Source organism: Bacteroidota bacterium (genome assembly GCA_016713925.1).
GTDB lineage: Bacteria > Bacteroidota > Bacteroidia > AKYH767-A > OLB10 > JAJTFW01.
In genome coordinates this window covers 470,515-701,200 of the sequence record JADJOH010000007.1, presented here as the reverse complement: position 1 = coordinate 701,200, position 230,686 = coordinate 470,515, and the positions used below count along the sequence as shown (strand labels likewise).

191 protein-coding genes, 2 tRNA genes and 9 pseudogenes (2 of these 202 running past the window's edge) are annotated in these 230,686 nt (G+C 40.4%); 99 read left to right on the top strand and 103 right to left on the bottom strand.

The window, feature by feature from the left end:
* Nucleotides 1-944: the end of a tail fiber domain-containing protein gene (locus IPJ86_11060; protein ID MBK7887801.1), read on the top strand. 1,234 nt of this gene lie to the left of the window's left edge; 944 of the gene's 2,178 nt are visible here — the last part of the coding sequence; its start codon lies off the left edge, out of view; the stop codon is at nt 942-944.
* Between the two features lie 170 nt (nt 945-1,114).
* Nucleotides 1,115-3,601, top strand: coding sequence for a tetratricopeptide repeat protein (locus tag IPJ86_11055; GenBank protein MBK7887800.1), 2,487 nt, complete (start codon nt 1,115-1,117; stop codon nt 3,599-3,601).
* 74 nt (nt 3,602-3,675) lie between these two features.
* Here IPJ86_11055 and IPJ86_11050 read toward each other — a convergent pair.
* Nucleotides 3,676-4,901 (bottom strand): annotated as a pseudogene (locus IPJ86_11050) (dicarboxylate/amino acid:cation symporter).
* 115 nt (nt 4,902-5,016) lie between these two features.
* Between IPJ86_11050 and IPJ86_11045 the strand changes: the two are divergent.
* The 4 genes and pseudogenes from IPJ86_11045 to IPJ86_11030 all read left to right on the top strand — a co-directional run bounded on the left by IPJ86_11045 (nt 5,017) and on the right by IPJ86_11030 (nt 11,150).
* Nucleotides 5,017-7,692 (top strand): valine--tRNA ligase, encoded by a 2,676-nt coding sequence (locus tag IPJ86_11045; GenBank protein ID MBK7887799.1) that lies wholly within the window; start codon nt 5,017-5,019, stop codon nt 7,690-7,692.
* Between the two features lie 2 nt (nt 7,693-7,694).
* Entirely contained in the window at nt 7,695-8,897 is a 1,203-nt protein-coding gene (locus tag IPJ86_11040) for an aspartate aminotransferase family protein (protein MBK7887798.1), read from the top strand.
* Between the two features lie 103 nt (nt 8,898-9,000).
* Nucleotides 9,001-9,676, top strand: a pseudogene (locus tag IPJ86_11035) (response regulator transcription factor).
* Nucleotides 9,677-9,686: 10 nt separating this feature from the next.
* A complete protein-coding gene (locus tag IPJ86_11030) occupies nt 9,687-11,150 on the top strand; it encodes a HAMP domain-containing histidine kinase (protein MBK7887797.1) in 1,464 nt (487 codons plus the stop codon).
* 1,252 nt (nt 11,151-12,402) lie between these two features.
* Here the strand turns inward: IPJ86_11030 and IPJ86_11025 are convergent.
* The 14 genes from IPJ86_11025 to IPJ86_10960 form a co-directional block, all read right to left on the bottom strand.
* Nucleotides 12,403-12,606: a CoA-binding protein gene (locus tag IPJ86_11025; protein ID MBK7887796.1), complete on the bottom strand. Its 204-nt coding sequence runs from the start codon at nt 12,604-12,606 to the stop codon at nt 12,403-12,405.
* The gene (locus IPJ86_11020; protein ID MBK7887795.1) at nt 12,603-13,856 is read right to left on the bottom strand and encodes an MFS transporter; all 1,254 of its coding nucleotides are present in this window, start codon (nt 13,854-13,856) and stop codon (nt 12,603-12,605) included. The genes IPJ86_11025 and IPJ86_11020 overlap by 4 nt, the downstream gene beginning before the upstream one ends.
* Nucleotides 13,857-13,867: 11 nt before the next feature.
* Nucleotides 13,868-15,634, bottom strand: a complete 1,767-nt coding sequence (locus IPJ86_11015) for an alpha-amylase family protein (protein ID MBK7887794.1) — start codon at nt 15,632-15,634, stop codon at nt 13,868-13,870.
* Between the two features lie 298 nt (nt 15,635-15,932).
* Nucleotides 15,933-16,559, bottom strand: coding sequence for a TetR/AcrR family transcriptional regulator (locus tag IPJ86_11010; protein MBK7887793.1), 627 nt, complete (start codon nt 16,557-16,559; stop codon nt 15,933-15,935).
* Between the two features lie 198 nt (nt 16,560-16,757).
* Nucleotides 16,758-18,314, bottom strand: a complete 1,557-nt coding sequence (locus IPJ86_11005) for a DUF853 family protein (GenBank protein MBK7887792.1) — start codon at nt 18,312-18,314, stop codon at nt 16,758-16,760.
* A gap of 144 nt (nt 18,315-18,458) precedes the next feature.
* Complete coding sequence (gene bshC / locus IPJ86_11000; protein ID MBK7887791.1) at nt 18,459-20,051, bottom strand: bacillithiol biosynthesis cysteine-adding enzyme BshC; 1,593 nt, start codon at nt 20,049-20,051, stop codon at nt 18,459-18,461.
* 12 nt (nt 20,052-20,063) lie between these two features.
* Entirely contained in the window at nt 20,064-21,377 is a 1,314-nt protein-coding gene (rimO, locus tag IPJ86_10995; protein ID MBK7887790.1) for a 30S ribosomal protein S12 methylthiotransferase RimO, read from the bottom strand.
* 2 nt (nt 21,378-21,379) lie between these two features.
* On the bottom strand, nt 21,380-21,865 hold the full coding sequence (locus IPJ86_10990; GenBank protein MBK7887789.1) for a hypothetical protein: 486 nt from the start codon (nt 21,863-21,865) through the stop codon (nt 21,380-21,382).
* A 1-nt stretch (nt 21,866) separates the two neighbouring features.
* Complete coding sequence (ftsY, locus tag IPJ86_10985) at nt 21,867-22,829, bottom strand: signal recognition particle-docking protein FtsY (protein MBK7887788.1); 963 nt, start codon at nt 22,827-22,829, stop codon at nt 21,867-21,869.
* Between the two features lie 79 nt (nt 22,830-22,908).
* Nucleotides 22,909-23,064, bottom strand: a complete 156-nt coding sequence (locus tag IPJ86_10980; protein MBK7887787.1) for a DUF4295 domain-containing protein — start codon at nt 23,062-23,064, stop codon at nt 22,909-22,911.
* A 29-nt stretch (nt 23,065-23,093) separates the two neighbouring features.
* Complete coding sequence (gene rpmG, locus IPJ86_10975; GenBank protein MBK7887786.1) at nt 23,094-23,276, bottom strand: 50S ribosomal protein L33; 183 nt, start codon at nt 23,274-23,276, stop codon at nt 23,094-23,096.
* Nucleotides 23,277-23,456: 180 nt separating this feature from the next.
* Entirely contained in the window at nt 23,457-24,827 is a 1,371-nt protein-coding gene (locus IPJ86_10970; GenBank protein MBK7887785.1) for an aminopeptidase P N-terminal domain-containing protein, read from the bottom strand.
* Nucleotides 24,828-24,881: 54 nt separating this feature from the next.
* Entirely contained in the window at nt 24,882-25,115 is a 234-nt protein-coding gene (rpmB, locus tag IPJ86_10965; protein ID MBK7887784.1) for a 50S ribosomal protein L28, read from the bottom strand.
* A 44-nt stretch (nt 25,116-25,159) separates the two neighbouring features.
* A complete protein-coding gene (locus tag IPJ86_10960; protein ID MBK7887783.1) occupies nt 25,160-26,404 on the bottom strand; it encodes a competence/damage-inducible protein A in 1,245 nt (414 codons plus the stop codon).
* Nucleotides 26,405-26,698: 294 nt separating this feature from the next.
* On the opposite strand from IPJ86_10960, the gene IPJ86_10955 reads away from it, so the two are divergent.
* Nucleotides 26,699-27,430, top strand: coding sequence for a DUF4197 domain-containing protein (locus tag IPJ86_10955; GenBank protein ID MBK7887782.1), 732 nt, complete (start codon nt 26,699-26,701; stop codon nt 27,428-27,430).
* 437 nt (nt 27,431-27,867) lie between these two features.
* Here the strand turns inward: IPJ86_10955 and IPJ86_10950 are convergent, their stop codons facing one another.
* The 10 genes and pseudogenes from IPJ86_10950 to gldF all read right to left on the bottom strand — a co-directional run bounded on the left by IPJ86_10950 (nt 27,868) and on the right by gldF (nt 39,211).
* Complete coding sequence (locus tag IPJ86_10950) at nt 27,868-29,508, bottom strand: organic solvent tolerance protein OstA (protein MBK7887781.1); 1,641 nt, start codon at nt 29,506-29,508, stop codon at nt 27,868-27,870.
* 95 nt (nt 29,509-29,603) lie between these two features.
* Complete coding sequence (locus IPJ86_10945; protein MBK7887780.1) at nt 29,604-30,881, bottom strand: adenylosuccinate synthase; 1,278 nt, start codon at nt 30,879-30,881, stop codon at nt 29,604-29,606.
* A 61-nt stretch (nt 30,882-30,942) separates the two neighbouring features.
* On the bottom strand, nt 30,943-31,290 hold the full coding sequence (locus IPJ86_10940; GenBank protein MBK7887779.1) for an STAS domain-containing protein: 348 nt from the start codon (nt 31,288-31,290) through the stop codon (nt 30,943-30,945).
* A 12-nt stretch (nt 31,291-31,302) separates the two neighbouring features.
* Nucleotides 31,303-31,801 (bottom strand): annotated as a pseudogene (locus IPJ86_10935) (transcriptional repressor).
* Nucleotides 31,802-31,821: 20 nt separating this feature from the next.
* The gene (locus IPJ86_10930) at nt 31,822-34,071 is read right to left on the bottom strand and encodes a bifunctional (p)ppGpp synthetase/guanosine-3',5'-bis(diphosphate) 3'-pyrophosphohydrolase (GenBank protein MBK7887778.1); all 2,250 of its coding nucleotides are present in this window, start codon (nt 34,069-34,071) and stop codon (nt 31,822-31,824) included.
* 179 nt (nt 34,072-34,250) lie between these two features.
* The gene (locus IPJ86_10925; protein ID MBK7887777.1) at nt 34,251-34,493 is read right to left on the bottom strand and encodes a hypothetical protein; all 243 of its coding nucleotides are present in this window, start codon (nt 34,491-34,493) and stop codon (nt 34,251-34,253) included.
* 152 nt (nt 34,494-34,645) lie between these two features.
* The gene (gene dnaN / locus IPJ86_10920) at nt 34,646-35,767 is read right to left on the bottom strand and encodes a DNA polymerase III subunit beta (protein ID MBK7887776.1); all 1,122 of its coding nucleotides are present in this window, start codon (nt 35,765-35,767) and stop codon (nt 34,646-34,648) included.
* 120 nt (nt 35,768-35,887) lie between these two features.
* Nucleotides 35,888-36,829 (bottom strand): DUF4340 domain-containing protein, encoded by a 942-nt coding sequence (locus IPJ86_10915; protein ID MBK7887775.1) that lies wholly within the window; start codon nt 36,827-36,829, stop codon nt 35,888-35,890.
* Nucleotides 36,801-38,483: a gliding motility-associated ABC transporter substrate-binding protein GldG gene (gene gldG / locus IPJ86_10910; protein MBK7887774.1), complete on the bottom strand. Its 1,683-nt coding sequence runs from the start codon at nt 38,481-38,483 to the stop codon at nt 36,801-36,803. Before gldG ends, IPJ86_10915 begins: the two co-directional genes overlap by 29 nt.
* Entirely contained in the window at nt 38,477-39,211 is a 735-nt protein-coding gene (gene gldF, locus IPJ86_10905) for a gliding motility-associated ABC transporter permease subunit GldF (GenBank protein MBK7887773.1), read from the bottom strand. The genes gldG and gldF overlap by 7 nt, the downstream gene beginning before the upstream one ends.
* 61 nt (nt 39,212-39,272) lie before the next feature.
* Here gldF and asnB (IPJ86_10900) point away from each other — a divergent pair, with 61 nt between their 5' ends.
* From asnB (IPJ86_10900) to IPJ86_10875, 6 genes are all read left to right on the top strand, one after another.
* A complete protein-coding gene (gene asnB, locus IPJ86_10900) occupies nt 39,273-41,192 on the top strand; it encodes an asparagine synthase (glutamine-hydrolyzing) (GenBank protein MBK7887772.1) in 1,920 nt (639 codons plus the stop codon).
* A 3-nt stretch (nt 41,193-41,195) separates the two neighbouring features.
* Nucleotides 41,196-43,703, top strand: coding sequence for a glycosyltransferase (locus IPJ86_10895; protein MBK7887771.1), 2,508 nt, complete (start codon nt 41,196-41,198; stop codon nt 43,701-43,703).
* A 67-nt stretch (nt 43,704-43,770) separates the two neighbouring features.
* Nucleotides 43,771-44,553 carry a polysaccharide biosynthesis/export family protein gene (locus IPJ86_10890; GenBank protein ID MBK7887770.1) on the top strand — a complete coding sequence of 261 codons (783 nt, stop codon included), beginning with the start codon at nt 43,771-43,773 and terminating at the stop codon, nt 44,551-44,553.
* Nucleotides 44,554-44,571: 18 nt separating this feature from the next.
* Nucleotides 44,572-47,004, top strand: a complete 2,433-nt coding sequence (locus IPJ86_10885; protein ID MBK7887769.1) for a polysaccharide biosynthesis tyrosine autokinase — start codon at nt 44,572-44,574, stop codon at nt 47,002-47,004.
* Between the two features lies 1 nt (nt 47,005).
* A complete protein-coding gene (gene rfbC, locus IPJ86_10880; protein ID MBK7887768.1) occupies nt 47,006-47,560 on the top strand; it encodes a dTDP-4-dehydrorhamnose 3,5-epimerase in 555 nt (184 codons plus the stop codon).
* Nucleotides 47,561-48,703, top strand: a complete 1,143-nt coding sequence (locus IPJ86_10875; protein ID MBK7887767.1) for an undecaprenyl/decaprenyl-phosphate alpha-N-acetylglucosaminyl 1-phosphate transferase — start codon at nt 47,561-47,563, stop codon at nt 48,701-48,703.
* Between the two features lies 1 nt (nt 48,704).
* Here IPJ86_10875 and trmD read toward each other — a convergent pair whose 3' ends face one another.
* From trmD to aroQ, 6 genes are all read right to left on the bottom strand, one after another.
* Nucleotides 48,705-49,388: a tRNA (guanosine(37)-N1)-methyltransferase TrmD gene (gene trmD, locus IPJ86_10870; GenBank protein ID MBK7887766.1), complete on the bottom strand. Its 684-nt coding sequence runs from the start codon at nt 49,386-49,388 to the stop codon at nt 48,705-48,707.
* Nucleotides 49,389-49,403: 15 nt separating this feature from the next.
* On the bottom strand, nt 49,404-49,841 hold the full coding sequence (locus IPJ86_10865) for a GNAT family N-acetyltransferase (protein MBK7887765.1): 438 nt from the start codon (nt 49,839-49,841) through the stop codon (nt 49,404-49,406).
* A gap of 26 nt (nt 49,842-49,867) precedes the next feature.
* Entirely contained in the window at nt 49,868-50,935 is a 1,068-nt protein-coding gene (locus IPJ86_10860) for a CoA transferase (protein MBK7887764.1), read from the bottom strand.
* A 6-nt stretch (nt 50,936-50,941) separates the two neighbouring features.
* Nucleotides 50,942-51,889: an amidinotransferase gene (locus IPJ86_10855; protein MBK7887763.1), complete on the bottom strand. Its 948-nt coding sequence runs from the start codon at nt 51,887-51,889 to the stop codon at nt 50,942-50,944.
* Between the two features lie 67 nt (nt 51,890-51,956).
* A complete protein-coding gene (locus tag IPJ86_10850; protein ID MBK7887762.1) occupies nt 51,957-52,616 on the bottom strand; it encodes a peroxiredoxin in 660 nt (219 codons plus the stop codon).
* Between the two features lie 66 nt (nt 52,617-52,682).
* Nucleotides 52,683-53,132 carry a type II 3-dehydroquinate dehydratase gene (aroQ, locus tag IPJ86_10845; GenBank protein MBK7887761.1) on the bottom strand — a complete coding sequence of 150 codons (450 nt, stop codon included), beginning with the start codon at nt 53,130-53,132 and terminating at the stop codon, nt 52,683-52,685.
* A gap of 55 nt (nt 53,133-53,187) precedes the next feature.
* Here aroQ and xerD point away from each other — a divergent pair, with 55 nt between their 5' ends.
* The 5 genes from xerD (at nt 53,188) to IPJ86_10820 (ending at nt 57,036) form a co-directional block, all read left to right on the top strand.
* A complete protein-coding gene (xerD, locus tag IPJ86_10840) occupies nt 53,188-54,090 on the top strand; it encodes a site-specific tyrosine recombinase XerD (protein ID MBK7887760.1) in 903 nt (300 codons plus the stop codon).
* 211 nt (nt 54,091-54,301) lie between these two features.
* Nucleotides 54,302-55,018, top strand: coding sequence for an oxidoreductase (locus IPJ86_10835; GenBank protein MBK7887759.1), 717 nt, complete (start codon nt 54,302-54,304; stop codon nt 55,016-55,018).
* Between the two features lie 83 nt (nt 55,019-55,101).
* The gene (locus tag IPJ86_10830) at nt 55,102-56,058 is read left to right on the top strand and encodes an ion transporter (GenBank protein ID MBK7887758.1); all 957 of its coding nucleotides are present in this window, start codon (nt 55,102-55,104) and stop codon (nt 56,056-56,058) included.
* 5 nt (nt 56,059-56,063) lie between these two features.
* On the top strand, nt 56,064-56,831 hold the full coding sequence (locus IPJ86_10825) for a hypothetical protein (protein MBK7887757.1): 768 nt from the start codon (nt 56,064-56,066) through the stop codon (nt 56,829-56,831).
* 4 nt (nt 56,832-56,835) lie between these two features.
* Complete coding sequence (locus IPJ86_10820; protein MBK7887756.1) at nt 56,836-57,036, top strand: hypothetical protein; 201 nt, start codon at nt 56,836-56,838, stop codon at nt 57,034-57,036.
* Nucleotides 57,037-57,181: 145 nt separating this feature from the next.
* On the opposite strand, the gene IPJ86_10815 is transcribed toward IPJ86_10820, so the two are convergent.
* From IPJ86_10815 to asnB (IPJ86_10805), 3 genes are read right to left on the bottom strand one after another with little or no spacing between them, the layout of a single operon-like run.
* Entirely contained in the window at nt 57,182-58,645 is a 1,464-nt protein-coding gene (locus tag IPJ86_10815; protein ID MBK7887755.1) for a polysaccharide biosynthesis C-terminal domain-containing protein, read from the bottom strand.
* 15 nt (nt 58,646-58,660) lie between these two features.
* On the bottom strand, nt 58,661-59,419 hold the full coding sequence (locus IPJ86_10810; protein ID MBK7887754.1) for an asparagine synthase C-terminal domain-containing protein: 759 nt from the start codon (nt 59,417-59,419) through the stop codon (nt 58,661-58,663).
* Nucleotides 59,332-60,552 carry an asparagine synthase (glutamine-hydrolyzing) gene (asnB, locus tag IPJ86_10805; protein MBK7887753.1) on the bottom strand — a complete coding sequence of 407 codons (1,221 nt, stop codon included), beginning with the start codon at nt 60,550-60,552 and terminating at the stop codon, nt 59,332-59,334. The genes IPJ86_10810 and asnB (IPJ86_10805) overlap by 88 nt, the downstream gene beginning before the upstream one ends.
* 61 nt (nt 60,553-60,613) lie before the next feature.
* Here asnB (IPJ86_10805) and IPJ86_10800 point away from each other — a divergent pair, with 61 nt between their 5' ends.
* The 4 genes from IPJ86_10800 to IPJ86_10785 are packed head-to-tail and all read left to right on the top strand — an operon-like array spanning nt 60,614 to nt 63,462.
* On the top strand, nt 60,614-61,207 hold the full coding sequence (locus IPJ86_10800; protein ID MBK7887752.1) for a class I SAM-dependent methyltransferase: 594 nt from the start codon (nt 60,614-60,616) through the stop codon (nt 61,205-61,207).
* On the top strand, nt 61,132-61,560 hold the full coding sequence (locus tag IPJ86_10795; GenBank protein ID MBK7887751.1) for a hypothetical protein: 429 nt from the start codon (nt 61,132-61,134) through the stop codon (nt 61,558-61,560). Before IPJ86_10800 ends, IPJ86_10795 begins: the two co-directional genes overlap by 76 nt.
* A complete protein-coding gene (locus IPJ86_10790; GenBank protein ID MBK7887750.1) occupies nt 61,557-62,396 on the top strand; it encodes a class I SAM-dependent methyltransferase in 840 nt (279 codons plus the stop codon). Before IPJ86_10795 ends, IPJ86_10790 begins: the two co-directional genes overlap by 4 nt.
* Nucleotides 62,397-62,403: 7 nt before the next feature.
* The gene (locus tag IPJ86_10785; protein MBK7887749.1) at nt 62,404-63,462 is read left to right on the top strand and encodes a glycosyltransferase family 4 protein; all 1,059 of its coding nucleotides are present in this window, start codon (nt 62,404-62,406) and stop codon (nt 63,460-63,462) included.
* A 2-nt stretch (nt 63,463-63,464) separates the two neighbouring features.
* On the opposite strand, the gene IPJ86_10780 is transcribed toward IPJ86_10785, so the two are convergent.
* The 5 genes from IPJ86_10780 to IPJ86_10760 form a co-directional block, all read right to left on the bottom strand.
* On the bottom strand, nt 63,465-65,801 hold the full coding sequence (locus IPJ86_10780) for a hypothetical protein (protein MBK7887748.1): 2,337 nt from the start codon (nt 65,799-65,801) through the stop codon (nt 63,465-63,467).
* Nucleotides 65,802-65,810: 9 nt separating this feature from the next.
* Entirely contained in the window at nt 65,811-66,092 is a 282-nt protein-coding gene (locus tag IPJ86_10775; GenBank protein ID MBK7887747.1) for a hypothetical protein, read from the bottom strand.
* A gap of 109 nt (nt 66,093-66,201) precedes the next feature.
* A complete protein-coding gene (asnB, locus tag IPJ86_10770; protein ID MBK7887746.1) occupies nt 66,202-68,034 on the bottom strand; it encodes an asparagine synthase (glutamine-hydrolyzing) in 1,833 nt (610 codons plus the stop codon).
* Complete coding sequence (locus IPJ86_10765) at nt 68,022-69,353, bottom strand: glycosyltransferase (GenBank protein ID MBK7887745.1); 1,332 nt, start codon at nt 69,351-69,353, stop codon at nt 68,022-68,024. The genes asnB (IPJ86_10770) and IPJ86_10765 overlap by 13 nt, the downstream gene beginning before the upstream one ends.
* Before the next feature lie 5 nt (nt 69,354-69,358).
* On the bottom strand, nt 69,359-71,779 hold the full coding sequence (locus IPJ86_10760; protein ID MBK7887744.1) for a YfhO family protein: 2,421 nt from the start codon (nt 71,777-71,779) through the stop codon (nt 69,359-69,361).
* A 78-nt stretch (nt 71,780-71,857) separates the two neighbouring features.
* Between IPJ86_10760 and IPJ86_10755 the strand changes: the two genes are divergently transcribed.
* Entirely contained in the window at nt 71,858-72,019 is a 162-nt protein-coding gene (locus IPJ86_10755; protein ID MBK7887743.1) for a hypothetical protein, read from the top strand.
* A gap of 248 nt (nt 72,020-72,267) precedes the next feature.
* Here the strand turns inward: IPJ86_10755 and IPJ86_10750 are convergent, their stop codons facing one another.
* Both IPJ86_10750 and carB read right to left on the bottom strand, forming a co-directional pair.
* Nucleotides 72,268-72,519 carry a DUF4834 family protein gene (locus IPJ86_10750; GenBank protein ID MBK7887742.1) on the bottom strand — a complete coding sequence of 84 codons (252 nt, stop codon included), beginning with the start codon at nt 72,517-72,519 and terminating at the stop codon, nt 72,268-72,270.
* A 40-nt stretch (nt 72,520-72,559) separates the two neighbouring features.
* The gene (carB, locus tag IPJ86_10745) at nt 72,560-75,376 is read right to left on the bottom strand and encodes a carbamoyl-phosphate synthase large subunit (protein MBK7887741.1); all 2,817 of its coding nucleotides are present in this window, start codon (nt 75,374-75,376) and stop codon (nt 72,560-72,562) included.
* Between the two features lie 247 nt (nt 75,377-75,623).
* Between carB and IPJ86_10740 the strand changes: the two genes are divergently transcribed.
* Together IPJ86_10740 and IPJ86_10735 are read left to right on the top strand one after the other, a co-directional pair.
* The gene (locus IPJ86_10740; GenBank protein MBK7887740.1) at nt 75,624-76,019 is read left to right on the top strand and encodes an alpha/beta hydrolase; all 396 of its coding nucleotides are present in this window, start codon (nt 75,624-75,626) and stop codon (nt 76,017-76,019) included.
* On the top strand, nt 76,016-76,462 hold the full coding sequence (locus IPJ86_10735; protein MBK7887739.1) for a hypothetical protein: 447 nt from the start codon (nt 76,016-76,018) through the stop codon (nt 76,460-76,462). The genes IPJ86_10740 and IPJ86_10735 overlap by 4 nt, the downstream gene beginning before the upstream one ends.
* A gap of 229 nt (nt 76,463-76,691) precedes the next feature.
* On the opposite strand, the gene rpmH is transcribed toward IPJ86_10735, so the two are convergent.
* From rpmH to IPJ86_10690, 9 genes are all read right to left on the bottom strand, one after another.
* Nucleotides 76,692-76,850, bottom strand: a complete 159-nt coding sequence (gene rpmH / locus IPJ86_10730) for a 50S ribosomal protein L34 (protein MBK7887738.1) — start codon at nt 76,848-76,850, stop codon at nt 76,692-76,694.
* Between the two features lie 75 nt (nt 76,851-76,925).
* On the bottom strand, nt 76,926-77,567 hold the full coding sequence (rsmG, locus tag IPJ86_10725) for a 16S rRNA (guanine(527)-N(7))-methyltransferase RsmG (GenBank protein MBK7887737.1): 642 nt from the start codon (nt 77,565-77,567) through the stop codon (nt 76,926-76,928).
* Between the two features lie 38 nt (nt 77,568-77,605).
* On the bottom strand, nt 77,606-78,208 hold the full coding sequence (locus IPJ86_10720) for a sigma-70 family RNA polymerase sigma factor (protein ID MBK7887736.1): 603 nt from the start codon (nt 78,206-78,208) through the stop codon (nt 77,606-77,608).
* Complete coding sequence (locus IPJ86_10715; GenBank protein ID MBK7887735.1) at nt 78,189-79,301, bottom strand: glycosyltransferase; 1,113 nt, start codon at nt 79,299-79,301, stop codon at nt 78,189-78,191. The genes IPJ86_10720 and IPJ86_10715 overlap by 20 nt, the downstream gene beginning before the upstream one ends.
* Before the next feature lie 204 nt (nt 79,302-79,505).
* On the bottom strand, nt 79,506-80,738 hold the full coding sequence (locus tag IPJ86_10710) for a pyridoxal phosphate-dependent aminotransferase (protein ID MBK7887734.1): 1,233 nt from the start codon (nt 80,736-80,738) through the stop codon (nt 79,506-79,508).
* Nucleotides 80,739-80,804: 66 nt separating this feature from the next.
* Nucleotides 80,805-81,293, bottom strand: a complete 489-nt coding sequence (locus tag IPJ86_10705; protein ID MBK7887733.1) for a DUF1573 domain-containing protein — start codon at nt 81,291-81,293, stop codon at nt 80,805-80,807.
* Between the two features lie 21 nt (nt 81,294-81,314).
* Nucleotides 81,315-81,785 carry a DUF1573 domain-containing protein gene (locus IPJ86_10700; GenBank protein ID MBK7887732.1) on the bottom strand — a complete coding sequence of 157 codons (471 nt, stop codon included), beginning with the start codon at nt 81,783-81,785 and terminating at the stop codon, nt 81,315-81,317.
* Between the two features lie 197 nt (nt 81,786-81,982).
* Nucleotides 81,983-82,756, bottom strand: a complete 774-nt coding sequence (locus IPJ86_10695) for a hypothetical protein (protein MBK7887731.1) — start codon at nt 82,754-82,756, stop codon at nt 81,983-81,985.
* The gene (locus IPJ86_10690; protein MBK7887730.1) at nt 82,731-83,408 is read right to left on the bottom strand and encodes a hypothetical protein; all 678 of its coding nucleotides are present in this window, start codon (nt 83,406-83,408) and stop codon (nt 82,731-82,733) included. Before IPJ86_10690 ends, IPJ86_10695 begins: the two co-directional genes overlap by 26 nt.
* Nucleotides 83,409-83,611: 203 nt before the next feature.
* Here IPJ86_10690 and IPJ86_10685 point away from each other — a divergent pair.
* The 4 genes from IPJ86_10685 (at nt 83,612) to IPJ86_10670 (ending at nt 85,503) form a co-directional block, all read left to right on the top strand.
* Nucleotides 83,612-83,685: transfer RNA gene (locus tag IPJ86_10685), tRNA-Asp, on the top strand.
* Between the two features lie 242 nt (nt 83,686-83,927).
* Complete coding sequence (locus IPJ86_10680) at nt 83,928-84,317, top strand: hypothetical protein (protein ID MBK7887729.1); 390 nt, start codon at nt 83,928-83,930, stop codon at nt 84,315-84,317.
* A 5-nt stretch (nt 84,318-84,322) separates the two neighbouring features.
* Complete coding sequence (locus IPJ86_10675; protein MBK7887728.1) at nt 84,323-84,586, top strand: hypothetical protein; 264 nt, start codon at nt 84,323-84,325, stop codon at nt 84,584-84,586.
* A 14-nt stretch (nt 84,587-84,600) separates the two neighbouring features.
* On the top strand, nt 84,601-85,503 hold the full coding sequence (locus IPJ86_10670; GenBank protein ID MBK7887727.1) for a hypothetical protein: 903 nt from the start codon (nt 84,601-84,603) through the stop codon (nt 85,501-85,503).
* Nucleotides 85,504-85,604: 101 nt separating this feature from the next.
* Here the strand turns inward: IPJ86_10670 and IPJ86_10665 are convergent, their stop codons facing one another.
* The 14 genes from IPJ86_10665 to IPJ86_10600 all read right to left on the bottom strand — a co-directional run bounded on the left by IPJ86_10665 (nt 85,605) and on the right by IPJ86_10600 (nt 101,415).
* Entirely contained in the window at nt 85,605-85,877 is a 273-nt protein-coding gene (locus IPJ86_10665; protein MBK7887726.1) for a hypothetical protein, read from the bottom strand.
* Between the two features lie 360 nt (nt 85,878-86,237).
* Nucleotides 86,238-86,690 carry a hypothetical protein gene (locus IPJ86_10660; GenBank protein ID MBK7887725.1) on the bottom strand — a complete coding sequence of 151 codons (453 nt, stop codon included), beginning with the start codon at nt 86,688-86,690 and terminating at the stop codon, nt 86,238-86,240.
* Nucleotides 86,691-87,377: 687 nt separating this feature from the next.
* Nucleotides 87,378-88,097 (bottom strand): hypothetical protein, encoded by a 720-nt coding sequence (locus tag IPJ86_10655; GenBank protein ID MBK7887724.1) that lies wholly within the window; start codon nt 88,095-88,097, stop codon nt 87,378-87,380.
* Nucleotides 88,090-88,794: a PglZ domain-containing protein gene (locus IPJ86_10650; protein MBK7887723.1), complete on the bottom strand. Its 705-nt coding sequence runs from the start codon at nt 88,792-88,794 to the stop codon at nt 88,090-88,092. Before IPJ86_10650 ends, IPJ86_10655 begins: the two co-directional genes overlap by 8 nt.
* Nucleotides 88,731-89,258 carry a hypothetical protein gene (locus IPJ86_10645; GenBank protein MBK7887722.1) on the bottom strand — a complete coding sequence of 176 codons (528 nt, stop codon included), beginning with the start codon at nt 89,256-89,258 and terminating at the stop codon, nt 88,731-88,733. The genes IPJ86_10650 and IPJ86_10645 overlap by 64 nt, the downstream gene beginning before the upstream one ends.
* Nucleotides 89,255-89,929: a hypothetical protein gene (locus IPJ86_10640; GenBank protein ID MBK7887721.1), complete on the bottom strand. Its 675-nt coding sequence runs from the start codon at nt 89,927-89,929 to the stop codon at nt 89,255-89,257. The genes IPJ86_10645 and IPJ86_10640 overlap by 4 nt, the downstream gene beginning before the upstream one ends.
* Complete coding sequence (locus IPJ86_10635; protein ID MBK7887720.1) at nt 89,922-92,723, bottom strand: DEAD/DEAH box helicase family protein; 2,802 nt, start codon at nt 92,721-92,723, stop codon at nt 89,922-89,924. Before IPJ86_10635 ends, IPJ86_10640 begins: the two co-directional genes overlap by 8 nt.
* Nucleotides 92,720-93,928, bottom strand: coding sequence for an HNH endonuclease (locus IPJ86_10630; GenBank protein ID MBK7887719.1), 1,209 nt, complete (start codon nt 93,926-93,928; stop codon nt 92,720-92,722). Before IPJ86_10630 ends, IPJ86_10635 begins: the two co-directional genes overlap by 4 nt.
* 221 nt (nt 93,929-94,149) lie before the next feature.
* On the bottom strand, nt 94,150-95,181 hold the full coding sequence (locus IPJ86_10625) for a site-specific DNA-methyltransferase (protein ID MBK7887718.1): 1,032 nt from the start codon (nt 95,179-95,181) through the stop codon (nt 94,150-94,152).
* A gap of 805 nt (nt 95,182-95,986) precedes the next feature.
* Nucleotides 95,987-96,697, bottom strand: coding sequence for a hypothetical protein (locus tag IPJ86_10620; GenBank protein MBK7887717.1), 711 nt, complete (start codon nt 96,695-96,697; stop codon nt 95,987-95,989).
* Nucleotides 96,698-96,976: 279 nt separating this feature from the next.
* Nucleotides 96,977-99,652 (bottom strand): hypothetical protein, encoded by a 2,676-nt coding sequence (locus tag IPJ86_10615; GenBank protein MBK7887716.1) that lies wholly within the window; start codon nt 99,650-99,652, stop codon nt 96,977-96,979.
* Entirely contained in the window at nt 99,628-100,599 is a 972-nt protein-coding gene (locus IPJ86_10610) for a hypothetical protein (GenBank protein ID MBK7887715.1), read from the bottom strand. Before IPJ86_10610 ends, IPJ86_10615 begins: the two co-directional genes overlap by 25 nt.
* 31 nt (nt 100,600-100,630) lie before the next feature.
* Nucleotides 100,631-101,107 carry a hypothetical protein gene (locus IPJ86_10605; protein ID MBK7887714.1) on the bottom strand — a complete coding sequence of 159 codons (477 nt, stop codon included), beginning with the start codon at nt 101,105-101,107 and terminating at the stop codon, nt 100,631-100,633.
* A gap of 5 nt (nt 101,108-101,112) precedes the next feature.
* Nucleotides 101,113-101,415, bottom strand: coding sequence for a helix-turn-helix transcriptional regulator (locus tag IPJ86_10600; protein MBK7887713.1), 303 nt, complete (start codon nt 101,413-101,415; stop codon nt 101,113-101,115).
* Nucleotides 101,416-101,779: 364 nt separating this feature from the next.
* Here IPJ86_10600 and IPJ86_10595 point away from each other — a divergent pair, with 364 nt between their 5' ends.
* The 3 genes from IPJ86_10595 to IPJ86_10585 are packed head-to-tail and all read left to right on the top strand — an operon-like array spanning nt 101,780 to nt 103,909.
* Nucleotides 101,780-102,259 carry a hypothetical protein gene (locus IPJ86_10595; GenBank protein MBK7887712.1) on the top strand — a complete coding sequence of 160 codons (480 nt, stop codon included), beginning with the start codon at nt 101,780-101,782 and terminating at the stop codon, nt 102,257-102,259.
* A gap of 38 nt (nt 102,260-102,297) precedes the next feature.
* Complete coding sequence (locus tag IPJ86_10590; GenBank protein ID MBK7887711.1) at nt 102,298-103,536, top strand: DUF2130 domain-containing protein; 1,239 nt, start codon at nt 102,298-102,300, stop codon at nt 103,534-103,536.
* Entirely contained in the window at nt 103,526-103,909 is a 384-nt protein-coding gene (locus IPJ86_10585) for a hypothetical protein (protein ID MBK7887710.1), read from the top strand. The genes IPJ86_10590 and IPJ86_10585 overlap by 11 nt, the downstream gene beginning before the upstream one ends.
* Nucleotides 103,910-103,965: 56 nt before the next feature.
* On the opposite strand, the gene IPJ86_10580 is transcribed toward IPJ86_10585, so the two are convergent.
* Nucleotides 103,966-104,175, bottom strand: a complete 210-nt coding sequence (locus IPJ86_10580) for a hypothetical protein (protein ID MBK7887709.1) — start codon at nt 104,173-104,175, stop codon at nt 103,966-103,968.
* A gap of 322 nt (nt 104,176-104,497) precedes the next feature.
* Between IPJ86_10580 and IPJ86_10575 the strand changes: the two genes are divergently transcribed.
* The 8 genes from IPJ86_10575 to IPJ86_10540 all read left to right on the top strand — a co-directional run bounded on the left by IPJ86_10575 (nt 104,498) and on the right by IPJ86_10540 (nt 116,231).
* On the top strand, nt 104,498-105,118 hold the full coding sequence (locus IPJ86_10575; GenBank protein ID MBK7887708.1) for a recombinase family protein: 621 nt from the start codon (nt 104,498-104,500) through the stop codon (nt 105,116-105,118).
* Nucleotides 105,106-106,347: a recombinase family protein gene (locus IPJ86_10570; GenBank protein ID MBK7887707.1), complete on the top strand. Its 1,242-nt coding sequence runs from the start codon at nt 105,106-105,108 to the stop codon at nt 106,345-106,347. The genes IPJ86_10575 and IPJ86_10570 overlap by 13 nt, the downstream gene beginning before the upstream one ends.
* A 242-nt stretch (nt 106,348-106,589) precedes the next feature.
* The gene (locus IPJ86_10565) at nt 106,590-108,500 is read left to right on the top strand and encodes an SBBP repeat-containing protein (protein MBK7887706.1); all 1,911 of its coding nucleotides are present in this window, start codon (nt 106,590-106,592) and stop codon (nt 108,498-108,500) included.
* A 170-nt stretch (nt 108,501-108,670) separates the two neighbouring features.
* Nucleotides 108,671-111,358 carry a T9SS type A sorting domain-containing protein gene (locus IPJ86_10560; protein MBK7887705.1) on the top strand — a complete coding sequence of 896 codons (2,688 nt, stop codon included), beginning with the start codon at nt 108,671-108,673 and terminating at the stop codon, nt 111,356-111,358.
* A gap of 18 nt (nt 111,359-111,376) precedes the next feature.
* The gene (locus tag IPJ86_10555; GenBank protein MBK7887704.1) at nt 111,377-111,766 is read left to right on the top strand and encodes a hypothetical protein; all 390 of its coding nucleotides are present in this window, start codon (nt 111,377-111,379) and stop codon (nt 111,764-111,766) included.
* A gap of 3 nt (nt 111,767-111,769) precedes the next feature.
* The gene (locus IPJ86_10550) at nt 111,770-112,600 is read left to right on the top strand and encodes a hypothetical protein (protein ID MBK7887703.1); all 831 of its coding nucleotides are present in this window, start codon (nt 111,770-111,772) and stop codon (nt 112,598-112,600) included.
* A 114-nt stretch (nt 112,601-112,714) separates the two neighbouring features.
* Nucleotides 112,715-113,290, top strand: coding sequence for a hypothetical protein (locus tag IPJ86_10545; GenBank protein ID MBK7887702.1), 576 nt, complete (start codon nt 112,715-112,717; stop codon nt 113,288-113,290).
* Between the two features lie 532 nt (nt 113,291-113,822).
* Entirely contained in the window at nt 113,823-116,231 is a 2,409-nt protein-coding gene (locus tag IPJ86_10540) for a CHAT domain-containing protein (protein MBK7887701.1), read from the top strand.
* Between the two features lie 50 nt (nt 116,232-116,281).
* Here IPJ86_10540 and IPJ86_10535 read toward each other — a convergent pair whose 3' ends face one another.
* Together IPJ86_10535 and IPJ86_10530 are read right to left on the bottom strand one after the other, a co-directional pair.
* Nucleotides 116,282-118,735 (bottom strand): T9SS type A sorting domain-containing protein, encoded by a 2,454-nt coding sequence (locus IPJ86_10535; protein ID MBK7887700.1) that lies wholly within the window; start codon nt 118,733-118,735, stop codon nt 116,282-116,284.
* Nucleotides 118,707-119,840 carry a hypothetical protein gene (locus IPJ86_10530; GenBank protein ID MBK7887699.1) on the bottom strand — a complete coding sequence of 378 codons (1,134 nt, stop codon included), beginning with the start codon at nt 119,838-119,840 and terminating at the stop codon, nt 118,707-118,709. The genes IPJ86_10535 and IPJ86_10530 overlap by 29 nt, the downstream gene beginning before the upstream one ends.
* A 156-nt stretch (nt 119,841-119,996) precedes the next feature.
* Between IPJ86_10530 and IPJ86_10525 the strand changes: the two genes are divergently transcribed.
* Together IPJ86_10525 and IPJ86_10520 are read left to right on the top strand one after the other, a co-directional pair.
* Nucleotides 119,997-120,569 (top strand): sigma-70 family RNA polymerase sigma factor, encoded by a 573-nt coding sequence (locus IPJ86_10525; GenBank protein ID MBK7887698.1) that lies wholly within the window; start codon nt 119,997-119,999, stop codon nt 120,567-120,569.
* A gap of 31 nt (nt 120,570-120,600) precedes the next feature.
* The gene (locus tag IPJ86_10520) at nt 120,601-121,320 is read left to right on the top strand and encodes a tetratricopeptide repeat protein (protein ID MBK7887697.1); all 720 of its coding nucleotides are present in this window, start codon (nt 120,601-120,603) and stop codon (nt 121,318-121,320) included.
* A 673-nt stretch (nt 121,321-121,993) separates the two neighbouring features.
* Here IPJ86_10520 and IPJ86_10515 read toward each other — a convergent pair.
* Entirely contained in the window at nt 121,994-122,332 is a 339-nt protein-coding gene (locus IPJ86_10515) for a hypothetical protein (GenBank protein ID MBK7887696.1), read from the bottom strand.
* A gap of 352 nt (nt 122,333-122,684) precedes the next feature.
* Nucleotides 122,685-122,867 carry a hypothetical protein gene (locus IPJ86_10510; GenBank protein MBK7887695.1) on the bottom strand — a complete coding sequence of 61 codons (183 nt, stop codon included), beginning with the start codon at nt 122,865-122,867 and terminating at the stop codon, nt 122,685-122,687.
* A gap of 269 nt (nt 122,868-123,136) precedes the next feature.
* On the opposite strand from IPJ86_10510, the gene IPJ86_10505 reads away from it, so the two are divergent.
* From IPJ86_10505 to IPJ86_10465, 9 genes are all read left to right on the top strand, one after another.
* Nucleotides 123,137-123,901: a CHAT domain-containing protein gene (locus IPJ86_10505; protein ID MBK7887694.1), complete on the top strand. Its 765-nt coding sequence runs from the start codon at nt 123,137-123,139 to the stop codon at nt 123,899-123,901.
* 115 nt (nt 123,902-124,016) lie between these two features.
* Nucleotides 124,017-125,588: a tetratricopeptide repeat protein gene (locus IPJ86_10500; protein ID MBK7887693.1), complete on the top strand. Its 1,572-nt coding sequence runs from the start codon at nt 124,017-124,019 to the stop codon at nt 125,586-125,588.
* 1,260 nt (nt 125,589-126,848) lie between these two features.
* Nucleotides 126,849-128,756, top strand: coding sequence for a tetratricopeptide repeat protein (locus tag IPJ86_10495; GenBank protein ID MBK7887692.1), 1,908 nt, complete (start codon nt 126,849-126,851; stop codon nt 128,754-128,756).
* Nucleotides 128,757-128,962: 206 nt separating this feature from the next.
* Nucleotides 128,963-130,807: a CHAT domain-containing protein gene (locus IPJ86_10490; GenBank protein ID MBK7887691.1), complete on the top strand. Its 1,845-nt coding sequence runs from the start codon at nt 128,963-128,965 to the stop codon at nt 130,805-130,807.
* Nucleotides 130,808-131,170: 363 nt separating this feature from the next.
* Nucleotides 131,171-131,605, top strand: a complete 435-nt coding sequence (locus tag IPJ86_10485) for a sigma-70 family RNA polymerase sigma factor (GenBank protein ID MBK7887690.1) — start codon at nt 131,171-131,173, stop codon at nt 131,603-131,605.
* Nucleotides 131,598-132,098, top strand: coding sequence for a hypothetical protein (locus IPJ86_10480; GenBank protein MBK7887689.1), 501 nt, complete (start codon nt 131,598-131,600; stop codon nt 132,096-132,098). Before IPJ86_10485 ends, IPJ86_10480 begins: the two co-directional genes overlap by 8 nt.
* Before the next feature lie 416 nt (nt 132,099-132,514).
* Nucleotides 132,515-133,786, top strand: coding sequence for a hypothetical protein (locus IPJ86_10475; protein ID MBK7887688.1), 1,272 nt, complete (start codon nt 132,515-132,517; stop codon nt 133,784-133,786).
* A complete protein-coding gene (locus tag IPJ86_10470) occupies nt 133,783-135,321 on the top strand; it encodes a M48 family metalloprotease (protein ID MBK7887687.1) in 1,539 nt (512 codons plus the stop codon). Before IPJ86_10475 ends, IPJ86_10470 begins: the two co-directional genes overlap by 4 nt.
* A gap of 1,218 nt (nt 135,322-136,539) precedes the next feature.
* A complete protein-coding gene (locus IPJ86_10465; protein ID MBK7887686.1) occupies nt 136,540-139,464 on the top strand; it encodes a hypothetical protein in 2,925 nt (974 codons plus the stop codon).
* Between the two features lie 416 nt (nt 139,465-139,880).
* On the opposite strand, the gene IPJ86_10460 is transcribed toward IPJ86_10465, so the two are convergent.
* The 6 genes from IPJ86_10460 to IPJ86_10435 all read right to left on the bottom strand — a co-directional run bounded on the left by IPJ86_10460 (nt 139,881) and on the right by IPJ86_10435 (nt 145,587).
* Nucleotides 139,881-140,327 carry a hypothetical protein gene (locus IPJ86_10460; GenBank protein MBK7887685.1) on the bottom strand — a complete coding sequence of 149 codons (447 nt, stop codon included), beginning with the start codon at nt 140,325-140,327 and terminating at the stop codon, nt 139,881-139,883.
* A gap of 609 nt (nt 140,328-140,936) precedes the next feature.
* Nucleotides 140,937-143,126, bottom strand: coding sequence for a CHAT domain-containing protein (locus tag IPJ86_10455; protein MBK7887684.1), 2,190 nt, complete (start codon nt 143,124-143,126; stop codon nt 140,937-140,939).
* A complete protein-coding gene (locus IPJ86_10450; GenBank protein MBK7887683.1) occupies nt 143,090-143,959 on the bottom strand; it encodes a hypothetical protein in 870 nt (289 codons plus the stop codon). Before IPJ86_10450 ends, IPJ86_10455 begins: the two co-directional genes overlap by 37 nt.
* A gap of 46 nt (nt 143,960-144,005) precedes the next feature.
* Nucleotides 144,006-144,710, bottom strand: a complete 705-nt coding sequence (locus IPJ86_10445) for a hypothetical protein (GenBank protein ID MBK7887682.1) — start codon at nt 144,708-144,710, stop codon at nt 144,006-144,008.
* Nucleotides 144,656-145,009 carry a hypothetical protein gene (locus IPJ86_10440; protein ID MBK7887681.1) on the bottom strand — a complete coding sequence of 118 codons (354 nt, stop codon included), beginning with the start codon at nt 145,007-145,009 and terminating at the stop codon, nt 144,656-144,658. Before IPJ86_10440 ends, IPJ86_10445 begins: the two co-directional genes overlap by 55 nt.
* Before the next feature lie 227 nt (nt 145,010-145,236).
* Complete coding sequence (locus tag IPJ86_10435; GenBank protein MBK7887680.1) at nt 145,237-145,587, bottom strand: sigma-70 family RNA polymerase sigma factor; 351 nt, start codon at nt 145,585-145,587, stop codon at nt 145,237-145,239.
* A gap of 291 nt (nt 145,588-145,878) precedes the next feature.
* Here IPJ86_10435 and IPJ86_10430 point away from each other — a divergent pair, with 291 nt between their 5' ends.
* The 6 genes from IPJ86_10430 to IPJ86_10405 all read left to right on the top strand — a co-directional run bounded on the left by IPJ86_10430 (nt 145,879) and on the right by IPJ86_10405 (nt 151,856).
* Entirely contained in the window at nt 145,879-146,253 is a 375-nt protein-coding gene (locus IPJ86_10430) for a hypothetical protein (protein ID MBK7887679.1), read from the top strand.
* A 282-nt stretch (nt 146,254-146,535) separates the two neighbouring features.
* Nucleotides 146,536-147,114, top strand: a complete 579-nt coding sequence (locus IPJ86_10425; protein MBK7887678.1) for a hypothetical protein — start codon at nt 146,536-146,538, stop codon at nt 147,112-147,114.
* Between the two features lie 12 nt (nt 147,115-147,126).
* The gene (locus IPJ86_10420) at nt 147,127-148,110 is read left to right on the top strand and encodes a DUF4407 domain-containing protein (protein MBK7887677.1); all 984 of its coding nucleotides are present in this window, start codon (nt 147,127-147,129) and stop codon (nt 148,108-148,110) included.
* 193 nt (nt 148,111-148,303) lie between these two features.
* Entirely contained in the window at nt 148,304-148,591 is a 288-nt protein-coding gene (locus IPJ86_10415; protein MBK7887676.1) for a GIY-YIG nuclease family protein, read from the top strand.
* Between the two features lie 925 nt (nt 148,592-149,516).
* Nucleotides 149,517-150,695 carry a T9SS type A sorting domain-containing protein gene (locus IPJ86_10410; GenBank protein MBK7887675.1) on the top strand — a complete coding sequence of 393 codons (1,179 nt, stop codon included), beginning with the start codon at nt 149,517-149,519 and terminating at the stop codon, nt 150,693-150,695.
* 501 nt (nt 150,696-151,196) lie between these two features.
* Entirely contained in the window at nt 151,197-151,856 is a 660-nt protein-coding gene (locus IPJ86_10405) for a hypothetical protein (protein ID MBK7887674.1), read from the top strand.
* A gap of 174 nt (nt 151,857-152,030) precedes the next feature.
* Here the strand turns inward: IPJ86_10405 and IPJ86_10400 are convergent, their stop codons facing one another.
* Nucleotides 152,031-154,247: a CotH kinase family protein gene (locus IPJ86_10400; GenBank protein ID MBK7887673.1), complete on the bottom strand. Its 2,217-nt coding sequence runs from the start codon at nt 154,245-154,247 to the stop codon at nt 152,031-152,033.
* A gap of 547 nt (nt 154,248-154,794) precedes the next feature.
* Here IPJ86_10400 and IPJ86_10395 point away from each other — a divergent pair.
* Entirely contained in the window at nt 154,795-155,451 is a 657-nt protein-coding gene (locus tag IPJ86_10395; GenBank protein MBK7887672.1) for an FkbM family methyltransferase, read from the top strand.
* An 8-nt stretch (nt 155,452-155,459) separates the two neighbouring features.
* Here the strand turns inward: IPJ86_10395 and IPJ86_10390 are convergent, their stop codons facing one another.
* From IPJ86_10390 to dnaE, 4 genes and pseudogenes are all read right to left on the bottom strand, one after another.
* A complete protein-coding gene (locus IPJ86_10390; protein ID MBK7887671.1) occupies nt 155,460-156,665 on the bottom strand; it encodes an MFS transporter in 1,206 nt (401 codons plus the stop codon).
* Nucleotides 156,666-156,828: 163 nt separating this feature from the next.
* Entirely contained in the window at nt 156,829-157,941 is a 1,113-nt protein-coding gene (locus IPJ86_10385; GenBank protein MBK7887670.1) for a DUF58 domain-containing protein, read from the bottom strand.
* Between the two features lie 154 nt (nt 157,942-158,095).
* The gene (trxA, locus tag IPJ86_10380) at nt 158,096-158,413 is read right to left on the bottom strand and encodes a thioredoxin (protein ID MBK7887669.1); all 318 of its coding nucleotides are present in this window, start codon (nt 158,411-158,413) and stop codon (nt 158,096-158,098) included.
* A gap of 72 nt (nt 158,414-158,485) precedes the next feature.
* Nucleotides 158,486-162,084, bottom strand: a pseudogene (gene dnaE, locus IPJ86_10375) (DNA polymerase III subunit alpha).
* Nucleotides 162,085-162,346: 262 nt separating this feature from the next.
* On the opposite strand from dnaE, the gene IPJ86_10370 reads away from it, so the two are divergent.
* From IPJ86_10370 to rimM, 4 genes are all read left to right on the top strand, one after another.
* Nucleotides 162,347-163,888, top strand: a complete 1,542-nt coding sequence (locus IPJ86_10370; GenBank protein ID MBK7887668.1) for a T9SS type A sorting domain-containing protein — start codon at nt 162,347-162,349, stop codon at nt 163,886-163,888.
* Between the two features lie 320 nt (nt 163,889-164,208).
* Complete coding sequence (locus tag IPJ86_10365; protein MBK7887667.1) at nt 164,209-165,966, top strand: hypothetical protein; 1,758 nt, start codon at nt 164,209-164,211, stop codon at nt 165,964-165,966.
* A 129-nt stretch (nt 165,967-166,095) separates the two neighbouring features.
* Complete coding sequence (locus IPJ86_10360; protein ID MBK7887666.1) at nt 166,096-166,647, top strand: 30S ribosomal protein S16; 552 nt, start codon at nt 166,096-166,098, stop codon at nt 166,645-166,647.
* Nucleotides 166,648-166,724: 77 nt separating this feature from the next.
* Nucleotides 166,725-167,261: a 16S rRNA processing protein RimM gene (rimM, locus tag IPJ86_10355; protein ID MBK7887665.1), complete on the top strand. Its 537-nt coding sequence runs from the start codon at nt 166,725-166,727 to the stop codon at nt 167,259-167,261.
* Between the two features lie 15 nt (nt 167,262-167,276).
* On the opposite strand, the gene IPJ86_10350 is transcribed toward rimM, so the two are convergent.
* From IPJ86_10350 to IPJ86_10340, 3 genes are all read right to left on the bottom strand, one after another.
* The gene (locus IPJ86_10350) at nt 167,277-168,473 is read right to left on the bottom strand and encodes a hypothetical protein (protein MBK7887664.1); all 1,197 of its coding nucleotides are present in this window, start codon (nt 168,471-168,473) and stop codon (nt 167,277-167,279) included.
* A 53-nt stretch (nt 168,474-168,526) separates the two neighbouring features.
* Complete coding sequence (gene guaA / locus IPJ86_10345) at nt 168,527-170,056, bottom strand: glutamine-hydrolyzing GMP synthase (protein ID MBK7887663.1); 1,530 nt, start codon at nt 170,054-170,056, stop codon at nt 168,527-168,529.
* A gap of 174 nt (nt 170,057-170,230) precedes the next feature.
* Nucleotides 170,231-172,117 carry a DEAD/DEAH box helicase gene (locus IPJ86_10340; GenBank protein ID MBK7887662.1) on the bottom strand — a complete coding sequence of 629 codons (1,887 nt, stop codon included), beginning with the start codon at nt 172,115-172,117 and terminating at the stop codon, nt 170,231-170,233.
* 1,142 nt (nt 172,118-173,259) lie between these two features.
* On the opposite strand from IPJ86_10340, the gene IPJ86_10335 reads away from it, so the two are divergent.
* The 5 genes from IPJ86_10335 to IPJ86_10315 all read left to right on the top strand — a co-directional run bounded on the left by IPJ86_10335 (nt 173,260) and on the right by IPJ86_10315 (nt 182,309).
* Entirely contained in the window at nt 173,260-174,999 is a 1,740-nt protein-coding gene (locus tag IPJ86_10335) for a hypothetical protein (protein MBK7887661.1), read from the top strand.
* Complete coding sequence (locus tag IPJ86_10330; protein ID MBK7887660.1) at nt 174,957-179,543, top strand: SprB repeat-containing protein; 4,587 nt, start codon at nt 174,957-174,959, stop codon at nt 179,541-179,543. The genes IPJ86_10335 and IPJ86_10330 overlap by 43 nt, the downstream gene beginning before the upstream one ends.
* Before the next feature lie 164 nt (nt 179,544-179,707).
* Nucleotides 179,708-179,962 (top strand): T9SS type A sorting domain-containing protein, encoded by a 255-nt coding sequence (locus IPJ86_10325; GenBank protein ID MBK7887659.1) that lies wholly within the window; start codon nt 179,708-179,710, stop codon nt 179,960-179,962.
* 351 nt (nt 179,963-180,313) lie between these two features.
* Complete coding sequence (locus IPJ86_10320) at nt 180,314-181,492, top strand: acetyl-CoA C-acyltransferase (GenBank protein ID MBK7887658.1); 1,179 nt, start codon at nt 180,314-180,316, stop codon at nt 181,490-181,492.
* Nucleotides 181,493-181,535: 43 nt separating this feature from the next.
* On the top strand, nt 181,536-182,309 hold the full coding sequence (locus IPJ86_10315; protein MBK7887657.1) for a C40 family peptidase: 774 nt from the start codon (nt 181,536-181,538) through the stop codon (nt 182,307-182,309).
* Between the two features lie 159 nt (nt 182,310-182,468).
* Here IPJ86_10315 and IPJ86_10310 read toward each other — a convergent pair whose 3' ends face one another.
* Nucleotides 182,469-183,107 carry an NUDIX domain-containing protein gene (locus IPJ86_10310; protein ID MBK7887656.1) on the bottom strand — a complete coding sequence of 213 codons (639 nt, stop codon included), beginning with the start codon at nt 183,105-183,107 and terminating at the stop codon, nt 182,469-182,471.
* Between the two features lie 62 nt (nt 183,108-183,169).
* Between IPJ86_10310 and IPJ86_10305 the strand changes: the two genes are divergently transcribed.
* Together IPJ86_10305 and IPJ86_10300 are read left to right on the top strand one after the other, a co-directional pair.
* On the top strand, nt 183,170-183,805 hold the full coding sequence (locus IPJ86_10305; GenBank protein ID MBK7887655.1) for an orotate phosphoribosyltransferase: 636 nt from the start codon (nt 183,170-183,172) through the stop codon (nt 183,803-183,805).
* 251 nt (nt 183,806-184,056) lie between these two features.
* Nucleotides 184,057-184,461, top strand: coding sequence for a hypothetical protein (locus tag IPJ86_10300; protein ID MBK7887654.1), 405 nt, complete (start codon nt 184,057-184,059; stop codon nt 184,459-184,461).
* Here IPJ86_10300 and IPJ86_10295 read toward each other — a convergent pair.
* Nucleotides 184,451-185,203 (bottom strand): biotin--[acetyl-CoA-carboxylase] ligase, encoded by a 753-nt coding sequence (locus tag IPJ86_10295; GenBank protein MBK7887653.1) that lies wholly within the window; start codon nt 185,201-185,203, stop codon nt 184,451-184,453. The genes IPJ86_10300 and IPJ86_10295 overlap by 11 nt on opposite strands.
* 54 nt (nt 185,204-185,257) lie before the next feature.
* On the opposite strand from IPJ86_10295, the pseudogene rsfS reads away from it, so the two are divergent.
* From rsfS to IPJ86_10265, 6 genes and pseudogenes are all read left to right on the top strand, one after another.
* Nucleotides 185,258-185,651 (top strand): annotated as a pseudogene (gene rsfS / locus IPJ86_10290) (ribosome silencing factor).
* A 59-nt stretch (nt 185,652-185,710) separates the two neighbouring features.
* Entirely contained in the window at nt 185,711-187,774 is a 2,064-nt protein-coding gene (gene ftsH / locus IPJ86_10285; protein MBK7887652.1) for an ATP-dependent zinc metalloprotease FtsH, read from the top strand.
* A gap of 129 nt (nt 187,775-187,903) precedes the next feature.
* Entirely contained in the window at nt 187,904-188,419 is a 516-nt protein-coding gene (locus IPJ86_10280) for an LUD domain-containing protein (protein ID MBK7887651.1), read from the top strand.
* Nucleotides 188,388-188,630 carry a DUF2007 domain-containing protein gene (locus IPJ86_10275; protein ID MBK7887650.1) on the top strand — a complete coding sequence of 81 codons (243 nt, stop codon included), beginning with the start codon at nt 188,388-188,390 and terminating at the stop codon, nt 188,628-188,630. Before IPJ86_10280 ends, IPJ86_10275 begins: the two co-directional genes overlap by 32 nt.
* Nucleotides 188,627-189,436, top strand: coding sequence for a phosphatidate cytidylyltransferase (locus IPJ86_10270; GenBank protein MBK7887649.1), 810 nt, complete (start codon nt 188,627-188,629; stop codon nt 189,434-189,436). Before IPJ86_10275 ends, IPJ86_10270 begins: the two co-directional genes overlap by 4 nt.
* Nucleotides 189,437-189,515: 79 nt before the next feature.
* The gene (locus tag IPJ86_10265; GenBank protein MBK7887648.1) at nt 189,516-191,819 is read left to right on the top strand and encodes a hypothetical protein; all 2,304 of its coding nucleotides are present in this window, start codon (nt 189,516-189,518) and stop codon (nt 191,817-191,819) included.
* Here the strand turns inward: IPJ86_10265 and IPJ86_10260 are convergent.
* Together IPJ86_10260 and lon are read right to left on the bottom strand one after the other, a co-directional pair.
* A complete protein-coding gene (locus IPJ86_10260; protein ID MBK7887647.1) occupies nt 191,746-193,725 on the bottom strand; it encodes a dehydrogenase E1 component subunit alpha/beta in 1,980 nt (659 codons plus the stop codon). The genes IPJ86_10265 and IPJ86_10260 overlap by 74 nt on opposite strands.
* A gap of 246 nt (nt 193,726-193,971) precedes the next feature.
* A complete protein-coding gene (lon, locus tag IPJ86_10255; GenBank protein MBK7887646.1) occupies nt 193,972-196,530 on the bottom strand; it encodes an endopeptidase La in 2,559 nt (852 codons plus the stop codon).
* On the opposite strand from lon, the gene IPJ86_10250 reads away from it, so the two are divergent.
* Nucleotides 196,529-196,714: a hypothetical protein gene (locus IPJ86_10250; GenBank protein MBK7887645.1), complete on the top strand. Its 186-nt coding sequence runs from the start codon at nt 196,529-196,531 to the stop codon at nt 196,712-196,714. The genes lon and IPJ86_10250 overlap by 2 nt on opposite strands.
* Nucleotides 196,715-196,851: 137 nt before the next feature.
* On the opposite strand, the pseudogene IPJ86_10245 reads toward IPJ86_10250, so the two are convergent.
* A pseudogene (locus IPJ86_10245) lies at nt 196,852-198,053 on the bottom strand (GlmU family protein).
* Between the two features lie 79 nt (nt 198,054-198,132).
* Here IPJ86_10245 and IPJ86_10240 point away from each other — a divergent pair.
* The 5 genes from IPJ86_10240 to IPJ86_10220 all read left to right on the top strand — a co-directional run bounded on the left by IPJ86_10240 (nt 198,133) and on the right by IPJ86_10220 (nt 203,617).
* Nucleotides 198,133-199,635, top strand: coding sequence for a hypothetical protein (locus tag IPJ86_10240; GenBank protein ID MBK7887644.1), 1,503 nt, complete (start codon nt 198,133-198,135; stop codon nt 199,633-199,635).
* Nucleotides 199,636-199,981: 346 nt separating this feature from the next.
* Complete coding sequence (locus IPJ86_10235; protein ID MBK7887643.1) at nt 199,982-200,623, top strand: class I SAM-dependent methyltransferase; 642 nt, start codon at nt 199,982-199,984, stop codon at nt 200,621-200,623.
* 69 nt (nt 200,624-200,692) lie between these two features.
* A complete protein-coding gene (locus IPJ86_10230) occupies nt 200,693-201,769 on the top strand; it encodes a hypothetical protein (protein MBK7887642.1) in 1,077 nt (358 codons plus the stop codon).
* A 41-nt stretch (nt 201,770-201,810) separates the two neighbouring features.
* Nucleotides 201,811-202,233 (top strand): hypothetical protein, encoded by a 423-nt coding sequence (locus IPJ86_10225; GenBank protein ID MBK7887641.1) that lies wholly within the window; start codon nt 201,811-201,813, stop codon nt 202,231-202,233.
* Nucleotides 202,234-202,582: 349 nt separating this feature from the next.
* Nucleotides 202,583-203,617: a DUF4421 family protein gene (locus tag IPJ86_10220; protein ID MBK7887640.1), complete on the top strand. Its 1,035-nt coding sequence runs from the start codon at nt 202,583-202,585 to the stop codon at nt 203,615-203,617.
* Nucleotides 203,618-203,769: 152 nt separating this feature from the next.
* Here IPJ86_10220 and IPJ86_10215 read toward each other — a convergent pair whose 3' ends face one another.
* Both IPJ86_10215 and IPJ86_10210 read right to left on the bottom strand, forming a co-directional pair.
* Nucleotides 203,770-204,090 (bottom strand): hypothetical protein, encoded by a 321-nt coding sequence (locus tag IPJ86_10215; protein MBK7887639.1) that lies wholly within the window; start codon nt 204,088-204,090, stop codon nt 203,770-203,772.
* 154 nt (nt 204,091-204,244) lie between these two features.
* Nucleotides 204,245-204,811 carry an RNA polymerase sigma factor gene (locus IPJ86_10210; protein MBK7887638.1) on the bottom strand — a complete coding sequence of 189 codons (567 nt, stop codon included), beginning with the start codon at nt 204,809-204,811 and terminating at the stop codon, nt 204,245-204,247.
* A gap of 172 nt (nt 204,812-204,983) precedes the next feature.
* On the opposite strand from IPJ86_10210, the gene IPJ86_10205 reads away from it, so the two are divergent.
* The 12 genes from IPJ86_10205 to IPJ86_10150 all read left to right on the top strand — a co-directional run bounded on the left by IPJ86_10205 (nt 204,984) and on the right by IPJ86_10150 (nt 214,664).
* Nucleotides 204,984-206,348 (top strand): 2-oxo acid dehydrogenase subunit E2, encoded by a 1,365-nt coding sequence (locus tag IPJ86_10205; protein MBK7887637.1) that lies wholly within the window; start codon nt 204,984-204,986, stop codon nt 206,346-206,348.
* 81 nt (nt 206,349-206,429) lie between these two features.
* Nucleotides 206,430-206,505 (top strand) — tRNA-Glu (locus tag IPJ86_10200).
* 75 nt (nt 206,506-206,580) lie between these two features.
* Nucleotides 206,581-206,835, top strand: a complete 255-nt coding sequence (locus IPJ86_10195; protein ID MBK7887636.1) for a 30S ribosomal protein S20 — start codon at nt 206,581-206,583, stop codon at nt 206,833-206,835.
* Nucleotides 206,836-206,939: 104 nt separating this feature from the next.
* Complete coding sequence (gene radC, locus IPJ86_10190; protein ID MBK7887635.1) at nt 206,940-207,626, top strand: DNA repair protein RadC; 687 nt, start codon at nt 206,940-206,942, stop codon at nt 207,624-207,626.
* Between the two features lie 43 nt (nt 207,627-207,669).
* Nucleotides 207,670-209,016, top strand: coding sequence for a polysaccharide deacetylase family protein (locus IPJ86_10185; protein MBK7887634.1), 1,347 nt, complete (start codon nt 207,670-207,672; stop codon nt 209,014-209,016).
* On the top strand, nt 209,013-209,927 hold the full coding sequence (locus tag IPJ86_10180; GenBank protein MBK7887633.1) for an AAC(3) family N-acetyltransferase: 915 nt from the start codon (nt 209,013-209,015) through the stop codon (nt 209,925-209,927). Before IPJ86_10185 ends, IPJ86_10180 begins: the two co-directional genes overlap by 4 nt.
* Nucleotides 209,927-210,919, top strand: coding sequence for a hypothetical protein (locus IPJ86_10175; GenBank protein ID MBK7887632.1), 993 nt, complete (start codon nt 209,927-209,929; stop codon nt 210,917-210,919). The genes IPJ86_10180 and IPJ86_10175 overlap by 1 nt, the downstream gene beginning before the upstream one ends.
* Nucleotides 210,916-211,830 (top strand): hypothetical protein, encoded by a 915-nt coding sequence (locus tag IPJ86_10170; protein ID MBK7887631.1) that lies wholly within the window; start codon nt 210,916-210,918, stop codon nt 211,828-211,830. The genes IPJ86_10175 and IPJ86_10170 overlap by 4 nt, the downstream gene beginning before the upstream one ends.
* Before the next feature lie 3 nt (nt 211,831-211,833).
* Nucleotides 211,834-212,568 (top strand): 3-oxoacyl-ACP reductase FabG, encoded by a 735-nt coding sequence (locus IPJ86_10165; protein ID MBK7887630.1) that lies wholly within the window; start codon nt 211,834-211,836, stop codon nt 212,566-212,568.
* 6 nt (nt 212,569-212,574) lie between these two features.
* Nucleotides 212,575-213,222: a uracil phosphoribosyltransferase gene (gene upp / locus IPJ86_10160; GenBank protein MBK7887629.1), complete on the top strand. Its 648-nt coding sequence runs from the start codon at nt 212,575-212,577 to the stop codon at nt 213,220-213,222.
* A gap of 165 nt (nt 213,223-213,387) precedes the next feature.
* Complete coding sequence (locus IPJ86_10155; protein ID MBK7887628.1) at nt 213,388-213,963, top strand: hypothetical protein; 576 nt, start codon at nt 213,388-213,390, stop codon at nt 213,961-213,963.
* Nucleotides 213,960-214,664: a noncanonical pyrimidine nucleotidase, YjjG family gene (locus IPJ86_10150; protein ID MBK7887627.1), complete on the top strand. Its 705-nt coding sequence runs from the start codon at nt 213,960-213,962 to the stop codon at nt 214,662-214,664. The genes IPJ86_10155 and IPJ86_10150 overlap by 4 nt, the downstream gene beginning before the upstream one ends.
* Before the next feature lie 471 nt (nt 214,665-215,135).
* Here the strand turns inward: IPJ86_10150 and IPJ86_10145 are convergent, their stop codons facing one another.
* Nucleotides 215,136-215,411 carry a hypothetical protein gene (locus IPJ86_10145; protein ID MBK7887626.1) on the bottom strand — a complete coding sequence of 92 codons (276 nt, stop codon included), beginning with the start codon at nt 215,409-215,411 and terminating at the stop codon, nt 215,136-215,138.
* Nucleotides 215,412-215,547: 136 nt separating this feature from the next.
* Between IPJ86_10145 and IPJ86_10140 the strand changes: the two genes are divergently transcribed.
* Nucleotides 215,548-216,780: an ABC transporter permease gene (locus tag IPJ86_10140; GenBank protein ID MBK7887625.1), complete on the top strand. Its 1,233-nt coding sequence runs from the start codon at nt 215,548-215,550 to the stop codon at nt 216,778-216,780.
* Between the two features lie 105 nt (nt 216,781-216,885).
* Here the strand turns inward: IPJ86_10140 and IPJ86_10135 are convergent, their stop codons facing one another.
* Nucleotides 216,886-219,570 carry a hypothetical protein gene (locus tag IPJ86_10135; GenBank protein MBK7887624.1) on the bottom strand — a complete coding sequence of 895 codons (2,685 nt, stop codon included), beginning with the start codon at nt 219,568-219,570 and terminating at the stop codon, nt 216,886-216,888.
* A gap of 621 nt (nt 219,571-220,191) precedes the next feature.
* Here IPJ86_10135 and IPJ86_10130 point away from each other — a divergent pair.
* From IPJ86_10130 to efp, 4 genes are all read left to right on the top strand, one after another.
* On the top strand, nt 220,192-220,551 hold the full coding sequence (locus IPJ86_10130) for a 30S ribosomal protein S6 (GenBank protein ID MBK7887623.1): 360 nt from the start codon (nt 220,192-220,194) through the stop codon (nt 220,549-220,551).
* Nucleotides 220,552-220,562: 11 nt separating this feature from the next.
* Complete coding sequence (locus IPJ86_10125; protein MBK7887622.1) at nt 220,563-220,841, top strand: 30S ribosomal protein S18; 279 nt, start codon at nt 220,563-220,565, stop codon at nt 220,839-220,841.
* An 8-nt stretch (nt 220,842-220,849) separates the two neighbouring features.
* Nucleotides 220,850-221,296 carry a 50S ribosomal protein L9 gene (locus tag IPJ86_10120; protein ID MBK7887621.1) on the top strand — a complete coding sequence of 149 codons (447 nt, stop codon included), beginning with the start codon at nt 220,850-220,852 and terminating at the stop codon, nt 221,294-221,296.
* A gap of 103 nt (nt 221,297-221,399) precedes the next feature.
* The gene (gene efp / locus IPJ86_10115) at nt 221,400-221,960 is read left to right on the top strand and encodes an elongation factor P (protein ID MBK7887620.1); all 561 of its coding nucleotides are present in this window, start codon (nt 221,400-221,402) and stop codon (nt 221,958-221,960) included.
* 204 nt (nt 221,961-222,164) lie between these two features.
* Here efp and IPJ86_10110 read toward each other — a convergent pair whose 3' ends face one another.
* Nucleotides 222,165-222,659 (bottom strand): DUF1905 domain-containing protein, encoded by a 495-nt coding sequence (locus IPJ86_10110; GenBank protein MBK7887619.1) that lies wholly within the window; start codon nt 222,657-222,659, stop codon nt 222,165-222,167.
* 183 nt (nt 222,660-222,842) lie between these two features.
* Here IPJ86_10110 and IPJ86_10105 point away from each other — a divergent pair, with 183 nt between their 5' ends.
* Entirely contained in the window at nt 222,843-224,324 is a 1,482-nt protein-coding gene (locus IPJ86_10105) for a T9SS type A sorting domain-containing protein (protein MBK7887618.1), read from the top strand.
* A gap of 512 nt (nt 224,325-224,836) precedes the next feature.
* On the opposite strand, the pseudogene rplQ reads toward IPJ86_10105, so the two are convergent.
* From rplQ to rplO, 10 genes and pseudogenes are all read right to left on the bottom strand, one after another.
* A pseudogene (gene rplQ / locus IPJ86_10100) lies at nt 224,837-225,318 on the bottom strand (50S ribosomal protein L17).
* Between the two features lie 53 nt (nt 225,319-225,371).
* Complete coding sequence (locus IPJ86_10095; protein MBK7887617.1) at nt 225,372-226,364, bottom strand: DNA-directed RNA polymerase subunit alpha; 993 nt, start codon at nt 226,362-226,364, stop codon at nt 225,372-225,374.
* Nucleotides 226,365-226,448: 84 nt separating this feature from the next.
* Nucleotides 226,449-227,054, bottom strand: a complete 606-nt coding sequence (rpsD, locus tag IPJ86_10090; GenBank protein ID MBK7887616.1) for a 30S ribosomal protein S4 — start codon at nt 227,052-227,054, stop codon at nt 226,449-226,451.
* A 34-nt stretch (nt 227,055-227,088) separates the two neighbouring features.
* A complete protein-coding gene (gene rpsK / locus IPJ86_10085; GenBank protein MBK7887615.1) occupies nt 227,089-227,478 on the bottom strand; it encodes a 30S ribosomal protein S11 in 390 nt (129 codons plus the stop codon).
* Between the two features lie 30 nt (nt 227,479-227,508).
* Nucleotides 227,509-227,886, bottom strand: coding sequence for a 30S ribosomal protein S13 (gene rpsM, locus IPJ86_10080; protein ID MBK7887614.1), 378 nt, complete (start codon nt 227,884-227,886; stop codon nt 227,509-227,511).
* 36 nt (nt 227,887-227,922) lie between these two features.
* Nucleotides 227,923-228,039, bottom strand: coding sequence for a 50S ribosomal protein L36 (gene rpmJ / locus IPJ86_10075; GenBank protein ID MBK7887613.1), 117 nt, complete (start codon nt 228,037-228,039; stop codon nt 227,923-227,925).
* A 24-nt stretch (nt 228,040-228,063) separates the two neighbouring features.
* Nucleotides 228,064-228,282: a translation initiation factor IF-1 gene (infA, locus tag IPJ86_10070; protein MBK7887612.1), complete on the bottom strand. Its 219-nt coding sequence runs from the start codon at nt 228,280-228,282 to the stop codon at nt 228,064-228,066.
* A gap of 4 nt (nt 228,283-228,286) precedes the next feature.
* Nucleotides 228,287-229,107: pseudogene (map, locus tag IPJ86_10065) on the bottom strand (type I methionyl aminopeptidase).
* Nucleotides 229,108-229,127: 20 nt separating this feature from the next.
* Complete coding sequence (gene secY / locus IPJ86_10060) at nt 229,128-230,492, bottom strand: preprotein translocase subunit SecY (GenBank protein MBK7887611.1); 1,365 nt, start codon at nt 230,490-230,492, stop codon at nt 229,128-229,130.
* A gap of 9 nt (nt 230,493-230,501) precedes the next feature.
* Nucleotides 230,502-230,686, bottom strand: a pseudogene (gene rplO, locus IPJ86_10055) (50S ribosomal protein L15); it runs 264 nt beyond the window's last position.

The window sequence follows — 230,686 nt, the reverse complement described above, 5'->3', positions numbered from 1 at the left end:
ACCTCGTTTGCGGAAGTATCACCGGGAATAATGTCACCATTGACGAAAATGAAATAATGGCCCGTTCCAACAGTCTTCCTGCCACCCTTACCCTGAATAATAACGGGGGCAATTTAGTTATTGACGGAACCTTTACAGGAACCTTGGTAGGAATTGGCCTAAGCAGTCCTGCCTATCAGCTACACCTAAGTGCTAATTCAGCAGCCAAACCATTGTCTTCTTCCTGGACAGTCACCTCTGATGCCCGACTTAAAAAAGATGTAAGTGATTTTAACGATGGCTTATCTCTGGTTCAAAAAATTCACCCGGTTTGGTTTAATTATACCGGTGAGGCCGGTATGCCCACCAATGAAAAGGGCGTGGGAACACTTGCTCAGGAGCTGCAAAAGTGGGCACCCTACATGGTAAAAGAATGGACATATACTGATAAAGATGGTGGGGAAAAGAATTACCTGGCAGTAGATTATGGTGCAATGGATTTTGTTCTGGTGAATGCCATCAAGCAACAACAGGCGCAAATTGAAGAGAAAAACAAACAACTGGAAGCCCAGCAAAATGATATCAATGAACTCAAATCCAAATTCGCTGCTATGGAAACAGCATTGAGTCAATGTTGCAATACCTTTGGATCCAATAGTAATTTAACACCTGCTGATTTGAAATCCACTAGCATCCCTACAGAGCAGCCTGTCCTCGAACAAAATGTCCCGAATCCCTTTTCTGAAAAATCAATTATCCGTTACTACATCCCACAAAACACAAGAAATGCTTCAATAAGCATCTATACAATGGATGGCACTGAAATACTGAATACAAAAATCACTACGAAAGGCCTGGGACAAACTGAAATCCATGGTGGAACACTTGCTTCCGGGATATACACGTATATTTTAATCGTCGATGGAAAAGTAGCTGACTCTAAACAAATGATCTTATCAAAATAAAAGATCAGTATATGGTTTGCTAAAGCCATCACTTTTCAAATTAACAATGGTATATACGGAGGTTCTTCATCTATAGGAGAACCTCCGTCTTTTTAACAAATTGACACTTCAAACGCATGTGAATGCCTGATTCGATGCAATAAAAGAGTTCACTACATTTGTATTAGAAAATGACAAGAATTCTACTTCTGCTTTTATTACTGCAGCTGACCGCCTTTAACAGCTATGGCATTCACGTGAGTGAGATCGATAGCCTCAAGCAGCTTCTTGTTTCATCTAAACATGATACCAACAGGGTGCATTTACTCTACGCAATTAGCGATCTTTCTATGGATGAAAATGACTTACTTCGCTATGCCAAAGAAGCCTATGACTTATCCAATCGGCTAAATTTTAAAAGAGGAATTGCAAATGCTTCAAACAATATAGGTTGTGCTTACTACAATAAAGGAGATCTCCTACCGGCACTTGAATTTTATTATAAGAGTCTGGCCATACGAACTGAAACGAATGACAGTGCCGGAATTGCCCAAAGCCTGAACAATCTGGCTACAGTTTACGAGAGGCAAGGAAATCTCGAGAAGGCGATGGAATATTATCTCCAAAGTCTGAAAATCCGGGAATCCATCAAAGATCAAAACGGCATAGCAATTCTTCTCAACAACATCAGTTTATTTTACAAAAAACAAGGTGATAACAGGCAAGCTATAGTTTATGCCGAGCGGAGTTTAAAAATAAGAGAAACGAATGGTGATCAGTTCGGGATTGCCATGTCGCTCAATAATCTCGGATTTATTTTTCAGGATGAAGGCGACTTAGAAAAAGCCCTGTACTACTTTAAAAGAAGCTTGAGTATTTATACGCAAACAGGGAATATTCAAGGGCAGGCATTAGCCTTGAATAATATTGGCTGGAATTATGATCAGAGTGGAAAAATGGATTTAGCTCTTTCCTACTACCTGCGCTGTATCGACAAACTGAAAAACACAGAAGATAAAGTCACCCGTTCGGCATGCTTTAACAATATCAGCAATATCTACTATAAAAAAGGAGAACTGGAAAAAGCGAATAAATACGGGAACGAATCGTTGCAGTTGGCACTAGGTATCGGAGTTCCGGAACGCATTAAAAACGCCAGTGAGACTTTAAGCAAGATACTTTCAAAAAAGGGAAATCATAAAGAGGCACTTGAAATGCATCAGCTTTTTAAACAGATGTCAGATAGCATGAACAACGTAGAAATGCGCAAAGCCGCCTTTGCGAAACAGATGCAATACGAGTCGGAGAAAAGAGAAAAAGAAGTGGCTTTACTAAACAAGGACAAAGAACTCCAACAAAAGCAAATCGCGCTTCAAACATTTCTTCGCAATGCCGCAATTCTTTTTGGGATACTGCTTTTAATTATTGGATTCACACAATACCGCAGAGCTGTAACCAACAAAAAATACTCGAAAATCCTGGAAGAAAAAAACAAAATCATTGAACAGGAAAAGGAAAAAGCCATCAGAAGCGAGCACTATAAAACTCAATTCCTGACCAACATGAGTCATGAGATCAGAACACCGATGCATGCAATCATTGGCATGATCAATGTCCTCAACCAGCGATCTCCGCGTGATGATCAATCTCCCTATTTGAAGGTGATGCGGAAATCATCTGAAAGTCTGGTAGGAATCATTAATAACATCCTGGATATATCAAAAATTGAAGCCGGAAAAATCGCTTTTGAAAAACGAGCCTTCTCCCCTGCCGAAACCCTTAATACGGTTACCAATCTCTTACATGCGAATGCTATTGAAAAGGGAATATATCTTAAAGAAGAAAATGTAAATCTTCCTGCACTGGTAGAAGGTGACCAGGTACGACTTACACAAGTTATCATCAACCTGATTGGAAATGCCATAAAGTTTACGACAGAGGGTGGTGTTACCGTTAGTGCGGAATATATGCATCAGCATTCGAGTGATGAAAATCGTTGCATTCTTAAATTCAGCGTCATTGATACCGGACAGGGAATTGCCGCCGATAAACTCGATAAAATATTTGAAAGCTTTACTCAAGAGGACGAAGGCATTACCCGCAAATTTGGGGGAACAGGCCTCGGACTCACCATCTCAAAACAACTCGTGGAACTTCAGGGCGGCAGTATACATGTAGAAAGTGAACCGGGTAAAGGGACTATCTTTTCGTTTATCATTCCTTATGGAACAGTAGCATCGGATCTGAATGCTCACGAAACGGAACCCGAATTCAATACCGACGAACTCAAGGGTTCACGCTTCCTGATAGTCGAAGACAATTATTATAATCGTATAGTGGCAAAAGAAACACTCTCTATGCTTATAAAAAATCCGGTCATGCACGAAGCGGAAAATGGATTAGTCGCTCTGGAAAAATTAAAGGAGACCAGTTACGATTTTATTTTTATGGATATCCAGATGCCGGAAATGGATGGTTATACTGCGATGAAACATATCAGAGAAGAAATGCCGAATGTCCTGAAAAATGCCATGATTATTGGTTTATCCGCCAATGCTTCAGAAGACGAAAGAGATAAATGCATGGCATCGGGCATGCATGAATACCTGAGCAAACCGTTTAATCCCGGTGATCTCATACGGGTAATCATGAAAGTGAAGAAGAAAGCTTCAGTTTAAATAATGAAATCCAATCTGACTTGAAATTTTTAATTAGTTCCTATTCTGAAAAATCTAATTATTCCTTTTGAGTTTCAACCACGTTCAACTCCCTCCCATTTACTGACAACAGCGGTAGCAACAGCATTGCCGACAACATTGGTAGCACTTCTCCCCATGTCCAGTAACTGATCAATTCCCAACAGAAGCAATAAACCCGCTTCCGGTATATTGAACGCACTCAGCATTCCTGCAATCACTACCAACGATGCTCTTGGCACTCCCGCCATTCCCTTACTGGTGACCAGGAGCATCAACATCATTGTTATTTCTTGTTGTAAACTTAAATCGATTCCATAAGCTTGCGCAATAAATACAGTAGCAAAAGTCATATACATAATAGAACCATCGAGATTAAAGGAATAGCCAAGAGGAAGAACGAAGGAGATAATACGGTTGCTGCATCCATATTTCTCCAAAGCTTCTACCGTTTTTGGAAAAGCAGACTCAGAAGAAGCAGTAGAAAATGCAAGTAACATCGGCTCTTTCACATGACTCAATAATTTAAAGAATGGAATTTTTAAGCTGAAACAAATCAATCCCAAAATTACCACTCCGAAAAAATCAAACCGAAATAAAAACAGGCAATCAAATAAAGATACCCTCCAATTATACTCAGTCCCTGTTTCGCAACCACTGCCGCAATAGCACCGAACACACCAAAGGGCGCAAATTGCATGACGTAATTAGTTACTTTAAAAATGATATGTCCAACAGTATCTAAAGCATTCACGACACTCTTTGCCTTTTCACCCATTGATGCCGCAGCAATACCAAAAAACAAGGAGAATATAACTATGGGCAGAATTTCATTGTTGGCCATTGCTTCCACTACACTCTTCGGAATCACGTGAGTAATAAAATCTCTTAAAGAAGGGGCCTTGTTCGCAATACCGCTGCTAGCATCTACTGCAGGTAAGGGTAACTTCATAACGTGTCCCGGTTCAAATAAATTCACCAAGATTAACCCTAAAGCAAGCGCCAAAAGGGTAGCAAACTGAAAATATAAAATCGTCTTTATTCCGATTCTTCCCACACTTTTGAAATCGCCCACTTTTGCAACACCATACACCAGCGTACTAAAAACAAGTGGCGCTATAATCATCTTGATGAGCCGAAGGAAAATATCGCTCAAAATCTGAATATTCTCTGCAAATTTGTTAAATTTCTCCGGTTCGGGATTGAACTCGCGGTATAAATAGCCGGTAAGAATACCGAGCAACATACCAATAAATATGCGGGTGGTGAGGTTTATCTTCATAAGCGAATGCCCAAAAATAACCGAATTCCTCTAATTACAGGCATTTTGAATTTATACAGCCCATGGCATTTTATATCTTTGTGACCGGCTAAAATGGCCCTAGTGAGTGAAAATTATGGAGATTTCAAAGACATTTCAGGCTGAAATTGCAGAAACCAAATGGTATTCCTACTGGATGCAACAAGGCTATTTCCGCTCTGTACCTGATGAGCGTGAACCGTATACCATTGTGATTCCGCCGCCAAATGTGACCGGTGTCCTGCACATGGGTCATATGCTGAACAATACCCTTCAGGATGTGATGATTCGCCGTGCCCGTATGCTGGGCAAAAATGCCTGTTGGGTTCCAGGTACCGATCACGCCTCTATCGCCACCGAAGCAAAGGTGGTACAAATGCTTAGGGAAAAAGGCATCAAAAAATCGGACCTCAGCCGCGAAGAATTTCTTAAGTATGCCTGGGAATGGAAGGAGAAATACGGAGGAATTATTCTTGAACAATTGAAAAAACTTGGCGCTTCCTGCGACTGGGACCGCACCCGCTTTACGATGGAAGATGATTTGAGTGAGGCGGTGATAGATGTATTTATTGATCTTTTCAAAAAGGGCTATATCTACCGGGGCATGCGGATGGTTAATTGGGACCCCGCGGGCTTGACTGCAGTGAGTGATGAAGAAGTGATCCATAAAGAAGTACAGTCAAAATTGGTGTACGTCAGCTATGTTGTCGTTGACAAAGACGAACCATTTGATCCTTCAGATAAAAACGCCTTGCAGCAAAAAATGGAGGCGAAAGAAGTCATCACTATTGCCACAGTTCGTCCGGAAACTATTTTGGGTGATACCGGTGTTTGTGTGCATCCTGATGATCCGCGCTACTCACACCTGAAAGGAAAGTATGCGATCATACCCATGGTGAACCGTCGTGTACCCATTATTTATGATGAATATATTTTGATGGAATTCGGAACGGGTGCTTTGAAGGTAACTCCGGCGCATGATATCAATGACTATAACCTCGGAATAAAACATAAACTTGAGGTCATCGACACCTTGAATGCCGATGGTACCATGAGCGCAGCAGCAGGCTTTTATATCGGAGAAGATCGATTTGTTGTCCGCAAAAAAATTGTGAAGGATTTGCAGGAGATGGGCCAAGTGGTGAAAGTGGAAGACTACACCAACAAAGTTGGATATAGTGAGCGGACGGATGCTGTTATTGAACCCCGTCTCAGCCTGCAATGGTTTGTACGTATGAAAGAGTTCTCTAAGCCTGCCTTAAATGCGGTGATGGATGGAGAAGTGAAACTCATTCCTGAAAAATTCGTGAATACCTATCGTCATTGGATGGAAAATGTTCACGACTGGTGTATTTCACGACAACTCTGGTGGGGACAACGCATTCCGGCCTGGTATGACAACAAAGGAAACGTTGTCGTATGCAAGACTGCAGAGGAAGCACTTCTACTTTTACAAAAAGAGAATAATGGTGTAACGGCGTCGGATATCCGTCAGGATGAAGATGTGCTGGACACCTGGTTCAGTTCATGGTTATGGCCTATTTCTGTTTTTGATGGATTTAAGGATCCCAATAACAAAGACATCAATTACTACTACCCTACTAACGATCTGGTTTCTGCCCCTGAAATATTATTTTTCTGGATTGCCAGAATGATCATGGCAGGATATGAGTACAGAGGAAAAAAACCATTTAACAATGTTTACCTCACCGGCATTGTTCGGGACAAACAAGGCAGGAAGATGAGTAAATCGTTGGGCAACTCTCCCGACCCTCTCGATTTGATAACGAAGTACAGTGCGGATGGAGTTCGAGTAGGAATGTTATTGTCTTCACCCGCCGGAAATGATTTATTGTTTGATGAAGGTCTCTGCGAACAAGGAAGGAATTTCAGTAATAAGATATGGAATGCTTTCCGGTTAGTAAAAGGATGGGAAGCAGATGATCAATTGCCCCAGCCGGAAGTAAATAAAATTGCCATCGAATGGTTCCATTCCAGACTGAGTGAATCTCTTCTGGAGATCAATGATCATTACGAAAAACTTCGCATCTCGGATGCATTGATGAGCAGCTATAAATTGGTATGGGATGATTTCTGCGCATGGTATCTGGAATTGATCAAGCCTGCGTATCAACAACCCATGGATGCAGCAACTTTGGCTTCTACCATTACTTTCTTCGAGCGAATTTTATGTATCATGCATCCCTTCATGCCATTTATCACAGAAGAGCTTTGGCATCTCTTAAAAGAAAGAAAAGCAGGTGATGATATCATTGTTGCCCATTGGCCTAAATCAGAAAAAATCAATACCGAAGTACTTGCGGCATTCCCTCTCGCTACTGAATTGATTGCTGAAATCAGAAATTTCAGACAAAGCAAAGGCTTGAGTCCAAAGGAGGCAATTGCACTAAAAGTGAGAACAAAAGGCACTTCAAAAAGCCTTACTCTCTTCGGCGGTGCAATAATGAAGTTAGCCAACTTATCCTCGATAGAACCTATCAGTGAAAAACCGACAGACACTTTTCCGTTTGTGGTTCGTGAATTGGAATGCTTTATTCCGATTAGTGAAAACATGGATAAGGAAGGTGAGAAAAAACGTCTTACTGAAGAATTAACGTATACCAAAGGATTTCTTCAATCTGTAATGAATAAACTCAGCAATGAGCGTTTTGTCAGTAATGCTAAGCCGGAAGTAGTCGCCGCGGAAGAAAAGAAAAAATCGGATGCCGAAGCGAAAATACGTGCCATTGAAGATGCATTAACTTCACTTTGATCATGCAGCTCAGCCTGCGACAATTATTCCTTCGGCATCAGGCTCAAACGAGTCCGGCTCCTATGGCGCTTGAAGTGGTTAGCGCAGAGGGCATCTATCTCTATGGAGCCAACGGTGAGAAATGGATGGATATGATCAGCGGAATATCCGTGAGCAATGTCGGACATCGTCACCCACATGTATTGAAGGCGATCAACAATCAATTGGAGAAATACATGCATTTGATGGTGTACGGAGAATATATTCTATCGCCGCAGGTGTTACTGGCACAAAAGCTGGCCGGTTTATTTCCACCACTCGACAGTGTGTACTTTGTAAACTCAGGTACAGAAGCCATTGAAGGTGCAATAAAACTTTCGAGACGCGCTACCGGCAGATCTAAAATATTTTCTTTCAAAAATGCTTATCATGGTTCAACTACAGGTGCATTGAGCTTAATGAGTAGTGATTATTTTACATCACCCTTTCAACCGCTATTGCCTCATGTGCATCATTTGAATCCCGGTGATCTTAGTGCACTTGAATTCATCGATCATGATACTGCGGCTGTATTTGTAGAAATAATAAGAGGCGAGGCAGGAGCTGAACTTGTCGATAGTGAATTCCTTCAAGCCTTACGGTTACGCTGTACCGAAACAGGAGCCCTTTTTGTAGCGGATGAAATTCAAACCGGCTTTGGAAGAACAGGAGATTTCTTTGCTTGCCAGGGTGAAGGAATCATTCCGGATATAGTGGTGATGGCAAAAGGAATGGGTGGCGGAATGCCGATAGGTGCCTTTATGAGTACGGCTAAATTAATGTCAGCACTAAGTGATCATCCCGTCCTTGGACATATCACCACATTTGGCGGACATCCGGTTTGTTGTGCTGCTGCATTGGCCAATATTGAAGTGATAGCATCGATTGATATAAAGACAAGAGTCACTGTATTGGAAAAAATTGCAAGAGACTTATTGATTCATCCCGCAATTAAATCCATCAGCGGAAAAGGATTACTGCTGGCAATTGATTTCGGAGAAGAACACATCGCTCATCAGGTCATCAGTAAATGTGTCTCACTGGGCGTGATCACCGACTGGTTTTTATTTGCACCTCAAAAATTGAGATTATGTCCGCCGCTTATCATTACTGACGAAGAAATGGAAACTGCTTGTAAACTCATTCTGAATGCTATAGAAAAGGTTTATACCACTGAAAACGAATAACAAAAGGCGTCCCTCCTCAAATCTTCATACGGGGGACGTATTTTTGAACCTTCGTTGCATAATTTAACAATTAACAATAACTTCACCCTCAATACTGTAAATAATGAATGTACTCATAGTAGAAGATGAACGATCGCTCTCTCATGAAATGGAGATTTATCTGTCAAGGCAAAACTTCAATTGCGATGTAGCGTTCAACGGAAAGAGTGCTTCCGATAAAATTCATGCGAACAGCTACGATTTCATCCTTCTTGATCTGGGTTTACCGGATATGGATGGGATGGAATTACTCAAAGAGTCGAAAAAAGCAGGTATTGAAAGTGCTTTCATTGTGCTTACTGCACGCGGAGAAGTGGAAGATAAAATTGCCGGACTGGATCTTGGGGCTGATGATTACATTTCCAAGCCCTTTTCGCTGGCGGAGTTACACAGCAGGATGCAGGCTATTCTTCGTAGAAAGCATGGACTCAAATCAAATGTTATTCATATACACGATTTCGAAATCGACATTCAGAACAGGACGGTGCATTGCGCGGGACAAAGTATAAACCTCACCAAGAAAGAATTTGACTTGCTTGCATTACCTGGCCTTGCATAAAAACAGGGTATTAACAAGAATACAGTTAACGGAACATATTTGGGGAGATGTGCTCGAAGATGACTATGAATCAAATTACATAGATGTCCATGTAAAAAATCTGCGCAAAAAACTTTCCGCGCATGCCAGCACCGATTGGTTTGAAACGGTGCGTGGCGTGGGTTATCGGGTAAACGCCTAATCATACGCCTGTGCGCAACATCTTCAGAAACGGATCCATGACCATTCAGGTAAAATTCGCAGTTTACAATGCCGTTTCCAAAGCTTTAATTATTCTTGCCTTTATTGCATTACTTCCCCTGCTTGTTGAACGGATTGTGTATGACCATATCGACAAGCGACTAACCGCCCGCAGCGAACGTGTGCTCCTCACCGTAAAAAAAGGAAGTATTGCAGATATTGTACGCGAACAGGATTGCAGTTTTGAAAGTTACAATATTTTGAAGGAAGAATTTGTCGCGATTTATCCGATAATCGATCCACAGTTAATGGAACAAGGCACTCAGATAAAAAATGAGACCTGGTCCATCGAAGGCGAACAATTGCAGCACCGTATTATCAAAAGACCTTTTTTATATGACAACCAAATGTACGAGCTCAATATTGGTGAAGGTATTGGCACCATCAATGAGCTACGATCCATCATTCAAAAATTCTTATTGTTTATGATGCTGGCAGTCATTCTGGTTTCCCTTTTTATAGACTTAGGCTTCGTACGATTGCTATTGAAACCACTGAATAAAATTATCAGCACAAAACTTTTACCTGTCCCCTCTCCTACTTCCTTTGACTTTCGACCGATCTCCAGTACTACCTCTGAATTCAACAAACTGGATTCCCGTATCAACGAAATGATGCATAAGCTGAAAGACACCTTTCAAATAGAAAAGGAATTCATCAGTAATGTATCGCATGAATTACAAACGCCCATCAGCATCATTCAAAACCGGGTGGAAAACATTATGATTGAAGGAAATGTTTCAGATGAGGTGATGATAAAGCTGACCGATTCACAACGCACATTGAACAGAATGAGTCGGATTATCAAAGCGCTTTTATTGATTTCCAAAATTGAAAATGATCAATACTTAAAGCAAGAGCATATTCAGATGAACGCGCTGCTCGATGAAGTGCTTGAAGAAATAGAAGAACGCCTCAACGAAAGGGAAATTAAACTCTATAAACATTTCTACGAAGACCTTTCCTATGGTCCATGCAATAAGACACTCCTCTTTACCATGTTCATGAATCTGGTCAATAATGCCATCAAGTACAACAGACCCGGTGGTAGTTTAATGATAACGACCAGAAAAGCAGAAGGTAAATTTCAGGTTGAAATTAAAGATACCGGCATCGGTATGGAGAAAGTGGAGCTCCCCAGTATTTTCGATCGATTTAAACGCCTCAACAAAAGCAAAGCTGATGGTTATGGTCTCGGACTACCCATCGTCAAGACGATTGCAAGTTTTCATCAGATAGAAGTAAAAGTAGATTCCGAACCTGAAATAGGAACGGTGTTTACCTTCCAATTTAGTTCCAAAATCCCTTTTCATCTTTCAAATATTTGTTCAGTAGCGTTTTCGATCAAACCCCTCGCGCTCTCGTTTTCCCACCTTTTTTCCCCCTTACAATTTCGCTCTCCTGCTGAATTGTGAAAATTTATTTATACATTTATCAAATGAAAAATTTATTTGTAAACCTTTGCTTACTTTCTATATTTTCTGGGCCCTGGCAACCCGTTTGGACCAACCGGCTGTGGTGGCTTGTGACGCCGGAATGTGTATACGCGGCACCTATTCCAATAATTTTTGACGCGGATCCGGTCCCGGGGTATCTGTTTTGTGGGCCCCCACTGCGAATGCTTATTTATCAAGTATAACTCGAAGGGAATTTGATTTGGGCAAATCTTATGGTGGTGATTCTATTGCCTTCGTTTTTTCATGCACTATCGATAACAACAATAATATTTACATATTAGGCTATTACAAGGGCACAACAGATTTTGACCCGGGCATTGGCTCCTACCCTCTCACCAGCGATTCCACGCATTGTATTTGCAAAAGTTAGATTCAGCAGGAAATTTTCTTTGGGCAAAAGATTGGAAAGTCCCACTTTTTCTCGCTACTGCAAAGTAATCACCGACAACATCGGTCAGGTCTATATTACCTGATTTCATTGGAACAGTAGATAGTGACCCGGGCGCGGGGTATACCATCTCCCACCTCCCATTTTACCTGGTTGAGAACAATGATGGTGAAACTTGATTCTGCCGGCAATCATATTTCAACAAGAGCCATGCTCGCACCGTTTTGACGGATATAACATTTGACCGGTGAATCTGATCACTACAGGATGGTTCTTCGGCAATGTAGATTTTGATACAGATACGGCAGTATAATTTTGCGGCAAATTCTAATCCTCTGGGGGAAGTAATAGTTTTTTATTGCAAACTCATCCCAATGGGATCTGTGTGGGCCAATCAAATTCAAGGTAAACCCTTTTGTTTTGAATATTGGTACCTGGAAATGGATCAACAATGGGAGACGATGATTTTGACCCCGGACCAAACACTCTAATGCTGTAGTCCGGGTGGTTTAATGCTTTTGGAGCTGACAATTTGGAGCTTCAATGGGTTAAACATTTCGGCTCCGTCAAAGTAACTTTGGGTTACGCATTCGAAGCTTGATGGACAATTAAAATAACCTCTTAATTACAGGCCAATTCAATGGCAACAGATTTCGATCCCGGCCTTGGAGCATGCCGTTAGTGCTGAATTCAGATATCTCATTCTGAGTCTGGATAATTCTGGAAATTTCAGATGGGTAAAACGATGGGAGGTAATGATGACCATGGAAAAGCAACAGATTTGGCATTTGATCACCTGGGAAGTATTTTAAATGTTGGAAATTACAATGAAGATGTATTGTTTGATTCAACAACGAATACGGAAAATAAAGGTTGACCGGTTAGAATCTCTACATCATCCACTTTTCCGGGACGCAAACCCACCGCATGCACAGGATGCTGATGCTGCCTCAACCGACGAATCGCCATATTGGCATAACGCTGAGGATTTTCAGATGCTCCGAGAACAAGTGTAAAATTTTTCATGATAGCTCCAGATAATCCAGGTCCTTAGAAAACGTTTCATGGATGCTTAATGTTGCGACAATGGCTAAACCAATGCAAATTATTCCAACTACTACAGCACTGTTTACCGACCCCATACTGATTTCAAGTGTTTTAAATCCAAGTGTAATCGGAACGACTGCACCTCTTACAAAGTTGGGAACAGTTGTAGTTACCGTAGCTCTGATATTGGTACCAAACTGCTCCGAAGCAATCGTGACAAACAATGCCCAATATCCGGTAGCACATCCCAACAGAAAGCACATTAAATAAAAAGTGGAGGCCGTCATATTTTTTGTGTATAGAAAGATGGCAACCAATGCAATTGTACCCAACAAATAAGCCATCACTATTTTCTTCCTGCTCTTGAACAATTGACTCAACAGTCCACTAAGTAAATCACCAACAGAGAGTCCGATGTATGCATACATGATGGCAAATCCAACTTTTACTTCTCCTACTACACCGATCAGGCCGGCAAATTTTTCAGAAAATTTTATCAGTATTCCAATGCAATACCATACCGGCAGTCCGATGAGGATACAAGCTAAATAAGTTCGAAATCGCTTTCCGTTGGTAAAGAGCATGAAAAAATTTCCCTTGCTTACATTCTTCTTTGCTTTCAACTGATCAAACATACCCGATTCATAGGTCCCCACTCGGAGAAACAGTAATAGTAAGCCGAGGCAGCCACCGATGAGATAGGCAATTTGCCAGGGTTGCAATCCAAAAAAATGAAATGGATTATTACTGATCAATGCTGCTGCAACGGCACCCAAAGCACCCATGGTGACAATAAGCATTGTTCCATATCCTCTATGCTCACGGTGCATAATCTCCGAAACCAAAGTAATTGCAGCACCAAGCTCCCTGGCCAATCCCACTCCTGCAATAAAACGGATGGCACTGTATTGCGTCAGATCGGTCACAAATGCATTAGCGACATTGGCCAATGAATACAATAAGATGGAACCGAACAAAACCGACTTGCGCCCCTTTTGATCTCCCAAAATACCCCAAAGTAAACCACCCACCAGCATGCCGCTCATCTGCCATAAAAACAAAAGGTAATCGTATCGGTCAACCACTGCAGGATCGGTTATGCCAATTCCCCGGATACTGGATTTGCTAACGACGTTGAACAATTGCAGATCATAGATATCTACAAAGTACCCCAATGCGGCAACGATGACGACGAGGTTAAATGGATTTTTAGTGCCTTGCTTTGACATGGGTCCCGAAATTAATGTATACGGAGGACATAAGATGAGAATGGGGCCATCTCCAGCACTAAACCCGACAAACGATCCCCCTCTTTATAAAGCGCTGAAGTTTGTTTTTCCACTGTAAAATCTCCGTGCAGAATATCTGTAAATGTAATGACTCCTTTCGAAACCATTCCCGTTTCCCGGATGGCTTCCGGTGGAATTCTAATATGAGCCTTAAAAGTGGTAGTCTTACTAAAGTTAACAGCGATGAGTAATTTCTCGGAAGCACAATGCCGGATAAATGAAAACAAATAACGTTCATCGTACCCTTCACTCTGATGATGGCGATTTACATATTGTAAATCATAATATCCCCCGGTAGAGATGGCTTTACTTTGAGTGATAAGATTTAGGATATTCTTATAATTCGATCTCAACTCCTTTTGTTCATCAGAAAGCAATCCGCCGTCACACTTTCCCTTATTGTACCATTTCTGATGTTCGGGAGCTCCGCAATAATCGAAAATGGAAGTTCTCCCACGATCACCGGCAAAGCCCATATTTCCGGCAGCCGGTTCTCCCACTTCCTGACCAAAATAAATCATTACCGGACCTTTCGAAATCGTGGCGCAAACGACCATTGCCGGTAAAGCAAATTTCCCGTCTCCCATAAAATGAGAGGAAGCAATTCGCTCTTCATCATGATTCTCCAGAAACGATAACATGCGCTCTGAAAATTCTTCAACACTTCTGGCTGCACGTGTTAAATCATCTGCAGGACATTGGCCACGTAAGATGGCTACTAACGTATCGTATAGCTGCACTTTATCATAGAGATAATCAAAAAAACCATATTCAAGATAACGTTGATACAGTTCGGGTTTATAGATCTCTGCAATAAAGATGACATCAGGATAATGTGTTTTAACACAAGGAATAATCCACTCCCAAAATTCTGCAGGAACCATCTCCGCCATATCACATCTAAAGCCATCCACTCCCTTTTCACACCAGTACAATAAAATATCCAACAACTGCAACCAGGTTTGTGGAATCGGATCAAAATAGCAGGTATGCGGGGGATGAGGATCCACACCGAAGTTCAATTTAATGGTTTCAAACCAGTCATTCAATGATGGACTGGTGCTATAGACATCATTACCGGTAACCCTTGCCGGCACTTCTGAATATTTTTTACTTAAACCTGAAATTTTCTTTCCCCCCAGCGGATGGTAATCGGCCGGGATTTGAAACGCTCCATCATGGAGATACATAAAGTTATTATCTCTTCGGAAAAGAAAGGAAGTATCGTCATTGGCACCAAAATCGGGTTGGCGCCCCGGATTCTTATCCGAATGATAAGTTCTTGAAACATGATTCGGTACAAAGTCGATGATGGCCTTCAAACCGGCCTTGTGGGTACGTTGTAGCATTTGTTCAAACTCAGCGATTCTGTTGTCAACATCCACTGCGAGATCCGGATCTACATCGTAATAATCACGAATGGCATATGGAGATCCTGCTCTGCCTTTAACTACGTAGGGGTTGTCAGATGGCATGCCATGCTGATCATAATCACTCAGAGTAGCATGCTCCAATACACCTGTAAACCAAATGTGGGAGATGCCCAGATCACCAACGGCATCAAGCACAGTGGCTGTTATATCATTGAATTTACCGCTGCCGTTTTCAGCAATTGTTCCGAAGGCCTTATTGCGTACTTTGGTATTAGAAAAAACCCTCAGCATTAACTGATACATCGTAAATTTATGTTGCCGCGGGGCAAAATAGGATTTCTTCATAGGTCTATAGGATTACCCTATAGGGCATGAAAATAAAAGAATCAACTCTTATATTTTTCAGTTGAATGATCTGTTTTGCACAGATGATTGTTAGGCCCACTATTTACAAATGCGCACTCACTTAAAAGTATATTTTTCGAAAAAAAAGTCGCATTTACCGGACATAAAGATCAAGTTTTACTTGGGAAGCCGACTAAATTGATTCAAGCACATTTTTTTCCATAGAAAATTCCATAAATTGATCTTGGAATTGATAGAAATTCAGGATTCAATATTTCTGAAACACTTTGGTTGGATACTACGATTCGCTTCTCACTCCGCGCAAGATGAGACGAGTGGTCAATCGGATATCTTCAGCATTGACATCCTCCGTGGTAGAATTACCATTTAATTTTGAGTTTCCATTCAACGCATGTTGGGATGATGCAGGACTTTTGAACGCTGTAGATACTTTCAGGAGTACTTCCGCTAATCGCTCGGGATCCATGCGGTGTATTTCGCCCGGTCTCATTCCATCCTTAATTGTTGAACTCAACAATGACTTTTCGCCCAATTGAATGCTATGCAACACCACATTTAACAGCGGATCATTTTCATTGGAGGCATGAACAGGTACGAAATGCATCTCAGATAATCTATGATAGAACTTTCTTCTTTCCAGTAAGAAGAAAACCACCTTTTCTTCCAATTGGTGAATAGTTTTCAATTTGGTTTTAACTTCCTCCAGGAATTGGGCAGCCTCTGCATAAATGACATCACTGAACAAATCCTCCTTGCTATTATAGTAGTAGTATAAAGAGGCTTTATTCAAATTCACCTTACCACCAATTTCATCCAGGGTAGTTTTGTCATAACCCATTTGAGAAAAACAGTCCATGGCTGCATTTAATATCAATTTCTTCTTTTCCAGTCTCTTAACCATCATGTCCTTGCTTTTTCTTACCTACAAATGTAGAGTCTGCGCTAACAGGGCATAATAGAATGCAGTGAACTGGCATATACTATTGCTGAACGGGCAAAAAGTGCTTTTGAATCGGATTTTGACCAACCGAAAAGGCAGAAAATTTATCATTCGCCTAAATTTTTAATCCATTAACCAAGAATTAAAGGCCATTCACCCACTTTAAAACAGACCTTTGCTTCTTCCTTTAGTCCCTCCAAGTCCTAAAATGCCCAATAATCCACGAGTCACTTCGCGTGCTAATGTGCGGGCTACCTGCCTCCCAACAGTACTATCAAGGGCCTCACCTATGACAGACCCCTCTTCCTTATCAGTCTTTTTTGTCGGTTTTTTACCCGGCTCCTCCTTCTTAACTTCCACTTCTGCATCAACCAGTTTTTGCTGTAAAATCTCATAAGCACTTTCTCTATCGACTGCCTGGTTGTATTTCTTCACCAATGCTGACCCGGAAAGTAATTCTTCCTGCTCTGAACTTGAAAGGACATCCATTCGCGATTGGGGCGCACATAAACATGCATGCACCAATGGACTCGGCGTACCTTTCTCGCTCAGAGCAGTAACGAACGCTTCACCAATTCCCAATTCAGTAATCAGACTATCTACTTTATAAAAATCAGTTTCCGGATAATTTTCAGAAACCATCTTAATGGCCTTACGATCATTGGCTGTGAATGCACGCAAGGCATGTTGCACTTTCAATCCCAATTGTCCTAAAATGGCAGCCGGAATATCAATAGGCGTTTGCGTACAAAAGATAAGCCCTACCCCTTTGGAGCGAATCAATTTAATAATGGACTCCAGCTGATCCAGCAGAGCGCTACTGGCTTCTTTAAAGATCAGATGTGCTTCATCAATAAAGAGAACGAGTTTCGGTTGTTCGACATCGCCTTCTTCCGGAAATTCCCTGTAGATCTCTGCAAGCAAACAAAGCATAAATGTAGAAAACAACTTTGGCTTATCCTGAATGTCGGTGAGTCTAACGATATGTATATACCCTTTACCACCCTCATCTAATCGAAGTAAATCATTTACATCAAAGGAAAGCTCTCCAAAAAATAATTCGGCACCCTGCTCTTCGATTTCAATAATTTTTCTGAGGATGGTGGAAGCAGAAGCCGTAGAGATGGCCCCATACTCCTTCTTTACCTCATCTTTTCCTTCGTTGGTACAATACTGCAATACTTTTTTAAAATCCTTGAGGTCAAGTAAAGGCAATTCACGATCATCGGCATATTTAAAAACCAACGACACTACTCCGGATTGCGTATCATTCAGACTTAGAATTTTTGAAAACAAGACCGGACCAAACTCAGAAACAGTAGCTCTTAAACGTACGCCTTTCTCCCCCGACAAACTCATGAGCTCACAGGGAAAAGCGGCAGGTTTCCATTCAATACCCAATTTCGAGTGACGCTCTTTAATCCTATCGTTCTCTGTACCTGCTTTAGCAATTCCACTCAAATCACCCTTGATGTCCATCATCATTACAGCTACACCATGGGCTGAGAGTCCTTCCGCAAGTCCTTGTAGTGTCTTTGTCTTACCGGTACCGGTGGCTCCCGCGATAAGTCCATGGCGATTCAAAGTAGAAAGCGGGATTTTTACAGGCGCTTCCTTTTGAACATGTCCATCAAACATAGCCGCACCAATGGTAAGAGAAGCCCCTTTAAAGGTGTAGCCTTGTTGCATGGCAGAGAGGAAAGATTCGATCGTTGACATGGAATGAGTTTAAGTATACAAAAATAGTTTTCGAAAGATACTAAAATGTAAAACAGTAAAAAGAAATCCACCTTTCGAAGCTATAGTCTTAGCACTTCCCGGAGCTACCTCCTCAGAAATAAAATCAGGTTGAAAGAGGCTCTTCTATTCTGTAAAAACGGCTACATTAAAATCCAGCGGCTGAAGGTTCTTCATCAGATCATCAATAAACGACGGTCCTTGTAAAGAATAAAACTGTATGAAATTCACATGACGCTCCTGTGCATGTCCTGCAGGACTCACTTTATCCAGAACCACTTTTAACTGATTCAAGGCGACTTCATGCTTGCGCTTCAAGGCGGCATTTCCTTTCTTGCCTAAATTTTCAAGTCCATTAAGCACTTTTTGTAATTCTCCCTGTACGCTGGCGGCAAGTGTAGGGTCGGCTTTGGTAAAGAGTAACGTCAGCTCATTGTACAACTCCTGCATTTTTTCGGAAGACGCATTGATTCCCGATGATAAATCTTCTTGTCCGGAGAGCCATTGTTTGCTCAGGTCATCGAAGGAACGGAAGACATCCTTTCTTTCAAATCCCAGATTAAGAAATTTCTCTAAAGGTCGCGCCGGCAATACCAACGCATTGTTTCTTGGGACAAGCATCGGAAAGAAAACATTGTAATGCGCAAAAATCTCCTTCAACTGCATCCAATAAGCGATCTCTCCCGGACCTCCTACATAGGCGATGTTTGGTAAAATCGTTTCCTGATACAGGGGGCGCAACACCACATTGGGGCTAAAGCGCTCCGGTTGCTTCTCCACCAAATCAAGAATGAATTCACGGGAGAAATCAAGGTCAGTATTCAGCACATGATAATGTCCTTTTTCATCCTTTACAATTCGCTCACGCAAGCCTTCTTCCAGATAAAATAAATTGATTTCACGCGGACTCAATTGCGTTTTATAATGATGTGCTAATCTTTCTGTGGTACTGTTTACGATTTCGAAAGAAGGGTGCAAGGTCAACTCTTCGCTAATGACATGTGCAAACAATTTCTTCAATGTAGGCCGGTCTGCATCAATCACCAGTAGGCCCTGTTCACCAAACAAAGTCAACACCAAATCGCGTGTAGCTTCTGAAAGATGCGGATGTTGTTCGTATGCATTTTTCAAAAGTAAAATCACTTCAGCAGCAAATGGATTATTGCCGCAAAGCCTTTCCACTTCCTGAATCAATTCACCAATACCCGCTGTCGACAATCTACCTGTACGTCCCCTTTCTTTTGTTTCCCATTTTAAAGTTTCTGAAAAAAGATGGAAATGATTGATCTCTTCTATATCATGATCTTCCGAAGCCATCCAGTAAACAGGAACAAAATGATGAGAAGGAAACTCTTGCGCCAACTGCCGGCAAAGATGGATTGTTGTTATAATTTTATAAATGAAATAGAGCGGACCGGTGGCAAGACAAAGCTGATGTCCTGTAGTGACTGTAAATGTTTGTTCGCTTCTTAATGCTTCAATCTGTTGGGAAAGTACGGGAAAGCGTTGAACATAGGCTTGATGCTGAGCAAGCATTTCATCTGCCAATGTTTCACGATGAAAAGGAAATTCCTTTCTGGCTTCGATCACATCCGGGAAGGAAGAAAGTGCAGGCGAATAACTGTAGAAGGGACGAAGCTGCGGATGACCTTCAATATAATCCAGCATCATCTTTCCGTACAAACCGGAATCAGCGAGCGGGAGATGATGTACTTCCATTACTTCTTTTAATTATCCGACCAACTCACCATAGAGATCAAAAGCGGCGGTTGACGTTATCTTCACTTGTGCGAAATCACCAATACGAATATAATTTTCTTTTGCGGAAACGAGTACTTCATTGTCCACTTCCGGCGAATCAAATTCTGTTCTGCCCACAAAATAGTCGCCCTCCTTACGGTCAAAGAGCACTTTAAATACCTGACCTACTTTCTTACTGTTAATATCTTCTGAAATATCCTGCTGCAATGCCATCACCGCCTCTGCCCGCTCCTGCTTCACTTCATCCGGCACATCATCATCGAGTTCATAGGCTGTGGTATTCTCCTCATGCGAATAGGTGAAAATCCCCAGACGATCGAAACGCACTTTTTCTACAAATCGCAGCATGGCTTCATGATCGGCCTCCGTTTCTCCAGGGTAGCCGGCAATGAGCGAAGTGCGTAAAGCAATACCCGGAACTTTCTCTCTGAATTGATCAATCAAGGCATAGGTTCGGGCTTCGGTAGTTCCTCTCCGCATCGACTTCAGCATGGAGTCCGAAATATGCTGCAAGGGAATATCAATATACTTGCATATATTCTCCCGCTCACGCATCACGTCCAACACCTCTTCCGGAAAACCACTTGGAAAAGCATAATGAAGGCGAATCCACCCCATCCCATCCACATCACTTAAGCGCCGCAACAACTCCGCTAACTTTCTGTCTTTATAAATATCGAGTCCGTAATAAGTAGAATCCTGTGCAATCAATAAAAGTTCCTTGGTACCATTACTGACAAGATGCGTTGCTTCCTTCACCAATTCTTCCATCGGACGCGAAATATGCTTACCGCGCATCAAGGGAATAGCACAAAACGAACAGGGACGATCGCAGCCTTCTGAAATTTTCATATAGGCAAAATGACGAGGTGTAGTCAGCAAACGCTCTCCTACCAGTTCATGCTTATAATCTGCTCCGAGTGTCTTCAACAACAAGGGCAGGTCGCGGGTTCCGAAAAAAGCATCGACGTTGGTAATTTCTTTTTCCAAATCCGGTTTATATCTTTCGGACAGGCATCCCGTTACAATCAAACGTTCAATCTTTCCTTCTTCCTTCTTCCTGGCATAATGTAAAATGGTGTCGATGGATTCCTGTTTGGCATTATCAATAAATCCACAGGTATTGATCACCACGATGGATGCATCATTCTTATTACTTTCATGCACCACATCAAAATCATTGGCGCGCAACTGACCCATCAGGACTTCTGAATCCACCAGGTTCTTTGAACAACCCAGCGTGACCACATTCACTTTATTCTGCTTAAGCGTTTTGGTCTTCACGATTAGTAAAACACATTAAATTTTGATTTATCCAGAACAACGCGCACTTCAGCAGGAAACATCGGGTTAACGGCATCGAATAGCCGAACATACAATTCTACCCAGGCATTTGTCGCTTTTGAAATATAGGTTTTACCGTTTTTCTCTATTTTAACATCAATGGATCGAGGGTAATTCTCTTCGTCAATTTGTTTGAAGTTACTGTAGTCATTGAAATAAACTTCCTTTAAGCTATCTGCAGGGAATTTTTTAAGGATATCCTGCATCACTGCTATTTCCTTCTCGCTGAGCTTACGCAGCAAATAATTGACTCTGGTCCGGCCATAATCCGCTTTGCCTGTGATGATGAGGCTATCGGGAGTAATGCGATACACCTGTTCCATTTGCATTTTCGCCAGATTATCCTTTATTTCTATCTGCCAATCTTGTGAGAAAGCCGGGCGCAGAAAGCCGATAACGATGCCAGCAAGAGCAATTAATTTTTTCATATCAGTTTTGAGAATTAAACAACGAATTAACGAATTCATTTCTGTCGAATAGCTGAAGATCTTCCATCTTCTCACCGACACCAATATATTTCACGGGAACTTTAAATTGATCAGAGACACCGATAACCACTCCACCCTTAGCTGTACCATCAAGTTTGGTAAGCGCAAGAGCATTCACTTCGGTAGCCGCTATAAATTGTTTGGCTTGTTCAAAAGCATTTTGTCCGGTAGAAGCATCCAGCACCAATAATATCTCATGAGGGGCATCGGGCATCACTTTCTCCATCACACGTTTGATCTTCGACAATTCATTCATGAGGTTGATCTTATTGTGCAAGCGCCCTGCGGTATCGATGATACAGACATCCGCATCCTGCGCCTTCGCTGAAGCCACTGCATCATACGCCACCGAGGCCGGATCAGCACCCATACCCTGACTCACGATGGGCACATCCACTCGCTTCGCCCAAATCGTTAACTGATCTACGGCTGCTGCACGGAAGGTATCTGCTGCACCCAACACCACCTTCTTTCCTTCCTTTTTGAATTGATAGGCCAGCTTACCGATCGTGGTCGTTTTGCCGACACCATTCACGCCCACCACCATGATGACATAAGGCTTAGCGGGTAATTTATCGCTGCTACTTTTTTCATCGAGGCCTTTAAAATTCTCGGCCATCAAGGCAGCAATTTCCTCTTTCAAAATCCGGTTCAACTCACTTGTACCTGAATATTTATCGCGGGCCACACGTTCCTGCACGCGTTTCACAATCTTCAACGTTGTTTCAACGCCTACATCACTCGTCACCAAAACTTCCTCCAGATTATCGAGTACATCATCGTCGATACTGGATTTCCCGATCAGCGTCTTGGTGAGTTTCGTAAAGAAATTCTCACGCGTTTTCTCGAGGCCTTTATCCAGCGACTCTTTTTTCTCTTTACTGAAGAATCCAAATAATCCCATAGGTTTTGCTTAGTGGTAATAATAAAAACAGCTTCTTTCGAAGGAAAGAAGCTGCCTGTTCTGGTTGATTGTCAGAAGATTATTTTTCTTTAAGAAAATCTTTAATATGATCATTATGTACCACTTCCTCTTTAAAGGAATAGGAACCGGTGATAGGTGATTTCACCATCTTGATCACTTTTGAGAATTCTTTGCCTTTTCCGGTCTTAAGTGTAGCAACTACTTTCTTTGCCATGTTTCTTTGTATTTAGAGCTTTAAGCCGATTATTTAATTTCTTTATGTACAGTTACTTTTTTCAGAATCGGATTGAACTTCTTCAACTCCAAACGTTCTGTAGTATTCTTTTTGTTCTTGGTAGTGATGTAACGACTGGTACCCGCCATGCCTGAGTTTTTATGCTCGGTGCACTCCATAATCACCTGTACGCGATTGCCTTTCTTAGCCATGTTTGCAATTATTAAATTACCCGTATTTTGGGTCGGCAAAGATATTACAAATCAGAGCAAAAGACAAGGTATTTCCCTCTTAAAATTTATATGGCTGAAAACCAACGCATTAAATGAGAAATGATACTTCCTTCCTCCATAACCATCCCCCGCAATACAACATTTTTAAGGAGAAGGAGGCTAAAAATCTTCAGCCATCAATCTTTCAAGTTCGGGGATGGTCCTGGGTAAGGCAGCGGTCATAATGATCGGGGCGTTTTCAGTAACGAGAATATCATCTTCAATCCGAATGCCCATGCCCCACCATTTTTTATCGCAGGGGGATCCTTCCGGAATATAAATCCCGGGCTCCACCGTCATCACTACACCGGATTGCAAGGCGTTAAAGGTTCCGGCATCGTGTACATCCAATCCGAGATAATGGGAAGTCCCATGCATGAAATATTTATTCGCGGCATTGATTTCTTTAATAATTCCCAACTCCACCAGCCCTTTACCAATAACTTCATAGGCGGAATGATGCGCATCTCTGAAACCCTTTCCCTTCCTGCATTGATCGATGCCGGCATTTTGAGCCGCAAGAACCAAATTATAAATCATCGTTTCCTCCTGAGAAAACTTACCATCTACCGGCAAGGCCCGTGTGATGTCGGCGGTATAGCCATGGTATTCGGCTCCCATATCCACCAGCAACAACTCTTTTGCATCGAGTTTCTTTCTGTTGTGCGTATAATGCAACACGCAGGAATTGGCGCCGCCTCCGCAGATGGAAGGATAACCCATGTATTCGGAGCCGCCTTTCTTAGCATGATATTCTACAATCGCCTGCGCCTGGTACTCGGACATCCCCGGCGACAACTCACGGATCATCTCCCGGAAACCATCGATCGTCATATCCATCGCTTTTTGCAGAAGAACTATCTCTTCCGGATCCTTTTTTTCCCGCAATTGCGCCATGTATTTATGAAGAGAAGACGCGTTGACATTATCCTTCACACTCTCGACAGCCTCTTTAAAGTAATTCACGAGATCAGATAAATCTGCCTTCTCCATCCGTGAAGCATTGGGCTGATCGGGATATATGGTAAATATTTCATTTAACGAAGTCCAGTTGATGCCAAATTCCTTCCACTCTATTCCCGTGTACACTGATCTGAAACCCAGCATCGACTTAGCCCCCTCTACACCTAAACGCTTTCCGGTCCAGATTTCCTTCTTCGCATCACGGTCCTGCACAAACAAAAGTTCATTGGTATTCACTCCATCAAAGTTGCGGTCCTCCTTGAAAATAACCAGCACTGCATTGGGTTCCGTATAACCACTGAGATAATAGAAATTGGGATCCTGACTGAATTGAAAGTCGACATCATTGCTGCGATTGCGAATAGGATTTGCAAAAAAAACCGCCACACTTTTGGGAGGCAATAATTCCCTCAAAGCCGCTCTCTTCCGCTGATGGAATTCTTTAGGGAGACGATCCGTATCGTCCCATTGCCCCTGCGCCCCGAAAGTCAGGAACAGGAAAAAGAAAACCGGTAGACCGCGTATCATAGTTCAAATATAACCATGAGCAGTTTACCGGTTGTAATACCGAGGTAATTTATTTTAAAGGCGACCTTTAACGATAGCACGGGTGATGGCTTCCGTAACACCGATTTTATCGATAGTACGCAGCGCAGAGGTGCTCACTTTAAGGGTGATCCACTCACCTGTTTCAGGCATGAAAAACTTCTTCGTTTGCAGGTTCGGATGGAACTTACGACGCGTTTTACGGTTCGAGTGGCTTACATTATTTCCGGAGATGGAGTGTTTTCCGGTGAGATCGCAAATCTTAGACATGACTATTCTTATTGGGAGGGCAAAGATACATAAAAAACAATTTCTCACAAGTCTTCGGCAAGAACTGCCTTCCGTAACATATTTAATGCGGTTTCTGAAGCTACTTGTATCGTTCTCAATCGATTATCTCCAAGAAGAACTTTTTTGGCGAAGGTCCTGCCCGGGACACTTATTCCGATCCACACGGTTCCCACCGGTTTATCGGGTGTACCACCACCAGGACCTGCTACCCCTGAAGTGGCTATGGCGCAATCGGTGGAGAATTTCTTTTTCACACTTTCTGCCATGGAAAGGACTACTTCTTCACTCACCGCACCATGCTTCAGCATCAAATCGGTAGGGACTTCCAGTAAATCGGTCTTACTTTTATAGGAATAGGTAACGGTGGATCCGATATACCAGGCCGATGAACCGGGAACAGAAGTAATGAGATGAGCGACATTCCCTCCGGTACAACTTTCGGCAGTGGAGACCGTGAGGCCTTTTTTCAACAGCAACTTACCGAGTACTTCTTCGATAGTATCATCATCCATTCCAAATTTAAACTGCCGGGTTTTTTGGGACAACTCTGCTACTAATCGATCCATCTCTGCCCGAATAAACTGCTCCTCTCCCGAAGCACTCAGGCGCAGGCGTACCATACCGGAGGAAGGCAGATAAGCCAACTTTACATAGGAGGGCAATGCATCTTCAAAATCAGAAATCAGATCCGACAAAAAGCTCTCCCCGATTCCTTGCGTAAGAATAGTCCTATGCATAATAAACGGAGCCTCATACTTCCTCTTCAAACGGGGCAAGACTTCCTTTTCCATCAGATACTTCATTTCATAGGGAACACCGGGCATCGACACATACACCACACCCCCCTCATCGAACCACATTCCCGGAGCTGTACCCACCTTATTACTAAGCAATGTGGCATTGGCCGGGAGTTCAGCCTGCAGGCGATTGACCGGGGTTACTTCCCGACCACGTATCTTAAACAAATGTTCCACATCCATGTATGCCTCCTCATTGAACTGCAGTGGCACATTAAAATATTCACAGAGGCAATCCTTCGTCAGGTCATCCCTTGTCGGACCCAGACCACCGGTAATCAACACCACCTGTACCCGCTGCGAGGCTTCCTTAAAAGCAGTGAGGATATGCTCCCGCTGATCAGACACCGTAGTAATCTGATGCACCTTGAATCCGATCGCGTTCAACTGCTGACCAATCCAGGCCGAGTTCGTATCCACAATCTGACCGATTAACAATTCATCTCCGATGGTAATGATTTCAACAAGCATAATTTATCACAATGGCATTTAGATTTGAGCAATGACAGGCTTCTTATTTTCCCCGGATTTAAAAGGATGAAGACTAAGTTTAATTCTCATTAAAGCAGAGGGTTTAAATCTTTCATCCTTCCCTTTTGATTGGGCGGGTCATTCAAATTTCCAAGTTTGTGAAAATACAAAATATCAGATGATTCATAGGGAGTCGGGAAGCCCATTCCAAAAAATTTCAAATGAAGAAAGAATGATTGGGAGTAATGATTCAACCCTATATCAATTACATTTGGCAATATATTTGACTCCGCGATGAAAAACACCTGTCTTATGAAAAAGTTCCTGCTGCTTGCCTTCCTGCTTTCGAGTTTATTTTCAAAAGCACAAATTGACATCAATAATATTCTGAACACGGTCAACAACTCATTGGGTAGCGGATTATCGAATGCCGATATCACCAAAGGATTAAAAGAAGCGCTCAATGTCGGATCAAAAAATGCAAGTACCAAAGCATCCAAAACCGATGGTTTTTATAAAAACAATCTGATTAAAATTCCCTTCCCCAGCGATGCACGTGATATGCGGTCCACTTTAGTAAATCTTGGGATGAAGAGGCAGGTAGAAGAATTTGAAAAACAACTTAACCGGGCCGCCGAAGATGCTGCAAAAAAAGCCGCTCCCATTTTCCTCGCTGCCATCACCTCCATGACCATTAACGACGGACTCACCATTCTCAAAGGAAAGGATGATGAAGCGACCCAATACCTCCGCAAAAGCACCACCGCCCAACTCAGCAAGGAATTCAGACCGGTCATTGCTGCTTCACTGAAAAAAGTACAGATTACAAAATACTGGAATCCGCTTTTCAGCACATATAACAAAGTTCCTTTCGTAAAAAAAGTAAATCCAAGTCTGGATGATTTCGTGACGCAACGTGCTATTGAAGGACTTTTCAAACTTGTTGCCATAGAAGAAACAAAAATCAGAAAAGATCCGGCGGCAAGGGTGAGTGATATTTTGAAAAAAGTTTTTGGAGGGAAGTAAATGTCGGCTACCGGCTACCAGCTTCCGGCTACCGGCTTCCTGCTGGGGATCTTAATGGTGATAATGATTTAGATTAACCCTTTCTGTCGACAGGCAGGCGCAAAGACGCAAGGATCGCGAGACTTCTCGACGCATGGCTCGCAAGGGATAATCATAATGAATCATAATAATCATAACAAATCTGCGGCCTGTGTGACTGGAGAGATACCAATGAATGGGTTGGCGAATGGGGTTTATGTTGTCAATTTAATTACTGATGTAGAAAGTGATTCGTCAAAAACTATCAAATTTTGTTGCATAGAGATCGTCGTCCTCGAAGAATTTGTCATTTTCACCACTGAGCCACTGAGGTCACTGAGAATCACGGAGGAATTTTCTTAAAACAAAAAGTCTATATTCATTCAAAACATTCATCAATTCAACCATTCATCAATTCATTAATTCCCTTGTTCCGGCCAGTTGAATATATCCTGCATCCGGAGGGGTTGGAGATGTCCTTTCCAGCTAAAGTCTTTGAGGCGGAGTTGGAGCGGGTCGGTTTCTTTGACGGGGAAAAGGGTGGCGTCAGGTGTTTTCAGGAGGGAGATTTTGGAGATTTTATTTTCTTTGAGGTAGATGATCATGTTACTGCAATCGGCTTGATTGACTCCCGTGAGTTGTTGCTTTTTGTTGCGTAAGTAATAGATGGATTGTCCGTTACCCGTGACTTCGATGGTGCTAAGTTTGTTGTCGGTGAAATAGCCGGTCATGTCTCTTCCCTTTACCTGATTGTAGCGCAGCGAATCTTCCATTCCGGCAATGAAGGCTCCGGTGTAAAGATGCATGGTGTTGATTTTATTTCCTTTTAAGACCAATGCGATTTTTTCTGCCGTCATTTGATTTTTATTGCTCCATAATATCGGCTCCGTATAAAACCAAATGGTGGAATCACTTGTACTGTACACCAGCGAATCACATTGCGCCTGCAAATCGGTTTTGAATAATCTGACATGATGATAAGCAAAATAGGTCTTCTGTTTGGTGGCTGTATCCTGGGTGGCAAAGAGTGTGTCGGCATGCATGAATAGACTATCGGTTTCAAAGGCTTTTGTTAAAAGACTACTGCCGGTTACAAAGGAATTTCCGCTGAGTTCATTCAAGTAAGCATAGTCACCGGAGATGATGATTTTCTCGACCGTATCGGTTAATGCTACATGGCTCCAGGCGCGCCCGATGCGGGTAATACGATCATATAGCAGACTATCTCCACTGATGCGATTGACCTTCGATTCAATGTAAGCGTTCTTAGTAAACCTCGATTTCTCGGTTTCGGTATTGTACCAACCGTCTTCACAATAAATATGTGAACTGTCGGTGCCGGTACTGTTGATATGCGTTGGTCCGAAAAAATAAGCGGTGGAATTGGAGGTATTGTACTTGAGCGTATCGGACTTCATCACATATTTTGGATTAGTCAGCACGACACTGTCTTTGAAAAATACGATGCGATCATTCGAATAATAATACCCTTTCTTACTGGTGAGCACATTGTCTTTGTCGACCACCTTCCCTCCCGTTTGGTACTCTCCAATATCCTTTTCCAAATCGTATTGCATGGCCGTAGTGGTCAGATCCATCTTGCCATCGGTCAACCGAACTTTCTTGCCTGTAATATCTGCTTTACTGAGGTTTCCATTGTAGTGCAATACATCTCCATATAACTTTACCTTGGGTCCTTCAATACGAATGGTACCATAGGCATCGATGCTGTTTGTAATCTCATAAAAAAAAGCACTGTCACAGTACATATAAGTATCTTCCTGTTTGAAGATGACATCTCCGATTAATCTTCGTACTTCTACTCCATTTACCTTCACTCCTTCCAGACTCCCGGCCTGAACGATTTCAATCTGCTTCTTATCCTGTGCTGAAAGATGTTGCGGCAAGATGACCGAGTAGAAACATGATATTAAAACGATATGGAATAAAGACAAAGCAAGCTTCTTCACCTCTATGAAAAGCCGGTAAGCATTGCCAAAGTTCGCCAATAAAATAATTTTACCGGTCAGCAACAATGAGACTTTAGACGTATTCAACATTTAAAGAGGAGCTACAACTACATGGACAAGAAAATAATTCCTTCTTATAAATTTCAGAAAGAGGAGGCTCAAGCAATCATCGATCGCTCTACTCATCATGCCACCACTTTACGAATCAAGGTTTGCTTGCGGTCCGGCCCTACAGAAACAATGGTGATGGGTAATCCTGTGGCCTGCTCAATATAGTCGATATAGGTTAAAAGCGCAGCCGGCAATTGTTCCGCATCGTTGATGACCATGAGGTCTTCACTCCAGCCTTTCATCTCTTCGTATACCGGAACAATTTCTTCATTCACCACATCGTAAGGTACATGATCAATGATTTCACCTCTGTATTTATACTGTGTACAGACTTTTATTTTATCAAAGCCGCTCAATACATCCGACTTCATCATGATGAGCTGAGTGACTCCGTTCAGCATAATCGCATACTTAAGTGCAGGTAAATCTAACCAGCCACATCTACGCGGACGACCAGTTGTAGCTCCGAACTCATGTCCTTTTGCACGAAGTTCTTCACCGGTTGCATCGTTCAGCTCGGTTGGAAATGGACCACTGCCTACACGGGTGCAATAGGCCTTAAATATTCCGTACACCTCTCCTATTTTACCGGGAGCCAATCCCAGACCAATACAGGTCCCGGCGGTGATGGTATGCGAAGAAGTAACAAAAGGATATGAACCGAAATCAATATCGAGTAAGGATCCTTGCGCACCTTCTGCTAAAATCGCTTTTCCTTCGTCGAGATATTGATTCAGACGGTATTCGCTATCGATGAGCTTCAGTTGTTTTATCAATTCTACGCCTTCAAAAAATGCCGGCTCCAGATCATCCAGATTATAATCGTACTCATAATGTGCAAGCAATTCCGTGTGCTTTGCCACTAAGGTATCATACATTTTACGAAACTGCGGATGCTCCAGATCACCGATACGCAAACCATTGCGTCCGGTTTTATCCATATAGGCTGGTCCGATACCTTTCAGCGTAGATCCGATCTTTGCTATGCCTTTGGCCGCTTCTGAAGCGGCGTCGAGCAGGCGATGGGTGGGTAGAATGAGATGTGCCTTTCTGGAGATGAATAAATTCTTCTTCACATCCACACCGCGTTGCGCCAAGGCATCAATTTCTTTTTTGAAAACAACGGGATCAATAACGACACCATTGCCGATCACATTTACTTTTCCGGAATGGAATATTCCTGAAGGGATAGTATGTAAAACATGCTTTATCCCTTCAAATTCGAGTGTATGTCCGGCATTGGGTCCGCCCTGAAAACGCGCGATAACATCATAACGCGGAGTCAACACATCCACTACCTTACCTTTTCCTTCGTCGCCCCATTGCAGGCCCAACAATACATCAGCTTTCATCGTATTCAAAATAAAAGTATCCTGCATCACCGGCAGAATACCTGTAGATTATTTTTTAGAATTAATTACTAAAGGCTTTTGCAGCCAGTTCTTCGTTATCGACAACAGAAAAAACATTGATCAATTTCGTAATCACCAATAACGTTTTAATTTTTTCGGGAACGGCACAAATCACCGCTTCGCCACCAGACTTTCGTGCTTTCGATAAAATGCCCAACAAGACATTGAGACCTGTACTGTTCATGTATTTGAAATCAGTTAAATTGATGATGAAATTACTACCATCCTTTTCCGACAACAAATTGATCTCATCCATTAAGTCATTGGCCTGATTCTTCTCAATCAGGTTCCCTTTCAGACTGATCAATGCATATTTATCTTTTTCAGTAATCTTAAATTCGAACTCCATAGTTTTGTTTCCTTATCGTGTCAAAGTTATTTGTTTTTTCTTAGTCTGATGCTCACATTTCCCATTGTTTGCCAGTTTTTTGCACTTGCCATATAAATTTAAACTATGCTGTACCACTTGAAAGTCAAGGATTTGCCCCATCATCGATTGAATTTGTTCAATTCGCGGATCGCAAAACTCGAGTACCTTGTCACAATCGAGGCAGATGAGATGGTCGTGCTGCTTGTAAGCATAAGATTTTTCAAACAAGGCCAGGTTCTTTCCAAACTGGTGTTTTGTTACCAGGTCACAGGCCAATAAATGCTCGATCGTATTGTAAAGAGGTAGCGCGGCTCACCTGATATTTTTTCGTTTTCATTTGCAGAAACAAGGATTCAATATCAAAGTGATCATCTATTTCATACACTTCTTTGAGGATGGCAAAACGTTCCTGTGTTTTTCGCAGATTCATTTTTTCAAGATAAGCCGTAAACACCTCTTGTACCTTTTCTACTAAATCATTTTGAACCATACGACTTGAATTTAATTTACTCATGCTTTGGAATCGATACGTGTTACAGAAAGTATACCCGGTAACTTCACTAATTTTTTCATCAGTACTTTTAAATGTTCCGTATCGTGTACGAAAAGCATGATGGTTCCTTCAAAGAGTCCATCGGTACTTTCAATGTTCAGGGAACGAATATTTACTTTCAGTTCCGAAGAAATAATCTTCGTGATATTACTGACGACACCCACATCGTCCATTCCATTTATTTTAATTCCTACCAGGAAGGCGATCTGCTGTTGTCCGAACCAACGGGCTTTTACAATTCTATAGGCATAGTTGGACATCAATTGAATCGCATTCGGACAATTGGTGCGATGAATTTTAATGCCTTCGTTGATGGTGATAAATCCAAAAACCTCATCTCCGGGAATCGGATTACAGCAAGGCGATAGTTTATAATCTATTTTATCAATCCCCTCTCCTATCACGAGCATATCACTCTTGCCGCGAATCGTTTTCACGAGATCATCAAAGGTTTGCTTGTCAGATTTCTCCGGCAATTTCAACGTGCCCTGTTCTTTATGTTCAAAGAAATCACGTAAATTTTTAAGGTCGATGGCTTCAAGTCCGATGCGGTGATAGAAATCTGTGAGGTTGGAGACTTTATAAAACAACAAGAGCTCATTCACATTATAAGGCTTGTTATTCATCTTCAGACTCTTCATCTTCCGCTCAAAAATATCCTTACCCATTTCCGCCAACTTGCGTTTCTCTTCCTTTAAAGCGGTCTTGATTTTAGATTTCGCCTTAGCGGTAACTACATATCCCAACCAATCATCTTTCGGAAATTGCTTGGCAGATGTCAGCACTTCCACCTGATCTCCACTCTTCAATTGATGACTGATCGACACCAACCGATGATTAATTTTCGCACCTATACATTTCGTACCGATATCGGAATGAATTTCAAATGCAAAATCCAATGCTGTACTTCCAACAGGCAAGGTCTTGATCTCTCCGGAAGGAGTAAATACAAAAATCTCATCCGCAAATAAATTCAATTTGAAATCATCAATGAAATCGAGGGCATTGGATTCACTATTATCCAGCAAATCTCTGATGCGGGAAATCCATTCATCGATCGCACTTTCCTGACTCGACTCCTTGTATTTCCAGTGCGCGGCATATCCTTTCTCCGCAATTTCATCCATTCGCTTTGTGCGAATCTGCACTTCCACCCACTTCCCTTCCTTACTCATCACCGTAGTATGCAAGGATTCGTACCCATTCACTTTTGGTGTACTGATCCAGTCCCGCAAACGATCCGGATTCGGTGTAAAATAATCCGTGACTACTGAATATACTTTCCAGCAATCGGCTTTTTCTCTCTCATACGGTGTATCCACAATAATCCGAATAGCAAAAAGGTCATAGACTTCTTCAAAAGAAACCTCCTGCTTTTTCATTTTTGTCCAGATGGAGTTGATCGACTTAGGTCTTCCTTTGATATCATACTTAAAGCCTTCTTTGTCCAACTCTTCACGGATCGGCTTGGTAAACTCCTGAATAAATTTTTCCCGTTCCTTTTTACTCTGTTGCAATTTCAAGGCAATGGTTTTAAAAACTTCAGGTTCGGTATATTTCAGTGCAAGATCGTCGAGTTCGTTTTTAATGGAATACAATCCCATCCGATGAGCCAGCGGTGCATAGAGATATGCTGTTTCAGAGGCGATCTTGAGTTGCTTATCTTTCGGCATTGAACCTAAGGTCCGCATATTGTGCAGGCGATCGGCAATTTTGATCAGGATTACCCGCACATCATCACTCAGCGTGAGGAGCATCTTCCGGAAATTCTCGGCTTGCAGGGAAGACGTATGATCAAAGACGCCGGAAATTTTGGTTAGTCCATCAACTATACCGGCCACCTTCTTGTTAAAGAGACGCTCGATATCTTCCAGCGTATACTGCGTATCCTCCACCACATCATGCAGCAATGCGCAAACGATGGAGAGTTCTCCAAGACCAATTTCCTCTGCTACAATCATAGCAACGGCTATCGGATGAAAAATATACGGCTCACCACTTTTACGACGCATATCCTTGTGCGCCTCCAGTGATAAATCAAAAGCCTTTCGGATAAGTTTACGTTCACTCTTATCTACATTCGGCTTACACGCTTTCAACAAAGCCTTGTAACGCTTCAGAATTTCCTTCTTTTCACCTTCCGGATCCAACACAATCGGATCCTCACTCGTATCTGCTTTTAATATGGGTTGATTCGCATCTGACATTGATACAAATGTACAAAATACACAGGACGTTTTTCAAGATACGCCGGCAGCCGTCCTTCGGTCGGCTGTCGGCATTGGCGGGAGTAGATGTTATCCTCTGTTACAGAGATTCCGCCCCTACAGGGCTTGTACATCGAAGTTCCAAATCGTGAAAGAAAACTCTCATAGCGAAGAATCGGTTATGCACCGCTATCGGTAGCTGGAAGCCGGAAGTGGGGAGGCAATGCACGCGGTTGTAATCTAAGCTCACCATCGCGAACAGAAGTTCTTGGAGCGAAGCAAGAGACTAGCCTCACGCCTGGAAACCGGTAGCCGGAAGCTGGTAGCCGGAAGCTGGTAGCCGGAAGCTGGTAGCCGGAAGCTGGTAGCCGGTAGCCGAAAGTGGGGAGGCAATGTTCGCGGAAGTTATCTAAGCTCACCATCGCGAACAGAAGTTCTTGGAGCGAAGCAAGAGACTAGCCTCACGCCTGGAAACCGGTAGCCGGTAGCCGGTAGCCGGTAGCCGGAAGCCGGAAGCCGAAAGCAAAAAAGACCGTCTTATAAGAGACAGTCTTTTTCAATTCAATAATTTCTATTAATTCACCATTACCGGCATCACCAACATCAGCAAATCACCATTGGGATCCGCTTCCGTTTTAGGAGGAGATAAGAGTCCTGCCCGGTTAGGAAGTGAAAGTTCGAGTAATACATGTTCTGTAGCGATATTATTCAACATATCCTGAATAAACCGTGCATTGAAAGCGATCTCGATATCCTTTCCGTCATAACTGCATGACAGCCGCTCATTGGCATCATTTCCGAAATCCACATCTTCTGCAGAGATATCCACCTGACTTCCTGCGATGCGGAATTTTACCTGATGAGTGGTCTTGTTGGAGAAGATACTCACACGACGAATGGCATTCAGGAAGGAAAGGCGGTCGATTTCCATTTTATTGGGATTATCGAGTGGAATAACTGCTTCATAATTGGGATAACGACCATCTACCAAACGACAGATAAGGCTGACTTGATCAAACGTAAAAAACGCATTGGCTTCGTTATAATCTACCTTCACCTGAGTATGAACGCTGGGGAGCGATGTCTTCAACAAGCCGAGAGGTTTCTTAGGCATGATGAAGGAAGTTTCCTTAGAAGAACGGATATCTGTACGGCGATAACGTACCAGACGATGGGCATCTGTCGCCACGAAAATGGTCCCTTCCTTACTGAACTGGCAGAAGACACCGGTCATTACCGGACGAAGTTCATCGTTACCGGTAGCAAAAAGAGTATGATTGATAGCCGACAACAATACATCCGAAGACATTTCAATGGAGTTGGGCTTATCAATTACGGGTAATTTGGGATACTCGTCACCATTCAATCCGGTCAGTTTAAATTTTCCATCGGAGGAACTGATCTCAATATGGAAAGTATCTTTTTGCACCTTAAAGGTAAGCGGAGTAGATCCGAAAGTTTTCAATGTCTCCAGCAATATTTTTGCAGGAACAGCCACTTTTCCGCTCTCCTTACTATCTACAGAAATAACGGCAGACATCGTGGTTTCAAGATCTGAGGCCGTGGCTTTTAACGTATCCGGACTCAGTTCAAACAGGAAATTCTCCAGAATGGGCAGCGGGCTACTGCTTTGTAAGGCCCCACTGATAATCTGAAGTTGCTTCAGCAGGATATCAGAATTAACAATAAACTTCATAGGTATAATATTCTTTCTTAACAGCTACTTTGAATTAAGAAGCCAACAAATATAAGTCAAGGAAGTCAACGAAGACCTGCCGGAAAGGTGCAGTTTTTCAACAATACGCCCCGAAATGCTCTATTCAAATCGCTGCTGTGCCGGAACTATATCTTTTCCGGGCAAAAAGTTCCGTGGATCTTTAAAAATCCGATCGAAATGAAAATATTGGCAAACCAGCATGGAAGTATCTCCGGTCATTATTGCATAGAATCGATCGTAGTCAAAAGGAAGGTCTTTGCCCTCAAAATCAATTTGTAAGCGTGACCCCTGAGACACCGGTTTACGGAAACAGGTGAGCATCTTTTCCTTACCATCTTCCATACGGACCCGGATTTCGGAGAAGGAACCGGCTGCCAGCACCGAATCACGCACTTTTTTCGAAATCGCATGATCCAACCGTTCAAAATAGGTATCCCTGAAAGCAGAAAGAAAAGTTCTCACCTTCGTGACATCAAGCGGTTTTACTGGAGTCTTATCTTCCAGCTTCGTAACGGTATAGCTGGAATCGGCCTGTCTTTTAAGTTCAAATGAACGGTGCGGGCGCAAAAAATCACGAACTAAAACATCGGTAATGGTACGGGGATCAATTCGGAAAATGGCTTTATCCCGCCATTCGGCTTCATTGGAAATATACCGGCTGCTCAAAAAACCATTGAAACCGGAAATATGTGTGATGAAGGGAACTGTGGAATTTTCCAGATACATAAATGTACCCAGATTGTCCATGGTGGGATGTCCTACATAATACGTTTTAAGTATTTTCTGCCCTTCATAAATCTCAATTTTAACCGACTTTGCAGCCATTAACTTCATCGTATTATTATAAAGATTTTTACCCACCGGACTCCTCACTTCCACCGCTTTGATGGTATACAGCAAATTATCAACTGCATCTTTACGGGCGATGTACTTATTATTTACCAGCCATGTATCCGGATTGACCCGGGTGATTGTTGCACTATGACCATCTTTATCAGCTAAAAAAATCTTGTCAATTACTGCCGTATCCGCGACTGACAAATAAGAGTATTATCAGAATAGGTAGCGACACATTGAGTACACGAAGTGGTTGAGTATCGGACTCCGTAACAGCAGGGTCGATTTGACGGAGACGAAATTCCTTGGTACGGATTTCCATGAGTCCTGCATCATCACAGAGATAATCCATTACGTTCAAAAGGAAGGATTTATTGCCATAAGACGTATTTGTATAACGGTCAAATCCCAGCGCCACCGGACTCCCTTTATACATATCATTTCGGGCGATATCACCATCTCCTATCACCACCATCGCCGAAGGAACACTCTTCTCCTTAAATCCAATTTCCTTGCTTTCTGCAATGGCTGGAGGAATCCGGTTTTTATACAAGGAAGTAAAGCTCCCTTCCAGCAACATGGCAACCGGAACATATTTCTGGGGGAACATGGCAGGATCAGGCTTATATTGCATCACACCGAGGCTGACGCGAACCGGTGCCGGACTGAGTTTGGTATACTGAGAGGTTGTTAACAACTCTGTATGTGTAATTCCGGGAGCGTCAATAGGATCAATGCTGCTTACAAACTGCCCTTTCACCGCGTTCAGATTATTCACAATAGGATGTTTTGAGCGAGGTGACATCACCGGAAAATAATACCAGGGTAAAAGTTCTTGTTTAGGTTGACTTCCCACCATCCCTGTAACGACAGGAATTAATGAAGAGATCAAATCCTGCACAAGATCATAATTCACACGCGCACCATAGCGAAAGAGCATATCTTCCAGTTTCAAATCTCTGGCCAATGCAATCATCTCACCCCGCTGCTGCAAACTATCCATGGAAACCTGCATCGGATCAATCAGCCAGACGAGTTTTCCGCCAGACATTACAAACTGATCAATCACAAATTTATCCTTCTCATCAAACGCACTATCCGGCTTAGCAATAACCAGGGCTTTGAAATTTTTTAAGGCATCCAGACGTCCGCCAATCACCACCCGCTTTAATTCATAAGATGCTCTTAATTCATTGGCTAAGTCGGCAACGCGAGAGGTATCCAGTTCGCCATGTCCTTCAAGAAAAGCAATTGCCGGACGGGCAGGGTTCGTGACTTTTCGGATCACATTACAAAACTCGAACTCCAGGTTCTGAATTGAATTATTCAACATCAACTCCGGCGACACTCCCAGCTGACTTTTTAATAACAGCGCGGGCATCTCCACATTCGCAAAACTCACCAGCGCTCCCGGGAAAATATAGGTTCTTTTAATACCTTCCTTCGTGCGTTCTTCCAATGTGGTGGGCTGAATGCCCTTTTGATACAACTGGGCATAGATGGATTTACGTTCTTTCTCATCGGGATGAGCGGAAGGATCGATGAATTCATACTCCAGATTTCCTTTGGAATAAATGCGCAACTCATCAAGTAACTCCTTCGTGGCATTTCGCAGCTTCGAAAAACCGGGAGAAAAATCTCCTTCCAGATATACTTTAATGTAGACCACATCTTTCAGACCGCCAACCAGATTTTTACTTTGTTCAGTTAGCGTAAATCGCTTATCATCGGTTAGGTTAAAGCGGGTGAAAACAAAGGATGCAATGCTATTTTCAAAGAGAAGAATACCCGCAAGTAATCCCATTTGCAGGAAGGCTTGCGCCCGATAATTTTTAACAGGAGTTGATTGCTTTACCATTTCCTGCTTTCGGTTATAAATCGGGTCAGAAATAAAAAGAACAAAATGATACTTATAAAATAAACGATATCACGGGTATCCACCACTCCTCTGCTCAAACTCATGTAATGCGCATTAATACCTAATCCAAAAACTATAGTCGACAATTTTCCTATTCCGAATAGTGCTGCAATCGACTCAAAACCTTTGTAAAAAAACAAACAGAGGAAAAATCCGATGATAAAGGCCACCACCTGATTATCGGCCAGTGAAGAAGCAAATAATCCAATGGCGACAAAAGAAGCACCTAATAATAAGAGTCCGATATAAGAACCCCAGATAGCACCGGAATCGATATTTCCTGCAGGCAAACTGATGCTACGGACGGAATAATAATAAACCAGCGTCGGTAATAGCGAGAATAACACCAGAATCACTCCGGCCAGGTATTTTGCTCCAACGATTTGCATCTCTGTAAGCGGCTTGGTCAATAATAACTCTATCGTCCCGGTTTTCTTTTCTTCTGAAAACAATCGCATGGTGATCGCCGGCACCAACAAGAGATACACCCAAGGTGTCAAAATAAAAAGGGGATCGAGGTTAGCGTAACCCGACTCCAGGATATTAAACGCGGAGTCAGGAAAGATCCAAAGGAACAATCCGATGGTCAGCAGGAACACAATTATCACGATATACCCGATGAGGGAATTCAGGAAACTGTTGATTTCCTTGAGGATCAGGGAAAACATAGGGGGCAAAAATACATAAAGAAAAACAAGTGTTTAAGGATTTATACTTTTGTTGTGTAAAATGTGCGGCATACTAGGACTTTATTCAATAAACCAACAAGAAGGGGATTCCCAAATTCGGTTTACAGAAGCTTTGAAGTCAATGGTTCACCGCGGTCCTGACGACTATGGTATTTACAAGCATGAAAGAATAACACTAGGGCATAGGCGGTTGTCAATTATAGATTTAAGCAATTCCGCTCATCAGCCCATGCATGATCCGGAGAAGCGCTATACTATAGTCTTTAACGGTGAAATTTTTAATTTCAGGGAATTGAGAAATGAATTGATTGCAGATGGCCGGTCTTTTCATTCTTCCTCTGATACGGAAGTGCTTCTTCAACTTTATATAAAATATGAGGAAAAATGCCTCTCCAAACTTAACGGCTTTTTTGCCTTTAGTATTTATGATCATGTGAAGCAAACCCTCTTTATTGCCCGCGATCGTTACGGAATAAAGCCGCTATATTATTATTTCGACCATCAGCAGTTTATTTTTTCATCGGAAATCCAAAGTTTGAAAATGCTGGGGATTCCTGCAGAGATTGATTACAATAGTCTGCTGCTTTATTTTCAGTTGAATTACATTCCTGTACCCTATAGTATTTATCGTGATGTTTATAAACTTCAGCCGGGACATTATATTCTCCTTCAGACCGGAAATGGGAAATACCCTCCTGAAGAAATCACTGAAAAAGGCTGGTACGAGATCCCTTACACCACTGATCATCAATACTCTGAAAGCAATTATCAGGAAAGTTGTACACGATTATTCAACCTTATGGATGCGGCTGTTGAGAGAAGATTGATCAGCGATGTTCCACTAGGTGCTTTTTTGAGTGGCGGAGTAGATTCCTCTATTATTACCGCTTTGGCGGCAAGGCATACGAAGGAACTTCATACCTACTCTATCGGATTCAAGGATGAACCTGCCTTTGATGAAACAGTGTATAGTCAAATGGTTGCAAATCATTGCAATACAAAACATACCGCCTTTATTCTTCAGGATGATGAATTAGTAGGAGCTTTACCGGAGATGAGCCGACATTTTGATGAACCTTTTGCTGACTCTTCTGCATTAGCAGTTTATATACTGTCGAAGGAAACCAGAAAACATGTCACAGTTTCATTGAGTGGCGATGGAAGCGATGAACTTTTTGGAGGATACAGAAAACACAGAGCGGAATGGTTGATTCAAAAATATAAATTAACAGGAAAATTTGCACCTTTAATTTCCTTCGGGCTAAAAGCATTCAGTGGCTCAAGGCAAAGTAAATTAGGGAATAAGCTTCGACAATTGCACCGATTTGCAGAAGGAGCAGTGTTAAGTACACAAGAAAGATATTGGAGATGGTGCGCGATCAATAGCGAAGAAAATGCCTTCAGGTTATTGCATCCGGAGTTACAGAAACACCTGATTCAAGAAGACAAGAGAAGAAAGAACCAACTCACCCAATATTGCAAGGGAGATTATGATTTTAACAAAATACTCCTCAACGATTGTAAATTGGTTTTACCCGGGGATATGCTTACTAAAGTTGATCTCATGTCAATGGCCAATAGTCTCGAGGTAAGGGTTCCCTTTTTAGATGTTGAGGTAGTGGATTTTGCCTTTAGTCTACCGGCTTCCTTCAAAATAAATAAAACTTCTCAAAAAAGAATACTCCGGGATAGTTTCGGACATTTGTTACCGGTAGAGATCTTTCAACGGTCAAAGCAAGGATTTGAGATACCTCTTTCAAATTGGTTCAAGGGAAGCTTGAATAAAGAAATAAAGCATGTACTGGCCGATGATAAAATCAGAAGACAAGGAATTTTCAATCCACAAGAAGTAAAAAATCTATTGCAACTCATCGACAGTAAACAGCAGGGAGAGGCAACAGCCCGAGTATGGGCTCTTCTCGTATTTCAATATTGGTGGGACAAGCAGCAAGGAAATTAAAAAATGCCAAAAGTACTCCGTATAATAAATAGATTAAATCTGGGTGGACCCACCTACAATGCGGCCTACCTCTCCTCCTATCTTTCTCCGGAGTTTGAAACCATGTTAGTGGCAGGGATGAGAGATGAATCAGAGGAAAGTTCTGAATTTATTCTTGACCGGATGCAACTCAGTCCTTATTATATCCATACCATGAGGAGGGAAATTAATTTCACGGACGACAGGAAGGCCTTTACTGACATTAAAAATATCATTAAAAATTTCAAACCCGATATTGTTCATACACATGCTGCCAAGGCCGGGACATTGGGTAGAATAGCTGCATACCAATTGGGTGTACCCATCATTTTACATACTTTTCACGGACACGTTTTCCATAGTTATTTCAATCCTGCTAAGACCAACATATTCATAGGTATTGAAAAAATGATGGCCAGGCTCAGCACCGGTATTATCGCCATCAGTGAAAAACAAAAGCAAGAGTTAAGCGAGCAATATAATATATGCAAACCTGAAAAGATCAAAACCATTCCACTCGGTTTTGACTTAAGCCGTTTTTCCCTTAATCAAGATTTCTTAAGGAAAGAATTTCGTAAAAAATACCATCTTTCCGAAGACACCCTGGCGGTCGGAATTATTGGAAGGTTGGTGCCCATTAAAAACCATCCTCTTTTCATTCACGCCTGGAAAAATCTGGTAAACATTTATGGGAAAAAGATCCATGCTTTTATCATTGGAGATGGAGAGGACAGAGCAGCACTTGAGCAACTTTGCAAGTCTATTGGTCTGATTTACAATACTCCCGAGAAAAATCATTCCAATGCCAGCCTTACTTTCACCAGTTGGATACTTGAAATAGAAACGGCCTTAGCAGGAATTGATATTGTAGCTCTCAGTTCAAATAACGAAGGAACTCCGGTAAGTTTAATTGAAGCGCAGGCAGCAGGAAAACCTATAGTCAGCACGGATGCCGGTGCTTTACGGGACACCATTATTCCCAATGAAACAGCATTAATTGTTCCTACCGGCGACGAAGAGGCCTTTACGCAGAGTTTATCCAGACTTATTGCTGATGAGCAACTCCGAAAAAGGATGAGCGCATTAGGTCCTGAATTTGCATCGGGGAAATTTGGTGTGGAGCGATTAGTATCAGACGTACGAAACTATTACAATGAACTTCTCCAACGGGAATCCATTCCATCAAAAGGTCTTTACCTACCCGAAAGGCCTTCTATCGGCGAACATCCTATAACTGTCGATTCAACGGCAGGAAAATATCCTGAAATTGTTACGCCGGTAATAATTCGGAATGTTAAACCAAGGTATAAAGTTCTGCAAATTGTGAACAGACTTAATCTTGGTGGTATTACTTACAATGCTGCGAGTATTGCTGCCCGTTTGCGACCTGAATTTGAAACGATGATTGTAGCGGGTATAAAAGAAGATTCAGAGGAAAGCTCAGAGTTCATGTTGGAAAACCTTGGACTGGAGCCGGTATATATTCCGGATATGATGCGGGAATTAAACTTTCTGAAAGACAGAAAGGCCTTCCTCCATCTCACAAAAATCATCCGGGACTTTAAGCCTGACATCGTACATACACATGCAGCTAAAGCGGGAATGGTTGGAAGAATTGCTGCCTGGAAAGCGAATGTACCTGTAATTGTGCATACTTTTCACGGACACGTGTTTCACAGTTATTTCGGGAGCACCAAAACAAAAATGATCTTAGAAATGGAACGTTTTCTTGGGAAAATCAGTTCCGGTATTATTGCCATCAGTGAAAATCAAAAACATGAGCTTTGCGACATCTATAAAATTGCACCAAGTTCTAAAGTACATATTGTAGAGCTTGGATATGATCTGGCGCCCTTTCATACGGATAAGGAAATTAAACGCCGGGAATTCAGAAATCGTTTCAGCATTGACGATGATACCGTAGCCATTGGTATAATAGGAAGGATTGTACCCATCAAAAACCTAAAACTTTTCATTCAGGGTTGGCACAATGTCTACATAAACAAAAAAGTTAAAATAAAGGGACTCATCATCGGGGATGGGGAACAAAGAGCAGAAATGCAAGAGTTTTGCGAGCAGTCAGGTATAGCCTATTCCTGCCCCGAAAAACCAGACCCTGAGGCCGGATTAATTTTCACCTCCTGGATCTTTGAAGCAGACAAAGCCATGTGCGGAATAGATATTATAGCATTGACTTCATTGAATGAAGGAACTCCCGCAAGTTTAATAGAAGCACAAGCTGCAGGAGTACCTATCATTTCAACCAATGTAGGTGGCGTTCAAAATATTGTTATTCCCGACGTTACAGCTATTCTCGTACCCACTAACGACCTTATTGCCTTTACCAGGGCTCTGGACAGACTGGTGAATGATGAACAATTGAGGTATAAAATGAGTTTATCAGGGCCCGCATTTACTCAGTCAAGATTTAATTATGACCGATTAACTTCTGACATAAGGACCCTTTATCACTCACTATTGAAGAAACACTGAGAATTGACACTTGATGCAATAAAAATTATTTACTTTTGTCAGATAGCTTAAAACCAATCTTATTTGTATGAGAATTAGCCTACGCTTGTTAGCAGCCGCTTCCCTATTGTTCATTATTAGTTCCTGCAACATCAACCCCAGTGTGATGTTCAAAGTGCCCAAAGACTACAATTACTCCAATGACCAAACTATTGGAAATATTGAGTACCGCATTTCCCCAAATGACATCATTGGCTTTAATGTTTACACCAATGATGGCTTCAAACTGGTTGATCTTACCACATCTGCCATCTCTGCCTCTTCACCGATGTCGAACAATCCCGGCACCAATCAAACTCAGTTTTTAGTAGAACCGGACGGTCAAATTAAACTTCCCATCATCGGGAAAATAAAAATTTCAGGATTTACAGTTCGTGAAGCTGAGAAAGTGCTGGAACAACAGTACGCTACCTTTTACAACAAGCCCTTTGTCATGATCAGGGTGATGAACCGCCGGGTACTTGTCTTCCCCGGAACGGGCGGTAGTGGAAGAACAGTAAATCTCGACAACGAAAACATGCATCTGATAGAAGCCTTAGCCCTGGCCGGCGGACTTACCAATACCGGAAAAGCTTATAAAATTAAATTGATCAGAGGGGATCTGAGAAACCCTAAAGTAATGCTTATCGACCTTTCGACAATTGAAGGTATGCAACAAAGCAACTTGCTTTTGCAAGCCAATGATATCATCTATGTAGAACCTGTGCCAAGAATATCTCAGGAAATACTGCAGCAAATTGCACCCATTGTGGGAATCATCACCAGCCTGACGCTACTCTACCAGATCGCAGACGGTTTTAGAACCCCATAAACTTCACTATTTCCTGTAATGGCAAAAAAGAAAATATCGCCGATCAACGAAGAGTTTGATTTTAAACTCCTCATTACCATCGCAAGAAAAAGCACCATGTGGTTTGCTCTTTTCGTTCTTACTGCCATACTCACAGCTCTTCTGATTTTACGGTACACAGCTCCTGTCTATGAAGCCAGTTCCATCATTCAGTTATCGGAGCAGGATAATGCACGAAGTGTTCTCAATGAGACAACGGTTAAACGGTTTGGTGAACAAAACAACAAACTGGCTTCGAGTATTGAATTGATCCGATCAAAAGTGATTTTGGAACGCGTATTAAAACGACTTCCTTTTGAAGTAAGCTATTATTCTAAAGGCGAGATCCTCACGAATGAGCTCTATAAAATCTCACCCTTCTCTGTAGAAATCAGAGTAAAGGATAGTTCTATCCTTGAAGAACCCATTCTTATTGAGTTTAAATCCGAAAACAGCTTTTCTGTTGTATATCCATTTTCTTCTTCGAAGATTACGGCCACCCAGGAATTTAAGGAGAATCAATGGGTATCTACCGATGAATTGGACTTTAAAATTGATATTCTCGATTATACCACTATTCAAACATTACAGAAAGATCTTACCAGCGATGCGATATTTTTTAAGATAAACAGTTTAACCGTTGTTGCTGATCAAATCATTAAAGAACTGGTTGTTACTCCCCTAAATTCAGAAGCGAAAACGATCCAGATTAAATTAAAAGATAAAAACCAACAAAAAGCGACTGATATCGTGAATGGTATCGCAGCAGAATTTAATAAATATGATTTGGAGAAGAACTCTGAAGTCGCTGATAAAATCCTTGACTTTATAGATAACACCATTGCTGCAATCAATATCCAGTTAAGCAATTCTGAAAATTCGCTGGAAAATTTTAAGAAAGAAAATAAAATCATTAATCCTGACCTGAATGCCGGATCAATTTTATCCCAACTTGATCAAATACAAAACGAGTTGTATTCCATAGACTATCAAATTAGTCTCTTTGAAAATATCCGAAAAGATGTAAGAGCGAACAATGATATTGGAAAATTTTTACTTTCATTGGCAGGAAGAACGGATGATAGTCAAATTACGGCTCAATTGAATCGCCTGCAGGAACTCATCGATCAAAGAGATCAATTGCGACAGCAGGCAACTGAAAACAGTGAAGTCTTCAAATCACTTTCTGTAAAATTAAAAAACCAGCAAGATCTTCTGGAACGGACACTGCTCAATGAAGAAGCTGAATTGAAAGCCAAGAAAGAAATCAGAAAGCAGGAGAATAGAAAAATTGAATCTAAACTCGGTTTAATTCCTCAGCAGCAAGCCGAGTACGGAAGACTGCAACGCCTTTTTACAATCAATGAAAAATTTTATTCAATGCTTCTTGAAAAGAAAGCTGAGTTTTCAATTACCCGCGCAGGATATGTCCCCCAACATATAATTTTACAAGAAGCTAAATTAACCGGCGTTCCTGTTTACCCGAATCGTCCACTTGTACTCAGTGCCTGCCTGATCATTGGTTTTATTGCCGGATTCATATTGATCATTACCCGTTACCTGATCTACAATGAAATCAACGCGCTCGAAGAAGTAGGTCAATATACTGATGCAGCTCTTTTGGGTATCATTCCAAAATACAAGCGTGAAATTCCGATTTCGCAGTTGCTGGTTGATAAAAATCCAAAATCGGTTATCTCTGAAGCATTCAGATCCGTTAGAACAAATCTTCAGTTTATTTCAAGTACGGAAGGTGCAAAAATCATTGCAGTAACTTCCACCATTTCCGGAGAAGGAAAAACTTTTAATGCTATTAATTTAGCCGGTGTAATTGCCTTTTCAGGTCTGAGAGTCGTTATTCTTGACCTTGACATGAGAAAACCAAAGATCCATTTGGGTTTTAACGTTGAAAACAATCATGGTATAAGTACCCTGCTAATCGGAAGAGACACCCCTGAAAAATGTATATTAAAAAGTTCATTGGCTAATCTCGATTTTATTACAGCCGGACCTATTCCACCCAATCCAGCAGAATTAATTATTAATCCGAAAATGGATGCCTTACTGGAACATCTGAAAGCCCTTTACGATGTCATTATCATTGACCTTCCGCCGGTAGGTATTGTGAGCGATGGTGTTCCGATGATGCAAAAGGCCGATTATCCTTTATACATCCTAAGGGCTAATTATTCAAAGAAAATGTTTATTGCGCAAATCAATAAACTCATCACAGAAAATAAAGTAAATAATCTATCCATCATTCTAAATGGTGTAGAAATGTCCAGGTTGAAATACGGATATGGATATGGTTATAGCTATGGGTATGGATACGGCTATGGCTATAGTTATGGTTATGGCTATTATGAAGACGACAATGAACCTAAAAATCTTTTCGAAAAAGTAAGGCATTTCTTCAATGTCAAAAAATCCTGAAATGGAAGTAACTCAGTTTGAAATATCCGGACCTCTGCTTATAAAACCACGCGTGTTTTATGATGAACGGGGATACTTCTTTGAGTCCTATAATGAAAATGTATTTCATAAAAACGGCATTACTTCTCATTTTGTTCAGGATAATCAAAGCAGTAGTGTGAAAAATGTGTTGAGAGGGCTACATTTTCAGCATCCGCCATTTGATCAGGGTAAATTAGTACGTGTGTTATCCGGTAGCGTTCTGGATATTGCAGTAGATATCAGGAAAAATTCGCCTACCTATGGCCAACACCTGAAAGTGGAATTAAGTGCGGAGAACCAATTTTTATTCTGGATTCCACCCGGTTTTGCACATGGTTTTATATCTTTGGAAGAGAATACCATTTTTCTTTATAAATGCACTAACCTATATGACAAGAATTCAGAAAGTGGAATTCTTTGGAATGACCCTGAATTAAATATTGACTGGGGAATCAGTCAACCGATAGTATCAGATAAAGACCGGGAGTTGCCCCTGTTTAACCAAATTGAATCAAGATTTGAATTTAAAATATAAATGACCGAGGGTTTCTTACAAAACAGTAGTTTCATTTTATACACGCTATTTTTCGCGGTAGCGGTAGGCTTTTCTATGATGATCAATATTCTTTTTCTCCGGTTTTTTAAAACGCTTGGCATAAGAAATAATTCGGATGGCACCATTATCAGATGGGGCGCTCTATCGAAACCTTCCATCGGCGGAATAACTTTCTACATCATATTTCTTTTGTCTCTCGCCTCCTACTCCATTTTATTTGAACCTTCACAAGACGCTTACCAGTTAGGCTTCATTGGCATTCTCCTCTCCTGTGGTGCTGGGTTTATTATCGGACTGGCTGACGATGCTTACAATACCAGGCCCTGGCTAAAATTCGGAGTACAATTGCTTTGTGCCGGGCTACTCATTAGTACGGGAATCAGTATTCATATTTTCGAAAGTGATATATTAAATTATACGGTAACACTTTTTTGGGTGATTGGTATCATGAATTCTATAAATATGCTGGATAATATGGATGGAATTACAGCTACTGTATCCATCGGCATCATTGTGAACACTATCTATAGAATTCTTCATAATGGTGATATCACCAGCATGCATCTCCTGGTTTTAATTGGAGTTCTTGCCTCCCTGATTGCTTTTTTGAGATTCAACTGGCATCCTTCAAAAATGTATATGGGGGATACCGGCAGTCAGTTCCTCGGCGTGTTCCTGGCAGCAATGGGAATTATCTATTTTTGGAATGATCCCTACGCTCCCGCTACACCGGCCACCGGGAAATTATTCGCAGTTACTATTATGACATTTATTCTGCCGATTCTGGATACGACGGTGGTGGTCGTAAATCGTCTTTCTGCAGGTCGATCTCCATTTATCGGAGGTAAGGATCATACAACGCATAGTCTGGCTTTACTGGGGCTATCTGATGGAAAAGTAGGCATCGTATTTCTAGCGTTAGCCTTTATTTCATTGTTGTTAAATGTCATCATTGAAGAATTTCTTGGAGAATGGACGCATACTCATAGTCTCATCTTTTTCGCCTATTTCTCTGCATTGCTCGCTTTCTTCTTTTATACGACCAGAAATGGAAGTTTAAAAACCAGAGCCCGTTTAAGGGAGATAAAACTTAATCAGGAAAATACTCCTGCGGGAAACTAACTTACTCGTTTTTTCTCAATAAATCCGGTCTTCGCTCCTGTGTGCGTATCAACGACTGTTCATATCTCCATTGATTGATTTTAGCTTCATGTCCTGAAAGAAGTACATCCGGTACTTTCCAACCTCTGAATTCTGCAGGACGTGTATACACAGGAGGTGCGATCAAGTTATCCTGAAAGGAATCGGACAAAGCAGAGGTTTCATCATTCAGCACCCCCGGAATTAAACGAATCACCGCATCACAAAGCACTGCAGCAGCCAATTCACCTCCTGACAATACATAGTTGCCGATACTGATTTCCCTGGTGATGAAATGCTCCCGTACCCGCTCGTCCACACCCTTATAATGCCCGCAAAGCAGTATGATATTTTGCTGAAGCGATATGGAATTGGCCAACGGTTGATCGAGCATAACACCATCCGGACTCATGTAAATTATTTCATCATACGTATTCTTCAATTGAAGCGCCTCTATACATAAAGCAATCGGCTCAATCATCATCACCATTCCTGCACCACCTCCAAAGGCATAGTCATCGGTATTGTGGTGCTTGCTGAATGCATAATCACGAAGGTTGATGAGATTTACTTCCACCAATCCCTTCTCTTTGGCTCTTTTTAATATAGAATGATTAAAGGGACTTTCCAGTAACTCAGGGTGCACTGTGATGATATCTATCCGCATTGTGCAAATTTAAGATCATTCAGGAATCTTTACTAAAATCTTTTCCATCAGATAATGCTGAATACTCTCATACAGTAAAAAAGTCTCCATCACGATCTCATAACCACAGGATTCATAAAATTGCAAGGCATTTTCTCTGGCTTGCAGAATTACTTTCTCCGCACCCGCATCAAGCGCCAAAGACTCCAGCTCTTCCATCATCGCCTTCCCCAGCTGAAGCCCCCTGAATTGCTCATGAACGGCCATATATCGTATTTGAGCCACAGTGGGTTCATTAAGCTGAAGACGACCTGTTGCCACGATTACTTCATCAGCACCTACAATCATCCGATGCAAGGACTTCTGCTCGAGTTCATCTCTCTCCGTCCCTTTGGGCTGATTCCATGGCTTGCGAAGGACTTCCCATCGCAGCAGGAAATACTCGTCTTCTCTGTTCGAATGGAATGGATCCATGAACTTGAAATTTTCAGGAAGCTTGCTCATTCATTTTCAATTTTAAATGCTACTGTTGCTACTCTCTTACTGACACTACCATCACCTTCCTGTTGTTCCAACACCATAGATTGAATGGAAGGGTCCATAAAAACCTGATCGATAGATCGTACTGATGCTGCAGGAACTTTTGCGCGATGACAGGCCGAAAGAAGATTTTCAGATGTCAATAACGCTATATACTTATTTAACTTTTCGGCAAGAATCTTACGATTGATAACCCGGTTAGTATTGGTTGAAAAAAGTGGATCGGACCCCATTTCTTCTGCTTTCAAAATATCCAGCAAACGCAAAAACTGCTTGTCTGTACCCACTGCCAGGAGCACCAATTGTCCATCAGCGCAGCGAAACATTTCACCATAAGGAGCAATGGTAGGATGCAATGATCCGGAAGCCAAAGGAACAACATGGGTATTTAAATAGGCGCTTGCCTGATTCGCTAATGAAGCTATTGCAGAACGGTACAAGGATGCTGTCACTTTGCACCCCTTTCCTGTTTTAGCACGTTGCAGTAATGCGATCAGTATTCCTTCCTTTAATTGATGGGCAGCTAAAAGATCGATCAATGCCACAGGCATTTTCATCGGTTGATCTCCCGGATTTCCATTCAGCGACATGAACCCTGTCTCCGCCTGCAATACGGCATCATAAGCCACTCTTTCCTGATCGTCAAAGCCTGTAATTTCTGCAATAATCAGCGAAGGATAACGGGAAAGCAGTACCGAAGAACTCATTCCTAATTTTTCTGCATCTCCACTCTTAAAATTTGTAATGAGTAAATCAGCAGCACTGATTTTCTCTATTGCAACAGCATGATCTACTGCCTCCTTCAGATCAAGAAAAAGTATTTCTTTATTCCAATTGACCGAATGATAATAAGAAGACGTTGTTGATTCTTTTTGTTCCACCGGCAATTTCCATTTCCTGGTGAGATCGCCACCGGTACTCTTATTTTCTATTTTAATCACTTCCGCTCCTAACTCCGCGAAAAACATTCCAACAGCAGGTCCTGCCAAAACATTGGCCAGTTCAACTACGCGGAGCCCTTTGAAAATATCCATTTAGTGTGCTACTATTTTTGGTTCAAGGAAAATTTCAGCAAGCATACAGCGCACGCCACCTCCTCCTACATTCTCAATAACAGGAATGTCTACAATTAAAAATTCAGTATGCTCCTGCATTTGCTCAAGCTGCTTTTCCTCTAACGAATCATAAGCCGTACGTGAACAAACGGTAAACAAACGACCATCACGATTTTTAATTTGAAGCATATTTCCACAGAAAGAATTCATCTGCGCCAATGACAAAGTCAGTAATGTTCTTCCGGAATCCGAAAAACTTATTTTCAATCTACTTCGTTCTTCTTCCGAAGGAATCCCCTCCTCACAATACATGATATAATTTTCACCAATATGCATCACCACGTTGGTGTGATAGACCGGATTTCCAATTGCATCATTACAATGAAAAGAATGATAATCGTAATTCAATTCTATACAAAGTGCATGCAAGACTTCCAAATTCGTCCTTGGACTCGATACCGCATAAGCCATTTTGCAAGCATGATCAAAAACAATACTACCTGTACCCTCGAGAAATTTACTTTGCTCTTCCCAAGAGGTAAGATCAAGTTTTCGGTTGATTTTAAATGCTCCTTCCAGATACTGCTCAAGACCGGAACTTCTTTCACGACGGCGATTTAGAGCCAGCATGGGATAGAGTACCAAGGTGCCATCGTGATGGGTACTGAACCAGTTATTGGGAAAAATAGCATCAGGTGTATCCACATCTGCATTTTGAAAAACATGCACATTGATTCCTGCAACAACTAATTTTTCTCTCACCAAATCAAATTCGCGAAGGGCCTGTTCGTGGAGGCTATCTGCTATTGCTCCTTTCCGCTCCTGCTGAAAAGCATTACTTGCCGCTGTCTCCGGATTAAATCCAAAAAATGCCGGACGAACCATCATTACTATACTTGCCTGTTGGCTCAGGAGATTATTCTTCATTACCACTCAAAAGTAAACAGGCCTCTCCAACAATTCCGGAGAAGCCTGTTAAATAAATACTATTTTTTTACACAGCCAATTCTTTCTTACAGAGGTAAAAATCAATCTTCTCGTAAGAAGTGTTGGTATCTCGCTCCTCCATATCTATTAAAGTTTTAGGCGGCGGAACAATCACTTTTGCACCGGGCTTCCAATTCAATGGCATGGCCACTTTATGTTCATCGCTTACCTGGAGGGCTTTCAGGACGCGAAAGATTTCATCCATATTTCGACCAACATTGAGCGGATAATACATGATCAAACGAATTTTTCCTGTGGGATCAATAAAAAACACAGCCCTGACTGCCGCTGTTTCACTTTCGCCCGGCTGAAGCATGCCATATAATTTTGCCACTTTCATATCAATATCAGCGATGATCGGAAATTTCATGCTAATCCCCATCTTCTCCTTCACATTGTGCACCCACGCAATATGGGAGTGAATGCTATCAATACTTAAACCGAGGAGCTTTGTATCCATGGCATTGAACTTTGGTTCCTCTACCGCGAATGCACTCATTTCTGTGGTACAGACCGGAGTAAAATCAGCGGGGTGAGAAAAAAATACAATCCAGTTTCCTTTATTGTAATCGGAGAATTTTAATTTACCAATCGTAGTGATCGCCTCAAAATCCGGAGCTTTATCTCCTATCCGGGGCATTTGAGTATGTTCTTGTGTGCTTTCCATATCTGTTTTAATTTGTTGATACAAAGTTCCGCATTCAAATAGCAGATTTCAGTAACAGAAGTCACACTATTTAATAAGATATGTCACAAAATAAATTAAAGTTGTGTAAAAGTAATACAGGGCCAATTTATAGCCTTCCATACCAAGTCCCGCAATGCTCCCCCTGCATTTTGGGGAAAGGAGACTGATATGACGAAACTCCTCTCTGGCATAAATATTTGAAATATGCACTTCAATGACAGGTGTAGCTATAGCGGCAACAGCGTCGGCAATGGCTACAGAGGTATGAGTATAACCACCGGCATTCAATACAATTCCATCTGAAGAAAATCCTACCTCATGGAGTCTGTTTATCAGCTCCCCTTCCACATTACTTTGAAAGTAGTGGATATCTATATCGGGGAATGCCATTCGCAACTGCTCCAGATAGGATTCGAAACTCTCATTTCCATAAATACCCGGCTCCCTTTTACCCAGCAGGTTCAGATTAGGTCCGTTAAGGATATCAATTCTCATAAGTTGCGAAGTTAAGATGTTCTTTAATAGTACAAGGTTCTATCTTCGCATTCTCATGCATCCCTGGCAATCCTATATCAAAGGTTTTCGCAGCTACCTTCAGTTGGAACGCTCGCTTTCCCTGAATACACTGGAAGCTTATGAGCATGATTTGGAAAAACTGGTGCAGTTTCTTGACTATAAAAAGAACACCGTAATGCCTGAACAGCTCAAACATGAGGTATTGCAGGAATTTATTGTATGGATAAATGAATTGGGAATGACGGCCCGAACGCAGGCCAGAGTTCTTTCAGGCGTAAAGGCTTTTTACAAATACCTGCTCATGGAAAATCTGGTACAGGACGACCCTACTGAACTCATCGAAGGACCTAAAATAGGACAAAAACTACCCGATTTCCTCACTGTAGAAGAAATAAACACTCTTTTGGAGGCTATTGATTTAAGCCAACCGGAAGGACAAAGAAACAAAGCACTATTGGAAACTTTGTATTCCTGTGGACTCCGGGTTTCAGAGCTTATTTCCTTAAAATTAAGTCAAACCTACTTTGATGCCGGTTTTGTAAAGGTTACCGGTAAAGGAAACAAAGAAAGAATTGTTCCTATTGGGAATTCAGCGATGAAGCAAATTTTGCTGTACAAAGACAATTACCGATGCCATCTGGACATCAAACCTGGACATGAGGATTTTATATTCTTAAACAGAAGAGGAAGAAAACTCACACGCGTCATGATCTTTACCATCATAAAAAATCTTGCTCTGAAATCGGGCATTCGAACTACTATTAGTCCGCATACCTTCCGGCATTCCTTCGCTACACATTTAATTGAAGGAGGGGCTGATTTAAGGGCGGTGCAGGAGATGTTAGGACATAGTAGTATTACCACAACGGAAATTTACACCCATTTGGATAAAGATTATCTACGCTCTGCAATTTTACAGTTCCACCCTCGCGGATAACCCTTCGTACAGCTTTTAACGCAATTAATCAGCATCGACCTGAACAGGAGTGTCCCACTGTTTTCAACATAAAACTTAAGGGTAACCTACTGATTTTCTATCCATTTCTTTGTTAAAGTCCGATACTGCTAAAAAATAATTCAGAGATTCCATCCGCCTTGTTTGGCGAGCACCACAATTCGAAGTATTTTTAACAAAACTTTAATGCGCTATGGCCTATCAGTTCAGCGATGCAACGGTTGTAAATATTATTGATGAAAATGAACGTGTGAAGAGGTACTTTATTAAAGTTCCGGATGAAGTCCCCTTTTCATTTAAAGCCGGTCAATTCATCATGCTCGACTTGCCCATTGCTTCCAAATACACCAATCGCAGTTATTCCATCGCTTCTCCGCCAAGTGATGATAATATTTTTGAATTATGCATTGTCCTTAACGACAAAGGACTCGGTACTCCATATATCTGGGAGCATTATCAAATAGGAACTACGGTAAAAATTTCAAAGGTGCTCGGTAAATTCCAGCTCCCTGAAACTATAGACAGAGATATTTGTTTCATTGGAACAGGGACAGGAGTCGCCCCGCTTCGGTCACAGATTCTGGATATACTGAACAAGGGAATTCCGCACAGAAACTTATATCTTGTATTTGGAAACAGATGGGAGAAAGACATTCTATACAGGAAGGAGATGGAAGGATTACAGGAAAAATTTCCCACTTTCAAATTTCTTCCTGTCTTATCCCGTGCAAATGAAGGATGGAAAGGATTGACAGGCTATGTTCACACAACTTACGAGGAAATCTTTAAAGATCACCGGTCGGCCTATTTTTACATTTGTGGATGGGCTGATATGCTTAAAGAGGCCAGACACCGGCTCGAAGTGATGGGCTATGACAGGAAATCGATTCGTTTTGAATCTTATGATTGAACCAAACATTTTCCAATTCTGCTTCATTTCATTCTCGTAAAAACCATTAAATAATTTACTACAGCAGGAACTAACATCGGAAAATGGTCAAAATTTTTAAGAAAAACGAAGCGTCTGAATTCGGGTTTGGTACAATAACCAATTCTTCCGGAAAAAGGATTCTCAATAAAGATGGTAGCGCCAATATTTTAAGATTGGGTGAGCCCAGATTCAATATCATCAATATTTATCATTCCCTCATTACGATGAGTTGGTGGAAATTTAACCTCCTGGTTTTCTTGTTTTATATAGCAACCAATACCCTCTTTAGTCTTATATATTATTTTATTGCACCAAACGGAATCGCCGGAATGATATATACAACGGAATGGGAACATTTCCTCGAAGTCTTTTTCTTCAGTGCGCAATCACTTACCACGGTTGGATACGGAAGACTTAATCCTATAGGCACCTTTACAAGCAGTATGGCGGCAATTGAGTCCATGATTGGTTTGCTGGGTTTCGCTCTTGCCACCGGACTCTTATACGGAAGATTTTCACGACCAACTGCTAAATTGATTTACAGTGACAATATTCTGATATCTCCCTACACACATGCAACGCTTTCATTGAATGCCCCTACTGCCTTAATGCTCCGAATTACCAATGCGCGTACCAATCAGCTCATCGAGGTAGAAGCGCTCCTGTTATTTGCTTACAATGAAGAATTCAATGGCAAAATATTCAGACGATTTCAACGGCTTAAACTTGAAGTGGAAAAGATTAATTTATTGGCCATGAGCTGGACGGTTGTTCATCCTATCAATGAAGAGAGTCCTTTAAAAGAACTTACAGCAAAGGACTACAAATCACTGGATGCGGAATTCATGGTCAATATAAAAGCCATTGATGATACTTATGTGCAACAGGTGTATTCACGCACTTCCTATAAATGGCAGGAGCTTATCCAAAATGCGAAATTCCATTCCATTATCTCCACTGCAGAAGATGGCAGAACGGCGCTTGATTTGCGAAATATATCCTCCTATGAAACTGTATGACTATTATGATTAAAAAACTCCTTGTTCTTATTTTAATACTTCACTACTCTCCCTCAATAGGGCAGGAATTAAAAAACAAAGAACAGTTATACAACTACGCTACTAAGCTTCAGGGGGAGAAAAAATGGAATGATGCCCTTACGATTTTCAAAAACTTATTGAAGTCTGACTCTTCGAATGTGGAGTATTTATGGCGGACTTCTTATATCTATTCTATTCTGGGCTTTGGACAATCCACTGAAGAAGCCCGCCAACAATGGTATCGCACAGGAGCTTATTTAGGCAAAAAAGCCATTACCCAACATCCCCAGCATGCCAATGCACACTATGCCTATGCAGTTGCTGTAGGAAGGATGAGTGAACATGCAGGAAATAAAACTAAAATCCAAAATGCAAAACTGATTAAATCCGAAGCAGAAACAGCCATAAAACTAGATCCAAAATTACCCGGCCCTTATCACATCCTCGGAAGATGGCATCGGGTGGTTGCCGGATTTAGCGGCTTCGAAAGGGCAATGATAAAAGCAATTTTTGGTGGTCTGGAAGGTGGTTCACATGAGGAATCCATTCTTAATTTTGAAAAAGCAATCCAACTCGAACCCTTGAATGCCATTCATTATATTGAAGCTGCAAATAGTTATATTGAGCGCAATGAAATCAACGATAAACAACAGGCAAAAAACTGGCTTCAAAAAGCATTGAACATTCCGATCCGTTCACCTGATGATGAGATGAATAAAAAGACATGTGAGGCGATGTTGAAAAAGTTGTGATACATTGATATACTTGGAGCTACGGTGGATATACGGTGGATATACGGTGGATATACGGTGGATATACGGTGGATATACGGTGGATATACGGTGGATATACGGTGGATATACGGTGGATATACGGTGGATATACGGTGGATATACGGTGGATATACGGTGGATATACGGTGGATATACGGTAGAGGTAGTTGGACTTCTTAGATGAACTTGCCCCAACCGTATATCTACTCCATCTCAACCGTATATCCACCGTATATCCACTTCATCTCAACCGTATATCTACTCCATCTCAACCGTATATCCACCGCATCTCAACAGTATATCAATGTATCTCAACAGTACCTCAACAACTACTTACCTTTTTTGAACCACTCGAAGGCTTCGGGAGCAAGGTTTTTAAAATAGACAACAGCTATATAAATACCGGAGACCAAGGTTCCTTTATACGCAATGTTTAACAAAGGATTTCCGGTAGATGGCAGGAACCAGCCTATGGCGAAGAGGAAAATGATCAGCAAAAGTAAAAGGGTGTTTTCTTTTTCGAAAGGTTGTAAATTGAAATGCTTTTTCACGAACCAAAACAATAATCCATTATAAAAAAATGATGCCAGGACTGTCGCCAGGGCGGCACCTATCATACCGAAGATGGGAATCAGTACAATTTGCAGAATCAACACGACTACTGCCAGCGAGATCAGAAACACCGCACCATAGCGATACTTCTCAGAGGTAAAAAGTACGGCAGCATTCAGTCCGGTAGCCATATTAAATAAACTGCCGGTACTCAGCAACATCACAATGGATGCACCTTGCTGATAACCTTCCGGTAAAAATGTGAGGAGGTCATAGATATTGAGGTTTACATTCAGGAACAAAAATCCGCCGATCATAAACATGTACAAGCTGGATTTATGATAAATGGATTTTATTTCCTCCATATTCTTCTCCTGCCAGGCGAACGCTATTTTAGAAGAGGCAATCCGGTCAAAAGCATTCAATGGGGCTTCGATGATCGTTGGAATAAATGCTGCAACGGTATAAATGCCAACGAAACTTAGCGGCATATACTGACCGATCATTATAGCATCAAAGTACTTCAGTCCGATAGAAGCCACACTTGCAAACCAAAGCAATAAACCATATCGAATGAGCGCACCAAATTTCTGCTGATGGAAATAGGCCCAGTCGATTTTAAATCCCGGCCTGTCGAATTGAAAGATATAGACCAACAATCCCAACAATTGCAACGCATATATCGCGGTAAAAGCGAAAATAAACTGGTCCAGATTGAGCCATTTGATATAATAGAGACTTACGACCACGATGGTCAGCAACCTGACAATAACATCGTTCAGGTAGGTTGGGATTGTACTTTTAAAATTCGATGAACAGTAAATACTCAACACGGAAATGATAGAAATTATAAAAGTAAGCGGGAAGACATAATAGAAAAACTCATTAAACAGTGGGGATTCGGCGGCATAGCGCGACATAATAAAATCCTTAAAGAGAAGAAGAACGCCGGCAGCAAGGATAAAACCTGCAAGCGGAAACAAAAGCATAAAGCCAAAATAGCCATGATGCCTCTTCTCCGTATTCTTAAACATCGGAAAAAAGCGGGTAGTGGCATTACCAATACCCATCGGAACAAACATGGCCACCAGCAAAGCGAAAGAATAAAGCACTCTTGTCAAGCCCAGCTCCTCTTTCGAAAGAAAATTAGGCTGAATAATAATAAGATTGACAAACCCTATCACAAACCCGATATAGGTGGCGATGGTATTTTTAATGCCCTGACGTTTGATTACGCCCATAGATTCACCTTCAATTTAAAACATCCATTTTTTATACCATTGCAAAAAGATAAATACAAACCATAATCGCTCGAAATCATGTAATTTGTCATTCAAATAATCCTTCTTCAGTTCCAGAACAAGTTCGCTATTCAACAAATCCTGTTCCTTCAAAAACTTAACATCAACTATTTCCTCAAACAACTCCCGCAACTCATTCTTCAACCAATTTTTAACAGGAATTCCAAATCCCATTTTAGGACGAATCATCATTTCTTTGGGAATATATTTATGCACAATATCCTTCAGCAGCCGCTTAGATACTCCCTCATTCAATTTATATGTAGAAGGCAATACAGCTAACCACTCCACCAGGCGATGATCTAAGAAGGGCTCCCTTCCTTCCAGACTTGCAGACATCGTAGCCCGATCCACTTTTTGAAGTATATCATCTACAAGATAGGTTTTATACTCGACAGCCAGAATTTTATTGAGGACATCCTTACTTTCGTTAAGACCCCTATCATCATTAAATGGCAAGTGAGAAAAAACAGCCTTCCCTTTTACAAGCCTGTTAATTTCCTTTTCCGTATACGTTTGATTTACGATATGAAACTTTTCCAATGGTCCCTTAGCTCCAAGATAGGCACGCAACTTCTCCGGTATATCGGCCTTTGAAATTGAAGGAGTATTTAGCCTAGATAAACTCAATACTCCCGCACCAACCTGATTAAAAACATTCGGATACCCATCAGTTTTGAAAGGTAGTGAACTATTTTCTGATGACGAGGATATCCTGCAAAAAGTTCATCGCCTGCATCTGCTGATAAAGCTACTGTAACGTGCTTCCGGGCTATACGACTAACAAGAGTAGTTGGGATCGCTGAAGAATCACCAAAAGGCTCATCATAAATTTCAGGAATATCCGGTAAGATATCCATTGCTTCCTTCGTGGTACAAAAGTATTCATGATGGTTGGTTCCCAAATGCCGGGCTACTATTTTAGCATGTGGACTTTCATCAAACGCCTTATCATCAAAACCAATAGTGAAGGTATTCAGATTAGTAACATTTTTAGAAAGAATAGCAGCAACAGCAGAACTATCATAACCACCGCTAAGAAATACACCAACGGGTACATCAGCTACCATTCTGTAATTAAAGGCTGAACTGAGAAGATTTTCAGTTTCAGTCAACGCTTCCTCGTATGAAATTTTAATTTGTGGCAGATTGTAACCATCAAATACGTCCCAGTACTTAACAGCATTGAAACTTCTCTTTCCAATATCAATTTCGATATAATATCCGGGTGCAACTTTAAAGGTCTGTTCAAAAATGGTTTCCGGTGCAGGAATATTTCCATTAAGAAAGTATGTTTTTAGAGCTGATCTGTTAATCACCTTTTTAAATGAAGGGTGCTTATGGAATGCTTTAAGTTCAGAAGCAAATAGAATTCCCTTATCATATTGATGATAGAATAACGGCTTTACTCCTGCTCTATCTCTGATTAGAAACAATTTGCCTTTTGCTTTATCCACAAGGACAATCGCAAACATTCCTATAAACTTATCAATGGACTTCACTCCATAATAAATGTAGCTCTGCAATACCACTTCCGTATCCGAACTTGAAACAAACTTACATCCTTTCGCCTCAAGATCCAGCCTAAGTTCCTGATAATTATAAATCTCCCCATTCAGCATGATGACGACATTACCATCAGGACTGAACATAGGTTGATGACCGGCGGGACTTAAATCTATGATAGAAAGTCGTCGAAATCCTAAGCCAATACTAGCATTGCCATGGTTTAGAAACTCATACCCCTGATCATCAGGCCCTCTATGTACAAGGGTATCAGCCATAGCTTTTACAATGGAAAGGTCATAATGACCCTCAAAATCAATAAATCCGGCAAATCCACACATATTATTCACAAAACTAAGAAAAGCAGCAAATCATAGAATTTGGTAATTTCATGGCCTCGATATGTCGAATCTACTGCCCTATTACTCACCAAAAACCGGAGAACAACTGTATCTTAACGGTGATCAATTAATTAGTAACACAGGAGAGCATTTTCCGTTGATCAATGGAATTCCCCGATTTGTACCGGAAGACAACTATGCCTCTGCTTTTGGACTTCAATGGAAAAATTTTGCCAAGACACAACTGGACAGTTTTAGCCGAACGGATATCACCCAAAGCAGATTAGAACGATGCTTAGGATTTCCTATTTCGGAGTTAAAAGGGAAAACGCTTCTTGAAGTCGGAGCCGGAGCAGGAAGGTTTACGGAGTTGCTCGTTAAAGGAGGAGCATTGGTTCACTCTGTTGATCTAAGTGTTGCTGTAGAAGTAAATAAAGAAAACATTGGAGAAGCCGCCAATTACACCATTGCTCAAGCAAGTGTTTATGAGCTACCGTACACGAACAATCTATTTGACATTGTAGTTTGTCTTGGTGTAATACAGCATACTCCTGATCCTGAAAAAACAATTCGTTGTCTTTGGGAAAAGTCAAACCCGGAGGACTATTGGTTATTGATCATTACAAGTGGCGAATTGGCTATTACTCTACACTGACGCCCATCTACAGGTCGATTTTAAAGGAAATGAAGCCGGTAAAATCTAAAAAGATCGTTGATACTATTGTCAACTTCTTCTTCCCACTTCATTGGAAATTCAAAGACAAACCTGTCTTCAACTGGCTATTGCATCGTATTTCCCCTTTAATAGTTTACATGAAACAATATCCGGAACAAAACAGAGATTTCCATTACGAGTGGAGTAAACTCGATACCTACGATCAGTTGACGGATTATTATAAGCACCTTCGTACCCCTGAACAAATCAGAAAGACACTTGAAAAACTTCAGGCCAAAAACATTTGGATCAATGAAGATGGGAATGGGGTTGAAGCCAGGGGGGTAAAATGAATAGTGAATCTTCAAATAAAACAATTGACAAAGCGGGAGAAGCTTACTGGACAGATTTTTGGGCAAACACTTCACTTCCAAAAGCTGTAAGCATTCAATCTGGAAATTTAGAAGATTATGCATTCAGAAAATTGCATGATTTCTACTCGAAATTATTTTTTAACCTGAGTCCTACAACTAAATCACTTATTGAAATAGGGTGTGGTAATTCGGTATACTTGTCCTACTTCGCGAAACAATTCGGTTTTAAAGTGTCAGGACTTGATTACTCAGAATATGGTTGTGCACAAACGAAGAAAATTCTTGAGCGAGATGGTGTAAAGGGAGATATTCATTTTGGTGATTTGTTTAATCCTCCCGGGGAGCTTTTATATCAATACGATGTAGTGTGCTCCTTTGGAGTGGTAGAGCATTTCAATAACACGGTTGATGTACTGGATAAAATTGGAGCATTCCTTAAACCGGGCGGTATTCTAATTACCACTATTCCTAATTTGACCGGAGTAACCGGCTATTTACAAAAGTGGATGAACAAACCTGTTTACGATATCCATAAAGTAATGGGATTAAAAGATATTGAACACTATATCAAAGAAGCAGGTTTTGAAATAATCCAGTCAGAAAGAATTATTCCTGTTTCATTTGGCGTTACTTTGGATGAAATTGATAATAAAAAAGTAAAGTTTTTAAAGCTGAAGAAATATATCCTTAAAGGATTTCAATTGATCGGAAAAGCCTTTTGGCTGATTGACGACCGAATAGTTCATCTACCCAAGAATGAAATATTTTGCGCCGGCATGATTGTCGCTGCACGCAAACCGGAGTTAAAGAATTAGCATTGACATGAGGATAATTCATACTTACTTTTATGCCTCTTCTTTCATTCTAAAAGATAAACAGCTATTTGAGTCCATTGCAACAGTTAAAAATAATTACTTCAACCTGGCTCAAAAGTATCTCTTACCTTTCAATTTTATAAAACAGTTACTGTTTCTCTTGTTTTATGGTTGGAGAACAGATCTTTTTATATGTCAATTCTCAGGCTACCATAGCTTCTTACCCTGCCTATTTGCAAGGGTTACCGGAAAAAAATCAATTATCATCTCCGGCGGTACAGATTGTGTTTCCTTCCCCGGGATTCGCTACGGAAACTTTTATCGGCCTGTATTGAAAACCTTTACCAAATGGTCTTATCAATTATGTAGTCATCTTGCCCCTAAGCATGAGACGCTCTATTTTACCAAATATGATTATGATGAAAAGGAACCTGCAGAGCAAGGTATAAAAGCCTTCATTAAAGGACTTAATACACCATACACTGCTATTCCGAATGGTTACGATCCTGAACAATGGCCATTGCTTCATAAAGAAAGAAAACCAAGGAGCTTTATTACACTTTCCGGAAGCTTTGAATATCCATTCCAGGTGGCGCTGAAAGGCATTGATTTGATTCTTGAGGTGGCAGCACTTTTTCCCGATTGTACTTTTACCATTGCCGGTGTTCCCGAATGGAAAAAATTAGACATTAAATCGAACAATGTGATGGTGTTGCCACCCATCCGTCATAAAGATTTGCCGGAGCTATTTAATGAGTATGAATATTACATGCAATTATCCATGGCTGAGGGCTTCCCAAATGCATTGTGTGAAGCAATGCTTTGCGGATGTACGCCGATTGTTTCGAACGTTTTTTCGATGCCGGAAATAATAGGTGAATGCGGATATATTCTTAAAAAAAGAAATTTTTCTGATTTACAGAACTTAATAAATGAAATTAAAGGAAGAGAGCCTGTTAGTAGAAAATCGATAAGGGGAATAATAGAAAAAAAATACACGTACAACGAACGAAAAAATAAGTTTCAGCAAATTTTAAAACAAATGACAACTCCCAATCCTTTGTGAAATTAGTTTTTATATATTAATCGATTCAAAACAAAGTCTTTTTTTGAAACCTGCAGAATATATATCCCGTCTGCAAAACCACTTAAATCAACAGTAATTTGCTTAAAAGGGAATTCGTGATTTAATATTTTACGGCTATCTATAGCAAACAATTTAAATCCCGTCAATTCATTTTCAGATTCAATAACCAATGACTGTTGTACCGGATTGGGAAACATCTTCAAATCCCCAAACAAGTCAACTTCAACATTTCCAGACAAAATCGAATTCAAACATGCGGAGGTATCCACACATCCATTCCAATTAATAATGACTGAGAAATTGCCATTAAATGGTAAAACAAAAGATTGATTTACTGCACCGGGAATAGGGGCTAACGAATTAATAGTGCATTCACACCACTGATAAATTGCCCCGGCTTGATTCGAGGTAAAAGTACCGGGAATAATTGTAAGACTAGTGTCAACCATATTAACCTGTAAATTAGAAATAACAATACTATCGCAAAATGCAACTGACACTAAAGTATCAATGTAAATACCACCTGTTATATATGCAGTCGAACCAACATATAAGGTATCTCCATCGCATATATTTACGCTTTGAAGAAAAAGATTTTGTGGAATGATAGATAAATTCGTTTCAATGACAGAGTCACAACCTAAACTATTGAGCAGTGTATCGTAATATGTTCCAGCCAGAGTATAAGTATTGCCATTAACTGTATAAGAAGAGCCAGCACAAATGGTCACATTATTTACAATAGAAAATGTATTGAAAAAAGTAAGTGTCGTGACAATTACACTATCACATCCATTGACATCTGTAAAACGACTATAATGGATGGTATCAGAAGTACCAACTGACCCATCCGGAAAAACATAAATACTTCCAACACATGCACTGTCAAAATGGTGTTCCATTATCGTATCCGTTAAAGTTACAGCAAATAAAGAAGATGTTAATGAAAAGCAATCATTTGAAATCACAACGGAAATCTGTCCACCGGAATCCTGCGGAACAAGAATAATCGTATTAGTTGAATAACCTATTTCTTGCCAACCCAACGGAATATTCCAATTATATTCAGTTGCTCCGGCAACAGGTGGCACTGAATAAATCATTGTATCCCCTTCACAAACGATGCTCGCACCTGAAATTGCTCCGACCGAAGTAAGACTATCGCAACTATAAAACCCATACTTTGCAAAAAATGCATCTGTAATCCCCATGCAAACTGTACTCGTTGATGCACCACTATCCGGATCAAAATCAGTCACTCCACCATAAAAACCTGATATAAAGAATTGAGAGTTGTTAGTAGCAATGACAGTACGAATATTTTCAACTCCAATACTTGAAACCGGGAACACCTCTATCAAATAGCCCGATGAGTCGATAAAAGAGACATATATATCTCGATCACCGGCAGCAGACAAAGAAATGGAATTGCCCCCCCCATTAAAAACACTTGTGGATCTAAACAATCCAGTTGCAACTATTCTATAGTTATCATCAATAGAAATATCCATACCTACATCAGCACCTGTACTACCGGATTGCTCCACCCATAAATAGGTTCCAAGGGTGTCATATTGAGCAATGAAAACATCCATATCCCCAAATGAAGTTTTCATATCCACTCCGGATCCCGGATCAAAATCTATGCTTTGTGAAAACACACCGGTTAAATACACTTTATCTCTGTAAATTTCAATACCAAATGCTGCATCAAAACCAACACTTCCTGTTCCGGTCACCCACTGCAATGCTCCGGCAGTATCAAACTTGCATAAAAAAATATCTGAATTTCCAACAGCAGTCATTAAATTTTGAGTAACACCGCCATCGAAATCTGTTATACCTGAATAATAACCTGCACAATAGACTCCGCCTCTTCCATCTAATTGAAGTGCACCCACATCATCACTTCCAACTCCTCCAAATGTATTCACCCAAATTAACACTCCGTTCGAATCAAATTTTGCCACGTAGCAATCGTCCAAACCAAAACTTGTTCGGGAAATAGTAAGCATAGTATCCGGATTAAAATCAACGGTACTTTGAAAACTGCCCGCCAGATAAATACAATTTAGTTCATCAACAACCACGTCCTCTGCATCATCATATATATTTCCTCCAAATGTTTTAACCCAAAGCATCAATCCCTGTGGTGAAAACTTTGCAAAAAACACATCTCGGCTACCGGCGCTACTGGCAATATAAAATGAGGGGTTTGGATCAAAGTCCACAGTACCACTAAATCTTCCGATCATGACTACATTATTGGATGAATCAATAGCTAATGACGAACCTTCATCCTGCAATGAACCTCCCATTCCAAATCCTCATAAATAACTTCCATTAGAATCATACTTCGTTAAGAAAATATCTCTGTTTCCAAAGCCATTTGCCAAATCAACTCCGGCACCGGGATCCAAATCTACCTGACCGGAATACCAACCTAAAACATAAATATCATTATTCTGATCAACCACAAGGTCATAAATTCCATCGTCTCCTCCCCCTCCAAAATGCTTTTCAAATATTAAATTTTGCGCCCACGCAACATCAAGGCGAAAAAAATATCCTGTGACAAGTAAAATAAATAAAAGTGGTTGCTTTCTCATGAGACATTCTAAGTAAAAGTAAAGGTAAATGAAAAAAAGGACTTTTTCAAACTTTAAACCTTGAACCTTAAACCTTAAACATTAAACATTAAACATTGAACATTAAACTTCAAACTCCCCCACCCATCCACCACCTCAAAACCGCTACCCGCCAAACGAGATTGGCATTGCTGTTATCTCCCTTTTTGAAGGCATCAATGAGTGATTGTACTTTTGCCTTGTTCAGGAAGCTGATGTCTCCAAATTGCTGGTCAAGCAAGAACGATAATGGTCCTCGGAGCCACTTGACTTCGCCAGGTGTCACAAAGCCTTTCTTGTCTTTTCTGTCGGTGATGGGATCGGGCAGGATGCCCCGCAAGGCTTCTCTCAATACACGCTTGGTGGCCCCTTTGTGAATTTTTGCTTCGTCGGGTAAGGAGAAGATGAATTCTACCAAACGGTGATCCAGGAAGGGTACACGCGACTCAATGGAAAAGGCCATGGAATTACGATCTTCAAATTGCAATAGTGTGGGCAAGCTGCTGTTGAAGGTGAGATGGTACAAGAAGTTGTTCAACCTGCTCCCTCCGAATTTTTCGAGTGCAAAGGGAATGGTATCCTGCTTTGCTAAAAATGGATAATAATGTTTGTATTCTAACTCATAGAGTGACTGCTCACTTTTCCATCCTGCAAGCATGCTTTTAAAAAGCAGATTTGATTTTTTTGAGAGCGAATAGTTTTGCAATGAAGCATGCGCATTCAGTTCAGCAATTCCTTTTAAGGGCTCCATCGATGAAAAACAACCTCCGATCAACCGGTAAAAAGAATGCAGGTATCCCCCCGCTATTTCATCCGATCCCTGTCCATCCAACACGACCTTAATGCCATTCTTAGCAGCCAGTTGCATCAGGAAGTATTGTGAAATGGGAGAAGAACCTACTACAGGTACATCTGCATGATAGAGTGCCTTTTCAAAATTACTACTGATATCATCATCGGTGGGCGTAAAATAAAAGGGTTCGAATTGCGGATATTTTTTCAGCACTTCTTTGACCCAAGGGCGCTCATCTACATCATTCTTCCCCTCGTAATAAATGGTAAATGTTTTAAAGGCCGCTGCCGGAAATTCTTCACCAATTACCGAAGCAATGGCAGAACTATCCAGACCACCGCTCAAACATCCTCCTACTTCCACATCACTGCGCATGTGCAGACGCACACTGTCGATAAAACCTGCTCTGAACCGGGATATAGTTTCCTCCCAATTCATTCGATTCTGCCTGGACGGATCTATATTCCAATAGGAATGAATATCTACTTGTTGTCCTGCTTTAAATATTAGATTATGCGCAGCAGGCAATGCTTTTAAACAGGAATAATATGTTTCATCGTGATACGTATTCCAGCCTAACTGTAGCCCTCTTAATACTTGCGATTCATTGATCTCCTTTTTAAAACATGGACTCTTAAACAACGCTTTGTATTCCGATCCAAAATAAAATTTATCCCCTTCCAAAATGTAAAAAAAAGGTTTGATGCCAAATCGGTCACGGGAACAGAATAACAATTTCTGTTTACTGTCCCATAAAGCGAAAGCCCACATCCCAACAAAATACTGAACACAATCTTTGCCATACTTCTCATAGGTAGCCATAATTACTTCTGTGTCCGACTGCGTATGAAAAACCACACCTTCTGCTTCCAGTGTTTTACGTATCTCCCTATAGTTATAGACTTCTCCGTTGTAAACAATATAATTCCCATTCCTGATCATGGGTTGATTCCCGTCCTCACTCAAATCAATTATCGATAACCGGTTATGCCCGAGTGCCACCGCATCTTCAAAATATTTCCCACGCGCATCAGGTCCGCGGTGAGCAATCGCATGAAGCATGCTCTCCAGCAGAGGTGCTCTATCTGAGTTTTTTAAAGTAGGGTCGATGAATCCGGCTATTCCACACATATCATTCTATAATATTTCTGCACCCAGTAAATGCGCAACCTGACGGGCAAGTGCTGAACGACGATAATCCAATATTTTTTCATTACCTGAATAAATATTCCCACCACTCTTCCAGGTATTAATATGATCGGAAAGGAAATCCAACATTTTTGTTGTTCGGAGCGTTCCAGCATCACTCCTGCTGCACATTCATTCAAGATGGCAGCCGCATCTCCATCCGCCGGACCAATTCCCAATATCGGATTACGTGCACCTAAGTATTCAAATAATTTTCCTGTTAAAATTCCTTTCGCCCCTTCACTGTCAGGAATCACCAGCAAGAGCATATTCGCTTCCTGCATATAGCGCACCGCCGCTGCATGCGACACATGTCCGATCCATTCACAATGTGCTTCCACTCCTGCATCCATGGCCATTTTACGGATAGAGACGGGCGCATTACCTACAAATCTGAATTTAATGGTTGAATCAGCAAATTGACGAATGATAGTACTTAACACATTAAAAAACACTTCCGGTTTATAAATATCTGCCATCGTTCCTACATATGTAATTACGAATTGACCCGGAACACTTACAATCTTTTCTTTGAAATCATCTTCATCATATCCATTGGGTATTACATGAATTTTTTGTTCAGAGATGGAATCAGACTTTAAGAGAAAGCTTCTCTTAATGGCATCACTTACTACGAGAATAATATTAGCCTGCTCCAGTACATTTCGTTCGAACTGCGCATCTTTATGGGCGGCAAGTGGAGTGTGTAATAAATCTTTATAATAATAAATATCGGTCCAGGGGTCGCGTAAATCAGCTATCCAACAAAGATTGGGATAGGTTTTCCGAAGTTCTAAACCGATCAATTGAGAGGAATGCGGAGGACTGGAAATATACACACAAGTAATTCCTTCCTCTTTGATAATTTTTTTTGCAGCATTTACCGCATAGGAAACCCACCCTACTCTTGCATCAGGAATAAAAAAATTCCCCCTGATCCATCTCAGTGCCTTTTGAGTCAACGATTCCTTATTCGCATTGGCAAAACCACCGTAAGGGACATTCTTCTTCCCTGCAATTGACGATAGAATATTTAACGGTTCGAAACTGTTAGTGGTAATCACTTTCACTCCCTTTGGCACATCGCTGAGCAACGACTCATCTACTACCGGATAACTTGCTTTGGAAGGATCAACAGTGAGAACCACAGGCAATAGACCGAAATTCAAAAAGTACTTTACAAACTTCAAGGTGCGTTGTACGCCTGCTCCTCCACTGGGAGGCCAGTAGTACGTAATCACCAGCACCTTCTCCAATACCATTGTGGCTATCTCTTTTTCTTGATCTCTACGAAAGAAATTCCGGCGAACAGCAAGAGTAAGATGATAGAACCTGCGAGAGAAATTTTCTCTCCTGTTACAAATGCTTCCGGTTCAAACTTGAACTCCACTTTATGTTTCCCCGCAGGAACGGACATCGCTCTCAATACATAATTCGCACGTACATGTGGAACCGGCTTGCCATCAAGGTAGGCATTCCAACCGGCCGGATAATGGATTTCAGAAAACACGATCAGATTCGTCTTACTTCCCTCCACTTCGTAGGCAAGGTAATTGGGTTCTACTCTTCCATCCTTACTGATCAGCTTCACAACGGCTGTAGAGTCTGATCCTTTCACCGCATCTTTTATTTCGGCACTATAACGGGTATCTATTACCGCCATAGTGCGTGTATCCATACTATCCAGCAATTTCATCTCTTCATCCGCATTCTGCACCACTTTCCAGTCACTAACCACCCATGCTGCTCCCAGTGCACCGGGATTCATTTGTGCCATCGGTGACTGATCCCGGGGATTACGTACTATGAAGTACTTCGCATTGAGCATATTCAACACATTCATATTTCCCTTGCTGATCTGATACTCGACCAACTCCTGATAACGCTTCAGCTTTGCTCCGTGATATCCTCCAATGGAACGATGGTAATAAGAAGTGCTGGCGTCATTGAACGTACTCACTGAAGTGTTCATCACCCGGAAATACCCCTTGTCACTCAAAATCTGCTGATCAGCAGCCGACATGGTGAAGGGTTGTTCTGCCTTCGCTTTAGAGGCAAAATGTCCGTCGTTGAGAAAGCGCTTATCAACTCCCCACATATCAATCAGTATCAAAAGAGAAAGTACAGGCAATACCACTGTTAATTTAATTTTAGATTGAAGAAATGCATACAACATTCCAAAAGCAACGGCTATAAAGAATAGCGATCTGAAAGCATCCATGCGCAACATCGACTCACGATCCGCTTTTAGTGCAACCAGGAGCCAATCGTATTGCTTCAGTTGCTCATCCGAATCACCGGAGAAGTCACAAAATAATCCGGGAAGAAGAACAAATAATAAACAAAGTCCTCCACTGATATAAAAAGCATAGAGCAATGATTTTTTCAATTTAACTTTATCCAGACTGCCGTCCGAAAACTTCGACAATCCCAACATGCCGGCCAAAGGAATCATGAAGGAGGTAATGACGAGTGCCATTGCGACAGAACGAAATTTATTATAGGCGGGAAAGTGATCGAAGAATATATCGGTGAGTGGCAGGAAATGTCGACCCCAGGAAAGCATCATGAATAAGACTGCTCCAGTCACCATCCACCATCTCATTGGTCCCTTAAGGAGAAATATCGAAAGTACGAAGAGAAAGAAAGGAATCGCACCATTATACACAGGACCGGAAGTCATGGGCTGATCACCCCAATATAACGGTGCCTGCTTAACGAAAGAACGTGCTTGTGCATCACCGGCTTGACTAGCAATGGCCTTATAGCTTTCCGACTTATTGTCCAGTTCATACATGGAAGAACCACCTGCAAATCCCGGAATAACCAGTGTCATCGATTCTAATTTACCATAACTCCATCCCAATGCATAATCTTTATCCAAACCCGTACTCACTTTTTTCTCTGTTAACTCTGACTGACTCCGCGTGGAGTATTTCCCGTATTCATACGTCAGCCATAGATTAGTTATATTCGGTAAAACGGCCAATCCGGCTGCAAACAACAACGCAACACTGGCTTTAAAGAATCCTGGAATCGCTTTCTCCTGTATCGCTCTTACCAACTCAAACACGATGAGTAAACCTATCGTGATGGCTACATAGTAAGTTATCTGAAGGTGATTGGAATAAATCTGTAAGGACAAAGCGAGTGAAGTAATGGCTGCACCTAATAACCAACGGTCACGGTAAGCCATTAGCACTCCGGCAAAGATGAGCGGGATCAAGGCAATGGCATGCACCTTGGTATTATGTCCGGCATGTATGGACACGAACTGGAAAGAACAAAAGGCATAAGCGATAGCACCTGCTATGCCTATCCGATAATCGGACTTGAGTGTAATCATCAATAAATAAAAAGAAAGCATCCCCAGGAACAATAAATTCGCCGGACCGGGTAATCCCAACCAAAGTACTTTATTCACATACTGTATGAGATTGGATGCATAGACAACCGAAATCTGGTAAGCCGGCATTCCACTGAACATGGTACTGATCCAAAGCGGTTCCTTTCCATAAGCTTCCCTATAATCGGAAATCTCCTTAGAACTACCCAACCATTGTGCAATATCTCCCTGTTCCAGCGCCTTTCCTGAAAGCACAGGGGAGAAATACATCACTGAAATGACTAAGAATAGACCAATGGCTATGAGATGTGGCTGTAATACTTTCAATAAGGATGGCTTCATATTCATTTACTTGCTTTAAATTTTACCTTCTTTTTCAAGAGGATGAAAATAGCGATTAATTTGTAAATCGCTTTTCATATGTTCAGATTTGATGGTTGCAAAGTGCTCTTGGCTGCCGGCTGCCGGCTACCTGCTTTTTTTTGGATAGCAGCTAATATAGATGGTTGCAAAGTGCTCCTGGCTTCCGGCTTCCAGCTGCCAGCTACCGGCTTTTATGGGAACGCAGCAAATATAGGTTGACCGGTAAATGCAAATGCGAAAAATGAAGTGTTAATAGTAAATAAGCAACAAAAAAATAGTAATTAGTACCGGTAGTTAATATTCTAACAACGATGGGTTACCATCTATATATTACGTTCTTTTTGCAGCGTGGAAAGATCAATTGAAAGATGATTTCGAAAGCAAGTAGACTACTCTCAGCCGGTAGCCGGTAGCCGGTAGCCGGTAGCCAAAAGCTGGCAGCCGGAAGCTGGTAGCCGGTAGCAAAATTAGTCTTTCACCTCTTCGTAATCCACATACTCTCCCTGACTATCGCGAAAGGATTTTTTCTTTGGAGATTCAGCATCAGTATTCACCTTTGTTTGCTGTTGAGAATTAAATCCTGTTTGCCGCTGTTGCATCTTGTTCATCTCCTTAAACAGCTTTTTGGAAATGGCCGACATGATGAAAAAGAAGATATACCTACGGAACACCCCGAAGACAATAAAGATGATGAGTAAAATGAAGAAGAAGTCTGCCATGGCTTTCTAAATAAATCTTCGTTTGAGTCCCGAAAATATTTTAACGCGAGAGATATAAATTTCTTTCACTGTATACCTGCTGGAAGAAATCATCCTGCAGATCATCAATGAAATAAATGGCCTCGCCTGTTGATTTCATCTCGGGTCCGAGCTCCTTGTTTACATCCCTGAATTTTTCAAATGAAAACACAGGAATCTTAATTGCATATCCTTCTTTGCGGGGATTGAAAGTAAAATCTTTCACCTTCATTTCGCCAAGCATCATCTTGGTGGCATAATTCACATAGGGCTCATCATAGGCCTTGGCAATAAACGGGACGGTACGGGATGCTCTCGGGTTGCCCTCTATCACATAAACCACTTCCTCCTTTATCGCAAACTGAATATTGATCAATCCTTTTACATGCATAGCCAATGCGATCTTCCTGGTGATGTCTTCTATCTGTTTGATAACATGATCACTCAAATCAAAAGGTGGTAACACGGCATTGCTGTCGCCGGAGTGAATACCGGCCGGCTCAATATGCTCCATGATGCCGATGATATAGGCGTCTTCTCCGTCACAAATGGCATCCGCTTCCGCTTCAATGGCTTTTTCGAGAAAATGATCCAACAATACCTTATTGCCGGGAATATCTTTCAGAATATTGACCACATGTGTTTCCAGTTCCTGTTCATTGATCACAATCTTCATGCTTTGTCCACCGAGTACGTAAGATGGACGAACAAGAAGCGGGAAGCCCAAATCTTTTGATAACTCTACCGCCTGATCAGCATCTTCTATCACCCCAAACTTAGGATAAGGAATGCCGAGATCTTTCAGGAGATTGGAGAAGGAACCACGATCTTCAGCGAGATCCAGAGAAGCAAAACTGGTACCGATGATATTGATACCATACTTATCCAGCTTTTCTGCAAGTTTCAAAGCTGTTTGTCCTCCCAATTGCACAATCACTCCCACCGGTTTTTCATGCAGAATGATATCATAAATATGTTCCCAGAAAACAGGTTCGAAGTACAGCTTATCGGCAATATCAAAATCGGTAGAAACCGTTTCCGGATTGCAATTGATCATGATGGTTTCATAGCCGCATTCTTTCGCAGCCAACACACCATGAACGCAACTATAATCAAACTCTATACCCTGCCCTATTCTATTGGGACCTGATCCCAGGATGATTACTTTCTTTTTATCGGAAGCAATGGATTCATTTTCGGTCTCAAAAGTGGAATAATAATAGGGAGTTTTCGCTTCAAATTCGGCAGCACAGGTGTCAACGAGTTTGTACACTCTGTGGATACCCATGTCCTTTCGTTTGCTATGTACCTGACTCTCGAGGCAACGCAACAGATGAGCTACCTGTCGGTCGGCATAACCCTTTTGCTTTGCTTCCAGCATTAAATCACGGGAGATCGTATCGAGGGTATTCTTTTCAATTTCCTTTTCGAGCTCTACCAACTCTTCGATCTGATTTAAAAACCAGGAATCGATGCGCGTGAGTTTCTGGATAGTTTTAAAAGGAATTCCCATCTTGAAAGCATCGTAAATATGAAAGAGTCTGTTCCAGCTGGGATTTTTCAAACTCGATAGAATAGCTTCCTGATTGGTTAGTTCTTTTCCATCTGCACCAAGTCCGTTCCTCTTTATCTCCAATGACTGACAGGCCTTCTGCAGCGCTTCCTGGAAACTTCTGCCTATACCCATCGCTTCTCCAACAGACTTCATCTGCAGCCCTAAATGACGATCTGTTCCTTTGAACTTATCGAAATTCCAACGAGGTACTTTAACGATGACATAGTCGATAGTGGGTTCGAAGAAAGCAGAAGTCGTCTTGGTAATTTGGTTCTGCAATTCATCCAGGTTATAACCGATGGCCAACTTCGCAGCAATTTTCGCTATAGGATATCCGGTGGCTTTGGAGGCCAGTGCAGATGATCGGGATACACGCGGATTAATCTCGATGACGATGATTTCATTTTCATCATTCGGATTCACAGAAAACTGAATATTACATCCACCGGCAAATTGTCCGATACCATTCATGCACTTTATGGCCAGATCACGCAGTTGCTGATAGGTACGATCACTCAACGTCATAGCAGGAGCAACAGTGATAGAATCTCCGGTATGAATGCCCATCGGATCAAAATTTTCGATCGAACAAATGATGATGACGTTTCCGATACTATCTCTCAACAGCTCCAGCTCAAACTCCTTCCATCCCATGATACTCTGTTCAATGAGAACTTCATGTACCGGACTTGCATGCAAGCCAAAATTCAGAGCAGCATCAAAATCATCCTTTGTTTCTACAAATCCTCCACCGGTTCCACCGAGTGTAAAAGAAGGACGAATGACCAATGGGAAACCGATCTCCTGTGCAATTTCTTTTCCATCAAGAAAAGAGGTAGCTGTTCTGCCCTTACACACTTTTGCGCCTAATTCAAGCATGCGCAAGCGAAAACGTTCCCGATCTTCTGTCGTCTTAATCGCATCAATATCTACTCCGATAATTCGAACGTTGTATTTATCCCATAACCCTGCTTTCTGACAGTCGATGCAAAGGTTTAATGCAGTTTGTCCACCCATAGTTGGCAGTACTGCATCAATCTTATGCTTCTGAAGAATTTCACTGATCGACTTCTTTGTTAATGGCTTGAGGTAAATATGATCAGCAGTCACTTTATCCGTCATGATAGTTGCCGGATTCGAATTGATCAATACCACTTCAATCCCTTCTTCCTTCAACGAGCGTGAAGCCTGACTTCCTGAATAATCAAATTCACAAGCCTGACCAATGATGATCGGGCCACTTCCAATGATGAGAACGGTTTTTATAGAATGATCGCGAGGCATCTGCTTTTATCTTTATTAAAGGGTGAATAAATGTATGAGGAGTAATCCTGCATTACTCTAAGGTAAATATCTGAAAATGAAGTAAATAACTTTAAAAGGGGGATTAAAAAGTACTGATCACCGACTCTTGACAATGTCATTTTACCTCGTCCGTTTTAGGGTAGCACAAATGTAGGGAATCAGAGGGAGATGGGGTTAGTTGTTAATAATTAATGAAAGCTATTCTTAGTACGCTAATTTTGTAACGATGGAGAATTCTTCCGCTTACCAATTTCTAAAAAGCAGTGAATTCACCCTTCCTTATCGTGAATATGGTCATGGTCCCGAATTGCTCATTGCCTTTCATGGTTTCGGGAGAAGTGGTGAAGATTTTCAACCACTGGAGATTTTCCTGAAAGACCGGTACACGATCATCGCTTTTGACTTTTTCTATCATGGACCTCATGCACAGGAAAGTCGTAAAAAAATGCCGGTGTTTACTCCAAGACATATGGCTGAAATGATTGAAAAACTCCTTTGGGAAAGGAAAAAGTCAGGTGTTCGCTCATCGGGTATAGCCAGGGGGGAAGGATTATTCTGGGACTTGTACATCAATTACCACATCGTATTTATGAGCTCTTTATTTTGGCGCCGGATGGTATGAAGAAAAACCGGATGAGGTCCTTTGTTGGGAGAACGTATGCAGGAAGAATGATAGGGAGGTATGTTGTAAAAAACCCGGGGTTACTGTTTACGTTCATCCGTTTCTTTCGTCGTATTGGCCTCATCAATTCGAAGGTGGAGCAATTCTATCTCTTAAATACACATTCGGAAAAGGACCGGTACCGCATTTATCATACCTGGCTGGCTTTATGCAAATACATGCCGAACATTGCTTTGGTACATCATTATTTTGCGAGCAGACCGATCAGGGTAGAATTTCTTTTCGGAAAATACGATACCATCATTCCTTTACAATCCGGTATACGTTTTACTAAAAAAATGAGTGGAAATATAAACATTCACATCCTTGAGTGTGGACATGATATACTACAGCAGAAGAAGGAAATAGCTGAGATTATATTGAAAACCGTTAAAAGTGATTGACATTTTCCGACCTACGTCCTGCAGCAATAATCTTTTATGATTTGACAGGACGTTGTTTTCGATCTTGGATGGCTTGTCTGCCGGGTTTAAAACTTCAAATCTATCCGGTCGTTTCCATCGCTTCAAAAAATACGAGATCGCTTCCCCACTTTTTTACCCTTTTAACAAGAGGATGAAAATAAAAAAGCAACCCATAAGAGTTGCCTTTAAATTCTATTTTGAGATCAGACTACTTTCTCCAGCTACGCTCGTCAGAGACAGTAAGTTTTTTACGTCCTTTCTTTCTACGCGCAGCAAGAACCCTGCGACCATTCGCTGAACTCATACGATTTCTGAAACCATGTTTGTTTCTGCGTTTACGTAACGAGGGTTGAAATGTCCTTTTCATATTGCTATTTTATTATCCGCTAAGGGAGCGCAAAGATAGAAAAAAAGTAAATCAGGCAAAAAGAAAATTTTAAATTTAAATAATGATTTGTCTGGCCAGATACACTACAGCCTTTGTTTCGAAGAAATCTTCCGACCACCAATCGCTAATCTTTTGAATTTCAACATCTTTTCTAAACTCAAATAATTCTTCAGTTAAATCACCCCCTTTCAATACCACCCAACCGTTGGGTAGAGAGCCCTTTTGACCGGAGACCAGTAGTTTTTTCGTCCAATTCACCAATTCGGGCAGGGGTGCTACTGCTCGACTTACCACATAATCAACATTTTGCGACATTTCTTCAGCCCTACTTCGTACCACTTCAACATTGTCTAATTTCAGAATATCCACCATATCCCGCAATGCTTTTATCTTTTTTTCAATAGAATCGGTCAATATAAACTTTGTTTGAGGAAAATAGATGGCCAGAGGAATCCCGGGGAATCCACCACCGGTCCCCACATCAAGTACCACTGCACCGGGATTAAATTGAATAAAACGAGCGATGGCAAGAGAATGCAATACATGCCTGATTTCAAAATGGGTGATATCTTTTCTGGAAATGAGATTGATTTGTTCATTCCATGGAATAAATACTTCTTTAAAGTGCTTGAATTTCAGCTCTTGTTCTTCACTGATTCCCTTCAGATAATCTGCGTATAAAAAAGAAAGCCCCATGTTTGAATTCATGGGGCTAAGTTAGTATAGAGTTCTGTCTAATGGATAACGTACTCGGAATTTTTCATGATCTGATACAGGAACTCCCTGGCACGGAACAATTGCGCTTTCACAGTTCCCAAAGGAAGATTTAACTCCACGGCAATTTCTTCATAGGAGAGTTCCTGATAATATCTCAACTCCACCAATCTCCGGTAGCGCGGCTTCAGTTTATCCACCACATCCTTCATCATCATCACCTTTTGCTTCTTCATCATCACATCGTCAGGGCCCGGACCATCCGATCTCACTTCAAGTGAAACATCCTGCCCTTCTTCATTCTCAAAACCACGATCGATACTCAGCATCAGTTTACGTTTCTTACGGATAAAATCGATACAGTTATTCGTTGCAATCTTAAACAACCATGTACTAAAAGCATAGTCCGGAGTATACTGACGAATATTGCGGAAAGCTTTTCCGAAAGCCTCAATGGTCAAATCTTCAGCATCATCACGATTATTTACCATCTTCAGCAACATATAGTAAATCGAATCCTTATAACGAGACATCAATTCTGCATAAGCCTTCTGATCGCCATTGTCCACCGCCTTTCGAACGAGTTTATAATCTTTAATTGCCTTATCCGACAAATGATGCACTTCTTAATGGATAGGCAAAAGCGCTGAAAATATCGAAAAACGGGATGAACAGGAATACATCCGATTCAGCAAGTTTTTTATATCCTTTCCAGCAAACTATCATTTGAATCGTGAGACGTATAGCAACTATTCCTACGACAATCTGCCAGTTTAGTTTCACAAGAATTGCAAGAATTAACATTAACCAGAACAGAAAAAGACTGAAATAATAATTCCCTACAAAAATCCGATCACTGCTTTTATAGTACGATCCGGCACTCATATGCCTTCTTTTCTGATAAATCCAGGTGACCAGTGAAGTCTTAGGTTTTGAATATGTAAATGACTCAGGTTCAATCACTACAGAAGTGTTATCGCGGGTTGCAGTTTCATTGATAAAAAGGTCATCATCACCTGACATAATATGGTAATGATTAGCGAAACCTTTATTACGGAAGAATAGACTTTTGGTATACCCCATATTTCTTCCAACACCCATATACGCTTTACCCTTCATCGCTCTTCCGAGATAAAGCAAGGCATTCATAACAGTATCAAAACGGATCCACTTGTTCAGAAGTCCCGGCTCTTTATCATATGCGCCATAACCAATCACAATTTCCTTCTTATCTGTAAATCCTGCCATCATTTGCCTGATCCAATTTCGGTGGGCCGGTCTACAGTCTGCATCAGTCAGCAAGATATGTTCGTGAATGGCTGCTTTTATCCCCAAGGTCAATGCAAATTTTTTACCATGCTGGTATTTTTCCTGCTCGCGGATATTTACAATCTTAAGATTTTTGAACGCATCCTCCATTTCATCCAGGTACTTTCCGGACTCATCCCAGGAGCAGTCGTTCACCACCACCACTTGATAATCCGGGTAATCCTGATCCATTATTATGGGGAGGAAGTTACGGAGGTTTTTCAGTTCATTCCGGGCACAAATGATGACAGAAACAGGTTTAAACGATGAAGACTTCGCGGACAGGGAAGATTTTCGGAAGCCCGGCACCGCCATCTCAAATAAGAGGTAATACAACTGTATACCTGCTGCGAAACATAATAAACCCAATACGGAATACTGTATAATCTCTAAATCTATCTGTGGCATCTTTTGTCGAAAGGAACTTTACTAAGCACACAAATCTATCTGCAAGTAATCAGTGAATACGACTCGCTGAAGTTTAAATATTAACAAACGACTCTTGAAAATAAAAGCGGCATAAAAAAAACGATAACGTATTGAAAAGAAGGAACTTAAAAATAAATCCTAAACGATCTGGTCACTAAAACCATAGGAATATAAAAATTTCCCTCAGGCAGAGGCATTCAATGTGTTGTTTTCCGTCTTCACCATACGTCCGGGATACACCTTCAATGCTTCTCTAAGACAATCCATCGCATTTTTCAAGGACTCTAATTTTAGGACATAGGCAATTCGTACCTGATGTTTACCGGACTCCGGCCTAGAGTAAAATCCGGTTGCGGGAGCCAGCATGACCGTTTGATGGTTGTACTCGAAAGACTCCAACAGCCATTGACAAAATTTATCAGCATCATCTACCGGAAGCTGAGCCATGCAATAAAACGCACCGGAGGGTTTCGGACAATAAACACCATCCATTTTATTTAACGTCTCCACAACATAATCACGTCGGGCCACATATTCTTTCTTTACTTCTTCAAAATATTCCTGAGGCGTATCAATGGCGGCCTCTGCAGCAATCTGACCAAATGTAGGAGGACTCAGGCGAGCCTGTGCGAATTTAAGGGCTGCGGCCATTACTTCTTTATTCTTAGATACCAAAGCACCGATTCGGGCACCGCAAGCACTGTAGCGTTTAGAAATACTATCCATCAACACCACATTTTGATCCAATTGATCCAAATGCATTACGGATACATATTCGCGACCATCGTAGCAAAACTCCCTGTATACTTCGTCTGCAAAAAGGAATAAATCATGCTTCAGAACAATCTGTTTTAGAATTTCCAGTTCTTCACGATTGTACAAATACCCTGTTGGATTGCTGGGATTACAAATTAAAATCGCCTTGGTTTTAGGCGTAATTGCCTTTTCAAACTCACTGATTGGTGGCAGTGCGAATCCTGTCTCTATACTGGAAGGAATAGGTTTTACCACCACGTTCGCCTGCGTACTGAATCCATTGTAATTGGCATAGTACGGCTCCGGAACAATGATTTCATCACCGGGATTAAGACAGGCCATCATTCCAATCTCGATCGCTTCAGAGCCACCGGTAGTAATGATGATGTCGGTCCAATCCACATTGATATTGTAACTTTTATAATAGCCTGCCAATTTTTTTCTGTACGATTCAATGCCGGCGGAGTGGCTATACTCCACCACTTTAAGATCAATATTACGTATGGCATTCATCATCACCTCCGGGGTATGAATGTCAGGTTGACCTATATTTAAGTGAAAAATTGTGACCCCTCTTTTTTTTGCCGCTTCGGCATATGGCACTAATTTTCGAATAGGACTTGGGGGCATCAGGAGCCCTTTATCAGAGATTTTCGGCATGGGTATAAAATAAATAGTCCCGGCAAAATACCGGGACTACAAATTTAAGCTATTTTCTACTTGGAATTACTTTTGAGGAGCAGCGTTTGCAGGCTGTGTAGCCGGAGCTTCAACAGTTCCTTTCAAGTGAAGAATTCGTGGACTGTTTTTAGCATTAGAAGTAATGGTTACCGTTTTATCCTGCATACCCATTTTACCGGCTGAATTGAAGGTTACTTTAATAGAACCCGTTGCACCTTTTTTAATCGGCTCTTTAGGATATTGAGGAACAGTACATCCGCAAGAACCCTGAGCGTTAGTGATGATCATATCTTCCTTACCGTTATTGGTAAATGAAAACTCATGCGTCACTGATTCACCTTGCTTAATCGTACCGAAGTTAAATTCTTCGGCATCGAATACCATTTCAGAAGCATTTTTGTTATCGACAGCAGTTTGAGCATCAGTAGCAGCAGGAGCGGCAACAGGCTTAGCCATAACTTTGTCATTTTGGGCATTTACAGAACCTGCGACGAGTAATAGACTACAAGCGGCAAGAAGGAATAATTTTTTCATGATTTATTTTTTGAGTTAAGTTTATTTCGATTGATTTTCAAGGGGAGACATTCCTCCGTCCTTTCTTACCGGCATTAAGTCCTCCGATTGCTCTTGGGACTTCACTACACCTTTGATTGTAAGAACTTTAGATGCTGATTTCGCATTAGACATCACAGTTACTGTTTTAGTAAAAGGCCCGGGACGTTTGGTATCATAGTTCACGTTAATATAGGCTGATTGCCCCTTCAGAATAGGTTCTTTGGGCCATTTTGGCACTGTACAACCGCAAGACCCCTGACTGCTGGTAATTACCAATGGTTCATTCCCGGTATTGGTAAATTTAAAGGCATAGGCACCATCTGCACCAAACTCAATTGTTCCGTAATCATGCAATTCCTTCTCGAAGGTGATTTCAGCCGCATTCTTGTCAACTGCTTGTTTTTGATCCTGAGCAATGCTAAGATTTACCAGAGCAAGCAAGAAAACAGAGAGAGAAAGTAGATATTTCATGCGTTTAGATTTTTAAGAGTTTTACGATTTGAATGAGCCAAAGTTCATCTATTATTATGAATTAAGAATGAACCTTGATTTATCCTTTGGGATTATACAAGTGCAAAGCAAATACATAGTGATGAACTCATCATGAAGCAATGAGCTCTAGTCCATGATTTTATGATGAACAGGAGCAAAAATTGAATTTAAAGCAACTATTTATCGGGAGTGATCACTGTTTGGAGTTCCCCATATGCAGATTTAATAAAATAAATAGCCCATAAGGTTATTCCTGTAAATTTCATTGAATCCTCGATATACGTATCGAAAGGCACCCCTTCGAAAAACAAATCAAAGGTCATTGAAACGGCAAATAACAAATAAGCCAGGAATATTAATGCCACATTTTGATTTAATAAAATGGCTAAAAACTTAAAAGAATATAGGGTTATTAGGGCAAGATAAAATAGATAAAATAGCTTTTCTGAAATTCCAACATATTCCGGCAGCACAATTTCATGCAACATAAATTGATCATCCAGGGTGAGAATAAGGGTTATCAGACCACTCCAAAAGAAAAAAATACTATACTTCTCTTTTGTTTTAATCTTTCTTAATATTCTCCAGGTAAATCCGCAAACGGCCAATGCAGCACACCAAAGAAAAATACCCAAATAACTGATCACCCCGACCCAGGGTTCATGATGATAAACTCCACTATAATCGCGGGTAATATCAGAGGGTTCAATTCCAAACTTAAGTGCTATGATTAGAACGAAAAACAGAAAGACCCCAATAATTATAAAAGCTTTTAATAAAAGTTTATAATGCAACCTAACAGAATTTCTCAAAACTTTAAAAATAGATACTACCCCTGCTTTGTTTAGTAAAGCAACAATAGCATCCAATTCTACTGTACTAAAACTTAAATAACGACCAAATTTGCCCAATTCCTTTAAATTTTCAATTATTACGGTAAGCCGAATCATTATTAATCTTCTCTTCCAATATAAACTTCATTGAAGTACGTAAATAATAAACTGTCCACACTATAATTCCGGTGAACTTAAAACAATCTTCCCAAAAAGCATGATGCTTATCGGCAGGGATAAAATTATTATCCACAAGTAAAGAAATAAAAAACATACCGAGCGCCAATAACCACATGGTGAAATCGGTTTGGATAAATAATTTAAAACATGAAATAACTATAACTACAACACAAATAAAATACGCCACAAAAAAGAGTTTTTCCGGAATATAGAAAAAGTCATTAAACATTTTTTCATGCATCTGAAAAACATCATCAAACCCCATTAATAATGCCAATAATCCGGCAAACAACATCAGGCGCATTTTCACTTTATCTCCTTTAAGAATTCGCAGGAAAAAAAAAGTAAACAAACAAATAGTGGCTGAAGCACTCCAGAAAAAGATTCCGGCATTCGAAATCATTCCTGTATAGACATGGCCTTTTAAAATGGTATTGGGATCACGAGTCAGTTCTCCAAAATCCTCCAGGCCGAGATAAGTCCCGAATTTCCAGGTCAATAGCAGAATCAGAGCAGGAAACCCTAAAGCAAAAAGGTATGCTTTAAAGTTCACAACAACATTATTTATGGCCAATGAAATCAGGTTCATGCGTCAAAATTATCTCCTTCAACGTTGAGACTCAACTTTAGTTTTAAAATTTAATAACAAGTTGTTTGAAATTCATGGAAACTGTATTTTTAGGCTACTCTAAATACTGACTATCATGCTTTTAATTGTTAAATCAACTATTTTTGGGAACAGTAGTATTTTGATCTATCTTTGCAGCCCAAACAGGGAATTTCTGTTTGTTCGGTTCGGTAGTTCAGCTGGTTAGAATACATGCCTGTCACGCATGGGGTCGCGGGTTCGAGTCCCGTCCGGACCGCTTAAAAAAGGAGCAATTTGCTCCTTTTTTTATGTCTAATTGTTTCATTTCTAGTGTTTCTTGAGGGACTTTTGCATCCTGTAGGCATAAAAATATTAGCCTGAATTTCTGTAATTATTAACCCGAAAGGGTCCTATATCGCTTTAATCACTAATTATTCAGGCTAGTTCAGGTTAATCAACTTGCATTTCCGGCTATTTATGGTTAATATTGATTCGAATTTTATAAGTTATTGCATAGCCATGAAATCATTCAAGGTAAACTTCAAACTTCAGCATGTCTCTAGCGCCACAAAGCCAATACAGGTGATTATTAGCTTAGGTACAAAGTATAATGGAAAATACCTTACCGTTGAAAAGTCAACCGGCCTAAGTCTGCTCGAGGGTGAATGGGATGCATTCAGGAGACTTCCAAGGAATCCTGCACTGGCAATGAAATTTATCAGACTGGAAGAATCAATTAATGATTGGCTGAATGAATTAAATCTGGAACAGGAAGAAGAGAATTTGAACAATGAACAATTCGACTTACGGATTGCCGGACTCCATGAACGCAAGTACTTCCATACAATGCTGAGGATAAAATCAAGAGATTTATTGAAGGCAAGATTACGGAGCAGAATCTTTTGCTAAAACAAGTGAAAGACCATTATGCCCGCCCGGTAAAGGATATTTTAAATGATGTCATGAGCAAGATGAAGAATTTTAATTATTCTATTGTTGACAGCAAAGGAAAGGTGGTTGATATGGAAAAATTCTTTTCTAATTTGAATTATACACCTGAGGAATTGACATCGACAGCGCAGAAACCTATTATAATTCGTAAGCCCGATGTTCAGAACGATCTCATCCATCAGGATGATAGGTATTCAGTTCCTTTTATCAATATATCATCGATGTAGCTGACAAGAAAGTAATGCGACAATTGCTGAAAAAAGATGGTGCTAGAGATTACAAGCAGAAGCTTTCCGCCCAATTTAAGCTATGGAATGAGAAGATCACCATTGGTGATATGACTGATGACATAGCCGCTGAGTTCTTTTATTGGCTGATGGACACCTACGATTTTTCAGCTAATTATTATGCAAACTTTAAGAAGTGGATGAAAGCGGTGCTGCGTTGGGCTAAGATTGAAGATAAATTGCAATTACCCGGAGTTGAAACGGAAAGCCTGGTCTATCAGCAGAACAAAGAAAAAGTTAGTTTCCCCTACCTTACAGAAGAAATGCTGCAGCTGCTCATCAATATGCAGTTTGATGCAAGTGAGAAACATCTGGAGTATACGCGTGACCTCTTTTATCTGGCCTCCTATACCGGTGGCCTCACATTCGGTGACCTCTCACAGGCTTTCCATGTTCAAAATAGAAATGTTGATGGCTATCGGATCAACTATATTTCCATTACCCGGAATAAAACAGGCATTAAGGCCGAGATTCCTCTCATGGATTTTGTTTATGAGATTTTAAAAAAGTACAACTTCAAGTTTAAGGCAATTACCAACCAACATTACAACCGGAACATTCAGAGTGTTTGCGAATTAGCCGGATTTAAAGATGATTTTATTCAGACCCGGTTAAATATTAAAACTAAAGACCAGAAACCGGTTGCTACTCCTTTCTATCAATTGATCGGATCGCATACTGCCCGCCGTAATTTCTGCACCAATTTCTATTACCACCGAAAAATGGATGCTCATTTAATCATGCAGTTTTCGCAGCACACCAAACTAGAGTCTTTTTTAAACTACGTGAAGGCTTCGGCAAATGTGAAGTTTGATGAGTTTGCGAAGCGGGTGGTGATTAATGAAAGGAATACTTGAAAATTTACTTTATTAGTATGACAGCCTAATATATTAATGACTTTTTTTTCAATATTCTTTTGATCAAAATACACTGTTATAATTTATCCCAGTTGACAGCGTCAATCCTGGTAGCAAAATTCCTTGCTGTAATATATTTTATTATAATAAGGATTGTATCCTAAATTATTCGCCCTCCATTCAAATGTCTTTTTGTCTGTTCCAAACAAATACACCTCATTTTTTATTGGATATTCAGAAGCAAACTTTATGCATGCGAACTCAATTTGCTTTTCAGAATATTCAAATGAAGTAGTTTTATAAATATTGTCTTTATAATCAAATTCGAAGAAGGCCAATGAATTTCCTATCAGTTTTAACTTTCCCACAGTCATAGTATCAATTTCAATAGCTGGATCTTTTGTGCGATCTATTTTATATTTAAAAACAAGTCCCAAATAACTTTCTCTATATTTCTTTCTTTAAGCAATACAGCCTCATTGTAATTCCATGAATTTTCACTAATTATTAGACCACTCAAATATATGAATGGTATAAACCTCCCATTCAAGGATTCTAAATACAACAAAAATTCTTTCAATCAATTTAACACAATCATTTGGTCGCTTTACAACTTGATGTTCAGTAAATCGTAAGACGAACCAATTTGAATCTAGAAAATATTGATCCCTAAAATCATCTCTAGTTTCTTCATCTACTTCCCTTACATGAATTGGATAACCATATTGGCTTTCTTAAGGTTCATCAATCTCTATATTAATGCGAATGTTATCTTTTATAAATGCGAGATCGCATTGAAAAGGTTTTTCAAAATCTCCAACAAAAATATTTTTCTTAATTTCAAGCGGATAAATCTTTTTTAAATAATCAAAAAAACTTTTTTCACTGATCCCAATCGTACGATTATCAAAGTAATTATCCCTGGGATCAAGAGATTTTATTTTAGTTAACTTGCTTTTTCTATATTTTTTTACATTATCACGATGCATAATTCTTTCACATTCTAATTTGTATTTTTTTGTTTCTAAATCATATTCTTCAGAAGCAATTATATTATGTTTGGTGATCTGCTTTCTTATAATTATACTGTTAAAGTAATTTATTATAAAATAAATAGTCGAACCAACAAAGCCTGTAAGGAATGTGAATAAATAAAACGCTTCATTTAATTCTTTTTGATCTAGCATTGATCCAAAAAGTAAGAGCAAATATGGTATTAATAAAATCTTTAAGCATATAATAATAGCATTAAAATATTCGATCCTTTTGCACCTCTAATTGTTAATTTAATTGGCCTCATAGGCAAAGGAGGGGTGTCATCTTTAAGATCTAAAAATGCTTTTGGAATTTTTATTATTGGATAAGTTACTTTCAAATTATTTTATTTAATATGATTATTTGGAATAAGTTGGCAAAAAGGCAAACGAATCTAAGTGACAATGTGAAATATATAACTAAAAGGTAATTCATTTAAATGTTGTATAAAACTAAATTTCTTATATCTTCAGCAGTAAACACCTGACTAATAAATGTCGGGTAGTTTGTGGTGGCTCAAGTATGCGAATTTTTCGGACACCACTTCGGGGTACTTGATGGTAACGGGCAGGTACTGCAGGCTTACATTTTTCAAATTTATACTACTGAACTGGTTGACTAATTTGGATTCTGTACTTTCATGAAACAATTCAATCAACTTATTCCAATAGAAAGGAGCAAACCCATTCTGGTTCTCGCAATTGAAAGCAAAAGTTTGGTTAGCTACTACCGGTTTGAATGGGATAATATTGAGTTGAATCTGATTCATTTGAAAATATTTATGTCATTTATCGAAGTTTCTTTTTTTACATTTTGCTTTTATTTATAGTGACTTTGTGTTACCCTTTCATAGTTAAATATCCCTTTCCGACTGCACTATCCTTCTTCGCCAAAAGAATATTGAAAGATGTAGGTGTTATATTCGATAGTTCAAAGTAGGAATACCAAGGTTTATATCCCAACTCATTTATCAACATAGATTTTGATGCAGACAACTTTATGTCTGTAAATACTATCAATTCTGAAATAACCTTGTTTGAAATACTAAGCTTTGAACCAGTAGAATATATTCCGACCTTAACCCGTTCGATAGTTCCACATTCGATTAAGAAAGGCAGTATCTCTGTTACGGCAATATGCATCGCCCTGTTGCTGCCATAAGCAGAACCAATCTTGTGAATGATTACCTCCTTGCTCACAATAGACTGAACTTTAAAAGCCTGAGCAAAACCAATCAGAATATCATAGGTGATTGGAAAGCTGTTACAAAACAGGCAAAGCACAAGAGCTTTTCTTTCTCCGGATGAGAGTTGAGCAAATGCACCGGCATCGAGTTGCTTTGAAAACTTACTAATGATGCCTTCGTTCTTTGCAAGTAATACGCTAATGTGTTTTAATATCTTACCTGCCCGATTTTCACCCTTGGTAAATTGCTTGATATGAGAAAGGCATTTTTCTTTATCCAGTTTGCCATTGGATAAGTAATCATATATGGCGGCCTCCAATACCTCATATTGGACCCTACTTTCCACGCCTATATATTTTCCTTTACTACTCATTGATGCTGATGAATGGGACTATAACCTCCCAGATATGAGAACCGCCATGCGTTATAACCTGGCTGTTTTCGGTTGTAAATGCCTCTTGTTTTCTTAGGTAAAGAGAAAGACCTTTTTTGCCCACTTCTATTTCCGGATTCTGGTCAATAAAACTTTGCAATAAGGTTTCATTGGTAAAATGAAGATGGCGTTTGCCACGACTTAATGCACCTACCTTGTCTTTCATGGTTAAATTCTTCAAGCCTGCGGCTTCTATGTTTCCGTGATCGGAAGTGATGTACACCTGAAAACCTCTTGAACGTAATGACAAAATGATTTCAACTATGTTTGATTTTGCAATCCACTGCTCAGTTGACATTTTCAACTGGCTGTTACCCAAGATTGAACCATGCATGATTTCATCCAAATCATTGCAGACCAAACCAAGAGTAGTAATATCCTGTGGAATATCTGAAAGTTCTAATGGTTCATTTACACTAAACTTCTTGTAGGCAATCTGATACCCTTGTACACCCTGCTTTATCCAATAGGCCTCAAATAGTTTTGCTTCCTTGGAATTATCGGCTGATAAATCAGGCTTATCACCCTTAAAAATGGCTTGCCTGGACCAGGCTGTAATGGTGGGTATATACGCTAAAGATGCATTGATGAATAATGGATACCGGCATCTGCTAATGCCTTGCTCAAAATATTCCATTGCCAGTAGTTCATTCCATCAATAACCAGCAGTGCTTTCTTTTTAGCAGGCTTTGCATTGATGTGTTCCAATATCCGTGAAACGACTACCGGTTTTCTTACACCACTCAGGGAAAATAAACTTCCGTAGGTATTATCAATGAAACGCTGGAAACGTATGTTGAAAGCATTTTCAATTTTCTGATAGGCAGTTTTCAATTCGTCATTGGCGGATGATAAATACCTTAACTTGGCATTAGCCAGCACTTGTATGATTTTGAACCACTGATCAGCGATGTCTTCAATTATTTCAAGTTGCTGCTTCAGGTATTCAATAAGGCCTTCCAGTTCGTTATCATTGTGACCGTTTGCATCCACATACACACCAATCTTCAGCGGCTTAGGAAATTTATCATAAGTATCAGGGCTTACCTGTATTGGGCTTAGATATTCAAAAGCGAAGAGATAACCTAAACTCTTATTCAAAAGTAGCTCCTTGAAATCAAGCAATGAGCTCCGTTTGTCACAAACGCCTGCCACTGTTCCTGAATAAACTTCACCAGGCTGGCGTTGCTTAAAACCTGTGAAACCAATGTTGGAAAATAAGGTTTTGCAATATTGGTGAGAAACTTAGTCAGTGGTTCATTGATGCCATTCTTTTCAAGAAACACCGTGATGAGTGCATTGAGTATCCTTTCCTTTGCCTTGTTGTTCGTCAGTGTATCAAAATCTACGTTATACAAATTCTCCAAAAGGAATTTCAGCGTCTTATCATGGCTTAAATCCTCATAGGGCTTGATGTTGGAAAGCAAACAAAGTGCATTAAAGCTTAATCCCTTGATTGCTTTAGCATCAAGGTTGGGAAACAACTGAGGCAGACCGATGGATTTAAAGTGAACCTGTGTTTCAATATCCGGCAATGGACGATATGCTGCAGGTGCTATAATGAGTGCCTTCGTATCCGAATCTCGTACCTGCAATTCAAACGCTAAGCGTACCGCTAAATCAGTTTTACAAGTCAGAATAGTATAGCCTTCATTTTCAAATGCCGACTTCAGTTCTGCATAATCGAATAGGTTATCCTGATCAGCCACAATGATGTGCTGTTTGTGACTGGATATCACCAACTTTTTATATTTATCAACCCAATTACTCATTGACAATATTTACCATGAGCAGGCAGGATAAAGAAGGTACAATTTGACGGGCTGATTCAAAAGTCTCTTCCCATTGTTCTTTATCCTTGTGCAGGCGGTTTAACCTTGATTGTTTGATGTTTTCAATTCCAATACGGTGCATTTGCTTTTCCTGAAAATCAAATGACTTATCCTTATTGGCTTTTATCTTTTCCGTGTTCTGTAAAATGCTGCTTTCAAATTCTTCATATTTCTGCTGCATCAATTCTTCAGCCTTAGCTGAGATATTGGCATATGCTGCTTTTGAATCATCAACAGCCATTACCCCAACGCAATCGAAGTAGTCGTTCTCCTGAATCAGTTTATCCCATACACTTTGGGCAAATGCCGAAAAGTTTTCGCCTTCTGATGATATGAATACCGGTTGAATGACCTGGGTGGTTTCAAACTGATTCTTCACTTCCAAATGCCACAAAGACCAAAAGCCTGATGTTGAGTTACCTTGTTTGATTTTCACTTTAGGTATCGGCTGAGAGGCAGTGTATGGTATTGCATCACGTAAGATTGTTTGGATGATTTCATGTTGCAGCGAGACAGGTTCCGGAATAGGATTGTTTACACTTTCCCTGATATTAAAAGTGTAAATCCCTTCCTTGTGACCCGGAAACTTGAACCGGATACCATCAATCAAATTGTGGTAAGCAATACCTTTTGTATGCAAGTAGTTTTTAGTTAAACCTTCCAACCATTTTGGAAGCGGACTGTGCTTAATGGCATCCACTTTTTCTACTTTGATATCCTTCGATGCCAAAGTGGGCAAAGCGCCTTCTGTACTTTTATAGTCTCGCAGCTTACCTTTTATTTCGTCAAGCCAGTTATTACTCTCCTGCTCAAACCTTGCAGGATTCAGTAAAGAAGTTAGATATAAGCGATTCAACTGGTCTCGTTCTAACGTGCTGTCCAATACATCAGAGGTCTTGTCTATACCCAATTCATTCATGATTTGGGTGAGCTTGGTTTCCACCACTTCATACACTCGTTTGTCCACCGAGTTATCGAGCATCATATTTAAAGCCACTACTTCATGACTTTGACCAATACGATCCACACGACCTATTCTTTGCTCCAGCACCATTGGGGTCCAGGGCATGTCGTAATTAATTACGATGTGTGCAAACTGCATATTGAGTGATTCACCGGCAGCATCTGTACAAATAAGTATCTGAGCACCTTCCTTAAATAGCTTGAGTGCATTTACCCGTTGGTCAAAATCCATTGAGCCATTGATGGCTTCACAGATATAACCACCCTTTTCTTCCAGCACCTTCTTCAGCATAAACTGGGTACTGGTGAACTCGGTGAAGATGAGAAACTTCAAATCAGGGTTCTGTTCATCTCTTTTTAGTTCCTGTAATCTGTTCAAAAGAAATTCTACCTTGGCGTCTGTTTCTGTATCCAGGCAGTCTTTTGCATCCCTGATCAAACCTTGCAGTATGCTTAATTCTGTATCGTAATTGGCCTGCGCTTCTTCTACCAATGAAAATACCTTCTGTTCAAAATCCAACTCCATCTGGCCTTCAAAGCCAAACTCTTCCATGTTGTTAATGATGTTCTCCTTATTCACTTCCTGCCTTTCACCTGAGAGCCTATCTGCCCGTTTTTGCATGGCATCCAAAATAGCCTGAGTGGAACTGCTCATCATCCGCTGGAACAGAATCATTACAAAACCATAGGAAGTATTCTTCGTTTGCTGGGCCAGGTTGAACCCACTCACTACATATTCGGTTACCGCATCGTATAGGGCTTTTTGCTTGCGGTGGCTGACATCATTGTAAACAACTTCAATCTTCTTCGTGTGCCGTTTATTGAAAAGGGGTTTGCCATTGTAGTCAATCGCCTGTCTTTTTTCAGTGCGAACTACATAAGGCTCCAATTCCGGTATGGTTGGCATGCCTTCCCCTGCAAATGCATCCGCATTCAGCAATTGCAGTATCCTGCGGAAGTGGTCACTCTTTCCTCTGTGGGGTGTTGCTGAAAGCAACAGCACATTGGGTATGGCATTGCACAACACATCGGCCATTTGGAAGCGGCCTACCTGTGTACTGCTACCACCTACTTTGTGGCACTCGTCTATCACCAGTAAATCAAATTCTGCTTCCAGTACACTTTGTATCCTGTATCGGTTATATTCTTCTACCTTTTGCTTGTTCCATCCTTGCCGTGTTTCAATGGGCTTTAAGGCATCCATCGAAACGATGATCTGATTGTGTTGGGTGAAGAGGTTGATTTCATTATCAACTTCGAGCCTCGCAAATGTGCGGCTCACGGTATTGATGTAATCTGTATCGTAAATATGAAACAGCTCATTGAAATGCTTCTTCATTTCCTGCTGCCATTGACCCATGGCTGATTTGGGAACTACAATCAAGGTGCGTTTGGCAATGCCTCGCAACTTCAACTCTTTTAGCACCAGGCCAGTTTCAATGGTTTTACCCATACCCACCTCATCTGCAATCAGGAAACGCAGGAACTGCCCAGCCATCACTTTTTCCACAGCCAAAATCTGATGCGGCAGCGGCACAATATTGCTCTCGATGGGTGCAAGCATGGCTTGCTTAAAAACCTCGCTTTTTATTTTAGCGGCTATTGCTTTGAATGCTATCTCTGCATCGGTGGGAACTTTCTTTTCATCCGACAACTCAGAAAAAGGAACAGATTTTACCTCTCCGGTGGACAATATCTTTACCTCGGCTATTTGTTTTCCAAACACCGATTTTCTGGATAGTATTTCTATTTCTTTCCCCTGATAAATCATAATACCCAATATTGTTTAGCCCATTCTGCAATCTTTTCTGCTCTGGTTTCAATGTCTTGTTTCTTCCAATCGGTTTTCGGATCGGCAGTTATACGAGCAATGGACCAATCCTTTAAATGCTCCTGGTAGAAACTCTTCTTTACACTGTATTCAAAATTCTTCACCTCATTGTTGGTGGCAGGATCAATCACAAAGAGGTTCCCGATGTTATGGACCAGCGCATTGTAAGCATCCGTATCAATCTCACCGGCATCATCTACTACACCTGCTTCAGCATACCAAAAATCGGTGCCGGTTTGGGGCATCAGATGTTCCAGCTGATAATCCAGAATGCTTCTGTTACCACGTTCACCTTCTTCATGATGCCTCAAGATAATACGAGCCGGATAGTTACCATGGTAACCTGCAATTTTTACCAGCGTTTCAAATGTGGCATCATCAGGTGCATCAGCCCTTAGTGTTCTTGCAATCAACGCATTGACCCGTTGCTTAGGTAGCTTCAACGCTTCTGTTTCGCTTTCAGAATCACCTTCTTCCGGCTTGCAAAAATCAACGCCACTGAACCAACCCACAAACTTTCTTTCCCTTGACCGCTTTCTTGAAATGGCCATCCTGATTTGATAAGCTGCCAGCATTCGCAGTAATGCTTCTTCAAAAATGGCCTTCTTACCAAAGGCAGCTGCATATTGAAAGAGCAAGGAAGTAAAATCTCTGCGACCCAAATCCCGCAGCACACGTAACGCCTTTCTTGCATCGGAAGTGATAGTTAAACCATCTGAGAAATGCTTAGGAATGCTATCAATATCTACATGCCAGAACCAATGGAATATTTCACTGTTGTCAGCAATATCTAGGGTAGTAAGAGTAGTTGGATAGAGTTTGGTAATCTCCTTGAATAAGGCATTCTCGGTAACAAACTTCTTCGCTTTATATCGGGAAAGGAACAAAAGATATGCTGTTGAATCGCCCTTTAATGGCAATATTTTTTCCTCCCATATCTGCCCTGCCTGCTCACCAATATCGGACCTGCCACACACATAAGCTTTCACTAAATCGGTAGGGTTTAGTGGCTCACCTTTTCCGTTTAAGCCAATGAACAAGTCCCAGGCTTTTCCATAATCGTCTGCCACAATCACTATGAACTGAGTGTACTCACGAAGGAAAGCAGAGAAAGAATCCGGGTAATGCTTTAAGATACTCTGCATAAGCATCCGTAAGGTCTTCCCACAGCACCTCGTAGTTTTCGTGCTCCGTATAAGGGACGCTGATACTGCGGGATGGTATATACATCCACTTCAGAACTGTTTAAGGTAGCCGCAAAGCTTAAGGCATCTGGTTCTTTCTATGGAACTCCTTTACACTCTGTCTTTTGCTATATCGTAATACATCAGCAACTGCTCGTCTTCCAGCAGGATGTTTTGCGGAATCATATCACCGAGGGGAACAATGGTTTTGAAATCTTTTGCTCCCAGCAGTTTTTGAAACCGGCACGTAGGGCTTTACCCGCACTCTTTTGAGTTTTTGGCCCGTGCCGACTGATAGCAGTTGCATAGCCATTAAACTCTTTCAACAGTACCTTGGTACGCAGGGCCTCCCGGTCTTTGGCTTCGTTGGGGTCTGGTGTACGCCAGCGGCCATCCGGTTCCTGAATGAAGTTTTCGTTGAGGATGTCCTGCAACTCCGGTAACGTATCTCCTTTGCGGAGTGATTGGGTTGCAATACGAAAATCAGGCATGATGTCCTGGTATTTCTGGGCTTGCTTGCGTAACCGGTCTTTTAGCCATTCAATGGCATCTGACTCATTCGTAACGATAAGCGCCAACTGCACAAACTGCGGTGCCTTTGCTTTTTTCTCATCATACTCGGCAGCCTGTTCAGCCGTGAAATACATGCCATCCCTTTCTACAAAGCGTTGTTTCAGTCCGTCTTGAAAATCTTTAGCATCAATGGGAACAGGCAAACCTCTCATTAAATAGAAGGTAATAAGTCGATCATAAAGAATCTTTGGGCTCCTTTCAATTATTGAAGCTGTCTTAGAATCCTTTTTAATGTGTGCAGGTAAGTGATTTAAATGCTCATTAATGAAATCCCAAACCACAACATCGCTACTTATTGAATTAAATTTAGATTCAAACTCAGACGATGGCTTATAGCAACTGATTACTAAATCTTGATTAACAGCAACAACACCAATTATTGCTTGCATACCACCCCTCCCTTTATTTAAGGCTGCAACAGAGGAGATGATAAATCCTGCACGCTGTAAAGCTGTCTGAATGCCATTCCAAATTGCAGCACTTGTATTACTAAATTCCACAGTCATCCACTTTCCAGGTTTTAATACTCTATAAAACTCTTTAAAGCAGTCAGTCATTATATTCTGATAAACTAAAGTCGATTTACCTTGTGCCTTTGATTCAATTGCTTCTTCTTTGTTGTTCGTGTGCAACTTAGCCAACTCTCCCAGAGAAAATTCAGCTCTGAGTACATTATATTAGCTCCAAATGGGGGGTCAGTAAAGATGTAATCAATTGAGTTATCATTTAGAAACAAATTATTTGCAGAACCGACCATATTAACTGCCTTTCGAGTACCTCTGAAAACATACTTAAGTGCCTTGATCTTATCATCCATAAAATAGAATGGAGAAATCTCAGCAGGAGTAGGACTTATATAATATGTATTAGCCATAGGACCAACATGGCGAGAATGCTGAGGTGAGTATCTATTCATTTTGTGTAGCCGTGACTGAGAAGCAGTAAACCAGAAAAGCAATGCTTTTCTAATTCTTTCATCGTAGCTCGAATCAATAATCTTATTATAAATACATGATAAGATTATCATGTTGGATTTAGTGAAAAAATCTGACCAATACTTGATTCCAATGTGATACCCGGCTCTGTAGGTATCACCCCAAGCTTCTCCCTTGAAGAACATAAGATTCTTTGGGATTGAAAATTCAATGTCAAAGTTTTCGACCCTTTCAATTCGTTGCAAATCATATTCATTAGGTGACCTCTGAAATCGCTTCTTTCCTACCTTATAATTCACTAATACAACTTCACTTTTTGGTATCTGCCTAGTTTCATTGTATGTCCTGTCATAAATTGTCTTTAATGATGGAACTGAATTATTATTATTCTGAACTACATTGCAGTGAGAGCATTTGTAATCTTTTTTGACTTCATTCTTCTTAAGGTCAACTGCTGATTTCCAATATGAAAAGTCTTTTCCGCAGTTAATACAGCTAATAATATCTGAGATTACGTTAAAAATGATTTCTCCTTTTGCCTTTCCATCATGTTGTGTTTCATATATCCACCCATACTCTTTTTAGTTTCATCTAATAACTTTTTAGCCGCATCTTCAAATTCAAAATAATCGAATTCATTATTTAGATTATAATCTATAAAACTTGCAATAGTTGATAGATCATTCGTTATTACTGGTCTACCTCCCCACAACAGTTTACCTCCAGTTTCCTTAAACTCTTTTTCTATTGTGTACTTGGTGCTATTTTCAGGTTGCTCACATGTTTGTGCCGCAACTCCAGTCATACCAGTGCCCGCAAAGCCATCTAAGACAATATCGCCAGGTTGAGTGTAGTGGAGAATGTACCTCATGATTGCAGGATGTGGCACTTTCGTATGATAGCTATGAGCATTGTAAATGGCATTATTCTTCCCTTCACTAACATCACCGGCATAAGGCTCATCCACATGAAAATCCTTATGCCTACCCGGTATGCTTTCTTTCTCCTTTTCCCATTCGGCAATAAAATCATTCAGCCAGGGGTTGGGGCAGGCGGTATAGTAAGGCGGGTCACTCAGGTTAATGATGTCTTCATCTTCCCCAATGGGAAAGCCTTCAATCTTCTTCAGCTCCGGAAGTTTTGCTCGCAGTTCATTGCGGAAGTATTCCCTGCGTTCTTCTTCGCTGTTAAACTCCTTACCTAAACAAATGACTTTCGACATGTTAGTTTTCTTTAGTAATTGTAAGGATATCTGAAATCAGTATAGGAGTACCCATCTGGTCCCATTCCATCAGGTATGGTTTTAACTATTATCACTAATTGGCCATCCCGTTCATGGATGATATTAGACAATGATTGTCCATCACGAGAAATAATAAGTGTGTATGGAATAAGTGAACCAATAATTTCATTACCCTCCGTAATAACAGTTACTCTGTCTCTTACAACAATATTTTGCCTACGTATTTCCTGAAGAAAATCTATCAATTCCATTGTTAAATTATTTAATGATTATACGAACCTTGTTTCTTTCCTTACCGGCACACAGGTTGTCGATGTAGCTGGTAAGAGTATCAATGGCTTCCTGTGGTGTAAGTGGCTTACTCAATTGCTTGCGTATATCCTCAATGGTAATTTCTACCTTATCAATCCCTTGAGCAAACTGTGTAATCAGGTTTCTCAGTTTGGTAGCATTATCGGCAGTGAGTTCCACCTTGCCGGTTCTGAAATCTTCCACCAGTTGGCGGTCAGCCGCTTTCAGAATGTCCATGTTTTCCTGCACCGATGGGTCTTTGAACACCGATCGCATGGCAGTGGTCCATTTTTCTACAATGCCATCCAACTGCTCTTCGAGCTGATGAATATTGAAAGTAGATTTTCCATAATACTCACGGGGATTAAAATCGTGGTAAGGCTCAGCTAGGACATTGGGTTTGGTGAGGGATGCATCTGCTTCTCTTAGCGAAGTAATGCTGTTGATCCAGTTGCTGTATTCGGTGGATGTGATGATCTCCACATCTTTAATGATGTCGCAAATACGTTTTTTCTCACTGCCCAGTATTCTCACTTTGGCCAAGTCGTCCTGCTTCGATAAGCGGCAACGGGTGTATTGTTGCAGATAGTAATCCGCATAACGATCAATCAATGAATTGAGCAGCGCTTCATACTTCTTGACATCTGCATCCTTTGAGGAGGCAACCACTGCAGGAAGGCTTTCAATGGCTGTTTTCATTTCATCATACAATGGCTTCTCCGCTTCCACCACATAGGATTGAGCTGTATAGATGTAGCCTACCAATCGTTCAAACTTCTCGGCTTTTTCTTTCAGCTTATCCACCAGGTCGCAATGTAGTAAAGCTTTAAAGGCTGAGTTCAGATCGTCCTCGGTGTATTTGAAAGCTTTGAGTTTACCATAGGAGTTGTAAGATTGGATGCCATCAAGCATTGTTCCCAATGCATCCAGCTCTGTTTTCATTTTGGCACTGTCTTCATCACTCAGCAGCGGAACATTTCTGCACTTCAAGCCCTGCACCACAATGGCTTTGGTTTTCACCACACGTTCCGCCTTGGTCTTTGCTTCGGTAATAATCTTGCTGATGGTTTCCGGCTTCTCCAGTTCGGAAGTGTAATCGGGCAAGCCCAAATAAGTAAATAGTGCTTTCAGGTGCTTAACCGGAATGCCTTGCGGTTGCTTTATATGCTGGAAGGTGAAATAGTCCTCTTCATTCAGGCTTAAAACCGTTTCAATATTGGTAGCAGAAAGATTCTTGCTGCCTGACCAGTTGATTTCAATATCGCCTTTGTAAGCCAATGCTGCTAACACAATAAACTCCAATTGGTAATCGATGTTGTAATCAACAGAGTACCACAGATTGGCCGGTGCATAGTGAGCCCAGATGATGTCGGACCTATTGAGTACTGCACCTTCACCGGCTTCCTTCATTTTCTTTTTGATGCTCTCGGCATACTTGCTGTTATCTGTTACAATGGTTTGTCCACTCCACAAGCCAAGACCACTGAGTATTGCTTCTCCATTTCTATTCGGCTGTCCTGGATTCGTGACTTTCCGTAAAGCTGCAGTGATGGAGCCGGCATAGTTGTCTTTTGCCAAAGGGAATTGCAAGTCGGTAAAGGCAGGATAATGCGGGAACTTATCGTTGAATGCTTTATTCAGCACTTTGGCTGCTACACTGCGAAAGATCATTTCCTTGGTTGAGCCTTCCCCAGGCAGCGGAAATGATTTCAGTGTTTTGCTTTCGCCTTTGTAAATCACCTTAGTCTTATCTGCATACTCCTTGTCGAATAATGCAATGGCTTTTCGTTGGTATTCATCAATTTGGCTACTGAATAATTGCTTCTGATTGGTAGGTGCAGAGGCATGTTTTGCCTTGGCTGCACCGTAAAGACAGATGGTATCTTTGAACTCATCTGATAAACCTGCTACATCAAAATACACTTCATCGTTTTCATCATTACGGTTGATGGCATTGAACAGCGGGCAGAAGAAAATATAGTATTGCTGTATAGGTTCTGTAGTGCTACGTTGGTTGGGATTACCAAAGAAGATATAGCCCAAACGGAAGCTTTTCTTATCAATCCATTCCAGGGAGTGTTGCCAAATTTTAAAACCGGAACGGTAAGAGTCTTGTTGAACCTCCAACACGAATTGCAGAAAGTCGAAATAGTATTGGTCAGCCTGGTCAGTATCCTTCTTGATGACTTCATCTGCATAATCACGAATCAATTGAGGGATATTGATGCCACCCTCTGTGCGGATGTAGAAATCGGCACTGACGGTATCCTGGTCCACATACTGCCCTGCGGTGGCTGTAACCAATTGCTTGGCTGTACTGTCAATAGTAGCCAATAACAATTCCGGTTCATCCACATTGGGAATGGTAACGCATAAATCCTCTTTCAAGCTATGTGCATTGGCACCGTTACGTTTATCCAAATCATCACAAAGAATGCGAATGGCCAATGCCTGGGCAATGCTTTGGGCAATGTCTTTTCGGTTAGCTCTTGCACCTGTAAAGTGATTAGCAACTCTTCCTGAAATAATATCTACTTTATCACGTACGATACGGATATCAGGAATGGCCAACATAGCCGGGTTGCTGGCCAAATCAGGCCAGTAAGTATCGTAGGTAATTAGTCCGGGATTGTTGGTGGGCACTTCTTTTCCAGAATGTCTTCAAACTTAACTGAGAGCACTTTCAGTATCTCCCGCTGGCTTTTGCCGTGCTTGATCTTCTCGAAATAGCTTACATAGTTTGGGTGTACCGGGAAGAGGTCAATAAACTCATTAGGGTTAGTGTTGATACCTTCAAACAGGTGGGCAAACTTCAAAAGGTGTTCTCTGATCTTCGCTTTTTGGTGCAGGTCTTTTTTTAGCAATCGTTCCTTCACTACAAATGACACATCCTCTTTGGTGATGATGAGGTCTGCATAGCGGTCTTCAATCTTGTTGAGCATGTCGGCCTGAAACTGAAACTCGGGTGAACGATACAACAACTCCTGTACGCCAAACATCAGTTTGAAACGGGAATTATCACATGCCTCTCCGAGTTGACGAAGCAGCATCAAATCATTGTGCAATTCATTGGGTTTTCGTCCTTTCAGGTATTCCAGCAACTCATCAATCACAATCAGAAAATGATGCTTAGGGAACTTTGACTCAAACTCCGCCATCATCTGCTGAATCAATTCTTTCCAACTGAAGTGTGAATCATCATCGAATTTGAAGTCTATTCCTTCCTTTTTCAGGTAACGTTCAATCTGAGCAAAGACAATATCCTTTAGGGGCTTGTCGGTTCCTATTTCAAACCTGAGCACTTTGTATTTGCCTGCAATTGCTTTGAAATCTTTCTTTACATCCTCATTCTGCAGCTGCTTCAACAAATCTGCGTTTTCAGCAATAGCCGAAACCAATGACATCAAGTGAGATTTACCCGTACCATAACTACCAACTACCTGAATACCTTTTGTTTCATAGGTTGGCTCGGTAGCGAGGTTTTTGATGATGATTTCTCGCAGGTCCTCCTGCATTTTCTTGGAGAAGACAAATGTTTTCACCAGGCTTTCTGCAACCGACAGTTCACCGGCATTTACCAACTTCACCACGGTGGTGATCGGTTCAAATTGTATCAGCTCTTTATATTGCATACTGCAGTTTTTTTAATGGCGTTTCAGTAAAGTCAAGAAAAATGTTGTTTTGTTGAGTTGACCAATGTAAGCGGTCTGGTATGTCGGATTGATTTTCCCAAATAATGATGAGTGCTGCTGTTTTTGAAAACTCTTTTAGCAATTGCGCTGCGTTTAATTCAAGTGCAGGCTCCAACAGAATGCCCAGGTTGTAAACAGCTACCACATCATTCCCGGTGTTATTGATCTTCGCCTTATGCTTATCCAGCAATTTTTTAGCGTAATCGAACACGTCAATATTCAGGTAGCTGAAATCATCAAGACCGTCAATAAATGCAGCCAACTCTTTGCCAACATTAATGGTGTGAATCTTCTTTGCATGTAACCATGAAATACAATCCACCAGCCCATCCTGATTGCACATAAGGGTGTATAGCTTATATCGGTCAGTAGATTGCATTATGTCCTGTATAGAATAGATGCTCATTGATATTACTTCTTTCGCTTTTTAAATTTGATCTTGTCTTCCGTTACCTGCATGGCTTCATTGGCCAGTTTCTCATCCTTCACCACTGCATAAATCTGGTCTGATAGCCAAAGGGTCAGCAATTCATCCTCATCGACTTTAAGAATTTGGGCAATAATAGGTATTTGTTCCCGCTTGAGTTGCCGAACCCCCTTTTCGATTTTACTCAGCTGAGCCGTGTCCATTTCCAGCAATGGTGCTACCTGCCGCAAATACAAATGCTGTTGCTCCCTGAGTGCTCGTATCTTCTCACCAAACTGGCTTTCCATCGTCTTTCTTTTGACTTGTCAACTATTGGCTAATATAAACAATTCGATTGAACGGTATGACCTGTTTTGAAATCGCGCATTCTAGCTAAGGGTGCATATGTATTGAAAAATGATATGACCCAAATTTCTCAATTCCGTTTAAAGCAGAATGACCTCCTCGATTTCAGCCGGAATAGGGAAACAAATGCTTAAAATGTAAAAACGTATAAAAACCAATGAATTTTATTGTACTGATAATCATAAATATAAATACCGATATACAATTAAATCTTGATAAAACATAATGTTTTATCAAGATTTAATTATACTTTTGCCCTACAAACACAGAAACACATTCAAATGTAACTACTAAATCCTTCAAAAAATGATTGAAAAAGTAAACAAACCGCTAATCTTTCAGCCGGAAAGATTAAGAAAACTGGCAGGACACCTCCGTAAGCAGAAAAAAAATGAATGCTTTAAAGTATTAGAGGATGATAACCATATCTTCAGTTCAGAGGAAGATCCCGTTAATATTTACCCTGTTTTTGAGTGCATTGTCAATGCATTGCCGAAAGCATTTCCAGATGTCTGGAGGTCCACTGCAAAGGGAATAACTCATCAGGGCGCAGACAAGCGAGTATGCCTGCTTTCGTCTATAATCATATTCTTTGGTATCGATGGTGAGCAGTTCATGCACATTTTCACTCCTTATGCACAGGAGCCGGAAGTTTATGGGGGTGCATTCCTGGAAAGGGATGCCACCCCGAAGGACATTGCCCGGAATATTTCTGAAATGATCTGCTTCAATCACCTTGGAATGGATTTACATCCGGCCATTCCCATTTTCATCAGTAAAAACTAACCGTTTCAATGTCCTAATAATCCTTATAAACAAATAACATGAATCAGGAAACCAGTAACATCAGATGTCCCAAATGCGGCATTGATATTAATGTAAACAAGGTGCTCTATCATCAACTACATTTTGAAGCGGAGAAGGAGTTTGAGCAAAAGAATGCACAGATATCCAAAGAACGGATGGATCTTGAAAGACTGCGAACCGATATTCAGCTGACCATTGAAAAGGGTGTGAGTGAGAAGCTGTCTAAGGAAAAGATGGTGCTAGAAAAGAGATTGCGGGATCAGATTAACGTTGAGAAATCCGGTGAATTAGAATCCTTACAGGAGCAGCTCAAAGAAAAAATTGGAGAAGCAAGGGAACTTAACCGGATAAAAGCAGAATTTCTGAAGTTAGCCCGCGAAAAGGACGAACTACGTGAAAAAATTGAGCTGGAGTCGGAAGAAAAATTAAACAAGCAGTTAGAGGACGCGCGTCTCAAACTAGTGCAGGAAACAGAAGCCCGGTCAAATCTGAAAATTGCCGAAAAGGAAAATATCATACAGCAATTAAAGAAACAGTTGACGGAAGCACAGCAAAAAGCCGATCAGGGCTCAATGCAACTGCAGGGTGAAGTGGCAGAGCTGGAGCTGGAAAATGACCTTCGCAGAAAGTACCCGGATGATTGTATTACGGAAATTTCAAAAGGCACAAACGGTGCTGATTTATTGATGGGTGTCCGTACAACACTGCAAAAAGATGCGGGGACGATTGCCTTAGAAATAAAGCGAACCAAGAACTTTAGCAACAACTGGATTCAGAAGCTCAAGGAGGATCAGCGTAATCACAAAGCCGATATTGCGGTACTGGTTACAGAAGCCATGCCTGCTGATATGCCCCATTTCGGTTTACGCGATGGTGTTTGGGTTTGCAGTTTCAAGGAAGTTCAGCAGTTGTTGTTTGTGCTTCGCGATTCTTTATTGCGATATCACGAACTAAAGACTTCCGGGGAAAATAAATCCGATAAAATGAGCAATCTGTATGACTATCTCACGGGACCAGAGTTCACGCTGCAAATCCGGACCATTGTTGAAAGTTTTACACGATTGAAAACTAACCTGGATCAGGAGAAGAGAGCTATGACACGCCTCTGGAAGGAACGCGAAAAAGCGATTGAGCTGGTAGGTCAATGTACTTCAGAAATGTTTGGTTCATTTCGCGCTATTGCGGGATCATCAGTTAAAGGAATTGAGGCATTGAACCTGCCTCTTCTGGAGGAGGATACTACCAATGAAAACTAAAGTGGAGCATAAGTACCGAAAACTTCTTTATAGAGTAACTTATTTTTTTCCTGAGTATTTCCCTATTCACGAAGAGGAAGGATCCGGTCCAATTTATTTGTTCATCAAGGACAGAATAGAAGAGCTAATTAAGGGAAAGGATGCTGTTTTTATTGATCGTACCGATTTTGAATCCCATCTAAACAAAAGAGATGATCTATCTGAAGCATATCTGGATTTGTTTTCCACTAAGGCCATTTTCTATAAATGCAGATTCGAATACGATGGGATTCAAATTGACTATTATATCATGGTGGAAAAGCGAATCAGGTTGATTTACTACAGAAAAGTTGAATTGAAAAATGGTGATGGTGGTGAATCAATCATTCGATAAGAATGATTGATTATTCCATGCAAATCAGGAAATAATATTTTAAAGGCGGAGTCTGTTTACTCACCTCCAGATTTTTCCTGAGCACGTTTCTTCAGGAATTCATAACAATCACGCCTTGTCTCATCCATATCACCATTGGCATTCAGTATCGATTGTTCCACATAGATTGTAAAACCAACTTTTTTATCGGTCACCGGTTTTCGGCCCGATTTGGCACGCGCACCACCGTGGGATTTTACTTTTTTGGATGGTTTAGCTTTCGACATATCATCAATAGTTGAACGAAATGATTGTTTCACTATCGAGACGAAATTATAAATTATAAATTATAAAACCGAGTTAGTTAAAAATAATATTTATCAGGCTATGAATGCAAGCGAACATAATAAAGGAGTATTAAATGAACCGAAAGTAACTATTGAAATGCTGAAGTCACTAACCGGTTACAAGAACTGCACTGATGAAGAATTGTGCAAGATTTCCGAGAGCTTAAAGGAACTCTGCCTGCTATTGCATAAGCTACATGTGGGTGATGTTGATCAGGATCACGGATCCTGAAAAATTTGCAACTATTTATGATTAAAAGTCATGGATAATAATAACAAAGAAAGCAATTTACCTGAATGGTTACAGAAATTTGCGATTAAATGCTCAGAGGACAAAACAATTGAAAACAATCGGGCAGTCATTTATAACCGATGTTCGACAGAACAACAAGATAGCCTGGATTGGCAGGATAACGTTTGCGTGAATTTATGTAAGCAGAATAAATTCGACCTCATTAAGACTTTTAATGCGAAAGAATCTGCAACTACAGATGACCGAATTGTTTTCAAGGAAATGCTTCAGTTTTGCTATAAGAATCATATTGGAAACATTGTTGTTTATTCTTATGACAGGTTCACACGGTCCGGAGATATCGGTCTTCTGAAATCATTGAGGAAAAAGGGTATTAAGGTTCATGCTGCCACACAAAGTGTAGATGACCAAACTCCTAGTGGCCGTCTCTCACAGAATTTGTATCTCATGTTTGCTGAGATGGAAAATGAACAGAGGAGGGACCGAATCATTGAAGGACAAAAGAAGAAATTACGTAAAGGCGAATGGATTGGTAAGCCAACGATTGGGTATATCAAGGATTATGTTTCAGGTAAAAGCAGCACGACCATGATAAACCACAATGTTTTATCGGTCCATTGGGGAAATTAATTAAACAGGCTTTCCTATGGAAGTTCAATGAAAACCTGACGCATGAAGCCATCATACAGCGATTGATCCCAATGGGATTAAAACTGACTCCACCTTTGTTATCAAGAATATTCCGGAATCCTTTTTACTGTGGGTTCATCACTCATTCCTTGCTAGATGATGGAGAAATCATACGTGGAAAGCATGAACAGCTGATTTCAGAAGAAGTATTTCTTGCAGTAAACGGTGTCCTTAGCGAAAACAAACAGGGTTATAAGAAGGTTAGTCATGCCGAAAAGATGCCATTTAAAGCCTCAGTAAAATGCGGTAAATGTGGAAGACCATTCACGGCTTATCTTCAAAAATCATATCTATACTACAAATGCCCGAATAAAGGCTGTTGCCTCAATCTGAGCGAAAAGAAGCTCCTGGAGCTGTTTAAAGCATTACTTTCCTCCTATACTCTCGATAAGGAATTAATACCTGTAATTAAAAATAAACTCGCAGAAACGTATTGGACGCTTCACAAGGCTGATGGGGAAAGATTAAAACCGATGAAAGATGAATTAACCCGTTTGAAGAATGACCTTGAGAAAATGGAATATAATCTGGCCACCGGAAACATCACTCCGGAATTGTTTCAAAAGGTTTCATCCGGTCATCTTCAGAAAATACAAACTATTGAAGCGGAGCTTAAGAAATTCGGGAAAGACACTTCGAACTTTGAAAAACTGCTGGATTCTGCGCTTGAATTAGCTTGTAATCTTTTGAAAATGTGGGAAATATCAAATTTTGAAGGCAAAGTTAGAATTCAAAAATTAGTGTTTCCGAATGGCTTAGCGTACATATCGGAAAATCATGCACTTCGAACTTTTTCGGTGAATCCCATTTTCCTTGAAATTGCTTCATTATCAAGCAATTTACGAGATTTACAGAATTGTGAAAAGGAAACAATTGATGAAAAATTGCCTCAGTTATACCTAATGTACCCCAGTTCGAACTTTTTTTGGGATGAATTGGAAATGACATATAGGCAAATGACTGGTTTTAAGAGTAATAACAATTCTTCTTGTCAAAACCAAAATACAACTGCTTTCAGTACCGTGACAGAATACAAAACATTGAGCCGGCTTCATGATTCCAACGTACTTTCCGGGTTACGTTCATTTTCCGGCAATTCGGCACCAGATGTAATTTATTGCGTGGTTAGCACTATGAGCGGAGGTACAGGTCTAAACAGTTTCCGATGAAGCTATTTTTCAATGCTTTTCGGAGTTTTGGATTCACAACTTAGCACATATAAAATAGACCACTTAGTTGGTTATAATTTTGTGATGTCGCCAGTATATTAAATAGGAACTTAAACATCATATTACGTATTCGAAATAATGGTTCAGAAAAGTTCTATCAAGAGAAGGTTCAAATAAACATCTTGATATCATTTTGTATTTCTTTAAAATTCATTATTTTTATGAATAAATAATTATTGATTATGAAGCTTAATTTATCAATTCTTGCGCTATTGATTATTAGCATTAACGCAAAAGCACAATCAACTGTAAAGAATAACTTTAGCAATGAACTAAGTAAGCCAGCCGCCATTTTCGAAGAGAATAAAGGCCAGATGAAGGACCAGCACTGGAAGCCGCGACCGGATGTGCTTTTTTACGGTAGTCAGGCGGGTATGCACTACTACATCAAAAACAACGGTGTTAGCTTCCAGCTTAGCAGGGTAGATAGCTGGCGCGAAGAGGACGGTCATGCTGGTATGCCTGGAAAAGAAAAAAGACAAGTGCCTGATCAGATCAGCACCTACCGGGTGGATGCGCACTGGATATCCCACAATCCTGATTTTGACATTGAGCGGGGTAAAGCATTGGATGGCTATAACAACTATTACAATGTTCCGGATGGAGCAGATACTGCTCTCTTCGTAAAGCAATACGAGCATGTCACTTTGAAAAACGTTTGGAATGGAATCGATATCCACTACTACGGAACGGAAGGATTATTAGAAACGGATTATCTTGTTTCCCCGGGTGGGGACTACAGCCAGATACAGATGGAAATCAAAGGTGCAGACTTGAGTATCAGCAAGGATGGCCATCTGATCATGAAAACCCCTTTTGGCGAAATTCAGGAGGGGGAGTTGAAGGTGTATCAGAGTGATGAGCGCTTACAGGCTTTTTGGCAAATTGATGACAATAACAAAGTGAGTTTCTTTATACCCAACTTTAACCCTGCTCTGGCGATGCGGATTGATCCGGTAACAAGGGTATGGGGAACCTATTATGGGGGACTAGGAGATGATTATTGTAATTCAATCGTCACTGATGCTTTAAGAAATGTTTATCTGGCCGGAAAAACTTCAAGCACATCAGCCATTGCATCTGGAGGTCACCAGAATACCTTTGGAGCTAATACTGATGCTTTTTTAGTGAAACTTGATAGCATTGGAGTGCGCCAGTGGGGAACATACTATGGTGGAACTGCGATTAGTAATGAAGAAGGACTTTCAACCACCTCCGATGCTTCGGGGAATATATTTTTAGCTGGTAATACTTGCTGTATCTCTAATGGAATTGCTTCTGGTGGACATCAAAATACTTCTGGTGGGAATTCAGACGCCTTTTTAGTGAAATTCAGCAATAACGGAGTGCGTCAGTGGGGCACCTATTACGGAGGTAGTGGCAATGATTATGGCCTTTCAACTGCCTCTGATGTTTCAGGGAATGTTTATCTAGCAGGTCATACTGTTAGCCCAAATGCAATTGCATCAGGAGGGCATCAGAACACTTTTGGTGGCGGAACAGCAGATGCATTTTTAGTAAAGTTTAATAGTTTTGGCGTGCGTCTTTGGGGAACTTACTATGGGGGAAGTAGTGATGAAATTTTTTCATCAGTTTCAGTTAGTTCGGGTTATGTGTATCTGGCAGGATTAACTGGTAGTACTACTAACATTGCATCCGGTGGGCATCAAAATACATATGCTGGTGGCCCTAATATGGGCGATGCTTATCTGGTAAAGTTCAACAGCAATGGGGTGCGCCAATGGGGTACATATTATGGTGGTTCTGGTGCTGATATTGGATATTCAACCACCACTGACTTTGTTGGGAATGTGTACTTGGCTGGATATACTACCAGTACATCAAACATTGCCGCAGGAGGACATCAAAATACAATTACTGGTAATTCTCAATCTGCTTTTTTAGTTAAGTTCAACAGTAACGGAGTGCGTCAATGGGGAACCTATTATGGAGGACAAAACGGCGATTTTGGTTATTCAACCTGCACCGATGCACTGGGTAATGTATTTTTAGCTGGAATTGGTGGTAGTAGTCCTTCATTAATTGCCTCGGGGGGTATCAAAATACTTATATGGGGGGAGATGCATTTTTAGTTAAGTTTAACAATAACGGAGTACGCCAATGGGGAACATATTATGGAGGAACTGGTAATGAGTGTTTTTGTTTCAACTAGAAGCGATCCTTCCGGAAATATTTATTTGGGAGGAACAACTAATAGTACATCCAACATTGCATCTGGGGGCATCAAAATTTTAAATCAGGTATGAATGACGCTTTTCTTGTTAAGTTCTTTGAAACCTTCATAACGACTCAAGCTCCTATAACCATGTCAACTTGTCCCAATTCGTCTGTAAGCTTTAGTCTAATAGCTTCTGGAGTCGGGTTATCCTATCAATGGCAAAGTAAATCACCTTCTGGTACTCAGTTTTCAAATATTCTATCTGGCGGGATTAATAATTTTTCTGGTGTTACTACCACCTCCTTATCTATTGGTAATCCTTCAGGTCTTGATGGGTATGAATTTCGTTGTATAGTTTCGAATTCGCTTTCTTCAGAAATAAGTACAACTACTGTTTTGACAGTTTATACAATTCCCACTATACAAAGTCAACCAATCAGTTCAACTATGTGTTCAGGGGTGAGTGCTACATTTATTTTAGGTGCAACAGGCAGTGGGTTAACATATCAGTGGCAATATGGAGTAAATACAAGTAGTTTTATTAATCTTATTAATGGCGGTACAAATTCCATTTCTGGCTCAAATTCATCTGCCTTAGTCATTGGAAATACAAGTGGCCTCTCCAACTACTATTTCAGATGTATTGTCGGTTCTTCTTTATGTCCATCAACTGCAACTTCGAACTTCGCCCAGCTTACTGTTATCAACATTCCAACCATTGTAACTCAGCCCGCCTCCGTTACAGTCTGTCCCAACCAAATTGCAAACCTCACTTTAAGTGCTTCAGGTACAGGATTAACTTATCAATGGCAGAACCGTATGGGATCCAGTGGATCATGGGTGAACTGTTCCAATGGGGCTATTTATAGTGGCTCTACCGCGAATACGTTACAGATACTAAACCTTACAGGTCTGAATAATTATCAATACAGGTGTGTAGTAACCAACAGCAATGCGTGTTCTGCCACCAGCAACGCGGTACTCCTTACTGTTTACACAACCCCCTCCGCCATTATCACGGCGGACGGAGGCAGTGCTAATCCGGTCACCATCAACTTTGGCGATGCCAGCGCTCTGCTTTTAAGTGGCTCTATTAATTCCGCTAACCCAAATATTCTCTGGACTCCCGCTGTGGGTCTGAGTTCCACCACGGTTGCGGATCCGATAGCTTATCCCACAAATTCCACCAATTATACGGTTACTTTCACAAACACCAACGGATGTACGCAAACGGTAAGCCAGCAGGTTAATGTGAACCCGCTTCCCAATAATGGAACAATTTCGGTGGTGAGTGCGACGGGGCTCAATAGTTTCAATTTATTCGACACGCTGAAAGTTGAAGTCAGGTTAATTGGTGCATCGGATATCTATGCGGCTTATGCGCGATTACGTTATAGCGGAGCATTGGCATCCAACCTTACTTATGTAGGCTATACGACCGGTACGATTCTGGGAACAGGAGCAGCGGTTATTTCCACACCACCAGTTTCATCCGGCACCTACGGATATGATTTCGGGATATCGAAGATTGGTGCTGTACCGGGGTACTCGGGAACAGGAACCTTGTATACGTTTTTCTTCAAACCCAACAATATCCCTTCCAGTTTGTCGGGCAGTCAGGTTTGTTTTTTTGTCGACAATCTCTCCATCACCAATGCTACTTCTGGGACACCGGTTGGGCTCGTGAACCAAGGGCCAAGCTGCTTCAACTACTCTAGTCAGATAAATGTATGGCCCGGGGATTTGGATAACAACAAAACGGTTAATACATCGGATCTGTTGAAGATAGGTATCTTCTACAACAACACAGGTCCCATACGTCCCAATGCAAATCTGCAGTGGGTTGCACAACCGGCATCGCTGTGGGGCTTCAATACCTCCAGTCCCAACAGTGATGCCTTTAAGGTATTTGCCGATGGCAACGGAGATGGCATCATCAACAACGCAGATCAAACCTCTGTAGGCTTCAACATAGGCAAGATACATCCCTTTGTATCACCGTTGGATAGTCTGGATGGAAGCGGTTTCCAGCGGATATCGGCCACGGGCAACCTTACGCTGATACCCACACCCGGATATGTGAATACAAGTCAGCTGCCTCAACAAGTAGAGTTGCAGGTGAATCTGACCAACACCGGTGGTACATTGGATAATCTATATGGTATATCGTTTGATATCACTGTTGATACGAATGTGTTCGATTTGCAGAACACCACTTTCGATTATGGTGGAACGATCTTCGGTGTTCCTGCGCAGGATTTCCTGAGTATTGAATATGTGGCTAACGGGGTGGTGAGTGTGGGCATGACCCGCTACAACAACCCAGCGATTAATGGGAATGGATTGCTATGCAAAGTAAGACTGAATACCTACCCAACATTGAACTATCCTGATACCAACCTGGTGTTCACTGGCACGGTGATGGCGGCCAACGACAGCATCGGCACACCCGTTACGATTAATCCCACTACGTTTCAAATACCTTACGGAGTATCGGCTTCATTGATGGATGCCACATCGGGAAATTTTAAAATGTTGTTATATCCGAATCCTGTTGACGAACTGTTAAACCTGTTATTCGATAAACAGGTTTTGATAAGGGAAATCAAAGTATTGGATGGGATAGGAAGAGTAGTCGCCGTGCAAACACCCAACCAGCGGATAAGAAGCTGTTTGCTGAATACCGCAGATCTTGTTAATGGTATTTATACTTTACAACTCACTACAAGAAATGTGTATATATATGAAAAATTTATTAAGGCAGGAAACTGATAGTTTCATTCCATTTATATGGAATTTGATATCAGTAGTGGAAGAATTTCAATGGTGCATATAATCCTGGCTGTCTTTTTAATTCAGTCCTGTAAAAAGAGTGATGACAATGATGTTCAAAATTCAGGTTTATCGATTAGAGAGGTGCAGGTCGATTTAGTGGTGCTTACAGCGGATGAACAGGGTGCTGATTTATCAGGAGTCAAATTAGGAGGAGGTGACGTTACAGGTGTAACAAATCAATATGGCTCCTTTATTTTCGAAAATGTAAATGTTTCTTCACTCAGATATTTTGTTTCAGCTGAAAAATCCGGCTATTTCTCGACAGGGTATGGAGGTCAGAGGAAGTCAATTTTGAATTTTCCGCTAATTTTAAATTGTCCGGATTTCGGGGGCACTTACATGTAAAGGATGATTAAAAGAGCTGATTTTGATTCAATTGATAAAGAAGTCTATGATTCTGTAGTTGAATTATATGACTTTCTTTTTAAAACATGCAGGCAGCACATTTACATTTTACTTCTTGCAGAAGGTGAATTTAAACCGGAATTACTTGATACTTATCCTGACCCATATGTAATTGATAATAAAACGGACATTATTAATGATGGGCATAGATTGGATTTTTTAATGAAATTCCAACAAAATGAATATAGATTTCCTACTGGCATCAATCAAATTGAAGATGATGAATTTCGTTTCCATATTGAGCTAATGATCTATTCCCATATTTGGGAATCAAGATATTTTCTTAAAAAACTATTCAAGCTCGCAACAGGTGCTTCTGGAGGTGATTATTTATGGACAGTAACTGTGCCTGATTGGACAAAACATGAATTTATTAGAAATGAGATTCGAGATGTTTTTAAGAAGAAGAAATTGTCTATTGCAGAAACTATTACAAAAGGGTATCATTCTTCAGTAAGAAACGCATTTGCTCATAGTGAATATAGATTTGATGATTACCACCATAGAATTGACTTACTAAATTTTAAAGGTGATACTAGTTGGGAGCTAAAAAGTATTTCATATGATGACTGGTCAAAAAGGTACTTGTATTCGGTTTTCTTGACCTATCATTTGCACAATGTTTCATATGAAAAATGCGACTCCCTATCAAGTGATTTTGGTCAAGATACTTTTTTGATTGTAAAGCCATTTAATGAAGGAAAGTCCTTTCGTTGTGAGCCAATAAAAGTACAAAAAATTGGAACGGATCGAATTTCATTTCACCATATATGATTATAATTCTAATTGATTAAAATAATTGTTTGATGCAACGTCAATTTCAACAACAAATTTTGTCTTTAAGAATTTTTTAAACAGATATAGGTAGTAAAATATTAAACAAATATTGTGATTAACTTAGCAAGGCAAAACAAAATTCTACAAAAAATTATTATAGAGTTACAGAAAGAGATTGAAAATTTGAACTCATCGGGTCACCAATGGGATATTATCCAAAAGATTCAAGGCAATTATTTAATACTCTTAAATCCTCCTTCACAAGTATTCCATACGACAAGCCTTAGATCAAGGTCTTGTACATTCGAAATTAAAATTATTGATATCATTTGTATTCTAACGGACAAGAAAACCAAGTATGTTTGGTTTCGTTCAATTCAGAAAAGTATAGAAGGTGAAAAGTATGAATCGAACTGTTTAACTTATACAGGTAGTATAGAAAGTTTTATCGAAAAGTATGAAAAACCAAAAGTTTTACTGTGCAAAATTTCGAGATCAGCTGCTGTAAATTTGTTGTATTACGATTTGGACGGGGGCAAATTACGTTTAAATATTAGTAACCAATCCGCCACCTACCTTGAGGACATTCCAGTTGGTGGGAAGGAGTATCTGAAGGAAATCGTACTTAGAAAGGGTAATTTGGATAAAATCATTTCGTTCCAAAAAATAGACTTTCGTTCCTTTTAAAAATACTCAATAAATAGTCATTGTAGTTTTGAGTTGTCAATAATGACATAACACTTAATACTAAATAAAATGGCAAAAGGTAATGGCGGAAAGCCAAGCACAACTGGTAAACCATCAGGAAAAGGAAGAGACAATGCGCCTCCTAGCAAGTAAGGTTTAAGATTCTAAAACAGAAGGAGGTCCAAAAGTATGGGCCTCCTTTAGTATGATAGTAAAATGTAGATAATTTAAGGTTTTGAACCGAATTTAACCAGACTAGTACGAATTGCGTAATATTCTCCTCCCCTACTCTATTAATAACCATTTGACTCTTGTCAGCATATCCAATTCTTTTAAATTTGTCGGAAGGCCTTACTCTATGTGTTCCCGGTTCAGGACTTGCCTGAGATGCTATTTATTGGCAATTGTGTTTCTTTTTCTTTTCTATCGATCAGATGCAGGAACTGATCAATCTGCCTTAAATCGTGCCAATCAGTGCTTCAGATTTTCACGTCTTAAAGAAGCAGACGCACTTTTTAGCGAAATCATCAGAATGTCTATTCAGAAAAAAGACTCTGCTACCATTGTGGCTGCCCTTAATAAAAGAGCAGAGCTGGCCCTACTCAACGGGGATTTCATTACTGCTAAAGAGCAATTGGATGCCTGTAGATCTTGGATAAGTAAAAGCGATCAGGAAATTAATCCGCTTTACGCCGACTATCATGCTACAATGGGTGATTATTACATGAACCTTTCCGACGCTAACATCGCCCTGAAGCACTATAGAAAGGTCTTTGCGATAAGGACTGTCCTTGATGGGCAGAGATCATTTAATACTGCATTGTCCTTATCCCGGTTAGCACGCTATCATAATTTCATGATGAACATTGATTCTGCTTTGTATTATGCTGAAAAAGCCTGGGGGATCGTGGAAGAGAATAAGATGGACGGTCGGATTTATCCTGTCTACCAGATCCTGGAAACATATGCTTATGCTTTTAAAGTAAGGAAGCGGAGTCAGGAAATGGGTTTCAATAAAGCCACGGAAAAGGCGCGCCAGCTTTTTTTGAAGGCACTGGATTTTGCAGCAGCTTATCATGGCCATGAGAATGCCTTCTCAGGAAATATTCTGCGTAATATTGGTAATACTTATACTGACATTGTACTTAATAATAGTCTGAACGAGGCCGATCGTGAGGAACCGTATAAAGAGGGGATGCGGTATTACAAAACTGTCGCACAAATCTATCATCACTATTTCGGAGAGGTACATCCGGAGTTGAGTACACTTTATTATGTAATGGGCCTTTTGAATGAGTACAGGAACAATCCACAGGAGAGGGAGCAGAAATTTTCATGTTACGACAGAGCCATAGAGGCACTGGGAGTTCATATTTATAAGGGGGATAGTCTCAATCTGGCTGAAATCAAAGCGTGTAAAAACAAGTATGATTTATTAAGCATTTTGTATCAGAAAACAGGAGCGCTTCAGAGGGCACATTATGAAAGCGGTAATAGGAGCTATCTGTTAAGGGCCGGGGCGCTAGCACATCCAATGTTGTACCTCTGGGACCAGGCTATTCAAGAACTGGAATCGGAGTTCTCTAACCGGCTGCTGAATATTTATGCCATTAACATGTTTGAGCAAGTAAACAATACGTACCAATTGCTTTACCGGATGGATCAGAAAAGGGTGTATCTAGATATGATGTTTCTTATCGCCGAGAAGTCCCGTAATTCGCTAAGGAGGAAATTGCTTTATCAGTCGGGTGCTACCGACCAGAATGTCTTTGAGCCGGTTTCGATCAGCACATTGCAACAGAAGCTAGAGCCTGACATGTACTACCTGTGTAATATCAGCCACCGTTGCATGCTTGCTGTAACCAAAGACAAAGCCTTTGCCTTCGAAACACTGCAGTCCGACAGCCTTCCCATATACATGAAAGACCTGAAGGCAGCCATGATAAACAGGGATCCGGATTTGTACGATAAAAAGGCAAATGCCCTCTATACATGTATTTTCAGCCAAATCTTAGATAGCGGGGCCGTTAAGCCTCGGAAACTTTTGTTGTCCATGAGCGACTATTTTAATGGATTACCGGTGGCCGGCCTAACTATGCGGCTATCCCTTCCCGGTAGTAACTTTGGTGAATTGAATTACCTACTGCATAAGTATGAAATAGGCAACATCCTTTCTGCTAGTGATTATGTGCATTCTTTCAATGTAAAAATCGTATCCGATCATTCCCTCCTGGGGATTAGTCCCTCGCTGTCAAGCTTTGCGAAACTACCTTTTGCTAACACCTTGATGAAAGAGATGGCGGAGGAATATGAAGGTACCTTCTTCACCGCTTCCGCCGCAGAGGGTGCCGTGAAGGAAATTTTTAATGGTCCGCAGGGAATCCTTCACCTGGGCACCCATGCTTTTATGGACAAGGCAAATATATTGAAAAGTCATCTGCTGATTGGCGATGATTCTCTTGGGACGGAAGGTCTGAGTATGGATTCATTATTTCGACTTAAAAAGCAATATAATCTGGTGAGCCTTATTGCCTGCAGTACAGGTGAAGGCAGTATGGAATATGGGGAAGGGACTATTAATTTTTCGAAAGCCTTTTTGTATACCGGTAGTGGAGTTACGTTATCCACACTATGGGATGTTGATGATAAGACCAGCGCAATTCTGGCCAAGGCATTTTTTAAAGAATTGTCGGATGGGATCAAGCCCTGCCTTGCCTTGCGACGGACGCAACTGGAGTATCTCCGAAATTGCGCCAACCCGGAACTTTCCAATCCTTATTACTGGGCGGGATTGATTGTGACAGGCAAGAACAACATTGTTATTCCCGCGCGTAAATCACAAATTCCCGTTGTAGTGTATATGCTGGTGGGCCTATTGGTACTGGCAGTGTCGATTGCATGGTATAAAAAAAGCAGGCACACCGATAGGGTGCGCCTGTGAAAGAACCGGGGAAGCAATAACTACCCCGACATTGCAACTGAAAAAAAGGATTAACGTTGTACTTCCATTCGGTCTAATAATAAAATGTTTCCCTGTGCATCTCTAATTTCACACAGATACATTCCTGCTGCCAGACCTGATATATTAATTTCCATGGAAGTATTTCCGCTCGCCACGATTTGACCGGTCATGTCGAAAATTTTGTATAACACAGGATCTTTAGTGTTACCTCCAAGGAACAAGATGCTTGTGGAAGGATTAGGATACAGGTAAAAACCTTCCAGTTGTTGCGAGATTTCATTCCGGTTACAATTGGAAGGTTGTATAATGATGCCGTTTAAAACGGATGCTATGGAGGTGCCGCAATTATTGGAAGCTGTTACACTCATTTGCTGTCCGGTAGTGTTGACATAATTATAGTTGATTGTTATATTTTTCGTTCCCTGACCACTAGCAATGTTACCAAGGCCGGCAAGCAATGACCAATTGTAGGTATTAGTATTACTGACGGTCTGGATGGAATAGGGAACCTGAACTTGTCCGGGACAGATCTGCTGAAGCCCTGTAATCACGCCCGGTTTGGAAGGGGCCGCCTGCAGGCTTAGCGTTCGCGCAGAAGAGTATCCACAGTTATTATTTGCGATGACATAGAGCGCCCCACTGGTGAAGGAAGGTCCGAAATCAACAGTAATGCTATTGCTCCCCTGACCGCTGACGATACTTGCTCCCTGGGGCACTGTCCATTGATAACTTGTCGCACCGGGTACCGATGAAAGTATGTAAGCAATACCTGATTGTTCACAGAGGCCGCTAGATGGTCCCGTTACGACACCCGCTATCACAGGATTGTTCAGGAATAGGTTTTTTGTACGCGAAGGACTGGTCCCGCAGGCGTTGTTTGCGGTCAGGCTGATGGCACCTCCTGTATATGAAGCGTCAATGCCCACCGTTATGATATTGGTGCCTGCCCCGGATAAAAGGGTCATGCCTGTGGGAAGTGTCCAGTTATATAAACGGCAACGCGCGACCGATAGTACAGAAAAAGTTGCTTGTTCGCCAGGACAGAGCTTGCTGGGGCCAGAGATAGAGGAAGGCCTAACAGGTACGGATATCTGTAAATGAAGATCAACGCTTACCTCTGTTTGTCCGCAATTATTGGTCACTACCAATCTCAGTGGTCCTGTAATTCCGTCATGCGCCTGTGGAAGATTCCAATAGATGGTAAGGGTATTAGTTCCTTGTCCATTCAACACTGACACATCTGGAGGTAGAATCCAGTTATAGTTGAGGGCACCGTTGACGGGCGGTACCGAGAAAGTCGTGGCCCCGAAGCCAAGGCTGATACATTGCACAGACTGCCCGGCAATAGGAGCCACGAGGGGAGCTAGCCCCTCGTCCGTAGCGCCATCGCAGTTATCATCAATTCCGTTGCAGATTTCACTTGCATCCGGGTTGATATTCGGGTCAGTGTCATTGCAGTCTCCGTCCAGTAAGGAGGAGTTGGGAACCGCCTGGCAATAATATCCCAGAAGGACATCCCCATAGCCGTCACCATCGGCATCACTGTAATACGCCTGCGATTGCCCGTTGCCGCAGCCAAGTCCACAGAATTTCACAATAAGGGCCGTAGTACCAGTACTGCCCGAACAGACTATATCGCCGTTGTCTAGTAAGGCTATGCCGTTGCCGAGATCGGCGTCGGGGTTGGTACCAAATCTTCCGGATCCGATCAGATTTCCGTTAGGATCAAATTTAACAGCAAGTAAATCGAAGATCTGGTTACTGGCATAAATTCCGCCAGTGCAATAGATATTGCTAGCGCTATCTTGTGTTACACGCTGGAAGGTCGAAGTTGTCGATTTGCTATAGGACTTTTCCCACAGCAGATTCATGCTATTATCAAAGTAAGCGATATAAGCATTCTTCTTTCCACCAGTGGTATCATAATTTCCGAAGATGAAAAAACCCGCATTTTTAGCAGTGGAGATACTACCTGTTGTGCTAAAAGCATTATTGAATTTATAAGAAGTAATGGCTGACTGCTGACCGTTATCATCCCATTTACGAAGGAAAATCGTACCGTTGGTTTGATCATTAAATACCGACACATAATTGTCGACACCCGCCAACTTGTCAATCCCTCCTGTCCAATCGGGGTTTATCTGGAGGCAATAAGACCAGACGATGTTTCCGTTCGACGAAAGTTTTGTAATGCGGGTGGCATAGCTGGAGCAACCCGGGTGGTATTGTACATGCCCATAGCAGATGAATTCACCGTTCGAATTTTCAACGGCAATGCTGCCGTAATTATCTCCAAAAGATTGTCCCGTGAGGGTCTGAACCCATTGCTGATTTCCCAGTGAATCCGTTTTAATAATATAACCTGCAGAAAATACTCCTGGTGCATTGCTTTTCCCGAAGGCTCCGTTAATGAGATAGCCGCCATCCGAAGTGGCAATGACACCACCAGCAATATCATGTGCGCCACCGGGGTAAAAAAACACGGCTCCAGAGAAGGTTGAGGTTGGGGTCGTATTTATTCAGAACGATATCCCCGTTGACCCAGTTGTTCAACATATTGATGTTACCAACCGTGACAATATTCCCGTCATTTGTTCTAACGCACCTTCCGTAACCGCTTTGGAAATTACTAGGAAATGTCGCGGTATCACAGGCTTGGCTGAACTCTGGAGAGGAAATATCGCCGGTATATTCCCATACCTGGCCATTCGGAAGAAATGCAAATAAACGGCTGTTGATATTGACAAATGCAGTTGCAGCGTCGGAAAATGGACGGTCGGGAAGTTGAGTCCATGTCTGGGTATTGTCATTGTAATTCCAGAATTCGAAATTATTATTCCCAAAAGGGCCATATGGAATTTTAATAATGAAAGCCTCGGAATCCCTTGATGCAATGTTATAGCGTAGGGTAAACCCTCCGGGAACATTGATCGGTGCCCATGTATTTGGTCCTGAATCATACCGAAAGCCTGAAGTGAATGGTGTTCCGGATGGAGTTTCACCGTTAATTACATAGGGTTTGTTATTCACCACAAATCCCACTCCGTTACGCAAACCAGTTGGCAAGGGCGAAATAGCACTCCAACTATTGAAGCCAGGGTTAAATTTATAAGAGATGGCCTGTACGGCATTGCTATACGGTACCGCACCTCCGCAAATATATCCTTCGCCATTAAGTTCAAATGAACCTGCATCGTGAACCGTATTTGTCGGATAGGAGGCTTTGGCGGTCCATTGGTTAATTACAGGATCATACTCGTAAAAGAGGTTCGTAGAATATCCGCTGAACCATCCCACCCCTGCATATCCTTTGCCGTTTATGCTGAAGGTCTCCAGTGCCTGCATCCCCTGAGGCATGGAAGCAATCTGTGTCCACGAATCATTTTGCGGGTCATAACGGAACCATGTATTTGTTTCAGCGCTCCCGTAAGTATTATTTCCGGCTCCATAATATGCATAATTGCCTATTACGAATGATCCAGCCCGGTTTTTAGCCGGACCATTTTGCTTCTGTACCCAACCATTTTGGGCGTAGCTGCTATTCATCATCCCGATTGCCAGCAGTAAACTTGTTAAGATTTGTTTCATATCAATAGTTTGGTTAATTTTGGGCATAGGAGCTTTCTCGGTTTTCTACTGCTAAATGCTCCCGTTGGTGGTTTGATATTATTTGTCCTTTAATAAACATGGTACAGAACAGGTAACCGATTTTTTAAAAAAAATATGACTTTAAAAATTTTGTGATTGGTGGAAGCGGAAGATCTGGAAAAAATCCGGGCAGGCAATCATAGTCCGATACTATCCTGCTATAATAAATACCGGAATGAATTCCTGCGCTGGGCGGTGCGGAATTTTTCCTGTTCTGAAGAAGAAGCCAAGGACGTTTTCCAGGAAGCGATGATCGGACTTTTCCAGAATATCCGTTCAGGAAAGGTAGTATCACTTACCTCCAACTTCAAGACCTATTTGTGGGCTATCGGAAAGAATCACTTACTTAATCTCATCAAAAAAAACAAACGCCTGGTTACCTTTTCGTCTTCAATGGATATTAAGCTATCAGATCAAATCCATGATGAGATGGCTAAAAAGGAAGAGGATCAGCACAACCATGAAATGGTGAGAAAATACTTGTCATTATTGGGGGAAAATGAACAGCAGATTCTGCGATTCTATTATATTGAGAAACTGCCCATGTCTGTAATCGCTGAGAAAATGGGCTACAAGAACGCCGATGTGGCTAAAAAGAAGAAGTACGAGGTAATGAAAAAACTCGCCCGCCTTATCGCAAATAAAATAAGAATGTTAGTATTGTTCTGAATTGGAAAAAGAGCCGTTAAATAATCTAGAATTGATAGAAGCCTATATGGAAGGGCGCCTATTGGAAGAACAAAACCTTCTAGTAAGAAATCTATTGGAGACTGATCCTGACTTTCTCTCCGAGTTCAGATTATATAATGCTATCGTAGATGGCATTCGCAGTGAGCCAACTGAAGCTTTGCGTAAGGAGATGAAAAAGGCGGATGTAGAATTGGACTTAACACAAGTGACTATCAGAGGCAGGTGGGGAAGTTATTCAAGGGTGGCAGCAGTGTTATTACTTTTTATCCTCGCAGCATCTGTCGTTTATTTTATTAATACTGGAAGGCAAATGGACGCGATACAGCAAGTATATGTAGAAGATCCCGGATTGCCGGTAACGATGAATACAGGATCAAAAACCCTTCTTGATAATGCTATGAGTTATTATAAGACCGGAGATACTGATAAGGCTTTGGCTTTGCTTGAAGAGTTAAGATGGAATTCACCTCAAAACGATACAGTCCAGTATTATCTGGGGGTATTGTTTCTAAAATCCGGCCATCCTTCCAAGGCAGAAAAGCAGTTTGAGTTCGTGCTGCAAACTGAGGTACCATCCGTATTTAAGAATGATGCCGAATACAGACTTGCATTTGCCTTATGGATGCAGAACAAGAAAGTTAAGGCAAAGCAGTTATTAAGACAAATTAAAGACAATTCTTTACATCCTTATCATCAGGCGGCTGTCAGTGCATTAGAGACTTTGGAATAATGCTTCCATATATGTTAATGTCAGGCTTGCTTGAAAGAATTTTATGATTAATAATGCTGTTAACCTGAATAACCAGAATATCCAAAAAAGTTAGCCCGAAGCAGAATTCTATTAACCTTAAATACCTGTATTTCACTGTATATCAAATATATATAAGTCCCGTCCGGACCGCAAAAAAATCCCTGTAAATCAAGTATTTACAGGGATTTGTGGTTTAAAATGGTTAATTCCTTAGTCAAAAATAGAATGTATGTTAGTCAAAATACTCATTTTTTTATTGCAATTTGACCAACTTTTGTGAATTTGAATGGCATATCTCTTATACGTTGTGCATTAACCTTGGCTCGTCGGCTGGCAGCATCTATGATTTCTTGAATAACATTAATGAATTTGACGGCATCAAAGGTTGTATTACAAATAAATCTTGCCTCAGCTGAGGAAATTTTCGATTGCTAATCTCCCCCTTGGCTAAAATTTTGCCATAAATTTTATTTTATATGGCAAATTTCGGAAAATCCGTTTCTAAAATCAGTGAATTCGGTGGTATTAATTCTAAGCACTGATCCATTGAAAGTTTTATAATCTCGCTAGATAATTTTAGTTGAAAATTAGAAAGGCTGTCTCCTAATTTGAGACAGCCCTCTTAAAAAATTGAAAAGATTAACAGAAAAAATTATCGTTTAGGAACATATACCTTGTTTCCGTTTGAGTTGTAGTAATATTGTCCACCGCGAGGCCCGGTATAAATAGTTTGTCCGCTTCCATAATTCCAGGCATCTAAAGAATAATCACGGGCACGAGTACCTTCAGTTCCTGTATTCCAATTAATGTTACCTTGTGTTGAGTAATTATCCCAATTAGTATTGTTGGAACTGGTACGATAATATCCGTCCACATAAGTTCCTGAATTGTTGTAATAAGAATCCACCCCGATGGAGTTTGTGTTCCAGGTCTGTGCATGTACTACAGCATTAGAGATAAGGAGCGCTGCGATAGCAATGAGCTTTTTCATATTGATTATGGTTTTTCCTTTTTGCCTACTCTAGTTCAGTTTTCGGCTTCCCTGTTGTTGTATTTTCATCCTTTATGGCGGACTACTTTAAAAAGTAACATAGCAAATCATTAATATTTCATAATAACTTGAAATTAAGTAATATAAATTACTTTAAGGGATTATTTTCTGCCCATTCCAGGCTTTTTCGGAATGAGCGCTGCATATAAATTGCGGTAAATTTCAAATTCTTGATCTACATGTAAAGGCCTATCAACTAGCCTTTGGAATCAAAATGAAACCAGATCATTGCTGGGCAGGACAGCAAGCAGTAATTGATGCATTAAATGAACCTCACGGCCACAGTCAGAGGCTACTTCCTAATCAGCTCTTCTGTGATTTTCAAAATTGACAGCGCCCTTTCTTTAGTGGCTTTTATAGCTAGCTTGATGATAACATCAGCCAAAGCAAAGTTTCCTTCTAAAAAGCGAGGTAATGCGTAATTGTTCTTTGCGAAGGCATGCTTAATTTCCAAATACATATTTTTCGTCAGCATAGTATCTAATTTAGGCAGAAGTAAAGGTTTTTACAATTAATTGGAAATGCCTTATCAGGAATTGCAGCAAGAGCTCGATTCAAATACTGAAGGGCAACTTCAAAATTGAAGGCCTTAAAGCGTCCAACTTTATCTCAGCAAATTTGCAATTCTTTTTAGAACAAAATCTAATACAAAACAATCTGCAAAATACTTTTCAAATACTACAAATTAAATCTAACTTTACCTGCAAATCAAGGACCTCAATTGAGGCCTTAAATAAAAACTATATGTTGAAATACATAATTTTAATGCAATTAAGGACAAGCCAAATTGCTGCAATAATTTTTCTACTGGCCTCATTAAATATTCAAGCACAAGATTCTTATGATGTTCTGAAATCGAAGTACGATTCACTGAAAATGGATGGTAATTTAAATGTGGCCTTGTCAATAACCAAAGCCATGAAACAAATGGAATTTGAACAAGAAGGTGATACAAGCCTCCGATATGCAGTCTCATTTAGATATATTGGAAATTGCTTTTTAGACGCTGATTCTTCTTTGATTTACTACAATTTGTCAAAGCAATGTTTAGAAAAACAAAATCGAATATTACATCCGGATTATGCAAATAGTCTACGCTGCGAATTGATGTTTGCCGGTGCTAATCTAAGCTGGATAGGCGAGCAGGCCGAGATGCTGCAGAAAACTGGAGATGATGGCATCCTGACGGCAGCAGAAGTATCTGCACTTGACCTTAGTCAAACAAAACTTGTAGTATTATCAGCCTGCGAAACAGGACTTGGTAAGATTGAAGGCAGTGAAGGTGTATTCGGTTTGCAACGGGGCTTTAAACTGGCAGGTGTAAAGCAATTGATTGTAAGTTTGTGGTCAGTGCCAGACAAAGAGACCATGCAGCTAATGACCACTTTCTACAGCGACTTGGCAATTACCAAAGACACGGTGAAATCTTTTGCCATGGCTCAAACTAAAATGCTCAATAATTATCTCGATAATCCCGAAAAATGGGCGGGGTTTGTACTTGTGCGGTGAGAAAAATATAATTTAAAATGAATCTAAGAATTGTTTTTTATTTATAATTATTTCAAGTCCGTCAATAGTTGCGGGACAGTCTCAAACTGAAATTTTAAAATCGAGTGCTGATAATTTGAAGCAAAAAGGCAACGCATTTTATAGGGCAGGTGAAATTGATTCGGCTATTTATTATTACCTTAAGGAGCTACAGATTAAAAAAATAGTTTATGGTGTTGAGAGTTCAGATTACCGCTTGGGCCTTGAAAATATTGCCTTGATGTATGTAACCTCAGAAAATTCTAAGGAAGCAATAGCTTACTATACGAAACTGCTTGATGCGTTGCCCCTTAATACTATTACAGATAGTACTGAATACTTAAGATTTTTAATTGTAGTAGCTGATATTTATGAGCAAATTGATGATTTTGAGCATTCAATAGAATATCAGATAGTAATATTAAGTTATAGAAAAAATTTGCTTGGTGAAGAGCATCCAGACTACGCAATTAGTTTAAATGAACTTGGAGTTCAATATGAAAAAATAGGTGCCTACAATTCTGCAGAGACCTATTACTTAAAAGCTTTAGATATTCGCAAAAATGTTTTAGGGAAAGAACATCCGGATTATGCTGCGAGTCTGAACAACATTGGCCTCCTGTACTCGATCATAGGAAACTACGATTCGGCCATGAAATATTTAAAAATGGCGCTAGAGATCATACAGAAATTAGTCGGCAAGGAACATATAGCCAATGCTACAATTTTAAATAACCTTGGTGGGCTATACTTAAACATAGGCGACTACTTATCAGCAGAAATCTGTTACAAACAAGCTATTATTATACGTAGAAATGTTCTAGGAGAAGAACATGTTGATTATGCTATGAGTCTAAATAATGTAGGTGCTTTTCTCATAGAAATGGAAGATTACAAAACTGCAGAGTCTTTTTTAAAACAGGCCTTGGTTATTCGTAAAAAAGCTTTACGTGAAGATCATCCTTACATTAATATCACTCTTAATAATCTTGGAGTGCTATACAGTAAAATGGGGGAACATAAATTGGCGGATTTCTTTTTAACTATGGCTTGTGAAAATACTAAGAGAGTAAATGGTAATGAACATCCTGACCATGCTATTTGTCTTGATAATCTTGGAGGATTGTATATGGACATGGCCGATTACACTTCTGCGGAGGGTTGTGTAAGAAAGGCACTCGAAATTAGAAAGAATGTATTTGGCGAACAACATCCAGAATACGAGGTAAATTTAAGTAATCTTGGAATAGTTTATTCTAAAATGAGTGATTACCAATCCGCAGCCTTCTGCTTCAAGCAAGTTTTAGAAATTAATAAGAGAAATCTCCTTTCAAACTTTAACTGGCTTTCAGATGCAGCAAAGAAATTGTTCTGGCAGCATAAAGAATATATTTACAGTCTGCTACCGTCTTTTTCAATCTCAGTATATTCCAGCCAACCATCTGCATCCATTCTTTCATACAACATTTCTCTTACCTCAAAGGGAATATTACTTGACAACACTCGTGGTTTTTCAGCATGCTATTCAACAATTAAAAGATACAATTTTGCAGAAGAACTACACAGAGTTGGGCAACCTTCGGAGAATAATTATCAATTTGGAGAGTATGGGCAGTACTACCAAAGTACAGCTAGATGCCCTACGTTCCGAAGCAGATTCATTGGATAAAATTTTAGTTGGACAGGTCGGTGAATATGCAGCATTGAAACGTTACTTTGAGTTGTGTTGGACAGATGTGCAGCAAGGCTTGCAAGATAACGATGCTGCCATCGAGTTTGCTCGTTACTATGATGATAAGGACACTTGCTATAAGTATATGGCTCAAGTAATTCGTAAAGGATATGAATACCCACGCCTTGTATATCTTTGTGCGGAGAAAGATCTTCCATTCACGAACATTAGTAGTAATCTTCCAAAACTCTATAAATTGGTATGGCAACCGCTGGACACACTTTTAAAAGGAATTACTACCGTCTACTATAGCCCTGACGGCCGCTTATCATCGGTTCCATTTCATGCACTGTGTAGCAACGATACAGCGGGATGTACCTACCTGATAGATCAGTTTACTTTGCATCGCCTCAGTACAACGCGTTATCTGGCCGATAGCACCTTGATCAAGACCAAAAACCTGGAAGGAAGCATCGCTTTGTTTGGTGGTATACAATACGATGTACTACCCGATAGCACTAACCGTAAAAAAGAAGAAAGCAACGAAGATTTTCTGCTGTCCAATACGCTACAACGCGAAAGCACCCGTGGTGCCATGAGTTATCTTCCAGGGACTAAAGCAGAGGTGGAAGGTATCGCTCCGCTATTTAAAAATCTACTTTGGACGACCAACCTGAGCACAGGCACTTTGGCTACGGAAACAGCATTTAAAATACTTTCGGATACCCGAAGCCCCTCCATCATCCATATAGCTACGCATGGCTTTGCCTTCCCCGACAAGGATGAAAAGCACAAAGAGGGCAAAGGCATGATGATGATGACAGCGAACAATCAGCAACAGCAGTACAAAGCCGCTGAGGATCCCATGCTACGCTGCGGATTGATGTTTGCCGGCGCTAATCTAAGCTGGACAGGCAAGCAGGCGGAGATGCTGCAGAAAACTGGAGATGATGGCATCCTGACGGCAGCAGAAGTATCTGCACTTGATCTGAGTCAAACAAAACTTGTAGTATTATCAGCCTGCGAAACGGGACTTGGTAAGATTGAAGGCAGTGAAGGTGTGTTCGGTTTGCAACGGGGCTTTAAACTGGCCGGTGTGGAGCAATTGATTGTAAGTTTGTGGTCAGTGCCAGACAAAGAGACTATGCAGCTAATGACCACTTTCTACAGCGACTTGGCAATTACCAAAGACCCGGTGAAATCTTTTGCCAGGGCTCAAACTAAAATGCGCAATAATTATCCAGATAATCCCGAAAAATGGGCGGGGTTTGTGCTGGTGAGGTGAGAAAAATATATGCTACTATTTTAACAGAATTTATGAAAATATTCTCAATTATTATCAGAACAATTAACAACGCAAATTACTTAATTACAATTATCAGCATTTGTATTTTAAATGTGCTAACTAATACGACATCCTATGGTCAAGTCAAGCAAACTGAAATTGTTTGGAGAGAATATTTAGAAGCAACAAGCAAACAAGATTATGAAGCCGCATTAAAACCTATTTCACTATTAGTAAAACAGTTTCGAGAAATTAGCAATGAAGTAAATAAGGATACAATATATGCTATATACTTAGGATTTCAAGCCGACATTTATGAAAAACTAGGCATCTTTGACAAAGCAATACTATGCTATAAAGAACAACTCTTGATATTTCAAAATGTTCTAGGTGATACAAGCATTTATGCAATTCTCACAACAAGAAAAATAATTCTAATTTACAATACTTTAAATCAAGACTCTTTATCAATTAATTATCAGAAAGAATTAATTTCTATTTATAACAAAACTCATTTTGATGATATTCGTGAATTAGCAGGCGCTCACGAACATCTTGCTTATTCATATTTGACAATAAAAGATCTTACAAGCGCAGAAAAGGAATTAACATCAGCGTTAATACATTACAGAAAAGACAAGAAGAATAGCAAAAAAGAACTTTTATATATCTTGAAGTCATTAGATGCCATTTACGAAGAGGAGGGTGATTATAACAAATCAATAATTAACCTAATTGAAGCGCTTGAATTAACAATAGAAATTTACGGTATTAAGCATGAAAAAACAAGCGTTTTGCATAACAATATTGCGACAACATACAACAAGTTATTTGAGTTTAAAAAAGCCAAATATCATATGGAAGAGTCGCTAAAAATATGTGAAGAAATTAATGGTAAAAATAATATAAATTGTTTAACATGCTTAAGCAATATATCTTTACTATTTGCGGATATGGGAGATTACACAAATGCAATTAATTATGCAAATATGTCCAACATTATTCGTCAAAATTATTTTGGAAAGTCAAGCAAAGAAATGGCTGACGGATTAACCTGTTTGGGTAGCATAAAATTTGGAATGGGCAAGTTAGATGATGCGATTAGTATAATTGAAGAAGCTATTGAAATTTATAATTATCTCAAATTAACTACTACAGTAGATTACTCTATTGCACAAAATAACCTTGCTCAATATTACAAAAGCAAAGGTGATTTTGACAGGGCGTTACAGTCTCAGTTAATTTCACTTGAAATTGATTGTCACCTATTTTTTGAGACGCACCCTCGTTTAGCACAAGCTTACAACAATCGTGGGAGTCTATTTCATGAAGCCGGAAGCCTTGATAGTGCATTATACTATTATGAAAAGGCACTTGGAATTAAGAATTTAAACTATGGAGAAGGTCATCCTGCTACGGCTCTTGAATTGAATAATATTGCAACGGTATATTCTGATTTGGGTAGATTTCAGGAGGCTATATCCCTATACACAAAAACCTTAAATATCTATATAGAAAAAGTTGGGGAAAATCAATCAGCTACAGCTATTGCATATAATAATATAGCATATGTTTATGGCAGGAAAGGTGACTTTCAAAAATCAATTTACTATTACGAAAAATCTGAACGTATTCTTTCCGGTTTGCCTTTTAAGAAAAAAGCTGATTGGGCTTTAGTCAAAAATAATCTTGGGACAGCCTATTCAAATATAGGAAATGATGAAATGGCCGTTCGTTATTACGAAAATGCGTTGGAGTTATATCGTTTATATTATGGCAAAGATAATCATCATGCAGCTGTGTGTTTGAATAATCTCGCAATGACTCATGAAAGAAAAAAAGAATACAAACTTGCTATAGAATATCAAAAAAAGCTATAGATATTTACAAGAAATATCCAGGATATCATTCTTTAGAACTAGCTACTTGCATAAATAATTTAGGCTTTATTTATGCATCAATATTTGAGTTTGATAATGCTATAAATTGCCATGAGGCTTCCTTAAAAATTAAACAGGATTTATTAGGAAGCACCCACCCTGATGTAGCATTATGCTACAACAATTTAGCTGAAACAAATCGTTCCATGGGAAATTTAATGCTTGCTCTTGATTATCACAACAAAGCATTTTCGATAATAAAAGCCTTTTATTGTAATTTAGAAGGCTATAAATCTGATCTGTCATGTTCTAGACATCCCGACTATTTACGGTGTTTAAACAACCTTGGTGCAATCTATGCTGAATTGGTTAATATTGATTCTTCACATTTTTTTTATAATCAGCTACTGAACAATATTAATTCTAATATTGTTGCAAATTTTGCATGGCTTTCTTCTGACTCAAAAAAATTGTTTTGGAAAATGAATGAAGTTTATTTTGATCGATTTGTTTACTTTTCATCGGTAGCATATAAATTTAGTTTGCCAACATCTTATCTTTCATATAACAGTGCCCTAATTGCCAAAAGTCTTGTTCTTGATGATAATCTTGGCTTTCAACAAGCTATCCGATCGTCAAATAATAATTTAGTCCAACAAAATTATAAAGAACTGTTTCAACTTCGCCAAAGGCTAGTTAATTTTGAATTCAAGACTGGAGTACATGATTCTATAAAAAATAACTTAATAAATAAGGCGGACTCTATTGATAAAATTTTAGTTTCAGAGATTGGTGAATATGCTTCCCTTAAACATCGTTTTGAATTAAGATGGACAGATGTGCAACAAAGCTTACAAGTTGACGAAGCTGCAATTGAGTTTACTCGTTATTACGACTATCAGGACACCTGTTATAAGTACATGGCTCAAGTAATTCGTAAAGGATATGAATACCCTCATCTTGTAAAACTTTGTGCGGAGAAAGAACTTCCATTCACGAAAATTAGTAGTAACCTTCCCAAACTCTACAAATTGGTATGGCAACCGCTGGACACACTTTTAAAAGGAGTTACTACCGTCTACTATAGCCCTGACGGCCGCTTATCATCGGTTCCTTTTCATGCACTGTGTAGCAACGATACAGCGGGATGTACCTACCTGATAGATCAGTTTACTTTGCATCGCCTCAGTACAACACGTTATCTGGCCGATAGCACCTTGATCAAGACCAAAAACCTGGAAGGAAGCATCGCTTTGTTTGGTGGTATACAATACGATGTACAACCCGATAGCAGCAACCAAAAAAAAGAAGAAAGCAACGAAGATTTTCTGCTGTCCAATACGCTACAACGCGAAAGCACCCGTGGTGCCATGAGTTATCTTCCAGGGACTAAAGCAGAGGTGGAAAGTATCGCTCCGCTATTTAAAAACTTGCAATGGACGACCAGCCTGAGCACAGGCATTTTAGCTACGGAAACAGCATTTAAAATACTTTCGGATACCGGAAGCCCCTCCATCATCCATATAGCTACGCATGGCTTTGCCTTCCCCGACAAGGATGAAAAGCACAAAGACGGCAAAGGCATGATGATGATGACAGCGAATAATCAGCAACAGCAGTACAAAGCCGCTGAGGATCCCATGCTACGCTGCGGATTGATGTTTGCCGGCGCTAATCTAAGCTGGACAGGCAAGCAGGCGGAGATGCTGCAGAAAACTGGAGATGATGGCATCCTGACGGCAGCAGAAGTATCTGCACTTGACCTGAGTCAAACAAAACTTGTAGTATTATCAGCCTGCGAAACGGGACTTGGTAAGATTGAAGGCAGTGAAGGTGTGTTCGGTTTGCAACGGGGCTTTAAACTGGCCGGTGTGGAACAATTGATTGTAAGTTTGTGGTCAGTGCCAGACAAAGAGACCATGCAGCTAATGACCACCTTCTACAGCGACTTGGCAATTACCAAAGACCCGGTGAAATCTTTTGCGGGGCTCAAACTAATATGCGCAATAATTACCCCGATAATCCCGAAAAATGGGCGGGGTTTGTGCTGATACGCTAATTAGCTATTTTTTCTACCTTTTTTGGTTAAGTTGAAATAGTATTCAATTGATCCAAATAAAAGCTTGATTAACAAACTATTAAGTATAGGGTCAAACTGTTACTTTTTAGGCTTTGAAGGCATTAATGAATATAACACAATAATTTCTTCAACCAAATTGAAACATTCACGGGCTTAACACAACTCACATACCGAAATGTCCTATATCATATCTTTACAGCATAAATGCGGCTCACTTTAGGCAATAGATCAGAAAAAACTCAGCGATCAGGATATCATACTCGGCATTCAGAATGGCGATGGGTATTTTGTTAAACATTTATTCCTTCTTTGTAAAGGGGAGATTACCAGATATGTGACCAACAATAACGGTTCTAAAATTGAAGCAGATGACATCATTCAGGAAACAATCATTGCTGTTTTTGAAAAAATCAAGGACAATCGCTTTAAATTGAATTCAGATACAAAATTGAGCACTTTCCTTTTTGCTGTTGGAAAATATAAATGGTACAATGAACTTCGTAAAAGAAGAGTAATGACTCCATTTCCAACTGAAAATGGATTCGATCTAGAAGATGATCTTGAAAATTATTATTTAAAGGAAGAACGTTACGAACAACTAAAGAGACTGATTGAACGTCTCGATGAGGTGTGCAGACAAATACTTAAGGAACGTTACTGGTTAAGGAAAAAATTTGAAGAAATAAAGATTAGTAGTTGCCGTTCAGTTGATGCGTTAAAAATGAAAAGTTCACGCTGTCACAAGCAATTAAGAGAACTACATGGTTGATTCAACTGAAAGCACCGATCCACATAACCAGGAACACTTAATAAGTGATTACCTTAATAATCATCTCGATCCGGAAGAGCGCCTTGCATTCGAAAGGCTTCTAACCTCCGACCCTTTACTTGCTGATGAGCTAAAGCTTCAAAAGGAACTGGCAGAAGCAATAAGGCGAATGGAGCGTGAAGAACTCAAACAGCGGATAGTTGAAATTAACAATGATTACGAATTAGAGTTTGAAGAATATAGTCAAATGACTTATGCTGCAGCCTCAGCGAAACATTATTCTAAGCAAAAAACAGCAGTAAAACCCAAAATTCGGTATGTATATTCAATAGCTGCTATATTGACAATAGTTTTAATCAGTAGTGTCATTGTGTATTTTCAGATTCATCAAAAATCAACTTCGAAGAACAGTTTTGCGGAAGAAAATCTCCAACTGATACAACAACTAATAACAATTCCATTTCTAAAAGCACTCCGAACCCAACGGCAATAACAAAGCAGGAAATTCATCAAGAGTATTGGATTGAAAGGCTTAACAGCGATTTGGTTGCAAAGACGGAATTGACTGTGAATGCATTTTCTTTTTCAACATCAGGCTTCGGTTTCGCGGCTAACAATCAAAAAATTATTAACAACCATTTATACTAAACGATCAACTTATTCTTCATTAGAAAACCAAAACACTTACGTATTAACAACAAAAACATTAAGCCTCTTCACTGGAAAAAGGCAGAAAATCCGCTTGTACAATATATCTAATCTTGACATCGATGATGCGGCAATTGAACTACAACCGGGGTATTACATATATTTAGATGATACAATTTACTATTTGTTGAATGACAGTATCGAGCATCAACTTACACCTTTAAATCAATCCGATCAAGGCTATCTGAAAAAACACCTTCAATGAAAAGAACTATATACTACTGGTTATTGAGATTTTTTACAATCTCAGCTATTCTGATGAGTAATGTACTTGTCAACGCGCAGGGCTATCGCTATGACAAAAACAAAACGCAAAAAATATTGCATGATCCTATTAATTCAATGGGATTTGTTGGCAAATTACCTGCTTCCTACAGCCTACGAAAATGGGCTCCGACACCTAGTGCCCAGGAAGGCAATTCCTGTGTTGGCTGGGCATTAGCTTACGCTGCCATGTCTATAACATATAACCAAGCTTTTAATATCACAAATAAGTTCATGAAGGATATGGTCGCTTTTGATCCAGTATTTACCTATGCTTTGGCCAAAACAGAGAGTACGAATAGCTGCGATGAGGGAGTATTTTTTCCTATCGCTCTTGAACAGATGCTAAAATACGGATGTAAAAGGATTATTATGCCACCTATATCTTTAGACTGCAATGAGTCGGTATTTGATCATAATGATGCGTATTCTGCACCATTTGTACCAAATGAGATTTATGCTGTGGATTTGGACAAGGTTAATTCAATACCTGAAAAAATCAAGGTGATCAAATCTTTCTTAGCGAATGGTGTTCCACTTCCATTTGGAATGGAAACGACCCGATCAATGATGGGGAATGGGAAAGGGAACCCACTTGTTGGTGGGCTCTGGAAGCCTAGCACTGACGAAGAGATGATGGGGGGACATGCCATGTGTTTAATTGGATTTTCTGATACACGTTTTGGAGGGGCATTTGAAGTAATGAACTCATGGGGTACCGGCTACGGTGAGAAAGGATTCTTTTGGATTAAATATGCTGACTTTATAAATCGAGTTTACGAATTGATCTTTATAGAGCCTATAACTGTGCGTTCTGATAATTGTAAAATCGGGGATTGCGCGACAGATTATTCTTATATAAAAAGATCGGATGGCAGCAGTTATGAAGGCATGATGGATGCAGGTAAACCGGAAGGTTATGGCATTTACTCTTGGGTTGACAATAGTTTTTATGCTGGTATTTGGAAAGACGGCAAGCGACATGGAGCTGGCTTGTTGTTTCATAATGAAAAAATCTTCAAATGCCTATACAGTATGAACGATTTAATTGAAGCGGAACCGATAGGATTTTCTAAAGATAGCAGAAACGATGAAACGGAAAAGGTTATTCACTACTTAGAAATTCGCAAAATGCAAGTAGAGAAAATAATACCGAAGGAAATATCAATATTACTAGAGGAACAAATGCCTCCTGAAGAGTGGAAATGAAAAGGCAAGCTATTTTTTTTGCATTTATTTTATTTTTCGTACTCCCTTTCAAAGTATGCGGGCAACAAGAGAAAATTGTCGTAGCTTCAGTATTTGAAAGGTTGATCAATGCGATTGGTGTAACCAGCAAACAGGTGCCAGAAGTGGTTATAGTGAAAGAAGAAAGCCACGTTGCGTCTTATATACCTGGTGGTAAAAATGAAATTTACTTCGAACTAAAGGCTTATCGTATCTGTCGGGACATGGGTGCAGATTCACTAGATGGTATTGCATTTATTCTGTGCCATGAATTGGGGCATTGGTACAACAACCACAACTTTCTGAACGAGGCATCAACCGCCTATGCCAGTGTCGATTTGGGAGAACAGCTAACCTACGCGAAAAAGGCTATCGACAGTACAATCACACATGAATTAGAGGCGGATGAGTTTGCCTGCTACTATTCCAAAATGGCCGGTTTTTCACTTAATACTGTCGATAAATTAATAAGATCCATTTACAAGGGATATAACATCCCTGACAGCATTGCACGTTATCCAAGCCTCAACTCACGCTGTGGAATGGCGAAACTAGCAAAAGTTAGGATGGAAGCCCTGAATAACATATTCAATATTGCGAATATTCTATTATTGAACCAAGAATACGAACCAGCAACTACGCTATATAAACACATAATAAATAACAAGTTCGGTTCTCGTGAAATCAAAAACAATCTTGGTGTTTGTTATGCAATGCAAGGCTTGCAGCTATCGGAAGCACCATGGCGGAATTTAATATTTCCCTTCCTACTGGATCCATCTAGTCGCGCAGGAGAGAATACACGTAATTTGACACCAGATGACTCCATTAAAATGTTAGAGCTTTTTAAGTTAGCTGCTCGCCATTTCAAAGAAGCCGCCGACCTGGATCCGGATTACTACCCAGCTCAAATAAATGGTGCTGTTTTAAAATCATTGTTGGGAAACTCAAGGGCAGCTAACAGGTTGCTTGATGATATAGAGGAAAAAGCTATTAATAATGATGATTCTACTAATTTAATTTTATATACTCGTGCGCTGATTGATTTTATCAGTAAAAGTGATACAAAACTATTAGCGGAGCTTGCAAAGGGGGGCGATATCAATGCACAATATAATTTAGACCGTTTGTCTTCTACCTACTATATAAATCAAAATTCATTTCGGTTTCCTTCCTCCGAATTGGCATTATCTCTTCAACCTTCAATCCGGAAATCATTATACACAAGCGGACAGACAGAACGACAACGAAATATTGTTTTTTATACAAGAGATACCATGGACTTTCAGCTAGTTTTACTCAACATTACAAAACCTGAAAATAAAATTTATCAGTTATTAGTGGGTAAATTAAACCAATTTTGGTCATATGGCATCTTGAAAAAATATGCAAATCTTCAACCAGATTTCATTCAGGAGTTCGGACCCGGAATACTTGAAAAGCGATGTGCGGGCCACATGAACTATTACACATTAAAAATACAAGGTGTTGAAGTAATCACATACTTGCTTTATTGAACAGATTCCTCTACTTGCAAATATTCTAACAGCGGATATGAAATAGAGACTCAGACTTTGGATAAAGTTGCAAAATACCCACTCATCGAAAAGATATCATTCTCCACTAAAAACACATACCGTTATTCATGAAAATAGCTATTGACCAATTTAGAAATTGGAGTGGTTTCTCCAACTGAATTGTTCTTTGAGTAACAAGTCGCTCCAAAAAGAATTGGCTTGACCAAGTCTTAGTTTTTTTTGAATATTATTGCTTCAAATAATTATCCCAGTAGAATAACTCCCACCCGAAAACCCACCCCATTTCTGAGTATTGGGCACACGTGTCTCCAGAACGGACATTTGAATCGAGGTGGAGCCGGTTATGTACCGGAACACTCCAAAATCTGTAGAACCGGTGATTGAAACAACTGGAACTGAAAAAGCCGAATTTTGGGCTGAATGAAGTTCAAGGTTAATTTCTTGGTACAAATTGGCCGTTTCTCCCAAATTTTCCCAAAAAAAGTTCGAACTCACGAACATTTGATATACCTAAGGTTCCCCAGTTCGAACTTTTTTTGGGAAAACTTGGAGAAAACAGCCTTGACCCTAGGTGAGCTTACGGAGGTATATCTCTACAAGGCGCCGTACTTTCCGGAGGAAGCCGTTTCACTATCTGGAAGCACATCTGTCAACCAATACGTATCTGACGATACCGGCAGTAGGCAAGATGCACCGAGGAGCCCAGGATCGAACCTGATTTCGCAGAACCACTATTCCGGATCTACCATGCAGGCGCTGTTGTAATGGGTTACTCCATTGACTTACGCTTTCGGTTTCAAAACGTAACCAAATAGGCATGTAAGTACCTCTATTTTCTCTATTTTTATACTGTTCGAAAATGGGGTTACTTAAAGCAGCCCAACCGGCTTTCTTATATCCGATCTGTTCGGGTTTCACGGGCTACATTGGTCAGTCATTGTTTGGGTAGGAAGTGAACCAACATGTCATAAAAAGTAGTTGAAAACTGAAAAAGTTACTTTTTGTTTTCTCAAGTGATTAACATCTGATTCGATTAAATTCTTTCTGCTCTAAATCTGTGACAATTGCATTAGTTCTTAACAAATCACTACGCTATCCTAATAGCTCCGGTTGAAGTTTGCGTTTTAAAGTTTGTTGTTGTATGTTTGGTAGAGTGAATCGTCCTAAAATAGGTTGACAGTTTTAAATTTATTTATTATGAACTATAATTATATCCTTATTGTTCTGCTTGCTCTCTTTCCACTGCATCAATCTAAAGCTCAATGTCCAACGCTTTCAGCTACGATTACACCGGTGGCCTGTACTAACGGCGCTACAGGTGCGATTACCCTATCGGTGAGTGGCGATACGGCCTACGTTAGCAATCCCGGCCTGCTCATCTCCGAAATGCATACCGATCCGCCCTTGGCGGATTCGCCGAAGGAGTGGGTGGAGCTGATTGCCACCCGTTCCATTAATTTCGCGCAAACGCCCTATACTGTCATTTTCTCAAACAACGGAACTGCCACCAGTAAAGGCTGGGTGGAAGGCAATATGCCTTCTCCTCCGCCGCGAAATTCCACCTATGCCTTTCAGATCAATACCAGTACGGTGCAGCCGGGTGATGTGGTTTATGTGGGTGGAACATCCATGGATCCCACCGGTGTACGACTACGACAGAAAAATACTTCTACCGAAGCCGGCGATGGCGGTATCGGCGGGGCCTTTACGGGTGCTACAGGAGTGCTGGGCAATGGCGGCGGAATAGCCGATGGTGTTGCCGTGTTTAACTTGCCCGTTGCACTAATTGATTCTAATACTGTACCGGTGGATGCCATTTTTTTTGGCTCCGGCATTGGCGATGCAGCCATGGCGGATACCAGCCTGGGTTTCCACCTGCCGGTGAACGACCGTTATAGCGGGGGACGACTCAAAAGCAGCTCCTTTCTCGCTACTGAAGTACTTGGGTTTTACTCGCTGAAGGCTAACGGTGACTATAACCGAAGTACCGGTGTATATAGCACACTGCGTACATGGATAACCATCACCTCGGCTTGGGCTTCCGCCTCAAGTGGTATCACGGTAAGTGGCAACACCTACCTCTGGTCTAACGGGGCTACCACCAAGGATATCTCCGGACTTACGGCAGGTACTTACACCGTTACGGTTACCTCCGGTAGTTGTACGGAGAACGGCATTTATACGGTAACGCAGAGTGCGGCTCTGAATGTTTCGCTTACAATATCGCCAACATCCTGTCCTGCTGCAACAAACGGTGCAATTAATCCATCAACGAGCGGAGGTATAGCTCCTTACACCTATTTCTGGAGCAATGGCAGCTCAACCTCCGCCATAAGCCAGCTAACAGCAGGATCCTATACAGTCACCGTAACGGATGCAGCGGGCTGTACTGTTTCGGCTACTGCAACCGTTAGTCTGGGCAATAATTTCCCTTCTGTTACGCTCTCACCCGGATCCGTTATTTGCCATGGGGCAACTAATGGTAGCATTAGCTCCAGTGTGAGCGGAGGTGCTACGCCCTATACGTATTTATGGAGCAACGGCGCCACTGCTTCCGGTATCAGCAATCTTGCCGCGGGCACGTATACCCTCACCGTCACTGATGCTAACGGTTGCGCCAGTACGCAAAGTGCCGTTTTGCAGCAAACTGCTGCTGTGATTATAACATCCATCTCACCCGCACAGAACAGTGCCGGGTATCCGGTGGCTTTGTGGGGTAGCGGTTTAGCCGGCATCACGCAGTTAAAGTTCAACGGGGTAAACGCAGCATCATTCACAATCAGTGGAGATACGCTTATTACGGCCACGGTGCCTGTAAATACCGTCAGCGGACCAATACAACTATTTAGTAGCAATGGTTGCGAATACCAAACCAGCCTAAGCTTTACCTATCTTTTTTCTAGCCCCGACCTTACGGTAAAGTTGTATCTTCAAGGTCTGTACGTGGGTGGTGGCTTTATGGAATTACCATTGGTGAACAGTGGCCTGAGCGGCAACGCCCAGCATTCCGATAGTATCACCCTGCAACTGGCGCAGCCCACAGCTCCATATACAATCGCATGGACCGGAAGGGTTCTGCTGCGTTCTAACGGTATCGCTGTAGCATCATTGCCGGGCACCGTGATTGGGCAAAACTATTTCATCGTTGTAAAGCACCGCAGCAGCGTTGAAACATGGAGCAAACAGCCGGTGGTATTTGGCCCTAACACCTATTGGAACTTTTCGGGTGTATCTCAGTTCCCCACGATTAGTACTTCGGCGGTTAGCACTATAACGGGTACTACTGCAATTAGCGGCGGAACTATCAGCAGCGATGGCGGCTCTGCAGTTATATCCCGCGGAGTGTGTTGGAGTACCTCACCCAGCCCTACTGTGGCTTTGGCCACTAAAACCATCAATGGCAGTGGTACGGGCAGCTTCACGTCTAACATAAGTGGCCTGAGCATCAACACAAAGTTTTATGTGCGTGCCTACGCTACAAACACGGTGGGTACAGCCTACGGCAATGAGCTTAGTTTTACAACACTGAATCCTCCTTTAGACATTGATGGCAATGCTTACGATACCGTGGTGATTGGTACCCAGGTATGGATGAGCAAAAACCTGCGCGTGAGCAAATACCGCAATGGCGACCCTATTCCTACCAACCTTAGCAATACCACTTGGCAAAACACAACCAGCGGCGCGTATGCCATCTACAACAATACCACAACCAACGACAGCATCTATGGCAAACTCTACAACTGGTACGCGGTAGCTGACCCCAGGGGTTTATGCCCTGTGGGCTGGCATGTGCCGAGCGATGCGGAATGGACTACCCTGGCAAATTTCCTGGGGGGTAGTGCTGTAGCCGGTGGCAAAATGAAAGCAGTATCCAACTTGTGGACACCTCCCAATGATGGAGCCACCAACAGCAGCGGCTTCTCAGGCCTTCCGGGCGGCTACAGGAACAACTTTGGGTCATACTCCTACATTGGCAGCGGCGGCCACTGGTGGTCTTCTACACAGGACTCTACCCCCCCCAATGCCTGGTACCGCACCCTGTACTTCGACGATGACGGTGTATTCCCTAGCAACTACGATAAGAGCATCGGTTTTTCGGTGCGTTGCGTAAGGGATTAATCACGGGCTAGCCTGTGACACCCTGAGCGGAAGCGAAGGGTAAGGAGAGGATTGTGTGTTTGAACTTTCCCTGCGCGCCATTTCGCGAAATCACGGAATATGATATTCCTAAACGCCTTGAAGAAATCGATGAGAAACTTGTAATTCAATTTAATCAAAATAAATTAATTAAGAAATTACATATTGTATTTCTTATTTTAATTGGATTAGGATGTATAGTTGCAATAGGGTTAATTGTAAAATTATTATAAAAAGCGCAAAAGCTATACACTTAAACTGACAAAATGCATCTTTATATTATTAATCCCATCGTTCTTTTATTCCTTCGTAATCTAAGCTTACCATAGGGGTCAGCTTCGCCGGAATAGGGGGTCAACATTGTCCAGAATCTTTAAAAATCTAACATAAAATTAATTTTATAAATTTGAATTATCTACACCTTCACCATGACATTCAAAACAAATACCATCTTTGTAATAGCTATATTCTGGTAAATACCCACCGCCACCACAACGAGAACAAGTTCTAGCTGAGTCAATATTAATTCCATTTTTAGAATAAATAGGGATAATTGTTGTTGCATGGATACTTTTGTGACATCCTTCACATAAAGTAACTAAATCTTCTAAGTTATATTCCCAAGGTTTATTTCCTAGAATGTACTTTTTGTGGTGCACATTCATTTTAGCCAAGGAAGATTGAAAATTATAATCGGCAAAATATTTCATAGAAACAAATATACTAATAGGTATTTTCACTAAATAAATTCTAATTTTATCCAAATTCGGATTTACTGGAATAGGGACTAATAACTGTATTTCAATTTCATTTTTAGCAGTTTTTAAAAGCATAACTTTCTTCATGTTATCTATTCTAAAATCAATTACACCTTTTCCTTTTTAGGAATTCATCGAATGTATATACCGAAGATATTTGAAACTTATTGTCTAGCTTTTCTTTCTTGGAACATCCTGTTGCTGTACAACTGTAATTATCCCTTTCTAGAATTTCCTTTCTTTTATTTTGCCACTCATCCATTTGTAGCAGTTGTGAATAATCCATAAAATTGGCTATTAATATCTATTAGAATTTATTTAATGAATGATATTATGGTGTTAAATTTTATTGCTTTTTTGTCTTCAAACCGAATTACACCAATTTGCATTTAATTTAAAGTGATACTTTTATCAAATGTAATTAATTTTTCTTTGTTATTTAACAATTGTCGTGTTCAAATCATAAGTGCAATTCCAAAGATAAATATTTTCACACCTTGACCTTTTGAGGGGTCTAGGGCGAAAATTTGGCTGAGATGCGCAATCTTTGGTGTGTCTATGTCTAAAAACTAAAATCAACTCAGCCAGGAACAAGGGTATCAGATAGAAGCATTACTGCGAAATAGTACCAAATAAATGGAAATTGCCATAATTATAGGCAAATCACCTTCTACGATAAGTGAATCAGGCAAATACTCATCTTTCAAGTAAAATAAAACCGCCCCAATAAAATGGATTCTTATATTTTTTTCTCATATCAACTTGCGCATTTTTCAAAGCCCGTGATTTTGATATTCCTTGTAAGTAATTACTATAAAAGAGGCTCATTAATTCAGCTGTTTGCTTATCAGGAACACTCCATAAGCTCATAAGAAGGCTTCTAGCACCAGCCAATTTAAATGCTCTTTGCAACCCAAATACTCCCTCACTTCCATTTATCTCGCCTAAACCTGTTTCACAAGCAGATAAAACTACAAGATCAAGGTTTGAAAAATTCAATCGAGCGATTTCCTGTGCAGTTAAAAATCCATCATTTTCAGAATACGCACTTGACGCATTATTAGCACCTGAAAACACAATACCACTCCTTATCATTGGATCTAGATTCGTTTCTGAGTTTATTCCCACATCAAAATTAGATAAGTTGATATTCCTCGTTGGATAATAATATCCATGAGTTGCAAGGTGAATCAAAGAAGGCTGCAAGCTTTGAAGTTGACGAAAAGATTCTTCATTTCCTGAATCCTTCGTAAAAAGAGTCACTTTTATATCTGAATGCTTTGAGTCTAGCATATTTTTAATACTAGTAACCTCATTAATGGTATATCGAAGCTCGGAAAAATTTGCTTTCCCACTTGCCGATCTATTAGGATGTCCACCTTGCCCATAATTTAAGCCTCCAAACAATATCGCAGGGGAATAAATCTGCCTTTTATCATCTGATTTCATTCCGATCTGTCTAGTACTACCTAATAGAACTGCATCAATTTTATTGCCATCTAGTAAAGCGGGGAAAGAAATGCCATATAATATTCCACTGACCGAAATATAAGCCTTGTCAATGTTAAAAAGATTTTTCTCAATTGGTTTCCAAATTAATGAGTATAAACTGTCAATATTTTTACTATAAATATTATTTATTTTGGCTTCAGCGTTTCCGGGCTGATTTAGAATTTTTCTCAACACAGATTCCTCAAAAAGAGGAATTAATTCAGGTGCCTGCGAATCATTTTTTATTAGTAAAGCAAAATATTGTTCGGAATTCTCAATTATGCAGTGAATAAACTCAATCGCTACTTCATTTTTTTTTAACGCAGTACTGATATTTGTAAATTTAATTGCCGTGGGATCAAAAGGAATAATTCCAGGCAAGGAATTTATTTTAGTTTGAACTTTCTTCTCTCTAAGTAAAATTTCATTTCCACCTTTTGAATTGCTATTAAACGCAACATTTTTTGCAGTTTCCAAACTATCTCTTTGCTTTATGACTTCATAATATTCTTGCTTTAATGAGTCATTCATTTTTTCAAGGAAATTTCTCGTATTTTCAGTGGCATATAATGCGATCTCTTTAGTAGCAATAATATTATTATACAATTTTATTCTGGTTTCATTAGAAGTAGCAGCTATGTAAATCGAGTTAATAGCAGTGATATTCCTGTCAATTATGTTTTTATAGGCTTCTTTCTCTTTTTCCGTTAAAAAAGCATAATTGGCAATTTGTTTGTTGAAATGATATTTCTCCAGAGCATCCAGATTCTTTTTAACATGCTCATATCCATTTAATGCAAACTCTGAAATTGACAATGCCGATATAACAGAGTAATATAAGTTAATGGCGTTAGCTTTATATTTTTCACAAATCAACTTTGCTTTATGCAAGTGCATGATTGCTTCTTTATGCATTCCATGTGTTATATAAAAATTTGCCAATGCATATAATGCTTTGGCATACCTTAAACTTTCATCTCCATTAGAACTTTTTTCAGTTTCCACATATTCAATAAAACACTTCTCTGCCTCGCGTTTAAATACCTCGTTTAAACTACTTTTCTCTATAAAAAAAGAATTGATTCTATCAAACCAACTTGAATCAATTAATTCCTTATTACCGTTACCAATTATTGCGGCTTGATTACAATAGTGACCTTTCAGTAAAAGATAAACTAAGTAGATAGATTTTTCATTCCTTTTTTCTGCTAATGGTTTTGCCTTAACTAAATATTCTTCCGCTTTATCAAAATTTCCAGATATTATTTCGCTACTTGTAGCAAATAATAGAAATGACAAATAAAGAATTGACTTAGGCTTATTCGCTTTTTCTTCCCACAGGCTTACATTATTTTCTCTTAATTCTTTAGCTTTATTAAAATTACCCACCTGCATGTAATAAGATGCAAATGTCTCTTGTGATGAACAAAATAATAAATATCTTCTGCTGAAGATTTACTGCTAAGTTCAAGTAATAAATTGAAATATTTTTCACCTAATAAATAATCTCCTCTATTAATATACAAATCAGCTAAGGCTAAGTAAGGAAATATTAAATAATCCTCTGATTCACCAAACATGGGGTTTCCTGCAAGTACTATTGCGTCCTTGAAAAGCTTTTCAGATAAATCCAAATCAATTGAGTTTTGAAAAAGGCAATATGCATAGTTTATAGTTGTTGAATACTGTTTAGTAAGTTCACGCTTAATCCCAAATTCAGAATTATAAAAGCACCACGACAAAATAAAAAATCGGGAAGGAATTGAAACTACTCCATACTTCTCATAACCATTTTTTGAATACTCTAATGCTTCAACAAATTTACCTTCATCAAAAAACTTTTCAGTCTTTTCTATATAACTATATCGATCAGCTAATTTTTTATTTATATACAATGAAATACCAGGCCCTTGCAACATATTAATAACTAAAACAAGAACTAATAGTAAAAGTAATCCCAATGGTTTTAAAATATTTTTCAAAGTGATATTTTTAGGAAAATCTGAAAACAAGAATCTAAATCCAAATACCAAAAAAAATATAAATGCTGCAAAAAGTACAATAGTAAAGATAAGTCCACTCAATACACCCAGAAAATAAGAGAATCCCCAAAAACCCTCCGGATCTGTAAATGTCCATGATAAATGAATTAAATTTAAGACAATGTATATAAGAATCAGGACTATAGAAAGAAAGAAAACTGTATCAATAAACTTTGTGTTTTTCATATTGATAATTCCATAAATAGTTCAAATAAGTCCGCCATTTAAATCTTTAAAACCAGCGTAATCTTTTTAAAGTTTGTTTAGCTTCGTCAGCAAATTTGCTTTTGGAGGAAATCAATTCATTTAATAATACCTTAGCCTTATCTCGATTATCCAGTTTTAAATATGCAAAAGCTAAATGTAACTTAACTTCATCAGTAAATCCAAACGAAGGCAAAAAAAGAAGATATTCTAAATTTTCTTTTGCCTTCTCCGCGTTACCACTGTTTAACTGTGCTATTGCAAGAAATAATGAGAGTCCTGGATTTTTTTCTTTTTCAATTTTAAATTCACTGAATATTCTCTCAGCTTTTTCAAATTCCTTCTTTCTTATTAATGTTATGGCTTGCTCTAATTGCAAAGATTCATCAATTGTAAAATTTTTGAAATAGTATTCCTCTCCGCGGACACCCAATTGCTCTTTTACAATTTCTGCTTCAGTAAAATCACCAATGATGCTATTGTCAATGTTATTCGAATATTCAGCAAACAGTTTTTCGTTTGACATATTTTGCGGTTGCCACACAATAAAAACAAGAACTATGGAAGCAGCAATAGCCATTGCTTTGAAATATGGTCGCAACGCAATCACAATGCCTGCTTTAGATCCCAATTCAATTTCAAGAGTTTGTAATTTCTTTTTTAACTCATGCCGTTTTCTTAATTGGAATGCACTTGTGATAGCTTCGTCAAGATTGATCTCATTCCATTCCATTTCCAATTGAATGAGATTGTTTTTAAGTTGATTTCTTTTTCTTTCTGGAATGAATTTAACACTAAATTATCAAATTCATTTTCCGATTTAAACTGCTCAATTAAACTTCGAATCTTGTCTGTAGAAAATAATTCAATTGTTAGTAAAATATTTTCGCTATTTGAATTAATTTCAATCTCTTCAATAACAAAAACTGTAAATTTCATAGTGAGATTTACATCCAAATTCAAATTATCACTCTCAATACGAGCAAGAAAATAAGAATTTATTTTTTCTACTTCACTTGGTTCAATGTTCATTTAATGCCAATAATTTCTTTTAATTTTACTCGACATCTATTTATTAAATTCTTTACAGTCGTAGCATCTTTTAGACCTAATCTTATAGCTATTTCTTCATTTTTAAGTTTATGATAATAAAATAAATTTAATCGTTCATAACATTTATCACCATTGCTTTTTAGATTATTTAAAGCACTTAGCACAATGTTTATTTTTTCATTAATCAATTCATAATTTTCTACAAATCAGTTTTTTACATTTTCATCGATTTTATCCTTAAGTTCAATTTTTTTATTGTTACTACTTGTATTTCTACAGAGTAATTGATTAAAGCATATTGAATTTAAATATGTCTGTAGAGAACAAGAAAGTATAAATCCTGCGCTTTGAATTTTTTCATATAATACAATAGTAGCATCCTGGTAAATATCAAGAGCATCACTTTCTGATGATCCCTTACTCCTCATAAAACTAATACAATATGATTTGTGCTTTAAATATATGCATGAATGTGCTTTTTCATTGGTAAGCATTATCTCCAATAACTGAACATCACTCAAACTAGCAAACTCCGCACAAGGGTTGACTCTATTCATCTAATAAAGTATTAAAGTCAATTAATCAATACGTTGCAAACATAAAAAAGAAAAACAAGTAAATAAAGTCATATGTGTTTATTGTATCATATACATCGATGTTTATGAAATCACTTAAAGAAGTTTTCTTGCATCTTATTGTATATCAGTTCAATATGACTTTGGTTACCTTTTACTAGTATTCTATTAATAAATAGAGATTAGATGTTGTATTAGAGAATTAGTAAAAAATCTTTGGTTACCTATTATCTAGTTTTCTATAAATATTAAAAGGATATAAGCAAAAAGTATATGAAAACAACCAACCATCTTCAGATAGCATTTAAAGTAAATGCAGACAAAAGTCCCACTCCCATAGAGTTTAAGTTTGAACATACAAAACATTCATTTAAAAGGGCGTGTCAGCGCGGTTTTAACAAACAAAAAATTGCAATAGCACTGGAATACGGTGAAAATATATACAAGCAAGGACTTATATATTTCATTTTAGGAGAAAAGAATATTCCGGATTCCTTGATAAAGCAAAAAGAACAATTGAAAAATATCGTTGTTATTGTAGCTGGTAATTCAAATCAGGTTATTACATGTTATAGAAGTGCGGATCCATTCAAAAATATAAGAGTAAAATCAGAAAGGCTGAGCAAAAACCATAGTTATGCAGCATAGTACTAACCTATTGGAATTAAATTACGGACAATTATTATTACTTCCACAATGGAAGAAACGGAGAAGACAAATTCTCTTAAGAGATTGTAATAAATGTAGGGCATGTGGTGCTTCAAGTATACTCCATGTTCATCATCGCCAGTATCATGTATTAAAATCCATAGGCAAATTTCAGCTTCCTTGGAAATATAGTGATAAGTATTTAATTACTCTATGCGATAACTGCCATAAGAATGGCCATTTAAAATATCAAATACCAATATTTACTATTTAAAACATAAAATGAACATCATCTCAAAACTATTTGGCAAGAACAAATCCAAAATCCAGCAAAATTCTACTGTGCAAGAAACTGTGGATATCTCTAATTCTTCGACTATAAATTCCGCTCCGGATATCGATTTATTTGTAGATGCAGAAGAACCATTAATGAGTAGCAAAAATGAGCCAAAACAAAGTAGATTAAATCAATTTTTGAATCGAAACTATCAAGCTATTGGAGTTTATGAAGGGTTTGAGTATCACTCTTCTGATCAACTTAAGTTAGGAAAAAGTAAAATAGAAGCTGAATTCAGACTTCTTATTGACATTGAAATTCAGGAAAAAGTAGAAACACGACTACAGTTAGAAAATTTAATTACTGATGTCGGTTCAATATCTCCGCTGGTATTGCAGAAATTACAAAACACATTGCAGAAATTAATTGAGGTTACTGACAATTTAGAAAGGCAGAAATGCTTATCAATCGAAGAAGATGGTTGGGTCATGAATGCAATTTATAATTATCATCAAGGTTTTACAAGGGGTCTTTCAGACTATATTGAAAGTGAGAAACTACTTAATTCGATTAAACATATTTAAATAAGTAAAAAAATGGATAAATACTATAGTTTATTGATTGGAGAAAATCCGCGTTATACAGCCTTGTATCAACCGGGAAGTAAAAGAAAAATTGCATTGTACGCTAACTGTCTAATGGTTCCTGTGATCCTATGGTTTATTAACTGTTACTTCATTGTGAGCCACGTACTAAATGGAAATACTGTTGTAGCTATATTTAGTGGGTTAATTGCATCATTAATTATTTTTTTAGTAGAAAGAGCAATAATAATGTCAAATGGAAGTCGTCTCATCTTTTGGTTTAGAATTGCATTAGGTTTTATTATTGCTTCATTAGGCGCAATAGGTTTTGATGAAGTAGTTTTTAAGAATGATATTGACAATAAGATTGCTCAATATGAAAAAATAAATATTGATAGTGCGGCCAATCATATAGAAATGGAATATAATAAAGCAATCGAAGCGCAACAATTAGTTGTGAATCAAAAAACAAACGATTGGAAAAATGCATTGCAAGATGCAAAAGCTGAGGCAGATGGAACTGGTGGCAGTCGTCAAAAACTAGTTGGAAAAATTGCACTTTTAAAGATGGAAGTTGCCGAAAAACTTGAATCTGATTATAATATCGAAAACAACAAACTACAAATTCTATCATTAGAAAAGGATAGCATAAAAAACCTCGCAATAGCGAAGGCAGAGGCAAATTTTAATGGTGATGCATTTCTTCTAAGAATTAAAGCTATGTTTGATTTAATCAGTGAAGATAGATTTATGTTAGCCGTTTATATTTTGTTTACTGCATTACTTTTTTGCCTCGAATTTTTAGTTGTATTGATTAAGATAGCAAGTAAAAATTCAATAGATGAAGATATTGAACAAGCTAGAGACATTTTATTAAGAGAAAAAACCAAAAAAATACTAGAAAGAAGATCATTATTATATGATCCGATACAGTTCCAAGCAACTGTAAAAACAGCTAATAGAATGTTAAACCAACGGAATATTTCAGTATTTTAAATAATTCTTGTGCAATAACTGGATATTAACCCGAATAACCCGAAGGATTCAAAAATAATAGCCCGAATAAAAAAACGAGTTACCTGAATTCCTCACAAAGTACTGTTAATTAATACGATATAAGTCCCGTCCGGACCGCTTACAAACAAAGAGTCGCCAATTGGCGACTCTTTTCATTTAAATATGTTTTATCATGCATTACGTTTACATCATCTACAGCCAAAGGCTGGACATTTTTTACAAAGGGATAACTCAGCATCCTGAGAAAAGACTTTTTGAGCACAACAATAATTTATCGCGTTTTACTGCCGGTAAAGGGCCTTGGGAGATGGTCTATTTAGAAGAATCATCATCAAAAACGGATGCCTTATTCAGAGAAAAACAACTCAAAAGGTTAAACCGGAAATCTATAAAACTACTTTTAAAAAAGTCGGTAGAACAAATGCCTGTCATCTCGTCAAATGGCAAACCGAAGGTTTGACTAAATGACGAGATGTCCGGACCGCTCTTATCAATAATAATCAATAATTTAGCTGAGAACATTGACAATATCACTGACAAAAAAAAGGGTTTCTGTGTACGCAGAGACCCTTTTTTTATGCAGTGAATTGGTTGAAAAGAAAACAATTGATTGAAAGTAGATTCATAAATGTGAACTTTTATAATTCAGATTTGGCAGGTTGTCCTTTAGCCACTTGATTTTTCTTTTTTTATTTTGGAGACTGTGCTGAATCAAACTTTCCATATTTATTAAAAAGTTTCCCTGCCATATTTTTCAAAGTCTTAAGCTATAGATCCGGGTCGTAGCCGCCTATTTGACAGCATACGACAATTTTCGTTAATTTAGGTTATAGATTCATTCCGCCAACATTTTTTCGGAATAGTACTACATATTAGAAGGTAAATTGTGCTCCATAATTGTGGTGGGCAATTTCAAGCGAAACGAGGGGCAATTTAGACGGAATTCCTGTTAATGAAATTATATAAAAATATATCGTCCCGGTTTGATCAAAACCTGCGTTAGGGATTTTGTTTTTATGTTATCAAAGTCGAACTAATTTCACCAATAATGGGTGGCAGTATTTACGCTTATCACGAATAAAAAACCAAGCCCGATTGAAATCTATAACAGCATCGGTTATCTGGTTGACATAAGTCAGACAGATCTTAAACAATTGTTAAAGGTAAATTAGATTTATGTCATAATTTAATATAAGGTCGGAAATTACATTTGTATGCCGAAATTGAAGTATAAAAAATCAAGTAGCTATTTCGTATGGGTCGGTAACTAGGTTTAACTGGAATATTGAATTGATTCTAATTGAAATATATAATTAAATCTATTCGAATTGAAACACTTAAAACAAGGTTAAAAATTATAATTAAGGTTATAAAAAGAAGTAAAAATGAAAAAGATAACTACAATTACATTATTAAGTTTTCTGACCTGCGTATCAATTGCGCAAACCGCATCTGATTATTACTTGCCACTATGTGTTAACAATGAGACTGTGTTATACACACCCGCTGGCTTACCTCCTGCGGGGTGGGCAGAAAGAATAACACGTCATACTTTTATTCAGACAGACTCTATCGGAGGTGAATTATATTATCTGGAGAAGGGAACTGAGTATTCTACAGGTAGTAGTTCATTCCCTCCGCATACCTTTAAATTAGTTTGGTTGAAACAAGATGTGAACGGAGAAATTCTGTTTGGGGCTTATTCGGAAGAATATCCAATTTTAGATTCTGCAATTATACTACCTACTCCAGCGATCTGGTTCTCAAATAATTTTCTTACAGCCGGATATTCTCTAACGCAGTCAAATGGAGTATATAACAATACAGATACTGTGATTAGCACAAGTGCCACTTTTGGAGGTTTTAATAATTGTATCCAAATACGTTCAATAAGAGACTCCGCCGGTTTAATTCAGGTAGTTCAAGATGCTTATTATGCCTTTGGAATTGGGTTGGTTGGAGGTGAACGGACTTTTCCTACTACCGAAATACATACGGACAATCTTGTATCATCCTTTGTTACGGGTTGTGACCCTATTGTTGATACGCTTCAAACAGCCGTGGTTGATACTTGTTTTGGTCAATATTTTGAGTATTATATTAAGGATATTCTGGACGATACAATAAATAATATTCTTACTGTTACATGGGTGTTTCAAGATGGTCCACTCATGAATCAGTTCACGGAGTCTTATAATTATCAAATTGCTGGAAATAATGTAATTGGAATAACAATAAATTGTTCATTTAACATAACTTCCACAACCTTCTACAAGACTGTTTTTATAGGATCTACTTCAACCGGCTTGACTGAACAGCCAAATCTCATTGGTAATTTATATATTTATCCTAACCCCGCAAGTTATCAAATCACCGTTGAAACACCAGCGGAATTGGTGAATGCCCGACTTAATATTTATAACCAGATAGGCGAAGTTGTATATACTGATGTGCTTAATGGTAAAAAGGTGACATTGAGCACAGAATATTTAAAGTCTGGAATTTACTTTGTTTACATTTCTGATGGACAACATATTTACACGCAAAAACTCATACTTGAATGAAATTAGTAATCCTGTTGTGATCAGTTTGCAATGAAATTCCACGTATATTCTGGTCGCCACATATAATGAAATGGATCATAATCCTGTCCGGACCGCTTAAAACAATGAGTCGCCAATTGGCGGCTCATTTCTTTTAAATATATTTTATCATGTATTATGTTTACAACATCTACAGCCAATGGCCGCATATCTATTACTAAGTAATAACCCTGTATCCGCAAAAGTCAAAAATCCGGAGTTCAGGAGAAAGCGGTTCTGCTATCCCATTCCATTTTTGTATATTTATACATATCCGGAATCCCATTCCATTTTTGTATATTTATACATATCCGGAATCCATGATCACTCGGATAATACTGGAAGAGTTTTGTATAATTAAATTACCGGCTTATAGTTTACCAGGTAACATTTGATTTCTTTTACGATATGAAGCGGCACTCAAAGTTCATCCCACCTTTATGAAAACCATTTATCTTTACATTTTACTCCCACTCCTACTCCATGCATACAAGAGTCACCCGCTTAATCGCTATCTTAATTCTCCTAAATCAAACATCATGGGCGCAGCGTCTTGAACCTTTCGGATCCGGTGGAAATAAAAAAACGGGAATGAACGCCAGAAGCATTCCTTATGAAAATACATTGTTTTATTTTGAATGTATTAATGACAATAATGACTTCCTGGTCAGGGAGGAAAAAAAGGAAGCCTATGTGATGTATTTTTTTCTGGAAGACAGTGTGCAGGAGATTGGATTACGGGTGCTCTCCCCTATTCCTGAACTCGTGAGCCCTAATCGTGGACATATCGTTACTGCTGATTATTCGGATAGCTGCGATTACAAGGAAAAAGGCTTTGATCCGGTCCTTAAGATCAGCCGGTCGAAAAAACAATTTTCACGTACAGACCTATCTCAATCAGAAACGAAACCGGAATTTATTTTACTTGGCGAAAATGATAATAACGACGAAATGAATGTGAAAGAATATGCACTCATCCGTTTACACGCGGAAGCTGATAGTCTGAAGTTATCCCCGGGACTGTATTCCATTAGTATCAGTTCAGCAACAAAATATCCGTTGAGAGGGAATTTCTTATTGCAAATCGGTACTGTTCCCGCTACACGGATTTCTCCGCTTAGCAGGGACTGGAGAGATTTGTAAGTATTTACATCACCTTGTTTTTCCTAAAAAGAAGAACACGCTTGTTGTGCTTCGTCTCCTTTAGGCATCTCCGCCTACAAACTTATCTTCCTGTATACACCAGTTTAAAAGACTTCTGTGTATTTCCCGCTCTAAACTTCAAGATGTACACACCTTCATTGAGTTTTCCTGTATTCAGGGATAGGTATCACTAGAAGTGAAATTCACTCTGGAAATAACAGCACTGTCATTCGGTAAAAACACCTGTGAACCGGAGGACCAGTTTATAAATTGATAGGGCGTATCCGGTAATGCCTCCAATATATTCAGCATCCCTCCAAAATAATTACCTTTCCAAGGTAATGAATCATGTACCAGTGTATTAAATTTAATTCCTCCTGCACTGATGGGGTCAGCGGTTAGTGTAATTTCATAAGGACCATTAAGATTATAGCAACTGTTTATTCCGGTAGCAAGATTATTACAACGATTTAAAATAAATGTTCGCAAGGTGTCGACATTTAATAACCATTCTGCATAAGTGCCATTCCAACGATTGGCATGAGCTGACATTTCAGGATCCAGTTTAGCAACGATGCTATCTAATTGTCCGATCATATTATCACAACTGAAAACGGTATTCCATAAATCAATAATTCTGGAAATATAAAACTGATTAAAATCCGGATTTTGCCGGAGTCGGTTTAACACCTGTATATGTCCTTCCGGATCAGAATTTGTTGTGGTCAGTCCTTCGGGATCACAAATATCTGCGTAGGCGCTAGTGTTAGGAATACCTGTATAATTAATATAATGTCCAAAGGTTGCATCATTGTCCCAAAGTATATACCCCCAACGTCGATGTGTACCTGTTGAATCCATTCCTCTCCACCAACCGGTGTTGTAATTGAGCCAGTCGGAGCAAACGGTCATGGCATTCGCAATCACATAATCCACAAGGCTGGTACCATCATAAAGGTTATTTACATAATTATAATTAGCAGCATTGGCCATACTGTTCGTCATGATATAACTATACAATGCTGCCCAGTCAGAAAGAGCGGTTGGTCCGCCATACTCTGCCCAGGTATTTCCCCATGTCTCGATGTATTGCAGGTTGTATTTATCCTGCCCGTAATAATATTCGGTATAATCGTGTTCGTCCGGATTTTCTCTGATATCATACACTCCCCAATAGGCTCCATTGAGATAGACAATTGCCTTTTCAGCATTCCTTACATCCAGATTCATCCCTCCCTTTTTTGCCAGCATATGAATATAGGCATCGCGAACGTGCGCGCTTCCGAGATTGGCTTGTCGGTGATCAGCCGGATAGTTATCATCTCCTGCAGCACGTAAAATGATGCGTTGGAAATTTTCTCTGGGGGAATATTCAAACAATTTTTCCTCGATGCTATGGTTATAGCCCATTTCGTCACGGGAAATAAAATCCAGACTTCTCTGACTCAAAACCCATGAATCCTGTCCATGGCGATTGAATTCTCCATAGGTATTCGCCTTCCGCACACCAGCTGTATCGAAATACTCAAAAGTTCCTTTGGGCTCAAGTGATCCACTGCCGTTGGCCAGAGTAGTTAGTTGAGAAGCAGCGATGGATATAATCGGAAGCGTATGACTTACATTCATAAAATAGGTCTGATACTCCACAAAGCTGGGCAAAACATTGGGGTCAGGACTCCAGGTAATTGCTTTCAGTACTGAGGTAGTAGAGATTAAAACACCGGTACTGCATATAGGTGAAGTAAGGGTTGGCAAAGATCCATCCGTAGTATACCTCATGGTACTACCGGGCTCTGTATTCGTCAGAATTACAATAATCGGAGGAGGATAAAAACCTGCTCCAACGGAAAAATCCGGTTTGTCAGCATATCTTGAATAAGGAGTAGAAAAGTTATTGGAAGTATTCGGTGAGGGATTCGTAAAAATACTCCAGGTACCGGCCCCATCTGTAGTTCTTCCGCGGGAATGTCCAACTTGTGTTTTATTTAAGGATAAACTGTCTAACACTATTCCGGTCGGATCTGAAAAAACAATTTGTTCCTTACTGTTCTTAGTTTGTGTCAATCTGAAATTTGTATGATAATTATTGGTTGAATAATTATCACGGCCGGAGCACCAAAACCTCACAAAACCGTTGGCAGGTACGACCACAGCTGCAGGGATGGTGTATTTTAAAATATTGGTAGAATCATCACTCAGATGGAATCCACCCAACGGCATAGGAAATGGAGCCGTGTTGTACAACTCGATCCAATCTTCATAATCAGAGTGATTATCAACAAATTGTGTAAGATTCGATGCGGAATATTCATTAATTATAACCTGTGCCTTTATGTCAGAACCACATAATAATACCACCAGGAATACAATTTTCTGTAATTTTTTTATCACAAGGAAGGAGGTTTAATTGTTTGTGGTCTAAAGGTATTAAATAATTGTTAAGTCCGACATTCCTCCCTTTCAAAAGCTATCAACAGCATAATCGTTTTAAATTTACAAAGACATTAAAAGCTCCATGATTGAACCTTACCATTAGGTGATTGGTTTCAATAGCTGGAATATATTATTCATCTCTGAACTCCTTGCCGATGGTACATATAATTAATTTTCAACACCATCCGTTCAATATAATTACCCAAAGATTAGAATATCAATTATTTGGGTAAATTCATAAATTAGATAGCTTTGTGCTACGCTTAAAAATATTCAGCAAATCCTCTAAAACCACAACCAAAAGCCCAAATTTTCGTAGGAGGATCGCAACGGCTTAATCAAACCCAATAGAAATGCAACGATTAAAAATCTGACCAAGAGAATTTTAAAAATCCATCCGAAGTCTAATCTTACTCCTTTAAGGGATATCATTCAACTAGGAACAAAAGTTCATGGATATTTTATTCCTGAAAATTTCCTTAACTCCTCTTCTTTATGCTATTGCGTGGGTGCCGGAGAAGACATTTCCTTCGACACTGAATTGGTGCACCATTTCGGTTGCGATGTGGTCATCCTTGATCCTGCACCTGAGGGCATCAATCATTTTAATCTTTTGAAAAGTAAAATAGAAAATCACGAAAGTTTATCACTGAATAATTTAGAGACCAAGTTTACTTATCGCATCAAAAAGGATCAGCTTTCAAAATTGAAATTCATTGAACTGGGTGTGTGGACTGAGGCCACTATGATTAAATTTTACAAACCAAACATTGGAGACTACTATGTATCTCATTCTATAGAACTCTTCAAGGAACATGGCGAATATATTGAAGTACCCGTTGACAGGTTGTCGAATATCATGAAGTCTCAAGGCCATACCTCTATTGATCTGTTAAAACTCGAAATTGAAGGTGCTGAATATAAAGTGATAGAAACAATTGTTGAAGACAAACTCGACATCAAGATAATTTTGGTAGAATATGATGAAGTATACCATTGTAAAGGTCTTGATTATTTAAAGAGGATAAAAAAATCATCCGAATTACTACTCGACAACGGATACAAAATTGCACACTCCACGGACATGTTCAAAAGACTCTTTGTGAGAAACGATGTTTTCGAGCAAATTTCCGCACAGGAAAAAGCAAAAAAAAGAGCCTGAAAAACTGACTATCCTTTTCCAATCGCCTCCCTTCTGGCTAAACCGATAAAACCAATTCCGGTTAGCGTGCTCAATGCGATGAGTAGGGAAAACATGCTATCAAATCCATATTGATTGGCTATTCCCAACCCGATGACGGGTGCAGCAATATTGGCAATACCAAATGAAATAGAATACAATGCAGAATACTGACCTTGTCGTTCCTTTGGAGGTCTGGACAACGCATAGTTCATCATAAATGGCATTGTGAAAATCTCTGATAAGGTTATGGTTACTGTATAAAATATGGCCCATATCATCCATCCTTTTCCATACTGCAGCATTAAAAAGCAAAGCGGTAAAAGGAATGTCCCCACTATGATAAAATGAAATATCTTCTTACTTTTTTCCAGTTTTAAAATCAGTGGCATTTCTATTAATACGACCAGTAGCCCATTAAGAGCCATTAACAGTCCGATAACATCTTCATTGTAATGACAAATTTTACTGAAATACTGGGGAATACTGGCGAATATCTGGAAGAAACACGTCCCGTATAAGGCCACAAGGAAAATGAAAAGTAAATAACGGCGATCCCTATACGCAGATGTACTGGAATCATTTAACACTTCGGAGGATTGGCTGGAATGTGGAGATTCCTTTCTTGGCAAATAGACATAAAGCAGTACAGCTGCACCAAACGTGGTGACGGCATCAATAACAAACAACCATTTATATCCAAGATACATCGCAATAAACCCACCTGCAGCGGGCCCCACAGTAAATCCCAAATTGACCGCCAATCTGACCAATGAAACTGATCTGGTTCGATTACTGCTATCGCTATATACCGCAATTGCTTTTGAATTGGCCGGCCGGAACATATCAGCCGCAAATGCATATAAAAAGATAACGATACCTAATCCAACTATTGATGTAACCCATAATAAATTAAGTAAAACCAATCCACTTACAATAAGCGACAATACCATGATGTCAAAATAGTTCTTTCTGTCGGTCAGCCATCCGCCGGCATAGCTACCTAACACACTTCCTATTCCATACAGACTCATTACTGTGCCGGCATTACCAATTGAAAAGTGCAATACATTGGTCATGTACAGCGATGTGAAAAGCAATACCATTGAACCACTCCTATTGATGAACATTACAATAGCGAGAATCCAGATATTACGCTGCAAATTCGAAAACGACTGTCGGTACAGATTCAGCAAGATGATTGATTTGAAGGAGTAAATCTATTAAATCTGATCAATACTGAAGGTGCACTATCAAACCTGATTCTTAAAAATAACTTTAAGAGCTTTAAATGTTCTTTAAAATCCTAATAAAAACTGATTTTCTCAACAAGTGGCCGCGTTACATGATCGAATGCTGTTATTGAGAGAAATGTAGCCGCGTTACATGATCGAATGTTGTTTTTGCGATAACAGTAGCCGTGTTACATGATCGAATGCTGTTTTGCGATAACAGTAGGCGCGTTACATGTAACGCGCCTACGGTTATCGCGGCTACGGTTCTCGCGGCTGCTGCTACATTTATCGCGGTTATAGAATGGGTTATAGGAAGACTAAAACATCTTTCCTCTTTTTGCAAATAAGGCATCAGCACTTGCTTGTAGCCCTTATTTACATCAGCCTCGACAAAATCGATGCGGTATTGAGCACATTTCAGAGTCAATTCCTTTCTAAAAGCATCCATACTCTTAAGATAGGCCTCACGTACTTGTGCGGCATGGACTTTTACTTCCTGCCCGCTTTCCACATCAATAAACTGATAGGGTCGATTCTCAAAATTAAAATCCAACTCCAGTCGTTTATCAACGACATGAAAAAGTATTACTTCGTGTTTATTGTAACGTAAATGCTGCAATGCACTGAACAATTCTTTCGCATCGGAATTATTCTCGAACATATCGCTAAAAATGATTACAAGTGAACGTTTATGGATATTCTCTGCTATCTGATGCAAGGCATTGGCCAGAGCTGTAGAAGTACTGCCTTTGGATGCAATGGCTTCCTCCAGTTTATGAATAAGCAATTTATGATGAACGCTGCTACTTCTTGCTGCTGTACTTACTTCGACTTTGTCGGAAAAAATACTTAATCCGGCAGCATCGCGTTGCATTTTTAGTAACTGTATAATTGCTGCTGCACAATGAGATGAAAAGGTGATTTTATTAAGGATTTCGGGATGCCTTTTATCAAATTCAGGAAAATGCATTGATGCTGAATTATCCACCACTAACTGACAACGCAGATTGGTTTCTTCTTCATATCGCTTGGTAAAAAGTTTGTCAGTCCGGCCGTATAACTTCCAATCGATATGTCGTGTGGGTTCACCGGTATTATAAATCCTGTGTTCAGCAAATTCCACCGAAAATCCATGGAATGGACTTTTATGTAGCCCGGTAATAAAACCTTCCACCACTTGACGAGCGATTAACTCGAGATGAGTAACTTGTTGGTATTCCTGGGGATTTATTGCCATCTCTATAAAATGATTGTAACCGGTCTTGTCTTAAACGCAAAGAACAACATTCTGTTGCACATTGCAAGAACATGACCGGCTACGAATCGCTCAAACCATCAACGCACTTTTATTTATTCAATTCAAAACTCCTTTTTAATTTAATGATTGGCTTTTACATCTGCGCATCAAGCTTTCCTGCCAATACAGATTTAGGTGCCGCACCCACTTGCTTATCTACCACTTGTCCGCCTTTGAAGAATAATAATGCCGGTATATTGCGAATACCAAACTGCATAGAAATATTAGGATTATGGTCAACATTTAATTTACCAACCACTGCTTTACCTTCGTATTCCTTTGCGATTTCTTCAACAAATGGTCCTACCATTCTGCAAGGTCCACACCACTCTGCCCAGAAATCCACTAATACCGGTTTGTCTGATTTCAGAACTAGTTCGTCAAAGTTCTGATCTGTTAATTCTAATGCCATGATTTTATTTTTTTTATTTATTGAACGTTTGTATTGACAAATATTGTTCCTTCTCCTGATTCTGCCATTCTGTCACTGAAGTGTGACATCACCATTCGTGATTTTAACGATTTGCTCAATCAGCGGATTATTGATCTTCACTTTTATAGACTTACTATGAAAGGGTAACTGCCACCTTTTCTCGTCATCATATATTTTGAATCGAACCGGCGTACCACCCTGATGCTGACTGAGTAAGTCCTGTAATGCACTACCTATTGACGCGTTCAGATGTATTAGTTTCATATGAACCACCAGTTCCTTTGACATCTTGTCACCTATATCCGTGAGATAATGCATCGCATAGGGCTTCAATTCAAATTCATCTTCCTTCTTAAAGCGGTTCTGCACTTTCGCTTTAATGAAAACCAGGCTCTCCGGCTCCAGATATTGCTTCAACTTGCCATAATCTTCGCCAAACAGGGCAATTTCCATACTTCCACTAAGATCTTCAATGGTGAAACTTCCAAAGGGCTTTCCTGCTTTACTCATACGATGATTCACCAAGGTGATGATTCCCGCAAAAGCAATATCACGTCCCCGCAACAGTTTCAGCCCTTCACCCGTTATCAAATCATCAATCGTATGGGAGCAAAAGTTTTTTATTTCAAACTTGAAATCATCGAGCGGATGCCCGGAAATATAAAAGCCGATGACCTCCTTTTCCTTTCCTAAGGCTTCCAGCTTACTCCAGGGCTCACATTTTGATAAAGCCGGCTGCGTAATTTCTTCTACCAAGGAATCACCGAACAAGCTTTGTTGCTGACTGTTGGCCTGTAGAGTTGCTGCATTTCCAAACCGTACCGCCTTTTCCAATCCATTTATTCCATCTCTAGGATCGATGTAGAAATATTGCGCACGATGAACGCCTTCGAAACAATCAAGTGCACCGGCTTGTGCCAGACTTTCCAGACAACGTTTATTCACTGCTTTTCCTGAAACCCTTTGCGTAAGGTCAAAAACGGATTTAAAAGGTCCATCCAACTCACGTTCACGGATAACCGAAATAATCGCCTGCTCCCCCACTCCTTTTACTGCACCTAATCCAAACCGGATTTGCCCTGATTTATTTACACTGAAATTATACTGCGACTCATTGATATCCGGACCGAGGACGGGTACACCCATTCGTCTGCACTCTTCCATAAAGAAAGTTACCTTCTCTAACTGACCGAGATTATGGGTTAGTACAGAAGACATGTACTCACCCGGATAATGTGCTTTCAGGTAAGAAGTTTGAAAAGCAACAAAAGCATAGCAAGTGGAATGTGATTTATTAAAGGCGTAAGATGCGAACGATTCCCAATCTTTCCAGACTTTATCACAAATTTTTAAATCATGACCGTTCTTCTCACAACCCTCCATGAACTTACCCTTCATTTTATCAAGGATATCCTTCTGCTTTTTACCCATTGCCTTTCGCAGTGTATCCGCTTCTCCTTTAGAAAAGCCTGCCAGTTTCTGGGACAATAGCATTACCTGCTCCTGATAAACGGTGATACCGTAGGTTTCTTCCAGATACTCCTCCATTGCCGGTAAATCGTATACCACCGCTTCGCGACCGTGTTTACGCGCTATGAAATTGGGAATATATGCCAGAGGTCCCGGACGAAACAACGCATTCATCGCGATCAAATCCTCGAGTTTATCCGGCTTCAGATCTTTGAGATACTTCTGCATTCCCAGGGACTCAAACTGAAAAGTTCCATTCGTTTCGCCCTTCTGATACAATTCAAATGTCAATGGATCATCGAGTGGAATTTTATCAATATCAATTTGCACACCATGATTCTGATGAATTAACTCCAAAGCATCTTTAATAATGGTAAGCGTTTTCAAACCCAGAAAATCCATTTTGATTACACCTGCGTCTTCAATCACACGACCATCAAACTGTGTAATTAACAATTCTGTTTCCTTAGAGGTGGCCACAGGAATAATTTCCTTCAGATCTTTAGGGGCGATGATAATTCCCGCGGCATGAATACCTGTATTCCGGACTGAACCTTCCAGCACCATGGCTTCATGCAGCACCTGAGAACGAATATCCTTTCCGTTTAATATCTCACGCAATTGCTTAACCTGTTCAATCTCATCGCTGTTCAAACCTTCTTTCTCTTTCAGACTTTTTTCTCCATCTATCGGTGCTTTCAACACACGATTCAATTCAATTCCCGGACGTTCAGGAACTAATTTTGCGAGAGCATTTGAATCAGGTAATGGAAGATCTAATACGCGGGCAACATCCTTAATACTCATCTTTGCCGCCATCGTTCCATAAGTAACAATTTGCGCCACCTGATTCCGGCCGTATTTCTGCACGACATAATCAATCACTTTCTGACGACCATCGTCATCAAAATCTGTATCAATATCAGGCATACTCTTTCTATCCGGATTCAAAAAACGCTCAAACAGCAATTTATACTTAATCGGATCTATATTGGTAATCCCGGTACAATAGGCAACCGCAGAACCGGCCGCTGATCCCCTTCCCGGACCTATAAAAACACCGATATCACGACCGGCCCTGATGAAATCTGCTACAATCAAAAAGTAACCGGCAAAACCCATTGTCTTAATCGTGAACAACTCGAAATTAAGGCGTTCTTCAATTTCAGGAGTAATTTGTCCATACCGTTGCAACGCACCGGTATAAGTGAGATGATGCAGGTATTCATCCTGTGATGTAAACTCAGCAGGCACCTGGAAATTTGGCAAAAGAATATCCTGCTTCAAACGCAACGTTTCAATTTTGCCTACAATTTCATTCGTGTTATCAATGGCTTCGGGAATATCAGAAAAAAGTGCTGACATCTCCTTTGTCGTCTTGAAATAAAACTGATCATTATAAAAGGCAAAACGCTTTCCTCTCGTCGACATATCATCATCGGCGAATTCCTTCATCGTTGGCGTACTTTGCTTCTCACCGGTGTTGATGCATAGCAAAATATCATGAGCATTATAATCATCCTGATTCACATAGTGCGAATCATTTGAAGCAATCATCTTTACATTGTACTTCTTTGCGAAACCAAGAAGTACTTCATTTACTTTCTTCTGCTCCGGAATATCATGACGTTGCAATTCGATATAATAATCCTCTCCGAAAATATCCAGCCACCATTTAAATTCTTCCTCAGCTGCAGCTTCTCCTTTTTAATGATTGTCTTTGGAACTATGGCGCCCAAGCAACAAGTGGTAGCAATCAGTCCTTTATAATGCTGCAATAAAAGTTCCTTATCAACACGAGGATACTTTCCATATAAACCTTCAATATATCCAAGAGAACAAAGTTTGATAAGATTACTATAGCCCTCTGCATTCTTTGCCAGTAATAATTGATGATACCTGACATCCCGTTCATCTCGTGTAAACTGTTGCTTGTGGCGAGACTCAACCATATAAAATTCGCAACCCACAATGGGCTTAATGGTGTCCGGATTTTCCTTTGTATTGTACTTTGAGGCTTCGGCTACAAATTTGAAAGCCCCGAACATATTTCCATGATCAGTGATAGCCAATGCAGGCATTTTATCCTCCACTGCTTTTTTATACAGTTTAGAAATATCTGCGGCTCCATCAAGCAGCGAGAACTGCGTATGGACGTGTAAGTGGGAAAATTTTGTCATTTGAACCCCAAAGTTAAAAAGGGAAAGATTGATTTCCTGCCCGGATATCTTAACCCATTCAAATTGAACAAGCAGATAGTTTTAAACACCTTTTTACACTTCCCTATCCATCTATCTTAAAACTCTTAATATCAAAGCTTTGCATCCATCCTGACTTATTTCGTTTTAATTTCCATTTCTTTTTAACCATTAGTGCCTACACCTGTTGTTCTAATAAGATACTTTAATCAAATTCATCATATTTTAAAAACAAAACAAATCCATGTTTAAAAAACTACTGCTATTATCCGGTTTTACAATCGGTTGTCAAATAGCCAATGCACAACCTACCATCCAATTTGAAAGAAACTTCGGTGGAACAAACAACGAACAGATTAACTGCATGTTACAAACCTCAGACGGGGGATACTTACTCGTTGGTACGACCAATTCCAATAACGGCGATGTATTGAATCCCATCAGCGGAGATGATGTATGGATTGTGAAAACAAATCCAAATGGAACCATTACCTGGAGAAAAACTTTTGGTGGTACAGGGGATGACAGGGCATTCGCTGCCCAACAAACTAGTGATGGCGGCTATATCGTTACCGGTACTTCCAACTCAACGAGTGGCGATGTCATCAATAACCGGGGTGGATTTGACATATTCCTTCTGAAAATTAACGCCAGCGGTATAAAAACCTGGTGGAAAAACATAGGTGGTTCTGATGATGATGAGGCACGAAGTGTTTGGCAGCACTCAGATGGCGGATACATTCTTGCCGGTGGTACAAAATCGGATGACCAACAACTGAACAATAACAAAGGGGGCTATGATTTTCTTGTAGCCCGCGTGAATTCAGCCGGAAATCTCCGCTGGTGCAGAAACTATGGCGGATCCTCTGATGAGATTGCCTCCGGTTTACAGCAAACAAGTGCAGGAGACATTATTGTTGCCGGTTCAACTACTTCAAATGATAACAATGTCAGTAATAATAAAGGTGGATCTGATTATTGGGTGGTAAGACTTAAAGGGAATGGTGATATCAAATGGGCAAAAACCTTTGGAGGAACAGATTATGATGAAGCTGCTTCTATTCAACAGACGAGCACTGGAAACTTTGTTATTGCAGGAACAGCCATCAGTAACAACGGTGACGTTCCCGGAAACAAAGGCGGGGCTGATTTTTGGGTAATCCGAATCAATGGAGTTGGAGGAATAGTGTGGTCCAGGAATTATGGTGGTGGAACTGCCGATGATGCAAGATCCATTCGCCAAACTCCTGATGGTGGTTTCCTGATTGCCGGAGAGACGGAGTCTGCATCGAACCAGGTTCCCAACAATTCCGGAGGAGATGACTTCCTGATAGTAAAAATTAGTTCGAACGGGGCTTTCCAATGGGCAGAAACTTCAGGTGGAAGTGATGATGACCGCGCTTACAGTATAGTCACTACTAACGATGGAGGATTTGCTGTAGCAGGTGCTTCACAATCGGATGACGGTAATGTTGGAAATAATAATGGAAATAATGATTTCTGGTTTGTCAAATACAATTCTTCTGCGAGCAGATTTGGTATAGATGCTGCTGAGTCTATTGTGAAAATTTATCCGAACCCTGTGTTTGATCAACTGTTTATCAACAGCGTTGATCAAATTGAAATCATCAGAATTTACAATTCAATGGGGCAACTTCAATTAACGAATACTATTGGAAACACTAATGGGGTGATGAATCTATCTAATTTATCCTCCGGTCTATATATTTTAGAATCAATAAACGATCAAGGCATAGGCACTCGCCAATCCTTCATCAAGCAATAATCTTAATGTAGTTGCTACATAAAACAGGGATTCGAACAGAACTCCCTGTTTTTTTATGCATTTTTTTGAATACTACTTTTCTATTTCACATCATAGAAGTGTTACTCCTGTATACTCACTTCATACCAATATTATGCAATAGAAAAGGTCCTCCGTCAACGAAGGACCTTTCATGAGATCTTGTAGTTTTTTTTCTTTATTCAGATCATAGGCAACAGGATTTAATTAATTAATCGGTTTGAATACATAGCAATGATAGGGCAGAAAAAAAGGGTTGTCAGATCAATAAATGTGAATTTCTTACATCTTTGCAGAACTATATGAAATACATCTTATTCTACTTAACGTTATTGATTCATGCATTGCCTTTATCGGTGAACGCACAGGAGATCTGGAACAAATACAAAAGCAATGTATCTGCCACCTACAGTGAGACCATTCTTTTTTTTAAAGAGTTGGACAAAAATTATCCTCAGGCAAAGCTCATGGAGTATGGAAAAACTGATAATGGCAAGCCTTTGCATTTGTTTGTAATAAGTCCTGAAAAGATTTTTGACCGGGATGCCCTGCGAAAAATGGGGTATACCGTTTTGTTAATCAACAATGGCATTCACCCGGGTGAACCGGATGGAATCAATGCCTGCATCAGGTTGTCAAAATTTATATTAGACGGAACGGAAAAATTACCTGCAAAAGTAGTTCTGGCAATAATTCCTGTTTACAACATTGAGGGGGCTGAGATAAAATCAAACTTTTTCCGCGCCGGACAAAATGGTCCTAAAGAAGTTGGTTTCAGAGGTAATTACAGGAATCTTGATCTCAACAGGGATTTTATCAAATGCGATTCTGAAAATGCCAAAAGCTTCACCCTGCTCTATCAAGCCTGGGATCCGGATGTCTTCATCGACACACATGTTACAGACGGGGCAGATTATCAATATGTGATGACGTTAATCGATTCGCAAAAAGACAAGCTTCACCCTATCATCAGTAAAGTCATGCAGCAAAATATTCTCCCCACCCTTTACTCTGAAATGGAGAAGTCCGGCCAGCCTATGTCGCCCTATGTGAATGTTTGGGGAAAGAGTCCGGAAGAAGGAATGGAAGGTTTTTTGGAATACCCTCGTTTTGCATCAGGATACAGTACCCTTTTTAATGCTTTCCCCTTCGTAACTGAAACGCATATGCTGAAGCCTTTTCCAGAGCGGGTAGATGTTACCTATCAGTTTTTGAAAGTCGCCCTCAACACCTGTAGTAAATACGGTAGTGTTATTCAAAAGTCCCGCAAGGAAGCCAACGACTTCATAAAAAATCAGCAAATTTTCCCCTTGCTTTGGAGCATTGACAGTACACAAAAAGACAGCTTGCTTTTTAGGGGATATTCCACCACACTTTCTACAAGTCCGGTCACCGGTCTCGATCGTTTAAACTTCGACCGGAGTCGTCCGTATTCAAAATACATTCCCTATTACAATACCTTCAAAACTTCCCTGGAGATAACACGGCCTCCTGCTTACCTTCTTCCTCAAGCATGGAAAGAAGTTATTGAGAGATTAAAATATAATGGAATTGAAATGGACCGTCTAAAAAGAGATACGGTCATTGAGGCTGCTGTTTACTATATCCGGGATTACACTACAGTTAAAAAACCATATGAAGGGCATTATCTGCACAGCGATGTAAAAGTGGATTCCGATACCCAGCGCATTCAATGTTTTGCCGGTGACTATGTTATTTCATGCAACCAGCCGGCCAACCGCTATATCATTGACACATTAGAACCTCAGGCACCGGATGCTTTCTTCGCCTGGAATTTCTTTGATGAAATCTTACAACAAAAAGAATGGTTTTCAGACTATCTATTTGAAGATGAAGCTGCTGGTATTCTGAATCAGAATCTTGAATTAAAAACTGAATTTGAGAAGAAGAAGTCGGCTGACCCTGAATTTTCCAGAAGTTCGTGGGCGATGCTGAGTTGGATCTTCGAACGATCTAACTGGAAGGAGCCCAGTCATTTACGTTATCCTGTACTTCGGTTATTAGAACCATTTCAGGTGAATTCAAATGAAATTAAGTGAATACAAAATTTCAAATCACTGATTTTCAATCTATTTAATCATATCAGACTTGTCAGAACGGAAATATTTTGCATCTTTGCGGCCCCTCATGCGGAGAATGAAGGGAGAATAAAACAACAACAATAAATTATGCCAACAAAAATCAGATTACAACGTCATGGAAAGAAGGGTAAGCCTTTCTTCCATATTGTGGTGGCAGATGGTCGTGCTCCGAGAGATGGACGTTTCATCGAGAGAATCGGTTCTTATAACCCGATTACTAATCCTGCAACTATCAGTATTGATACTGAGAAAGCAGCAGATTGGATGATGAAAGGAGCTCAGCCTACTGACACGACCCGTGCTATCCTAAGTTACAAAGGTGTTCTGTACCGTGTACACTTAAACAAAGGAGTTGCCAAGGGCAACCTTACCCAGGAACAAGCAGATGCAAAATTCGTCGCCTGGGAGCAAGAGAAAATCAACAAGATCGAAAACAAGAAAAAGACGCTTGCCGACAACAGTTCAAAATCGCATACATCACGCCTTGCTCAGGAAGCAAAAGTGAATGAAGCCCGTCTGGAAGCCCGTAAGCGCAAGGAAGCAGAAGCCGTATTGGCTGCTACTCCTGCTGCAGAAGAAGCTCCGGCAGCTGAAGGTGAAGCACCTGCAGCCGAAGGTGAAGCACCTGCAGAAGCATAGTTTTAAAATAAAATTCCGGGAAGGCTGTCGCTTAAGAGTGGCAGCCTTCTTATATTTACATCTCTCAATTCCGGTTTATGAATGAACATCCGCAACACTTTCTATTTGGTACAATAATTCGTACACATGGCGTTAAAGGTGATTTTCTGGTTGCCATGGATACGGATAGCCCTGGCCGTTATAAAAGCCTCAAAGTGGTTTATGTTGAGGTTGATGAAGTTTTAAAAGAATACAATGTCACAAAGGTCTCGATCAAAGAAAAGGAACGGTCAGCCTACCTGCATCTTCAGGGAATAGAAGACATGAGTACGGCAGAAAATTATTTAAAATACAAACTTTTTTTGCCCATAGAAATGCTACCTAAACTTCGTGGGAAAAAATTCTATTTTCATGAAATCATCGGGTTTAAAATATGTGATAAAACCAAAGGTGAACTGGGTCCTGTCACCACTGTATATGACCGGGGAGAACAACCGGTGCTTGAGTTTCTTTACAACGATCATAAAGTATTATTTCCCATTCACGATAAACTCATCGTAAAGATTGACCGTGAAGCAAAGGAGTTTCATGTTGATATGCCTGAAGGGCTTTTGGATATTTATCTGGAGGAGTAAATTTTCACCCTCGGCTTATTTCAGCAACACAAACTTATAGTCATCAAATTTAATAATGTTGACTGATTTCCTTTCAAATCCACAAGCATCACAAACCGGCGATAAGTGTTCCGAACCATTGGAATGATATAAGAAATTTGAATAAGCGAGCTTTTTACCACCGGTACGAAACTCCTGAGATGCAATAAAAGAAATTTGATCGTAGGCCATATAAGCCTGAATCAAAGGATCCGCATGATACTCGCTGATAAATTTTTTCCTGAAAGCATTGACGGAAGGAGATGAAATATCCGCATACATCCCATTAAAAAAAACAGCATCTAATTCTTTCATTAATCGGGGATCTATCGAGTTAAATGTTTCCCAACCGGGCATGCCGCATAACATAAAGGAATAATCGGTTTTAACTTCACTTATTTTATTGAGGATGGATGATAAAAAAGATTCATCTGAAGTAGGAATAATAATTAAATTTCTCTTATTCTTCAGTAACTTGCTCTTTAACAGTGACCAGCCATCTGATTTGTAATTTATCACTGTGCCGCTCGACTTTCCTCTTATACTATCAATAACCGAGGCGAACAATGCAGCAATATCATTCTCCCGACGTTGCTCTCTCGAAACAATGATGAAATTAGATGCAGGATACTTTTCAGCCATAAAAATAGCTGTCTGCCTGATTTGAGTATTATTACTGGGACTTGCTAAACGCATCCACGGATGATTTTCCAAAACCTGAGTATTACTTCCATAGAAAAAATAAAAGGGTTTCCTTAAACGATCTGAACATGCTGCTGATACACCGTTAAAGTTGGGCGACAAGAGGGATATCACCGCATCTACTCCTTTCAAAGACTCTGTCTGCAACGTTTTCACAGTAGACAGGGAGTCAAAACCTGTATCAATAATTTTAAATTCAATATTAACTAAATCATTTTTCAAATCTGCTTGTGCAAGTTTCGCCCCTTCCAGAAAATTCAAAGCTTGCAATGCTTCCGGTAAAATAAGTGGTGATCCATCCGGATTGGTATCATTTTTAAAATGAGCATCAATTTGCAGGGGCAATACTAATGCAATGGTTAATTTATGAATGGACGGGATAATAGTTGGAGTCGTGTCCTTTGCAACCACTAAAGAATCTCTTTTAACAGGAACATTAGCACTTCCTGAAATTACGGGCGCTGTGCTTTTTTTAGATGTACCACAAGACATCCAAAAAAAGGATAGACCTACTATAAAAAATAAAAATATTGATTTCGCTTTCATTATTCCCATTCAATAGTAGCAGGAGGTTTCGAGCTGATATCATACACCACCCTGTTAACACCTTTTACTTTATTGATAATGTCATTTGACACTTTACTCAGAAACTCATAAGGGAGATGACACCAATCGGCAGTCATGCCATCAGTAGAACTTACCGCACGAAGCGCCACCACATGTTCATACGTTCGTTCATCCCCCATCACACCCACCGAGTTGATCGGAAGGAAGATAGAACCAGCCTGCCACACTTTATCATAAAGACCGGCACTCTTTAATCCATCAATATAAATGGCATCCACTTCCTGAATAATTCTCACCTTCTCTTCAGTGACATCCCCTAAAATACGGATACCTAAACCAGGACCGGGAAAGGGATGACGGTTAAGCAGATCTGCCGGCATACCCAGGGCTTTACCTACCAACCGGACCTCGTCTTTAAAGAGACTGCGCAAAGGTTCCACTACTTTTAGTTTCATCTTTTCCGGTAATCCACCAACGTTATGATGGGACTTAATTGTTGCAGAAGGACCTTTCACAGAAACCGACTCAATCACATCGGGATAAATTGTCCCCTGAGCCAACCATTTCACGTCCTTAATCTCATGTGCTTTTGCATCAAATGTCTCAATAAAGACACGACCAATAATTTTCCTTTTCTGTTCAGGATCGCTCACCCCTTTGAGTTCCTTATAGAACTCTTTACCGGCATCTACACCATGAATATTCAATCCGAAATGCTGATAGGTGTCTAACACTTGCTCGTATTCATTTTTTCGAAGCAATCCATTGTTAACAAAAACGCAATGCAAATTTTTTCCTATAGCACGATGCAATAACATGGCGGCCACTCCTGAATCCACACCTCCACTTAATCCTAAGATCACCTGATCATCACCGATCTGTTTCTTCAACGCTTCAACCGTTTCATCGATAAAAGAACCCGGTGTCCAGTCGCCGGCACATCCACAAATGTTGTACACAAAATTCTTCAGGAAATTCTTTCCTTCCACGCTATGCACCACTTCCGGATGAAATTGCAACCCATATGTTTTTTCACCTTCTACATGATAAGCGGCAACAGGCACATCATGCGTACTCGCAATCACTTTAAAATTTTCTGCTACCTCAGTAATAGAATCAGAATGCGACATCCACACCTGAGATTCCTCAGCAACGTGATTCATAAAAACATCACTACGATTTTTTACAGTAAGCATTGCCCTACCGTATTCGCGTGTTTTAGAAGGTTGAACTTTACCACCACCCTGCAGTGCCATCAATTGAGCGCCGTAACACACCCCGAGAACAGGATACTTGCCTCTCAGGGAAAGGGTGTCAATAAGGGGAGCATTTTCTTCGCGGACCGAAGCCGGACCTCCACTCAGGATCACCCCTCGAACGCCCTCATTCATTTCAGGAAGGTGATTAAATGGATGAATCTCGCAATACACATTCAACTCGCGAACACGTCTTGCAATCAACTGCGTGAACTGAGACCCGAAGTCAATGATTAAAATACTCTGATGCATTTAGTCAATTGATGAATTGATGAATTGATGAATTGATGATTTGAAGATTTGAAGATTTGAAGATTTGAAAATTTGAAGATTGGAAGTATATGCTTTGTTTTGTTGATGTGTTGATGATCTCCATGTCAGGAGACAGGTTTGATGAACGGATAAAGCGATAGCAGGTGTGTTTTCTTACCAGCGAGATTTGAACTTATCCTTCCGGCTTGAGCCGCCTGCACTTTGCTTTTTCAGGAGCCGGCCTTTTCTTACCGGGTTTATCGTCCTTCCATGGATCACGTCCAGTGTAAGCTTTTTCCTTTTTCCTTCGCCAGACATTTCTCTTTTTCGCTCAAACGACCGTTCTCTATTCGGTCCTTCACTTCGTCCTCCACCATCTGATCTTCTGCTTCCACCGCCTTCGGACCTTCTGCCACCGCCTGCTTCAAATCTTCTTCCTCCACCGGATGGCTTACTCTCACTGATTTCAGTACGTACTTTTCTATCATGAAACATAGAACCATTGAGCCCCTTCATTACAGCATCTAATCTTTCCGGTTCAACATCTACAAATGAATACACTCCCTGCACATCAATTCTTCCGAAAACAGCACCTTTTTCGCCGGTGGTATCACATATAAATCTCAATAATTTTCCTTTATCCAGACCATCCTTAGAACCAATACTAACAAACATACGACTATGTTTATCGCCATAAGCTCTTCCACCTCCACTCTCCCCTCTCGTTGCACGCACATCAGCATTCAGGTCAGGGGCATTTTTATAATAATCAAGGAAGCGATTAAATTCGATCGATACAAAACGATGAATCAAGGCATCTCTGTCCAGATCTCTCAACTCGTTGTAAATGGACTCCAGATAGGGTTCAATCTCCTTCTCATTCACTTCCACATCGTGAATACGTTTGACCAGCTTCAGCAATTGCTTTTCGCACACCTCCATTCCGTTTGGCACCTGAAGTTGCTTGAAAGTTCGTCCGGTAGATCTTTCAATCTGACGAATACGATTAATATCTTTCGAATGAACAATAGCCAATGACATTCCGGTCTTACCTGCTCTTGCAGTACGACCGCTTCTATGCATATAATTTTCCAGTTCATCCGGAAGATTGTAGTGTATCACGTGAGTGACGTCCTGCACATCAATACCACGCGCAGCTACATCTGTTGCCACCAGTAATTGAAGTGAACGATCACGGTAACGACCCATTACTTTATCACGCTGTGCCTGACTCAAGTCTCCATGAAGTGAATCGGCATTGTATCCATCACGCATCAGATGTTCCGCTACATCCTGAGTCTCCAATTTAGTACGGCAAAAAACAATTCCGAAAATTTCGACATTCGCATCAACAAAACGTTTTAAAGCAGCATAACGATCTTTCGCGCGAACAACTGCATAGCAATGTTCAATATTTTCATTTCCCTTTTGCCGCGACTCTGTGGTGATCTCAAAAGGATCCGTCATATAATTCTTTGCAATCTCACGCACCTCACGGGGCATCGTAGCACTGAACAACCAGGTATTTCTTTCTGCAGGTGTGTTTTCAAGAATAAAATCAATATCCTCCTTGAACCCCATGTTCAACATCTCATCTGCTTCATCCAGCACCAGAATTTTCACTTTACCCAAATCAAGCGCTTTACGGTTGATCAGATCAATCAAACGACCCGGGGTAGCCACAACGACATGCACTCCTTTTTTAATTTTTCGAATCTGGTCCATGATACTGGCTCCACCATAAACAGGAACCGCATCGAAACCTTTCATCTCTTTAGAAAAATTCAGGAGATCATTATAAATCTGCACACATAATTCACGTGTAGGTGCAAGAACGAGTGCCTGAGGATAATTTTTTTGGATATCAATTAAATGCAAAAGCGGGAGTCCGAAGGCAGCAGTTTTACCGGTTCCCGTTTGTGCGAGTCCCACCAGGTCGCGGTTGCCCTCCAACAGGGCAGGAATGGCTTGTAATTGTATGGGAGTAGGAGTTGTAAACCCTAGAGCTTCAACGCCTTTCAATAATCGAGCGTCAAGGCCCAGGTCTTGGAATGTATTCATGGCGCAAAGATACGAAAAAAGTACGGTTGTTTGATTGGGAATCAGTTGAATAGTAGAAAAACATCTCTACTAATGACCCGCGACATTTTAAGTAATAATCGTAGATGATAAAGGATAATTGCTTGGAATTTCAAACTTGCAAACTAAGACGAGAAACCCGCTGCTACAAAAACCGGAAGTCTTGTATTTAAAATTCAAATTAACATCAAAACTGCGCCTTGACTAAAATTGATCATCAATTTTTGAAAACCTCAGATTGTGATTATATAAAATCGCTTGTTACACCTAAATAATGGAATTGGGGTAACATGATTTAAATCATAGATCTAAAATAAAAGCAATTCTAATTACCATCCGTCTTGGTTGAAAAGATGAAAAACAAAAGATAACATTCAAAATCAGAGAAAAAGTTGAAATTATTCGTGTTAAATAACGAACATAGAAATAAAAACAACAAAGCTTTAATCCGGTTCAACTCGTGATACACCCCACTCAACTATTCAGTATCTCCATCCATCAAAAAAAAATAACAAAATCGAACAATTTTTGTACCTTCACATTGTGAAAGCGTTGGCAACCATATTCCTTTCTGTATATCTCTTTGCACAGAGTCTGGTTCCGGGCAACCTTCTTTCTAAAACCAATGAAATAGTTGAACTCATAGCGCATTATAAATTTCACAAAATGCACTCCACTTCAGAACTGAGTTTTTACGATTTCCTTATTTTACATTATGGAAATACTGATCACGAAAGGTCAGATTCCGAAAATCACAACCGCCTTCCTTTGCGCCACAAGGTAAATGGTAATTCATACAGTGAAACTATTTTTTTAGTTGAACTTTGCAGAGTGTCTATTAACACGCACAGCCTCATAACTGAATTTTGTTTTGAAAATGACCTGACATTGCCTAATCAAAAAACGATCGGCGTTTTCCATCCACCGAAAATTTAATTTTTAAAAAGTATTTGATCCTTTTAAAATCAACTTGCTCATAACAGCTATAAGTTATGATGATTCTTGTTTCATAACCTATATTAGAAAATAGGGTCAAACGTATTATTCCATCTCCATTTCCCTTAATTCAAGAGCTTAAAAATCGTAGTAAAACTCACGTTTCCGCTACAACAACAGATTGAAAAATGAAACATCTCTTCTCAACAATAATTATTAAATTCAGTTATCACCTTTTAACCTTTCTCCTTACTTTATTTTGCGGGGAAATTAAAGCGCAAACCTCTTACCTGCCACCATCAACTGTTTCAGAATATGTCAAAGGGGAAAATAAAGATATCTATGGAATATCGCGCGGATTCATTGAAAACATTGGTCAGTACGGTGAATTTTACAATGAACAACCGGAAATGGGGAAAATTATTTATGCTTACGAAGGATTTGGAATCCCGGTCCTGTTTACAGAAAAGGGGGTGATCTATTTACACAGAAAACTTTCCGGACCCACTTTAGCAGAAAAGGAAATTGAGGAGCACAAGAAAAAGCATAAGAAGAAAGAAGAAGAAATTGAAGAGTTGAATATAAGCGACAAGTCAATTACGATTACATGGGCAGATGCTAATAAAGATGTAGAATTTATTGCTGAACAACCTTCCAATGAATACCACACCTATGGCCTATCGGATGGGAAAGCAAAAGCTTTCAGCAAGATTACTTACAAAAACTTATATGAGGGAATTGATCTTGTTTACCACTTTGAAGATGGCAAAAATGACGGATACGAATACAGCTTAATTGTCAAGCCGAATGCTGATTTGCAAAAAGTTAAAATGCGGATTGGTGGAGATTTGAAAAGACTCCATATTGACAAAAACGGAAACTTAGTCTTAAAATCAGCTGCAGGAAAAACTATTGAATCCATTCCGGTTTCCTATTATGGTGATGAGATATCATCCAATTCAAGAAACGTTGCTCCAATTCTTACTTCGTTTGAAATTTCCAATCGTACAATTCGCTTTAAACTACCGGAAAATTATGACAAGTCAAGAGGTATCATCATCGACCCTTTTGTTTCAGGAACTACGAATTTAACAGGTATTGGTGTAAATGCAGGTTTAGCGAAAGATGTTGACTTTGATTATGCAGGAAATGTTTATGTAACCGGAGGCGGGAATGGATCCAGTTATAAACTTGCAAAATATGATCCAACAGGAACCTTACTCTGGACATTCAGTGGAACATTGACCATTCCGTCATGGACGTTTGGAACCTATTACGGCGGTTGGGTAGTTGATAAAAACACCGGACATATCTACCTTGGACAAGGATTTGCTCCATCCGGTGGACATCGTGTAATAAGAATTAACACTACAGGTGTTTACGACAACTACATCTCCACTGCCAATGGAAGTTTTCTCGAAAACTGGAAAATGTACTGGAGCTGCAACAGCGGAACTCCACAGTTATTAATTGCCGGAGGAGGAACCAATTCGAACATCAATTTTGGCATTATTTCCCCACCCGCTACAGCAATTTCTTCGGTCAATGTGACCGGAATTCCATACGGAAGCGGAGGCTGGGCTCAGGATATATCAGATGTAATTATTGACCCCGTTACAAATGCGCTATACACGATATACGGTTCATTATATGGAACACCCTCTCTATCCAACAAAATATACAAAAATAATCCCCCCTACAGTGGCGCATCTGTTGCGTGGAGTACTGCATCAGGTTTTGTTGCGATTCAGGAAATTGCCAACCGCCCTTATTTAACTGGACCGGAGATAGACAATTCCAGTAATGTTTTCGCCATTAACTCATCTTATCTCTTCTATTGGGATGGTAAAAATTTGAAAGCCTTCAACAAAGCAACGGGGCAGGAGTGGGTACACCACTATCCGTTACAGGAAATACTTTGCTTATGAGCGGAGGTATTATCGCAGATGAATGCAATAACATATTTGTTGGTTTTCCCAACGGAACAATAAAAGTGTATTTCTTTAACGGTTCTACTTTTGATGATGCCTCTAAACCTGACATTCTGATTCCGGGATTCACAACAAGTGCTGTATACGACCTCGCTTTCTTTGAAACTCAAAAAACCCTGTATGCTTCCGGGAAAGGATTTGTTGGGGCATTTGATCTTACCTCCTACGGGTGTACCAATGCTTCGTTTACTTTAAATGTAACTTCCAGCTGCGGAACATTAACCGCAAGCAGTTCATTGACGCCAACTCCACCTGCAGGGGCAACTATTACCTATGTATTATTTAATGGTACTACCCAAATCTCCAGCAATACAACGGGCATCTTTTCCGGCTTAAGTCCGAATGTAAATTACACAGTAAAAGCAACCATCAATCAAGCATGCAGTGGTGTTGTAACAACAACAAATTTCACATTACCGGGACCAGCAATTGTGCCTTTAATAACAAACACCAGTTGCGGTACAAATAATGGATCTGTAACTATCACCGCCGCCGGTGGAGTTGCACCCTACACCTACAGTACGAATGGCGTCACGTTCCAACCTTCAAATTCTTTCACCGGACTAGCTGCGGGTTTGTATACGATCACCGTGCAAGACGCTAACAATTGCAGCAATACATTACCAATAAACATCATTAATTCAAATGGGCCATCTGTTGCCTTTACAAAAACCGATGCTATTTGTGGAAGCAGCACCGGTTCAATTACTGCCATTGGAGCAGGTGGTGTTGCACCTTTAACGTATAGTATAAACGGTTCCACTTTCCAGACTGGCAATCTTTTTCCCGGCGTGGCTGCGGGTATGTACACGCTCACCATTAAAGATGCCACAGGCTGTTCGAATGTAACAAGCGTTCAAATATTAAACAGTGCCGGACCCTCTGCCACTGCCATTCCTGCAGCTACTTTCTGCAACAGCAGCAATGGCAGTATTACTGTAATTGCAACCGGTGGTGCGGCACCTCTGGAATACAGTCTCAATGCAAATACCTATCAGCCGGGAAATACATTTACCGGTTTGCCTGCTGCAAGTTACACCGTAACCATTCGCGATGCCAATGGGTGCCTGAGCACAACAAGTGCAATTATTGCAAATTCTGCAGGGCCAACTTTAACAGCAACGGCGGTTACGGCTTCCTGCAATAATTCAAATGGAAGCATTACGGCTAATTCAACAGGGGGTGTGCCACCACTGCAATATAGTATTAACGGTAGCACCTATCAGTCAGGAAATGTATTTACCGGATTAGTGGCTGGCAGCTATAGTGTGTATGTTAAAGATGCAAACAACTGTATAACCAATGCTACAGCAACGATTGGCTCTACAGGAGGACCGACTGTAACGGGGACATCAGTGGCTTCTTCCTGTGCTGCAAACACAGGTACCATCACAGCGAGTGGGACGGGAGGTGCAGGAGCATTGCAATACAGCCTTAACGCGATAAATTTTCAGGCAAGTACTTTGTTTAACGGACTCGCTCCGGGAAGTTATACGTTATATGTCAGAGATGCAGGTGGGTGCATGGGAGCAACGATAGTTATTGTTACTGCATTAGCCGGACCAACACTCACCACTTCGACCACACCAGCCGGTTGCAATCAAACCAATGGAGTAGTTACTGTAAATGGATCCTCCGGTACTTTGCCATACACCTACAGTATAAACAATGGAACAACTTATCAGGTCGGAAATACATTCTCCGGATTGGGTGTTGGGTCTTACACAGTTATAATCAAAGATGCAAACGGATGCACTGCAACAAGTACTACGTTTTTGAATAATATTTCAGGACTGAGTATTCAAGTGGCTAACACTTCCAGCGCCTGTTTTGCAAACAATGGAAGTATTTCACTAACCGGCACCGGTGGAATAGCACCCCTTCAATACAGTATAAATGGTACAATCTATCAGAGTTCAGCAGTATTTACCGGTCTTGCAGGAGGAACTTATACCGTTTATGTTAAAGACGCCAATGGATGTATTGTAACTGCCACAACATCTATTTCTATTGTTCAAGGCCCCTCCATCATTGCCTCAGCTTCCAATGCGTCATGTGGCGTGAATAACGGTGCCATCGTTGCCAACGGTACAGGTGGGGTTGCTCCCTTACAATACAGCATCAATGGATCCACTTATCAAGCCGGAAATACATTCATCAATGTTGCACCGGGAACATACACGGTTTATGTAAAGGATGCGTTGAATTGCATTGGTACAACAACAGTCGTAATTACGAACACTGTTACAGGTACTCCCATTAACACATTTACAGTAAAAGCAGATGACGCCTACCCCTGTAATACAAGTCTGGGAAAAATCACTAATCCACGCGTAAACGGTGCAAATTGTGCCGGTTGCACTTTCAGTTTAAACTTCGGACCCTTTGTTGCCAATCAAACACAGCTCTTTTTAAATCTTAATCCGGGTATATACTATGTCACTGCAAAGAACGCTGCAGGATGCACATACACCATTATGGCGACTATAGGTATAGGTGTAAATTCTACCGCTTCTGCGGTGGTTACCGGAACACTCTGCAATACCTCAAATGGTTCCATTCAATTGACAGGGATTGGACCCAAGACTCCCTATCACGCCAGCATCACCGGTATGGGTGGACCATGGTTAACTTTTGATCCGACGTATACTTTCACAGGACTTGCCCCTGGCACATATACCTTGCTGATGGCGGATGATGAAAGTTTTGACATTGGACCTCCGATTATACCAGGCGGATGCATTACCACCCAAACTATCGTTGTACCTTCACTAAATGGCCCGGCTATAGTTGCCTCACAAACGAGTGGAACGTGTGGATTAAGTAATGGAACTATCTCTGCTGTGGGGTCCGGAGGTTCAGGCGCATTAACATACAGTATTAATGGCGTCTCTTATCAATCTTCAGGAGTTTTCACCGGACTTGCTTCAGGAGCCTATCTTGTCTCTGTAAAAGATGCAACGGGATGTATAAATGCAGCTTCCGTTACGGTTGGCAACACAGGCGCACCAGCAGTGACTGCAGTGAGTACGGCTTCAGCCTGCGGCGGTGGATCCGGGAGTATTACTGTAAATGCAACAGGAGGTACCGCTCCTCTCCAATACAGTATTAATGGGACCGTCTTCCAAAGCAGCAATATCTTTACCGGACTCGTACCGGGAACATATACTGTAAGAACAGGAGATGCCGGAGCCTGCATTACCAATACTTCAGTAACAGTTTCAGCTGTTCCTGCACCTACGGTTACCGGATTTACTATTTCGGCAACATGTAACAATAACAGTGGAGCAATTATCGCGAACGGAGCTAGCGGAGTAACACCTTATCAATATAGCATGAATGGAACAACATTTCAAAGCGCAAATCAATTCACCGGATTAGCAGCCGGATCTTATACCATTACTATAAAGGACGTGAACGGATGTATAAACACTACAGGAATATCTGTTGGCAATCTACAAGCTCCTTCACAAAATCTTGCTTTTACTGCGGCAACATGCCTGAATTCAAACGGTACCATTACTTCAACAGCAACTGGTGGTACTCCTCCTTATCAGTATTCATTAAACGGAACAACTTATCAGGCTGCCAATCTTTTTTCCGGTTTAACCGCAGGCAATTATACCGTTTATGTAAAAGATAATAATGGATGCATTCATACGAAGGGGATTCAAATTACTGCACCCAATATTCCTCAAACATTAACTGCAACTATAACAAATTCAAGTTGCGGACTAAGCAATGGCAGTTTAGTGGCTGCAGCAACAGGAGGAATTGCTCCCTTGCAATACAGCTTAAATGGGACAGTATTCCAGGCTTCAACTTCGTTTACTTTAGTTGCAGCCGGCACCTATACACTAACAGTTCGTGATGCTAATCAATGTATGCGTACATTGAATGTCAATGTTGCGAATCTGGCAGGGCCAAACATTAGCACTTCTTCCACCCTATCCTCTTGTTTCGCTAATGATGGAACAATAACTGCAACAGGTTCCGGCGGAACAGGTGCATTGCAATACAGTAAAAACGGTGTTACTTATCAAAGCAGTCCTGTATTTACAAATCTCGCCCCCGGGCCTTACACGATTACTGTAAAAGACACTAAAAACTGTCTGAATACTACTAATATTATTGTTGGTCGGGTACCTGGACCCATTATTTCTGTTACTTCCTCTCCATCAATTTGCGGAGATACAATTATAGTTGGTCAGACGGGTGGCATGTCCGTTTATCAGTACAATATAAATAATGATCCCTATCAAAACAGCAATGAATTTCCATGTAAACCAGTGGGAACATATATGGTTCGCATTGTTGATGCAAATGGTTGCAAAGACTCTGCGACTATTATTCTTCTCGGTAATTCATTGCCGATAGATCTCATCTCCTTCTCCGGAGAAGCACTGTACACCCACAATTTATTGCAGTTGGTAACAGCAACAGAAACCAACAATGACTACTTCACACTCGAAAATCTCTAAACGGTACTCATTTTGAATTCATCGGAACCGTTGATGGTGCGGGTAATTCAACTACCATTAAACAATATCTTTATAAAGATATTAAGCCTGACGTCGGAATAAGTTATTATCGTCTGAAGCAAACTGATTTCGATGGCAGCTTCGCCTATTCAAATATTATCGCTTTGCAGCGCAATAACAAGTCTGGTATTGGGTATACCTATAATGGAACGGACCAACAATTGATTGTGTTCTGCAATGAATGCACAGATGAAAATACTCAGATAGAAATAACCGATGCATTAGGAAGATTAATTCATAAAAGCGAATTCAACGGAAATCGTTCTACAATTATAGCAGAACACTTCGCAAAAGGATATTACTTTATTAAAATTTCTTCGCTAAAAAATGTCCTCACTTCGAAAGTTCTGATTTATTGATCCATGCATTTTGAATTATTCAAAGCTGTTGCGCAGTAACACAAACTAAAGTTGGGGTGGAATGCTATTAAAGAAATTCTTGCATACGCTTTTAAGCCTGACTTTTCAAGATCATATTCCTATTAGGAACATTGTGGTTTAAAAAGCCTTTGGTTAACACCTTGCGAAAAACATCTCCAGGCCTCACAGATAGAGTTGAATCTTCTGTGAGGCCTCCTTTCATGTAAAAAGTACTGAAACGTTATTTCTAGCTATCTTATTCAACTATAATACAATTTGTTAGGAGATCATTATTTATTGGAATTTCAGCATGCTATCTTTTAACTAATTTTGCACTCTCAAATAAAAATCATGAAAGAAGTCTATATTGTATCCGCTGTGCGTACCCCTATTGGAAGTTTTAGCGGAGTATTATCCGGAGTTCCGGCCACTCAACTTGGAGCAACCGCAATCAAGGCCGCACTGGAACGTGCCGGCGTAAAACCGGAGCAAGTGAATGAGGTGTATATGGGCAATGTTTTACAGGCCAATGTTGGTCAGGCTCCTGTTACTCAGGCTTCCATTTTCTCAGGAATTCCAACGAATGTACCCGGCACCACTGTGAATAAAGTTTGCGCTTCAGGCATGAAAGCCATTATGCTGGGGGCACAAAGTATCATGCTGGGAGATAATGATGTGGTGGTTGCCGGTGGAATGGAAAACATGAGTGCAGTTCCCTATTACCTCGATAAAGCCCGCAACGGCTATCGTTTAGGTCATGCACAAATGATTGATGGCTTAGTGAAAGATGGTTTATGGGATGTTTACAAAGATTATCATATGGGCAATGCCGCCGAACTTTGTGCGACGGAATGTAACATCAGCCGTGAAGAACAGGATGCTTATGCTATTGAATCCTACAAACGTTCACAGGCAGCATGGGCAAAAGGTCTTTTTAAAGATGAAATTGTACCGGTGAGCATTCCACAAAAAGGCAAAGATCCTATTGTTGTTTCTGAGGATGAAGAATATAAAAAAGTGGATTTTAATAAAATCCCTTCGCTACGCCCCGTGTTTGTGAAAGACGGAAGTGTAACCGCAGCCAATGCCAGCACATTGAACGATGGTGCCGCTGCGGTGGTGTTGATGAGTAAGGAGAAAGCCGATGAATTAGGAATTAAACCTCTTGCAAAAATTCGCGGATTCGCAGATGCACAACAAGCTCCGGAATGGTTCACGACAACACCGTCAAAGGCATTACCGAAAGCAGTTGAAAAAGCAGGATTGAAGATGAGTGATGTAGAGTACTTTGAAATCAATGAAGCCTTCTCCGTAGTGGCTCTTGCCAACAACAAAGAGATGAAACTGAATCCCGAAAAAGTGAATGTGAACGGTGGAGCTGTTTCCATAGGTCACCCACTCGGATGTTCCGGAGCAAGAATACTAGTCACTTTAATTAATGTTCTGAAGCAAAACAACGCGAAAATTGGAGCGGCCGGTATATGCAACGGCGGTGGCGGTGCTTCAGCAATTGTTATTGAAAGGATGTAATAAAACTTTCTGCCTCTATATTGAGTAGAAGGCTGAATAAAATATGAGCTACGGTATCTGCCCTTTAAGTCTTATTCCTGTCCGTGCGGAAGCTTCGCATCGTAGTGAACAGGTAACGCAGATACTCTTTGGTGAAACGTTTACAATACTGGAACAACAACAGGATTGGATAAAAGTACATTTGAATTTTGACGACTACGAAGGATGGATTCAGAAATCACAATATTATCCTTTATCACTGACGGAATTTAATGAATTACAAAAGAGCAGAGTCTTTCTGAGTTATGACCTTGTTCAGATTCTTATCAATCACCAAAGCATTACCTCTATTTTACTCGGCAGCGACTTACCCTGGTTTCGATCCGGAAACTGCAGAATTGGAACTACCAATTATAGCTTTGAAGGAAATGCCCGGCAATCGGATGTAATGGCCATCGGAAAAATGGTAGTTGAAAATGCCTACATGTATCTCAATGCGCCTTATCTCTGGGGTGGCAGAAGTCCATTTGGTATCGACTGTTCCGGATTGACGCAAATGGCTTATAAGTTATGTGGAATCACTTTAAAGCGTGATGCATGGATGCAATCAGAGCAGGGACAAGCTGTGCACCTTCTCGATGAAACTCAAGCCGGAGATCTTGCCTTTTTTGACAATGAAGAAGGTCGCATTACTCATGTTGGAATTCTTGTTGCCAAAAACAAAATCATTCATTCCTCCGGACAAGTTCGGGTTGACAGCATTGACCACCATGGAATTTTCAATAATGAGTTACGTAAATACACTCATAATCTTCGGTTGATAAAAAGAATAGTGTGATTCAATTCATTTGAACGGAAAGGGGTTATCACCATTAAAAATGAATAATCTTATGCAATGTTGTCGCGTTTCATGAAACACGGCTACACGGTAATGTTATAAAGGATGTTTGGTTCGAAAAAGAAAGTTCATTAAGGTTGATTTACAACTGCGAGAAATCTATCCCAACAATCCATGTTCAGGTTCGAGTACCTGCTCCTGAAGAAGTCTCGCGATAGAGGCATAACTATTTAACAGAGCCTTTTTAATTTCCGTTTTATTCATCCACTGAACATCGAGAATATTCTCTTCATATTGAGGGACCGGAGTGGCAGTATCCTTTGTGCTCATCAAAAACCAATACGTCTTTTTAAGGACTTTACTTTCTTTATAAGGGTAGGTATGAAAAGTAGTTACAATTTGCTTTGATAATTTAAGCATTCCAATTCCGCATTCTTCATACACTTCTCGGATTGCCGCTGCATCTGCTTCTTCACCCGCTTCAATCTTACCTTTTGGTAAATCCCATTTCCCATTTCTAAAAATCATCAACAGTTGATGATTTTCATTGATCACAACACCTCCGGCAGCATGCATCACCGTATAAAGCGATTTGAATGTCTTCCATGTTTTATCAATATTCGCCGATTGCAAGACCATTGTTTCGGTAAGTAGATTCTGTTCAAAAGCGTCAATCAATACCCTTAGATTGCTTTTGGATTCATCCCCGGTCAGCTTCAGCACCATATCGGCTGAACCTAAAAGATCGTGCACACTAACAAAGCGAAGTAACCGTTCATTGATATATACATTATACATAGAAGCAGGAAGGTTTATTTAAAAGATTGGTATTTTCAATCGAATGCTGTAGGTTTGTAATCATGGATGAAACCGCTTCAAAAATAGCCGAATTCCTGCTTCAAATCAAAGCGATTAAACTTCAGCCCGAACAACCGTTCACTTGGGCTTCGGGCTGGAAATCACCCATTTACTGCGATAACCGAGTAGCCCTGTCTTATCCGCGTGTCAGAACTTTCATTCGACAAGAGCTGGTTAAGCTCATCGAAAGCAAATTTGGGCGACCGGATTTAATTGCCGGTGTGGCCACAGCAGCCATTGCACCAGGGGTTTTAGTGGCAGAAGCGATGGGTCTTCCCTTTGTTTACATCCGTTCATCGGCTAAGGATCATGGCCGACAAAATACCATAGAAGGAGAAGTTCAGGCCAATCAATCGGCTGTGGTTATTGAAGATTTGATCTCCACCGGAGGGAGCAGTCTGAAAGCCGTTCATGAATTAAGATCGAATAATGTTTTAGTAAAAGGACTTGTCTCCATTTTCACCTACGGCTTTGATATAGCCAACGAAAATTTTAGAAAAGCCGCCTGCCCCGTGTATTCTTTAAGTAATTACGACCACCTTTTGCAACAAGCCATCCAAAGCGGATATGTCAGAAAAGCCGACCTCCCTGCACTCGAAGCCTGGAGAAAAAATCCCGAAAAGTGGAAAGGAATTTAAAAGTTTAAGGGGTCCCATGAAGCGTATCGCTTTTCGCGATTCTGCTTCATGGTTTAAAGTTCAAGGTTCAAGGTTCAAGGTTCAAGGTTTAAAGTTTAAGGGTTATGGTTAAGGTTCAGGTTGTCAGCTATTGTCCGAATATAGTGTATTGCTATAAGCCGGTAGCCCGAAGCCGGTAGCCGAAGCCGGTAGCAAGTAGCCTATTTTTTATTGTCTACCTTCGCTTAATAATTAACAATTCTTGAATTATTATGACACGCATCGAATCTGAAAAAGTTAAAATCAATAAATCGGCAGCTGAAGTATTTACCTTTTTAAGCAGCTTCTCAAATATAGGTTCCTTAATGCCGGAACAAGTTGAAGGATTTGTAACGGAAGGGGAAACCTGCAAGTTCACCATTAAAGGAATGGCTACACTGGGCTTAAAATATGAAAGTAAGACGCCAAATTCAGAGGTGGTAATGACCAAGCATGAAAAGGCACCTTTTGATTTGAAGCTTATCTGTAAGATCGAAGAGCTGGATTCACAAAATGCTGATTTACAGCTATTTTTTGATGCAGACCTCAACCCTTTCCTTAAGATGATGGCGGAGAAACCTTTGGCTAATTTTCTGAATTTATTGGTCAGGAAATATCAGTCAATGACTAATTCCTGAAACGTTTATCCCTTAAATAAAAGCGGGTTCCGGGGTGAGTTGCTCTGATGGTCCTGCCATTTTCTTCGATGAGGGCAGCACCACTGGAATCAACCGATTTTAAAACCCCGTAAAACAACCCTTCTCCTTTTATAAAAAGAGCCCGTTCTCCCCTCTTAAATAAATAATGACTGTAATGCTCTTCCATCGTTTCTGACTCCCCGGCTATAATCTGATTGTATGCCTTCCAAACTTCCCTGAATAATTCTACTGCTTCCGTTTCCGGATCAAAATTCTTTCCGGTAACGATTTTCAGAGAGGTTGCAGGTGTTTCAAACTCTCTTGTAAAATCATTTTGGTTCAGATTGATGCCTATTCCCGCGATCACCGACGATACTATTTCGCCGCGAATGACATTCTCGATTAGTATCCCGGCAACCTTCTTTTCTGCTATCAGGATATCATTAGGCCATTTAATGCGAACATCTTTGTCAGTCTTTGAGTCGATATACCAGGCTACACCAACTGCCACGGCTTTATTCAAAATGTACTGCTTTTCAACAGTCCAATTCTTGGGTTTTAACAAAATAGAAACGTACAGGCCAAAGCCCGGCTTGCTTTCCCAGTCACTTCCTCTCTGTCCTTTACCCTTGCTTTGCTCCAGACTAAGGACAATAGTTCCCTCTTCAGCCAGACCCTTTTCAGAGAGTTCTTGTAAATAATTGTTAGTAGAATCAACAGAAGTAAGTAGGATCAGGTTCATATCGGGCGTAAAATTGAGTAATTTTGTGGCACCAAGTACAGGAATTCATAAAGAATGGTAAAAAGTGCCAGGGTAGCCCTGAAATTAGAGAAAAACGCAGTAGATCTTTTATCAGAGGCTATCATCAAAGGTTTGCTTGAGAAAAAAGGGAAGGAAATTGTACTGATGGATTTAAGAGGTTTAAGCGGGGCGGTAACTGATTTCTTTATTGTTTGCCAGGGTGATTCTTCCACTCAAGTAGAGGCTTTGAGCAGGTCGGTGGAGGAAGTTGTAGAAAGAGAATGTGGAGATTTTCCGGCACATATTGAAGGAAAAAAACAATGCACAGTGGGTCTTAATCGACTATATCACCGTAATCGTGCATATCTTTCAACCGGAACAACGTGACTATTATGGAATTGAAAAGTTGTGGGCTGATGCCGAAATAAGAAACATATCAGGTAACTAATCTTAACTTCAAGTGTTTAAGCTTAATTACCCAAACATTATTTGAACAGAAAACATAAGATGTCTGAGCAATCGCAAAAAGAAGAAAAAAATAAAACAGGCAGTAATTTCACTAAACCGAAACCGCCTCGATTCAACTTCAATCTATACTGGATTTATGCATTAGTGCTATTTGTTATCATTATTATTAACTCATTCGACTTTGGTAATCACGCCAGAGAAGCGACATGGTCTCAATTTTCTACGTGGATCAGGAGGGGAGATGTTGATAAAGTAGTAGTGGTCAATAAGGAAGTTGTTAATGTCTTTATTAAAAAGACAAGTCTCGCAAAGCCCGAGTTTAAAACAGTCGCTAAAAAAGCTTTCGGGAACGGTCTGAATGAAGGTCCGCATTTCGCTTTTACCATCGGGGATGTAGGTAGTTTCAAGAAAGATCTTGATGATGTACAAAAGGATCTGCCTGAAGCAAATCGGGTAAATATTATTTACAACAATAATGATCGTAGCTACTGGGATGTATTGAGCTGGATTTTCCCCTTTATACTTCTGATCGGAATATATATGTTTTTTATGCGGAGGATGGGCTCCGGGCCTGGAGGAAGTCAGATTTTTAATATTGGAAAATCGAAGGCCACTTTATTCGATAAGGATTTACATGTAAAAGTTACATTTAATGACGTTGCCGGTCTGGAAGAAGCCAAAATAGAGGTGATGGAAATTGTTGATTTCCTTAAAACTCCTAAGAAATACACCCAACTGGGAGGTAAAATTCCAAGAGGCGCACTCTTAGTAGGCCCTCCGGGAACAGGTAAAACACTTTTGGCGAAGGCCGTTGCCGGTGAAGCACAAGTTCCTTTCTTTTCGCTGTCAGGTTCTGATTTCGTGGAGATGTTTGTGGGAGTGGGCGCCAGTCGTGTGCGTGACCTTTTCCGTCAGGCGAAGGAGAAAGCGCCCAGTATTATTTTTATTGATGAGATAGACGCCATTGGAAGAGCAAGGGGAAAACAACCTTCTTTTAGCGCCAATGATGAGCGGGAGAGTACTTTGAATCAGTTGTTGACAGAGATGGATGGATTTGGATCCAATTCAGGTGTCATCATTTTAGCAGCAACCAACCGTGCTGATATTTTGGATAGGGCATTGCTTCGTCCGGGGCGTTTCGACAGACAGATCTATGTTGAGCTTCCTGATCTGAATGGTAGGAAGGAAATATTTAAAGTACATGCAAAACCACTGAAACTGGATCCGGGTCTGGATCTTGATTTCCTGGCCAAGCAAACTCCGGGATTCTCCGGTGCAGATATTGCCAACTTATGTAATGAAGCAGCTTTGATCGCGGCACGACATAATAAAACATCTATTGGCCATCAGGATTTTCTGGATGCCGTAGATCGTATCGTGGGTGGACTGGAGAAGAAAAATAAAATCATCTCCGTTCATGAAAAGAAAGTGATCGCCTATCATGAATCAGGACATGCTGCGGTCAGCTGGTTGCTCCAACATACTGCTCCATTGGTAAAAGTCACTATTGTTCCCAGAGGTAACTCCCTGGGAGCGGCATGGTATCTGCCTGAAGAAAGACAAATTACCACCAAGGAGCAAATCATGGATGAAATTTGTGCTGCTCTGGGTGGACGTGCTGCGGAAGCAGTAACTTTTGGTTCCATTTCAACAGGTGCTTTGAGCGATCTGGAAAAAATTACCAAACAGGCGTATGCTACTGTAGCAGTTTTCGGACTTAATGAAGAGTTGGGCAATATCAGTTACTATGATTCTTCAGGAAATGCTGACTATTCTTTTACCAAACCATACAGTGAAAAGACGGCTGAATTGATAGATTCAGAAGTTAAGAAAATGATTGACGAAGCTTATGTTCGGACTGTTGATTTACTTCGGGCGAACAAGTCTAAATTGGATGCATTGGCAACACGATTATTAGAAAAAGAGGTCATCTACAAGGAAGATCTGGAGAAAATTTTCGGAAAACGAATCTGGGATAAAGAGGACAACGATAAACTCGTAAATGCCCTTCCCTCCAATGGAAGTACGATAAGTACTCCGCCATCGCCAACTCCTGCAGAGGAGAATATTGCTACAACAGGAAGTACTACTGAAACTGTTTAAACAATGGACTAGAGTACTAACCGGGAAAAAGTACTGAAAAAAATCCGTACAGCTCTTCTGGCGAAGACGGACAACCCCTATCCCAAAGTTTCCTTCGATAGCAACGTTTACAAAACTACAGATGAAGACTTGCTACTTGTATTTGCTGAAAAAGCAGAAGCGGCAGGAGCAAAATTTTTCCTGATTGAAAACGAATTGGAGTTCATGGAAGCGTTGGTGAATCTAGGCGCGCAATACAAGTGGAAGAACATTGTTTGTGTAGAGGATGGCCTGAGTAACCTCTTAACAGAATGTGAACTACCTCATCATATCAGCACTGACCATACTGACATCATTGACGTGGCCGTTAGTACTTGCGAATGCATGATTGCCAGAACAGGAAGCATAGTGATCTCTTCTAAAGTGCAATCCAGAAATGCACCGGCCTATACTCCTATTCATATTATCCTTGGCAAATCCAGTCAGATCACACAGGATCTGAAAGATGCTATCAGTTGGATTCGTTATAAATATCCCAAGCTCCCTTCTTCTATCAACATCATCACCGGCCCCGGTCGTACTGCTGACATTGAAGGAAAGGCAATCATCGGAGCTCATGGTCCCAAACAAGTTTATGTCTTCGTCATTGATGACAGGGAAATCTAATCACTCAGAACCCGGCTTTGCACTCCTGTTTGCAAGCACCAAACCCTTAGAGGTGGAAGCTGCGATTTCTTATCTCGATGAGGAAGGGATTCATTCTTTTAAAATTAACAAGAAAGATTCCTCCTACATTTTTGGGGAGATTGAGTTATATGTGGAAGAGGATCAGTTAACACGGGCACAAATGATTCTTACGGAAAACAACTTGTTGTGAATAATTTCTGGCAACGTATTTTAACCGGCTCTGTTTTCACAGGAAGTATTGTAGCTGCTATCTGGTGGGGTCCGGTTCCATTTGTACTTCTGTTTTTACTGGCTGCATTGCTCAGTCTTAACGAATTTTACTCACTGATACAGAATGATGGTCCGGAGATCAACCGCAAGTTCGGAATGGTTTGCGGTTTTCTTTTATACCTTCTGATCGCATTGCGTTCTTATTGGTCAACAGCATATAAATGGGAAGTACTGATTTTCCCTTTACTCTCCACGATATTCATTGTTGAATTATACCGAAAAAAAGCAAATCCATTCAGTAATATAGGATTCACACTGCTTGGCATCCTCTACACCGTTTTGCCCTTCGCCCTCCTGATGAAGTTCTCTGTATTTAGCGGAGATTATGATCGTGGAATACTACTGGGCTATTTCCTTTTGCTTTGGAGCAGTGATAGTTTTGCCTATGTATTTGGAAACTTATTTGGCAAGCATCGTTTATTTGAAAGAATATCTCCTAAGAAATCATGGGAAGGAAGTATAGGTGGAGGTTTAAGTACTCTAGGTGTGGCGCATTTGCTGAGTATCTACCAGCCACAACTCCCCTGGTTACATTGGATGATCATCGGGTTGATTATTATTGTTACAGGCACCTTGGGAGACCTGGTGGAATCATTGCTCAAACGTAGCCTCCATGTGAAGGATTCCGGATCCATTTTACCGGGTCACGGTGGATTATTAGACCGATTTGACGCCCTCTTTCTGAGCACTCCTTTTGTGTGGGCATTTCTGGAATTTATTGGTTAATAATTGCTGTAAAGATTTGATATTAATTCCAACATTTTCTCGTTCTAAGCGTATACTTTAGTCAGGTCGACTACAAACTATGAACCTTTACCGGTACGCTTCCCGATTATTTTATTCCTTTCCGGTACAACTGGTGATTCTGCATTTTAAGAAGAACCAGGTGATCATGTTATTCTGGTTATTACTGTTTGGGTTTATTACGGAATCGATCGCATCCCGATTTGGAATTCCTTACCTCTTCCTTGATCCGGAATACATGGGTCATGTGGGCTTAAGGGCTTTCTTTATTATGGGATTAAGTCTGGGGGCCTTCATCATGGCTTTCAATATTTCAAGTTTTATACTGAATAGTTTCCGGTTTCCTTTTCTGGCAACGCTTTCAAGAACCTTTGTAAAATATGCACACAATAATTGCATCATCCCCGGACTCTTCATATTGGTTTATTGCATCATGATTTTTCAATTTCAATCCGTCAATCAGTTGAAGTCAGTGGGAGAAGTTTTGCTTAGTATTTTAGTATTTCTCTTTGGCATCATGCTGGTGATTCTGGTCACACTTCGTTACTTCATGATGACGAATAAAGATATTTATAAGCTTTTCGGAATTACGCATGCGGATAAAGATGAAAGCCCCATTGTTCGTCCCTTAACCGGAATACCCAGAAAAAACACCTGGAGAGTAGATACCTACATGGTATTTCCTGCCAAATTTAAAATTGTGCGGGACACACGACATTACAAACGCTATATGCTGGAACAGGTGTTCAAACAGAACCATGTGAATGCAGCGGTGGTGGAGATCGTGGTATTTGCTACGTTTATTATGTTGGGATTATTCCGGGATTTTCCATTTTTTAAAATTCCTGCAGGAGCCAGTGTCATTTTATTGCTCACGATGTTTATTATGTTGAGTGGTGTCTTTCGTTACTGGTTGCGATCCTGGGCGAATACTGCATTGATCCTCGTCTTTTTATTTCTTAATTTCCTTTCGCAATTTGAACTTTTTAATCCGCGTACAAAGGCCTATGGAATTGATTATACTAAATCGACCCCGGCCTATAATCGCGAATCACTCGAAGGACAGGTAAATGATAGTTTACTCACGCATGATAAACGAAACACCATTGCCATACTTGAAAAATGGAAAGCAAGATGGGCCGAAAGGGGTGTAGAGAAACCAAAAATAGTTTTACTGAATGTTAGCGGTGGCGGATTAAGATCCTGCGTTTTTACATTTAGAAGTCTCCAGCTAATAGATAGTGTTTACGGAGGAGAATTATTACATCATACGGCATTCGCTACAGGATCTTCAGGCGGAATGATCAGTCTATGTTATTACCGCGAACTATTTCTCAACCACCGTGATTCTCTAATGCGCGCGGATCAGGACATCAACAACCGCTACCTTAAAAATATGGGTAAGGATTTGCTGAATTCACTCGTCTTCAGTGCGACTGTTGCAGATATCTTCCTCAACAACCAGCAGTTTAAAGATGGATCCTATTTTTATACGAAGGATCGTGCCTGGGCATGGGAGGAACAACTTCTGGAGAATACCGGGAATGTATTAAACAGACGTTTGAGTGATTATGACCAGGCCGAAAAGTCAGCAGAAATCCCGATGCTGGTGATAAGTCCAACGATTATCAACGATGGACGCGCATTACATATTTCCTCACAACCCGTATCCTTCCTGCTGCAAAACGATCATTTAAATGAATCGGGTATTCAGCCTGCTGCTAACGGTGTGGAGTTCCGAAGATTTTTCAAAGAGAACAATTCCGGCAACCTAAAACTGACAAGTGCACTTCGAATGAATTCTGCCTTTCCATATGTAATGCCGGCTATCTCACTTCCAAGTTCACCAACAATTGAGGTAATGGATGCCGGTATCCGCGACAATTACGGTATCATGAATTCCATACAGTTCCTTCACACTTTTCGTGATTGGATTGACGAAAATACATCAGGTGTCGTTTTCCTGCAGATTCGGGACACGTACAAACATCTGAAAGTTGAAGACAACTCGATTAAATCGCTGGTGGAAAAATTAATGACCCCCATGCGTAATGTATCCGGCAACTTCCTGATCATGCAAGATTATAGTTTCGACCGGTATTTACAACATGCCAGAAGCTGGATGAAAGTACCGATGGACGTTGTCATCTTCCAAATGCCGGAAACAGAAGATCGCGTATCATTAAGCTGGCATCTCACTGAGAGAGAAAAATTGTTTTTACGAGATGCCACACAAAACATTGAAAACAAGAATGCTCTGGAGCGCCTGATGCATTTATTACCTGTTGACTCTAATAAGCCGACAGCGATAGCAGGGCCTGTTCAAAGCGGTGCTTCGGTAAAAAATTCCATTCTAAAGCATTAGACATAGGCACAGCAGTATCCAATGCTGCAATTCTTACCGGGGCTGCATCAAGGTATTGAAAACACTTTTCGGCTATCCTTGCCGTTATCTCCCCTCCTATTCCTCCCGTCATTGTATCTTCATGCATCATCAACACTTTTCCTGTTCTCTTTACTGAATCCAGTACGGTCTTTTCATCCCAGGGAAGCAACGTAAGTAAATCAATCAGGTCGGCAGAAATATGTTTATGCTTATCCAGTATTTCCATCGCCCAATGCACGCCTAAACCATAGGTAACAATAGTGAGGTCATTTCCTTCACGCACCACTTTTGCTTTACCAATTTCTGTGGTGAAGTAATCATCATGCACCTCTCCGCTAATACTTCTATACAACGCTTTATGTTCGAAGTACATTACCGGATTTGGATCTTCTATAGCTGCGGCGAGCAAACCTTTGGCATCATCAGGAAAAGCCGGGTAAACAATTTTTAGTCCGGGTACGTGAAAAAACCAGGCTTCTGTTGATTGCGAATGAAAAGGCCCTGCTCCGACACCTGCACCGGTAGGCATTCGAATCACGACATCCGCATGTTGTCCCCATCGGTAATGTGTTTTCGCCAGATTATTTACAATCTGATTAAATCCACAGGTCACAAAATCGGCGAACTGCATCTCCACAATAGACTTACAGTTATTGATACTGAGTCCCAATCCGGTTCCTACGATAGCTGATTCACAGAGTGGCGTATTGCGAACTCTCATCTTTCCAAACTGCTCTACAAAGCCCTGTGTCGCTTTAAAGGCACCACCGTACTCTGCGATATCCTGACCCATGATAACCAAATTGGGATGACGTTCCATCGCTTGCTTCATCGCATCTGTGATGGCATCTAAAAAACGCTTTTCTGTTTTGGTGGATGAAACCGGTTGAATCGTTTCTTTAGAAGAAGGAGCATACTTATCGGCCAATTCTCTTTCATCATTGGGCTCGATATCCTTTTCTGAAGATGAAATTTCAAGTCCGAGTTCAATTTCTTCCTTGATAGCTGCACGGACCATCTTAACAAAGTCCTCATCAATCACCCCTTCACTCAGAAGAAACTCTTCATAATTGCGAATCGGGTCCTTTTTCCCCCACATCTCAAATAATTCCTGAGGAACATACTTAGTTCCTGAAGCTTCTTCATGACCTCTCATACGGAAGGTCATACATTCTAATAAAACCGGACGAGGTCTCTCCCGCATAGATGATGCAAGTTGATTCACGGTGTTATAAACTTCAAGTATATTATTTCCATCCACCTGAACGCCTTCCATTCCGTATCCTATGGCTTTATCAATAAATTGCTTGCAACGGAATTGCTCACTGCTGGGAGTACTCAATCCATATCCATTGTTTTCAATGATAAAAATAACCGGCAGATCCCATACAGCTGCCACATTGATACTCTCATGAAAATCGCCTTCGCTGGTTGCTCCATCTCCTGTAAAAACAGCAGTAACATGAGGATTAGCTTTCAACAGGTTACCCAAGGCAATGCCATCGGCGACACCCATCTGTGGACCTAAATGAGAAATCATTCCAACAATATGAAATTCCTGAGTACCCATGTGGAAGGAGCGATCGCGACCTTTTGTAAATCCACCGGGCTTCCCTGCGAACTGCGAAAACAAGCGATTCAAAGGAATACCTCGAACCGTGAACACACCCAGATTTCGATGCATAGGTAAAATATACTCGTCACGATGCAAAGCCATGGCGGTCCCAACAGAAATAGCTTCCTGACCTATTCCACTGAACCATTTCGCCAACTTCCCCTGACGGAGGAGCACCAACATCTTCTCCTCGATGATACGGGGTTTTATGAGCGCTTTATAAAGATCAATTAAAGTTTCATCGGAAAGTCCTTCCCGATTGTACCTGATAAGGGGTGCAGTAGATAACATAGAGCAAATATTGCCGCAAAGGTAGGGCTTTTGCTTTTGTAAGCCTTATATTTGCAATATGCAAGAAGTAATTGTTATTGTGTTGGTTACAATAGCTGCAATTTATATTTTCAGCAGGTTAAAAGGAAGTGTTTCAGATTCCGGCAATTCAGGATGTGACAAATGTAAATAGTACGTTAGGACCGTATCAAGCGCTTAAAGGAAGAGGCCTGAGACACATTTCCTTTACTTTTTCCGAACTACTTTCTTTGATTTTACTTTTGATGATTTCACATTTTCCAAAACCTTAGTAGCAGTTGATTTATCCGAAACCTTGCCATTTTCCTTGCCATTGAATGAAATGGCATTCTTCACTTTTTGTGCAGTTAACGCGACATCCAATACTTCTGACATATTCTCGACATAGTGAAAGGTCAGGTCCTTAATATAATCTTTCTTAATCTCCTGAATATCCTTTTCATTATCAGCACAAAGAATAATTTCTTTTATACCGGCCCGTTTTGCAGCGAGAATTTTTTCCTTAATACCGCCAACAGGAAGAACTCTTCCACGCAAAGTAATTTCACCGGTCATCGCCAATTTATTTTTCACACGCCGCTGCGTAAATGCGGAAGCAAGTGACGTCAACATCGTGATTCCGGCAGAAGGTCCGTCTTTAGGAATAGCACCTTCAGGAACGTGAACATGTATATTCCAATGCTCAAAAGTCTTGGGGTCAATCCCAAAGCTATCTGCATGTGCCTTTAAAAAAGCGAGTGCAATCATGGCTGATTCTTTCATGACATCACCAAGATTACCGGTAAGTGTTAATTTCCCGGTTCCCTTGCTGAGTGATGTTTCGATAAACAGAATACTTCCTCCGTTCGAATTCCATGCGAGGCCTGTCACTACTCCTGCAGTATCATTACTGATCAGCTTGTCGGGGAGGAAACGAGGAGCACCCAATGCTTTGCGTATATGCGTTTCCGTTACTTTAGAAGGGGCATGTTCATCCATAGCGACCATTTTTGCGATAGATCTAACTACAGATGCAATACATTTTTCCAGCGTCCGAACACCACTTTCCCATGTATATTGCTCGATGATGACCTTAAGCATCTGCGGCGGAAAAGCAAGCTGACCATTCTTCAAACCATGCGCTTCCAACTGTTTCTGCACTAAATGCTGCTGTGCGATATGCACTTTTTCTTCAAGAGTATACCCGCTGATATCAATGATTTCGAGACGATCACGCAATGCAGGTTGAATACTGCTTAAGGTATTGGCTGTAGCAATAAATAACACTTTTGAAAGATCATATTCAATCTCCACATAGTTATCATAAAAAGTTGTATTCTGCTCAGGGTCGAGGACCTCCAGCAATGCAGAACTTGGGTCACCATGAAAATCATTGGTAAGCTTATCTACTTCATCAAGTATAAAAACAGGATTGGATGATTTGGCTTTTTTAAGGTTTTGAATAATCCGTCCGGGCATTGCACCGATATAGGTTTTCCGATGACCACGAATCTCCGCTTCATCTCTTAGCCCACCCAGCGACATACGAACATACTTACGTCCCAATGCTTCTGCAATCGATCTTCCCAGCGAGGTTTTACCAACACCGGGAGGACCTACCAGACACATGATAGGAGATTTCATATCCTTCTTCAGCTTAATGACTGCCAGGTATTCAAGAATACGATTTTTTACTTTCTCTAAGCCGAAATGATCACGATTCAAGATTTTCTCGGCACGTTTCAGATCATAATTATCTGAAGTATACTCTTCCCATGGCAATTCAAGCAACAGGTCGAGATAATTCATCGTCACGGAATACTCCGCGGCTGCGGGATTTATCCGATTCAGACGATCCATCTCCTTATTAAAAACTTCCTCTACCGCCTTACTCCATTTCTTATTACGACCCCGTTCACGCATTTCAGAGATCTCCTTGTCAGGAGTATTTCCGCCCAATTCTTCCTGAATAGTTTTCAACTGCTGATTTAAAAAATACTCGCGCTGCTGCTTATCGAGGTCCGTTTTCACTTTACTCTGAATCTGATTCTTCAGTTCCAGCATTTGCAATTCCTTAGTGAGATGTTCGAGCACTTTGGTCGCGCGATCCTTAAGGTCGTTCATCTCCAGCAGCATTTGTTTCTTCTCTACATCCGCATTCATATTGGAGGAGATGAAATTGATGAGGAAGGAAGGACTCTCAATATTTCGAATGGCGAAACTGGCTTCGGTAGGAATATTCGGCGATTGCTGAATGATCTGCATGGAAATATCCTTCAGTGAATCTACAATGGCAGTAAACTCTTCGTCCTTGATCACTTTTGAAGTATCAGAAAAGGCTTCCACTTTTGCACGCAGATAAGGTTCATCCTGGACAATGTCTGCTACTTTAAACCGGCGTTTACCCTGAATGATCACTGTTGTGTTTCCATCGGGCATACGAAGCATCCGTAAAATCTGAGCGATGGTACCGATGCTGTTCAGATCGGTCAACTTCGGATCTTCAACGCTCACATCTTTCTGTGAAACCACACCAATAATGCGGTCACTGGCATAAGCATCTTTTATCAGCTTTATGGACTTATCGCGCCCTACTGTAATCGGAATCACTACTCCGGGAAACAGCACAGTATTTCGAAGTGGCAGTACCGAAACTACTTCCGGTATCTGCTCATTATTCATTAATTCTTCGTCCTCGTTCGTCAGAAGAGGAATCAATTCAGGCTCATCATCGTTAATGGCCATCTGACCAATAGGCAGATCGTTATTATCAAATTGTGATGTCATGGTTCAATTTTATGTCAGATTGGCAGGAGATCTGATCTTTTATAATTCTCCGCCGTATTCAATCATTGTGCCAATGGGCTACCGGCTACCGGCTACCGGCTACCGGCTGCCGGCTGCCAGCTGTGGGCTGGGGGATTTGGGCTGTATACTCCGTGTTGCAATTTTATTTGAAAATAGTATTTGATGGTTGAAAGAAGTAAGTAATAATTGACATTGAAATTTTCATTCTAAAATGATGAAGCCGGAAGCCGGAAGCCGGAAGCCGGTAGCCGGAAGCCAAAATTTTAAATGAAAAAACAAATTTTACTGCCACTGTGATTTTTAATCTTCGGCCTTTGGTTTTAATTGCAACAGATAGAGGTGACTGAGGATATTTTTATCAGCTTCTGTCAGGGTGACCTTTCTTCTTGACATTACCTTTTCAGCGAGTTCGAGTGCTTTATCAATCAGGAACACTTCTCCACCCTTATCTGCACCCCAGCTAAAAGACGGGACAAACTTTGAAGGGAATCCTGCACCGAAAATATTCGCGAACACCCCCACTACAGTCCCGGTGTTGAACATGGTATTGATACTGCATTTGCTATGGTCGCCCATAAACAAACCACAAAACTGCAGTCCTGTTCCGATAAAATCTCCGGCGGGATAATCCCAAACCCGTACTTCCGAATAATTGTTCTTTAGATTAGAATTATTTGAATCCGCGCCCAGATTGCACCATTCACCAATGACACTATTTCCCAAAAATCCATCATGCGCTTTGTTACTATTCCCAAAAATCACCGAATTACTCACTTCTCCTCCAACTTTCGAACCCGGGCCAATCGTGGTAGCACCGTAAATCTTCGCACCCATTTTCAGCACCGCCTGATCCCCTAATGCAAAAGGTCCCCGAATCATACAGCCTTCCATCACCTCCGCATCTTTTCCAATATAAATGGGACCTGTTGAAGCATTCAGTATTGCGCACTCAATTTTAGCACCCGGTTCTATAAAAATATCATCCGGTTTAAACGTCTGGTTGGTACCTGAGATCAATTCCGACTTCCTTCCCTTTTTTAACAATTGAAAATCAGATCGAATAGCCTCCTCATTCATGGAGAATATATCCCATGGATGCTGCACTAATACCGGCAAACCGATATAATGCACGGTTTCCAATTTTTCGACGGGCTTTACATAATCCAGACCAACCAATTGATCTCTATATAGAACAGCCGCCAGTAAACGATCCTTCCAGACAATTTGCTGTCCAATTTTAACCCGGTTATCAAACGCAGAATACTTTCATCAGGAAGCAACGCTCCATTAATGACCAGACATTCTGTTCCGGCTACCAAAGGATAAGAACCTGACAAGTAAAACTGTGTCAGAGAACCGGATGTCCCGGAAGGAATATTCAAGAGGATTTCCCATTTACGACGAATCGTCAGGATGCCACAACGGATATCAGCGCAGGGACGGGTAAATGTAAAGGGAAGGAGATGGTCACGGTATTGATCATCAGCCAAAACAAGTTGCATAGGAGTAGATTTACGAGTGTGAAAATAACGGTTTCCATTCAATTAATTCTCTTTCTTTTCTGATCTTCGCCGCAGAAAAATGAAGAAACTATTCCGGATTACATTTTTAAGTATGCTACTGATTTGTGGGGCAGTGACAACTGTCAGGGCGGATTATTTTTGGTCAGAAAACTGCCAACAAGCTTATGCTGAAGCCATTCGACTTGATTTTGAAAGCGCAACAAAGCTGTGCAATCAGGAGAAAAAGGAACGACCGGAAAATTTACTACCCATCTATATTGAAAGCCAGATCGACTTCCTTAAATCATTCATCGACGAAGACAAAAAACAACTGGAGGGAATTAAAGCCAGAAACAGCGAGCGGATTGACCTGTTGGAAAAACACAAGGGCAAATCTCCTTACCAACGTTTATGCATAGCCGAAATGTATCTGCAACTGGCCATTGCACGAATGCGCTTTGAGGAGTTTATTGTTGCAGCCTATGATGTACGAAAAGCTTATAAACTACTCGAAGAAAATCAAAAAGAATACCCCGACTTCAAACAGAATCTCCGTGGACTCGGATTAATTCATGCTGCAGTGGGGACCATTCCCAAAAACTACCAATGGATAGCGAATATGCTGGGATTGAGCGGTAGTATTAAACAAGGTCTTGGAGAACTCAAGTTATTATTAAACGCCTGCTACCGTAACAGTGAATTACATTATCTAAAAGACGAAACCATTGTGATGTTAACCTTCCTGGAGCTCAATCTGGGCAAGGAAAAAGACAACGATGTCATTCGAAAAAGATTCTATCCGGTAAAAGATATCCATCAGCGTCCTATACTTTTATTTGCAAAGAGCATTTTTCATTTCGCAGCAGCGGAAAACGACAGTGTTATTGACTTACTTTCCAGGCGCCCTGCAGAAACTGAAGGGCAACCTCTTCATTACCTGAATTTCATGGAAGCCAATGCACGGTTATTCAGTATGGATTTTACTGCTGAAAAGTATTATTTAAAATATTTACAAAACTACAGAGGTACCACCTATGTCAAATCAGCCTGGCAAAAACTGGCATGGATAAGACTATTAAAGGGTGACATGGCCGGATATAAAAACTACATCTCAAAATGCACTATTGCTGCCAAAGGGGAAGACCTTACCGACGAAGACAAAGCCGCCATCAAAGAACTGGAAAGTGGTGAAGTACCCAATACCATCTTGTTAAAATCAAGACTTCTTTTTGATGGGGGTTACTATCAACGCGCCTTAGCTGAACTTGCCGGTAAACCCATCTCTCTTTTCCCTTCTCTAAGAAATCAATTAGAATACACCTATCGACTGGCCCGTATTTTTGACAAGCAAGAGAAAAAAGAAAAAGCCTTAGAGTTGTATGAAAGCACCTATCAAAATGGCGCTAGTCAAAAGTTTTATTTTGCGGCGAGTGCAAGTCTCCATACCGCACAAATTCATGAAGACCTTGGCAACAAAACCAAAGCGATTGAATGGTATAAGAAAACACTTGAGCTACGGGATCATGAATACCAAAACAGTTTAGATCAAAAAGCGAAAGCCGGACTTAATCGGTTGGAATAATACTTTTTGATACATACAACTTTATCGGGGGGGTTACGAAATTACGAATATCCCCTGAAGCGTGAATAGAAAGATGAGCCCTCTCATCTTTCTATTCTCTGCTTCAGGGGTACGAATTTACGAAATACGAAAGTTCGAATTTACGAATGTACGAATGTACGAAAATTCGAGAGAGAGAGAGAGAGAGAGAGAGAGAGAGAGTGTGTGTGTGTGTGTGTGTGTGTGTGTGTGTGTGTGTGTGTTTGAGGGTGTGAGAGTGAGAGAGTGGAAATTTCAAATTGTGACAAAAATTAATGGCCAAAAAAATCTGCGAAAATCTATTTAATCCGTTTAATCCGCGTTCCTGATGGAATTTATAGCTGAAGAAATACTGAAATATTGCGAAATAATGAGTTCGCCCGAGTCAGTGTTATTGCAGGAGCTGAACCGTGACACCTATGCGAAAGTGTTAAATCCACGCATGCTCAGCGGACATTTGCAGGGCAGATTTCTGGCGATGCTCAGCCAAATGTTGCAGCCGAAAACAATTTTAGAGATTGGTACCTATACAGGTTATTCAGCACTTTGCCTTTGCGAAGGACTCCAACCGGATGGGAAACTCATTACCATCGACATTAACGATGAACTGGAATCATTTAGCAAAAAGTATTTTTCGGCCTCGAAATGGGCTTCTCAGATCATACAAAAAACCGGGAACGCCCTGGAGATTATCCCACTTCTTCCAAACACTTTTGACCTCGTTTTTATTGATGCTGACAAAGAAGAATATATCCGCTATTATGATCTTATCATCGATAAAGTTCGTTCAGGCGGAATTATCATCGCCGACAATGTTTTATGGAGCGGCCATGTATTAAAACCGGCAGAAAAACAGGATTTGGAGACCAGGTCCATTGCAGCATTCAATTCTAAAGTTCGATCTGATGACCGGGTCAGTCTAACCATGCTACCGATACGTGACGGACTGAGTTTGATTCGGAAAAAGTGATTTCGAAATATTATAAAATCGAAGAACTATACCACACCGTTTTCGTACATTCGTGCATCTCCGAAGCCTATGCATGACGACCATATTTCTTTAAAAAAGCCCAATTACCCAATCAGTCCTTTGTTACGGAAATATCTGAAAGGTTATGGGAGAAAATTTCAAGCTGAAATAGATTATAAAGATCTTCTCCACTTTAATGGAGCATTCCCCTACTATGATCGCGCAGGAAAGGATACTTTATGGGAAAGTGTATATTATCCACCTTCAGAAATGGCGTATATTAATAATGCACTAACGCATATATATGCTCAACTAAAAACGGGAGGAGATTTATCGGTTATAGAACACTTATATGTCGAACGTGTGGATTATTGCACCTTTGGTAACTCAAAACCTTTTCGAATAAAAATCGTGAATAATCTAAATGATAATTTTGATTATTTCTATATCAAGCAAGCAGACGCCTCACGAATTTACGGATTGGAACTGGAACATATTTTATCACCCAACCGCATCAGTTATTTTGTAAGTAATGACACCCTGGTAGAAGAACATATAGCAGGGATTCCAGGCGATATGTTTATTAAAAACCATCTGGAGAAAAAAGGAATTAACGCCATACGCCTGGCGAAAGAATTTGTAAAATTTAATGAACGATGCTTTCTTCGTTTGCTGGGAGATATGCGGGCATACAATTATGTAGTTGACATCACTCCCGACTTTGAAGAAGTGCATTACCGCATCCGTGCCATTGACTTCGACCAACAGAGTTATGAAGGAAGAAGGACTTTATATATGCCACAATACTTCAAAGAGAATAATGTTATTGTAAAGCTTGCTATAGATCTGATGACACACGAAACTGTTCATCAATATCAATTTGAGGAACGAACCCTCATCGCCAAACGAATTAAAGCCGGGAAAAGGATGCTGAAAGACCTCCTCGACTGCATGAGTCAGGATACCATAAGTACACCGGAGAAAACGGACCAGCTTAAAGATGAATTGTGCCGGTATTACGACAACCCTGTATTCCTGAAGTGCAAAAGCATGGGAGATCTGGTTAAAATGAGTCTGAAAGAAATGCTAAGACAGAATAAGAAAAACTTCCAAGGCCCTTCAGAAAAAAAACATACAATCAATTAAACTAATTCATATATTTGATATCTTAAACTAAACGTATAACTATGAAAAACATAATTTGCCTGATCGTATTCATACTCGGAATTTCATTCGTAAACAATGCAGAAGCGCAGGAAAAAAGACAAGCAGCGCAGCAGTTAACACCTGAACAAAGGGCTGAAAAACGCACAGAATTATTAAAAGCAAAACTCTTACTCAATGACGATCAAACTTCAAAAGTAAAAGCTGCAGCTTTAAAAGTTGAAGCACAACGTAGCAGTGACCGTGAAAAATCGTTAGAAGCTCGTCAAACATTTGATAACGAAGTAAAAGCGATTCTTGACCCTGAACAACTGGAGAAATATGAAGCCATGAAGGATCAACGCAGAACACAGGTTAAAAAAAGAATTGAAGACCGCAACAATCAGGAAAAATTGAATTCTACCGAAACAGAAGAAGGTCAAAAGGATGCTGAGAATAAGAACTAATTTAATCGTGAAGCTTCGCGATGGGTTGATAATATCTATTATTGCCAAGGTTAAGTGTTTTGTGGCAACCTGAATATTAATATCCAACTTATCCATCTATTCTATTGTTTGATACTTCATACTCTAAATACTTAGCACAAAGTCACCAGGCTCATTTTCCTGTGAAGAATACAACTCGCAATGCAGAGCGGTGCTACTCTTACTATAACGCGTAAAAGGTAGTGATAGCCCATAGCCGGTAGCCCGAAGTAAATAACATTTCATTAAGCGCTAGATTTAGATTTCTATTAACCAACTAAATAGAAAAGGACAAATTCATTTCTAATTTTCTTTAGAATACTTTTGCGTCATGTTTAACAAAATGTTTGCCTTTGTGTTACTATTCAACCTCAGCACAAGAACATTTGCACAAGAGAACTGGGATACTACTTTTTACGTTTCTTGTAAGAACAGATTGAGTCTGGGGCTTGTAGTGTCTGAGCGCAGTTATAATATTGACATAAGTGCAGATACTGGCTCTGCAACTGCTATTAATTTCGATACAGAAGCACGCAATGCCATCGGCTTTATTGCAGATTTTGACAAGTTGGCTTTAAAGCTATTATTCAAAACCAAGGAAAAGCTCAACGAAAGGAAAGGCAATACCCGAAACAGCAATTTTTTCCTTGGGATTGGATCCAACAAAATTTTATTTGAAGGCAGTTACCGGTTCTTTAAAGGATTTTACGACGAGACATCAGGAAATTATATCCCTCAATTTAATGACACGACTCCCTATTTCAAATCGTCGGGCATGAGTGCCAACCTCATTAAAGCCAAGATTTATTATTTCACAAATCATAATAAATTCGCTTACAAATCTGTTTACTCGTGTGGCTTCCGGCAACTGCGCTCGTCTTTTTCCGGAGTGTTAACAGCTAATTTTATGAATGAACGAATCATGTCCGACTCTTCCATGATTCCAGCATTGCTTCAAAACGAATACGGAAATTCAAGTACTATAAAAGGTCTTTCGCATACGGGTTTCGGGGTAGGAGCCGGCTTGACAGGAACACTTGTTTTTTTCAAGCGTTTCTTTGCAAATTTATTATTCGTTCCCAGCTTACATGCTCAACAACGCCATTATCATTATCTGAATAAAAAAGGGACTTCCGGCTATTATGCAACTCTACTACTTGATACCAGAGTATCCTTGGGCTACAATGCAGAACGATTTTTCCTGTTGGTCACCGGAACCAACGATCGGCATTGGATAAAAGGTAAAGGAGTCAATATTCAACCCTCGTTCATTTCCGGCACCTTCATTCTAGGCTATCGGTTTAATGTTGCCAATAATGGATGGCTTAAAAAAGTCAGATCATCAGGAATTTACAAAAAAATATAATGAGAGTTCCTGTTAATTAGAATTTAGAAGCGCTCACATTTTGGTTAAAGAATATAAAATCATTACTTGAATCATCATGAAATACTATACTAGATATAAAATTTCCAAAGCAGCAAAAAAATAAAACTTCCACTTTTAAAAAAAGATAATTTTCATGCTTCCTTCTTCCATTTCCCACAACGTGCTTCTAATTGTTGACGACAGCGTTCCCTTTCATCAGGAGACATTGCCTCCAACTTTTGTTTCATATGTTCTCCCCAGGCTCCCTTCCATTTGTTCTTAAAATGTCCTCCACCTCCACCGAATAGTATTTTAGCAATTAACAATAAACCCCATGCCTGAAATATGGTAATCGTTTGCCATTGGAATAATTCTGGCATTAACCAATTCCATAAGTACATCAGCACAACACCGACGATTAAGAACATCGCAATAAATCCTGCGACAGCTTTGAGAATAAAATTAGAGTTCATAGTTGAATGTTTAAGGTTTAAAGTTTAAGGGGTCCCATGAAGCGTATCGCTTTTCGCGATTCTGCTTCATGGTTTAAGGTTAAGGTCGGAGCGAGCGCTCCTCCCATCTCGTCAGATCATATCATCGCAGATGATATGAAAATGACGAGAGTTCCTATTCGATATCATCGAACAATTCTTTATATAATGAAGTTAATCTCTTTCTTAAGAATTTCACTGCGTAATGTTTTCTGGAGAGAAGGGTATTTACCGGTACTCCTGTTTCGTCACTAATTTCTTTGAAACTTCGCTGATCCAATTCATGTTGCACAAAAACATCTCTTTGTTCGGAAGGAAGCTCTTCTAATGCTTTAAGTAATGCTTCACGGATTAACTCATTGTCTTTGGATAAAAATCCGGGATCATCACCTGCTCCCAACAATTCTTCCAGGAAGGAATTGGGTTCACCATCTTCCGAATTTCCCTGATGCATATCATCATACAACAAAGGTTTATGTTTTCGGTATCTATCGGTGATTTTATTGCGTGCGACCCGAAAAAGCCAGGCGGCCATTTGTTCTACAGGTTGTAAAACACGATAACTGGAAGTTAATTCATAGAAGACATCTTGTAAAATATCTTCAGCATCAGCACTTTCCTTGACGCGCACACGAATGAAATCATACAATCTCTTGCGGTACTGCTTCACCGCATTGAGAATGGTTTCGTCCTGTGTAGCCATCGGAAGGTTATAAGTTGAGGTCGTTGACATTGCAAGGGTAATGACGATTAACCATATTTCCTATTGTAACGGATATAGATTTGAATTCTGAAGCGTAGAAAACGCCTGATGAGGCTAATAATTCCTAACTTCGTCCGATCTTAAAAGGTAGAACCCGAAGAATTAAAAATCTATGGCACAGGTAGAACTGAAAATGCCCAAAATGGGTGAAAGTGTTCACGAAGCGACGATAATCAAATGGCTTAAAAACGAAGGGGATCGTATAGACGCCGATGAATCTTTATTAGAAATTGCTACTGACAAAGTTGATTCTGAGGTCCCTTCAACAGCCGGTGGCATCCTTACCAAGAGGCTTTTTAATGAAGGCGATGTTGTTCAGGTAGGAACTGCCATCGCAATTATTTCAACAGAAGGATCTAATGGATCAGTTTCAGGGAATGGGCAAATGCTCGCTACACCTGCTCCAACCACTCCTGCCCCTCAAAAAATCACATCGGAAGTAGTTGAAACAGTTCCTTTTACACCTACCCCATCGGCTGTCCCGGCTGTCTCTATTAATAATGGGAATCGATTTTATTCGCCGTTGGTGAGAACAATTGCAGGTACAGAAGGTATCAGCCAAAGTGAACTGGATAATATTCCCGGCACAGGTGCAGAAGGAAGGGTGACTAAAAAAGATATTCTAGGCTTTGTTGAATTGAAAAAGAATGGTCAGATTCCGCAAGTTATAGCTGCTCCTGCACCAACTCCTGTACCGCCTCCTCAAACTACACGCGTAGCAGAACCTGCACCCCTTCCGGCAACCAAACCATCTACTTCCCTCTCCGGAGATGTAGAAATTATTGAAATGGACCGCATGCGGAAACTTATTGCCGATCATATGGTGATGAGCAAGCAAACTTCTCCCCATGTAACCTCTTATGTGGAAGCAGATGTGACCAATATCGTCATGTGGAGAGAGCGGATTAAAAAATCATTTGAGAAAAGAGAAGGAGAAAAAATCACCTATACACCCGTCTTCATTGAAGCAATTGTGAAGACCATCAAGGACTTCCCTATGATCAATGTAAGTGTGGAAGGAACCCGTATTCTGGTCAAAAAGAACATCAATATTGGAATGGCCACAGCTCTCCCTTCCGGAAATCTTATTGTCCCTGTAATTAAAAATGCAGATCGGATGAATCTGATCGGTTTGACAAAGGCTGTGAATGATTTAGCAAACCGTGCACGTCAAAATAAATTACAACCTGATGAAATTCAGGGTGGTACATACACCATGACCAATGTGGGCAGTTTTGGAAACGTGATGGGGACTCCTATTATTAATCAACCACAGGTAGCTATTATGGCCGTAGGAGCGATTCGCAAAAAACCTGCAGTTATTGAAACACCTCAGGGTGACACAATTGGTATCCGTCATATGATGTTCTTATCCATGAGTTATGACCATAGAGTGGTAGATGGCAGTTTGGGTGGCAGTTTTATCAGGAGAGTAGCTGATTATTTGGAACAATTTGACCCAAACAGAGAAATCTAATTGGAAAAAAAGCATTTAAGGCTTGCCTATTCCAAATATTGCGCTAATTTTGCGCTCCGTTTCGTAAGAAACATCCCCTATGGCCCGTTCGTCTAGGGGTCTAGGACATCTCCCTTTCACGGAGGAAACACGGGTTCGATTCCCGTACGGGCTACCAAATCAGTAAACTCACTGTAGAAAGTGGGAAGTAAAGAGTGAACTGAATTAATTAGTATTAAACATTGAAATTCTAATGGCAAATCACAAATCAGCCGAAAAGCGCATCCGTTCAAATGACTCTAAAAGAGTCCGTAACCGCTATCAAGCTAAGACCACCCGTAACCTGCTGAAAGAACTTCGCGGTACAAAGGACAAGAGCACAGCAGCTACTTTAGTTCCTGAGTTAAGCGCGATGTTAGACCGTCTTGCGAAGAAAAACGTTATTCACAAGAATAAAGCGGCTAACCTGAAGTCCAGTATCCAGAAGCACGTGAACAGTCTGGCATAAACATACTCGTATTTAAACGATTGCAAACGCCTTCCTTTGGGGAGGCGTTTTTATTTTTGCCCGGTCAGGGGTGAATTATTTAGTGCTACGTCCCTGTTCTCTTTATGAAAAACATCACAATCAAGGAGTGGTCATTGGCAGATCGACCGAGAGAAAAGATGCAACAACTCGGTTCTTCTGCATTAAGCGATGCCGAGTTGATCGCTATTCTTCTCCGAAATGGAACTGCAGAACAAACGGCTATTGATTTAGCACGGCAAGTTCTTGCCTATTGCAATAACGACTTACCTGAACTGGCAAAAGCCGGATATCAACATCTGGCTAAGACAAAAGGAATCGGTCCGGTAAAAGCCATAACACTCGTTGCTGCAATGGAATTGGGGAGAAGATGTCGATCGGTTGAAGCCCGAAAAAAAGAAAATATTAGCTGTAGTCTGGATGCAGTAAATATGCTGGAGCCCCAATTACGCGACCTTCCCCATGAAGAATTCTGGATTATTCTCCTTAACCGGGCCAATCATGTGTTGGACATCCGACCGATAAGCAAGGGAGGGATAAGTGGAACAGTTGTAGACCCAAAGATGATCTTTCATGAAGCCTTACAGATAAGGGCGAGTGGCATCATCCTCAGTCACAACCATCCCAGCGCAAACCCTAAGCCCAGTGAAAGTGATATTCAACTTACCCGAAAGCTGAAAGAGGGCGGGAAATTGCTTGAAATATCCATTCTTGATCATATCATCATTGCAGGGTCAAGTTTTTATAGTTTTGCAGATGAAGGAACGCTTTGATTTGGTCATGCATTAATGATCAAAATCAGAGGTCTAATTATCCATGACAAATCGCCTGCTGGTCTATACGTCTAAAAAATCTCCCCGGTTGAAATATATTTTCGACCTACTATTAACGGATCTCCTTGGGTTAGCGTACACCACGACTATGGACCCTGAAGTATTTAAAAAACACGAAGGTCCGAGGATGAGTTACGGTGATCACGCTATTGGCGATGAACCCTTCTTCTTTGCAACCCGATTGTTATTCGAAAAAGGAATTGAAGATCAGCAAATCAATGTTTTTGAATGGAAAGGTATGCCTGCTTTTTTTGGAACCCATCCTAAATATCTCGTACCTTTTGATCTGTTTGCCGCCAGTTTTTATCTGGTAAGCCGCTACGAAGAATATCTTCCGCATATTAAAGATGAACATATGCGCTTCAGCCCGCAGCAGAGTTTGGCCTATCAAAAAGGATTCCTGGACAAACCACTGGTGAATATTTGGGCATTAGAACTAAAACATATACTTAAACAACGCTTCCCTGAACTTGTTTTTTCGGATACTCATTATCGTTATATCTCCACTTTCGATATCGACTCTGCTTTTGCTTACAGAGAAAAGGGGATGGTTCGGCATTTTGGATCTATAGCCTTAGGACTTTTCACCTTAAATTTTAGAAAAATTGGTGAACGATTAAAAGTATTACTCGGTCTGGAAAAAGATCCATATGACACTTATGAATGGCAATTGGAGATTGCCCGAAAATATCACCTGAAGCAAATCTATTTCTTCCTGGTTGGTGATTATGGCGAATACGACAAGAACATTCCTGTAGAAGGGAATCGCAATTTTCAGTCCCTGATAAAATCTATCGCTGATTATGCGGAAGTTGGAGTTCACCCCTCCTATTACAGCAATGTTAACAAGGATCAGTTAAGAAAAGAAGTCCGAAGGTTGAGTAAAGTTTTAAAAAGCGAAGTGGTTAAAAGCAGACAACATTTCCTGAAAGTTACTTTCCCCAACACCTATCGCAACCTGCTTGAATTTGATATTAAGGAGGATTATTCAATGGGCTATGCTTCAGAAATCGGATTCCGGGCCAGTATATGCAGTTGTTTCAATTTTTATGACCTGGATCTGGATGTAGGCACGAAATTAAAATTGATTCCGTTTATGCTGATGGATGGGACCATGAAGGATTATATGAAACTGAGTCCCCAGGAAGCAATTCACAGAGCAAAAACACTAATAGACGAAGTAAAGGCGGTTAACGGGACTTTCGTCACCTTGTGGCATAATCAAAGTGTTAACGATAAAGAGGAATGGAAAGGATGGCGGGATGTATATGAAGATATCGTCATCTACGCCATGAAGGACGTTCCCGTAAAAACACTTCATACTTTATGAATTTAAAATTACGTCAGTTGGTATTAAGGTTCAGTCCGGAGTCGTGGCTGGAATCAGCGAAACGTATTAAGAAGGCACTGAGAAGAAGGTCACTCAAAAAACAGGAGCAGTATGGAGGAATCTCCCTTTCTGAAATAACCACTCAATTAAAAAATCTTGGTCTCAGCAACGGCGATTCGGTATTAGTACATAGTAGCCTGAGTAAAATTGGATTTGTAAAGGGTGGCGCAAGTGCTGTCATTGCAGCTTTACGTGAAGCAGTCGGAAAGGAAGGCACCTTACTCATGCCTTCATTTCCAGCGATTGGCAGAAACAAAGAATATCTTGAAAGCGGAGCTGTTTTTGACTTGCGACTAACTCCATCGGCTATGGGCTTAATCACTGAAACTTTCCGAAAAATGCCGGGAGTAATACGCAGCTTGCACCCTACTGATCCCGTTTGTGCACAAGGTCCTCTTGCAGAATTCTACACCTCCACCCACTTCGGGCAACTTACACCTTACAATGAAAAATCACCTTTCAGAAAACTGGCAGAAAAAAAAGGGAAAATTCTTATGTTGGGCACCACGCTAAACGGAGCGGGCACAAGTTTGCACTGCCTGGAAGACGCCGTTGAATTCCCCTATCCTGTTTATGATAAAAAAATATTCCAAGTGACGATGATTGATAATTATGGAGAGCAAAGAACGATGCATACCAAAGTTCATAACCCCGCATGGTCAGTAAAAAGAAATTGCGATGCACTGAAACCGATCTTTGAGAAAGAGCTCGTTTTGCTTAACGGTAAGATAGGAGAGGCTGAGGCCATGCTGATAGATGCTGCTTTGATGCTGGAAGTTATGATCAAACAATTTAACGAGCGCGGAGTAACGATGTATACACCCTACGGCAACAATAAACAACATTCCTGATGCGCATATTTATCACTCTTGATTACGAGTTATACTTTGGTGACCGCACGGGCAGTGTGGAGAAATGTATTACGGGTCCTACTGAAATGTTAACGGAAATGGCCGAACGACAGGGTATCAAACTTTGTCACTTTGTGGATATTGGTTTTCTTCTTCGTTTGGAAAATGAAATGATAAAACATCCGCATCTGGAGAAAGATCACACCTTGTTATGCTCCCAGCTTCAAAAGCTCCAAAATAACGGACACGACCTTCAACTGCATATTCATCCACATTGGGAAGACAGCTTCTATAATGGCGATAAGTGGATTTGCAATGTAGATCGATACAAACTTTCCGATTTTGATGATGCTTCAATCAGAGAAATTATTTTCAGGTACAAAAACCGGCTTGCCCAATTCAATCCGCAGATTACCGCTTTTCGTGCGGGAGGATGGTGTATTCAGCCCTTCGAGCGACTCGTGCAACCACTTTTTGACGCGGGCATTCGAATAGATAGCAGTGTATTTGCGAATGGATATTTTGAATCGGTCCAATACAATTATGATTTCAGAGGAGCTCCCTTGAAAAGCAGATGGAGGTTCCAAACTGATCCACTGATAGAAAATGAAGAGGGTGCTTTCACAGAAATTGCAATTAGTTCAATTCATAACTCTCCTTTATTTTACTGGCGACTATTCCTTCTGGGGCGTTTAAATCCCTATGAGCATAAACCTTTAGGTGACGGAATACCGATACCGGCTCCCGGCCAGCGATTCAACCTTCTTACGCGATGGACCAATAATACAGTTTCCATCGATGGTTACAATGCAAGTCTTCTGAAGAGATCCTTCCGGCAACATTTACGTACTAAAAAGGAAGACATGGTCATCATTGGTCATCCTAAATCACTCACCCGATATGGATTAAAGGCACTGGAGAAGTTCGTCAGTGAGGTAAAATCAACACATCCGATTTGCACTTTCTCCCATCAAACAAAAACGGGAAAATGATCCGTATCCTCAATCGAAAAGAAATCAACGATCAACTCTGGAATGACTGCGTTGAACAAAGTCCGGATGGTCAGGCATTTTTCTATACCTGGTACCTTGATGCTTGTTGTCCTTTATGGTCTGCATTGGTGGAAGATAATTACTCAGCGGTTTTTCCATTTGCCCACCGCAGCAAATTTGGTATTGACTATATCTATCAACCCTTTTTCACACGACACTTTGGTTTAATTGCAAAAAGCAAAACCGATTTTTACAAACAAGCCGCATTTCTTTCTGCCATACCTTCTCCTTATAAATACCTGGACTTTTGTCTTCACACCGCTCATCAACAACTGCCGGAAGGGATTATTCCGGAACATAAAATTTACCAGCAATTATCCCTGCGCACAGATTATTCGCAGATCCAAAAAGGATATAATGAAAATCTAGTTCGCAATTTGAAAAAAGCAAGCAAGTCGGGTTATACTTTAAAACACAACTTTCAACCCGAAGCCGTTGTAGATTTATTTTATACGCATCAAAAAGCATTGCGGGAAGAATTCAAAGAAGCGGACTATAGCACTTTAAAAAATCTCATGATTTCGGCTGCTAAAAACACTACTACCTATTGTTGGGCTGTACAAGATCCATCAGGAGAAATTCATGCGGGAGCTTTTTTCATTAAGACGAAAACACAGCTCCTTTACCTCAAAGGTTTTTCGAGCGAGAAAGGAAAAAAGCAGGGTGCAATGCATTTTCTTTTTGACCAACTCATTCAGTATCATGCCGGACAAGATATCACCCTGGATTTTGGCGGATCATCTGTTACTTCTGTTGCCCGTTTCTATTATAGTTTCGGAAGCGTTGATTGCCTATATTTACGACTTAAAATTAACCGGCTACCCACAGCATTACGCTGGATCAAAAGTTAAATTATGACAAGGCTTGCCTTAATTACAGGTGCTTCAGGAGGTTTAGGAAGTGCTATTGCTGCAAAGTTGGCAATGGAAGGCTACCGCTTGGCACTTCACTATTTTAAGAATGAAGACAAAGCAGAAGCATTGAGAAAGAGTCTTCCGGCTTTAAACGGAGAACATATACTTGTAGAGGCTGATTTGCGTAATGAAGCGGCGATTGAATCCATGGCAAATCAGATTCGTCAGCAACTGGGACCGATAGATATATTAATCAATAATGCAGGTATCCCTTTCAGTGGACTCAGTTGGAAGCAAAGTACAGACCAATGGCAGGAGGTTTTCGCTATCAACACTACCGCGGCATGGATGGTCAGTAAATATTGTATTCCGATGATGCGGGAGAAGAATGCGGGGAGAATACTCTACATTTCCTCGGTAGTTGCACATCGGCCATTAGCCGGAACTTCTGCCTATGCTGCTTCAAAAGCTGCACTGGAAGGGCTGACACGGGCACAAGCGGTTGAGTTATCACGCTTCGGTATAACGGTAAACTGTATTGCTCCCGGATATTTTGATGCCGGCATGATCAGTTCAGTTGAAGATGACATTCGTAAAGATTTACAAAAGCAAACTCCTGCAGGACGTTTGGGACATGCGTCAGAACTTGCTGCAGCTGTAGTATATTTGTGCAGTACAGATGCCTCCTTTACAACGGGGCAAGTCATTCATATAAACGGGGGGTTATACATCTAAAAAAACATGGTACATCTACTTAGTGAAGGCAATTCCATCATCAATCAGTTTATCGCAGAACTCCGGAATGTAGAAGTTCAGAATGACCGTATGCGCTTCAGAAGAAACCTTGAGCGGATCGGTGAAATTGCTGCCATGGAAATCAGTCGAAAGCTCCCATACGCTAATCAGGAGGTCACTACTCCACTAGGCATTGCAAATATTTCATTGCCCTCAGAACAACCTGTAGTAGGTACAATACTTCGTGCGGGCCTTCCCTTGCATCAGGGCGTTTTAAACTACTTTGATCACGCCGACAATGCCTTTATCAGTGCCTACAGAAAACATCATAAAGATGGTAGTTTTGATATTCGCCTGGAATATGTCAGTAGTCCTTCACTTGAAGGAAGAATATTAATTCTGGCAGATCCGATGCTGGCAACAGGGGCTTCTCTTGTCACTACATTTAAAGCCATTCTTGAGTATGGTAAACCACGCCACACGCATATTGTTGCGGCGTTGGCCAGCTCACAGGGAATTGAATTTATTAAGAAAAATATGCCGGAAGAGGTAGATCTCTGGATAGGAGCCATTGACGAAGAATTGACGGCACAGGCCTATATAGTTCCCGGACTAGGAGATGCCGGCGACCTTGCCTACGGAGAAAAACAGTAATACAAAATTTTATTACATAACTACTGATCGGATTTCTCGTCTGGTTTTCTCCATTCTATCTTAAAAAATGAAATGGAATTTTATCTGAATGCAATAACTATTCAAACTTTAAGCGGGAATTATCCTTTCATAACGAGTAATTTTGCAATTCATTAAAAGTTGTAGATGGGAGAACTCTGGAAAATAATACAGGTTATATTACTGAGCAGCGTAAAATTTGTGGCGGGACCTCCATTTGCGTACTATGATAAACGTTATGATGTTTCAAATCTGGAAACGGTGCTCTACAGTGTTATTGGTGGAATGCTGGCGGTCATCATATTTACTTATCTTTCTCAGCCATTTTTTACACTCGAGCACTGGATCGTGAATAAAGTCAGAAAACATTTTTCTAAACCACAACCCTTCTCCACTCCGGTCGCGGATATTGACGGAGACATAGAAATTAAGTACGAGTATATTGCAAAAGAAGAGTATAAAAGGCGTATTTTCACCAAACGCAACAGGCGGATTGTTAAAGTCTGGAAAAAATACGGTCTAACCGGAATTGCCATCATTACACCGGTTATACTTTCAATTCCGATCGGAACGATTGTCGCCAATAGTCTTGAATCAAACAGAAAGAAAATCTTTTTATATATGTTCATCTCTTTAATGCTTTGGTCCGTCACTATGACAATGGCCTTTGAGTTGTACCACGTAGCCACCGTAAAAGATTTACAGGAACAGGTCATACCATGAAAAAACATAGCCATATATTCTTTGATCTCGACCATACCTTGTGGGATACTGACCGAAACGCTGAAGAAAGTCTGAGAGAAATTTTCATCGATCAACAACTCGAAGAGAAAGGGATTCCCGATTTCGAGCAATTTCATAGTTGTTATAAAAATCATAACGAACGTTTATGGGGTTTGTATGCTGAGAACAAAGTTGGAAAGGATGCAGTACGTGTTCATCGTTTCCTGAACACCTTACAGGATTTTGAAATTCATGACACAAAAGTCGCACATCAAATAGCGGATCATTTCGTTGAGCGTACTCCCAATAAAAAACATCTGATACCGGGCGCACTTGAATTGCTTGACCAATTACATGGACGCTATCACCTTAGTATCATCACCAATGGATTCAAAGAAGCTCAGCATATAAAACTAAAAGCCTCCGGATTGGATAAATATTTTGATACTGTTTTTATATCGGAGGAAGTTGGGGTTCATAAACCCGACCCGAAAATTTTTACGCATGCCGTAAAGCAAGCGGGAGCGGCAAACATTTCCGATTGCATGATGATAGGGGATACTTATCAAACAGATGTTTTTGGTGCTTTAAATGCAGGTATGACCGCGGTTCATTTCGCTCCGGGAATCGAAAAATGTCATGAACTTCCGGTGATTACTATCAGACGGCTGGAAGAGATTTTGGAACACCTGGGGAGTTGACGAATTGTCGATTTGAAAATTTGAAAATTTGAAAATTTGAAAATTTGAAAATGTGTTGAATGAATGGATCGCCATGCGATGTGTTGAATGAGTGGATAGCCAAGCGATGTGTTTAATGAGTGGATCGCGAAGACCAGATGTATTGAATGATTTGATCGCTAAGCCTCGATGGAATGGATTTTATATTGACAATTTAAATTTTTAAGAATGTGATAATTTTACAGCCGTCAATTTAATCTTAAGCAAATAGCAAATAGCAAGTAGCATGTAGCCGGTAGCTGGAAGCTGGAAGCCGGTAGCCGGTAGCTGGAAGCCTGTAGCCGGTAGCCGGAAGCTGGTAGCCGGAAGCCGGAAGCCGGAAGCTAAAATTTTAGACAGTAATAAATTCTACAGCTTAAATAAAATGAAATAGCCCCCGGAAACCGGAGGCTATTGACCAAATTCTTTGAAGAATTAGTTAGTTTTTGCTTTTTACTCAGTACCTTCTGCTTTGGCATCAGTATGACCTGCTTTTTGGCAGCAAGAGGATTTTTTAGCTGTTTTACCGGCATCAGCGCAAGAAGATTTTGAAGCTGATTTTTTTGAACAGCAAGAAGCCGCTTTAGTTTCTTTCTTAGTGTCAGCTTGAGTTTCGTCTGCTTTTTCAACACTAATTGAAGTTGAAGTACCGGTTGCAGGAGCCTGAGCTAATACAGAACCGGCAGAGCAGAATGCCATGAAGGCTGCTGCGATGAAGATTTTTTTCATTGATATATATCTGTTTTAATTTGTTCTTAAACGCAATATTACAAATATAGGTACCTAATTCCACATTTCACAACGAATTTTAACCACTTCTTCACAATTGTAACAGAAATCCGCTTTTCCTCAATACTTTTGACCAATGACGATACGTGAAAACGTCAAAATAGCCCTTACCGCGATACGCAGCCAAATGCTCCGTACGGTTCTGACTATCCTCATTATTGCATTCGGTATCATGGCTTTAGTGGGAATTCTGACCTCCATTGATGCATTAAAAGGGTCTATTAATGATAGTTTTTCGAGTATGGGCTCAAATTCCTTTACCATTAGAAATTCCGGGATGAACATCCATATGGGTGGAAAATCGAAGCGCGCAAAGAAGCATGCCAAAATCACCTACTATCAGGCTACGGATTTTGCAAAGAATTTCAATTATCCTTCTATAGTTTCCGTTTCAGCTATGGCTACTCCCGTTGGAGTAATAAAATTCAATGGCGTCAAATCCAATCCAAACATCACGGTAATGGGAGTGGATGCTGAATATATCAATGTTTCCGGTTACATCTTGACCGCAGGGCGTAATTTCACTACTCATGACCTTGAAAACGGAGTACATTCCTGCATTTTAGGAAAGGAGCTCGTAGATAAGCTCTTCCCGAAAACATCGGCGATAGATCAAATTGTGAGTGTTGGAGCGGCGAAGTACAGAGTAATTGGCACTTTGGCGGAAAAAGGTTCCAGTATGGGCTTTGGAGGAGATAAAATTTGTCTGGTGCCTTTGTTAAACGTGAAGCAGGATTTTGCTACTGATAATACCACCTACTCTATCACCGTAAAGTTAAACCAGACCACCGATCTGGAGCCGGCTACCGGAGAAGCAATTGGCGCAATGCGCAATATTAGGAAGGATCGGACAGGACAGGGCAATAGTTTTGAAATCACGCAAAGCGACAGTCTGGCGGGAATGGTCATCGACTCCTTAAGTAATGTTACCATGGCTGCAACTATTATTGGCTTCATCACACTCTTGGGTGCTTCCATTGGATTAATGAACATCATGCTGGTTTCCGTTACGGAGCGAACCCGGGAAATAGGCATCCGAAAATCATTAGGCGCCACCAGATCGACGATTCGTCGACAATTTCTGGTTGAAGCAATTGTTATTTGTCAGTTAGGTGGACTTACCGGAATCATACTAGGGGTGAGTATTGGCAATCTCATTTCAATGGCCGTTGGAGGCGCATTTATAGTTCCCTGGGACTGGATTGGATTGGGCGTAGGCCTTTGTTTTATTGTTGGCCTCCTCTCAGGAATATATCCGGCAATTAAAGCTTCTAATTTAGATCCTATAGAAGCATTGAGGTATGAGTAAGGATTACCTTTTACTTTTAAGCATCCTCTTTCCTACTCCCTCAAGAGTCAATTTCCTATAAAACTGAACAGTACTTCAATTCACTGTTCCGGTATAGCTTCATCTTTAATTCTCTTTAAATTCATATGAAGTTAAACTACCAAAGGTAACCGGCAATTTACTCCATGTTTCAATGGTGTTTCTGGCTTTAACTACTATATAATAACTACCTCCGGATATTGCTAATGGCAGATAAACTATTGCATTTCCGTCGGTTTTTAGGAGTACCGACTTGGTGGCAGCAACCGCATAAGGAGCGGTCGGGTTTCTTAATTCGACTGTAATTGTATCAGAAATTTGATTGCTGACATCCTCTCCGGAATTAAATAAAACCGGATTCAAAAATCCACTACCATTATAATATCCTTCTAATAAAACTTTAAGATCAAGTCTGATCATATTATTTGTAAAATCATCGAATCCGATATCATATGGGAAATTCCGGGGCTCACAATCAATATCCAACCCTGCAAAGCCGGGAGGTGTGGTTCCTGTGCCATCCAATGATGAAGAGGACAAAGTGCCATGTAAATCAGTAGCATTATTTACAAAACCGGGATTCGCAACTTGCGAATTAATATCCGAATTTGGATTTAAAGTCATTGCAGCTTGCCATGATGCCAAACTGGTATGATTCACAGTGGTAGCACGGAACAAATTACCATTTGTAGTATCTGCTAAATAATAGTTATTGTAATCTGACAAAGACAAAGCGTTTCCATATCTATTAATAGTATTCGTGTAAAAACAACTGTGAAAAGCAACACCGGTCTGAGCCGAAGTAAAATTTGCAAAAACATTATTTTTAATGCTAAAATTCAATCCGGTATTGATAATTGATAAACATGTAGATGATGCATTCGGGAAAGTGCTGCCATTCAAGCTAATACTATTATTAAAAATTTCAGAGGTTACATTACCAGCGCCGCTATCTTGATAATAAATTCCAATGATAGCTGTAACTGTAGTTGATGCAGCAGTATAAGAAGTCAATAACTTGCTAATACTGTTGTTAAATATTTTATACGTCATGGTTTGATTATTCCAGTTAATCCTGATTCCTGAAACAAAATGATTTGATTGTATTGTAGTACTGCTTCGACGCAAATTTCGAATGATATTATTGCTGATTTCATTTGCCCCATATGAACTTACCACCACAATTCCATCTACATCCCCAAGCGAACTAGTGCCTGTAATATTTTGAATAACACAATTGCGAACCACAAATTCATTTTGACCAGCTATTGAAACGCCAAAGCTTCCTCCTCCGATGATGTCATCCGGAGTGTTAGGATCACCAATGTAATTGAAAGTATTGCAGGAAGATGATATTATTTTATTTCCTTCATCTGCCGGACCTGTTGCATTATTCGGAGCTGATATACTAATACCAACATTACAATCTTTTATATTTAAATCGCGATAGGTATTATAAGAATTGGTTCCGGCAAATCCACCTGTAGATATAGTACTAAAAGAAGCAATTCCATAAACATCATTTCCATGAGCCCGGTTTAAGTTAACAGATATTTTATCAAAATAATTATATTGGGCTCCTCTGTTTCCAGACAATTCAAAAACAGCTAATCCGATTTCAACAGTCTGAGGAGCTCCGTGAGTAATTAGATTGAGATTCCTAAGGGTAGTGTAAGAAGCACAAACTCCCAGTAACGGCTCACTGGCATGTCCGATGGCAGCAGTAGCCACACCGGTACCGAATCCAGCTCCGGAAGCAGATACACTGGACCCTCTATAAGCCAATGTTGCCGGATCGCCTGTTTTAGCAATTGTCAATCTATTAGTATCACTTGAATTTGGAGTTGCCACGAAAATTGGAAATATGTTACTCCCATTTAAAGCCGTAGTATCGTATTGAAGATCGGTTAAATTTAAAGTAACAGCACCTGAAATCCCTCTGTGATTCACATCTGCTATTGCCAACGTTAAACTTGGGTAAGTTTGTCCCACGCCCACATTGTAGGTTCCTGAGGCAATGGCTGTTGGGGCTCCCGGAGTAAATCTGAAATGGTACGTGGGCCAACCACTAAGCGGACTCAACATACGATGACTCACAATGGAAGAACCCGTAATTGCATCGATAAACTTGCCACCTCCACCTGTACCCCATTCCATTCCGATCATCGCACCACCACTGGTAGCTTGAGCGCCAATCACAGTTAGAGCTCCATATTTGAACTCAACAACATTCGTCGTTTCATAAATTATCACCTGACAATTCATTCTCACATTACTTCCGGGAATGCCTGTAAACGTTGGATAATTGGTGTATTGAATGGTAAAAGTTTGACTGCCCGGTGCCCCTGCTGTTTGATAAAGAATACTTGAAGAAGCATCGTCAATTAAATTATTACACCAGGGAGCAAGACTTTGATTTGGTGCACCTGTTGTAACCAGATTGACATTACCTACTGTTGCAAGCGGAGCAATTGCATCAAACCAAATCAATCCGTTTGTACTAAGTCCGAGATTTGAAAAAATACTATCTCCATAAGCAAAATTAAATCCAATCGGTATATTGGTTTGATTTGCATTATCCCCTGTGGCTGTGGATTCAATGGCTCCGCTTCCCAGAGAGATAGGACTAAACGAATCGTTAAATGTTGATCGAGTGAAGGACTGTGCATTAGATTGTAAGCTAGATAATCCACATAATATAATTGTTAGAAGAAATTTGCAGATGGAAGACTGGAACGATTTATAACAAACATTTCGGTTTTCGTTTTTCATAAAATATAAGGTTTTAGGTTTGATTGAATTTAGTGGTTGCTCAATAGCAACTTAATTTAAACAATTTAATGAAAAGCAATTCATGAGTCTATCCCCATTGCGGGTGAAAAACTACACAGGAAAGCTTTTAACTATAAAACAGTATTTTTCTTTGCATCACGTTTAACAGATGTTTTTCTATTAGAAATATTTTCATAGCATTTGCCAGGATAGCAAGTAAATGTAGGAGTTTATTCCATTCAATGCAAGACTTATTTTATACTTTTAATAATTTATTAAATCAATTTATATTCATGGATGTACCCTATGTAAAAAGTCATGAAAACTTCCATTTCACAAGAAAATATTTGCCAGCAACCACCATGTTTTTAAAGAATTGATTATCAATATTATCTTAAAACGAGAATATTATTTTAAAGCGTTTTATAAGAAAACAATCGTCCACAAAAACAACCTGACTTTTGCAAGTGGAATTTTTAAAATCAAGGTCAAATAAGCAAAGTAGGCACCTAAACACCTGATTAATAAATCATTTCATCAAATAAAAATATTAAATTCGGCTTGTCAACTCCACCAATTTTTCATACTTTTGCAGTCCTTAAATGGAAAAAACCAGTTACAATGAAAAAAACCTATGAAACCGTAATCGTCCTTACTCCTGTATTGCTTCAGGAGCAAGTAGATGAAGCGGTTGCAAAGTATCGTAAATTCCTCACCGACAGCGGTGCCATAATTGTTCACGAGAACAATTGGGGATTACGCAAACTGGCTTACCCGATTCAAAAGAAGAACACAGGGTTCTACTTTTTATTTGAATTTCAAGCTGAACCTACTCTGGTAGCGAAGATTGAAGTCGAATACAAGCGGGATGAGCGTATTATGCGTTTCCTCACTATTGCTCTTGACAAACATGCGGTAGCTTACAATGAGAGAAAACGCAAAAACGCAACCCAAAAGAAACAAGAAGAAGCAGTTAACTAAACCACCAAAACATGTCGACAACAGCAAATGCATCGGGCAACATCCGATTCCTGAATCCCCCGGCAGTGGAGGTACAAAAGAAAAAATACTGCCGTTTCAAGAAGATGGGCATTAAGTACATCGATTATAAAGATGCCACCTTCCTCACCAAATTTGTAAATGAACAAGGTAAATTACTGCCACGTCGTCTTACAGGAACTTCACTGAAGTTTCAACGTAAGGTTGGACAAGCAGTAAAGCGTGCACGTCACCTCGCCTTGATGCCTTACGTAACCGATTTACTAAAATAAGCTAAGCCATGGAAATCATTCTCAAACAGGACGTAAAAAACCTTGGTTACGCTGACGATATCGTAAAAGTGCGTAACGGTTATGGTCGCAATTATCTTATCCCTAACGGATATGCAGTAATTGCCAACGATACCAACAAAAAGATTCACGCTGAAGTAGTAAAACAGCGTGCCCACAAGATCGGCAAGCTCCGCATGGATGCCGATAAACTGGCTGCAGCCCTTGAAGGTGTTACACTTTCTATTGGAGCCAAGGTGGGTGAAAATGGCAAACTCTTCGGATCTGTTACTTCTCAGCAACTCGTCGATAAACTCAAATCAATGGGTTATGCTATCGACAAGAAGCAAGTGGTAATGCCTGAAGAACATATCAAGAAAACCGGAAATTATACTGCTGAAGTTATTGTTCACCGCGACATCCGCGCTAAGTTGAACTTCGAAGTAGCAGAAGGTTAATCGATGATGAAATAAAAAAGAAAGGCAGGGTTATCTACTCTGCCTTCTTTATTAAAAAGAATTTGAACTACAGTATTCATTTAAACATTTAACAAAAATCAAGATGGCAAATACAGGCGATGTATCCGTTGGTACCGTATTACGCTACAACGGCGAACTCTGTCAGATCATAGAATGGCAACACCGTACTCCGGGGAATTTACGTGCCTTTTATCAGGGTAAGATGAAAAATCTTAAAACAGGCAAAACCGTAGAAAACCGTTTTCGTTCAGGCGAAGAAGTAGAAATTGCCCGTGTTGAATATAAACTGATGGAGTTTCTCTACAACGATGCAGATTTTCTTGTCTGTATGGATAAGGAAAACTTCGAACAAGTTCCTGTTCCTAAGGAGTTGTTTGGTGACTCATTTGTTTTCCTTAAAGAAGGTATGGAAGTGAAAGTATCATTTGAAGGTGATAATGTTATTCTCGCTGAACCACCCACATTTGTGGAATTGGTTATCAGCTATTGTGAACCCGGATTAAAAGGCGATACAGCTACTAACACTTTGAAACCGGCTACACTTGACAATGGTGCTACTGTTAACGTACCCCTTTTTGTAAATGAAGGAGATAAGGTGAAAGTTGATACGCGGACGGGAGCTTATGTGGAGCGCGTAAAATAAGAATACGAAATACGAAATACGAAATACGAAATATACGAATTACGAATTACGAAATATACGAATTTTCAGAGACGATTAATTAAGTACGGATTACGAAAGCTCTTCTTAAATGGAAGGGCTTTTTTTGATATTTGTTGTAGTAAAATGGTTATTTCAGACATTGCGAGATCCTATCTTTTTACAGGCAAATTACATCCTATTATCCTACACTTTTCCCGGATCGAAGCGTTTTAATTTTTGAGCCAACCGATTTACTGTTGCGGCCAATCTATTGATTTTTGTTTCTTCTTTTTTTGCTGAATACACCCAGTCGATGTAATATTTTTTTTCGCTATCCGACAGTGTATTGTAAAATTGAAGTGCCTCCGGTTCATCCTCCAAACAAAGAAGCATCTCCTCCGGAATATCCAATGGCTCATGGTCTGGGTAAAGAACGATATGGACATAATCACCCGCGCCTTTATTTATTGCTTTGCGAATAGATGCTTTCACCGGAATAAACAGCATTCCATTCCCCATCGGCATTAAATGATATTTTTTAATTTCATACCCATCAATTGAACCGCGCACTTTCACCCAACCAAATGGGGTGTCTTTGCCTTTTTTAATTTCCGGAATCCGTCCATATGTCCAGCCCCCTTTCCCGGGGTACTTCTCGAGTAGAATTTTCTTGTCGATAAGTGGTTTTAGTTCATTCATGGCCCTGATTAAAGATGAAAATTAAGAAATATTTCTATTTTGCAACTTTGTTTGTTGTATATTGCTTATTATGGATTACATAGGGATTAAACCCATTTAATTCCGGACCTACCCGGTCTACAGAGATGGAGAATCAAACAAAATCTCTCTCCAACTGTTAAGAGATTATATACATCGAATAAAATGAAAAGACTCCTACTAATTATCGCATTACTGAGCTGTTCTCATTTCCTGCAAGCACAGCCCTTTGCCATCGGAAACACCACTGTTACCTTTACTGATCCTTCACGTGGGAACAGAGCCATAGAAACCGACATATACTATCCGGCCGTTTCACCTGGCAGCAACTCTTCTGTTGCAGGCAGCAATGGAGAAAAGTTTCCGGTAATTGTTTTCGGTCATGGTTTCGTGATGACCGTGTCAGCTTACCAAAATATCTGGTCAGCATTGGTTCCGGCAGGATATATTGTTGCATTACCCAAAACGGAAGGTGGAATTCTACCCAACCATACTAATTTCGGAAAGGATCTGGCTTTTGTTGTGACCGCTTTGCGTAATTCGGGTAGCAGCTCCGGGAACTTGTTCTTTAATAAAGTTTCCGCCAAATCTGCTGTAATGGGGCATTCCATGGGCGGAGGCGCATCTTTTCTTGCTATCCAATACAATTCAGCTATAACCACTGTCGTAGGCTTAGCGCCCGCCGAAACCAATCCTGCAGCATCCTCGGCAGCACAGAACATTACTATCCCAACATTGGTTTTCGCGGGTGGCAATGACTGCGTGACTCCTGCCGGACAACATAGTCAGTTAATTTACAATAGCGCCGGTGCGGATTGCAAGAGTTTCATCAATCTAATTGGCGGAAGTCATTGTCAGTTTGCCAATTCTAATTTCAATTGTTCATTTGGAGAATCAACTTGTTCACCCGGACCTACCATTAGTCGCACGGTTCAACAATCACTCGTTACAAAATATCTGCTTCCTTATTTTGATTATCGATTGAAAAACAATTGCACATCCTGGTACGCTATGCAAAGTTTATTGTCGAATGACAACGCTGTAACGTTAATTCAAAACTGCAACGAATCCACCACTTGTTCCGCTCCAGGCAACCGTCAAGCGCGAAATATCACCGCTACGGCTGCAAAACTCACCTGGAAAAAAGGCAGCTGTGTAAACACTCATCAGGTGAGGTACCGTAAATCTTCTGTTTTAACCTGGACCATTGTCAACTCGGGCAAAACCAATGCTTATCAGTTAAACAATTTATTAGCCGGCACCTCGTATGATTGGCAAGTAAAAGCAAAGTGCGACAGTTCTGGTAATTTTGTTTCCGGCTGGGGCTCATTAAAACAATTCACCACCTCATCACTCCGTGAAGAGGACGGCATTGAACTTCCCGATGGTGAACTCAGCTTCGACTTAAACATAGTTCCCAATCCAAACTCCGGCATTTTCAGTCTTGAACTATTAGGAAAGGCTAACTCTAATTACAATCTTGAGATTGTTAATATCCTCGGGACTATAATTGATAAAATTGATATCAATTCTGATTCCGAGCAATACACTCTTCCTCTTGATTATACCAATCAACCTTCGGGAATTTACTTCTTACGTATCAATGATGGAAAAGCTTTGGTGACGAAAAGATTTGTCATTCAGTAAAAAAGAGTTTAAGGTTTAAAGTTTAAAGTTTAAGGTTTAAGGTTTAAAGTTTAAGGTTAAAGGTTTAAGGTTTAAAGTTTAAGGTTAAAGTTTGAGGTTTAAGGTTTAAAGTTTAAGGTTAAAGTTTGAGGTTTAAGGTTTGTTCCAAGTGAGCGCAGCGAATTATCCTCCCAGTCCCCGGCGCTCCTCCGCGAGGAACGATCCTCCCAGAGAGAACCTCCCGGTGAGCGAAGCGACGTTCCTCCAAGTGAGCGAAGCGAGGGGTCCATCCAGCGAGTGAAGGGAGCGTCCTCCCGTAAGGCGTTCCTCCGGTGAGCAGCGAGCTCCTCCGTACCGCGCCCCCCCCCCCCCCCCCCGCCCCCCCCCCCCCCCCCCCCCGGGGGGGGGGGGCCCCCCCCCCCGGTTAACAGTGAGTTCCTCCCAGCGATGTTAAGTAAGTTAGAAAGAATATCTATAAAAAGAGAGAGGCGAACAAATTGTTCGCCTCTCTCTTTTTATAGATTGAATGAATACTATTCAGCAGTATCGCCTTTTGCTTCATCTGTACCGCCTGCTTTTGCAGTTGTTTTCTTTGCACGACTACGACGGGTTGTTTTGGCTGCAGCTTTCTTGCCACCTTTTTCCTTCTGGAGGTTAGCATTGAAATCAACCAATTCAATCATCGCCATTTCAGCAGCATCACCGGGACGGTTACCTACTTTAATGATACGGGTATATCCACCCGGACGATCAGCAATCTTCTGACTCACCTCGCGGAACAATTCCGTTACGGCATCCTTACTTTGGAGATAGGAAAACACTACACGACGAGAATGGGTAGAATCATCCTTTGATTTCGTGAGCAATGGCTCCACATATGTGCGCAAGGCTTTTGCTTTGGCAACAGTAGTGAAGATTCGCTTATGTGTAATTAATGATATTGCAAGGTTACTCAAGAGGGAGTATCTATGTGCCTCTTTACGACCGAGGTGGTTATTCTTTTACCGTGACGCATTTTGTATTCGTGTTAATATAATCGTTCGCTGAACGCGTTAAATTTTAATTTAATTAATCCTTATCAATACCGTACTTAGCGATATTCATACCGAAGCTCAGGTTCTTACTACGAACAAGTTCTTCTAATTCTGTCAATGATTTTTTACCGAAGTTGCGAAACTTAAGGAGATCCGCTTTGGTGAAGCTCACCAGGTCACCGAGTGTTTCCACATCAGCTGCTTTCAGGCAGTTCAATGCACGAACACTAAGGTCCATATCCACCAATTTCGTCTTTAACATCTGACGCATGTGCAGCGTAGTCTCATCCAACTCTTCAGTCACCTGCTTTGGTTTTGACTCAAGAGTGATCTTTTCATCACTAAACAACATAAAATGATGAATCAGGATTTCAGCTGCATCTTTCAATGCATCTTTTGGATGAACAGAACCGTCGGAGGTAATTTCCACTACTAATTTCTCATAGTCAGTTTTCTGTTCTACACGATAGTTCTCTATGAAATATTTTACATTTCGGATAGGCGTATAGATCGCATCCAGAAATATAGTTCCGATAGGTGCCGCATTGGTTTTATTTTCCTCAGAAGGAACATAACCGCGACCTTTATCGATCGTAATATCCATCTGTAACTTCACTGAAGGATCCATATTGCAAATCACGAACTCCGGATTCAACACCTGAAAGGCCGTGGTATGTTTTGCGATATCACCTGCTGTGAAAGTTGCCTTACCATTGATCATCACATGTACCTGTTCAGAATCGGTACCTTCTATCTGCTGCTTAAATCTCACCTGCTTCAGGTTAAGAATTATTTCAGTTACATCTTCAATAACACCCTTAATCGTAGAGAACTCGTGATCAACTCCGGATAATTTCACGGAAGTGATGGCAAAGCCTTCTAACGAACTGAGCAGTATCCTGCGCAATGCATTTCCGACCGTAATTCCATACCCGGGCTCGAGTGGACGGAATTCGAACTGACCAAATGTTTCGGTCGAATGATTCATAATCACTTTGTCCGGTCGCTGAAAAGCTAATATCGCCATGTGTCTTCTTTGTGTTTATAGTTTCTAATATTCAATTATTGTAAGTGCAGTTGTTGAGGGTACCGCAACCCCTTCCATCAGGAATTACTTAGAGTATAACTCGACGATGAGTTGCTCTTTAATATTCTCAGTCAGTTCTTCACGGGCAGGAGGATTAATGAACTTTCCGGCCATCTTACTTCCATCCCACTCCAACCAACTGTATTTACCCATTCTTGAGGCCAGTGCATCATTGATAGTCTCGAGAGATTTAGATTTCTCACGAACTGCGATGACATCACCTGCGCGCAATGTATAAGAAGGAATATTCACTAATTTACCATTCACTGTAACGTGGCGGTGAGATACCAACTGACGTGCACCGGAACGGCTCGCAGCCAATCCTAAACGATACACTACATTATCCAGGCGTGATTCGATCAATTTTAAAAGATTCTCCCCTGTTATTCCTTCCATGCGGGAAGCACGGTCGAAAATTTTAGCGAACTGGCGCTCGAGGATGCCGTACATGTACTTCACCTTTTGCTTCTCCATCAATTGAGTAGAGTACTCAGAAACCTTTGCACGTTTCTTACTGTTGCCATGTTGCCCCGGAGGATAACTGCGCTTTTCGAAATTTTTATCAGGACCATATATCGGCTCGCGAAACTTACGGGAGATTCTGGTCTTGGGGCCTATGTATCTTGCCATTGTATTATTTAGACTTTTCTATTTATGCTAATGATTAAATGCGGCGACGCTTTGGAGGACGGCAGCCATTGTGAGGAATTGGTGTGATATCTACTATTTCAGTTACCTCAACACCTGAGTTATGAATCGTACGAATGGCAGATTCACGACCTGAACCGGGTCCTTTTACAAAAACCTTTACTTTACGCAGTCCTGCCTCGTAGGCTACTTTAGTACAGTCAGCAGCGGCCAACTGGGCAGCATAGGGCGTGTTCTTTTTAGAACCACGAAAACCCATTTTACCTGCAGAAGCCCAGGAGATCACCTGACCGGTAGTATTGGTAAGGCTGATAATAATATTATTGAAAGTAGCATTGATGTGGGCCTCGCCGGCTGCTTCCACTTTTACTACTCTCTTCTTTACGGCTTTAGTTTGTTTAGCCATTGTTCAGAACGGATGTATTAATCTGTTAAATTATTTAGTTACTTTCTTTTTGTTCGCAACTGTCTTACGCTTACCCTTACGAGTGCGACAATTGTTCTTAGTACGCTGACCGCGAACAGGCAAACCTACACGATGACGGATACCACGGTAACTGCCGATATCCATCAGGCGTTTAATGTTCAACTGCGTTTCTGAACGAAGAGCACCTTCTACTTTGAAGGACTCATTGATGATAGAGCGGATCTTATTCAGATCATCATCATCCCATTCATGAACTTTCTTATTCCAATTTACATTGGCTTCAGTCAGGATCTTCTGAGCAGAGGTCTTTCCTATGCCAAAGATGTAAGTGAGACCTATCTCACCTCTTTTATTTTTTGGTAAATCAATACCAGATATACGAGCCATTATCTGACGTAATTTCTATTGTTAAATTAATAAAGATTATCCCTGACGCATTTTAAAGCGTGGATTCTTTTTGTTGATCACATACAAGCGGCCTTTTCTACGCACAATTTTACATTCTGCGCTGCGCTTTTTGAGAGATGGGCGAACTTTCATTTTAATATTTTTCCCGTTGAAGGTTTATTTATAGCGGTACGTTATTCGTCCTTTGGTAAGATCATATGGCGACATCTCTACTTTCACCTTATCACCCGGAAGAATTTTAATGTAATGCATTCTCATTTTTCCGGAGATATGCGCGATGATTTCATGTCCGTTCTCCAACTCCACACGGAATGTCGCGTTAGAGAGGGCTTCTGTAATCGTACCGTCTTGTTCGATGGCCGGTTGTTTCGACATTAGATCAGGCGAGTGTTGCTATTTTTTCTGTTATGTAACTATTTTCTGCGATGGCAAGTTCAATGTCATTGAATGAACTCAGGATATCAGGTTCTCCTTCTGTAATGGCGATGGTATGCTCGAAGTGTGCTGCCGGTTTCTTGTCCCAGTGGTGATTGTCCACCCGTCACTCAGTTGCCGGATTTGCCTTGTTCCCATATTGATCATGGGCTCAATTGCGATAGTCATCCCCGCTTTAAGCAAAGGGCCAGAACCTTTCTTCCCGTAATTGGCGACTTCAGGTTTTTCGTGCAGTTCTGCACCTACTCCATGTCCCACCAATTCTCTCACGACACCATATCCTGCATCTTCTGCATATTGCTGTATTGCAGCACTGATATCACCTACCCGGTTACCGTTTCTCGCTTTCGCAATTCCTTTGTACAAGGAAGTTTTGGTTACTCTGAGTAGACGAAGCACTTCTTCACTCACTACTCCAACGGGAAAGGTATAAGCCGAATCTCCGTGGAAGCCATTCATGAATGCGCCACAATCAATTGAAACTACATCTCCATCATTGATCACTCTTTTTCCCGGAATGCCATGCACTACTTCTTCATTTACCGAAATACAAAGCGTATGCTTGTATCCATGATAATTTTTAAAGGTAGGAACAGCACCATTTGCGAGGATGAATTTCTCAGCGATGGTATCCAGCTCAAGGGTGGTTATTCCAGGTTTGAGGTGGCGTGCAACTTCTGCCAATGTCTTGCCAACAAGTAAAGAACTCTTTCGGATAAGCTCAATCTGCTCTTGTGTTTTGTACACTATTGTACTTCCGCTCATCTTATCCCCTTTAACTCAAACTAGGCTGTGGCACCTATCGCAGCAGAACGACCTTTAATCCGGCCGGACTTCATCAACCCGTCGTAATGACGCATGAGCAGATGACTTTCTATTTGCTGTAAGGTATCCAGTACAACACCGACGAGAATCAGCAGGGAAGTACCACCATAGAATTGAGCGAAATTTGAATTTACACCGGCCAGATTCGCAAACGTGGGCATGATCGCCACAAACGCCAGGAAGAAGGACCCGGGTAAAGTAATCTTTGACATCACGTCATCGATAAATTCAGATGTTTTACGTCCGGGTTTAACGCCGGGAATAAATCCACCATTTTTCTTCATATCATCTGCCATCTGACTTGGATTGACAGCGATAGCCGTATAGAAATACGTGAAGAGTATAATCAGCACCGCAAATACAATATTGTAAAGCGGAGATGTGAAGTCAGTAATATTAGATGCAAAGCCTTGCCATGAAGCGGATTCCGGGAAGAACTGCGCCACATAAGCGGGAATAAACATAATCGCCTGAGCAAATACGATCGGCATTACACCTGCTGCATTTACTTTGAGAGGAATATATTGACGCACTCCACCGTATTGTTTATTTCCAACAATCTTCTTTGCAAACTGCACCGGAATCTTTCGGGTGCCTTGAACGAGAAGTATCACAGAGACCACAACAGCAAACAATGCCACCATTTCAATCAGGAATATTACCAGACCACCACCCTGATCATTCAGTCGTGATAAGAATTCATCACGCAATGCGAAGGGAAGTCGTGCAATAATACCGGTCATAATGATCAATGAAATACCGTTTCCAATACCTTTTTCAGTGATACGCTCACCCAGCCACATGATAAACAATGTACCCGCCACAATAATCAAAGTAGAGGTAAACATGAAGAATGCCGGAGAGATAATTTCAGGATTGGAATACGCGATAATTGCACCCGGAGCCTGAGTTTTCAAATTAATTAAATAACCCGGAGCCTGGAAAATCACCACGATAACGGTAAGAATACGTGTAATCTGATTGAGTTTCTTTCTTCCGCTTTCACCTTCCTTTTGAAGTTTCTGGAAGTAAGGAACCGCGATACCCAACAACTGCACCACGATAGATGCAGAGATGTAAGGCATAATTCCCAATGCTACTACAGAAGCCTGAGAGAAGGCACCACCGGAGAAAGCATCCAGCAGACCTAAAATTCCGCCTTCTGTCTGAGCACGTAACCCTGCGAGCTGAGTAGGATCAATACCCGGCAACACCACATGTGCTGCGAGGCGATACACCAGCAGGAACAAGAGTGTATTCAGGATCCTGGAACGCAGGTCCTCTATTTTAAAGATATTTTGTAATGTCTGTATGAAGTTCTTCATAAGCTCTTATTAGAGGGTTGCTGTTGTACCACCCACTTTTTCGATTGCGGCTTTTGCAGAAGCGGAGAAGGCATTCGCTTTTACATCCACTTTTGCTGTTAACTCGCCACGACCGAGAATTTTCAACAAGTTCATTTTTTGATATAAGTCCGCGCTCGATGAACACCTGCTTATCAAAATTGCTGATACTATGT

Coding starts and splice junctions, on each gene's coding strand:
- IPJ86_10415 (MBK7887676.1), top strand. CDS start 148,304: ATGCATTACGTTTACATCATCTACAGCCAAAGGCTGGACATTTTTTAC.
- IPJ86_10175 (MBK7887632.1), top strand. CDS start 209,927: ATGCGCATATTTATCACTCTTGATTACGAGTTATACTTTGGTGACCGC.
- rimM (MBK7887665.1), top strand. CDS start 166,725: ATGAATGAACATCCGCAACACTTTCTATTTGGTACAATAATTCGTACA.
- IPJ86_10480 (MBK7887689.1), top strand. CDS start 131,598: ATGGTTGATTCAACTGAAAGCACCGATCCACATAACCAGGAACACTTA.
- IPJ86_10925 (MBK7887777.1), bottom strand. CDS start 34,493: ATGGTGAGCTTAGATAACTTCCGCGAACATTGCCTCCCCACTTTCGGC.
- gldF (MBK7887773.1), bottom strand. CDS start 39,211: ATGTTTTCCCTGATCCTCAAGGAAATCAACAGTTTCCTGAATTCCCTC.
- IPJ86_10170 (MBK7887631.1), top strand. CDS start 210,916: ATGATCCGTATCCTCAATCGAAAAGAAATCAACGATCAACTCTGGAAT.
- IPJ86_10755 (MBK7887743.1), top strand. CDS start 71,858: ATGTTCAGATTTGATGGTTGCAAAGTGCTCTTGGCTGCCGGCTGCCGG.
- IPJ86_10370 (MBK7887668.1), top strand. CDS start 162,347: ATGTTTAAAAAACTACTGCTATTATCCGGTTTTACAATCGGTTGTCAA.
- IPJ86_10445 (MBK7887682.1), bottom strand. CDS start 144,710: ATGGAATGGAATGAGATCAATCTTGACGAAGCTATCACAAGTGCATTC.
- IPJ86_10165 (MBK7887630.1), top strand. CDS start 211,834: ATGACAAGGCTTGCCTTAATTACAGGTGCTTCAGGAGGTTTAGGAAGT.
- IPJ86_10575 (MBK7887708.1), top strand. CDS start 104,498: ATGGATAATAATAACAAAGAAAGCAATTTACCTGAATGGTTACAGAAA.
- rpmG (MBK7887786.1), bottom strand. CDS start 23,276: ATGGCTAAGAAAGGCAATCGCGTACAGGTGATTATGGAGTGCACCGAG.
- IPJ86_10315 (MBK7887657.1), top strand. CDS start 181,536: ATGAGCTACGGTATCTGCCCTTTAAGTCTTATTCCTGTCCGTGCGGAA.
- IPJ86_10230 (MBK7887642.1), top strand. CDS start 200,693: ATGCATGACGACCATATTTCTTTAAAAAAGCCCAATTACCCAATCAGT.
- IPJ86_10950 (MBK7887781.1), bottom strand. CDS start 29,508: ATGTTGAATACGTCTAAAGTCTCATTGTTGCTGACCGGTAAAATTATT.
- rpsK (MBK7887615.1), bottom strand. CDS start 227,478: ATGGCTAAACAAACTAAAGCCGTAAAGAAGAGAGTAGTAAAAGTGGAA.
- IPJ86_10405 (MBK7887674.1), top strand. CDS start 151,197: ATGCATACAAGAGTCACCCGCTTAATCGCTATCTTAATTCTCCTAAAT.
- IPJ86_10195 (MBK7887636.1), top strand. CDS start 206,581: ATGGCAAATCACAAATCAGCCGAAAAGCGCATCCGTTCAAATGACTCT.
- IPJ86_11005 (MBK7887792.1), bottom strand. CDS start 18,314: ATGTCAACGATCGAATCTTTCCTCTCTGCCATGCAACAAGGCTACACC.
- IPJ86_10865 (MBK7887765.1), bottom strand. CDS start 49,841: ATGGATCCATTCCATTCGAACAGAGAAGACGAGTATTTCCTGCTGCGA.
- IPJ86_10635 (MBK7887720.1), bottom strand. CDS start 92,723: ATGATTTATCAGGGGAAAGAAATAGAAATACTATCCAGAAAATCGGTG.
- IPJ86_10130 (MBK7887623.1), top strand. CDS start 220,192: ATGAAAAAAACCTATGAAACCGTAATCGTCCTTACTCCTGTATTGCTT.
- IPJ86_10385 (MBK7887670.1), bottom strand. CDS start 157,941: ATGGCAATAAATCCCCAGGAATACCAACAAGTTACTCATCTCGAGTTA.
- IPJ86_10300 (MBK7887654.1), top strand. CDS start 184,057: ATGACACGCATCGAATCTGAAAAAGTTAAAATCAATAAATCGGCAGCT.
- radC (MBK7887635.1), top strand. CDS start 206,940: ATGAAAAACATCACAATCAAGGAGTGGTCATTGGCAGATCGACCGAGA.
- IPJ86_10240 (MBK7887644.1), top strand. CDS start 198,133: ATGAAGAAACTATTCCGGATTACATTTTTAAGTATGCTACTGATTTGT.
- IPJ86_10695 (MBK7887731.1), bottom strand. CDS start 82,756: ATGATTCGGCTTACCGTAATAATTGAAAATTTAAAGGAATTGGGCAAA.
- IPJ86_10350 (MBK7887664.1), bottom strand. CDS start 168,473: ATGTCTTGTGGTACATCTAAAAAAAGCACAGCGCCCGTAATTTCAGGA.
- IPJ86_10365 (MBK7887667.1), top strand. CDS start 164,209: ATGAAATACATCTTATTCTACTTAACGTTATTGATTCATGCATTGCCT.
- IPJ86_11055 (MBK7887800.1), top strand. CDS start 1,115: ATGACAAGAATTCTACTTCTGCTTTTATTACTGCAGCTGACCGCCTTT.
- IPJ86_10585 (MBK7887710.1), top strand. CDS start 103,526: ATGAAAACTAAAGTGGAGCATAAGTACCGAAAACTTCTTTATAGAGTA.
- IPJ86_10600 (MBK7887713.1), bottom strand. CDS start 101,415: ATGGAAAGCCAGTTTGGTGAGAAGATACGAGCACTCAGGGAGCAACAG.
- IPJ86_10120 (MBK7887621.1), top strand. CDS start 220,850: ATGGAAATCATTCTCAAACAGGACGTAAAAAACCTTGGTTACGCTGAC.
- ftsY (MBK7887788.1), bottom strand. CDS start 22,829: ATGGGATTATTTGGATTCTTCAGTAAAGAGAAAAAAGAGTCGCTGGAT.
- efp (MBK7887620.1), top strand. CDS start 221,400: ATGGCAAATACAGGCGATGTATCCGTTGGTACCGTATTACGCTACAAC.
- IPJ86_10335 (MBK7887661.1), top strand. CDS start 173,260: ATGAAACATCTCTTCTCAACAATAATTATTAAATTCAGTTATCACCTT.
- IPJ86_10705 (MBK7887733.1), bottom strand. CDS start 81,293: ATGAAAAAATTATTCCTTCTTGCCGCTTGTAGTCTATTACTCGTCGCA.
- IPJ86_10955 (MBK7887782.1), top strand. CDS start 26,699: ATGAAAAACACCTGTCTTATGAAAAAGTTCCTGCTGCTTGCCTTCCTG.
- IPJ86_10510 (MBK7887695.1), bottom strand. CDS start 122,867: ATGCTGACGAAAAATATGTATTTGGAAATTAAGCATGCCTTCGCAAAG.
- IPJ86_10215 (MBK7887639.1), bottom strand. CDS start 204,090: ATGAACTCTAATTTTATTCTCAAAGCTGTCGCAGGATTTATTGCGATG.
- carB (MBK7887741.1), bottom strand. CDS start 75,376: ATGCCTCGCGATCATTCTATAAAAACCGTTCTCATCATTGGAAGTGGC.
- IPJ86_10360 (MBK7887666.1), top strand. CDS start 166,096: ATGCCAACAAAAATCAGATTACAACGTCATGGAAAGAAGGGTAAGCCT.
- IPJ86_11020 (MBK7887795.1), bottom strand. CDS start 13,856: ATGTCAAAGCAAGGCACTAAAAATCCATTTAACCTCGTCGTCATCGTT.
- IPJ86_10760 (MBK7887744.1), bottom strand. CDS start 71,779: ATGAAGCCATCCTTATTGAAAGTATTACAGCCACATCTCATAGCCATT.
- IPJ86_11045 (MBK7887799.1), top strand. CDS start 5,017: ATGGAGATTTCAAAGACATTTCAGGCTGAAATTGCAGAAACCAAATGG.
- IPJ86_10435 (MBK7887680.1), bottom strand. CDS start 145,587: ATGAATAGAGTCAACCCTTGTGCGGAGTTTGCTAGTTTGAGTGATGTT.
- IPJ86_10835 (MBK7887759.1), top strand. CDS start 54,302: ATGGCCTATCAGTTCAGCGATGCAACGGTTGTAAATATTATTGATGAA.
- IPJ86_10740 (MBK7887740.1), top strand. CDS start 75,624: ATGGAGAATTCTTCCGCTTACCAATTTCTAAAAAGCAGTGAATTCACC.
- IPJ86_10785 (MBK7887749.1), top strand. CDS start 62,404: ATGAGGATAATTCATACTTACTTTTATGCCTCTTCTTTCATTCTAAAA.
- IPJ86_10710 (MBK7887734.1), bottom strand. CDS start 80,738: ATGCCGAAAATCTCTGATAAAGGGCTCCTGATGCCCCCAAGTCCTATT.
- IPJ86_10970 (MBK7887785.1), bottom strand. CDS start 24,827: ATGATACGCGGTCTACCGGTTTTCTTTTTCCTGTTCCTGACTTTCGGG.
- rsmG (MBK7887737.1), bottom strand. CDS start 77,567: ATGGGGCTTTCTTTTTTATACGCAGATTATCTGAAGGGAATCAGTGAA.
- IPJ86_10665 (MBK7887726.1), bottom strand. CDS start 85,877: ATGACTGTGGGAAAGTTAAAACTGATAGGAAATTCATTGGCCTTCTTC.
- IPJ86_10430 (MBK7887679.1), top strand. CDS start 145,879: ATGAAAACAACCAACCATCTTCAGATAGCATTTAAAGTAAATGCAGAC.
- IPJ86_10295 (MBK7887653.1), bottom strand. CDS start 185,203: ATGAACCTGATCCTACTTACTTCTGTTGATTCTACTAACAATTATTTA.
- IPJ86_10540 (MBK7887701.1), top strand. CDS start 113,823: ATGTCTATTCAGAAAAAAGACTCTGCTACCATTGTGGCTGCCCTTAAT.
- IPJ86_10125 (MBK7887622.1), top strand. CDS start 220,563: ATGTCGACAACAGCAAATGCATCGGGCAACATCCGATTCCTGAATCCC.
- gldG (MBK7887774.1), bottom strand. CDS start 38,483: ATGGTAAAGCAATCAACTCCTGTTAAAAATTATCGGGCGCAAGCCTTC.
- IPJ86_10790 (MBK7887750.1), top strand. CDS start 61,557: ATGAATAGTGAATCTTCAAATAAAACAATTGACAAAGCGGGAGAAGCT.
- IPJ86_10855 (MBK7887763.1), bottom strand. CDS start 51,889: ATGAAGAATAATCTCCTGAGCCAACAGGCAAGTATAGTAATGATGGTT.
- rpsD (MBK7887616.1), bottom strand. CDS start 227,054: ATGGCAAGATACATAGGCCCCAAGACCAGAATCTCCCGTAAGTTTCGC.
- lon (MBK7887646.1), bottom strand. CDS start 196,530: ATGACATCACAATTTGATAATAACGATCTGCCTATTGGTCAGATGGCC.
- xerD (MBK7887760.1), top strand. CDS start 53,188: ATGCATCCCTGGCAATCCTATATCAAAGGTTTTCGCAGCTACCTTCAG.
- IPJ86_11040 (MBK7887798.1), top strand. CDS start 7,695: ATGCAGCTCAGCCTGCGACAATTATTCCTTCGGCATCAGGCTCAAACG.
- IPJ86_10565 (MBK7887706.1), top strand. CDS start 106,590: ATGAAGCTTAATTTATCAATTCTTGCGCTATTGATTATTAGCATTAAC.
- IPJ86_10490 (MBK7887691.1), top strand. CDS start 128,963: ATGGGAAATTTAATGCTTGCTCTTGATTATCACAACAAAGCATTTTCG.
- IPJ86_10180 (MBK7887633.1), top strand. CDS start 209,013: ATGAATTTAAAATTACGTCAGTTGGTATTAAGGTTCAGTCCGGAGTCG.
- IPJ86_10700 (MBK7887732.1), bottom strand. CDS start 81,785: ATGAAATATCTACTTTCTCTCTCTGTTTTCTTGCTTGCTCTGGTAAAT.
- IPJ86_10340 (MBK7887662.1), bottom strand. CDS start 172,117: ATGAATACATTCCAAGACCTGGGCCTTGACGCTCGATTATTGAAAGGC.
- IPJ86_10780 (MBK7887748.1), bottom strand. CDS start 65,801: ATGGGAGGTTCATTGCAGGATGAAGGTTCGTCATTAGCTATTGATTCA.
- IPJ86_10890 (MBK7887770.1), top strand. CDS start 43,771: ATGAGAATTAGCCTACGCTTGTTAGCAGCCGCTTCCCTATTGTTCATT.
- guaA (MBK7887663.1), bottom strand. CDS start 170,056: ATGCATCAGAGTATTTTAATCATTGACTTCGGGTCTCAGTTCACGCAG.
- IPJ86_10630 (MBK7887719.1), bottom strand. CDS start 93,928: ATGCAGAGTATCTTAAAGCATTACCCGGATTCTTTCTCTGCTTTCCTT.
- IPJ86_10690 (MBK7887730.1), bottom strand. CDS start 83,408: ATGAACCTGATTTCATTGGCCATAAATAATGTTGTTGTGAACTTTAAA.
- IPJ86_10660 (MBK7887725.1), bottom strand. CDS start 86,690: ATGCTAGATCAAAAAGAATTAAATGAAGCGTTTTATTTATTCACATTC.
- IPJ86_11015 (MBK7887794.1), bottom strand. CDS start 15,634: ATGAAGAAATCCTATTTTGCCCCGCGGCAACATAAATTTACGATGTAT.
- IPJ86_10640 (MBK7887721.1), bottom strand. CDS start 89,929: ATGAGTAATTGGGTTGATAAATATAAAAAGTTGGTGATATCCAGTCAC.
- IPJ86_10275 (MBK7887650.1), top strand. CDS start 188,388: ATGTCTTCGTCATTGATGACAGGGAAATCTAATCACTCAGAACCCGGC.
- IPJ86_10875 (MBK7887767.1), top strand. CDS start 47,561: ATGACCGAGGGTTTCTTACAAAACAGTAGTTTCATTTTATACACGCTA.
- IPJ86_10825 (MBK7887757.1), top strand. CDS start 56,064: ATGATTAAAAAACTCCTTGTTCTTATTTTAATACTTCACTACTCTCCC.
- IPJ86_10775 (MBK7887747.1), bottom strand. CDS start 66,092: ATGAGAAAGCAACCACTTTTATTTATTTTACTTGTCACAGGATATTTT.
- IPJ86_10595 (MBK7887712.1), top strand. CDS start 101,780: ATGATTGAAAAAGTAAACAAACCGCTAATCTTTCAGCCGGAAAGATTA.
- asnB (MBK7887772.1), top strand. CDS start 39,273: ATGTGCGGCATACTAGGACTTTATTCAATAAACCAACAAGAAGGGGAT.
- IPJ86_10095 (MBK7887617.1), bottom strand. CDS start 226,364: ATGGCGATATTAGCTTTTCAGCGACCGGACAAAGTGATTATGAATCAT.
- IPJ86_10815 (MBK7887755.1), bottom strand. CDS start 58,645: ATGGGCGTAATCAAACGTCAGGGCATTAAAAATACCATCGCCACCTAT.
- IPJ86_10425 (MBK7887678.1), top strand. CDS start 146,536: ATGAACATCATCTCAAAACTATTTGGCAAGAACAAATCCAAAATCCAG.
- IPJ86_10410 (MBK7887675.1), top strand. CDS start 149,517: ATGAAAAAGATAACTACAATTACATTATTAAGTTTTCTGACCTGCGTA.
- IPJ86_10960 (MBK7887783.1), bottom strand. CDS start 26,404: ATGCTTGTTGAAATCATTACCATCGGAGATGAATTGTTAATCGGTCAG.
- trxA (MBK7887669.1), bottom strand. CDS start 158,413: ATGGCATTAGAATTAACAGATCAGAACTTTGACGAACTAGTTCTGAAA.
- dnaN (MBK7887776.1), bottom strand. CDS start 35,767: ATGAAGTTTATTGTTAATTCTGATATCCTGCTGAAGCAACTTCAGATT.
- IPJ86_10550 (MBK7887703.1), top strand. CDS start 111,770: ATGATTAAAAGAGCTGATTTTGATTCAATTGATAAAGAAGTCTATGAT.
- IPJ86_10895 (MBK7887771.1), top strand. CDS start 41,196: ATGCCAAAAGTACTCCGTATAATAAATAGATTAAATCTGGGTGGACCC.
- IPJ86_10765 (MBK7887745.1), bottom strand. CDS start 69,353: ATGGTATTGGAGAAGGTGCTGGTGATTACGTACTACTGGCCTCCCAGT.
- IPJ86_10305 (MBK7887655.1), top strand. CDS start 183,170: ATGGATGAAACCGCTTCAAAAATAGCCGAATTCCTGCTTCAAATCAAA.
- ftsH (MBK7887652.1), top strand. CDS start 185,711: ATGTCTGAGCAATCGCAAAAAGAAGAAAAAAATAAAACAGGCAGTAAT.
- IPJ86_10210 (MBK7887638.1), bottom strand. CDS start 204,811: ATGGCTACACAGGACGAAACCATTCTCAATGCGGTGAAGCAGTACCGC.
- IPJ86_10830 (MBK7887758.1), top strand. CDS start 55,102: ATGGTCAAAATTTTTAAGAAAAACGAAGCGTCTGAATTCGGGTTTGGT.
- IPJ86_10145 (MBK7887626.1), bottom strand. CDS start 215,411: ATGAAAAAAATCTTCATCGCAGCAGCCTTCATGGCATTCTGCTCTGCC.
- rpmH (MBK7887738.1), bottom strand. CDS start 76,850: ATGAAAAGGACATTTCAACCCTCGTTACGTAAACGCAGAAACAAACAT.
- IPJ86_10605 (MBK7887714.1), bottom strand. CDS start 101,107: ATGAGCATCTATTCTATACAGGACATAATGCAATCTACTGACCGATAT.
- IPJ86_10465 (MBK7887686.1), top strand. CDS start 136,540: ATGAACTATAATTATATCCTTATTGTTCTGCTTGCTCTCTTTCCACTG.
- IPJ86_10205 (MBK7887637.1), top strand. CDS start 204,984: ATGGCACAGGTAGAACTGAAAATGCCCAAAATGGGTGAAAGTGTTCAC.
- IPJ86_10225 (MBK7887641.1), top strand. CDS start 201,811: ATGAAAAACATAATTTGCCTGATCGTATTCATACTCGGAATTTCATTC.
- IPJ86_10590 (MBK7887711.1), top strand. CDS start 102,298: ATGAATCAGGAAACCAGTAACATCAGATGTCCCAAATGCGGCATTGAT.
- IPJ86_10110 (MBK7887619.1), bottom strand. CDS start 222,659: ATGAATGAACTAAAACCACTTATCGACAAGAAAATTCTACTCGAGAAG.
- IPJ86_10655 (MBK7887724.1), bottom strand. CDS start 88,097: ATGAGTAGTAAAGGAAAATATATAGGCGTGGAAAGTAGGGTCCAATAT.
- asnB (MBK7887753.1), bottom strand. CDS start 60,552: ATGTGTGGATTTGCCGGATTTATTGATTTTGAGGGTCATTATGACCTT.
- IPJ86_10310 (MBK7887656.1), bottom strand. CDS start 183,107: ATGTATAATGTATATATCAATGAACGGTTACTTCGCTTTGTTAGTGTG.
- IPJ86_10680 (MBK7887729.1), top strand. CDS start 83,928: ATGAAATCATTCAAGGTAAACTTCAAACTTCAGCATGTCTCTAGCGCC.
- IPJ86_11010 (MBK7887793.1), bottom strand. CDS start 16,559: ATGATGGTTAAGAGACTGGAAAAGAAGAAATTGATATTAAATGCAGCC.
- IPJ86_10850 (MBK7887762.1), bottom strand. CDS start 52,616: ATGGAAAGCACACAAGAACATACTCAAATGCCCCGGATAGGAGATAAA.
- IPJ86_10470 (MBK7887687.1), top strand. CDS start 133,783: ATGAAAAGGCAAGCTATTTTTTTTGCATTTATTTTATTTTTCGTACTC.
- IPJ86_10220 (MBK7887640.1), top strand. CDS start 202,583: ATGTTTAACAAAATGTTTGCCTTTGTGTTACTATTCAACCTCAGCACA.
- IPJ86_10735 (MBK7887739.1), top strand. CDS start 76,016: ATGAAGAAAAACCGGATGAGGTCCTTTGTTGGGAGAACGTATGCAGGA.
- IPJ86_10580 (MBK7887709.1), bottom strand. CDS start 104,175: ATGTCGAAAGCTAAACCATCCAAAAAAGTAAAATCCCACGGTGGTGCG.
- IPJ86_10670 (MBK7887727.1), top strand. CDS start 84,601: ATGCGACAATTGCTGAAAAAAGATGGTGCTAGAGATTACAAGCAGAAG.
- IPJ86_10455 (MBK7887684.1), bottom strand. CDS start 143,126: ATGCAGGTGGGTAATTTTAATAAAGCTAAAGAATTAAGAGAAAATAAT.
- IPJ86_10265 (MBK7887648.1), top strand. CDS start 189,516: ATGAACCTTTACCGGTACGCTTCCCGATTATTTTATTCCTTTCCGGTA.
- IPJ86_10155 (MBK7887628.1), top strand. CDS start 213,388: ATGGGAGAACTCTGGAAAATAATACAGGTTATATTACTGAGCAGCGTA.
- IPJ86_10555 (MBK7887704.1), top strand. CDS start 111,377: ATGGAATTTGATATCAGTAGTGGAAGAATTTCAATGGTGCATATAATC.
- IPJ86_10460 (MBK7887685.1), bottom strand. CDS start 140,327: ATGAAGAAAGTTATGCTTTTAAAAACTGCTAAAAATGAAATTGAAATA.
- asnB (MBK7887746.1), bottom strand. CDS start 68,034: ATGTGTGGAATAGCCGGATTCATCGACCCTACTTTAAAAAACTCAGAT.
- aroQ (MBK7887761.1), bottom strand. CDS start 53,132: ATGAGAATTGATATCCTTAACGGACCTAATCTGAACCTGCTGGGTAAA.
- IPJ86_10135 (MBK7887624.1), bottom strand. CDS start 219,570: ATGAAAAACGAAAACCGAAATGTTTGTTATAAATCGTTCCAGTCTTCC.
- IPJ86_10750 (MBK7887742.1), bottom strand. CDS start 72,519: ATGGCAGACTTCTTCTTCATTTTACTCATCATCTTTATTGTCTTCGGG.
- IPJ86_10650 (MBK7887723.1), bottom strand. CDS start 88,794: ATGGAATATTTTGAGCAAGGCATTAGCAGATGCCGGTATCCATTATTC.
- IPJ86_10620 (MBK7887717.1), bottom strand. CDS start 96,697: ATGTCGAAAGTCATTTGTTTAGGTAAGGAGTTTAACAGCGAAGAAGAA.
- trmD (MBK7887766.1), bottom strand. CDS start 49,388: ATGCGGATAGATATCATCACAGTGCACCCTGAGTTACTGGAAAGTCCC.
- rfbC (MBK7887768.1), top strand. CDS start 47,006: ATGGAAGTAACTCAGTTTGAAATATCCGGACCTCTGCTTATAAAACCA.
- secY (MBK7887611.1), bottom strand. CDS start 230,492: ATGAAGAACTTCATACAGACATTACAAAATATCTTTAAAATAGAGGAC.
- IPJ86_10560 (MBK7887705.1), top strand. CDS start 108,671: ATGAATGACGCTTTTCTTGTTAAGTTCTTTGAAACCTTCATAACGACT.
- IPJ86_10990 (MBK7887789.1), bottom strand. CDS start 21,865: ATGAAAAAATTAATTGCTCTTGCTGGCATCGTTATCGGCTTTCTGCGC.
- IPJ86_10530 (MBK7887699.1), bottom strand. CDS start 119,840: ATGAAACAAATCTTAACAAGTTTACTGCTGGCAATCGGGATGATGAAT.
- IPJ86_10475 (MBK7887688.1), top strand. CDS start 132,515: ATGAAAAGAACTATATACTACTGGTTATTGAGATTTTTTACAATCTCA.
- infA (MBK7887612.1), bottom strand. CDS start 228,282: ATGTCGAAACAACCGGCCATCGAACAAGACGGTACGATTACAGAAGCC.
- rpmJ (MBK7887613.1), bottom strand. CDS start 228,039: ATGAAAGTTCGCCCATCTCTCAAAAAGCGCAGCGCAGAATGTAAAATT.
- IPJ86_10715 (MBK7887735.1), bottom strand. CDS start 79,301: ATGCCACAGATAGATTTAGAGATTATACAGTATTCCGTATTGGGTTTA.
- IPJ86_10105 (MBK7887618.1), top strand. CDS start 222,843: ATGAAAAGACTCCTACTAATTATCGCATTACTGAGCTGTTCTCATTTC.
- IPJ86_10450 (MBK7887683.1), bottom strand. CDS start 143,959: ATGAAAAACACAAAGTTTATTGATACAGTTTTCTTTCTTTCTATAGTC.
- upp (MBK7887629.1), top strand. CDS start 212,575: ATGGTACATCTACTTAGTGAAGGCAATTCCATCATCAATCAGTTTATC.
- IPJ86_10320 (MBK7887658.1), top strand. CDS start 180,314: ATGAAAGAAGTCTATATTGTATCCGCTGTGCGTACCCCTATTGGAAGT.
- IPJ86_10235 (MBK7887643.1), top strand. CDS start 199,982: ATGGAATTTATAGCTGAAGAAATACTGAAATATTGCGAAATAATGAGT.
- IPJ86_10940 (MBK7887779.1), bottom strand. CDS start 31,290: ATGGAGTTCGAATTTAAGATTACTGAAAAAGATAAATATGCATTGATC.
- IPJ86_10250 (MBK7887645.1), top strand. CDS start 196,529: ATGGTTCAATTTTATGTCAGATTGGCAGGAGATCTGATCTTTTATAAT.
- IPJ86_10930 (MBK7887778.1), bottom strand. CDS start 34,071: ATGTCAGATGCGAATCAACCCATATTAAAAGCAGATACGAGTGAGGAT.
- IPJ86_10515 (MBK7887696.1), bottom strand. CDS start 122,332: ATGAAAAAGCTCATTGCTATCGCAGCGCTCCTTATCTCTAATGCTGTA.
- IPJ86_10440 (MBK7887681.1), bottom strand. CDS start 145,009: ATGAACATTGAACCAAGTGAAGTAGAAAAAATAAATTCTTATTTTCTT.
- IPJ86_10140 (MBK7887625.1), top strand. CDS start 215,548: ATGACGATACGTGAAAACGTCAAAATAGCCCTTACCGCGATACGCAGC.
- IPJ86_10980 (MBK7887787.1), bottom strand. CDS start 23,064: ATGGCAAAGAAAGTAGTTGCTACACTTAAGACCGGAAAAGGCAAAGAA.
- IPJ86_10420 (MBK7887677.1), top strand. CDS start 147,127: ATGGATAAATACTATAGTTTATTGATTGGAGAAAATCCGCGTTATACA.
- IPJ86_11025 (MBK7887796.1), bottom strand. CDS start 12,606: ATGAAAAATTTTACACTTGTTCTCGGAGCATCTGAAAATCCTCAGCGT.
- IPJ86_10150 (MBK7887627.1), top strand. CDS start 213,960: ATGAAAAAACATAGCCATATATTCTTTGATCTCGACCATACCTTGTGG.
- rpsM (MBK7887614.1), bottom strand. CDS start 227,886: ATGGCTCGTATATCTGGTATTGATTTACCAAAAAATAAAAGAGGTGAG.
- IPJ86_10505 (MBK7887694.1), top strand. CDS start 123,137: ATGTTGAAATACATAATTTTAATGCAATTAAGGACAAGCCAAATTGCT.
- IPJ86_10495 (MBK7887692.1), top strand. CDS start 126,849: ATGGGCGGGGTTTGTGCTGGTGAGGTGAGAAAAATATATGCTACTATT.
- bshC (MBK7887791.1), bottom strand. CDS start 20,051: ATGGAAGTACATCATCTCCCGCTCGCTGATTCCGGTTTGTACGGAAAG.
- IPJ86_10885 (MBK7887769.1), top strand. CDS start 44,572: ATGGCAAAAAAGAAAATATCGCCGATCAACGAAGAGTTTGATTTTAAA.
- IPJ86_10185 (MBK7887634.1), top strand. CDS start 207,670: ATGACAAATCGCCTGCTGGTCTATACGTCTAAAAAATCTCCCCGGTTG.
- IPJ86_10800 (MBK7887752.1), top strand. CDS start 60,614: ATGTCGAATCTACTGCCCTATTACTCACCAAAAACCGGAGAACAACTG.
- rpmB (MBK7887784.1), bottom strand. CDS start 25,115: ATGTCTAAGATTTGCGATCTCACCGGAAAACACTCCATCTCCGGAAAT.
- IPJ86_10945 (MBK7887780.1), bottom strand. CDS start 30,881: ATGAAAGCTGATGTATTGTTGGGCCTGCAATGGGGCGACGAAGGAAAA.